Below are 229,130 nucleotides of genomic sequence, written 5' to 3' on the forward strand. Positions count from 1 at the left end.
CAGGCAGTTGGTGGTGCAGGAGGCGTTGGAGATGATGTGGTGCTTGTCGGCCTCGTACTTCTCGTGGTTGACACCCATGACGATGGTGATGTCTTCCTTGGAAGCGGGGGCGGAAATTATGACCTTCTTGGCGCCTGCCTGCAGGTGCTTCTCGGCGTCCGCTGCCTTGGTGAACAGGCCGGTGGACTCGATGACGACGTCGACGCCCAGCTCGCCCCAGCCCAGGTGGGCGGGATCCTTCTGCGAGAGGACCTTGATGCGCTTGTTTCCGACGACGATGTAGGCGCCGTCGACGCTCACGTCTTCTTCCAGGCGGCCCATGATCGAGTCGTACTTGACCAGCATGGCCAGGTCGTTGATCGATCCGAGGTCGTTTACTGCAACAATTTCGATGTCTGCGCGGTTCGCCAGGGCGGCTCGCAGGAAGTTGCGACCGATGCGTCCGAAACCGTTAATGCCAACACGGGTAGTCACGTGTATTTCTCCTTGACAGAGTGGTGTTGCCACTGCCGCGAAGAGAGGGTCCCGGGGTTGGGACACAGAAACGGAGTGGCTTGGAAAAATTGGACACTCCGTTGTGTCGCCAGCGGGATGCTGGCCGGGTTTATGCGTGTCTTGCGGCTGATGCCGCAAGACACGCAAAACACGTTGTTTCTATCGTACGCCACTAGGGCGTTCGATGTGAGGAGGCTTACGCTTCCTGCGGGTTTTGTTACTTGCCCGGGACGATCAGCGCCGCGGCACCCTTGCGGGCCGCCTCGAAACGCGCCGAGACATCGGCCCAGTTCACGATGTTCCAGAACGCCTTCACGTAGTCGGCCTTCACATTCACGTAATCCAGGTAGAACGCGTGCTCCCACATGTCCAGCATCAACAGCGGGGTCGTCGCCACCGGCACGTTGCCCTGCTGGTCGTACAGCTGCTCGATGACCAGCTGGCCACCCAGGCCCTCAAAGCCCAGCAACGCCCAGCCGGACCCCTGCAGGCTCATCGCCGCCGCCGTGAAGTGCGCACGGAACGCGTCGAAGGACCCGAACGCGTCGTCGATCGCCGCGGCCAGCTCCCCCTCGGGCTTGTCCCCGCCCTCCGGGGACAGGTTGTTCCAGAAGATCGAGTGGTTCGTGTGCCCGCCCAGGTGGAACGCCAGGTCCTTGGACAGCTTCGGGATGTTCCCGAACTCGCCCTTCGCCCGCGCCTCGGCCAGCTGCTCCAGGGCGGTGTTCGCCCCGGCCACATAGGCCGCATGGTGCTTGGAGTGGTGCAGCTCCATGATCCGCGCCGAGATGTTCGGCTCCAGGGCCGCGTAATCGTACTGCAGCTCGGGCAAGGTATAAATAGCCAAAATGACTCCTCATTCTCATCGGCACCCATCGAGAAGTGGATGCGTTCTTCTTCGTTACTGCATCTCCGCGCAACAGCGGAAAATCCTTGGGCTCAGTGTTCGAGCATATCCAGTGGAACGCTGGCCTCGGTGCCGGGTATTCCCAGTTCGGAGGCCCTTTTGTCGGCCATGGCCAGCAATCGGCGGATTCGCCCGGCGATCGCGTCCTTGGTCATGGGCGGTTCGGCCATGCGTCCGAGCTCGTCCAGGGATGCCTGCTTGTGTGCAACGCGAAGCGCACCGGCGTACTTGAGGTGCTCGGGGACCTCGTCCCCGAGGATCTCCAGGGCGCGTTCCACCCTGGCCCCTGCGGCGACGGCGGCCTGGGCCGAGCGGCGCAGGTTCGCGTCGTCGAAGTTGGCCAGGCGGTTGGCGGTGGCACGCACTTCCTTGCGCATGCGGCGTTCTTCCCAGACCATCAGCGCGTCGTGCGCACCCATCCGGGTGAGCAGCTGGGCGATGGCCTCGCCGTCGCGGATGACCACGCGGTCAACCCCGCGGACCTCGCGGGCCTTGGCCACCAGCCCCAGGCGCCGTGCGGCGCCGACCAGTGCCAGCGCGGACTCGGGTCCGGGGCAGGTGATTTCCAGTGCCGAGGAACGCCCGGGCTCGGTGAGCGAACCGTGGGAGAGGAAGGCACCGCGCCACACGGCCTCGGCGTCGGCGGTGGAGCCATTGACGATGACCGAGGGCAGCCCGCGCACCGGCCGGCCCCGCCCGTCGAGCAGGCCGGTCTGGCGGGCCAGGGCCTCGCCGTCGCGGACCACGCGGACCACGTAGCGGTTGCCGCGGCGCAGCCCTCCCCCGGAAACCACGATGATTTCGGAGGCGTGGCCGTAGACCTCGGCGATGGCGGCGCGAAGCCGCCGGGCGGTGGAGGCGAGGTCGACCTCGGCCTCGATGACGATGCGTCCGGAGATGATGTGCAGGCCGCCGCAGAATCGCAGCATGGTGGATACTTCTGCCTTGCGCTCGGAGGATCTCCGAATCTCAAGCCGGGACAGCTCGTCCTTGACGGAAGCCGTCAGTGCCATGGATTGTTTCCTAACTGCTGGGCTCGTCTGTGCTGAACGTGGTGAACACGTCGTGGTATGCGGCGGCAAGTCTCAAGGGGTCGTGGACTGCTCGTCCGGCACCAACCCCTACTTTACCGAAAAAGGTGCGGGCACCTAGCCGGGCGGCGGCGTGGGTGAACGCCTCGTGGTCCGAAATCGTCGTCGGGTCGGCCAATACGGCGTCCAGGCGCAGGTCCGGGGCGTACTTGGCGATGACTTCCAGATGCGCGGCCGCGTCCATCCCCCCGGTCTCGGCGGTGTCGGTGGAAAGGTTCATGGTCAGCAGCCGGCGCGCCGCGGTCTGCTGCAGGCCCTCGCGCATTTCCGGCAGCAAGAGGTGCGGCAGCACCGAGGTGTACCAGGAGCCCGGGCCGAGCACTACCCAGTCGGCCAGCTCGATGGCGTCAAGCGCCTCGGTGCAGGCCGCGGCGTCGGCCGGTTCCAGGCGCACGTTGGAGACCAGCGCGCTCTCGCCGGCCTCGGCGAGCTTCGCCTGGCCGGAGAGCCGGCGCTGCACCAGCCCGCTGCCGGCGTCTTCCTGCAGCACGTCCCCGGTGATGGTCAGCGGGGTGGTGCTCATGGGCAGCACCTGGCCGCGGGCGCCCAGCAGGGCCCCGGCCCAGCGCAGTCCCGCCACGGGGTCCTTGAGCAGTTCCCACAGGGCCACGATCAGCAGGTTGCCCACGGCGTGCTGGTCCAGCGCCGCGCTCGATCCGGGTTTCGAGGTGAATCGGTGCTGCATGACATCGCGCCAGGTCCGCCCCCAGTCGGTGTCGTCGCACAGGGCGGCCAGCGCCATGCGCAGGTCCCCGGGGGGCAGCACGTCGAGCTCCTCGCGCAGGCGCCCGGAGGAGCCCCCGTCGTCGGCCACCGTGACGATGGCAGTCAGGTCGGTGGTCAGCCGGCGCAGTGCGGACAGCGAGGCCGACAGGCCGTGGCCGCCGCCGAGCGCGACCACGCGCACGACCTTGTTCTCCCCGTTGGAGCGGGAAGGTGGCTGGATGGGGATCGGGCCGGTGAAAAACGCCATGGCGGACTACTCGCGCCCCAGGTCCCGGTGCGTGACGTTGACGCGCACATTGGGCAGCTGGGCCAGCCGGCGCCCGATTTCCTCGGCCGTGGCCACCGAGCGGTGCTTGCCGCCGGTGCAGCCCACCGCAAGGGTGGCGTAGTGCTTGTTTTCGCGGCGGTAGCCTTCGAAGACCGGCTCCAGGGCACCGATGTAGCGTTCGATGAATTCCGCGGCACCCGTGGCCGACAGCACGTAGTCGGAGACCGCCTTGTCCTTGCCGGTGTGCGGGCGCAACTCGGGGACCCAGTGCGGGTTGGGGATGAAGCGGACATCGGCGACGTAGTTGGCGTCGGTGGGGACCCCGTACTTGAAGCCGAAGCTCATGACGTTCAGCCGCAGCACGATCGGGCCGGACTCGGAGAACAGCTCGGTGATCGAGCGGGCCAAATCATGCACCGACATCTCGGTGGTGTCAACGACGATTTCCGCCGCTTCCTTCAGCTCCCGGAGCACCTCGCGCTCGCGGTTGATGCCGTCGACGATGCGGTCGTCTTCCTGCAGCGGGTGCGGGCGCCGTCCCTGCTCGAAGCGGCGGACCAACAGGTCGTCGGCGGCGTCAAGGAACAGCACGCGGTAGGCGATGCCGGCGCTGGTCAGTGCGTTCAGGTTTTCGCGCAGCTGCGGGAAAAGCGACTTGGAGCGCACGTCCATCACCACGGCGAGCTTCGGGATGGACCCTCCGGCGTGTGCCACGATCTCGGTGAGCATGCCCAGCAGCGTCGGGGGCAGGTTCTCCACCACATACCAGCCGTGGTCTTCCAGCGCGTGGGCAGCGGTGGTGCGCCCGGCGCCCGACATGCCGGTAATCACTAGAAGTTCGGACTCGGGTGGTTTCACTGGGGCAAGCTCGGTGGTCATGTACCTAGCCTAGTCGCCCGCGGGTCCCGAATCGGTCAGTCCAGCACTTCACCCGTGGTCATGTTCACTGCCGGCGCATCCGCGCCGGCTGCGGCCAGCGCGTCGAACACCGTGGCGGCCAGCGCCGGCCCGATGCCCGGGACCTCCAGCAGCTGCTCCACCGTGGCGGCGCGCATCTTCTTCATCGAGCCGAAGTGCTTGCGCAGTGCCTCGCGCTTGGCCGGGCCCAGCCCGGGGATGGTGTCCAGCAGCGAGGTGGTCATCGAGGCCGAGCGCTTCTTGCGGTGGAAGGTGATGGCGAAGCGGTGCGCCTCGTCGCGGACCCGCTGGACCAGGTACAGGGCGTGGGAGGCCCGCGGCAGGATCACCGGGAACTGATCGTCCGGCAGCCACAGCTCCTCCAGCCGCTTGGCCAACCCGACCACGTACACGTCGTCGATGCCCAGATCGGCCAGGGCCCGGGAGGCGGCTGCGACCTGCGGGGGCCCGCCGTCGACGATGACCAGCGAGGGCGGGTAGGCGAAGCGGCGGGCGGGCATGCGCTCGGAGGCGTCGGCGATGTCGATTTCCCCGCTGATCATCGGCACGGTGTCTTCCATGTCCGCCAGGTAGTTCTTGAAGCGGCGGGAGATCACGTCGTACATCGAGGCGGTGTCGTCGCGCGCGGCCTCCCCGGTGATCGAGAACTTGCGGTAGTCGGCCTTCTTGGGCAGCCCGTCCTCGAAGACCACCATGGAGGCGACCACGTTGGTGCCCTGGGTGTGCGAGGCGTCGTAGCATTCGATGCGCAGCAGCGGGGCCGGCAGGCCCAGGGCGTCCTGAAGTTCCTGCAGCGAGGCGGAGCGGGTCGTCAGGTCCCCGGCGCGGCGGGACTTGTGCAGGCGCAGGGACTGTTCGGCGTTTTCCCGCACGGTTTCGGCAAGCGTCGCCTTGTCCCCGCGCTGTGCCACACGCAGCGAGACGGCCGAGCCGCGGCGCTCGTGCAGCCACGCGGCGACGTCGTCGGCGTTCTCCGGCAGCACCGGGACCAGCACCTCGCGCGGGATCCTGTCGTCGCCGGCCGATTCGCCGTAGACCTGGGTGAGCATGTGCTCGATGAATTCCGCCGGGGTGGAGTCCTCGACCTTTTCCACCACCCAGCCGCGCTGGCCGCGGATGCGCCCGTTGCGCACGTGGAAGACCTGCACCGCGGCCTCGAGTTCGTCCTCGTGCACCGCGAAGATGTCGGCCTCGGTGTTTTCGGCCAGCACCACGGCGTTGCGCTCGAAGACCCGGCGCAGCGCGGCGATGTCGTCGCGGTACCTGGCTGCCTGCTCGTATTCGAGCTTGCCGACGGCGTCTTTCATCTTGGCCTCGAGTTCCTTGATGAAGCGGGTGCCCTCCCCGCCCATGAACTGGCACAGGTCCGCGGCGAGCGCCTTGTGGTCCTCGGGGCTGATCCGGCCCACGCAGGGGGCGGCGCACTTGTCGATGTAGCCCAGCAGGCAGGGCCGCCCGGAGGACTGGGCCCGGTTGAACACCCCGGCCGAGCAGCTGCGCACCGGGAAGACGCGCAGCAGCGTGTCGAGGGTTTCGCGGATGGCCTTGGCCGGGTAGAACGGGCCGAAGTACTTGGTGTCCTTGCGCTTGTCCCCGCGCATCACCAGCGCACGCGGGTACTTCTCCCCCATGGTCACGGCCAGGTACGGGTAGGTCTTGTCGTCGCGGAAGACGATGTTGAAGCGCGGGTTGTACTCCTTGATCCAGGTGTACTCGAGCTGCAGCGCCTCCAGCTCGGAGCCGACAACCGTCCACTCGACGGAGACGGCGGTGTGCACCATGGCGTGCGTCTTGGGGGTCAGGGACGCGGGGTTGGCGAAATAGGAGTTCAGCCGTTGGCGCAGCACCTTGGCCTTGCCGACGTAGATGACCCGGCCGACCTCGTCGCGGAAGCGGTAGACCCCGGGACGCGTCGGAATGTCCCCGGTGGCGGGGCGGTAGCTCTGGGGGTCTGCCACTTCTGGTGCTCCGGTTACTGGTCGCTGATGGGGGTCTGGTTGTAGGCGTCCACGCGTTCCTGCCCGGTCAGTTCCGCGATGGCGTCGACGATCGCGTCGGTGGCGGCGCGGCGCTGCGGCAGCGGGTGCTTGCGGCCCAGGTGCTCGAATTGCAGCGGCTTGCCGAAGGCGAGGGTGAAGTGGTGCGGCTTGATGGTGTTCTTGCCGGCCGGCTGCAGGTTCTCGGTACCGATCAGCCCGACCGGGACCACCGGGGCGCCGGTGGACAGCGCGAGCCAGCCCACGCCGGTGCGCCCGCGGTAGAGCTTGCCGTCGCGCGAGCGGGTGCCCTCCGGGTAGATGCCGATGCCGCCGCCGGTCTCCAGGATGTCGACCAGCGATTCCAGGGCCGCCACCGAGGCGGCCTGTTCCCCGCGCTGGACCGGGATCGAGCCCACGGATTCGAAGAAGGTCTTCATGGCCTTGCCCCTGAGGCCCGGGGTGGTGAAGTACTCGGCCTTGGCGAAGAACGCGACGTCGCGCGGGGTCAGCGCCTGGATGATGATCGAGTCCAGGAACGAGAGGTGGTTGGAGGCGATGATGACCGGGCCGGTGCGCGGAACGTTTTCCAGTCCGGTGACGGTGGGGCGGCACAGCCCGGAAAGCAGCCCGCGGATCGAGGAGCGGGTCATGGTGTACAGGCTCATCTAGGCGCCGGCTCCCGTCGGGTTGGCGGCCAGCAGGGATTCGCGCAGCGTTTCCTCGGCGGCGTTGCCCAGCAACAGCCCGGCAAGCTCGGCCAGGTCCGCGGCGTGCGCGCCGGCACCGGCGGCTTCGAGTTCGCCGGCTTCGGCGAAGCCCCAGCCGGCGCCGATGGAGGCCACGTCGTTCTCGTGGGCGGCCTCGATGTCATAGCGGCGGTCCCCCACCATCACGCACTGGGCGGGGTCCAGGTCGTGCTCGGCGATCGCCGCGGCCAGGATGTGGGTCTTGGAGGAGGAAGTGCCGTCGCCCTCGTCGTCGTTGCCGAAAATCCCATCCAGCAGGGGGGTGATGCCCTGGACCTCGAGCAGGGCCCGGGCGATGTGGGTGGGCTTGGCGGTGGCGACCAGCACCGTGGCACCGGAGGCACGCAGCGCGGCCAGCAGTTCGGGGACGCCGGGGTACGGGCGTGATGCCGCCATGCCGGTTTCGGCATATTGCGCACGGTAGGTGGAGATCAGCGAACCGATGATTGAAGGGTCGACACCGTCGATGGTGGCCAGCCCGAGGGTCAGCGGGGGCCCGATGAGGGACATGAGTTTTTCTTCACCCGGATCGGGGATCTGCGCTTGCGTCAACGCAAAGCGGATGCCCGAGGTGATAGCCCCGGCCGGATCCACGAGGGTTCCATCGAGGTCAAGCAGCACGGCGGAGGGAGCAATCATCACTGTCGTATTCTCGCATGAACTGGGCACTTGTGCCGTACGCGCATGCCCGAAACGGCATACACGCACGGCGTTCGCACCTAGCCCAGCAGCGGCGCGAGGAACTTTCCGGTGTAGCTGGCCTCGACCTTGGCGACTTGTTCGGGCGTGCCGACGGCAATGATTTCGCCGCCGCCGGAACCGCCCTCGGGACCCAGGTCGATGACCCAGTCCGCGGACTTGATCACGTCGAGGTTGTGCTCGATGGTGATCACCGTGTTGCCCTTGTCCACCAGTCCCTGCAGGACCAGCAGGAGCTTGCGGATGTCCTCGAAATGCAAGCCGGTGGTGGGCTCGTCGAGCACATAGATGGAGCGGCCGTTGGAGCGCTTCTGCAGTTCCGCGGCGAGCTTCACGCGCTGCGCCTCGCCGCCGGAGAGCGTGGTGGAGGCCTGTCCGAGGCGGACGTAGCCCAATCCCACCTCCACCAGGGTGCGCAGGTGGCGGGCGATCGGGGTGAACGCGGCAAAGAACTCCGCGCCCTCCTCGATGGGCATGTTCAGCACGTCGGCGATGGACTTGCCCTTGTAGTGGACCTCCAGGGTCTCGCGGTTGTAGCGCGCACCATGGCAAACCTCACACGGGACGTAGACGTCCGGAAGGAAGTTCATCTCGATCTTCAGCGTGCCGTCGCCCGAGCAGGATTCGCAGCGTCCGCCCTTGACGTTGAAGGAGAAGCGGCCCGGCAGGTAGCCGCGCACCTTGGCCTCGTTGGTCTCGGCGAAGAGCTTGCGGATGTGGTCGAAGACCCCGGTGTAGGTGGCCGGGTTGGAGCGCGGGGTGCGTCCGATGGGCGACTGGTCGACGTGGATGACCTTGTCCAGGTGCTCGAGGCCCTCGACGCGGGTGTGCCTTCCGGGTACCTGTTTGGCGCCGTTGAGCCGGTTGGCGAGCACCTTGTAGAGCACGTCGTTGACCAGCGTGGACTTTCCGGAGCCCGAGACGCCGGTGATCGCCGTCAGCACGCCGAGCGGGAAGCGGGCGGTGACGTCCACGAGGTTGTTTTCGCGGGCGCCCACGACGGTGATCTCGCGCTTCTTGTCGATCTTGCGGCGCTTGGCCGGAACCTCGATCTTCCGGCGCCCGGAGAGATAGTCGCCGGTGATGGAGCGGGTGTTGGCCTTCAGGTCCTCCAGGGACCCCGAGTGCACAACCTCGCCGCCGTGTTCCCCGGCGCCGGGTCCGATGTCGACGATCCAGTCGGCCTCGCCGATGGTGTCCTCGTCGTGTTCCACCACGATCAGCGTGTTGCCCAGGGACCGCAGCCGGGTCAGGGTTTCGATGAGCCGGCGGTTGTCGCGCTGGTGCAGCCCGATGGAGGGCTCGTCGAGCACGTACAACACACCGACCAGTCCGGAACCGATCTGCGTGGCCAGCCGGATGCGCTGGGCCTCGCCGCCCGAAAGCGTGCCGGCGGCACGTTCCAGGTTCAGGTACTCCAGTCCGACGTCCAGCAGGAAGCGCAGGCGGGCCTGGATTTCCTTCAGGACCTGGTTAGCGATCTGGGCCTCGCGTCCGGTGAGGACGAGGTTTTCGAGGAACTCGGAGCATTCGCGCATCGGCATGGCCGAGACCTCGGCGATGGATTTGTCGTTGATCAGCACCGACAGCGAGGCGGAGTTCAGGCGTGCGCCGTTGCATTCCGGGCACGGGATCTGCCGCATGTACTCCTCGTACCGGTCTCGGGCGTTGTCCGATTCGGTTTCCAGGTGCTTGCGGTGGATGTACTGGACCACGCCCTCGAAGCCGGTGGAGTACTTGCGTTCCCGGCCGAAGCGGTTCTTGTACTGCACCACGACCTTGTGGTCCTTGCCGTGCAGGATGGCCTGGCGGGCGACGGCGGGCAGCTTGTTCCAGGGGGTTTCCAGCGTGAAGTCCAGCTCCGCGCCCAGTCCCCCGAGCAGGCGGTTCCAGTACTCGGTGGTGGCAGTGCCAAGCGACCAGGGCGCGATGGCACCTTGGCCCAGTGGCATTTCCACGTCGGGAATGATCAGGTCCTCGTCGACCTCCAGGCGTGTGCCGATGCCGCTGCAAGCGGGGCAGGCGCCGAAGGGGTTGTTGAAAGAGAACGACCGTGGTTCGATTTCGTCGATGGCCAGCGGGTGCTCGTTGGGGCAGGCAAGGTTCTCCGAGAAGGCGCGCACGCGGCCCTCGTCTTCCGGGTCGAGGTCGACGAAGTCGATCAGGACCCGGCCCTCGGCGAGGTTCAGTGCGGTTTCGATGGAGTCGGTCAGCCGCTGGCTCACGGTGTCGTTGATGGCCAGGCGGTCGACCACGACCTCGATGGTGTGCTTGAACTGCTTGCCGAGCTTGGGTGGGTCCGAAAGCTGGATCGTTTCCCCGTCGACCCGGGCGCGGGAATAGCCCTTTGAGCCGAGCTCCTTGAAGAGGTCCACGAATTCGCCCTTGCGGCCGCGCACGACAGGTGCGAGGACCTGGAAGCGGGTCTTGGGTTCGAGCTCGAGCAGCTGGTCCACGATCTGCTGCGGGGTTTGCTTGGTGACGGCTTCGCCGCAGACCGGGCAGTACGGGCGACCCACGCGTGCCCAGAGCAGTCGCATGTAGTCGTAGATCTCCGTGATGGTACCCACGGTGGACCGGGGGTTCTTCGAGGTCGACTTTTGGTCGATCGACACCGCGGGCGAGAGCCCCTCGATGAAATCGACGTCCGGCTTGTCGACCTGCCCCAGGAACTGGCGGGCATAGGCCGAGAGGGATTCGACGTAGCGTCGCTGTCCTTCGGCAAAGATGGTGTCGAAAGCCAGGGACGACTTTCCGGAGCCGGAAAGGCCGGTGAACACGATCATGGCGTCACGGGGCAAATCCAGGTCGACGTTGCGTAGATTATGTTCGCGCGCACCCTTCACCACCAGGCGGGTCAGGTCGTGCGGACGGAGGGTTTCAGAGGAGCGGGAAGTAGCCACCAGATCATGCTAATCGAAAACTGGTTCGAATGGAGCGAACTTGTGAGCAACAAGACGCAGGTCTATCCAACTTGCGAAGTGAACGCCGCCCGGACGTAGCCGATGGCAGCTTTCTCGGAGATCCCCCAGCGTGTCGCAACGGCCGCAAGCTCGGAGGCGGCGTCTGCAACGGCGACGGCACCTTCATCTTCCGCCGCCTGGACGATGGTGCCGTGGCGGCCACGGGTCACGACTGCTCCGCTGGCTTCCAGTTCCTTGTAGACCTTCGCCGCCGTGTTGACCGCGAGGCCGAGTTGTTCGGCGAGCGCCCGGACCGAGGGCAACTTGGTTCCGGCCTTGAGACGTCCCTTGGAGATGGCGACGAGTATCTGTTGCCTGACTTGCTGGTAGGGAGCGGTTTTGTCGGTGCTGTCGAGAGCGATGAATGCCAGCGGATTGCTGTCCATGTGTGCCGTCCTTTGTTGGTACTGGGGGGCGGTGCTTGCATTTCAGCCTATCGCGCCGGATTCGGCGCTCCACATAGGATGTTGCAATGAGCCAAACCTTCCTTGACCTCACCGATGCGACCATCCGATCCTTGAGCGTTTCCGAAATGTCCAACAACATCTACCTCGTGACTTCCAAGGGCGACGGCTCGCAGTTGCTGATTGATGCGGCCGACGATGTGGCGGCCATCGAGGGCTTGGTTACCTCCGCCGCTTCGGATGCCGACGTTCCCACGCAGCTTGCGGGCATTGCCACAACCCACCAGCACTGGGACCACGTCCGGGCGCTGGCAGAGTATGCCGGCAAGACCGGGGTGAAGACCTATGCGGGTGCCGAGGACGTGGACGGCATTGCAGCCGGCACCAACGTCGCCATTGATGTTGCTCTGAAGCATGGCGACACGGTATCGGTTGGCCAGGTGGTCCTGGAGTGCGTGCACCTGCGTGGGCACACCCCGGGTTCGATTGCCTATGTGTTGCGGGACAGCGGTGGCACCACGGTGATCTTCAGCGGGGATTCCTTGTTCCCCGGTGGAGTGGGAAACACGGGGAACGATCCGCAGCGTTTTGCCTCGTTGCTTGACGACGTGGAGACCCGGCTCTTTGGAGCGTATCCGGATGAGGCCTTGGTGCTCACGGGCCACGGGTCATCAACGACATTGGGCGCGGAGCGGCCGAGCCTGGGCGAGTGGCGCCTCAGGGGCTGGTAATCATAAGTCCGTCCGGGGCCCCGGCGGTGATTCCGGGGTCCCCGGCAGGGGCGGCGCCATGGCTCGATACATCTGTCCGCCGGGGGTGGTGATCAGGATAGTATGCCGCTGCCCCCGAATGAGGTGTTCTTCCCAGCCCTCGGTTTCTTTGATCTGGTTGCAACAGACGCATCGTCCGTCCAGGTTGATCTCGGTGGTTTTCCCGCCCCTGCGCACCTGGTAGACGTGGTCGATGTGCCGGATCGGGGCATCGCAGTAAGGCGTTCGGCAGAATTGGTCGCGTATCTCGATGAGATCCCTGAGCTTGGGCGGCACGCTGCGGGCTTCGGAGTCCATTGCCAAGAGTTCGCCTGTCGTGGGCGCCGTATATACCCGGCGCATCCAGACGTCGACCTCGCTTTCTTCTTCCGAAGCGGTTCGATCCCCGGCAATGAGCCACCGGGCGTGGGCGGCGGAGATGGTTCCGTAGCCAAGGAGGTGTGCGGGCTCGCTATCGCCCGCCAGCAACGTGCGGTCGGTCATGTTCAGGTGCACCATCAGCGAGGGCCTCAGCCCGTTCGCGTGCCCGGTGATTCCCGAGACCAGCGCGTCGGCCATGGTCTGGTCGTCGGTGCGGCGATCCTCGCTGGAGCGGAGCTTGGAAGCCTCGGCCCGCAGCGCCTGCTTCACCGCAACGCCCTGTGCCGCGGTGAGAAGTGCGCTCAGGCGCATCATTCCATCGGGTGTCGGGTTCAGGGTCACACGGCGATTGACCACGGCATCGGCCTGCTTGTTCGCCTCGATTCGGCCGTCGTAGGCGAGGGCTTCCTTGGCGATGCGTGACGCGAGCTGCTTGGTGCCCACGCCTTCGAGAGCACCCCTCTCCCCTGCCATGTTCCGATCGACTTGGCGGCGAACGTCGACATGCATGGCATTGGTCTTGCTCACCATGAGCATGGCGCGCTCTTCGGTGAGCTCACCGCGCTCCAGTGCGTTGAAGGTGTAGGGCATTTGCTCGATCATGGCCCGTGAGTAGTTCACGAAGCAGGGTCCGAGGTGTTGGGCTTCCTTGCGCGCTAGGGCGACTTCCGCACCGGTGCCACGCGCTGGGTTCTGCTTGTAGATTCCGTCTGCCCGGTGCCGGGCAATGATGTCCTGCTCCAGGGCGTATGCTTCCTTGGCCTGGGCCGCGCAGAGGGCAGCCTTCGCGCGCTCCATGGCTGAGATCCGAGCGCCCCGCACTTGCTCCCCCACGGTCTGCGGCAAGTGGGTCACGGCCTCGGCCATGCCGTTGATGAAATCGACGTAGCCGTCGCCGGGTCCTTCCGCTGCGGAGCGCTGCCTGGGAGGCCTGCGCAGGTCCGAGGGGATGTGGCGATGGCCAAGGAGGATTTCCCCGGCCTCCTCCACGGTGAGGGATCTCGGGTTCGAATCATATTCCTGGGAATCTTCGAACATACTTACTATTCTACGCCCGGATCGTTGGCTTGTGAAGAGTTCGGCGAGCGCAACCCTTCTCAAACCACCTAGTCAAAGCATGATAAGAAAATACTTTCGAAAATCTTGTTCGCGGGGGCTAATTGAACTTGATGCCCTGGGATTCGCAGGCCTTCTTGAACGCGTCCTTGTCCGTGATGGTGGAAGCTCCACTGGCATCGGTGTCGACCGCGGTGCGGATCTGTTCGGTGGAAGCCTTGGAGCCGTGCTCGGCCGCCTTCCTCATGTTGGTTGCACCGAGGTTTCCCGTGTCCGCATATCCGCTGCCGAAGTGGATGCAGGCGGTGTTCCCCTGCTGGTCGTTCAAGCGAAAGTCTTCAGCTGACGGCCCGGAGCAGGCGGCGAGCATCATGGTGGCAGCGGCAAGGACCGGCAAAAGTTTCTTCATGTTCCCCAGACTATGAGAAGGCGGTCCCACCTGCGAACTTGGTTCACATGGGGGGGGAAGGCTAGCGCTTGCGGCCCACCATGAAGATGCGGCGGAACGGGAACAATGTCAGGGATCCCCCGCGGGCGTCCGCGAAGGCAGGGTACGCCTGGGCAACCAAACGGGCATAGTCGGCCTCGAACTCGGCCGCATCCTTGTCCGAAAGCCTGGCAAGCACCGGACGCAGGGCTGTCCCTCGCACCCATTCCAGGATGGGATCGGTCCCGCTGAGGATCTGCCCGTAGGTGGTTTCCCAGACATCGGATTCGAATCCGGCCGCCAGCAGGATCTTCAGGTAGTCGGCGGGCTCCCCCACCGCGTCATCATGCCGCAGGACCCCGGCCAGCTGCGGGGCCCAGCGCTCCGAATTGGCCAGCTGCCGCATCAGGGTGTGGGACGGGGAGCCGAAGTTGCCCGGCACCTGTGCCGCAAACCAGGCCCCGGGGGCCAACTCCCCCAGCCACTTGGCGATGAGCTGCCGGTGTTCGGGGATCCATTGCAGCATCGCGTTGGAGACCAACACGTCGGTCTCGGGGGCCGGCATCCAGGCGCTCGCATCCGCCACGGCGAAGGACAGGTTGGCCGCATGCTGTTTGGCCCGCGCCTGCTCGATCATTTCTTCCGAGGAATCCAACCCGGTCACCCGTGCGTCAGGCCAGCGCTCGGCCAGCGAATGGGTCAGGGGTCCCGGACCGCACCCCAGGTCCACCACGAGCTGCGGTGTCGCGGCGGTGATACGGGCCGTCAGATCGTAAAACGGACGGTCGCGATGGTCGGCAAACTGCACGTACTTGTTCGGGTCCCATTTCATAACCACAGCGTAAGCGGAAAGCCCCTCGTAAACCGATAGTCTTGGACACATCATGAAACTTACCGAGTTGCTGCCGAACACTCCCCCGCGTGGGGCCACCGCCGAATCCGTTTACGAAGCGTTCATCAAGTGGGTGGAGGACCGCGGCATCGGGCTGTACCCGGCACAGGACGAGGCCGTCATGGAATTCGTGGCCGGCAACAACGTCATCCTTGCCACCCCCACTGGCTCGGGCAAATCGCTGGTGGCCGTCGCTGCGCACTTCTATGCGCTCGCCCGCGGGGAACGCAGCTACTACACCGCGCCCATCAAGGCGCTCGTTTCGGAAAAGTTCTTTGACCTGTGCAAGATCTTCGGCGCCGAGAACGTCGGCATGGTCACCGGAGACTCCTCGGTGAACCAGGATGCCCCGATCATCTGCTGCACCGCGGAGATCCTTGCCAATATCGCCCTGCGCGAAGGCAAGAACGCGGATCTGGGGCCGGTGGTCATGGACGAGTTCCACTTCTACGCCGACCCGCAGCGCGGTTGGGCCTGGCAGGTGCCGCTGCTCGAGCTCCCGCAGGCACAATTCCTGATCATGAGCGCCACCCTGGGCGATGTCAGCCGCTTCGAGGACGAGCTCACGCTGCGCACCGGACGCGACACCTCCACCGTGGCGCACGCCGAACGGCCCATCCCCCTGCACTACTACTACTCGCAGGACCCGGTGCAGGAAGCCATCGAGGAACTGCTCTCCACCAAGCAGGTGCCGATCTACGTGGTGCACTTCAGCCAGCTCGAGGCCATCGACCGGGCCAGCGGGCTGATGAGCATCAACGTGTGCACCCGCGAGGAAAAGGACCGGATCTCCGAGCTGATCGCCGGATTCAGGTTCGCCCCCGGCTTCGGCAAGACGCTGAACCGGCTGGTGCGCCACGGCATCGGCGTGCACCACGCAGGCATGCTGCCCAAGTACCGCCGCCTGGTGGAGCAGCTGGCCCAGGCCGGGTTGCTGAAGGTCATCTGCGGCACCGACACCCTGGGCGTGGGCATCAACGTGCCCATCCGCACGGTGTTGATCACCGCGCTGTCCAAGTACGACGGGGTGCGCACCCGCATCCTGAACTCCCGCGAATTCCACCAGATCGCCGGACGCGCGGGCCGCGCAGGCTTCGACACCGCCGGGACCGTCGTGGTCCAGGCGCCCGAGCACTCCATCGAGAACAAGAAGGCCACGGAGAAGGCGGTCGCGAAATTCGGCGACGACTCCAAGAAGATCCGCCAGGTCGTCAAGAAGAAGCCGCCGCAGGGATTTGTGACCTGGGGAGAAAAGACCTACGAGCGGATCATCGACTCCACCCCCGAGACGCTGAACTCCTCCTTCGCCGTGACCCACTCGATCCTGCTGAACCTGCTGGCGCGCGAGGGCGACTCCTTTGCCGCCGCCCGCCGGCTGCTCACCGAGAACCACGAGCCTCCGGTGCGCCAGCGTGCCCTGCAGCGCAAGGCGCTGGGCATCCTGCGCGAGCTGCTGGCCACCGGCGTCGTCGAACGCCTGGAGCACCCCGACAGGCACGGGAACATGCTGGCCCTGACGGTGCACCTGCAGGAGAACTTCGCGCTGAACCAGCCGCTGTCCCCCTTCGCGCTGGCGGCCCTCGAACTCTTTGACGCCGAGTCCCCGAACTACGCGCTGGATGTCGTCTCCGTCATCGAGGCCACGCTGGAAAAGCCGCGCCAGGTGCTTTCGGCCCAGGAGAAGAAGGCCCGCGGCGAGGCGATTGCCGCGATGAAGGCCGAGGGCATGGAGTACAACGACCGCATGGCCGCGCTCGAGGAGGTCACCTACCCGCAGCCGCTGGCCGAGATCCTGACCAATGCCTTCGAGCAGTACCGCGCCGGCGCCCCGTGGCTCGGCGACTTCGAGGTGGCTCCCAAGTCGGTGGTCCGCGACATGTACGAACGCGCCATGAGCTTCAGCGAGTACGTGCAGTTCTACTCGCTGGCCCGCTCCGAGGGCGTGCTGCTGCGCTACCTCACCGACGCCTTCAAGGCGCTGCGCCAAACCGTGCCGCAGGACGCGCTGCGCGAGGACCTCGAGGACCTCATCGAATGGCTCGGGGAACTGATCCGCCAGATCGACTCCTCGCTGCTGGACGAATGGGAGGAGCTGGCCAACGGGGTGCTGCACGAGCCCGACGCCGAAATCATCCCTCCTGCCCCCGAGCGGCTGACCTCCAACGAGCGGGCCTTCCGCGTGATGGTCCGCAACGAGATGTTCCGCCGCGTGAAGCTCTTTGCCGACGAGCAGGACGGCGCCCTGGCCGAGCTGGACGGGCACTCGGGCTTCGGCACCGATGCATGGGCCGATGCCATGGACGCGTACTTCGAGGAGCACGAGGACATCGATGACGGCCCCGGCGGCCGCGGCCCCAACCTGTTGCTGATCACCACCTCGAAGGACACCTGGACGGTGCGCCAGGTCTTCGCCGACCCGGCCAACCACCACGACTGGGGCATCGACGCCACCGTCAACCTGGCGGACTCCGACGAGGCCGGCTACCCGGTCATCACGGTGACCAACGTGGGCCGCAAGGACTAGCACGGCACCAACGACAGGCGCCCGCCGGGAAGGATTTCCTTCCCGGCGGGCGCCTGCGTTTTTCCTGGAAGCCCCGGAGTTTCCTAGAACCCCAGGAGCTTGGTCAGCGGCTGGACCTGGTTGTGGGCCAGCAGCACGATCGGCAGCACGAGCCCGGCCAACGCGTAGATGGACACCGGGATGCACAGCAGCCACTCGCGCACCGAGCCCGCCCTGCCCAGCACGGGGATGGCGATCCGGCCGCCGGGCTTCCACACGTCCTTGAGCAGCGGGACGCGGCGGATGAAGCGCGGGGAGCGGATCTTGATCGGCCAGATCAGGTTGCAGCCGCCGACGGTGAGCATGTCCCCGGCGATGTGCACCGCGCAGCCCACTGCCACCGCCAGCACCAACCAGTTCTGTTCGTCGGGTGAGAACACCGCCACGAAGATGCCGGCCGGAACCGAGATCAGCCACGGCAGTTTCGCCATGGTGTCCGGAATGAATTTCAGCGCCTTGAGCGCAAAGGACACCAGCAGCACCGCCAACAGCCCGGCGCCCGGGTAGATGATCCCGAAGCGGGAATTCTCCATGGTCCACAGCCCCAGCACCCAGGCCAGGACGGTGAACGCCGCGATGCCCAGCAGCGAGTGCGTGCCGTTGCGGTGTCCGCCGGAGACCTCGCCGATGCCGGCGCAGATCGCGTTGGACACCGGGGGCAGCGAGTGCGCGATGGTGGCCCGGCGGTGATCCGCATCGGGCAACAGCGCCGCCCCCGCGCAGACCATGGCGCCCGCGACCCCGGCGATCGGGGATTGCTCCAGCAGGCCGAAGCCCAGCGGGATCGCGTCGGGCAGCCAGGAAAGGTGCTCGGAGAGGCTCCCCGTGGGGAGCTTGAAATTCGTGGTCAACGCGATCCAGGCTGCTGCGCCGGTGGCCGCGTGGTGGCCGCCCATCATGTTCTTGGTGCCGTCCTTGCTTTGGTTCTTGCTTCTCGATCGCCCCCAACCTTAAGTGCTGCCACCCACGCGTTGGATTCACGGCACGCATGGCCCGCCGGTAGGCTTGGTCACATGCCCTTGATTCGCCCAGCAGCGCCCGCCGACGCCCCCGCCATCCTTGAACTCATCCACGAATTGGCGCTATTCGAGCACGAGCCCGACGCCGTGAAAAACACCGAAGCGGACCTCGCAGCCCACCTCTTCGGACCCGACCCGCAGGTGTATGCGCATGTGGCGGAGGAAGACGGCAAGGTGCTGGGCTTCGCCCTGTGGTTCCTGACGTATTCCACCTGGGAGGGAACCCACGGGATCCACCTCGAGGATCTCTACGTGCGCGAGTCGGCTCGCGGCGCCGGGCACGGCAAGGCGCTGCTGGCGGAACTGGCACGCATTGCCGTGGATCGCGGTTACCGGCGCGTGGAATGGAGCGTGCTGGACTGGAACGCCCCGGCCATCGGCTTCTACGATTCGCTCGGCGCCGGTTCCATGGACGGCTGGACCGTGCGGCGCCTCGAAGGCGCTGCCCTGGCGGAACTGGGGGCACTGGCATGAGCGCCACCCACACCTTCCGCGGGATGAACACCACCGAGCACTTCTTCCAGCTTCCGCTGGACCACACCCGTCCGGCGGGCGAAAAGATCACGGTCTTCGCCCGCGAGATCTCCTCCACCGCGCACCAGGACCCCGCCTCGCTGCCCTGGCTGCTCTTCCTGCAGGGCGGACCGGGCGGGAAGTCCCCGCGCCCGGCTTCGCTTTCCGGCTGGCTGGCGGAGGCGGCCAAGACCTTCCGCATCCTGCTGCTTGACCAGCGCGGCACCGGGGGCAGCACCCCGGCAAACCGCCAGTCCCTGCCGCTGCGCGGGGATGCGGCGGCGCAGGCCGCCTACCTCACGCACTTCCGCGCCGACTCGATCGTGCGCGACGCCGAAGCCATCCGCGAGGATCTCGGGATCGAGAAGTGGAGCACCTTCGGGCAAAGCTACGGCGGCTTCTGCACGCTCACCTACCTGTCCCTGGCCCCGGCGGCGCTTCAACGCTGCATCGTCACCGGAGGCCTGGCCTCGCTCACCGCGGACGCGGACACCGTGTACCGGGCCACCTACCGGCGCATGGCCGAGCGCAACGCGGAATACTTCGATTGGTACCCGCAGGACCGCAAGATCCTGCGCGAGATCGTGGCGCACCTGGCCCACACCGAGGAGGAGCTTCCGGGCGGGCGGGCGCTGACCGTGCCGCTGGTGCAGATGCTCGGCCAGTTCCTGGGCGGCAACACCCGGGTGCACTCGCTGCACCACGTCTTCGAGGGTGCCTTCATCGACACCCCGGGCGGCAGGCGGCTCTCGGACACCTTCCTCGCCGCGGTCGCCGCGCAGGCCGACCGTACCGCCAACCCGCTCTACGCGCTGCTCCACGAGTCGATCTACGCGCAGGGTGCGGCCACCAACTGGTCCGCGCAGCGCGTGCTGGCCGAATTCCCGGCATTCTCCCCCGAAGCCGAACTCCCGCTGCTGACCGGCGAGATGGTGTTCCGCTGGTACTTCGAGGACGATGAAGTGCTGCGCCCGCTGGAGGAAACCGCCCGGATCCTGGCCGAGCACGAGGACTGGGAAGCGCTCTACGACCCCGCGGCCCTGGCCTCCAACACCGTGCCGGTCGCAGCTGCCGTGTACGTGCACGACGTGTACGTGGACAGGGACCTGTCGCTTCAGACCGCGGCGGCGGTCGGCAACCTGCGGGTGTGGGAAACCGATGAGTTCCACCACGACGGGATCGGCGACGAGGGCGCGATGATCTTCGCGAAGCTGCTGGGGATGACCGAGGCAGACCTCCCGGGCTGATTGGAACCGGGATTCCCTTGGTCCTGGCTTCGAGTCCCGTCCGGGGCACTTGCCTTGGCAGTAGGGGTTGCGCAACGTCCCGTCGGCCACGGACAGCCCGATCGGTCTGGCGGTGCACACCCCTCGATGGTTCTCGGAACGGTGGGATTCAATCGCCCACATCGCAACCTTCCACCGCCTTTCCCGGGCCAGGCAAGATATCCGCCAACGTGCCGATGATTGCGAAGGAGCCCGGCGGCAGGATCGCAAACATGGAAATTCGCCTGCGTTTGATGGGTTGGAGCCACTATCCGGCTCCGCGAAGTATTGTTTCGACCGAAGCCGGTGCAACGAACGAATGGATCGCGTTTAGCGGCCGGCATGGCCTGCTGGGTGCCTTGTCAAAGACGATTGATCAGCTCTCCAACCGATCCAGGAATGCCGCTCGAGTTGTTCACGGGGAGCGTCGGGGATCGAATCGGCACAACTCGTCCGCTGCCCGAGGCGCTGGATGCCCCCGGACTTCACCGGACCCGCGCCGGGCGGCCCTTGCTGCGTGACTCGGCGGCCGCCACGGTGATCCGGGCCTGTGGTTTCAAGTCATGGACGACGCGACTCACCGCATGCCAAGCCGGGGATGCTTCCGGCGGACGTCCGGGAGCCCGGGGGGCTGCCGCGCAATACCACTCTCCCGCCGTGTGCCCTCAGGCCTTGCACGCGATGACGATGTGGCCCTGCAGCGGTGCGGCCACGGAGCCGTCCGAGGCCGTGAACGGCGCCAGCACACGCGCGGCACCGAAACGCAGCGAGGCGTATTGTTCCTCGTCGAGCCGGTCGGCCAGCGGTGTGCTTTCCACCTCAACAACGACGAATTGCTCGGCGGAGGCATTATTGGCCGTTCCGACGTGCGTCCGCGTGCCCGTGACTGCCAGCCCTGCTGATTCGAACAGCTGCCTGAGCCGTTCGAGGTCGCCGCAGGAAAAGTAGGCACCCAGCAGGGACATTGCATCGGCATCCGCATGCCGCGATGCCAGCTCCACGAAGGGGCCATAGACGGGTTGCTCCTCCAGCCGGCCTGGCACCACAACAGCGAGGCTCCCGCCGTCGGCCGTCACCCTGGCCATCTCACGCAGGGCGGCTGTCGGGTCGGGGAAGAACATCAGGGCCATTTGGCACAGCACCTTGTCGAAGGCGCGGTCGGGAAATGGCAAGGCCCCCGCGTCCGCCTGCCCCCACGACAACTCCGGCCGCACACGTCTGGCCACCTCGAGCATCGCGGGGTTGATGTCCACGCCGGTGATTTCCGCCGCCGTTGTGTCCGCGACCTTCCGGGCCACGATGCCGGTACCGCACGCCACATCGAGGACGCGCTCGCCCGGACTGATCCCGGCGTCGACAACCAGCTCTTGCGCCCATTCGGCGAAAACCGCCGGAACAAAATTTGCTTCGTAGGCCTCGGCCGCGGAGACTTCCAGCTGGAACATTTCGGATGCTGACATGATCCTCACCTTCTCTTGACTCCTGCTGGTTCCAGCATGGGTCCGCCGGGGTGTCCGTTCATGGGTGTATGCCCCCCCTTTTTCGTGGGATCGGCCCGGCAGGCACCGGCAGTAGGATAGAGAGATGGCCGCATCTGCGGAGCAACTGCTATTCGATGGGCGCGCCGCCCTCGACGACTGGGACTGGGCGCGGGCGCGGTCCCTCTTCGGGCTGGCCCTGAAGACGGAGACGAGTCCGGAAGCCACGCATGGTTTGGCGCGTGCGGTCGAATGGGCCGGCGACTTTGAAGCCGCGATCGCGCTCTACGAAGAGGCGTTTATCTTGTACCGCAGGCGCGGTGACCTGCGGCCGACGGCCAGCATCGCGGCCCGTGAACTGAGTTTTCTCTACGCTGCCGTGTACGCGAACTCGGCTGCCTCCGACGGCTGGCTGGCAAGGGCGGCCAGCCTCGCCGGGGCCGCCGGGGAGTGCGCCGAAACCGGCTGGGTCCATCTTGCCGAATGCCTCGCCACGGACAATCCGGAACTCATAGGGTTCCATGCCGCCGCCGCCACGGATCTGGGGCGACGACTCGGGGATGCGGACCTTGAATTCTGCGCAATCGGCTACAACGGCCTCTCGCTGGTGCTGTCGGGCAGGATCGCCGAGGGCATGCGGCACATCGATGAGGCTGCAGCCGCGGCCACCAGCGGCGAAGTCCGGGATTACCAAGCCGTTGGCGAGATCTATTGCAAGATGCTGCTCTGCTCGGAGTTGACTCTCGACGTGATACGGGCCCGGCAGTGGATGGACGTGGCTGCCGGTTTTGGCCACCGTGCCAACGCGGCTTGGGTGCCGGCGATCTGCGGCATGCACTACGGCGGGCTCCTCACGGCGGCCGGGCATTGGAGCGAGGCGGCGAACCGCCTGGAGACGTCCATTCAGGATTACAACGGCGGCTTCCGGGCGTCGCGCTCCGGTGCCGTTGTACGGCTGGCCGATTTGCGCCTGCGCCAAGGCCGAATGGCTGAGGCGGAACGGCTATTGCAGGGCCATGAAGCAGATTCACACGCAGTCCGGCCCATGGCGCGGTTGCAACTGGCCAATGGGGAATCCGCATCCGCGGCAGGCGCCCTGTGCCGCCATTTGGCTACCGTCGGCCCGTCGGTTCTCCGCGCCCCGGAACTGGCGTTGCTGGTCGAAGCGCATTTGGCGGCAGGGGAGCCGGGTCTTGCTGCCGGACTGGGCAGGGAACTGGCCGCCTTGGCGACGGCCACGGGACTGCCGCAGTACCGGGCACTGGCCGAGTACTCGCTGGATACTTGTGCTGCTGCCGCCGGTGAACCCGGTGCGCAGACCCATCTGGAAGCGGCACTGGCCGGATTCGACGCAGCACACCTGCCTTGGGAGAAGGCACGCAGCCGCCTTGCGCTCGCCCAGTCAATGGCCGCCGAACCCGAGCCTGCCGCAGCCGTTGCACGTGCCGCGCTGAGGGAATTCGAGCAGCTCGGTGCGGCCCACGACGCCGACGCCGCGGCCCGGCTTCTGCGTCGACTCGGCGACCGCTCGCGGATGGTCCCCCGCCTCGGGGGCAGGCTCACCGCACGGGAGTCGGAGGTCCTGAAACTTGTCGCGGAAGGATGGTCCAACGGCAGGATTGCGGCACACCTTTTCATCAGCAAACGGACCGTGGAACATCACGTGGGGAATATTCTTGCCAAGCTTGGGCACACCACGCGCGCCGAGGCACAGGCGTATGCGGCGCGCCAGGGCATGGACCCGGGAGCGGCAGGAGCAGCGCGCATGAGACACCCAGCGGACCGAAAACCCCCTTCCTCGCCCACTTAAGTGCCAGGGGCTCTTCAAGCTTCGATCGGCGACCGGCCTTTCCCGGTTCTAGATTTCGTGGCGCAGGGCCAGGTTGCTACCGGGTGGGCAGCGGGTCTCGGCGCCGGCCAGTTCACAGACCGCGTCACAACTGCGTGATGCGTATACGGACCGGGGTTTCCGGCGGCATCCGGACCCGTGGTGGTCGGCTTGGTGATGGCAAGCTCCCGCATTGACTTTGGCTTCGACCGGAACCCGCTTCGGAAGCAACGATTCAGCGTGTTGCTGGGGCACGGATCCGGTGGCCCACGTATGTCGCCCGGATTGGCCGGGGCGCCGAACGCTTCGGAGACGGCCACGATCTCATGATCCTCACGAGCAACTACGGCGAGGCGGGCACCACGCGCTGCTTTTCCTGGACCCCCACAACCGACGGCGGACGGTGTCATCGTTGTCGCGGCACGCTGGCCCAGGTGTCTCACTTCGACGAGAACTGCACGATCGTGGTTCGATGGGGCAACGACGGGGGCGGGAACGAGGAAGAGGGTCGGTCCGCCTCGGCCGCCTCGAGGAATGGGAAACCATCTGGCCCGCACTCAAACACCTCCACTGATGCGTTGTCACCCGTGGTCCCCACCTGCCGGGGGCGCGAACGGCCGGCGAGGAGCTCGTCGCTGGCGTCGTCACGGGACCCGGCTCGCGGGCACGGTGTCCGGCTTCCACGAAACGTTTGGCCCGGGGCCACCGAGGGGTCAGCTCGAGCTGCGACGCTTCCGTCGCGGGGAACCGGCTTCGGCGGCCCGGGCGGCCAACACCGCGTGGGCGGTCTCCAGGATCGATTCGGCGGCCGGCCGGAACACGACTCCGAGCTCGCGTTCGGCCTTGGACGCGTCGCAGCGCGGGCAGTTCAACGCCGTCCACACACCCTGGTAGTTCACCGGCAGGCGCACCGGGAGGATCGACTGCACCCGGTCGGCCAGGCGCGCCATCGCCAGCAGCGGCTTGGCCGGCATGCTTCCGCGCGGCGGACGCCGCCCGGCGGCCTGCGCGACGATGCCCTGGATATCGCGCATCGACACCAGCTCACCGGTGGCCAGGTAGCGGCGCGGGCCGCGGGCGGGGACCAGGCAGGCGGCGACGGCCGCGGCCACGTCCCGGACGTCGACCACCGGAACCCTCCCCGGGATCCCCATCGGCATCTGGCCGCCCAGGATCCAGCGCGCAAACAGCGTCGACTCGCCCGACGCCGGATCGCCCGGCCCCCACACCATCCCCGGCTGGATGATCGTCACCGGCGCGCCGGCGGCCTGGTGGGCACGCGCGATATCCTCCGACCGCGCCTTGGACAGGGCATAGGCGGTGGGCGGCCGGCCCACCGGGGAGTCCGCGGTGATCTCCGGCGCACCCGGGAGCAATGCCGCGTAGGAGGAAATGTGGATGATAGGGTCGAGCCCGCGCTGGACCGCCTTGCCCAGCACCAGCTCGGTGCCTCGCACGTTCTGCGCCAACACGTTCGCGGCCCGGCGGGGGTCAAGGGTGTACGAGGCCGCGGCGTGGACGACCGCGTCGCATCCCGCCACGGCGCGCTCGACATCCTCTTCGATGGTGGTGTCGGCCTCGACGGGCTCGACCTCTTCGAAGCAGCCGCGCAACTGCAGGGCGTGGCGGATTCGGGCGAGAGATCGTGCGGCAGCGCGCACTTCATGGCCATCACGGACCAATGCCTCCGCCATGTGCGAGCCGAGGAATCCGCTTGCCCCGGTGACCAAGACCTTCATATCGATCCATCTCCTTCGCTGGTTCCCGGAGCCTCGATGACCATGCATGGTTCGCCGCGGGGTTCGATGTGTGACCTTCACGTTGCCATTTCAAGAGTACTTATGTGCCAGCGGCAGGCATAGGTCATGGACGAATCGCAACCGGCGGCCTGCCCCGGCAGGCGGACCGCCGCTCGTTCACCAAAACGCGAAAACGAGCCGGATTAGGCGCGGGTCCGGGCGACCTCGCGCACACAGAAGAACGCGACGACCAGGATGAAGCCCAGGCACAGGTAGCCGAGGCCGGCGAAGCCCAGCGTGGCCAGCAGCACCCCGGAGCCGGCGGCACCCAGCGCCCCGGCCGCCCCCATGAGGGTGTCGGAGACGCCCTGGACCAGCACGCGGCGCGGACGGTCCACCCGCTCTGCCAGGAACGCCGAGCCGGAGACCGTCGACATCGACCAGCCCAGGCCCAGCAGCACCAGTGCGACAGTGACCGCGGAGCGGGATTCGGCACCGATGCCTGCGACCAGCACGGCCGCCACCAGCACCATCATGCCCGCCAGCATCATCCGCGGCTGGCCGATCCGATCCGCCCACGCCCCGATGAACGGGGAGAGCGCGTACATGCCGGCGATGTGCAGGGAGATGACGAAGCCGATGACGATCAGGATGTCGGCGCTGCCCCCGTGCATTTCGTGCCCCGGGATGGCGGCCAGGTCCTTGAGGTGCACCGGGGTCATCGACATGACCCCGACCATCACCAGGTGGGCGACCACGATGGTGGCAATGCCCAGGGTCGCGCCCGGAGAGGCGCGCACCGCCGACAACCCGGTGGCCATCGAGCCGCGGCGCCTGCCCGTCGAGACGGGGTGCGGGGGCACGCCGTCTTCCTTTTCCCAGGCCCGGGCAAGGTCGATGGGGTCCGGGCGCAGTCCGATGTTCAGCACCAGGATGGCCAGCAGCATGCCGGCCAGGGAGAAGAGGAACGGCCCGCTCATCGGCGGCAGGCCGAATTGCCCGCCCAGCGCCGATCCCGGTCCGATGAGGTTCGGGCCGGCGACGGCGCCGATGGTGATGGCCCAGACCACCAGGCCCAGGTCGCGCCCGCGGGTGGCGTCGGCGGCCAGGTCGGTGGCGGCGAAACGGGCCTGCAGGTTCGCTGCCGAGCCCACGCCCAGCAGTGCGGCCCCGAGAAGCAGCACGGCGAAGGAGTTCGCCACGGGTGCCACCATCATGCCGATGGCACCCAGCGCGGCCAGGAGGTAGCCCAGGGACAGCGCCCTGCGGCGCCCGCGCTTCACGGCCAGGGCTGCCAGCGGCAGCGCACTGAGTGCGCCGGCGACGGAGATCGCGGTGGTTGCCGCCCCGGCGAAGGCGTTGGAGCCGGTCAGTTCCACGGCCATGAGCGATCCGATGGCCAGACCGGCGCCGTTGCCCACGCCGGAAAGCAGCTGGGAGACCGAGAGCGTGGCCACGGTGCGGCGTTGGGCGCGCACCCGTTGGGGCGCGGGGTGGATGGAGGTCGGGGTTGTGTTCACCCGCCCAGCCTAGCAACGCCGCGGCCTTTAACGAGGCTCGGGGCCCGTCGTCCGAAACAACGGAAGACGGACCCCGGGCGGGTGCGGCGTGGGAGGGGCGAGGTTACTCGCTGTCCTTCTTGGCTACCTGTTCGGCCTTGTGCTCGGCGGCGGCGCGGCGGCCGGCCGGGGAGAGCAGCGAGGCGACGGTCGCGATGACGACCGTGCCCAGGATGACCACCAGCGAAACGGTGATGGAGAAGTCCGGGACCCAGGTGATCGGCTGGCCGCCGTTGATGAACGGGAGTTCGTTCACGTGCATGGCGTGGAAGACCAGCTTGATGCCGATGAAGGCCAGGATGATCGACAGTGCGTGCTTGAGGTAGACCAGGCGGTCCATCAGGCCACCGAGCAGGAAGTACAGCTGGCGCAGGCCCATCAGCGCGAACAGGTTCGCGGTGAAGACGATGAACGGGGACTGCGTCAGGCCGAAGATCGCCGGGATCGAGTCGACCGCGAAGAGCAGGTCGGTCATGCCGATGGTGATGAAGACCATGACCATCGGGGTGAACATGCGCTTGCCGTCGATGCTGGTGCGCAGCTTGTTGCCGTCGAACTCCTTGGAGATCGGCAGGTTCTTGGTCAGCTTGTAGACGATGCCGCTGTTGGCGCCGTCGGACTCTTCCTCGCCGTTTTCGGTGGCCTGCTTCCAGGCGGTCCACAGCAGGAACGCACCGAAGATGTAGAAGACCCACGAGTAGTTCTCGATGACTGCGGCGCCGAGGATGATGAAGATGCCGCGCAGGATCAGGGCAATGATGATGCCGAACATCAACACTTCCTGCTGGTACTTCCGCGGCACCGAGAAGCGGGCCATGATGATGATGAAGACGAACAGGTTGTCGATACTCAGCGAGTACTCGGTGACCCAACCGGCAATGAATTGCTGGCCGATCTCCGGTCCCGCCTGCCACCAGACGACGCCGCCAAAGATCAGGGCGAGGGTGACGTAGAAACCGACCCAGAGGCCGGCTTCCTTCATCGAGGGTTCGTGTGGTTTCTTGACGACATACAGCAGGTCAAGAAGAAGAATGATGCACAATGCCGCGAGCGAGATAATCTCAAACTGCAGCGACAAGCCGTGGTTTCCCAATGTGGGGCCTTTCAAAACGGGGTACGTGGAATTACCGCAAGTCTCTCCGCCGCCCGCTCAGATCGGGGCGGCCGCTGTGCCCGGCGAGGCATCGATGCCTCGCGTGTTGACGATCACAGCACAAGTGGGATACTCCCCTACGCTTGGAACAGTCTAACTCATCCATGTTTCAGGCTCGTGAATGACCTTCCTTCACCAGCCCCCATCGAAGGCCAGCAGGTCCCCCGGTTGGCAGCCAAGTTCCCGGCAGATCGCCGAAAGCGTGCTGAAGCGCACGGCCCTTGCCCGGCCGTTCTTGAGCACCGAGAGGTTCGCCACGGTGACATCGACACGCCGGGCCAGCTCGGCCAGGCTCATGCCACGGGCCTCGAGCACCTCATCGAGCCGGATCCTGATGCCGTGCGGTTCGTCGTCCCGGTTGGCGCCACTCATATGACCCGTTCCAGGTCCGAGTGCATCGCCGCGCCGCGGCGGAACACCTCGGCGAAGACGAAGATGCCGGAGCCCACCAGGAGCGGAACAACGTTGAATTCGAAGCGGTTGACCACGAACGGTGCGATGGCGGCGTCATTGAGCACCAGCCATTGGCCCCCGGCGACCAGCAGCGCGCTGGCGGTTCCACCGGCGCCGACGAGCCAGGCGATCAACCGCAGCCGCTTCGCGTTGGCAAAGATGAAGGGACCCTGCTCTCGGCGCAGGGTGCGCACGATCCCCACCAGGATAAGCAGGATTCCAAGGGCCAGGAGCATTGCCAGCAGCTGCCCGCCCAGCAGGCCGAAACGCTGCGGGAAGTCCGGGGCAAACACGCTGACCCGGGCTTCGAAGGGGCCGGAGAATTCGCCGCGCCCGCTGGGGACGGGTTCGGCCCCGTAGGCATATAGCTCGGGTGTTGCGTGCACTTCAACGCTGTTCACCAGCCGCGCACTGACGCTTGGCACCTCGCCCAGGAAATAGGACCCGAAGAGACGCTCGCCCACACCCCACACCCAGCCCGGAAGCATGCCCCCGAACCCCATCGAACCCAGGAGCGTGCGCAGCAACCCAAAGACTGCGACTGCTGCCACCCCGATATACAGCACGATCTCCAGCGCCAGCGCGCCCGGCCTTGCCCCGCGAAATTTCATCACGACCCCTATCGATAAACGGTACTATCGATAAACAATACGGTCATGCCGCGGGCCGGGGCAAGGGGGACGGAGAACCCCTGGTTACGCGTGCCCGGCGTTCTTCATCTGGCGCAGTTCCTTCTTCAGCTCCGAGACCTCGTCGCGCAACCGGGCGGCGACCTCGAAGTGCAGCTCGGCGGCGGCCGCGTGCATCTGCTCGGTCATCTGGCTGATCATGTCCACCAGGTTTTCCGCCGGGGCGGCGGCCAGGCCGTCGGCGCGCACCGTCTCGTGGGCCTTCTTGGTTCCGGCACTGGAGCGCTTGGCGTTCTTGGCCAGGCGCTGGTTGTTCAGCAGCTCCTGGGTGTCGGCGTCCTCGCGGGCCAGGGAATCGGTGATGTCGGCGATCTTCTTGCGCAGCGGCTGCGGGTCCACGCCGTGGTCGCTGTTGTACTTCTGCTGCACCTCGCGGCGGCGGTTGGTCTCGTCGATGGCCTTGGCCATGGCGTCGGTGATCTTGTCCGCATACATGTGGACCTGGCCGTCGACGTTTCGCGCGGCACGGCCGATGGTCTGGATCAGCGAGGTCGCCGAGCGCAGGAAGCCCTGCTTGTCGGCATCCAGGATCGCCACCAGCGAGACCTCGGGCAAATCGAGGCCCTCGCGCAGCAGGTTGATGCCCACCAGCACGTCGAACAGGCCCATGCGCAATTCGCGCAGCAGCTCCACGCGGCGCAGCGTGTCGACGTCCGAGTGCAGGTACTGGACCCGGACCCCGTGCTCGGTGAAGTAGTCGGTGAGGTCCTCGGCCATCCGCTTGGTCAGCGTGGTGACCAGGATGCGCTCGTTGCGCTCCACCCGGGCGCGGATCTCGTCAAGCAGGTCGTCGATCTGGCCCTTGGTGGGCTTGACGATGATCTCAGGGTCGATCAGGCCGGTGGGGCGGATGATCTGCTGCACCACGCCGTCGGCCTTGCCCAGCTCGTACTTGCCCGGGGTCGCCGAGAGGTACACGGTCTGCCCGATGCGCTCGAGGAACTCGTCCCACTTCAGCGGCCGGTTGTCCATCGCGGAGGGCAGCCGGAAGCCGTGTTCCACCAGGGTGCGCTTGCGCGACATGTCCCCCTCGTACATCGCGCCGATCTGCGGGACGGTGACGTGCGATTCGTCGATGACCAGCAGGAAGTCGTCGGGGAAGTAGTCGATGAGGCAGTGCGGTGCGGTGCCGGCGGCACGGTCGTCGATATGCCGGGAGTAGTTCTCGATGCCGTTGCAGAACCCCATCTGCTCCATCATTTCCAGGTCGTAGGTGGTGCGCATGCGCAGCCGCTGGGCCTCCACCAGCTTGTTCTGGGACTCCAGGGTGGACAGGCGCTGCTGCAGCTCGTCCTCGATGTCCTTGACGGCCCGGTTCATCCGGTCGGCGCCCGCCACGTAGTGGCTGGCCGGGAAGACGTACATCTCGTTTTCCTCGCGGATCACCTCGCCGGTGACCGGGTGCAGCGTGTGGATAGATTCGATCTCGTCGCCGAAGAACTCGATGCGCAGCGCCTGCTCCTCGTACATCGGGATGATCTCCACGGTGTCCCCGCGCACCCGGAAGGTCCCGCGGTGGAAGTCCATGTCGTTGCGGGCGTACTGCATGGAGACGAACTTGCGCAGCAGCGTATCGCGGTTCAGCTCCGCGCCCTTTTTCAGGGTGACCATGCCAGCGACGTACTCCTCGGGGGTGCCCAGGCCGTAGATGCAGGAGACGGTGGCGACGACGATGACGTCGCGGCGGGTCAGCAGCGCGTTGGTGGCCGAGTGGCGCAGCCGCTCGACCTCCTCGTTGATGGAGGAGTCCTTCTCGATGAAGGTGTCGGTCTGCGGGACGTAGGCCTCGGGCTGGTAGTAGTCGTAGTAGGAGACGAAGTACTCCACCGCGTTGTTGGGCAGCAGTTCGCGGAACTCGTTGGCCAGCTGGGCGGCCAGCGTCTTGTTTTGCACCATGACCAGCGTGGGGCGCTGGACCTGTTCGATGAGCCAGGCGGTGGTGGCGGACTTGCCGGTGCCGGTGGCGCCGAGCAGCACCACATCCTTTTCGCCGGCGTTGATCCGTTCGGTGAGTTCCTTGATGGCCGTGGGCTGGTCGCCGGCGGGCGTGAACTCGCTGATGACCTCGAAGGGGGCAACGACGCGGTTGATTTGCTGCGCAAGACTCATGGTTCTAGGCTACGCCCTGGCACCGACGCTTTGGCTGCCTGCTCGCCTTAGGCGCAAAGGCCCGCGTCAGCGGCCCGGGCGTGCAGCTCCTCGATGCGCCCGATCGCCGCTTGGCCTGCGTCCGCCGCGAAGCCGAAGTATGCCTGGGCCCCGCCCAGGATGCCGTCGACCAGTTCGCCGGCATCCACGATGTGGCGGACCTTCCCGGCGGTGAACTTGGTGAGGTTTCCGGTGCGCTCCAGCAGGATCTGCGCCTCGAGGCTCGGGTAGGGAACCTCGGCCTTGCCGTCGGCGAGGAAACCTTCCACGGCGTCCAGCAGCGCATTCCAGATCCCGGGCAGGTCGTCGACCAGGTCCACGGGGACCAGCTGCAGCGAGTGGTAGCGCAGCTGGACCGCGCCCCGGGTCCCTGCCACCGCTGCCGCGCGCTCGGGGTCGCGCTGGATGCTCACCAGGTGGGCCGCGGTGCCGTCGGCCGGCTCGTGCCGGAGAAATGACTCGGCGACCAGGGAGGTGTTCACTTGCGGGCCTGCTTCTGCAGGATGTTGCCCAGCGCACCGCGCATCAGCCGGATCACGCCCAGCACCGTGGCCGCGGCGGCGGACAGCAGCCCGGCCAGCGCGAGCCAGGCCGGCAGCAGCACCTGCGCGTCGTAGCCGGAGGAACGGGCGATGTACTGGTCCCGTCCGCCGAACCCGACCCAGAGCACCACGGCGAGGGCCAGGGTCGCGGCGGCCAGCACCCACAGGATGCGGATGCTGCGCATCTCGGTGCGGGCCTTGGCCTCCTCGGCCTCCAGCCGCGCGGCGAACTCGGCCTTCGCCGCGTCGTCCTCAGTGGGCATGGCTGGTGAATGGGGCAATGTGGGTCTCCCAGATCTCGTTGACGCGTTGGTGCAGCTGTTCCAGCGTGCCCGAATTGTTGATCACGGCATCGGCGACGGCGGCGCGTTGCTCGTCGGTGGCCTGCGCGGCGATCCGCGCCAGGGCGTCGGCCTCGGCCATCGACCGGTCTTCGACCATGCGCCGCAGGCGTTCGGCCAGCGGTGCGGCCACCACCAGCACCTTGTCGAAGTCTTGCCCCTGGCCGGTTTCCACCAGCAGCGGGATGTCCTGGACGATGACCGAGCCCGCGGGTGCGGCCTCGCGCAGGCGGGCGGCCTCGGCGCGCACCAGGGGGTGGACGATGGAGTTCAGTTTTTCGCGGGCCGCGGTGTCGGCAAAGACCAGCGCCCCGAGCGCGGGGCGGTCCAGGGAACCGTCGGGTCCGAGGATCCCGGGGCCGAAGGCGGCAACGACCGCTTCGAGCCCCGGGGTTCCGGGTTCCACGACGGCCCGGGCGATGGCGTCGGCGTCGATGAGCACCGCGCCGAGGTCAACCAGGATCCGGGCGACAGCGGATTTGCCGGCGGCGATTCCGCCTGTCAGGCCAACATTGAGCATGAACCTAGCCTACGACAGGCCAACCCGGCGGGGGTTCGCGACGCGGCGTATGGGCGGGCCTTCACCCTGATGTGCCGGCATGCGGCGACCCCAGGCCGGCGACTACCCTGCTTCGAACGCCGCGCCCAGCTCGCACTGCAGGAATTGTCGCACCCATGCCCTGGCCAGGTTGTGGTCCAGGCCCGGTGCACCGAGGCTGAGTTGGGTGGAAATCCCGTCCACATAGGCCGAGGTTTTCACGGCCACCGAGCGCGGATCGGCGTCCGCACGGAAGGTTCCATCTCCGATACCGCGCCGGATGGTTCGCTCGCAAGCAGACCGCCACAGGTTCAACCGGCCGTATTCCTCTGCCGGCAGGTCCGGAAAGCGGGCGGACTCGCTCCAGTAATCCGACCAGAAACGCCAGTGCCGCAGGCTTTCCTCCGACCCGTCGAACAGCGGGTCGACCAGCAGCAGCAGGGCAGGCACCGCATTGGTTTCGGCGTCTGCGGCCTCCACCAACGGCGTGTAGAACGAGTCCATTTCGAGCACTGCCGCTTCGGCAAAGATCTCGTGGATGCCCGCGAAATGATAGGTCACGGTGCCCACCGAGGTTTGTGCCTGCCGGGCAATCTCCCGCAGCCCGGTATTGCGCAAGCCGTCGCGCAGGATCGCCTGCCGGGCCGCTTCGGCGATCAGGGCGCGTCGCTGCGGGGGCGCCATCCGTCGCTGGCTCACGTGGAGGTGCGCGGAATGACCTCCGTCCATTCCTGGTCCGCGACCAGTTCCTCTTCCGCATCGCCTACGGTCGCCCACGCGGTGACGGTGTTGGTCAACAGGAAGTTGGAGGCGTCCGCCCCCAGCACCGAATGGGTTTCCAACCGGGCCGACCAGCCCTCGTTGGCAAGGCCAATCGACCACGCCGAACGAGCCTGGCCGCTGAGTGGGTCGCCGTCTCGGATCGTGTACGTCTCGCGGCTGTATTCGGTGAAGACCAGCCCGTCGGGGTAGCGGCGCGAGCCGCCGTAGCCCGGGTCCACATCCAGCACCCACTGCCCGGATTCAACGTCATGGCTCACGCTGCGCTGGGATCCGGCGACGAAGGCCGGATCGATCTTCCCGCCGTCATTCTCCAGGTAGTCCACGGCAAGCCGTGGCGACTGTTCAGGCTTTCCGAACCCGACGCCCTCGATGAGCCCGGAATCGGTGGCCATGACGGCCGCGTCGGCTCCCAGCACCGGCAGCTCGAGCGTGCTGGCGGCCAGCTCGATTTCGAGCGCCGGGTCCCCGGGCGGCGGCCAGATCCACGGCCAGTAGTTGGAGGAAAGCGCGAGCCGGATCGTGTGCCCGGGAGCGAAGACGTAGCCGATACCGACCATCTCGAATTCGACCTCGACGTACTGACCGACGGGCATTGGCACCGCCTTGTCCCGGCCCTCGCGCTTGTTCAGGTTCAACACCCCGCGGGTCACCAGAGTCGAGGAGCCGTCCGGGGCGACATCGCACAATCGGGCGATGATATTGGCTTCGGCCGCATCGGCGCGCAGCCGCAGGCGCACCCGCGGGTTGCCCAGGATGCCCACCGGATCGGGAGCCGGCGGCAAATCGATGCACACGCTCCGTCCGTCCTCCGCCCGCTGATCCGGCGGGAGGTCCGTGGCGTTGCCGAACGGGAAGAACCTGCCCGCGTCGGCCCCGGTGTGCTGCGGGCTGCGCACGAGCGCCACCCCGTCGTGGACCGGGGTGCTGCAGCTGCCCTCGGACAGGGCATGCCGTTGACTGCGGATCTCCTGCGCCGGCCAGTTGGACAGTCCCAGCCAGTGGCCCTTGCGCCGTTCGTAGTAGGTGGCTGGCGGGTCGCCCTCGGGCAGGTAGGCCAACAGTTTCGGGCCGAGATCGGCACCGTTGTCGATTCCCTTGAGCCAGTGGTCCCACCAGGCGAGCGTTTCGCGCAGGAAGTTGATGCCCGGGCCCGGCGCGTAGCCGCGGTCAGGGTACTGGTGCGACCAAGGCCCGATGATGCCGCGGACCGGGGAGTCCAGGTTCTGGACCAGGCGCAGCACCGCATCGCGGTACGGGTCGTGCCAGCCGCCGACGGCGAGCACGGCCGCCTTGATGGAGGAGTAGTCCTCGCAGACGCTGCCCTGCCGCCAGTATTCGTCGCGTTCCTGGTGTTCCAGCCATCGTCCGGTCATCGGGCGGGTGTTCTCCAGCCGCTGGCGCCACTGCTCGACCCATGATTCACCGACCACCTCGGGCCGCGGCGGCCGGGCGTTGAAGGCAAACATCGTCCCGCCCCACGAGGCCATGTCGATGCCCAGCAGCGCCCCGCCCATGTAGTGCACATCGTTGTCGTACCGGTCATCGGTGGAGCAGACGGTGACAATGGCCTTGAGTGCCTCGGGGGCGTGTCCGGCCAGTTGCAGCGAGTTGAAGCCACCCCAGGAGATGCCGAACATCCCCAGGGATCCGGTGCACCAGGACTGCTCGGCGATCCAGGCGAGAACCTCGAGGCCGTCGGCCTGCTCCTGCTCGGAGTATTCATCGATGAACAGCCCGTCGGAGCTTCCGGTGCCGCGGATGTCCACGCGCACCGAGGCATAGCCGTGCCCCGCGTAATAGGGGTGGCGTTCGTTGTCACGCGGTGCCGTCCAGTCATCCAACCGGTAGGGCAGGTACTCCAGCAGTCCCGGGACCGGATGGCGGTCCGAATCGCGCGGGCGCCAGGTCCTGGCGTGCAGCCGGGTGCCGTCGGCCAGCGTTATCCAGGAGTCCTCGACGAGGATCTGGCGCGGCAGCGGGTCGATGTACTTCATCTGTTCCCGGTTCCTTTCCACTTGCGGATCAGGTGTCCGGGGCTGGGCTCGAACCAGCCTCCGGGGTTGTCGTCGATCCAGGTTTGTTCTTCGGCCGGAGACTGCGGCAGTTCCAGGACCCCGGGTTCGAGAACCGCGTCCAGCAGCGAGGCGGTGTACGGGTGGTTGGGACCGGAGAAGACATCAGCCACATCTCCGATCTCGACCACCCGCCCGTTCTTCATGACCATCACCCGGTCCGCCACGTCGGCTACAACGGCGAGGTCGTGGCTGATGAACAGCGTGCTCAAGCCATGTGATTCCTGCAGTCCGGACAGCAGCTCGAGGATGTCTGCCTGCACCGAAACATCGAGCGCGGTGGTGATCTCGTCGGCGATGATCAGCTCCGGTGCGGCGGCCAGTGCCCGGGCGATGCCCACGCGTTGGCGCTGCCCGCCGGAGAGCTGGGCCGGGAGCCGTTTGCCAAAGCTGGCCGGCAGCCCGACCTCGGTGAGCAGTTCCTCGACCCGGCGTCGCTCCTCGGCGCGTGCGACGGTGCCGAACAGGCGCAGCGGGCGGCGGATCGCCGCAGCGATGGTGCGGCGCGGGTTCAGGGATGTGTCGGCGTTCTGGAAGATCAGCTGCACCATTTGGCGCAGCTCGCGGCTGCGCCGGGCCACCGGTCGCGCCAGGTCCCCGCCGGTCCCGGTCACGGAGTCGCCGTGCACGCGCATGGTCCCGGAGGACGGGGCCGCCAGCCCGGCCAGCGACCAGGCCAGGGTCGATTTCCCGCTTCCCGACTCCCCCACGATCGCCAGCGTCTCCCCGCGCCGGATCTCCAGGTCGACCGAATCCACCGCAGGCGGTCCGGACGCATGGTAGGAAATGCTCACGTTTTCGCAACTGAGCAGGACGTCGCTGCCCCGGTTTCGGGTGTCTGCGGGCGGCTCCGGCTCTTGGCCGGCGCCGGCTGCAGGGGCAACCGATGCGGTACGGGAGCGTGCGCCGAGCGTCGGAACGTCGCTCAGCAGCTGGCGGGTGTACTCGTGCCCCGGGGCGGTGAAGAGTTCGGCCGTGGGCCTGCTTTCCAGGATCCGTCCGGCGCGCATCACGGCGACGTGGTCGGCCATGCCCGAGACCACGCCCAGGTCGTGGCTGACGATCAGCGTGGCGGTCTGCAATTCCCGGCTTAGGTCCTTGATCAGGCGCAGCACCGCCGCCTGGGTCACCACGTCCAGGGCGGTGGTCGGCTCGTCGAGCACCAGCACCGAGGGCCGTGCCGCGATCGCCATGGCGATGCCGACGCGTTGCTGCTGGCCTCCGGAGAGCTCGTGCGGGTAGCGCCGGGCCAGGTCCTTCACGTTCGGCAGCCTCACCTGGTCCAGTGCCCGCAGCACGTCTGCTCGGCTGGCGCGCAGCCCGTGGCTGGTCATCGCCTCGTGGATCTGCGTGCCCACCCGCATGGACGGGGTCAGCGACTGGCCGGCGTTCTGCGCGACCAGGGCCACGGTTCCGCCACGCAGGGCGCGCAACCGGGCAGGGTCGAGCCCAAAGACGTCCTGCCCCGCGACCCGCACCTGCCCGCCGGTGACCTGCGATCCTGCCCGCAGCTGGGCCAGCAGGGTCCGCGCGACGGTTGACTTGCCACTGCCCGATTCACCCACCAGCCCGAAGGTCTGACCCTCGGCAATCGTGAAAGACACCTCCGTGGCCACCGGCACCAGCTCTCGGCCGGCGCGGTAGGAAATGGATAGTTGTTCAACGGTGACCGCGTCCCCGATGGCTGCCACCGGTTCCAAGCCTCCGGCCAGGGGCGTATCGATGCTCATTTCACTCCCGTCATTGCACGGTCGACGCCAAGGCGCTTGCCAAGCCCGTCGGAGGTCAGATGGAGGCCGATGACGAAGCTGGCCAGTGCGGCCACCGGTCCCAGGGTGGCCCACGGGACCACCGTCAATGCCGTCCGGTTTTCCGCGACCATCAGTCCCCAGTCGGGGGCCGGCGGGTTGGCTCCGAAGCCCAGGAAGGACAGCGTGGAAATCAACAGGACCACCCAGCTGGCCCGCATGGCGTACTCGACCAGCACCACGTCGGACACGTTGGGCAGGATCTCCCTCAGAACGATCGGGCCGGCACGTTCGCCGCGTGCCCTGGCCGCCGTGACGTAGTCCAGTGATTTCACGGACCGGGCGGCCCCGCGCACCACGCGGATGACCGCCGGCGTGTAGACCACCACGACGGCCAGCACGATCACCCACATTCCGCTGCCCAGCACCGAGACGACCACCAGCAGGGCCAGGATGGTGGGCACGGAGAGGATGGCGTCGACCACGCGCATTACGACGTCGTCGAACCAACCACCGAGATATGCGACCAGGCAGCCGAGCAGGGCGCCGATGGCCACGGCGATCGTTGTTGCCAGGAACGTCACCTGCAGGGCGTAGCGCCCGCCGTTGAGGGTGCGTGAGAGGATGTCGCGGCCATACATGTCAGTTCCCAGCCAATGTGTCCCGCTGGGACCCTGCAGGGCGGCGGCGGAATCGCTGGCCACCGGGTCGTAGGGTGAGATCCATGGTGCCAGCAGGGCCAGCAGCACGTTGCCGAGGATCAGGACGATCCCGATGATGAATGCGGGTCCGGCCCCGCGCAGGGTCGACTTCATGGCTGGCTCCGTTCGTCGGTGGAAATGGCCGGGGACGCCGTCGTCCCTGCACCGACCCCGGTGCCCCGGCGCGTTCTTTGGCGCAGTCGTTGCCGGGGGTCCAGGGCCATGGCCGCCAGATCGGCGAGCAGGTTGCAGGCCACGTAAATGGCCGCCGAGACGACCGCGACGGCTTCAATGACAGGAAGGTCCCGGTTGAATACCGCCTCCAGCATCAGGTTCCCCATGCCGGGGTAGTTGAAGATGTTCTCCACCACCACCACGCCGCCGAGCATCCAGGCGATGTTGATGGCCACGACGTTCAGCGTCGGCAGCAGCGCGGTGGGCAGCGCGTGGCGCATGACCACCCGCGCGCGCCGCAGCCCCTTGAGCTCGGCCGTGGTGATGAACTCCGAAGTCATCACGTCGATCGTGGAGGTCCGGGTCATCCTGATGATGTAGGCGGCCATGGCCAGGGAAAGCACGATCACCGGGAGCCAGATGCTGGGCAGCAGCTGGGCCAGGCTCGCTTGCGGTCCATCGAGCACAACGGCGGGAAACAACGGGATGCCCACGGCGAAAGCCAACACCAGCAGGGCGGCGACCATGAATTCGGGGATGCTCATGGCCAGCAATGAGATTAGCGAGATGGAATGGTCGGCCAACTTCCCGCGGCGCAGCCCGGCGATGACACCGAGCACGATGGACAGTGTCACCGAAATGATGACCGTGGGGATGGCGATGAGCAGGGTGTTGCGGAAATGCAGCAGCAGGTTCGGCCCCACCGGCTCACCGGAGACCAGCGAGGTGCCAAAGTCCCCCTGCAGCGCACCGAACAGCCACTGGATGTACCGCAGGAAGACCGGGGTGTCCAGGCCCAGTTCGCTGCGCATCTGGGCAACGGCCTCGGGTGTGGCATCCCTGCCCAGGATCTGCTGGACGACGTCTCCCGGCAGTGCTTGGATTGCGAGGAAGACCAGCAGCGAGGCCAGCACAATGGTCAGGACGGCGCTGCCAAGACGGCGCAGGATCAACAACGGCATCAGCTCAGTCCGATCTTCAGGTAGTCGAATTCGAAACCGAATTCCGAGTAGTTCACGACCTTGCGAGAGAGGCCGACCAGCCGGTCTCCGAACATGGGTGTCATGTCGGCACCGTCCTCGATGATCAGGCGCTGGGCATCTTGGTAGATCCCCCGCCGCCGCTCGTCATTCATCTCTCGGCGTGCGTCTACGAGCAGCCGATCGAACGCCTTGTTCGACCAAGCCGATTCGTTGTAGGAGGAACCGGAACGGAAGACCTGGTTCAGCAGCTGGTCGACGGGACGGCCGGTGAACCAGTAGCTGACGGAAAGTGGCTTCTTCATCCAGATCTCCGTGTAGTACGAGTCCGAGGAGGCACTGGTGACAGTGAGCTGGATGCCGGCCTGTTTCACGGCTTCGGCGTAGGCGACGGCCAACGGAGTGAAAACCGAGTCGTAGGACGAGGTGTAGATCGGCATCTGCAGGCCCTCGACCCCGGCCTTTTTCAGCAGGGCTTTGGCCTTTTCCGGGTCGTAGGGCCGGGTGTGGTCCAGCGCGTCGGCATAGCCGGGTGGTACGGGGTTGTCCCAGCCGGGACTGCCGTTGCCCTGCAGCGCGGTCGCGACGATGTCTTCCGGGTTGTAGGCCAGTTTCATGGCCTGCCGGACCCTCGGGTCGGAGAACTCCTTGGAGGTGGCCAGCATCGGGATGGTGTACCACTGGGCGTCCTTGGCCCGTGCCACGGTGGCCACGGGAGAGGATGCCACGACCCTCGCCGTGGCGAAGTCCAGGTTGGTTTGGCTGATCAGGTCGATCTGTCCCGCCAGCAGCGCATTGACCCGGGCGCTGGTGTCCTGGACGGAGTAGAAGTCGATGCCGTCCAGCGCCGGCGGACCGGCGAAGTGCCCGGCGAACGCCTCCACGCTCCCGCGCCCGGCTGGGGTGTAGCTGCTCAGCTTGAACGGCCCGGTGCCGATGCCCGTGCGGCCGATGGCGGCGGCCGAGCCGGCCGGGATGATGTAGCACTGGTAGGCCGTGAGCAGAGACGGGAACTCTGCATTCGGGGAGGTCAGGGTAAAGACGACAGTGTGGCTGTCGCTGGCGGTGACCCCTGAGGGCTCGAGGATCGGGGCCAGCACCCCGGCCTGCGGGGATCCGGTCTTGGGATCCAGGATGTGCCCGAGGGTGTAGATGACGTCGCTGGCGGTCAGCGCACGCCCGTCGTGGAAGAGGACCCCGCGGCGCAGCTTGAACGTCCAGGTCTTCCCGTCGGGGGTCGACGACCATTCGGAGGCGAGATCCGGGATGGTGGTGCCCTGCTCGTCGAGCTTCACCAGCCGGTTATAGATCGCTCCTAGGTATTCGTAGGCGGACAGCGAGCTGGCCGGATCCAGTGTTTCGGCAGCGGAGGCCGCGGGCCGGGCGATGCGCATGCGTCGGCCCGGGGCCGCGGCTCCCCTCGCGGCGGCCAGTGGGATCTCGGCCACGCCGTTGGACACGCCGCAGCCGGACAGGCCCCCGACGAGGGCCCCCGCGCCGAGGATCATGCCGGCCGAGAGGATGGTCCGGCGATCCATTGATGATGAAATCGGCATTTCAGCTCCTTCATTCTTATCGTTCCGTTGAACGATAGGGGGCATTCCATCGGCCACCTAACGTGTTACGGGCGTCACGGCTGCCGGCACACCGGCCGGCGGACGCCGCTGTCCGGAGCTCGGGCAGCCTCGGCCGGTTCCCGCCGAATCCATGCCGACGGCGAATTTCTGGAAGCCGTCGCGGCCGCCCCTGCCCGGGATCATGCGGCCAGGAGCCGGTGCGGCAGCACCCCGTTCCGCACCGGCTTGCACCTCCCGGGCACGGCCTTGACGCCGCGGTCGAGGTCGTGCCCGATCGCCAATGCATACCTTGGCCCGGCAAGGCGAAATGCGACGAACGGACCGTCCGGGGACGCACGGGCAGGGGCGGACGGGTTCATCGATGGCAACGAACCGATCGGTCGTCCGCGGGCGGGAATCCTTGCCCCTTGGCTGCCGATCGGGGACGGATGGAAATGCGAAGGCGCCGACCGGGACAATGAATTTTCCTGGTCGGCGCCTTCACGCCCGACTGCCCGCGCAGCCCCTCCTCCCACTTCTTCGGCTTCCGGGTCAGCATCCACCGACCGGAAGCCGGCCAAAGGGGCCGGCCTGCTCAGCCGGCGGGCACGATGTTCTGGTTGTGGTGGAACAGGTTGCCCGGGTCGTAGGCCGCCTTGGTGCGGGCCAGCCGCTCGTAGTTGCCCAGGTAGGAGGCGCGGATCCTCTCGGTTCCCTCGTCCATCATGAAGTTCACGTACGCCCCGCCGGCGGTGGTGGGGTGCAGCGCGTCGTGGTACGCCTTGGTCCACTCGGTGATGAGTCCGGCGTTGGCCGGGTCGGGGTCGACCCCCACGATCACCCCGGCCCAGCCGCCGGAGCGGTAGGCGAACGCGGTGGCGTCGGCGGGCACGCGCGCGGCGGCCCCGTCGATCGGGTACAGGTGCATGGTGGAGTACCCGGTGGGCAGCAGCTCCCCGTACTTGGCGTGGACGTCAATCGCGGCGTCGGAGATCTCCGTGACGAAGTCCGCGCGCCAGTACCACTGCATCCCGGCCGGGAACAGCGGGTCGAAGACGGACTGCAGCGCGGAAAACGGCATGGGTGCCAGGCCGACCACCAGTGGGTTGCCGAACTCGCGCACCGGTGCAAGGACCTTCTCGGCCGCCTCGTGCGCCCCGGTGTAGCACCAGATGATGCCGCAGGCCTTCCTGCCCCAGAGGTCCTCGGGGAAGGGTGGGGCCGGCGGGATGGTGAGCAGCCCGAGCCAGCCGGAGAGCTCCTCGGGCAGGGCCGGCAGCAATTCGCGGTACCAGCGCATCACCGCCGGGGCGTCGGCCAGGTCGTAGAACACCGGGCCTCCGATGATGGTGCCGTGTTCCCCGATCTCGTGCATGCGGAAGGTGAAGGACGTGACGACGCCGAAGTTGCCCCCGCCCCCGCGCAGAGCCCAGAACAGGTCGGGGTTCCGGTGCTCGTCGGCGGTGACCAGGGTGCCGTCGGCCAGCACCACGTCGGCGGCCAGCAGGTTGTCCACGGTCAGGCCGAAGCGCCGGGTCAGGTAGCCGATGCCGCCGCCCAGGGCCAGCCCGCCGACGCCCGTGGAGGCGATGAAGCCGCTGGGGACGGCCTGGCCGAAGGCCACGGTGGCGTGGTCGACGTCGGCCCACAACGCCCCGCCGTCGACCCGAACGGTGTGTGCGACAGGGTCCACCGTCGTGGAGCGCATGGCGCCCAGGTCGATGACCAGTGCGTCGTCGGCCACGGCCAGCCCGGAGGCCTGGTGCCCGCCGCCGCGCACCGCGAGCCCGAGGGAGTTTTCGCGGGCGAAGTCCACGGCCGCGACGATGTCCGCGGTGTCGGCGACCCGGGCGATGGCGGCCGGACGGCGGTCGACCATGCCGTTGTAGACGGCACGCGCCGCATCGTACGCGGCGTCCTGCGGCAGGGTCAGCGTCCCGCGCAGGGAGGTGCGCAGCGGGGCAAAAAGTTCCTCGGCGGTTTCGGTGGAAAGGGTCTGCGGTTCCATGGTTCGTTCCTGAGAGTAAAAGGGGTTGGTGGTGCGAACCACGCTAGGGCCGGCCCTGTTCGCCAGGCGTTCGCCTCAACTGTCTTCGGGCCCCAGCCGTGCCAGCAGTGCGGCACTGCCCTGCGCGCCGGCCACCTCGCGTGCTTCGTCGAACAGGGTGCCGGACCGGTCCCCCGCATCCAGGAGCGCACGCATCCGCAGCACCTCGGGCAGCCACCAGCTGTCTTGGTGCAGGGCTGCGGTGGCACGGGCCGCATCGAGCGCCGCGCACGCGTCGGCCCGCCGCCCGTCGGCGGCGAGGGTATCGGCCAGCAGCCACAGCCAGTAGGGCATCCGGGCCAGCGCGTCGGTGGCGCGCAGCGCCCCGATCCCGGCGCGGATCCTTGCGGCGCCCGGCTCCCCGCCGGCCAGCCAGCCGGCCAGGATTTCGCCCCATTGCCCGTAGTAGGCGATGTCGTAGCGGCGGCACAGCGCGATCAGCTCCGCCACCTTCTCGGCCACCGCATCCCGGTCCCCGCGGAATTGCCCGAGCACCGCCGCGTAGGCCAGGGCCACGGCACGGGTGTAGATGTGTCCACCGGCCTGCGCCCCGGCGAGCGCCTGAGCACACAGCTGCACGGCGCCGGCATCGTCCCCGGCCAACCAGTGAGCGTGGGCCGCCCAGGCGCGGGCATGGATGTGCAGCCTGGTGCCCAGGATGTAGGAATAGCCCGGCGGCGAGCCTTCGGTGCACTGCGCAAAGTGTTCGATGGCCTCGGCGATCCGTCCCGAGCCCTGCGCCGCTCCGGCCACGGCGAAGTGTGCCTGCCCCAGCAGGGCCGGGTCGTCCCCGGCCAGATCCAGGGCCCGGCGGGCGATCGCGTAGGAATCCTCGATGCGTCCCTGGACGTAGCGTCCGGCAAATAGCCCGACGAGGCTTGCCGAGTGCACCTCGGGCCGCCCCAGCCGTTCGGCAAGCGCCCCGACGCGTTCCAGGTTCCCCAGCAGCGCCGCCGAGGAGTAGCCCAGCAACGCGGTCTGCGGCGGGGACATGGCCCGGCGCACCGACAGCTCGGCCTCGTCGCGTTCCGCCCCGGCGGGCAGCCGGCCAATGATCCCCAGCGCCTGGTCGTAGCTTTTCAGGGCGGCGGAGTTCGCGAACACCCGCACGGCGTCGGCGCCGGCCCGCAGGTGGAAGGACAGGGCCCGTTCCGGATTGGATCCCAGCTCGTAGTGCTCGGCGAGCGTGGCGGCCACGGCATCGAGCTTTCCGGCGTTCAGCAGCTCCAGGGACTTCGCCAGCCTGCGGTGCAGCAGCCAGCGGCCGGCCGGGGTCGTGTTCTCCCGCACGGCGGTGCGCAGCAGGTTGTGGCCGAAATCGTAGCCGGAGCCGGTGGGCAGCAGGATGCCCTCGCGCCAGAGCTCGTCCAGGGCACCGGCCAGCGACATGGTGTCCAGGTCCCCGGCCTCGGCCAGCAGCTCGAGGCTGATGCCCCGCCCGAAGGCGGCGGCAAGCTCGGCCACCGACCGGGCCGCCGGTCCCAGGCGGGACAGCCGCCGGCCCAGCAGCGGGCTGAATCCGTCACCCGGCGCCGTGCGTGCCGCCTCGAGGATGTACAGCGGGAAGCCGGAGGTGGCGGCGGCCAGCAGCCGGGACTCGTCGGTGCCCAGCGGGCGGCCGCGGATCCGGCCTGCCAGCTCGGCACCCGCGGCCTCGCCCAGGGGTGCGACGCCTAGCCTGTGCAGCAGACCCGCGCTGCGTGCACCTTCCAGCAGGGTGGCGATGGCCGGTGACTGGGTTTCTGCCCCTTCCCGCAGGGTGGCCACCAGCAGCAGCTGCCGGGACCCGGGGGATTCGAGCAGGAAGGCGATCCAGGCTGCGGTGTCGGGGTCGCACCATTGCAGGTCATCGAGCAGCAGCAGGGTGGGCCGGCCGGGGGCCGCGACGGCGCCGGCCAGCGATTCGAAGAACCTGTAGCGCTGCCAGGCATCGACCATGGCCCGGCCCGGGCCCGGTTGCGCCTCGGTCCCCGCCCACGGGGTGGGGTCGGGCAGCTCGGGCAGCAGCCGGGCCGCCTCGTGCCGGATGGGTTCCGGAAGCGTGGCAAGCAGCGGGGCGATGTCGCGGCTGCGCAGCCATCCGGCGACGGGGGCCAGCGGGACCAGGCCGGAGGCATCGACGCAGCGCGCGAAGGCCACAGCAGCCCCGCCGGTGCGCGCCAGCTGGCCCAGCGCCTTGGCCAGGTGCGTCTTGCCGACCCCCGGCGGGCCGGACAGCACCAGCAGGGCCCGCCGTCCGGCCCGGGCCTTCTCCCAGCAGCCTTGCAGCACCGCCTGCTCTGTTTCCCGCCCCACCGTCAGGCTGCCGGGCGCCGCTGTCCTGGCTGCGGGGCCCGGTGCCCCGGAGGGCTGCGCGGGAAGGTCCAGCAGTTGGCGGGTCTCGGCCGCCGGTGCCACGCCGAGTTCACGTTCGAGCACGTCGGCACAGCGGTGGTAGGCGTGCAGCGCCGCGGGCCGGTCCCCGAGGGCCAGGTGTGCGCGGATCAGGCCCCGGTAGCCGAGTTCCTCCAGCGGTGAGATGGTGACGCGCCGGCCGGCCACCTCCAGGGCCCGCTGCCCCTTCCCCAGCGCGGTGAGGGCCGCCGCTGCTTCGTCGCACAGGGCGGTGCATTCGCGCAGGAGCCTCTCCCGCGCCTCGGGCACCCAGTCGGAATAGTTCCCCGGCATCAAATCCCCCCGGTACTCCGCCAGCGCCGCCTGGGCGTGGGCCACGAAGCGGGCCGGGTCCCGGCCCGCCGCCTGCAGCGCCGCGGCCCGTTCGGCGGAAAAGAGCTGCACATCCACGCGCAACCCCGCACATTCCAGCGCGCCGATGGCGCCGTCGGACATCCCCAGCGCATCGACGCCGTCCAGCAGCCGGCGCAGGTTGTGCAGTTCGCGGCGCAGGTTGGTCATGGCCTGTGGTTGCGGGGTCTCGGGCCAGAACGTCCCGGCCAGCACCGAGCGCGGCACCCGGATCCCCGGATGCACCACGAGGTAGGCCAGCAGCTCAACGGCGCGCGACCCTCCGCCCGCCAGGTCGGTGCCCCGGCGGGTCAGTCGTTGTTCCCCAAGCAAGTTCAGTTGCAGCACCGCTTTGCGCCCCGTTTCGGCCACTGGCACACGTACAAAATTCTCCCACCGGGCCCGGGCACCGACAATGCCCGGCGGGCATGCACTGGCGCAAAACACTAGACTGGATCGGTAATGGACAACGATTCTGTGGCGACGGCCTATACGACGGTGGACGGGGACTTCGTCCACGAGCTGGAGATCAAGCGTTCGCGCTTCATCACCTACCTGCGCCGGGTCGAATCCGAGGTCGATGCCCGCGCACTGGTGGCGGAGCTGCGCAAGAAGCACTTCGATGCCAGGCACCACTGCAGCGCCTTCATCCTGGGTGCCGACCGGATGGCGATGCGCAGCAACGACGACGGAGAACCCTCGGGCACCGCCGGCATCCCGATGCTCGACGCGCTGGCCAAGCGGGAAACCGACGCCGGGAGAACCGACCTGTCGGACGTTTCCGCGGTGGTGGTCCGCTACTTCGGCGGCATCCTGCTCGGTGCCGGCGGGTTGGTGCGTGCCTACTCCGAATCGGTGTCAAGCGCCCTGGATGCCGCCCCGCTGCTGCGCCGCGAACGCATGCGGATCCTGGGCCTCGATGCCGACCATACCGCCGCCGGACGGCTGGAAAACGACCTGCGCTCCGCCGGGGTGCAGGTGCTGGGCACCGACTACGGGCCGAGCCTGGCCACGTTGCGGGTCGCGCTGAACGACGACGCGGCGATCCTCGCCGCGTTCCACGACCGGCTGGCCACGCTGACCGCCGGGGCCTCGAACGCCGAAAACCTTGGAATCGAATGGGTGGATGTCCGTTGAGCCTTGATTTTTCGTTGTTGAGCCGCTGGCCCGACGTGGAGGACGAGAACCTGCACGCAGTCGATGCCGCCGACCGGCTGCTGCTGGATCTGGCGTCCGAGGCCGGGTGGCCCGCGGAACCGGGTCGGGTGGTGATCCTGGGCGACCACTACGGCGCGCTGGTCCTTGGGGCCCTGGATGCCGGGGTGCGCGGCATCCGCGTGCACCAGGACGCGCTCTCCGGGGCCCGTGCGATCGATGCGAACGCCGCCTCCCTGATGCCGGGGCTTTCCGGTGAATACCGGCAGCTGCCGCCGGGTGCCGAACTGCTTCGGGGCGCCACACTGGTGCTGATGGCCCTCCCCCGTTCGCTGGATGCGCTGGAGGAGATGCTCGGGTTCATCGCGGAGCACGCCGAGCCTTTCGTCACGGTCATGGCCGCCGGGCGGATCAAGCACATGAACCTGTCGATGAACCAGGTGCTGGGCAGCTACTTCGGTTCCGTCACCGCTTCGCTGGGACGGCAGAAATCCAGGGTGCTCACCGCCACCGGGCTGCTCCCGGCCGGCCAGCTGCCCGCCACCCGTTTCCCGCTGCAGCAATCATTCCCCCTGGGCCTGGCCAAACCGCTCGAGCTGCGCGCCTACGCGCAGACCTTCGGCGGGGCCAAGCTGGACCCGGGCACCCGTTTCCTGCTCGAGCACCTGGAGCCGCCCGCCGGCGCACGCCGCGCCGTGGACCTGGGCTGCGGCAACGGCACCATCGGAACGTACCTCGCGGTGAAGCACCCGCGGCTTTCGGTCCACGCCTGCGACCAGTCGGCCTCCGCCGTCGCCTCCACGCAATCCACCGCCGCGGCCAACGGGGTCGGGGACCGCGTCTTGGCCGTCCAGGACGACGCGCTCGGGACCCTGCCCGCGGCCTCCGAACAGCTGGTGGTGCTCAACCCGCCCTTCCACATGGGCAACACCGTGCATGCGGGGATCGCGCTGAAATTGATTGCCGATGCCGGCCGCGTGCTGGCACCGGGCGGGGAACTCTGGTGCGTCTGGAATTCGCACCTGGGCTACCGCAGCCAGCTCGAAAAGCTCGTGGGTTCCACCCGCCAGGTCGCGCGAAACCCGAAGTTCACCGTGACGGTGTCGACGAAGGCGTAGGCCCCGGTTCGCCTCAGAGCCCCTCGAACAGGTCGGCGAGCACGGGTTGGCCGGCGGCACGCGGCGGCCATGCCATGACCGCGGGCTCGCGGGAGACCACCCGTTCCCAGCGACGCACGCTGGCGCCCGGTTCGATCAGCACCTCGCGCTGGCTGCGGTGTTCCAGCAGCCCGGCGACGATCCGCGAGCACACCGCGGAGGTGTCGACCTCGATGTCGATGGCCTCGTCCGGGACCGGGCGCAGGTGGTACTCGCGCCCCGGGTCCCATTCCTCGGCGCCGGCACGCCGCCGGGCGGTGTTCCAGCGCTCGAGGACCGAGGCGCGGATCGCCCCGTGGACCAGGCGGCGCAACCCGGGTCCCGGCACGCACCGGGCCCGGTGGAAGGCCTCGTCGGCGGCACGCCCAATGGCGATGTGGTCGCGGTGCCCGGTGATCCCGTCCGGTCCGAAGGTCGCCACGACCTGCGGCCGCTCGGCTTCGAGGATTGACTGCAACCGAGCCACCAGCTCCTCGAAGTCGGCCTCGGCCACGTGCCCGTCGGCATATCCCAGCCATTCGTGGCGGACCGGGACGGTGCCGTGGGCACGCCACGCATTGGCGCTTTCCACCCTCCGCCATGCGCCAAGGGTCTCGGGGGTCGCAGGCACCCCGCGGGCGATCTGCCCGGCGCCCCCGTCCGTGGCCAGCACCAGGACAAACCTGAACCCGGGGTCGTGCTCATGCAGGGCGATGGAACCGGCGCAACCATAGGCGTCGTCGTCCGGGTGGGCGACGATGACCGCGATGGAATGCGCCTCGTTCATGGCGCACATTTTAGTCTCGGCCGTGGCTTCCGCCTATGCATGCGGCGGCCAAAAGGAATGTGGGTTCCTGCCGTTGTGCACGGGCTTTCGGGCGTGGTATTTTTGCGGTGACCGTGATCCATCGGCAGGAGGTGAGTCCCCCATGAACGCAGTATCCATTCCGGGTGCTCCCCTGCAGTCCACGATCGCGCGACCTCGCTAGTCGCCACCGGGAGCGCCCCACAGGCACATCGCGAAAGGCGACTCCCATGAATTCAACTCCCTTTACCACCAGGCATTACACCTTGCCCGCGCTCGACACCGCCCGGACCGTGCGCACCGCGAACGAACGGGCGCTGGTTCTCGGCGGCGGCGGATCGGCGGGCAATGCCTGGCTGATCGGCGTCATGGCCGGCCTCTTCGAGTCCGGCCTGGATGTGACCGATGCCGACGTGGTCATCGGCACGTCGGCCGGTGCCACGGCCGCGGCCCAGATCTCCGGCGCGAGCCCCACCCGGCTGCTGGCCGACATCCTGTCCGTTCAACCCCCGCAACGGACCGCTCCGCGTGGAGCCGGCAGCGGACGCGCTCCGAAGGGGCCGGCGTCCGAGCACCTGCGCAGGACGAGCGGGATCATTGCCGCCGCTGCGGATCCGGCCGACATGCGCCGCAGGATGGGCGCGGCGGCGCTCGAACTGGAGGCGGCGTCGGAGGACTCCGGGCAGGCGCGCTGGCGCGACACGGTCGCCGCAAGGCTGCCCGGCCGGCACTGGCCGGAGCGGACGGTCCTGATGACGGCGGTCGATGCCCGCACCGGGGAACCGGTCGTGTTCGACAGGCACAGCGGGGTCGACCTGGTGGACGCCGTGGCCGCCAGCTGTGCAGCCGCCACCGCGTACGGCATCGGCGAGGACCGGTTCATCGACGGCGGCTACCGGCGATCCAGCGAGAATGCCGATCTGGCGGCCGGCTGCGGGCGGGTGCTGGTGCTCTCCCCGCTCGGCGGGCGGACCCGGCACCCATTGGAGTGGGGCATGGCCCTGGCCGTGCAGGTCGACGAGCTGCGCGCCGGCGGCAGCAGGGTCGAAACCATCCTGCCGGATGATGATTCCTTCGAGGCCTTCGGCAACAACATGATGGATCTGTCGGCCCGTCCACCCGCCGCCCGGGCCGGCTACGAGCAAGGCAGGGCGCTGGCCGGGCGGCTCGCCGAATTCTGGCGCTGACCGCCCACTCCCGGCGGCTCGCCGGTCCGTGCTCCGCGCGCCATATCCCGGCCCGGGCCCCGAAGCGGTGCAATACTGCTGGCATGGACGAACATCGCGAAGGCTTAAAAACGGCACTTGTCATCATCAACATGCAGCAAGGCGTGATGGATTACTGCGTGCATCCCAAGAAGGTCGTCTCCCGCATCCAGGATTTGGTCTCCCGGGCCAGGGACACCGGAACGCCGATCTACTGGGTGCAGGACGAACGCGAATTCGAACGCCATTCAACCCCGTGGCGCCTGGCCGCCGGACTGGAACCGCAGGACGACGAGCACCGCATCTTCAAGTCCTACCGGGACGCCTTCACCGGCACCGGGCTGCATGCCTCGCTGATTGCCGAGGACGTGGGACGCCTGGTGATCTGCGGCGCCCAGTCCGACTACTGCCTGCGCACCGCGGCCGGCCGTGCGGCCGCCATGGGCTACGACGTCACGGTGGTGCGCGATGCCCACACCACGGGCGCCGAGACCTTCGAGGGCCAGTCGCTGACCGGCGACCAGATCATCGCGCACACCAACGCGTACTTCGCCACTCTTGACTACCCCAACCAGGATTTCTCGCTGATGCGCACAGACGAGGTCGCTTTCCGGCCCGTCACGGTGGACGACTGACCTCTGCTTTCCAGGCGTCGAAACCCGGACTGGCGTTCCCCCCAGTTCCTATTGCCGCGCACCCGCAGCGGGAGTATAAACGTGGGGTATGGGGAGTTGCCGACGAGACGGTCGAGCTGTTTTTGCGGGCTCCCCGAACGGCAGCCCGGGAAGCGGGGCCAGCCATGGCCGGCAGCAGGTTGGAAAACCAGAAACTGCCCGGGAGCGGACATGCCAACTTCCGCCCGTAAGCTTTGGAGCGTACCCGGTTAGGTGGACACGAAGCTGGTCGGTGCGGCCCTTGGCCGCCGGGTGCCTCATCCAGAATGCCCACATCGATGGGGCTACCCTGAAGCGGACAGCCGGGCAGGCATCCCTCTCGTCAAGGACCCCGTATTTCGGCCGAGTTCCAGGGTGGGAACGAGCTCTACAGCGGCGATCTCCCGGATCACGGTCATCTGGCCCGTCGGGCAGACTTGCTGTGGGCGGGGATGCCCAAGGCCGAACGCGCCAATAGGGACTCGTTCTTCTTCACCAACGTCACCCCGGAAATGGACGATTTCAACCAAAGCAGCAAGAACGGGGTGTGCGATCGAATCGAGGACGCGGTGTTCTCCGACGTCGGCATCGAGGACCTGAAGGTCAGCGTATTCGGCGGACTGGTGTTCCAAGTCGATGACCGCCTGTACCGAGGAATTCGGCTGCCACGCAAGTACTGAGAAGATCGTCTCGTTCGTTGAACAAGGGAATCTGAAGAGCCGGGCGTTCCTACTCACCCAGAATTTGAACCAGCTCGAGGCACTTGAACTCGACGAATTCCGGGTTGTCCACGTCCCCGTCGCCGAAGTCGAGGAGCGCACACTCCTGCGGTTCGCGGACGCGTTGCGCACCGCGGACACTTTTGCGGGACCCGAAGCCATTGGGGACCGGCCACCGCTGAAGAATCTCGCCGAAATCCCTTGGTGACTGGAGGATATGGCGCGCTGACTTGTCGGCATGACGAGGCGTGCCCCATATCGACACCCAGCGGGACGGGAGGGACCGAATCGCCCCGGGTCTCATGGAGGGTGTTGATTCCTTGAAAGGATGAGCATCAAGGCACCACCCAGAAAGTATCCCGATGATCTTTGCCAGCGGGCAATTCGCCTCGTGATTGTCACCCAGAAAAACCCTGCTGACCGGCGGGGAGCTTGCAGCAGGATTGGCGCGTAGCTGGGCATCGCGGCGGATACCATCTGTGGCCGAGTTCGCACGGTGGCGATTGACCAGGGTGTACGTCCTGGAACGACTACCGATGATGCGCCCTGCTGGTCGAGTTGGAGTGGGAGGTCACCGAGTTGCGGTGGGTGAATGCGATCCTGAAGTCTGCGTCGGCTTTCTTTGCGGCGGAGTTCGACCGCCCCTCACAACGATGATTGAGTTCATCGACCGGCATTGCAAGAATGCGGCGTCGAGCCGATCTGCAGGCAGCTGCCGATCGCCTCCTCCAGGTACTGCGCAGCCACGGCACGCGCCCAGTCGAAGCGGGCCGTCAGCGACGCTGTGATGACGGAGAAGATCAACCAAGTGCACCAGGAAAACCACGGCGTTGAAGGGGCCAAGAAGGTCTATGCGGCCCTGAACCGTTCCGGCCACAAGGTGGATAGGTGCACGGTGGTGCGGTTCATGCGTCGTGTTGGGCACCACTGCAGCTTGTCGGCCAGGTTCTTAATTTGACCCAAAGTCAATCCATCCTCGTACCAAAACTGACACTACGTCGCAGCTGACTCGTTGCTCGTAAGCTTCCTGTGCCCTTGCGTCGCTCATGTCACGCAGGGCTTGGTCGAAACCGGGAAGAGCAGTTTCTATCCCAGGGCAGGAATCCCCTATTTCCTTTATTTGGGCATCAGTCAGTTTGCTCCGCGCTTCTGCGGGCGCCGGCGATGGCATCGTTCCATCACCACTGGCTGACTGCGTTGGTGAACCAACAGAAGATTCTGGGGATGTGGGCATGGTGTCGGAGGGCAGCGGACCAGTGGGGCTGTTGGGAGGAGTCTGCGTAGGTTGCGTATTGTCCGCCGTTGCAGACTGACCTGTGACGTTCGTTGTGGATCCTGTGGTTGGAGAGGGTTGCTGCTGACCGGGTGAGCATCCAGCCAGGCCGAAGCCCAGCAAGGCAACGATAGCAAGTAGGAACAAGTGTGAATGGGCCCGCTTTTGGTGCCTTCCACTTTTAGGAGTACTTGCTGACTGATTCATTGGACGGCCATTTCTTTGGTGTGACCCGCTTTATTTCTAACGGAAGAATACGCTTCCGCGTGTGAAGCGACAATGGGTGTGGGCCCCTACCGGGCACCCCGGGACGAAGGTAGAGTTCTGGGTACTCGACAGCCAGCAGATGCTGCTCCCGGAGCCACGGCTTCCGGATCGCGGCGCACACCACCTGACGAAGGAGCCACCGATGTTCGACCCAGACAAGAAGCTCACAACCGCCGCAGTTCCGGTTCCCGGACGCTTCGTGGTGGTCTTCGATGCCCCCGGTTCGGCCGGGGCTGCCCGCTTCGGCGCCAGGGCCTTGCAGGACGAGGTGCCCTCCGTGCTGGAGCAGCAAGGCTTCGGCCTGGAAACCTACTTCCCGCGGCTCGGCGTCGCGGTCGTCGACGGGGAATTGGAGCAGATGGGCGAACTGCTCGCCCGCTGCACAGCCGAGGGCATGCCGATGAACATCGTCCCGGAAATGCTCTACCGGATCCTGCCGGCATTCCACGACTACACCACTGGCGGCGTTACCCCGGCTCCTTCCTCAACACCTGCCTTCGTCGACACCGCGGAGCTGACTTGGGGCGTGCAGGCGGTGCTCGCCGCCGAGTCCGGGTACACCGGGGCCGGCATCCGGGTGGCGGTGCTGGACACCGGCTTCGACGCGGAGCACCCCGATTTCGTCGGACGCGACGTCACAACCGCATCCTTCATCGACGGCGAGGACTCGCACGACGGGCACGGGCACGGCACGCACTGCATCGGCACTTCCTGCGGGCCACGCACCCTGGAAGGAGCCCGCGGCTACGGCGTCGCCCCGCAGGCCTCCATCTATGCCGGCAAGGTGCTCAGCAACGAGGGCTCCGGTTCGGACACCGGCATCCTGGCCGGGATCGACTGGGCCCTGCAAAACGACTGCCACATCATTTCCATGTCCCTCGGTGCCGATGTGCGCCAGGTCCACCCGCCCTATGTCGCCGCGGGGCGCCGGGCGCTGGAGCGCGGCACGCTGATCATCGCGGCGGCCGGCAACAACGCGCGGCGCTCGGCCGGGGATCCGGGATTCGTCGGGGCACCTGCCAACAGCCCCTACATCATGGCCGTCGGAGCGCTGGATTCCGCGCTGGACGTCGCCAACTTCTCGGCACGCACCCTGCCGGGACGCGGCGGCCAGGTGGACATCGCAGGCCCCGGAATCAAGGTCTATTCCTCGTGGCCGATGCCCAACCGCTACAACACCATCAGCGGGACCTCGATGGCCACCCCGCACGTCGCCGGGGTCGCCGCACTGCTCAGCCAGGCCACGGGATTCCGCGGCCGCGAGCTCTGGGCGGAGCTGGCCCAGCAGGCCCAACGCCTGGAACGGCCCTCTGTTGATGTCGCGGCAGGCCTTACCCGGGCCCCGGAACCGGCCGAGACCCCGGCGGTTCCCGCCCCGGAGGAGCCCGCGGCGGGGGACGAATCCCCGGAGAGCTATTACGGCCATGGATGACTCCCCGGGCCTGCCCCCGCAGCAGACCGTCACCTTCATCGTCACCGTCCAGGACGCCTACCTGGAACGGATCAAGGAGGTCACGAAGGAACTGGAGACGGCCGGGCTGAAGATCGACCGGGTGCTGGGCACGCTCGGCCAGGTCGTGGGGCACGCCAAGGATTCGGGGCGTAACCAGCTGGCCGGGGTGCGTGGAGTTGAGTCGGTCGTGCCAGAGCGCCGCCTCGGGATCGGCCCGCCCGAAAGCGACGTCCAATAGCCCAGGGGCACACAGGGGCCTCGGCGTTGCCCGTTGCGTGTTCCGGGATTCGACGGGACGCGGGGCCGTCGATGTCACCGGCGCGTCGAGTGGATGGCCCGCAGGTGCCCCTGAACCCGAAGCCTTTGGACTCATGGGCCGATCCTGCGCGAACCGACGACCGCCGTGGTGGGCCGCCTGGGTGGGAATCCCCGTCCTGCCGCCGTTGTCCCTCGGTATCGGACGCATCGATGACGCGGCGGGCGATCTTCGGTGAAATGATCGGGAGACGGAGTCCGCGATGGCCCGGTGCTGCCGGGAAACCGATTCGTCGCCGGAAAGGCGTTGCAGAACCACGCACCGTACGTGCGGGAGTCGGCTTGGTCCGCGGCAATGCCGGGTCAATGCGCGTACCCGGCGGCGCACTCAACCCGTTCGCCGGCGGTTCCTGACCGAACCAACACACCCGGACCCTCGCCGCCGAGCATCATGCCAATCCGGGAACCTCGTGCGGTGCGTTTGACCCGGCACCGGGAGTATTCTGGAAATCACCAGGCAATCGCTCGACTCGCCGAGGTGCATTCGGATGGGCAAAAATTCACACGACGATCGGCCCATCCTCTTCGTGCTCGACCCAAACGGAAATCGTGGTCGGCGGGTGACATTTTCCGGCAGTTCGCTGCAGGTGGGCCGTGAAGCGGGTTCCGGCCTGCTGCTGGACAGTCCTGATGTCAGCCGGAGGCATGCGGTGCTGTGGCAAGAAGGAAACCAAATTTTCGTCGATGACCTGGGTTCCACGGCAGGAACCACGGTGAACGGGACCCGCCTGTACGGACCGCAGGTGCTGTGTGCCGGAGACATCGTCACCTTCGCGTCGACTCGCCTCGAAGTTGGCAAGGCGCCCGGTTCACCACAACGCCAGGAACTGGGTCCGTCCCCGCGCCACGATGCTGCCACCGCTGCGAGAACGCGGTTTGACGTTGGAGATCAGCGCGCGGACTCCATCAACAATATTGGTGGAAACCAGTACAACCTCCAGATTCTTGAGGAACGCCGCAGCCTGCTCCTTGACGTGGCCGCCACAAAAACCCGGGCCCGCTGGATTTTGTTGTCGGGTTTCCTTATCGCACTGGCCGGTGCGTCCTTCTTCGCGGCCGGAATCATTCGGTTCCTCATGGCCGTGGCCGACGCGGCAAGCACCGGCGAAGCACCCGACATCTTCATTGATCCGTTCGGGGTTGAGATCCTCGGACTTCCATCCGGCCTGGCCGGCTGGGCGGTGGCGGGCCTCGGGATGGTCCTGATGCTCGTTGGAGGCGTGCTGCACCTTGTCGCCATCGCGCGGCAAAAGCGCGTGGATCGCGAGCTGCCGCTTCCACCGCATCCGTGAACCCCTAAGGACACAAGATGAGTTTCAATATTGGGAACCAAACAGCCGGCGTGGTCAACAACGTGGCCGGGAACCAGTGGATCTATGGGGACCAGCGGGGAAAAGCTGTGGGCACCGGCGCTGTTCGCGAGGCGGTGCGAAAGTTGCGCGGTGCCGTCGATGACGTCGCCCTCGACGACGCCACGTCCGTTGCCGTGTCCGCGGGCCTGGTCGAGATCGAATCCGAACTCGAGGCCCAGGAACCAGAGCGCTCCCGCGTCAGGGATGCGCTGGAGAAGGTGACGGTGCTGTTGACCTCGGCAGGCGCAATTGCTGCGGCCGGGCAAGCACTGGTCGGACCCATTACGTCGGTGGCCTCTTGGGTCGGAAGCTGGGGCCCCGCCGTGGCCCACCTTCTACGCGTCTAGCGGGAACACACGGCAGCCCGCGCCGGACTGCCTGCGGGCCCCTCCACGGTTGGTGGAACTCAGCGATCCGGCCTGCACTTCGGGCGTATTACTAAGCCGGTTGCCCGGATGTTGTGTAGCAACACAGACGAAGGGCAGGGGTGCCCGGGCAAACTATGGACGCACGCAACGGACCGATAGATGCACGCCTGTCTCGTCGGACCAGATGGCGGTTTCGAAGGCGCCATCGCCCAATGGGACGGCCGCTGTTCCGGACATGAGGTCTCGGGGATCCCGGTTCAGTCGCACGGTTGTTGTCTGCCCAACGGCGTTGGGCCGATGGCCGGCCGCCGCGAGGAGCGCCCCTTCAAGGACGGCGACTTCGTGCAGGAGCGTGCCCGATGGTGAATTCCGGGTGACGATCCGGGCGAACTCCGCGGCCTCGGATTCGAAGTACAACGATCGGGGCGGCGTTGCACTCCAAAATTCGGCCACAAGCCGACTCAGGAGTTCGGGGTCGCCGACGTCGAAGGTTCTGGGCAGCAGGGTCAGCAGCTTGGTGAGGCGCCAACCCTCGTGCAGCTTGCGGGCCAAGGCCATGCCGGCGTCCAGCCCCTGGGACTGCAGCCGCTCCCGCTCAAGCCCCGTCAGACGAGCGGCCAGGTCGCCAAAATCACCTCTGGAATAGGCCCATGCCCGGCGGGAATCCCTGAGCATGGCCAGCTGGGCTTCCTGATACGCGGCCAGGCTCACGACGGCCGCCCATCCGGGGCAGCGAGGCTCACGCGCGCTCGGTCAATTACGCCTGCGAGGCCGTCGGCCCCCACCGTATCGAACCACGACCCCAGCACCTCGAACGTCACACCCCCGAGGTTGCTGCACAGCGGTGCCACGGTGTCCAGCAGTTCCCAGACCTCTGCGGGCGGGATCCCGGAGTGGGCGTCGACATAAAAGTTGTCGATCTCCATCCCACCGGCAATATGTATCTCCCGCACCGCGGTGAGGTCGAGGGCCCTCAGGTACTCGTCGGCGTCCATGACGCCGTTTCGGACATTGACATAAAGGTTGTGCACGTCCAGCAGGATTGAGCCCTCTCCCCAGGCACACAGCCGGTTGAGAACCTCCGGTTCGGAAAGGGTTTCCCCCGGAGTCCGGAAGTAGTAGACGTTGTTTTCCAGCGCCACGGGCAATCCGAGAAGCCCACTCAGGTGCGCCAGGCGGGGCCCTATGAGATCGACGGTCGATTCCTCAAGTGGCACCGGCAGCGTCAACCCGGCGACGACGGAGCCCTCGTCCGTTTCCGCCGCGCTGTAGGCAAGGTGTTCGCTCACCCACGGGCAGTCCAGCCATGCCGCCCAGGACCGAAATTGCTCAACGTACTCCTCGTCCAGCGGCTCGGAACTGCCGATTGACAAGCCAATCCCATGCATCAGTATGGGCATGCGTTCCCGGACGCCCTCAAGCATGCTCCGCACGTCCTTGTCGACGTCGAAGCGCGGCTGGGTTCCCCGCCCCGCGTCGTGCCAGAGGGTGTCCGGGATGATCTCAAGGTAGTCGGCGGGCCAGTCCGCCGAGCGCAGCAACGGATCCAGCACCGGCTGGTAGAGCACGCCAACACCGAGCTTGGGTGGGTTTGTCATGGTCTAGAACCGCTGCTGGAGCCGTTCAAAGATCACGCTGTCAATGGCCAGGCGGTCCAGGCCCGACAGGCATGGCGCACACCCGCGAGGGAAGTTGAAGGTCAATGCCTCCTTGAGCACCTCGACCATCTTGCCGAACTCCATGTCCGGTTCGAGTGCTATGCGTACTTCGCGAATGCCGGGTTCGCGGATCTTCAAAGCCGGGGCATGTTCTGCTTCCATGACCTTTTCCTTACCTGGGTTTGGCAACGACGTTCGGTCGATTCAAGGGACCGATCCGTGGGTGCATTAAACCAAGGCCGGCATTACTCGGCCGTTACCAGAAATGGTCGAACCAGACAAGGCGAACAATCGACTGGCCTCGACTCCGAAGCCGACAGCCCACGGGACCGCGCCAGCTAGTCCGATTCACGATTTGCCATTCGGAATCCGATGACCCCAACGCAGGCTGTAGCTACACCGTCCCGTTGACCACCAACCAGGCCGAACGCGACGTCCCGACCCGTGAATACCCAGCAACGGAGCTTCGGCGGCTGTTGGCGGACTCCCGGGGACCGACCGAGTTCGCCGCCGTCCACTCCTACCTGTCCACCGCCGCCAAATGGGCAAGGACAAGCTTGAGTCACTCACCGGGCTGTCCAGCACCGGTCCCTGCCTGCCACCTACGCAGACCCCCAGCTGAACAGCCGCCACGGAGGATCTTCTGCAAGAAATCTCAGATATTTACATGCTTAAGGCCCACTGGATAATCCACTTCTTTGCAGAAGCCTTCGCCAACGCGCACGGAATGCGTGCTGCGGGGAGGGGTTCATGTTCCACCAAGGTCAGTCCCGGAACATCCCCTTGCACCGATGCACCCCCAACATCTTGCATCCGTGCTGCGATGCGGGTTTTCACCCCAACACCGAGCACTTTTGTACGCGGAGTGGGGTCCCCCGGCTTTCCCGGATACTGGTCGCTCCGCAGTGCTCTACACATTGAATTAGACCAAACGATGGCAAATAATTCGCAGGTTAAGCAAGTGTGAATCTCAAATTCACCCTCGAATTCACCTTCAACCAAATACATACGCAGCATTTGAAGGAACCCTCACCCAACCTGCCTGGGAAAATGCATTAGGCAAGGAACAAACGCCACCCGGAAGGGGTCGGCAGCGTTCAGTGCAAAATCGGCATGTCAGACTCCTATTGCTCCTGTGCCAACGTCCGTTTGGGGAGCATGACTCGCGCCCGCCGAACCCGCGTGGGCCTACTCTGGCCCCACAACGTTCAAGGCATCATCGACAGGCTATCCCCTGGCGGCGGGCCCCGCCCATCCACGTCGAGGAGATCAAAACTGCCGAAGATCGGGGGCACAACAACCAAGGATGCTGACGGCTTCGAGCGCCTTTCTTCAGCTTCCAGGCCTGCCGTCGCTCCCAATGTGCACGGTTCGCGGTCCGTCAGGCAAGCTGCGGCAGCCGCGCGACAGCGGTAGCCACGTGGGTCGCGAAGCGCCCGGCGGCCGCCTTGACCGCGGCGTCTTCCATCCTCAAAGCGAGCCCACCGAGCAGGTTGAGCCGGCTGTGTTCGATCCAGCGGCGGATATCGGGCTGCCCCTGCCAGAGCCGCTCGCTGACCCAGGTGCGGGTGAACATGGTTGCCATGTCGCGGGGCGTGCTGGCGTAGGGGTTCGGCGGGGCCATGCGGTTCTTCTCCGCTGCGTCGTCCCCGTGGGCCTCGATGAAACCCAGGAGCGCGGCGTTGAACGTCGGCGAATTGTGCCGCAGCTGCTGGAGTGTGATGGTGTCGTGGGCGAAAATAGGCACCTGAGGGGAGCTGGCCAGACCGCGCGCGGAGCAGTCGACGACCAGTGTGCCGGGGCCGATGGCCACGTCTCCATCGGTGAGCCGCAGGCGGCCCGCTTCGACGGACTTGACGTGCCCGAGGCGGATCACGTTGTCGATCTGCCGCAGCGCCGACAGCTCGGCGAGGCTCAACATGGTCCCGCGGTACATCGTGGGCTCGATACCGGAATCGATGCGCATCAGCCTGCCAACATCCTCCAGCCGGTGGCACAGGTCTACCAGGGTGCGGGCTTGGGCACCCGCCTGGGCGTCGTCGGCCAGTCCGTTGATGATCGATGCGACCTGGTCCAGGGGCTGCATGCCCGCCCGATCCGTGAACCACATCTCTCGCGGTCTCACCCAGCGGATCCTTTCGGGGTCGATGCCGGCGTCGAGCAGCCACAGACAGGCATCGACCGCTGTCTTGCCGGCACCGATGACGATGAACCCGCGATGCTCCCCCGCCCGCCCGGGCAGCATCCCGATCGGGGCGAACGCCGCGTCCGGATCGACGGCATAGGACGGCACATGGGTGGCGGGCACGGACGCCTCTTGGTATCGGGCATCGACAACGCGGCGGCGCACGCCGATCTGTTCGATCTCTCCGCTCCCCGTGTGGCGGATGCTGGCCGTGCCGCCGTGGTGATCGAGGAACTCACTCCGGGCGAGGAAGTGCGCTCGTCCGGAGGCCTCCAGCCGACTGGCCCGCACGGTCTCGAAGTATGCGCATACCTCGGCACCGGTGGCCTGCTCGTAGAAGCCGGTGTTCCGGCCGGAGGCGATGATCCGGTTTTGGCCCAGCGGCAACGAGTCAACGCCGTAGTACGCCGACGGCGAATGAAGTCGCACAAAGGAATAGGCGTCCCTCCAGTGGCCGCCGACCTTCGCGCGCCGATCAATGAGCAGGACCTCGGCGTCCGATTCGCCGAGCAGCGTGTCAGCGAATGCGAGACCGCTCGCACCCGCCCCGATGATGAGATAATCCGTGGTTTTCACTGTCGATCCCCTATTTGATGCTGCATCAATGATCCCACCGTTTGGGGCGGCTTCAAGGGGGCGGGGGCGTGCTCTTTCCGCCGACCAATTCGTGGTTTCCGCGCGAGAACCGGGGATGGCCAATGCCTTTTGGGAAGCAGTTTCCCTTCAGCTTGTCCGACGGCGGGCGTAGGGTTGGAAACTGACGCGGGGCCGCTCACGACGCCACGCCGCAGCTTTCGGGCCCTGCGGTTCCTGGTTGCGGCTGCGCCCCGGGAGGCAGCCATGCGGGCAGAACATGCAGTGATCATCGGTGCCGGGCCGGCGGGCCTGGCCGCGGCGGCGGCCCTGGGCTCGCGCGGACTTGCTTCCCCGGTGCTGGAACGCGGTGCGGGCCCCGCCGAATCATGGCGCACCAGGCCCGAGAAGCTGCGGTTGAACAGCCGCAGGCGCTCCTCGCAGTTCCGGGGGCTGCGTTATCCGCGCGGCACCGGGACCTTTCCGGGCCGCGACGAGGTCATCGAATATTTCACCCGTTACGCCTCCCTGAAGCGGATCGACATACGCACCGGAACCACGGTCCAGCGGGTCGACGCGCACCCGGGGGGCTGGCTGCTTCAGACCTCCGCCGGTCCCCTCGAGGCACGGCACGTCGTGGTGGCCACCGGGCTCTTCGCCACCCCGGTGATGCCGCCATGGCCGGATCTCGAGTCCTTCCGCGGAACCGCAATGCATTCGGCCGGGTACCGCAACGCCGCGCCCTTCGCCGGGCGCGATGTGGTGGTGGCCGGGGCCGGCACCACGGCGATGGAGATCGCCGCCGAGCTCGTCGCCGGCGGTGCCCGCAGCGTCGCCCTGGCCGTACGCACCCCGCCGAACCTGGTGCCGCGGATCTTTGGCGCATTGCCGGGGGTGAAGTTGATGCTCAGACTGCCGACGGCCCTGGGGGATGCCCAAATGCGGGTGCTGCGCCGCCGGCTCATCGGGAACCTGGAGGCCCACGGGTTGCCCGAGCCGTCCGAGGGACCCTTCGCCCTGCTCAAGCGCACCGGGGCCGGGCCCGCCACCGTGGATCCGGAGCCGCTTGCGGCCATCCGTGACGGGAGCATCCGCGTGGTGGGTGCCGTGGCAGGATTCGGCCGGGACTCCGACCAAGTGCTCCTGGCCGATGGTTCATGGATTCACGCCGACGTCCTCATCGCCGCCACCGGGTTTCGGCCCGGACTCGAATCGATGCTCGGGCACCTCGATGTCTTGGATGAAGCAGGGATCCCGGACCCCGACCGGACCGAGGCAAACGGATTGCATTTCATCGGCTTTGACCGGGTTCCGGGCCAGCTGGTGTTCTGCCCGGCTGCGGCGCGGGTGATAGCCCGGAAAATCACCGCGGACCGACCCCGGAGTTGACTACCCGGCCCGGACCCCGCAACGAGGCGCACTTCGGCGAACGATCCCGGGCGCGGCACCGAACAAGCAAGGCTTCAGCGAACATGCCCACGTTGCCCGCGGCAACGTCGTTTCCGCCATCATGGCACCACCGATACCATGCCGTCCGTCGCGGCACTGCGGTAACGCCGCGGTGACACCCTGATAACTGCACCCGTCCATGCTGGGGTGGGCAAGGGCAATCCTCAAACCGTGCAATGGGCGGGGGGACACGGTGTCGGATTTCAGTATCGTGCACGATGTGGGCCTCGAACTGCGCCGCGGGATCTTCGAGGCGCTCAGCTCCACTCCCGACACCGACTTCGGGCTCGCCGGAAACATTGAACGCATCTCCCTGCAATCCCCCGCCGCCGACCTTGACGACGAAACCCTCGCCACCTTGTACCTGTACCGCTTCGGCATCAGCCCCTTCCTGCGCAACCAGCACCCGTTGCCGGACGCCGAGGACCCGGGGGCGTTCCACCACCCGCCGCTGCCGCTGCAGCTGCATTTCCTGTTCACCCCCGTGTCCAAGGAGGAAACCACCAACCTGCTGCTGTTCGGCCGGGTCCTGCAGCACCTGCACGACTCCGCCACGATGAGCAGCATCAACGGGGAACCGCTGGATGACAGCCATTCCGGGGCCTCCCCGGCACTGCGGGTCAGCCCCGAGCCCCTCGAGCCCGAGGCGCTGTACGGGCTGTGGACCGCGTTCACCACCCCGGTGCGGCTGGGCACCGGCATCCGGGTTGAAACCGTCGCCATCGACAGCGCGCTGCCGGCCGAACACCTGGCCCGCACGCGCACGATGGCGACGGCCCTCGGACTGTCGGGGCGGCAGCCATGATCCGGCTCGCCGAGACGCTCGTTGCCGCCCGGCAGGCCCTGGGCACCGGCCGGGTTGCCGACGCCGTCACCGGCACCGCACTGGAGCACTACTCCATCGAGCTCGGCTACCGCATCGGGCCCGAAAGCGGCAGGTTCCCCGCGCTGCTCGGGCGGCGCCCCAATGGCTGGTTCGTGCTGCAGCTGAGGGCCGCCGACCTTCCCGCGGACCTCGAGACGGCCACCGAGGTGGAGATCACCGCCCGCATCACCGCCCCGGGACGGGAACCGGCCGACGTCGTCCACACCGTGCCAGGCTCGCACTTCGCCATCACCGTCCTCGACCCGGCAGCGCCCTCCGGGATGCGGGTGGCGGCCTTCGCCGGCCCGGTCCTTGATTTCACCGTCCGCCTGAATCCCCCGGCGGCAGCGCTGCGCGGCACCGTCCTGTTCGAGAACGATCCGCGGCACCCGGCGGCCGGCGCCACCGTGCGGGCCGCACCGCTGCCGGGAGCAACCACCGACGCGGCGGGACGCTTCTACATCCCCGCCCTGCCGCTGCTGCGCAGCGTGGAACTTCTTCTCGAACACGGCACCACGCACGCAACCCGCTCGGTGCAGGTGGATTACACCCGCCCGGTCAACATCGCCACCCTGTCCCTGCCCGATACAACTGTGGAGAGCCACCATGCCTGAATACCTGGCGCCAGGCGTCTACGTCGAAGAAGTCCCGTCCACGAACAAGCCGATCCAGGGTGCCAGCACCTCGACGGCCGGCATGGTCGGGCTCACCGACCGCGGTCCGGTCGGGGTTCCCACCCTGGTCACCTCCCTCGCGTCCTACGCCAGGGGGTTCGGCGGAAAACTGGACCCGGCGAACCACCCGCCGGGCTACGCCACCCTGCCCTTCGCCGCCGAGGGCTTCTTCGCCAATGGCGGTTCCCGGCTCTATGTCGTGCGTGTGGTGGGCGGCGCGGCAACATCCTCCTGGTCCGCGCTCTACGCCCCGGAGCCCGGGGGCCCGGGCACCGTGCTGCTGGCACCCAGTGCGACGGGGCGCACCGAAGTGGTGCCCGCCTCGAACACCGGCTTCGCCGCCGACGACATCGTCCTGGTGGGCGGGGCGACGGCCAACGAGCTGGCAGTGGTTGCGTTGCCGGATGCCGGGGCCCGCCACGTGCTGGCCGGGGCGCTGCGCTGGACCTACCCGGTGGCCGCCGCCGTTCAAACCCAGGTCGCCACGGCGCTGGCCGGCACCCTGTCCGCCCAGGCGTTCCCGGGTGCAGCAACCCTGGGAATCACCGATCCGACCGGCATTTCCGAGGGCGAGGATCTGCTGCTGCAGGCCCCCGCGGGCGGCACCGGGGCCGAGTTCATCAGGGTGCTCGGGGTGCAGTCGGTCGGCGAGGGCGCGGAGCAAACCCACACGCTGCTCCTTCAATGGCCACTGGCCGGCGCCTTCGAAGCCGGCAGCACGCTCTCCGCCCTGGCCGCCTCCGCCGACCCGGCCACCACCCTGGTCACGCGCGCAGCCGCCGGAATGGCACCGGGGGTGCTTGAACTCGACGACGCCGCGGCCGCGGCCGCCGGGGCCATCGTGCGGCTGACCGGCGACGGGAGGACGGAAATCGCGCTGGTTGATTCGGTTCCCACCGCCATGTCGCTGGCCGAACCCCTGAAGAGCACCCATGCGTCCGGTTCCGCCCTGGGCGCCCTGTCCCCGGTGCTTGAGGTGCACGCGCGCTGGCCGGGCGAATGGGGCGATTCGTTGCGCCTCACCGTCTCCCCCGCCGCACTGGCCACCACCGAGCTCGCCCAGGAGCTGCGCGTGGACCAGTCGGTGATGCAGGTGGACAACGCCCTGGGCCTGTATCCGGGCTCGGTGCTGGTGCTCGGGGACCTGGCACCGGGGGCCGCCCACGAGGTGCTTGTCGTGCAGTCGGTGGATCGGGATGCCGGAAGCGTCACCCTGCGCGATCCAGCGGCGCAACTGCACCCAGTCGGCACCGCGGTCGCCAGCCGCGAATTCACGCTGCTCGTCGAGCTGGTGGAAAACGACAGGGCCGTCCAGAGCGAGCGGTTCGCCAATCTGTCGCTGGACCCTCTCCATCCGCGCTACGCACCCGGGCAGATCGGCAGCTGGGACGGCGGCACTCCCTCGGAGGCCGGAGGCTCGGAGCTCATCCGCCTCGCCCCGGTCACCGGGGATCCACCGGCCGGCACACTGGTCGCCGACCTTCCCCGGTACCTGTCCGGCGGCAGCGCCGACGCCGCGTCAATCACCGAGGCGGACTTCAAGGGCCGTGCCGCGGTGGATCCCGGGCTGCGCACCGGGATCCAGGCGCTGGAGAACGAGTCGACGCTGAGCATCGTGGCGGTCCCGGGCATCACCTCCCTGGTGGTGCAGCAGGCACTGGTGGCGCATTGCGCGAAGATGCGTTATCGCTTCGCGGTGCTCGATGTGCCCGCGGGCAGCAGCATGAACGGTGCCCTGGCCCATCGGCAGAACTTCGATTCCACCCGCGCGGCGATCTACTACCCGTATCTTTGCGTCTCCAACCCGTTTGGCACCGCGGGGGAAACGTTGGAGCTGGCCCCCTCGGGGCACCTGCTGGGGGTCTATGCCCGCACCGACAACACCCGCGGGGTGCACAAGGCACCTGCCAACGAGGTGCTGCTCAATGTCCTGTCGCTCCGGGTGGCGTTGACCAAGGGCGAGCAGGACATCTTGAACCCGATCAACCTCAATGCCCTGCGCGACTTCCGCAGCGAAAACCGCGGCATCCGCGTCTACGGCGGCCGGGTGGCCACCTCGGATCCGGAGTGGAAGTACATCAATGTGCGCCGGCTGGCGCTGTTCATCGAGCAATCCGTTGACACCGGGCTGCAATGGGCGGTGTTCGAACCCAACGACAAGCCGTTGTGGGATGCGGTGCGCCAATCGGTGACGGGCTTCCTGGACACCGTGTGGCGTTCCGGGGCCCTGCAGGGAACCAAGGCATCCGAGGCGTTCTTCGTGAACATCGGGTACAACGTGACCATGAGCCAGGCCGACATCGACAACGGGATGCTGGTCATCGAGGTGGGCTTCGCCCCGGTCAAACCCGCCGAGTTCGTGATCTTCCGCCTGAGCCAGAAAACCATCGAGGCCACTGCCTAAAGGAGTGAAGCACCATGAGCCCACGCAACGACCCCTTCGCCCAGTTTAATTTCCTGGTCGAAATCAACGGAGTGACCTCCGCCGGGTTCAGCGAGGTCACCGGGATGAATGCCGAGTCCGACATCATCGAATACCGCGAAGGCAGCGATGTCTCCCGGGTGCGCAAGCTGCCGGGCCTGAGCAAGTACGGAGACATCACCCTCAAGCGCGGCCACACGCTGAACCGCGAGTTGTGGGACTGGCGCCAGACCACGCTGGACGGGGCGACCGAACGGCGCAACGGGGCGATCGTGCTGCTCGACGAGGCCCGCCAGCCGCAACTGCGCTGGGAGTTCTTCGAGGGCTGGCTCTCCAAGTACACCCCGTCCCCGATGAACGCCACCACCAACGAGGCTGCCCTGGAAGAAATCGTGCTGGTCTACGAATACATGGCGCAGGTCTAGGAAATAATGGCACCGACACCGTTGGCCCCGGGCCTCTACCGCCAGCCGCTGGCCCCGATCCGGGCGCCGGGGCGGCTGGCACGCGGGGATGTCCCGGCCATGTGCGGCTACGCGGTGCGCGGCCCGGTGAACGCCCCGGCACGGATCTACTCGATGGCCCAGTTCGAGGCGGTCTTCGGCCCGTCGACCGGCTACGGCCACCTGTGGCATGCGCTGAAGGGGTTCTTCGAAACGGGGGGCCGGGCCGCCTACGTGCTGCGGATTGCCACCGGGGCCACCGGCACGGCCGCAACGGCGCTGCCCGCGGCGGGCAACCTGCTCTGGAAGGCGCGGGCCTCCTTCCCGTGGCCCATGATCGACCCGCGCAAGCTGGCCGGCCTGGACGCGGCCGAGGCGGCAGGCTGGCTGCAGGTCTTCGAGCGCCAGCTGGCCCGCGAGGGAGCCCGCAGCGACGACCCCGGAAGCTGGGGCAACGGGCTGTCGCTGCGCATTGCACGCACGGCGCTGGCCCGCACCGAAACCATAATCGATTCAGTGGCCCGCGGCCCGGCGTCCCTGCTGCGCTCGCTGGCCGGCATCGAGGCGTCATCGGTGCTGGAGCTGACCCAGCAGCACGGGCCTTCCCTGCACCGGGTGTTGGCGGTGCCCGCCGGGATCCAGCGCGAACGCTCGGTGGTGCGCTGGGACTCCGAGTCGGTGCTCGACGGATTCGATCCGGCCCGCCCGATCCGGGTGGGTTCGGTTGAATTCGAGGTGCAGGTCTTCCTGGACGCCGTGCCGGTGCAGCGCTTCGCCGCCCTGGCCCCGCACCCGGGGCACTCCCTGGCGCTGGTACCCACCTTGCAGTCCCAGTGCCGGGATCTGGCACTTCTCCCGGTGCCGCGCCTGCCGGTGCCCGGTGGATGGATCGAGGCCGCCGGGGAGCAGGGCGCAGCGCTGCTGGCGCGCGTGGACTGGGCGGATCCGCGCAATTGGCCTCCCGAGGGCACCGTGGCGCTGACCGGGGGCACCGACGGGCTGGAGCAGGTGGGAGCCATGCACTGGTTGGCAGCGCTGCGCCGGGTCGCCGAACTGCCCGACGCGGCGCTTGTCGCCTGCCCCGATGCGGTCCTGGCCGCCACGCTCCCGCCGCCGATCGCCACCCTTGCCGCCGAACCCGTCGACTGCCGCGATCTTTCCGAACGTCCCACCTCCAGGCTGGTCGGACAGGTACTGGGGATCGGACCCGACGGGCGCATCCACCCGGTCGCCGGCGTCGACGTCGACGCCGCGGGCCCCGGGGGCCGGGCCGTCACCGGGACAGACGGCGGCTTCGTGCTCGATCCGGTGTCGGCCGGGGTGCTGGCGCTGCGGCTGCGCCACCGCGAATACGCCCCGCTCGATGTTCCCGCCCAGTCCTCCGCATTCCACGACACCGACCCGGTGCTCTTCACCCTCTCCAGGCTCTCTTCCCCGGCCCCGCTGGGCGAAGAGGCGCTGCTGACGGTGCAGCTTGCCATGTCCGATCCCGCGGTGGTCGGCGGCTACAAGATGGCGCTGCTTGACCCCCCGGGGCCCGAGGACGAGGTCGATGAACTGCTGGGCTGGGCCGCACGGCTCGGTGATTGCCCACGCGGCATCTTCAACGCCCCCTGGCTGCTGCTGCCCGATGCCGCGGGCGGACGCCCCTGCCCGCCGTGCGGGCACGTGGCCGGGGCCTACGCCGCGGCGGAACTTGCGGGAGGCATCCACCATTCGGGGGCCAACCGGCCGCTGCGCTACGTCCAGGGTGCCGCGCTGGCGATCGACGACCAGCGCCAGGGCCTGCTGAACCCCGCCGGGGTCAACGCGGTGCGCATCTTCCCCGGCGCCGGGCTGCGTCTCTACGGCACCCGCACGCTGGCCGGCGAGCCGCAGTGGCAATTCACCACGGTGCGCCGGCTCGTCGACGCCATCGAGAAATCCATCGAACGGATCCTGGCGCCGATCGTGTTTGAGCCGAACCACCAATTCACCCGCAACTACGTGGCAAGCACCGTGGAGACGTTCCTGGGCCGGCTGCACCGCGCCGGGGCGTTGGCGGGGCCCACCCCGGAGGCTTCCTTCCGGGTACGCAGCGATACGGCCAACAACCCGCCGGGCCAGCGCGACGCGGGAGTGCTGCTGGTCGAGGTGGACATCGCCCCGACCGTGCCCTACGAGTTCATCACCTTCCGCATCGGGCATGCCTACGATGCCCTGTCCATCACCGAGGAGTCCTGATGCAACCGCTGCCGGCCTACAACTTCTACATCACGCTCATCGAAACCGACGCCCCGGACTTCATCGCATCCGCCACCTCGCTCGGCGCCCTGGTGCTCGGCGGGTTCAGCGAGGCGCAGGGCCTGGAAAGCGAGATCAGCGTCGAATCGCGACGGGCAGGCGGCATCAACGACAGGGTCTTCCAGTTCCCGGGGACCGCCACCTTCCCGAACCTGGTGCTCAGCCGCGGGATCGGGTTCTCCGAGGACCTGTACCTGTGGCACGAGCAATTCCTGCGCGGGGCCGGCAGCCGACGCGACGGGCTGGTGTTCCTGGCCAACGAGACCCGCATCCCGATCAAGGCCTGGAGGTTCGAGAACGGGATCCCCGTCAAGTGGTCGGGCCCGGCCCTGAACGCCTCCACCTCCGCGGTGGCCATCGAAAAGCTGGAAATCGCCCACGAACGGCTCACCCTGATCCTCAGCCCCGGTGCGGCCCTTGCCGGGGCCGCCGACGCGCTGGGGGTGTGAGATGGCAGTGGACCTGCACATCGGCACCATCCAGGCCCGGGTGACCGGGCCCGCCGCCGACCTGCTGCGCGACGAGGCGTTCATCGCCCGCCTCACCGAGGCGGTGCGCACCGCGCTGGAGGCCGAGCGCCGCATCGAGTCCCAGCGCGCGGCCGATACCGCCCCGCGCGTGAAACGCAGGCTCTGAGCCATGGCACAGTTGAGCCTGCAACCCATGAAACCCAACGGCCGGGAAACCGATGGGGATGCCATCACTGTGCCCTACGCCCCCACCGAGCTGGCCTTCACCAAGGGTGCGAACTACGCCGAGGTGCAGATCCCCGGCCTGGAGCTGCCGCTGCAGCAATTCGTGCGCGGCGAGGCGGAGACCACCAGCCTGGAGATCTTCCTGGATGCCACCGACGGTTCCACCGGATCGGTGACCGCGGCGGTGCGCGAGCTGTACAAGCTGGCCACCATCAAACCGGAAAACCACGCACCGCCACTGGTGCGCCTGGCCTGGGGAACCGACTTCCCCGGGCCCTCACTGGGGGCCAGCGAGGAATCCGAGACCCACTTCCTGGCCGTGGTGCTCTCGGTGGCGCGGCGCTACACGCTCTTTGGCACGGACGGCCAACCGCTGCGCGCGCTGGTGACCCTGTCGCTGCGCCAGTACGCGAACCTCGAGGCGCAGATCACCGCGCTCAGCCTGCAATCGGCCGACCACACCCGCATCCACGTGGTGCAACAGGGCGAGAACCTGCCGCTGATTGCCTTCGACGCCTACGCCGATGCCGCTGCCTGGCGGCTGATCGCCACCCACAACAAGCTCACCGAGGTGCGCGACCTTGTCCCCGGCACCCGGCTGGAACTTCCCCCGCTGCAGGAGTTCCGATGAGCCAGCCGTTCTTCGCCGACCGCCAATTCCACACCCCGGCCTTCAGCCTGGTCCTCAACGGCGCGGACCTCGGCCAGGCGGTGACCCGCGACGTGCTGGAGGTGAGTTTCACCGATGAACTTGAGGTCATCTCTTCCTTCGACTTCTCGCTCTACGACTGGGACGCCGAGGCCCTGCATCCGCGCTACTCCAGCCCATGGGGACCCGACGGCCGCCCGTCGCCGATGGGCACCGGCAGCGGGCAAACGGTCCCGAACTTCGAACCCGGCGCCCGGGTGGACCTGCACTTCGGCTACGTCGAGGAGGGTGCGCTGCCGTTGATGCTGCGCGGCGAGGTGGTCTCGCTCTCCCCCACCTTCCCGGCCAGCGGGGTGCCCACCTGCCGGGTGCGCGCCCTGGAGGCCTTCCAGCGCGGGCTGCAGAAAATCCACGTCGAAGGCAACTACACGGGCACCGACAAGGCGATCATTGCGCGGCTGTGCGCCGACGAGAACATCAAGGTGCGCTTCGCCGCCCTCGAAAATGAGGGCAAGTCCCACGAAAGGGTAGCCATCGACGGGACGCTGTATGACGAAATCGCCACCCGGGCCAAGGAATACGGGCTGCTCATGGTCACCGAGCCCGGTGATCCGCCCGGGCTGTTCCTGGCCGCCCCCACACCCGCGGGCGCCGAACCGGTGGCCGAGCTTCGCTGGGGGGTGAGCCTGAAGGAATTCACCCCGGTGCTCTCCACCGCGGCGGCCGTCGCCGAGGTGGTGGTCCGCCGCGGGGACCCGGAAGTGCCTGCCGCGGACCGGCAACAGGACGTCATACGCCGCTTCAGCGACATCGGGCTGGACCCGGCCGCCATCGGCCCGGCCGGGGTCGCGGACCTGCAATCCGCGGTTCGGGGGATTCGCGAGGTCATCAAGCCCGACGAGGTGCTCAGCGCCGAGGATGCGATCAAGGCCGCCGATGCCCACCTGCGCGAGCTGGCCGGGAGCCTGATCACCGGCAACGGGTCCACCGTGGGGCTGCCCGAGCTGCGCGCCGGGGCGCTGTTGCGGCTTTCCGCGCTGGGGGCGCGCTTCGACGGCACGTACCGAATCACCAAGGCGGTGCACGCCATCGGCGGCTCGGGCTACACCACCACCTTCGCGGTGCGCAAGGAGGTGCTGGGAGCATGAGCGAGGACCTGTCCCCCGCACTGGTGCTGGGCGCCGTGGTGGAAACCCAAGCGGAAACCGACGGGCTGAAGGTGCGCGTGCAGCGCCTCGACCACCCGGCCGGGGTGGAAACCGACTGGATGCGCGTCTCCTCCCCGATGGCCGGGGACGGCCACGGTTTCTGCTTCGTGCCCGAGGTCGGGGACCTGGCCGTGGTGGCGTTCGCCGGGCGGCGCCCGATCGTGCTGGGGTTCATCTACGGCGGCGGCGACGCCACCGCGTCCACCGACCCGCTGCAGCGGATCATCGCCTCAAGGGACGGCAACGCGGTGGTGCTCATCGACGGGGAAAAATCCGGGGTGACGCTGCGCGACAAGCACGGCAACGAGATCCGCATGGACGCGGAGGGGATCAGCATCAAGACCGGCAAGGACCTGCGGCTCGAGGCCGCCGGAACCACCACCATCAAGGGCGCAACCGTGGAGTTGAACCCATGATCATCCAACTGCCCGCCCGTAACCACCTGGCCGCCGCCGAGCTGGCCGGCACCCTGCGCCGCACCCAGGGGGCCGCCGAGCGTGTTCGCGGGGTGCTGGTGCTCAAGGCCGCCTACGACCTCCTGTCCGGGGCCTCGGGCAGCAACATTCCGGTGCCTGCGGCAACCGGTGAAGCAGCGGCCATTGCCTACGCAGACCTCCCCGCCACCGCCGCCGGCACCTTCGAGGCGGCCTATGAGGCGGATATCGCCCCGGAGAAGGCGCGCAGCGACATTGTGGTTGCCGGCTGGGTGCTCCACAGCGCCGACGGCACCGGCGTCGAGGGTGATGTCGAGGTCAACGGGGTCACCTGGATGCAGCGCAGGGTCGCAGACGAAACCGTGGTTCCGGCCCCGGGCGATGCGCGGCGCAACCTGTTCGGCTGGCTTCCGCGCTCCACCGCCCCGCGTGCACTTCAGGACCTGGGCGGGGACGCGGACTCGCCGCTTCCGGCGGCCTACCATGCCCGCTTCAACAACTTCTCCCACCGGGCGGGCGAGAGCGGCCCGCCGGTGTATGCCACGCCCGGTGACCACAACACAATCCCCCTGCCCGCCGGAGCGCTGGTCACGGTTCGCCAGCAAACCCACGGGGATGCAGGCAGCGTGCGCGAATACGCGTTCCTGCTGCCCGATTCACTCCAATACACGGTCCGGCTGCGCGCCTACTGCGGCCACGGGCCGGATGCGGCACGGCATTGGAAGGTCGCCGGGCTCGTGCCGTTGCAATGCGACACGTTGATTGTCCGCCCGCAGCAGCGCCGCATGCTGCTGCTGTGGCGGGCCGAATGGGACCCGGAAACGGAGCCGGCCGCCAATTGGCGCATGCTCCAGGTCCTGGAGGGGAGCCACTGACATGGCACAACCAATCGCCACCACCACGGGGATCTGCTTCGCATTCCCGGATGTGCTCAACACGCCCAGTGGTCCGTCCATGGTGCCCATGCCCTACCCGAATATCGCCCAGCTCTCCGCGGCCGGGGATGTTGCCGGCAACGTCAACGCCGGGGGCAAGCCGGTGGTCCTCAAGGGCAGTTCGATCGATTCCTCGTCCGGCGGGGAGGCCGGCACAGGCAAGGCCGCGTCCAACGGCGCCCAGCTGGGAGCCTGCATCTTCGGCTCGGCGTCCGCCACCGTCAAGGCCAACGGACAGGGCATCGTGCGCCAAGGCGACAGCACCGCGCAGAACTGCCTGTCAAAGACCGATTCAAGCGGAAACGCGGTCGGCCAGGTCATGGTGGGCCTGCCAACCGTGCTGGTGGGTGGTTGAGGATGAACGACATCCTGGGCACCGGCTGGCGCTTCCCGATCCGCGTCAATGCCCGCGGCGGTCTTGACTACTCCGGCGGGGAGGCATCGATCGCCGAGGCGATCTGGATCATCCTCTCCACCCCGCGCCGCAGCCGGATCATGGAGCCCGCCTTCGGCTGCGGAATCCACGAGCAGGTCTTCGCCCCCGGCGGGGCAGCCACCCGCGCGGGGATCGAGGCGGACGTTCGCGCCGCCCTGGTGCGCTGGGAACCGCGCATCGACGTGCTGCGCGTGGTGGCCACGGCGCACCACGACGAGCCGAACGCGCTGCTGGTCGAGGTCGACTACCGGGTGCGGGCGAACAACGCCCAGGGCAACATCGTCTACCCGTTCTACATCAATGAACGATCGGTGTGAGGAGCACGCCATGACACTGCCCCGCCCGATACTCGATTCAAGGACCTTCGCCGACCTGGTCGCCGAGGCCCGCGAGCGCATCCCGCGCTACACCCCGGAATGGACCAACTTCAACGACTCCGACCCCGGCATGACCTTGGTCAAGCTGCATGCCTGGATGACGGAGACGATCCTGCACGAACTGAACCGGGTCCCGGATTTGAACTACGTGAAGTTCCTGGACCTGTTGGGGATCCACGCCGATGCCGCAACCGCCGCCCGCACCGAGCTGGGCTTCGAGCTGGAGAAGCTGGACAAGCCCCAGGACCCGCTGAGCGTTCCGGTGCCGCTGCACACCCAGGTCGCGGTGGAGGACCCCGACCTGGAATCCGAGGTGGTCTTCGAAACCGACCGCACGCTGCCGGGGCTCAACGCGCACATCGGCGCAATGCTGGTTCCCAACCCCGCCTCCGGCCCCGGGCACACCATGGTCACCCGGTACGAGGATTCGCTGCAGTGGCTGCACGGGTTCATGCCCTTCGACCCGGCTGCGACAACGCCGATCTACCTCGGGCTGCTGCTGCGCCCGTTCCTGGCCTCCGGGCTGGCCGCCGACGCCTATGCCCAGGACCGGCTGCCGGCCGGGCCACTGGATATCTACGTCGATGCCATCGAGGTGTCGGACCTGTCCGAACCCGGCGCCCCGCTCCCCGACCCGCCGGCGTTTGCCTGCCCGCCGCCGCTCGCCGGCCGCCAGGCGGTGGCGCATCTTCGCTGGCAGGTGTATACCGGGGGGCGCGGCGGTGCCGGCAGCTTCTCCGACCCGGCCGCCGGCAACTGGCGCGAGTTGGCACTGTCCCTTGACACCACCGTTGACCTCAGCCGCTCCGGGCACCTGGTGCTGGAACTGCCCGCCGGCGCCACCCCCCTTGACCCGGGGCTGTTGCCCGATGACCTGTTCGATGCCATCGGCGCTGTCCCCGTCCCGCGCGACACCGCCGACCTGTTGGAGGTCCTCGGCGAGCCGGGGGTCCTGGAGGGGCTGGCCGGGCAATGGGAGGCCCTGGGGGTCGAAGACCCCGATGACCTCCTCGCCTTCGATGCCTGCAGCGAATCGGTGGCCGAGACCAGGGCCAAGATCCAGTCGTTGCCCGAGGACCAGCTCGACCCCACGGCGCTTCCCTACGCCGCCTGGGTCCAGATTTCTTCGGTCTTCGCCGTCCCCCTGCCCGGGGACGGAACCAACCTGCGCGAACTCTACTGGTTCCGCGCCACCCCTTTCACCCCCTACGCGAGCGGGGAGCCCGGACCGGTGCCGCTGCACTCGCTGGCGCTCAACACCGTCCCGGCAACCCAGGCCGCCACCCGGCTGGAGGACAACCTGGGCCGCACCAACGGCCGCCCCGGCCAGGTCCTGGCCCTGCCCCGCACCCCGGTGCTCGTGGACCCCGCCACCGGGGAGCCCGCCCTCGGGCTGCGCGTCGGGGACCAGGGAGCGGCCTGGGAGTTGCGGCCCGACTTCTTCGGCTCCGGGCCCGAGGACCGGCACGCGGTGCTGGACCCGGTGGCCGGGACCATCGGCTTCGGCGACGGGCTGCACGGGCTGGTGCCGGAGGCCGGCCAGCTGGTCCTGGCCGCAAGCTCCCGGATCGGCGGCGGGGAAATCGGCAATGTTCCCCCCGGGACCATCACGCGGATCAAGGGGCGCATCCGCAACGTCAAGGCCGTCTCCAACAGCCGCGCGGCTTCCGGCGGCTCCCCGGTCGAGTCCCTGGAGCAGGTGATCCACCGGGCCCCGCAGCTGCTGCGCATCGGGGGCATCCCGCACACCGGCCAGGATTTCGCCGACCTTGCACTGCGCACCCCCGGGCACCGTTTCCACAGCGCCCACACGCTGCCGCGCCTGGTCCCCGGGGACACCCCGGGCAGCTTCGTTCAAAAGGACGGGGCGCTGACCGTGGTGGTGCTGCCCGCCAGCGACATGCCCGCCCCGCAGCCCACCGCCGAGGCGCTGCGCGCGCTGTGTGCCTGGCTGGAACCGCGCCGGCTGGTGACCACCGAACTGCACCTGGTCGGCCCGCAGTACACGCGCGTCGAACGTCTTGGAGCCCGCATCGGGGTGCGCACCGGCCATGATCTCTCGGCGGTTGCCGAGGAACTGTATGCCGCGCTGCTGGACTTCCTGCATCCGCTGCGCGGCGGTCCGGAACACACCGGCTGGCCCTTCGGCTACGACATCCTGCTCGGCGACGTGTACGACGTGATGCTGGCGGTGCCGGGGGTGCACCGGGTGCGCAACCTGTCCCTGGTGCTGGCCGGCACCGAGCCGACGGCACCCGATGTGATCCCGCTGGCGCCGGGGCACCTGCCGCTGCTGATGCGCGAGGCGATCGACGTGGTGAGCGGCTATGAGTAGCGTGGCACGGGCGACGTCGACCCCCTACCAGCGCCTGGGCGGACCAGCCGGGTGGGGCCCGGAACCGTGGGCCGAATCGGTGCTCATCGACGGGGACTCGATCCGGCTGGGCACCGCAGGGTACGAGCCGATTCCCGCGAACGAACCGACCGGCAGCTTCGGCGGACGCACCCTGCCGCGCGGTCTCGCCATCGGGCCCGATGGCGAGGTTTTGCTGGCCGACCCGGCGCGGCGCGTGGTGCTCATCCACCGCCACGGGACCGCCGGCTTCACCGAGCTGTGGCCGGCGCGCGAGGTGCCGGTGGCGCACGAACACGACCCGGTTCCCGCCCCGCACCCGCCGCAAGATCCCTACACGCTGCTGGGACCCACCGACGTGGGCTTCGCCCCCAACGGAGACCTGGTGATTCTCGACGCGGCGGCCGGCCGGGTGCTGGTGCTCGCCTACCCAAGCGCGCGTTTGCGGCACCTGCTCGCCGACCCGCACTGGACACCGACCGCCCTGGCCTTCGACGCCGCGAACCGGGCATACATCGCCGATCCTCTTGCCGGGAGCATCGACCGCTTCGATGCGCGCTGGCGCCGCGCTCCCGGTTTCCCGCACCCCTCAACGACGCTGGGCTCCCCGCTCCAGCTGGCCGCCGTCGCCGGCCCGCACCGGGGAGGATGCCGCTGCGCGGGCGGGTGCGGCCCCGACTGCCGGTGCGTTGATGGCGCGAGCACCGGCGCCGGGCACGACCCGCACCCGGTGCTGGCGGTCCTCGATGGCGAGCGGGTGCTGCTGCTCGATGACCGCGGCCGCGTCCTGCCGGGGGCGCAGCTGCCCCGGCTGGACCCGGGCCCGCTGCAGCGCACCGCTGGCGGGCTTTTGACCTGGGAAGATCCGCGCCACCCCGAGCTGGAACCCATCGAGTTCCCGCAGCTGGCGACCACCCGGGACGGCCGCGACCCGGAACGCGGGCTGGCGCTGCTGGCGGTGCCCCGCCGGGTTGCCCTGCCGCGTTCGGGGCTGCTGCGCATCGGACCGCTGGACGGGCAGCGCCCCGGGTTCGCTTGGGACCGGTTGGTGCTGCGCGCCTCGATCCCCGAACGCACCTTGCTGCTGGTGGACACCCTGGCCTCGGACAGCCTCCTGGAACCGGCCCTGCTGGATTCCTCGGCACCGTGGAGCCGCGTCCTGTCCCTGGAGGCCGGGAGCGTTCCGGAGCTGGAAGTCCAATCGATGCCCGGGCGACACCTGTGGATCCGGATCGAATTCCGCGGCGACGGGGAAGCCACCGCGGCCCTGGCCGGCCTGGACATCCACGGTCCGCGGCACGGCTCGGCCAGCCGGCTGCCGGCCAGCTACCAGCAGGATTCCCAAAGCGCGCACTTCCTGGAACGCTTCCTGGGCTACTTCGACACCGTGTTCGCCGAGGTCGAGGCCGAGCACCGCGACGTGGCCCGGCTGCTGGATCCGCGCACCGTGCCCGCCGGGGCGGCGCTTGACTGGCTGGGGAGCTGGTTCGGCCTGGTCTTCGACCCCGCATGGGGCGAGGCGGTGCGCCGCGAGGCCATCGGGGCGGCCATGGACTACGCGGCCGAACGCGGCACGGTGGCAGGGGTGCGCCGGATCTTGCAGTGGCACACCGGGTTGGGCGACGGGCTGCCAGCGGTCATCGAGCACTTCCGCGTCGATGCCGCCAATCCGCCGCACATCGGTCGGCTGCCGCTGGATGCGACGCCCACGGCCCACGCCTGCACCATCGTGTTGCCGCTGGCGGTGGCCGGGAGCGCGGCGAAGCGCGAGGCCCTCGCCGGGCTGCTGGCCGGGCACCTGCCCGCCCACGTACGCGCCTCGGTGCGCTACATCCGCCCCGGGATCGTGGTGGGCCGCCAGTCGTGCGTCGGGGTTGACACGCTGCTGGACGCGCTGCCCGACACCTCACTGGGTTCCGGGGCGCTGGGCGAGGATGCGGCCACCGCCGCCGGGCCGGACCAAACAGAGCATTCGATGACGAGGAGTACACCATGTTGAGCGACCCCACCGGCTCCTGCCTGCCCTGTGGCCTGCACCAGCCCAAACGCAACACCTACTTCGAGGGCAAGTTCCTGCTCGCCGGGGACTTCATCGCCGAGCAGGACTACCACCGCGGGCACCGGCACCTGCACAATTCGCTGCTGCACGGCACCGGGACGGTCTGCGGGCTCAAGCTCATCGAGCACCCCGCCCCCGGCTGCCAACGCGAGTACCTGGTGCTGGAGCCGGGCATGGCCCTTGACTGCTGCGGCCGGGAGATCGTGGTGCCCGAGCGCACCCTGGTGCGGGTGGCCGAGCAACTGGCAAAGGACCCCGACCTGGCGGCAGCACTCGATGGCAGCCGGCAGCTGATGGTCGGGATCGCCGCCTGCGATTCGGGCGTGGAGCCGGTCCCGGCGATCCTGCCCGGCTGTTCGGATCCGGGCAGCCCCACCGAATACGGGCGGATCGCCGAGGGCTACGAGCTGGTGCTGCTGGCCGCCGAGCCGGCCGCACTGGTGCCCGACGGGACCCCGATGGTGCCCAAGCTGTCCTGGGTGCACACCATCGCCCTGGGCGGCCAGCTGCCGCGCGGAATGCACGACAACCAGGCCGAGGGGCTGCTGCAGCTGGCGGTGGACTCCACCGCCGGCGGATCCCACCTGTACCTGCACGGGCGCAACACCCATGACCTGCGGGTGGTGCTGGAGGGCCCGGCGTCCCTGACCGACACCGCCGCGATGCGCGAGGCACGGCTGCTGCTGGCCGCCGGGCTGGGGTTCGACGGCGGGCCCGAGGCCGGGGTGGCGTTCTGGCACACCGCTTCCGCTGCCACCGCTGCCGGGCCCGCGGGGGTGCTGCCGATTGCGGCCCAGACGTTGCGGATGGCCGTGTCCCCCGGCTCCGGGCTGCTGATGGTGCTGGCCGCACCCGATGCCGAGACGGCAGCGCTGCGCTCCTACGCACCGGCCCAGATCCAGGATTGGCTGGCCGGCGGGGGCGCGCCGGAAGACGCCCCGGCTCCGCTGGGCACCCTGGAATTCGACCACGGCTTCGGCGGACCCGGTGATCCCGCCGCCCGCGGCGCGGCGATGCTGCGTTTCTCCCACGACGGGCGCTTCCTGGCCTTGGCTGCCCCCGCAACGGCCGACCAGGCCCACGTGTACCTGATCGAGGTCGCGGCCTTCAACGGCGGGTCGATGACCCAGGCGCAGGCGGTGCCGGCGGGCATCCCGGCGGGCACCGACACGGTCGGGCTGGACTGGTCCCTGGACGATGCGTACCTGTACCTGCTGGCCAACGACCCGGACGGAGAAACCCCGGCGATGGAGCTGCACCGCTACGCGATGACCGGGGACGGGATATCGCTGGAGCGCCAGGGCCGCGGGGTGCATCTGGAGGGCAGCGCGCGGGACCTGGCGGTCGCCCCCACCGAGACCCGCGCCTACCTCCTGCTGCAGGATGCCGGCGGGATCGGCAGGCTGGGCACCGTGGACATCGAACGGGTCAAGTCGGTCTCCGATCCGGACCCCGAGCCGGTGGAACTCTCGGCCGATGCGATCCGCATTGACGGGGATGTGCGCGCCCTGGAGCTGACGGGCAACGGGGCACGGCTGTATGTCGCAGCCGGGGACGCGGACCCCGAGACCCAGCCGGCGCGCGGGCTGCTGGCAGTGATCGAGGTGCAGGAGGACGACTGCGCGATCCACCTGGATCGGCAGCTGGATCACTGCGCCGGCTGCGGGCAGGGAGCCGGCGGCTGCGGCTGCACCCCGGCGGCCGGGGACACCGGCGCCGTGGTCATCCTCGGCCACCTGCCCGGCTACCTGGCCGGGCAGGCCCCGCGCATGCGCAATGCCGGCAACGCGCTTGCGGGGGATGTGGCAATTGACAACCTGACCTACCGCAGCATCGTGCCCTCGTCCGAGACCCTGCGTGAGATCATCCGCTGCATGCTGGACCGCGGTATCGACACCGGCCCCCCGGGTCCGCGCGGCGACCCCGGCAAGGACGGAATTGATGGTGCCGACGGAACCGATGGTGCCGCCGGGACGGACGGGGCAGGAATTGACGACGCCACGCTTCAATACGTTGCGGACCTGGAAGAACCCACGGTGCGGATCATCGAGGACGCCTCCGGGCAGCGCATCCTCGACATCGACCTGCCCGCCCCCCAAGCCGCCGCGCTACCCGAGGTGAACCCGATCATCGCCACCAGCTGGGTGCACGGCGGGGCCTACGAACCGCGCCTGGGAGACTTCTCCAAGGACATGCACGAGCTGGGCGTCGCGCTGGCCTTCGAGCATCCGGTGTCCACCGAGCCGTTCCTGCGAGACCAAAAACTTGGCAGGAACATGCTGGCCTACCTGCAGCGCCTGGTTTCATTCGACGGCGGAACGTTTGGCTGGGCCAACATCTCCCGGGTGGAGCCGGTCCCGCTCGCCCCGGAGATCGAGCTCGACGGAACGCTGCTGCGCAACTGGACGCTCGATCCCAACGCCCGGCAGGCCCCCGGGTTCGCCCTGCTGGCCAACGACGTGGGCTTCGAATCCGGCGAGCTGCTGCGCATCGTGTTCTACGCCGACTTCATCCTCGACACCGAGGGACGCCCGGTCGCAGGCGCCCACCTGGGCGGTCAGCTGCCCAGCGGTGGTGGCCCCGGTGGCACCTTCCGTTCCTGGTTCAGCACCCCGGTGCCCATCGACCAGGCTCCCCCACCGGCACCCAAGCGGAAAGGGAGCACCCGATGAGCCCCATCGAAGAGCCTCTGGCCATCGCCCGCAACGGCGTGTCCACCCCGCTCTACTTTCAGCGGCAGGTCATCGAGGCCGCGGACCTGAACCTGGGCGGTGCATCGCGCGACGCCGAACTCTCCCGGCTGCGGGCCATGCTGCACGGCTGGGGCGTCGTAGCCGGCCTGGTCCCCCGCCGGGTCGGAGCGGACGTGGTGATCTCCCCCGGCTATGGCATCACCCCCGGCGGCGCGGAACTCTACCTGCCCGAACCGCTGGTGGTTCCCGGTGCGTTCGGCACGCTGCTGAAGCACTGCGGCCCGGGCACACAGGGTTGCGAGCTGCCCACCGAGGCACCGGGCGACGAGGCCCGCGACCTGAAGATCACCGGATGGATCACCGTGCGCCGGCTCGATGCCGAAGCCGCACCGCGCTCCGGGACGCCGGACGGCTGCGAGCACCCGGCCAACGACCAGCACCCGACCCGGCGCTGCCACCGGGTGGCCGCCTTCCTGCGCTGCTCCCTGCCCGAGGGGCACGTGCCGAGGCCACCCGATTGCACCGAACTGTCCACCTACCTCTGCGCCGATCCGCCGGTGCCGCTCGAGCTGCCCGCACCCCTGGACGCGGCCGAGGACTTCCTGGTGCTCGGGCGGATGGCGATCGAGGTCGATACACCCGATCTTCTCTCGCTGGAGGGACGCCGGGCGCTGCTGCCGGTTGCGGTGCTGCAGGCCTGGCTGCAATCGTGCATCTGCCCCCTGCTGGAGGAGAAACCCGAGGAACCAGATCGCGTCGACTGGCGGGAACTGCTCGGGCGCATCCGGGCCGCGGGCCTGGATGCCGCCAACAACCCGGAGCGGCCCGACGCGGTGCTGGCAATGTACAAATCGCCCATCGTCATCGGCGGGCGCAGCACCGTGGTGGAGCAACTGATCCTCGCGGGCATCAACGGGCCGCTCGAATTCCTCAAGTCCACCGCCGCGGCTATCGCCGCGGCCACCGACCTGAACCGAACCCAAATCAAGGCGGTGTTCCTGGAGCTGCGCGGGCTCGGGGAATTGATCATCGCCTAGCCAACAGCGTCGGGAAAGGAAGCCACGGATGGCAAGCCACCGGGTGTCGGTCGGCACCCTCGAGACCGAAGTCCAGGTGCAGGGCGCGCCGGGAACCCCGCGCCCGCACCTGGTCCATGCCCTGCCCGGCGCCCTGCTGGCAGCACTTCCCGGCGCCCTGGACCCGGTGCTGGAGGGCCGAGGCGGAATCATCCGCATCCGTCGGCTCGAAGCCCGGCTGCCCGACACCTCGCTTGACGACGCCGGCGCGCTGGCTCTGGCCCTCGCCGGTGCCATCGCCGGCGCCCTGGCCGAGGCACTGCGTGCTCCGGACGGATCGGTGGCCAGCTGGCCCGACCGCGAGCACTACCTGGCCGACTACCTGGCCCTCCGGCTCGGGGCGGGCGGCGGGCAGGAGTGGGCCTTTGCCGACCTGGCACCGCTGGAGCGGCTCACCGGCGCCCAGGCGACCGTCGAACTGGCCGGCACCCACCCGGGGCTGCTGCCGCTGCTGGCCGAGCGCGCCGGCCGCCACCGGCTGGGCGCGGTGCTGGGCGATGCCGACTGCCGGGTGCTGGTGGCCGCCTGGCATGCTGGGCAGGGTGGGGCTCACCAGCGGTGGCCAGCGGGACTCGTCGAGGCCCTGGCGGCCGGCACGCCGGATGCTCCGGCGGGAACCACCGCAGCCCGCCAGGTGCTGGTCCTGCTGGAGCAATTGCTCGGCACGCTGCCGGCCGAACAACGCGTCGTGGGGTGGTCCGCCCGCTTCGACGCGGCGCTTGCCGTGGTGGCCCTGCGCATGGTGCTGCCGACGCTGGAACGGGGTTCCGGGACCGCCGGCACCGACCAGCTGCGTGCCGCCCTCGGTGCGGCGACTCCGGAGCTGGGCCGGATCTACCGCGAGGCACTGGTCCGGGCGTTTGAGGACCCCGCGTTCGGGCGCGTCGTTGACGCCCAGGCCGCCGCCGTCCACCGGCAGCGGGCCACCGCGCCGCGCGGCCCCCGCACCGCTGCAGCCACCGAGCTGTTCTCCCCGAGCGCCGGGGTGGTGTTGCTGGTCCCCGGGCTGCTGGCCCTGGGCATCCACCGGGACCTGGACGCCGAGCAATTGCGCGCCGCGGTCCTCGGCGCCCTGTGGGGCACTCACGAGGCAGCCGCGCGGGAACCCGATGCACTGGCGGACTTCCTCTTCCCCGCCGGCCCGCGTCCCGAACCCGCGCCTCCCCCGCCGGTGCCGGAGAGCCTGGCCGGGGCCGTACACCCGCGCAGCGCCCACCTGCTCGAAGGGTCCGAGGGCATCGGTGCCTGGTCCGGGTTGCTGCTGGGCACCTTCGCCTCGGCGCTGCCGGGGCTGCAGCACGCCTCGGCGCCCTGGCTGCGCCGCCAGTTCCTGCACACCGAAGGCACCCTCGCGGTCACCGACACCGGGCTCGAAGCCGCGCTGCGGGGCCCGGATTTGGCGGTGGTGCTGTCCCTGGCCGGGCTGCACGGCGATGTCGGGCCCATCGGCTGGCTCGGCAACCGGCGGCTGCGGATACTCCTGACGGGACGCCGGCCATGAGCGGCCGGGGCGCGCACCCCGCCGGAGGCTGGACGGGGCGGGCACTGCGGGTGCTGGCCCTGCGGCTGCGCCACGAGGTGGCATTGACCCGGACGCTGCGCGGGGACGGGCAGCGGGAGGGCTTCATGGGGCTGCTGCTCACCGCCGATGAGGCAGAGTCCATCCTGGCCGAGGCCGGCGGCCGGTTGCGGGCCTCGGGCACCGCCGAGTCCGCCGCGGTGCTCGGCGACCTCGAGGCCCGGCTCCGCGCCGAACGCCGGGCCGGCAATCGGGATCCGCTGTGCGTCCTGGCCCGGGACCTGGGGCTTGACGACGCCGAGGTCGATCTGCTGCTGCTGGCGGCGGCCCCCTCCCTCGATGCCCGCTATGGGTTGGTCTACGGATACCTGAACGACGACATGACCCGTCGCCACCTCACGCCCGACCTCGCGGTGCGACTGCTGCCCGGCGACGACGCGGACCTGTCCACCGTCAGGACGCTGCTCGGTTCCCGGGGCACCCTGTGCGCCGGCGGGTGCCTGGCCGTCGCCGAACAAGTCCCCTGGGTGCAGGCGGCGGTGCGGCTGGACGAGGACCTGCTGGAGCGGCTGCTGGGGGTGGCCGGGACCTCAACCGTGCTTGAGGAGCATGGGACGCGCATCGGGCTTGGCGTCCGCACCCCCGGGATCGGACCGGGGCGCTGGCTGGTGGATACCGGGGCCGATGCCGTGGCGGCCGGCGTGCGGGCGGTGGATCTTGCCGCCCGGCGTGGCGGCGGGATCTATCTGCTCGATGCCGCCACGCTGCCGCCGGACCCGGCGGCGGCCGCCGCCCTGCTGTGCTCGGTGCTGCGCGAGGCGCACCTGGCCTCGTTGCTGCCGGTGCTGCGCGGCATGGACGAGGCCCCGGCGCACCTCTTGCGCCGGCTGGCACGGATCCTGCCCGCCCCGCTGCTGGTGCTCAGCGACCGGTCTGCCGTCTGGGAGGATGCAGGCCTTTGTGCCGACGCGCTGCCGGCATGCACCCTGGCGCGCACCGGGGCGCTGGAGTTGCTGCTGGAGGGCCACCCGGCGAACACCCCGGGGTTCCGCGGCCGGTTGGGGCGCCTCGAAAGGCTCGATCCGCTGCTCCTTGGCCGGCTGCTGACGGTGCACCGCGAACCGGAGGCGCTGCATGCGGCGGTGCGCGGGCGCCTCGCCCACGCCCTGGTGCACCTGGCCGAACCTGTCGCCAACGGATACACGCTCGAGGACCTGGTGCTTCCGCCGGCCACCCGCATCGCGCTGGACGAGGTGGTCGGCAGGCAGGGAACCGGTACCGTGGTGCGCACCGACTGGGAGCTGGGCCGCATCTTCGGGCGCGGCCCGGGAACCACGGTCCTGTTCAAGGGCCCCTCGGGCACCGGGAAGACCATGGCCGCCAGCGCCGTGGCCAACGCACTTGCGTTGCCGCTGTTCCGCGTCAACCTCGCCGGGCTGGTCTCCAAGTACATCGGGGAGACCGAGAAGAACCTGGATAAGCTCTTCGAGGCGGCATCCGGCACCGACGTGGTGCTCTTCTTCGACGAGGCCGACGCCATCTTTTCCAAGCGCTCCGAGGTCCGCGACGCCCACGACCGCTACGCAAACCTGGAAACCGCCTACCTGCTCCAGCGCCTTGAGACCTTTGCCGGGGTCGCGATCCTCGCCTCCAACCTGCACCAGAACATTGACGAGGCCTTCCTGCGGCGCCTCGACGCCGTCATCGACTTCCCCGCCCCAGCCGCAACTGCGCGCCGGGCCATCTGGCGGCGGCTGGAGCAAGGCAAGGCAAGCATGGATACGGATGTGGACCTCGACCTGCTGGCCGAACGCTTCGAACTGACCGGAGGGCAGATCCGCAATGCCGCGCTGGCCGCGGCGCACCTGGCCGCCGCCGACGGCGGGTCCATCACCATGGCCGCCCTGATGCGGGCGGTGGGCAGCGAACTGGCCAAGTCCGGCCGCCCGATCCGCCGCAACGACTTCGGCGAGCACTACCGCTTGCTGCGCCCAACCCGGGAGACGACATGAGCATCGAATCAGGCACTCCGAGCCCGGGCCCGCCGGTTCATGCCCCCCGGGTCCCGGCACCCCCTGCCCCCGTGCGGGCTCCGGCCGGAGCCGAACCCGCAACCGACACCGGGGTTCCGGCGAGCGCCTACGGCTGGCTGGCCGAGGGCGGTTTCGCCGCCAGGCTGGGAAGCGGGCTGCGGTTGGGTGCCGACCTGCTGGCCGCCAGGGAGCTGGACCCCGCCCGGATCCCGCAGCCGCTGCCCGGGGTGCGGATCACCGGGCTGCGGGTCCGCGAGCGCCAGGTGCACCTGACCGGTTCACTGCTGGTGCCGCATCTGGATGCGAACGAGGTGCGCATCCGCCTGGATCGGGACGGCACCGCCCACTTTTCCGCCCACGGGCAGACCCGCTTGCAGGTCCCGGCCCTGGGCAACCCGCGGGTGCGCATCGGCCTGGACGAGGCGGGCCGGCTCTCCGGCACCCTGGAATTCAGGGACCTGGATCTCTCGCCCCCACGCACCGAACTGGAAGCCACCGGGTCCGGCACCCTGGCGCTGGCCAACGGGAGGTTCAGCGGGCAGGTGCACGCGGACTTGGTGTACCCGCGGGCCGGAAGCGCGGCCCTCGACGTCGGATTCGACGAGAACGGGGCGTTCACCGGTTCGGGCACCCTGACGCTGGCCCTGCCGTTCCTGGACGCCGTGGGCGCCACGATCACGGCCGATGCGGCAGGCAACCTGGCCGCCGCCGCCACCATCGATGCGACGGGGGCGCACTCCCCGCTGCCCGGCTTGTCGGTGGGCACCGGGCAGGTCGTCCTTGGCTTCGGCAATGGCCGGCCCACCGCCACCCTCAGCGGGTTCTCCGCCAGCTATTCCGGGGTCGGGTCCCTGTCGATCACCACCCTGGAACTCGGCGGCCGCAACCCCGGCTTCAGCGGAGCGGGCGAGCTGGTGCTCACCATCCCGGGCCTCGAGGAGGTCACCGGCCGGGTGGCGGTCACCAATTCGAGGGTGAGCGGAACGCTGCGCATTGACGCCAACAAATTCCCCGAGGGGCTGCCGCTGACCAACGGCTCCCTGACCATCATCCTCTCCGAGTCCGGCCAGCTCGGATTCCGCGGCTCGGTCGGGGTGGCGCTGGAACCTGCGGCACGCGGGCGCCTGGAGGCCAGTTACGAGGAGGGCAGGTTCGCGCTGTCGACCCAGCTGGAACTGACCATCCCGGGCATGGCCCCGGTGCAGGTCACCGTCGCCTACCTTGACGGCGCGATTTCCGGGGCCGTCGACGTGCCGATCGATTCCGAGACGCTTCCGGGGCTCTCCGGGGCGATCCACGTCGAATACGCCCAGGACCGCTGGAGCGGCGAGACGACCCTGGCCTACTCGGCCGACGACGGCAAGCTTTCGGGCACCGTCACCGTGACTGTCACCCAAACCGAGGACAATTCCCTTCAGGTAGGCGGCAGCGGGTCGGTCACCGCGCAGTTGTTGCCGAACCTGGCCGGAACGCTTACCGCCACCATCCTGCCCGAGGGCGGGGTGGATGTCTCGGGCACCATCGAGGTGACCGAACCGGTGGAGCTTTTCGGGGAAAAACGGGTGGAAAAGGAGCTGTTTTCGCATTCGCAGAACATCCCGCTGTGGGCCATCCTGGTGGCGGTGATCCGCATCCGTGCCGGGGTGCGCGCGGGCATCGGGCCCGGGGTGTTCCGCAACATCACCGTCACCGGGTCCTACACCATCGGGGCCACCGAGGCGGATCCGAGCTTCACCGTCTCGGGCGAATTGTTCATCCCGGCCTTCGTAGAGGGCTATCTCGCCTTCGGCGCCGGGCTCGGCCTGGATGTGGTGCTCGGTTCGCTGACCGGCGGCATCGAGGCCATGGGCACCGCCGGGATCTACGGGGCCATCAGCGTTATTCCGGAACTGAGCTACGAGGGTGGTCAGTGGTCGATCGCCGGTGTTGCGACGCTGGCGGCCGGGGCCCGGCTGAAACTGAGCCTGAACGCCTGGGCAGAGGTCGAGGCGCTGTGGGTCACGGTCTGGGACAACACCTGGGAATTGGCCTCCGTCACCATGCCGATCGGCCCCGACCTGGCCCTGCAGGCGAGGATGAACTATGTCTTCGGTCGTCCGGAGCCCCCGGAACTGGAATTTTCCTCCACCGACATCGACTCCGAGTCGCTGATCCAATCGGCCATGCCCGAGGACGGCCCGGAACCTTCCGGTGCCCGCGAGGCCCTGGAAAACAAGGCCGAATGGCAAGGTGCCCTGCGCGAGGCGCGCACCGCGCCGGTCCCGGCCGAGCTGGCCGCCCAAGCAAGCCACACCGAGCCCGCACCGCAACCCGCCCGCCGGCCCCCGGCCCCCGGCGGCCCGCGTCCCGGTGCCGCGCGCGCCGATGCACCGGGACACCTCGGCGAGCCAACCGCGACTCCGGCCGCACCCGGCACCACGGCACCGGGTGCGGCGGCTGCGGCCGCAGCCGCACCGGATGACACGCTGCCCGGCCCCGTGCCGGCCAACGAGTTGCCCGCATCCAACGTGCCGCGCTACCCGTCACCGATTTCATTGCAGAGCCTTGACGAGCCAGCGGCCCCCCTTCCGCGCACCAAGGAGCAGGAACGCCAGGACCTGGATGCGGCATCCCGCACCGTCGACCTGGCCTCGGCCCAGGCGAGCTCCAGCGGCACCCTTGACGACTACTTCCCGCGCATCAAGAACCGCTTCCGCTTGGCCACGCTGGGATACGACGGCGATTTCGAGACCGGATTCAAGGTCCTCGGCTCCATCAACCCGGAGTTCCGCAAGACCCTGGCCGGGGAACCGCTCCAGGGCAGCGGCGTGGACCCCGAGAACGATCCCGCCCACCAGACGGAGGTGAAGTTCTGGTCCGCCACATTGGCCGGCACCGCAGTCGGCATCGAGATGCAGGCATCGCCCCTGGGACCCGACCACCCGCTGGGCTCCGAGCCACGGGGACAAACCGGGCTGATGGACAGGCTGGGCAGCGAATACATCCGCGGGCACCTGCTCAACGAGCACCTCGGCGGGCCGGGGGAACCACGCAACCTGTTCCCCATTACCCGCAGCGCCAACGCGCTGCACAGCAGCCGGATCGAGGAAACCATCAAGCGCTGGGTCAACACCGACAGGTACTGGGTGCGCTACCACGTCAAGATCGCGGGGTCGAACAGGATCGAGACCGATCATGGCCAGGACTACATCAATTCAACGATCCAGGCGCAGGCCTGGGTGCTGGACACGAACCTGGCTCCGTGGCGGAAAATCGAGACCGATATCACCTCGCATTATTCCCTCCAGTCGACGGCCACCAGGGAAGACGAAAATGCAACAAGCGTTGCCGGTGTGGCCGGCCACCGGGCACGCGCCGAGGACCTCGCCATCAATGTGGCGGTCTCCGGGTCCGGCCTGACCGCTTTCCCGAACCACGTCAAGGAAGACCTGGGGAAGATGCTGAAGCCCGGGACCACCTGGGCAGAGGTCCGTGAGAAGCTGGACAGGGCCACGGGTGTCGGCCCCGACACTGCCAGGGTGCTGCAGGAGGCCTACGGGCAGTCACTAAGTCGCAATGACGAGCAGGTGCTGTTGGCGACCGCCACCGACAAGCGGTTGCTGACCATCGCCGTGGACCATTGGGCAGCGATCATGGCACAGCTGGAATAGTCCAAGGCAGCGCGCTCCCCCGAATGGTCAGCGATCCTCGCCGCGCAAAAAGGAATCCAGGCGTTGGGCCAAGGCCGGTGACGGTTCAACCCCGAGTTCGTCCATGACCAGGTCCCGGTATTCCGCATAGCTGCGCTGCGCCACCAGCGGGTTTCCCTCGGACAAGTAGGTTTCAATCAGCGTTTCCTGGGCGGACTCGCGCAGCGGATCGGTCTGGCACACGACGAGTGCCGACTCCAGGGCGTCGGCGAACCTGCCGGCCAACCTGAATTCGCGGCTGAGGCATTCCATGGCATGGAGCATCCGTTGCTGCAGCCGTTGGCGTTCCATCTCTATCCACTCGTCGGAGAACCCGGGCAGGATTTCTGCGGTGTCGATGTTCCTGGGCACCCACGCCAGGTCGATGGCCGTCGGGCTCCCGGCAATCAACCGGGTGGCCCAGTCATCGAGCAATTGGACGTCCACCAGCACGCCATCTCCCAGGGACAACAGGTGCCCATCCGAATCGACCAGGCCGACGCCGTCGCGGCGCAGCCGCCACAATTGCGCCCTCAGGTTGCCCGCTGCCCGTTCCCCGCCCGCGTCCGGCCACAGGGTGCTGGCCACAAAGCGGCGGTCGTGCTCGCCCGGGTTGAAGGCCAGGTATCCCAGGATCCGGGCGTGCCCATCGGTCAGGTGCCGGACATTTCCGCCCATCGTGGCGGAGGGGGGACCCAGAAGGTGAAGCACCGGCTCGTTTCCATTACCGCAACCAGACTCCAGCGAACGCACCAGTCCCGATGTCATGGCGTCCCCCAAGCAGGATTGAAACAATGGACAAGGCCACCATACAATTCCCGGCCACCGCCTTGCCAGTGGCCAAAAGACTACAGACAATGCGAGGCCCCGGTGGTAGGCAAGTGCTCCCGAGCGGCCGTGAAGCGGCAACGCCACGGGGGTGTGGCAAGGGATTTTCCATGGGTTTTCCCGCCGCCGGGCAAACCCGCCGATAACGCCCCGGTGACGGATCGGGGCGCTAACTCAAGACAGGAGCCACGTGCCCGGGCACCGGCCCGGCGTACCGGGGGCTCGGCACACGGGGCGGACCGACCTTCCCAAGGGGGTGGCCAGCGCGATGACAGATGTCTCGCCCGCGAGCTACGCCGGCTACACGGATCTTGCCGGTCCCCCGGATCCACGGCTTGACCGGCTCGCCTTCCGCCGAATCCTGGAGGGCCGGGAGAAGTCGGTGCTCGGTTCGCTGCTGGTGCTGAACCTGGCGGCTGCGGCCGCGTTCATCGCCTTGCTCACGGCACTGGCCCTGCACTCCGACCCGGGCCCGTACGGCTGGGCCCTGTGGGCCTTGGTGGTGCTGCCCGAACTGCTCCGGCTGGCACAAAGCGCCGGGGTCGTCGCCTTTGCCGCCGTCGCGAGCGACCCGGTGCCCATGGAACCGGTGCCCGGGCTGCGCGTGGCGGTGTTGACCACCATCGTCCCGTCCCGGGAACCTGTCGAACTGCTCCTGAAGACGTTGCGCGCCATGCGGGCAGTGGAATACGACGGAGCGGTGGACGTGTGGATCCTGGACGAGGGGGACGACCCGGCGGTCCGCGCAGCTGCGGCATCGCTCGGGGTCAGGCATTTCACCCGGCTCGGGAACCCGGACTACAACACCTCCGGCGGCCGGTTCCGGGCCGGGACGAAGGCGGGAAACCACAACGCGTGGCGCGATGCCCACGGCCGGGACTACGACATCGTCGCCCAGGTGGATCCCGACCATGTCCCCTTCCCCCGGTTCCTGTTGCGCACCCTGGGATATTTCCGCGATCCGGACCTGGCCTTCGTCGTGGCTCCCCAGGTCTATGGCAACACCGGTAGCAGCCTGATCGCCAAGGCCGCCGCCGCCCAGGGATACATTTTCACAGGCATCATCCAGCGCGGGGGCAACGGCTTGGGTGCGCCGCTGCTGATCGGCACCAACCACCTCTACAGGATGAGCGCGTGGGAGCAGATCGGCGGTTACCAGGATTCGATCGTTGAGGACCACCTGACCGGCATGGCGGTGCACGCCGCGACCAACCCGGCCACCGGCGCCGCCTGGACCGGGGTTTACACCCCGGACATCCTGGCCGTCGGCGAGGGGCCCTCGACCTGGACCGACTTCTTCGGCCAGCAGGACCGCTGGGCCTCGGGCATCTGGCAGATCCTGCTCGGTGGCGGACGCGAAGCGCGCCGCCGGCTCGGCGCCCGGCAGGCCGCCGCCTACGTCTTCCTGCAGTCCTTCTATCCAAGCGTGGGTCTGGCCTGGATATTGGGCACCCTGGCGAATATCACCCAACTCGTCTGGGCCCGGACCCGCACGGGCCCAGACGAGCTCGGGGTGCTGCCGTTGGCCCTCTGGTGCCTGGTGGTGTGCAGCTGGCTGCTGATCCTGCACCGGATGAAGCGCTGGTACCTGCATCCGGCCGAGCGCCGAACCTCGATCGCGCTGGCGCTGCTGGCGACGCTGGTCGCGGCCCCCGTGTATGCCGCATCCGCACTGGCCGCCCTGCTGCGCCGCACCCCCGCCTACGTGGTCACCGGCAAGGGACGTCTGCGCAGCCGCGAAAGGGCGCGCACGTTCCTTCCCCACCTGCTGTGGGCAGCGGCCCTGGCGCTGGCGCTGGCGGCCGGCATCGCGGCCGGCACCGCGACCGGCACCGCGGCGGCAGCCTGGGCCTTGGTCGGCATCTCGGTGTGCCTGCTGCCTCCCGTCATGGCCCTGTCCCGTCCCCTTGGCCTCCGGCACGGAAGACATTCAGCACGGCGCTTCCATGCTGTCCGTCGTCGTAACCACCCATCACGTAGATTTCGGGGCCCAGCGCGGCAGCTGCCAGCCCCGCCCGCGGGACCGGCAGCGCAGGAATCCCCGCGGGCCCGTTCAGGCACTGCACTTGGGCACTGACGCCAAGGCCCGTGTCCCCGGCGATGGCACACGGCCCCGCACCGGGGATCCACACCGCGGCGGCGCTGTGCACGGGGCGCACCGACTGCCCCCGGCTGATCCCGTCCACCTGCACCACGTCCACTGTGCCGAACGCCGGGACGCCCGAGGCCCGATCCCGGCCCCCGATGATCCACACCGTGCCGAATCCATCGCTGAGCGCGGCAGGCTTCTCCCGGGCAACGGAAAGCTCGCCGATCTGTTTCCACGCCCCCGCCGCCAGGGCGTAGACCTCCCTGGCGGCGGCGTGGTCAGTGCCGACGCCTCCGGCATAGACGATCCGGCTTCCGTCCCAGGCCGCAGCGCCGGCTTCCCGGCTTGCGGGCAGGGGCTCGTCCCGGAGCCATTCCCCGGTTCCGGCATCCAGCCGCAGCGTCGTGTCCACCGCACCGGCGGCACCCTGCCCGCCCACGAGGTAGAGGTCGGGCCCAGCCGCGACGAGGGCGCCGAAGGCGAGCGGTTCGGGCAATTGGGGGCCCGCGCTCCAGCTTCGGGTGGCCGGGTCGTAGATGTTCACATCATCCAGCAGTTCCCGGCCGTCCCTTGCGGATACCCCGCCGGCCACCCAGATCTTTTCCCCGTGGGCAGCCATCGATGCCCCCTCGAGCGCAAGCGGCGCATCGGGCAGGGGCTGCCACGACGCCGGGCCGGGGCGCTGCAGCAGCACCACGACGACGATGAGCACCACCGCAAGAACCCCGCCGATGGACGGCAGGGCCCAGCGAGGGAGCACAAACCGTCCTGCGTGTTCCTCTCGCCACGAGGGCTTGGGCCGCTTCTTGGGGACTCCCACGATCCCTTCCAGCGCGATTATCAGCCGCCCGGCGTCGTACCGGAACCGGGTGGGACTGATTTCCACCGCCTGTTTGCCGGCCAGCGAGCGAAGCGGGGCGGGCAGCGCCGCCGCCGAGGGCATCGCGGCGCCGCCGACGAGCACAGGGAAGACCTTGACCCCGGCGACCAGCGCACTTTCGACCTCGAGGCGGACGAAGTCCCCCGGATCATCGAGCCTGCGCCTGCCTTGCGCGTCGGCCACCTCCAACCAGTCCGGGTCGATCACCACCAACACCGCCCGACACCCGGAAAGGGTCTCGGTGAGCACACCGGCAAATTCCTCGCCCGGTTCGATGGAATCGACGTCCATGAAAACGTGTTCCTCCCCGAAGTGCGCGGCAAGGGCGTCATAGACTCGGCCGGCGCTGCCCGTGGAGGTCGCCCGCCGATAGCTGATGAAGATGGACTCGGACATCGCGGGTCTCAGTCCTTGGTCGGCTCGGCGCCCTTGCCGGCCGATTCGGTCCAGGCAGCATGTTCCGTGCTCACGGATTCCTCGATGAACCGGGCCAGCCTTTCCCGTCGCCGCTCCGGATTGGCGTAAGCGCCGACCCCGGCCGCAAAGAAGAACCCCTCGTGGCGCATGCGCTCGGCCGTGGAACGGTAATTCAGCCATTTGGCGTGGAACTGGCCAATTTGTTGCAGGCCCTCGAAGAGCACGATGAGCCCACCGACCAGGGCTGTCAGCGCCGCCGGAGCGGCCAACGCGGCAAGCACCGTGACCGATGCACCGCTGGCGAGCGTCAGGGCCTTGAGACCCTGGTAGGCCCAGCGGGATCGGCTTGCGGCGCGGTCGTACCAACGGAATTGGGCGCTGAACATCTGCCACAGCAAGTCCTGCGCGCCGTTTGAATCCTGCGGCTCGGGCAGGTCCGAGGCAAGTTTTTCCCATTCGGGGCGTCGTTTCCGTTTTGCCCGTGCCATGGTCTTCTCCTAGAATTCGCGGTTGGCCCTAGTCTTGATCCTTGGGGCTTGGTTCGCATCCTTCGAGCGGTACGGGGAACGGTCCCCCGTCCTGCTCGGCGAGCGGATCGATGTCCCACAACGGAATGGACAGCGGGCCGCAGCGCTCGGCGAAGTCGTCGGTGGTCTCGCTCAGACCCCGGGATGCGGGCCGGATTGCCAACGCCCTGACCGGTTCCGATCCGATGGCCCAAGCCCGTGCCCGTTCCAGCAGGACCTGGTTGTGGCGGGTAAAAACGGCGGGATCGGCAGGATCCAGGGTTCCGGCCAGCGGCGGCCCGGTGGCAGTGAGCAGGGCGTTGAACCGTGCCACCCATTCCCCGCCGTGCGCCCGGATGCTGCTCAATTCGAAGGCCGGCACGTCAAAGGGCAGCAGGACCTTGAGCTGGACTCCGGCGGCCAGGGCGGCTTCGGCCACGATGATGTCGCTGCCGGAGGCAAGCGCGCCGACAGCAAGCCGCGGCCGGCTTCGCAGCAGCAGGCAGGTGAGGTGCCGGCGCAACGGCGCCTCGGCACGGGAAGGGAGCCGGGGCTGCAATCTGTCGCGCAGGTCGGCCTGGACACCGGCAAACACCAGGATCATCCTCGCACCGCCTCCCCCGTGAGGTCCGTGGCTGCCTCCCGGCCGGGGCGCAGCCAAACGCAAGTGGATGCGGGCGCCCGGGCGCACCGCATTCAGGTGCCTCCACAAGTCCATGATGCGCCCCCGGCCCCGGTGACGTCCATGCGTGGGCAGGGGGGCATCTCCGGCCGCCCCGGATGGCGGGCCGGAAACACGGGAACCCGTGGAGCTCATTTTGCGGGGATTGGTTCCATTCACCGCCCCGGGCACGGCACGCCGAAGTCCGCTGGTTGCCCTGGGCGGCAAGAAACGGCGACCTCGGATCGGGGCCGAGCTGCCCTCATCCCGCGCACGGCAGGAATAACACCTCGACTGCGGCCGGCCCACCAAGTGCCCGAACCGCTACGGGGCCCATGGCCCGTTTCACATCTCCGGCCCGGATTCGCGCAGTGCCGTGTACACCGGACGCAGCACCTCGGCCAGCGGGTGCGAGCGCACGGTCAGGTCCACTTCCGGCAGCTGGTCCACGAGCAATGCCGAACCACGTGTGCCGGGGCGCAGGGGAAGCGCTGCGGGCGATTCAAAAAATGCATCAAGCACGTCCGTGAGGGCAGCGCCGGCGCGCGAATCGTGCCCGCTCCCCGCGTCGGCCTCCCGCAAGCGCCCCAGCAGGTCGTCCCGCTCTCGTCCGCGCCAGGCAAGGATGCGGAACGGATCCTCGTCGAATTGTTCGGCCAGCAGATAGAACACGGCGGCCAGGTGCTTGCAGGGAACTTCCCAGTCCGGGCACGAACAGTCCATGCTCAATTCGTTGGCGCCGCGCGGGAAAAGCGACAGCCCTACGGAGGTAAAGACTTCTTCGATGTCGTCCGGCATTTCACCGGCCAGCAGCGACGCGACATACCAGGCGTTGTTTGCCAGGGATTCCTCCACCGAAGCCCATTCGGACTTGCCGAACGCCGCGAGGCCTATCCGCACGCGATACGGCTTGGACCGGGAGCCCTGCACGCTTGCTGTCACCGTTCCGGCATCAACCTTCAGTGACATCACTTGCCCACGCCGGGCATAGTTCTTTCCACGGGCCAGCCGCGACCCAACACCAATGCCCTCCAGCACCTCGATGAAACGTCCTGACCACCAGCTGGTGCCAATGGCACCACGCGCACTTCTGGCTTTCACACCACCCTGGACCGCCAGCGGGGAGGATTGCGGAAAAAACTGTGAATTGTAGCGGCGCCTAGTCATCGACGGCCTCCTGTGACAGGGCGAACACGTCTCTCAGGCTCGCGGTGGACAGGTCCGTGAGCCACCCTTCCCCGTCGCCGACCACCATGTCCGCCAAGGCCTTCTTTTCTTCGATCATGGCATCAATCCGTTCTTCCAGGGTTCCGCGGCAGATGAACTTGCGCACCTGCACACTGCGCTTCTGACCGATCCTAAAGGCCCGGTCGGTGGCTTGGTTTTCGACCGCAGGGTTCCACCAACGGTCCAGGTGGATGACGTGGTTGGCGGCGGTCAGGTTCAGCCCGGTGCCGCCGGCCTTCAACGAGAGCAGGAAGACCGACGGCCCGTCGGCGGATTGGAAACGGCTCACCATTTCGGTCCGCTTCTGTCTGGATGTGCCGCCGTGAAGATAGGCAACCTCGGTGTCCAATCGTGTCGTGAGGTGCGGCAGGAGCATCTCGGCGAACTCGGTGTACTGGGTAAAGCACAACACCTTGTCTCCCTCCGCAAGGATCTCCTCCAGGATCTCCTCCAGGCGCATCACCTTGCCGCTGCGCTGCCCCACGTCCGAGCGGTCGTGCAAAAGCTGGGCGGGGTGGTTGCAGACCTGCTTGAGCTTGGCCATCGCCGCCAAAACGTTGCCACGACGTGCGATTCCCTCCGATCCCTCGATCTTCTCCATCATCTCGTCCACGACGGACTGATAGAGCGAGGCCTGTTCGCTCGTGAGCGTGTAGTACTGCTTGATTTCGATCTTTTCCGGCAGGTCGTCGATGATGGACGGATCGGTCTTGACGCGCCGCAGCAGGTACGGCCGGGTAATGGCACGGAACCGCCGGGCCGCCTGCTCGTCGCCATACCGCTCAACGGGAATTGCATACCTTGCTCGAAACAGCTCCGCAGGGCCAAGCATCCCCGGATTCAGGAAGTCCATGATCGAGAACATCTCCCCCAGGCGATTTTCCACCGGGGTACCGGTGAGCGCGACCCTGTGCTGGGCCGATAGCCGCTTGACGGCCTTCGCTGCGCGTGAAAGTCTGTTCTTCACCGCCTGGGCCTCATCGAGCACGATTCGGTTCCAGATGCGGGACTCAAAAATCTCGACGTCGCGGGTGAGCGTCGCATAGGTGGTAATCATCAAGTCGGTGTCGGCCAGCGCAGACTCCAGCTCCGCGTCTCGCAGCCTCTCCGATCCATGGTGAACGTGCAACCGCATTCCGGGGGCGAATTTTGCGGCTTCGGCCTCCCAATTGCCAATCAATGACATCGGACAGACCAGCAGCGTAGTTCCGGAACCGGGATGGGCGTGACGTCGGACGGCCTCCAACGCGAGCAGCTGTACGGTTTTTCCCAGCCCCATGTCATCGGCCAGGCAAGCACCCAGTCCCAGATCCGCCAGGAAGTTCAACCAGGCCAGCCCACGTTCCTGGTAGGGTCGCAGCGTCGCGACGAAGTCCTGGGGAAGGGCCACCGGTTGGATGCTTGCATCAGCCGAACCATCCAGCAGGGAGCCCAGCCACCCATCGGCCTTGACCTCGGCGATGTCCAAGGGGAGTTCCGCGTCTTCGGGATGCATGGACGCGAGGCGCAATACCTCCGCGACGGTGCCGGCGCCCCCGCTGTTGCGCTCCAGGAACTCGATGCCCCGGCGCAGCTGCTCGGAGTCCACGGCAATCCATTGCCCACGCAGCCGGACCAGCGGGGCCTTGGCCCGGGAAAGTGCGTCGATTTCTTCATCGCTGAGCGTATTCTCGCCCATGGCGAGGCTCCACTGGAAGTTGCAGAGCTGTTCCATGCCGAAGGTCGGGGCGCGGCCGGTGTCATCACCCATCGGGGTGGAAGCCGAGAGTTTCAGGCCCAATTTCGCACGCTGGTCCCACCATGCAGGCAAGAGCACCCCGAATCCCTCTTCGGCGAGGGCAGGGGCTCCGTGGCGCAGGAAATCAAAGGCCGCCTCGGTGTCAAGTTCCATCGATTGCGGCCGAGATTGGCGCAAGCCGTGTTCGATGCCGGGATAGATGCGGGCGGCCTTCCCCAATTCACCCAGCAGGATCTCCTGCGGACGCCCCAGCCAGCGGGAGAGGGCTCCGTCGTCCCTCCAGACCTGCTCGGCGGGAACCAACAGGCTCGGGTCTGCCGCGGACTGCAAGAGGAACTCCACGCGCCACCGTTGCGTGCCCGGCCGTGCAGGTTCACCCACCTCTGCGTCATTGATTTCACCGAGTCGAAAGGTTGCACGAGCCACTGAGGTGGCTTCGATGGCGTATCCGGCCCAGGGCGCCAAGGCGCGTTCCAGGTCCTCCAACGCAGGTTCCGGCGCGTTGACGTCCGCATTCGGGCTTGACAACGCCTCCAGCCAAGCCTCGACCACAGGGAGTTGCCCCGGTTTGCGGCCACGGCGAGGTGGCAGTATCCGCAAGTCCGTTGGAAGTCGTCGCCGAACCGCCGCATCGGTCAGCACGTCCAGCGCCGCGGCGACCAATTCGCCGGCATCCTCCGAACCCGGCTCTGCCCGAAACGACGGTGGCGTGGCAGCGGTCAAGTCCCCGAACGCCAGGGCATCGGGTCCCCGCAGAACCGCACGCCAACGCGCCTGTGCCACCGGGGCTCCCTTCCCGTCCTTCTCCGTCCACGCAATCTCGGGGATGACCCTGCCGCGCTGCGCAAGCTCGTCCGCGAAGCGCACCAGTTCCTGGAGGAACCGAACCGACGGCGCCATGCGGGGATCGAAGGGCGGGGTGCCTTCCGCGACGGAAAAGCCCTCGGGAAGCAACGCCCTCTCCAGCACCGTGCCGTGAGCCTCGGCATCGGATGCCGGATGGGGCCGGGCTCCGACGGCTTCCGGGCTCACCCACACCACGGGGACCAACCACGACAAGAGCGAGGGGTCGCCTGCGCCACGGCGCCGTGGAACCACACGCACAACTTCGGGAGAGTCAAGCGGCGACTGCCGCAGGGACGGGAGCCAAAGGGTGGTGCTGCCGACCGCACCGGGCTGCAGCCCCAGCATGACATCACCGGTTGCAGCGAAGGGATGGGGGCGCGCCGACCTCACTGCCTGGCTGGGGCTCTTGACGGTCTTCCCGGAGTCTTCCGCCCACAACCCGAGACCACGCTCGATCGACCAGAACGCATGGAGCACCAGCAAAAGCATCACCTTTCATGACGGCAAGCAGCGACCCAGACAGGCCCCGGTATTTCTCACCCACCAGCCTACCGCTGGAACGGGCCGAATTCCGGGGTATCCGGGTCGGGAACGTTCGCCCGCCGTCCATTCCGCCGTCCGCCGGTGATTGCCGTTTTGCGGCGTGGTCCCAGGATTGGCCCGGCACAGGATCAGCCGCCTGTCCACCATCCGGGTGGTGGGTCGTTTGCCCCGGATACGGCGAAAGGGCCCCCTTCCACCATTGGTGGAAGGGGGCCCTTCGGTCAAGCTACCTTGCGTGGATCAATGATCCGTTGGCGCAGGTTGGCTTAGGCGCCGGTGAGCTTCTCGCGCAGTGCTGCGAGGGCCTCGTCGGATGCCAGGGTGCCTGCCTCGGGAGCCGGGGCTTCCGAGGAGTAGGACGAAGAAGCGGACTCGGCCGGAGCCGATTCTGCTGCTGCGTCGTCGAGCACGTGCTGGGCAACCTGCTTCTTGTGTGCTTCCCAGCGGGTCTGGGCGTCAGCGTACTGCTGCTCCCAAGCCGCACGCTGGGTCTCGAAGCCTTCGAGCCACTCGTTGGTCTCCGGATCGAAGCCCTCCGGGTACTTGTAGTTGCCCTCTTCGTCGTACTCTGCGGCCATGCCGTAGAGTGCCGGATCGAATTCGGTGCCTTCCGGATCGACGCCCTCGTTGGCCTGCTTGAGGGACAGCGAGATGCGGCGACGCTCGAGGTCGATGTCGATGACCTTGACGAACAGCTCGTCTCCAACGGAGACAACCTGCTCTGCCAGCTCCACGTGGCGCACGGCCAGCTCGGAGATGTGCACGAGGCCTTCGATTCCGTCTTCGACGCGCACGAATGCACCGAACGGAACAAGCTTGGTGACCTTACCCGGTACAACCTGCCCGAGGGCGTGGGTGCGGGCGAAGGTCTGCCACGGATCTTCCTGGGTGGCCTTGAGCGAGAGCGAAACACGCTCGCGGTCCAGATCCACTTCGAGAACCTCGACGGTGACTTCCTGGCCAACCTCGACAACCTCGGACGGGTGGTCGATGTGCTTCCAGGACAGCTCGGAAACGTGGACGAGGCCGTCTACGCCGCCAAGGTCCACGAATGCACCGAAGTTGACGATGGAGGAAACGACGCCCGGACGAACCTGGCCCTTTTCCAGCTTGTTGAGGAACGTGGAGCGAACCTCGGACTGGGTCTGCTCGAGCCATGCACGGCGGGACAGCACAACGTTGTTGCGGTTCTTGTCCAGCTCGATGATCTTGGCTTCGATTTCCTGGCCGATGTACGGAGCCAGATCGCGCACACGGCGCATTTCGACAAGCGATGCCGGCAGGAAGCCGCGCAGGCCGATGTCGAGGATAAGGCCGCCCTTGACCACCTCGATGACGGTGCCGGTAACGACGCCGTCTTCTTCCTTGATCTTTTCGATGTCGCCCCAGGCACGCTCGTACTGAGCACGCTTCTTGGACAGGATCAAACGACCTTCCTTGTCCTCCTTGGTGAGGACGAGGGCCTCGACGTTGTCGCCGACGGCGACGACGTCGCCCGGGTCAACATCGTGCTTGATGGAAAGTTCGCGGGAAGGGATGACACCTTCGGTCTTGTAACCGATGTCGAGCAGAACTTCGTCGCGGTCAACCTTGACGACGATGCCTTCGACGAGGTCGCCATCGTTGAAGTACTTGATGGTGGCGTCGACGGCAGCGAGGAAGTCTTCAGCAGAGCCAATGTCGTTGATTGCAACGACCGGGGCACTGGTCTTCTCGTTGGAGGTGATGGTCATGTAGTAGGGACTCCGATGTGGATAGTCTGTATGAGTCGGGCAGCCGGAAGCCCCGGCATTTTCCGAATTTAGCTTGGGTGCGGGCACGGCAATAGCCGCAACACGCTCGCCTAGTCTATTCCCCCGCACCCTGCCGGGTCAAAACGGCAAACCGGCAAGTTGTCAAGCCGACGGGGTCCCGGTTCGGGCTCCGAAGGCCTCGGAGAGCGTGAGCAGGGCCAGTTTCCGGGCCGCCAGGGATTCGAGCAGCCCGGGCAGCGCCTCGGCCACGCCGCGGGCGGTTCCCGAGGACGGGCGGTTGAAGTGACCGATCCCCACATCCCCCGCACGCAACTGCCTGGTTTGCGCCGCGACGCCCGCGGCTCGGAACGTCGCGCCGGCGTCGAGGTTGACGGTGAAATTCATCGGGACCAGGCCCAGCTCGCGGCACAGCGCGGCACCAAGTTCGTCCATGTGCGCGGTCCCGGAGCGGAAGAACTTTGCGCGGATCCCGAAGGTGTCGGCCAGGTGGCGCTGGTTGTCCATGATCTCGTCATAGGCGGCCCCGATGCTTGCGGTGCCAGGTATGCCGTATGCCCCCTGCCCCCGGCTGGCCAGCGGCGCGTGCGTGGTGCCGTGGTTGGCGATCTCGAAGAGCGGGTCGGCGGCCAGTTCGCGGACCAGCCCCGGGTTGGCCCGGGCCCACCGCTGGTTGATGAACAGCGTGGCCGGCGCCCGGTGTTTGCGCAGTGCCGCCATCAACGCGGCGTCGTAGCCCTCGCCGCCCGGTCCCCCGCAGGCGTCGAAGGTCAGCGCTGCTCCCCGCGCCGTGGCCGGCAGGCCGAGCTCGATGCCCTTGGCTTCCAGCCCGAACGCGCCGGAGGGCTTCGAGGCATAGGCGGAGAGAACCGCGCCGCGGCCGGGCACCGCGCGGGCCGGTGCGGTTGCCTCGACCGGTGGCGACGGTGCGGGTGCCGGGGCGGACGGAGAGGTGGCGGCGGTCGGCGCGGGACCCGTCGGGGACAGCGGGTCGGCGGCGCAGGAGGCCAACAGGGCGGCACCGGTCCCGAGCAGGGCAGCGAGCAGCGTGCGGCGCCCCGTCGGGGAGCCGGAAAACTGTGTGTGCATGGAACTAGAAATCCGCCTGGCAGTAGGGAATGGTGTCGGTGGAGAAGAGGGCGTCAAGCGTGCCCAGCGCCTCGGGTGTGTGGACCTTCAGCACCCCGGCCGCGGCCAGGTGCGTGGCGCTGAAACCGCCCAGGTACAGCGAAGCGAGGTCGCGGACATCCAGGGTCGCCTCGGGCACCGCCCCCTCCGGTGCACGGCGCACCCCTGCGGCGGAGTCCTGGACCATCAGGTCCCAGATGCCGTCGGCGAACCCCAGGGAGTCGTGCACGCGCAACCGGATGTGCCCGTCGCGCCCGTAGGCGCGCGCGGACAGCGCGGTCTCCAAATCCAGGATGCGCAGCCAGAGGTGGTCGCCCATGGAGGCGACCTTGTAGGCGCGCGCGTTTTCCAGCACGGTGGGCACCACGTCGTCGACCGGTCCGCGGCCGGTGATCTTTTCCACCAGGTCGTGGGCGCCGAGGTAGGCGATGAGTTCGCGGCGGGCGGCGCCGGTGGCGGTGCACATCTGGCCGATCTCCATGGTGGGCGGGGCGGTCTTCCACCCGGCAAAGACGTAGCTCATGAAGCCGTCCGGCTTGCCCTGGGCGTCGAGGTGCAGGGCGGCGCGCAGGTTCTTCACCGGCTTGAGCGAGTCGTAGTCCTCCCACAGCCCGGCGGCCTGGCCCACGTCGAATTGCGTGGCACTGATCGAGCCCAGCGTGTGGGCGTGGGCGGCGGCAAAGATGCCCGGGGCGTAGTTCTTCAGTTCCCTGGGGTCCACGGCAACCACCGTGCCCTCGTTTTCCACGCGCATCGAGGCCCCGCGGTGGGTCTTGAGAGTGAAGCGTGCCCGCTGGGTGGCCCGGCCGAACCCGAAGCGCCCGTAGATGGTCGCCTCCGAGGCGGTCAACGCGGCGAACACGGTCCCGGCCTCGCGGGCGCCCGCAAGGTCCTCGGTGATCAGCCGGCGCAGCAGGCCGCGGCGGCGGTGGGTGGGGCTGACGGTGACCGAGGTGATCTGGTGCACCGGCATCAGGTTCCCTCCCCCGATGTTCAGCGTCCCGGGGAACGAGGCATAGGTGGCCACCGGGGCCTCGGCGTGCAGCGAGGGCTGCACCGCGGACTCGTCGTAGACGGCCGTGAAGGTCGTGTTGTCGTTGATCTCGAGCCCGGCGAGGATCTTGAGCTCCTCGGCCTCCAGCGCGGCCTCGTGGAAGCCGCGGCTGATGGACGTGAGGAATTCCACGGTGGCCGCGGAAGGGACACCGTCGATGAGTTCGGGTTCAAACCGTTCAATGCGAATCGTGGTGTCATCACTCATGGTCGTGGGGTGCTCTCTGAATGGGGATCGGGTGGGTGGCGGGGTGCCGGAATGGGCCTAGAACCCGTTGATGGCGTGGGGCACCCCGGGCAAGTCGAGCAGCGCGGCCAGCGCCGCCACGCTGGTGTGCGAGGACGGTTCCAGCAGTCCGGCGGCGATGAGCCCGGCGGTGTCGCAGGAGCCCAGCAGCAGCGGGGCCAGGGCAACGACGTCGCAGGTGGCGTCCGCCGGGGACGCCTCGGCCAGTGCAGTGACGGTGGCCCGGCCGTCGCGGATTTCAAGGCCGTAGCGCCCGTCGGCCAGGCCCAGCGGGTCGGTGACGGCGAGCGTGAAGGAGCCGGTGCCGCGGTATTCCCTGGCATCGAAGGCCGCGGGCACATCCAGCACCCGCACCCACAGCCCGTGCTCGCGCTCGCTGAAGCCCACGCGGGCCGGGTTTTCCAAGGCCCAGGGCAGCGGGTCGTTCGCGGCGGCAAAGGGGCAGGAAACCGACTCGATGAGGTCGAAGCTGGCCAGGAAGCGGAAGATCTCCCGCCTGGCCACCTCGGTGGCCGCGACCAGGTCGCGGACCTTGAGCGTGATCGGTTTGGGATCCCAGCCGCCGAAGACATAGGTCACGTACCCCTGGATCTCCCCGGACCCGTCCAGGTACACCGCGGCGCGCAGCTTGGGTTCCGGTTCCGGGCCTTCCTCGCCCCAGGCCCCGGTGGCGTGGCGCAGGTAGGCCTCCTGGCGTCCCACCGAGCCGCGGCGCGTGGAATGGAAACGCTCGAAGACCCCATTGGCGATTCCCGCCAGTTTTCCCGGTGCAAGTTGCACCATGGACCCGGTCGCCGGCGCGTGGAAGCGCACGTCCCCGCGCACGTCCAGGTGCAGTGTCTGGGTCTCGGTCACCCGGCCGAAGCCGAAGCGCCCGTAGATGGTCGCCTCGGAGGCGGTCAGCGCGGCCACCGGGTACCCGGCCTGCTTGGCCCGGGACAGGTCCGCGGACATCAGCTCGCGCAGGATGCCGCGGCGCCGGTGCGTGGGCCGCACCGTGACCGAGGTGACAAGGTGTGCCGGGACCACGGCGGCCCCGATGTTCAGCGTCTTGGCGAAGGTGCCGTAGGTGGCCACCGGCACCAGCGGGTCCACCAGGTCCCGGGGGCGCGAATCGTCCCAGACCGCGGTCAGCACCCGCTCGTCGGCCTGGTGGGATTGGAGCATCTGTTCGAGCTGCCCGTCGCTGGCGGGCTTGTAGTGGTAGAAACCCTCCCACACCCCGTTCACCCAGGCGGCATACCCCGGGGACGCGACGTCGGTGTCGGCGCCGCGTTCCACCGCGACGTTTCCGATGCGCAGGTGCCCGCCAAGCATCAGTGTCCGGCGTCCTGCCAGGAGGCGCCGATGCCCACATGCACGTCGAGTGGGACCAACAGGTCCGCGGCCGCGCCCATCTTCTCGCGCACCAACGCCTCGACGGCTTCAAGTTCGCCCGCGGCGACCTCGAGGACCAATTCGTCATGGACCTGCAACAGCATCCGCGACTTCAGGCCGGCGGCGGCCAGGCCTTCCTCGACCCCGAGCATCGCGCGCTTGATGATGTCGGCGGCCGAGCCCTGGATCGGGGCGTTCAGCGCGGCACGTTCGGCGATGTCGCGCAGCTGACGGTTGTCGCTGGCCAGCTCCGGCAGGTAGCGGCGGCGGCCGAAGATGGTCTCGGTATAGCCGTCCTTCCGGGCATCGTCGACCAGCTTGCGCAGGTAGTCGCGGACCGCGCCGAAGCGTGAGAAGTAGTCCTTCATCAGCGTGCGGGCCTCGTCGACGGAGATCCGCAGCTGCTTGGAAAGCCCGAAGGAGCTCAGCCCGTAGGCCAGGCCGTAGCTCATGGCCTTGACCTTGGAGCGCATCTCGTTGGTGACGTCCTCGGGCTCGACATTGAACACGTGCGAGCCGACGAAACGGTGCAGGTCCTCGCCGTCCTTGTAGGCCTGGATCAATCCCTCGTCCTGCGAGAGATGCGCCATGACGCGCATCTCGATCTGCGAGTAGTCGGCGGTCAGCAGCGTCTCGTAGCCCTCGCCGACGACGAAGACCTCGCGGATGCGCCGGCCGGCCTCGGAGCGGACCGGGATGTTCTGCAGGTTCGGGTTCAGCGAGGACAATCGTCCGGTCGCCGCGACGGTCTGCGCGTAGGTGGTGTGGATGCGGCCCTCGGGGGCCACCGCCTTGCGCAGGCCCTCGACGGTCTGGCGTAGCTTGTTCGCGTCCCGGTGCGCCATCAGCGCCTTCAGGAACGGGTGCCCGGTGTTTTCCAGCAGGTCCTGCAGCGACTCGGCGTCGGTGGTGAAGCCGGTTTTGATCTTCTTGGTCCGCGGCAGGTCGAGTTCCTCGAAGAGGACCACCTGCAGCTGCTTGGGGCTGGAGAGGTTGACCTCGTGGCCGATGGCCTCGTAGGCCCGGTCGGTGGCCTGGTTGATGCTGGCGGTGAAACCGTCGTAGAGCTCGTCGAGCTTGGCGGTGTCGATGGCGATGCCGGCCATTTCCATGCGGGCCAGCACCAGCGAGAGCGGCATTTCCAGTTCCTTGAGCAGCGTCTCTCCCCCGCGCTCCACGAGCATCCCGGCCAGGAGCTGGGACAGCTGGCGCACCACGTGGGCGGCACGCACCGCCGGCGTGGCGTGGTCCGGGCCCTCCAGGTCGAAGGCCAGCTGACCGTCGGCCGGGGCCTTGGCTTCCTCCAGCGCGATGCGCAGGTGCTGCTGCGCGATGTCGGGCAACTCGTGGCTGCGGCGATCCGGCTGGATCAGGTACGCGGTGATCATGGTGTCATCGACGACCCCGGCCAGCTCGAGCCCGTGTTCCAGCAACAGCTTGTAGGTGCCCTTGAAGTCGTGGACGGCCTTGGCATAGCTCGTCGAGGAAAGCACCTTGGCCAGCGCCTGTTTGGTGTCCGCGTCGATGTCCTGGAGGGAGACGAAGGCGGTGGCGTCGTTGGAGGCAAAGGCCACACCGACCACGTCGGTGCCGCCGGAGGCAGGAACGGTGGCGGCGTGCAGGCCCAGCAGCTGCGCGCCGTGGGCGCCGAACCAGCCCTGGAGCGCCGCTGCGTCGCCGAGCACCTCGTGGACCGGGATCACCGCTTCGGCGGCGGCGTCCTGCGGCTCGTCGCCAAAGAGGTCGAAGAGGCGCTTGCGCAGGGTGTTGAACTGCAATGCGTCGAAGAGTTCCTCGATGGCCTCGCGGTTCGGGCGCTCCAGTTCCATGGCCTCGATCCCCACCGGCAGCTCAAGGTCGCGCAAGAGGTGGTTCAGGCGGCGGTTGCGGGTCACGTTGTCCACGTTCTCGCGCAGCGAGTCGCCGACCTTGCCCTTGATGGCGTCGATGTTCTCCAGGATGCCGGGCAGCCCGCCGTAGAGGTTGATCCACTTCGCGGCGGTCTTGGGTCCCACCCCGGGCACGCCCGGGAGGTTGTCGGCGGTCTCGCCGACCAGTGCGGCCAGGTCCGAGTACTGCTCGGGGCGCACGAAGTACTTGGCCTCGACGGCGTCACCGTCCATCGGCGGGATGTCGGAGATCCCCTTCTTGGGGTAGAGCACCAGGGTCTTGTCGGTGATCAGCTGGAAGGCGTCGCGGTCCCCGGAGACCACCAGCACGTCCAGGCCCGCGGCCTCGCCCTTGGCGGCGAGGGTGGCGATGATGTCGTCGGCCTCGAAACCATCCATGGTGATGGTGGGGATGTTCATGGCTTCCATGACCTTTTGGATCAGGTCGATCTGCCCGTAGAACTCTTCCGGGGTCTTGTTGCGCCCGGCCTTGTATTCGGTGTATTCCAGTGAGCGGAACGTGGGGGTGTCCAGGTCGAAGGCCACCGCCACGTGGGTGGGCTTCTGCTGCCGGATCATCGTCAGCAGCATCGACACGAAGCCGTGGACCGCGTTGGTGTGCTGCCCGGTGTCGGTTGCAAAGTTTTCCGCCGGCAATGCGTAGAAGGCGCGGAAGGCCATGGAGTGCCCGTCGATGACGAGCAGGCGCTGGGGATCGGTTGCCACAAGTTTGGTTGATTCGCTCACAGGTGCCAGCCTAGTTGGCATGGGCAATAATTTCACTGAAGACAACGCACGGGCCGCCGAGAGATCTGGCACCTTTGCCTCCAACGGCGCATCGGCGGGCAATCCGCATGCCCGGCAACTGGCCGCGCACGGCGTCCCCGAGGCCATGTGGCCGATGCTGGCCAGCCACGGGGTGGGGCCGCTGGTGGAGAAGCTGGGCATCATTTTCTCGGAGATCACGGCCGACCGCGTGGTGGCCACGATGCCGGTGGAGGGCAACCAGCAGGTGGCCGGGATCCTGCATGGAGGGGCGTCGGTGGCTCTGGCCGAGACCCTGGGGTCCTTTGCCGCGGCGGTGCACGGGAAGGGCCTGAAAAAGCCCGTGGGCGTGGACATTTCCGCAACGCACCACCGGGCAGGTGTCACCGGTTTGGTGACCGGGGTGTGCACCCCGATCCATCTGGGCCGGACGCTGACCACCCATGAGATCGTCATCAGCGACGAGGCAGGCCGGCGCCTGTGCACCTCGCGGATCACCAACATGCTGCTCGAGGTCTAGGTGGAGCCGGGACACGGGATCCGGAGGGTCTTGTGCCTGGGCGCGACAGGCAGCGGGAAGTCGACGCTGGCCGGTGAGCTCGGGCGAATCCTGGGACTGCCGGTGCACTACGTCGACGAGGAGATCGGTTGGCTGCCGGGCTGGACCAGCCGCCCGGCCGCCGAGCAGCGGGAGCTGGCGCTGCGGATCGCGGCCGAGCCGGCATGGGTCTTTGATTCGGTCTACCGGCATTACCGGCAAGACATCGCAGAGAGCGCCGAGCTGATCGTGTGCCTGGATTATTCGCGGGTCGTCTCGCTGGGCCGGCTGCTGGTGCGCTCGGTGCGCCGCGCCGCGACGGGGCAAGAAACCTGCAACGGCAACAGGGAGACCTGGGCCAGGCTACTGGGCAAGGAATCCATCATCCGTTGGCATTTCAGCACCTTTGCATCCAAGCGCCGACAGATCCGCGGCTATGAACAAACGCTGGGCCCCGTCAGGGTCAAGCGGTTCACCTCGCCGCGTGAAACACGCAGGTGGCTTGCTTGGCTCGAGGCCGGCCGGCCGGGTTCGAATCCCTAGTAGTCGCGGGTCTGGCCAGGCGCCTTGATGACGTCGTAGCGGGTCTCGCGCACTCCCCCGGGATATTCTCGGCTGAAGGTCGGAGCCAGCTTGGTGTGTCCGCGCATGGCAAAGAGCGGACGGCCACCGCCCAGCAACACCGGCATCGTGTAGAGCTGCAGCTCGTCGAGCAAGCCCTCGTCCACGAACTGGCCGGCCAGCGAGCCGCCCCCGAGGACCCAGACGTCCTTGCCGTTGGCGCTGCGTGCCACGTCCCCGGCCCATTCATTCACGTCCCCGCGGACGAAGGTCAAATCTGCCCCGGGGAACGCAGCCAGTTCCCGGTGCGTGAAGACCCACACCGGCAGCCCCGCGTAGGGCCATTCCTCGAGCGCCTCGTTGAGCAGCCAGGAGTATGTGTCGGCGCCCATGGCGACGGCCCCGATCTGCCCCATGAATTCGGCGTAGCTTTCCGCCTGCCCCTCGAACCCGTCAAAGTCCATGAGCCAGTCGAGTCGATCGTTTTCATCGGCAATGTAGCCGTCGGCCGAGGCCGCCACGAAATACCTGAATTGCATCATGGAGCCCATCCTATCCATGGGCGCGGCCCCATCGCCTGTATTCAGCAGGGGTTTCACGGCCCGAAGGCCGCAGACTGGGGCTTAAACGGCTTTCGCCCGCCCGGATCCAAGGATCCGGGCGGGCGAAAGCGCAGGGTGGTTCGGCCGGCGTGTGGCTTAGGCGCCGAGGATCTTTTCGCTGAGCGAGGGCACGATCAGGATGATCCCGAAGAGGACCACGATGCCGCACATGGCAAAGCAGCCGTAGGCGGCGAGCTTGGCCGGCATGGCCGAGCGCTTGGCGTCCTCACCGACGGCGAGCATGCGCACACCAAAGGAGTAGGCACCGACGATGAACAGTGCGGCGACCCAGGTGGTGACGGCGACGATCAGGAATTCATCCCACTGAATGGTCATTACTTGCTCTCCTGCTTGGCCTTGGCGCGCTCCATCTTGCGACGCTGCTTCTTGGTGGGGATGTTCACTGCGGCACCGGAGACGTCAACGTCGCTGATCGCGTTGTTGTGCCCCACGAGGTCGCGGCGGGACAGGACCCAGATGACCAGCAGGGCACCGAGTCCCAGGATGCTGACGATGACCAGGCCGCCGTTGCCCAGGTGGGCGAGTGCCGCGGCCGCGGCCCCGATGATCGCGGCGGCCGGGAGCGTGAAGAGCCAGCCGAGGGCGATGCGTCCGGCCGTTCCCCAGCGGACTTCTGCGCCCTTGCGGCCCAGCCCGGAACCGATCACGGACCCGGAGGCCACTTGTGTGGTGGACAGCGCGAAGCCCAGGTGCGAGGAGACCAGGATGGCCGCTGCGGTGGAGGTTTCTGCGGCGAAGCCCTGGGCGGGCTTGACGTCGGTCAGGCCCGAGCCCATGGTGCGGATGATCCGCCAGCCGCCCATGTAGGTGCCCAGCGCGATGGCCAGGGCACAGGAGGCGATGACCCAGAAGTGCGGGCCGGTGCCGGCGTCCTGCAAGCCGGAGGCGACCAGGGTCAGCGTGATGACACCCATGGTCTTCTGCGCGTCGTTGGTGCCGTGGGCCAGCGCCACGAGCGAGGATGAGAAGATCTGTCCGTAGCGGAATCCGCCGCGCTTCGGGGAGGCGAGGCCGGACTGGCGCTTGGTGACCGAGTAGGCCAGTTTGGTGCACAGATACGCGGAGGTACCCGCAATCACCGGTGCGACCAGGGCCGGCAGCAGGACCTTTGACATCAGCACGCTGTAGTCGATGGCACCGAACCCGGCGCCCACGATGGCGGCGCCGATCAGTCCGCCGAAGAGGGCATGAGAGGAGCTGGAAGGCAGGCCGAGCAGCCAGGTGAGCATGTTCCAGACGACGGCGCCCATCAGGCCGGCGAAGATCATCGCCGGCATGATTTGCACGCCGGTGTCCCCGCCCTCCTTGATGATGCCTCCGGAAATGGTCTTGGCGACTTCTGTTGAAAGGAATGCACCAACAAGGTTGAGAACCGCGGCTAGCGCGACTGCGGCCTTCGGCTTGATGGCACCGGTCGCGATGGGCGTAGCCATCGCGTTGGCGGTGTCGTGGAAGCCATTGGTGAAATCAAAGAACAAGGCAAGTGCTATGACCAGGACGACGATGAGCGTCAGATCCATGTATAAACCAATCTTGGGATTACGGGCGAGGGCCGATTCGCGCTGGGTGACTCCGTTTTTCCCGCATTGTTTGCCCAATGTTGGGGGTCTGTTCACCTAAGTCGCAAATTCATCATATGGCCTGCCCCGAACTAGTCAATTCCCCGGCCTCACCGCCAAGGCACCCGACCCCGCCCGTGTGTAGGCATGCACGGGCGGGGCGCGGAACCAACGTGAGCGACTTCACGCCTCGAATCGGCCTCACCGCCGGCTCAGGGTTTCGGGCCCGGATCCCGGTCCAGCGGCACCACGAGGCCGGCCAGAAGCTCGATGAGCAGCTTCCCGGAGGCTTCTCGCGGCAGGGCCTCGACAAGGGCCAGCAGCGGCGCCATGTCCTTGGGCAGCGAGCCATCCCCCGGGGTAACGCCCATGGCGGAGAGCACACGCTGCACCCCGTCGTCTTCCGCACCCGCGGCGCCGGCCGGACCCAACGCGGCGAGAACCTGTTGCGGGTCCACGCCCGCGACGCCGCGGACCTCGTCGGCGCAGCTGACCAGCGCCGCGCGCAATGGGGGCAGCACCGATTCGGTGACCGGGGTGATCGTCAGGTGCGTGGTGCGTGGCAGCCAGCTGCCGTCGGGCTGCCGGTAGCCCGGCTGCAACTGCAGGTGCCAGCCGGAGGCGGCCAGCCTGTCGGCCCACAGGTGCGGATCGATGCCCGACCCGAGGCCCGCACCCGGGTCCCGGGCAACGGCCAGCAGCGGGCCGGCCGGGGAACCCACCACTGTAAGTCCCTCGATGTCCGCGATGCAGGCGGCCAGTGCCGCGGTGGAGCGCTTGCAGGATTCGGCGAGCGCAGCATATCCGCTAACGCCCAGGTGCCTGGTGATGGCCCAGGCCGCGGCCAGCGGTGCGGCGGACTTCGAGCCCAGCAACGTGGGATTCACCACCGGGTAGCCCGGCCAATCGGTGGTGGCGAAGTATTGACCGTGCTGGCGCGCGGCGCCCTTGGTCAGCAGCACCGAGATCCCCTTGGGTGCGTATCCATATTTGTGGAGGTCGGCTGCCAGGCTGGTGACCCCCGGAACCGACAGGTCCCAGGGTGGCAGTCCGTCCCAGAACGGCAGGATCCACCCGCCGAAGCAGGCGTCGACGTGGCAGTCGATGCCGCGGGCCAGGGCTGCCGCGGCGACCTGTTCGATCGGGTCAAGGGCCCCGTGCGGGTAGGACGGGGCCGAGAGGACGACCAGTGCGGTGTCCGGGCCCATCCGGGCGATCACCGCTTCGGGGTCGGCCTGGCCGTCTTGGCCCACCGGGACCAGGTCAAGGGCGAGGCCCAGGTATTCGGCGGCCTTGTGGAAGGCTGCGTGGACGCTGGCCGGGGCGAGGATACTGGGATGGTCGGTGCCCCGGTGGTTGGCCCGGGCGGTCTTCACGGCCAGCAGGCAGCTTTCGGTCCCGCCGCTGGTGGCGGTTCCCACCACGGTGCGGTCCCCGCCGAGCAGGTCCCGTGCGAAGGTGATGAGGTCGCGTTCCATGTGGGCCACGGAGGTGAACATGGTGGGGTCAAGCCCGTTGACCGGTTGCACCAGGGCCATGGCCCGTGCGGCGAGCGCGTCGAGGTCAGCCAGTCCCGAGTCATAGACGTAGGACATGACGTGTCCCCCGTGGGTGGGTGCATCCTGGGCCCGCCAGGACCTGAGTTGGTCCAGGATCGCTAGTGCGTCTTGTGGCATCTCCGGTTTTCCCCTTTACGCCGCTGCGGTGCCGCGCGGTTGGTTGAAGTTTGATTCGCGCAGCGGGTAGCGGCGAAACGCCCACAGGCTCAGGGCAATGACCAGGGCGGGGAGCACGCTGAAGGCCAGGATGATGCCGGTGATGGCCGCGGGTTGCTGGGTGGTGGCTTGGCCCGCCACGGACTCGGCGTATCCGCTGGCCGCCAGGACGACGGTGAGGATCACGGCGCCCAGGGCCATCCCGGTGGTTTCCCCCGCCGTCCACACCCCGCCGAAGATCCCGGCATTGCCCTCCCCGTGCTCCACGGCATCGTGGGTGATGACATCGGGCAGCATCGACATGGGCAGCGACTGCATCCCGGCATATCCGGCCCCGGCGAGCGCCACCGGCAGGTACACCCAGGCTCCGGGCCGGAGGAGCATCCCGGCCAGGGCCAGGGCGGCGAGGCCGAACAGGACGCTGGAGAGCAGGAAGCTGCGTTCCTTGCCGATCCGCCGGGCAACCATCCGCCAGATCGGGGCAAACAGCAGTGCCGGGCCAATCAGGGCGATGAAGAGGAATGTCACCGCCTCCTCGTCGTGCAGCACCCAGGTGGCGACGTATTGCGCCCCGGCAAGCATTCCCCCGGTGGCCAGGCCCTGCAGTGCGAAGGCCAGCAACAGCGCGCGGAACGGCTGGCTGCGCCGCAACACCGCCAGGCCCCGCAGGTAGCCTTGGCGGATCGGGGCCGGTTGGCCCGCGGTCCGGGTTCCGCCCCTGGGTGCGACCCTTGCGCTGGCCAGGAGACTGGTTCCTATGACGATTCCGGCCACAACGGACATCAGGAAATAGCCAAGCCATTGGTTTGCCCCGCCCAGGGTGCGCAGCGCCGGTCCCCCGGCACCGAAGAGCAGGATCGCCAGGGACAGGACAAGCACGCGCAGCGACAGCAGGCGGGTGCGTTGGTCGTAGCTGGCGGTCAGTTCGGCCGGCAGCGCCATATACGGGACCTGGAAAAGGCTGAAGGCCGTGGCCGTGGCGGTGAATGCCACCAACACCCACAGCCCCGCGGCAAGTTGGCCCAGGCCCGCAGGCACGGCAAAGGTGAGGATGAAGAACAACGGAAGCAGGGCTCCCCCGGCGACCATGAAGCGGTGCCGTGAACCGGTGGCGGCCAGGTCGCGGTCGCTGCGGATACCGATGACCGGGTCGATGAGCACGTCCCAGATCTTGGCCACGCCCAGCAGCAGTCCCGCACCCAGGGCAGCGATGCCCAGGGTGTCGGTCATGTAGTAGATCAGCACCAGGCCGGGGAGCGTGGAAAACCCGCCGGTGCCCATGGAACCGAGCGCATAGGTGCCAATGACACTGCGTGGAAGCGGGACTTCCCCCGATGTCGCCATGGCTTGGAGTCTACGCACCGAAACCGGCCCGTGACCAGAGCACACCGGGCCTCGGAGAGCCTGTGTGAATCGGGGAAAGGGAGTGCGCGAACCGGCGCGGAGCCGTAAGCTCGTTCAATGGCTAGATTCTTTGATGTTCACCCCGAAAACCCACAGCCGCGCGCGATCGCCCAGGCCGTGGAGCTGATACGCAATGGCGGGCTGATCGCCTACCCCACCGATTCCTGTTACGCCCTGGGCGCGCAGATCGGCAACCGCGAGGCGCTGGACCGGATCCGGTCCATCCGCCAGGTCGACGACAAGCACCACTTCACGCTGGTGTGCAAGGACTTTGCCCAGTTGGGCCAGTACGTGGAGGTCAACAACAAGGTCTTCCGCAACATCAAGGCGGTGACCCCGGGCAGCTACACCTTCATCCTCCCGGCGACCAAGGAAGTCCCGCGTCGGCTGATGCAGGCCAAGAAGAAGACCATTGGCGTGCGCATCCCCGACAATGCGGTGGTCCGTGCCCTGCTTGACGAGCTCGGCGAGCCCATCCTTTCCAGCACGCTGTTGCTTCCGGGTGAAGAGGATCCGATGACCCAGGGCTGGGAAATCAAGGAGGCTCTGGACAACGTGATCGAAGGCGTCATCGATTCCGGCGAATGCGGGACCGAGCCGACCACCGTCATCGACTACTCCAGCGGCGAGGCAGTGATCGCCCGTGTGGGGCTGGGCGATCCCTCGCGCTTCGAAGAGTAGCGAGGGACCGGTCCGGCCTACGGCGTGTGGCCTTCGGTATCGGTGAGGTTGCAGACCAGTTGCCAAAGGTGGCCGTCCGGATCGGCGAAGGTGCCGACGTATTGCAGTTGTCCGCCGACGTGCGGGATGCGGTGGGCGGTGAAGCCCTTGCCCTCCGAGCCGGCCACCGCGGCGAGTATTTCGTCGACCTCGACCTCGGTGGCGATGGCGCAGCTGAGCAAGGCGTCGGTGGCGGGCACGGGAAGCAGCGGCGTGCGCTTGGCCTCGCGCGAATACTTCGTGAAGGCCTCGGTCTCGGCCAGGAAGATCGTCATTCCCGGCAGTTCCAGGCAGACCATGCCCATGGCAAGCGTGGCGTTTTCGATGCCCACCACGTCGCGATAGAAGTCCAGGGAGCGCACGGCATCGGACACGGCCAGGCTCAGGACCACACCTTGGGTTTTCATCGGGATGCTGTTTCCTTCCACGAGTTGCACGTTGCTGTGCTTCCATTGTTCATCGGGAATCGCCCGCGGCCACGTGCCTGATCCCCCACGAAGATTCCCAGGCCTCGCCCGGTGCCAGCCAACGCAATCCCCGTCCGTTGTTGAAGGCGTTCGCCGCCGCCGTCATCGGTTCCAGGGCCACCGCGTGCACCGGACCTTCAGGGCCCTGGAAGGTTTGCGTGGTGTAGGCCTGGATGAATCCGTAGTTCCCGTCCATGTGCAATTCCACGCGGTTTCCATCCGGGGCCTCCAGGTGGTGCAGTGAACCCCCGTCGCCCCCGCGCGTGAGATCCGTCCACGCATTGTCGAGGGCGACATCGCCCAGTTTCTTGCCGTGCCTGTAGTCCAGGTCCGTACCGTCCACCGGCAACGGCCGCCCGACGGGAATCATCGCCCCGTCGACTTCCAGGTGCCGCGCGGCGTCGATGAGCAGTGTCAGCTCGCCCACCGGGGTGTCGCCGACTCGCAGGTACGGGTGGGCACCCACGGCCACCGGGGCCTTGGACGTGCCGAGGTTTTCCAGCCTGTGGGTGACCTGCAACCCGTCAGCCACCAATTCATAGTGCACGGACGTGGCCAGCTCGAAGGGATACCCGGGCGCGGGTGAAATCTCCGCCGCCAATGTCACGCTGCTGCCTGTTCGGCCTGCCTGCCGATAGCTGCTGTGCCGCAGCAGTCCATGGTTGGCGTTGTTGCGCTCCGGTTCGGTGATCACCAGCTGCTCTTCGACGCCATCGTGGCTCCAGGTCCCCCCGGCAACACGGTTGGGCCAGGGCACCAGGACGACGCCGGCCGCGGAGGGCGCGGCCATGTCTTGCGGGTAGTCCTGGACAAGTTCCATCCCGTCGACCACCAGCCTGCGCAACGCGGCACCGACCTGGGTCACCACCGCGTGTTGCCTGTGGCCGTCGATGGTTCCGGAGAGTTCGAATTGCTCACCCATCGGTGAATCCGCATGTGGCACGGTGGCCCTTTCCTCGCGGTTGGTTGCCCTGCATTGTCTGTCCCTAGAATCCTATCGAGCCAACGTGCCCGTGGCAGCAGGAAAATGCAAACAGGGCCGCGAATTTCCCGTGTCGGGGATTCCGCGGCCCCGTCAAGGGCGATCCTGGTGCTTGGCTACTTGACCTGGTCGATGACGGTCTCGGCAACTTCGCGCATGGACAAGCGGCGGTCCATGGACGTCTTCTGGATCCAGCGGAACGCCTCGGGTTCGGTCAGGCCCATCTTGGTGGTCAGCAGGCTCTTGGCTCGCTCGACGAGCTTGCGCGTGGCGAACTGCTCGGTGAGGTCGCCGACCTCCTTCTCCAGCGCGCGGATTTCCTCGTAGCGGGAGATGGCGATCTCGATGGCCGGCACCAGGTCCGCGGGGGTGAACGGCTTGACGACGTACGCCATGGCTCCGGCCTCGCGGGCGCGTTCCACCAGTTCCTTCTGGCTGAAGGCGGTCAGCAGGACCACGGGGGCGATGCGCTCCTTGACGATGGTCTCGGCCGCGGTAATGCCGTCCATGACCGGCATCTTGACGTCCATCAGCACCAGGTCCGGCTTGTGCTCACGCGCCAGCTCGATGGCCTTTTCCCCGTTGTCTGCCTCGGCAACCACGTCGTAGCCCTCGCCGCGCAGGATCTCAACGATGTCGAGACGGATCAGGGTTTCATCCTCGGCAACAATCACGCGGCGGGGTGCGCCGGTGTTGGGCTCGGGATCAATTCGTGTTACTTCGGGCAGATCGTTCATGGGTGCTCCTTCAATCCCGGGGTGACCGGGGCTGTCATCGACTCTCGGTTTTACGGTTAAGCCTATCTGCATGTACAGTGGATAACCGCAAGGACGCGAGGATTTCTGCGCAAAGCAATCATCAGTTACGCTTATTCTCGCTGCTTCAAAATGTGCCCGCCCGAGTGGCGGAATGGTAGACGCGCTGCACTCAAAATGCAGTATCGAAAGGTGTGTGGGTTCGAGTCCCACCTCGGGCACAACCGGCCCCGATCCCTTATTCCATAAGGGATCGGGGCCTTTGTCATTTCCGGAAAAGCGTTCCCCGGATTCAATGCCGACCACCACTTTGACATCCACTTGTGCATTTCTTCTATCCGGCGGGAACCCCACCACATGCTCCGGGCCTCGTTGGCTGAAGGCCCTGGCAGAACTCCTGGATCAGGTGCTCGGAGACGACCAGCGAATTCGGCATTGCGGGATCCGTGGAAATGCCGTTCTTCCCGCGGCGGCGTTCTCCCATGGCGTATCCGTGACGGGATTACGGCGGGCGCTGCTTTCGTTGTATAGGCATGTGGCGCGGCCCCTGCATGGACAGGAAGCGCCGCAAATATCCGACCATGAGCACCCCGGGAGGCGTGCGGTGAAAGAGCCTTTCGATATTTCCGAATCCGGGCTTGGGTCTGAAGACGTAATGGATTCCTATTCCCGGACCGTCATCGGCGTCGCCGAAGAGGTGGGGCCGCATGTTGCAGCCGTTGAAATGACGCGTACCGGCCGCAGTGGACCGGTGCGCCTTGGCGCGGGTTCCGCCGTGGTCTTCACCGAAGACGGGTACATGTTGACCAATGCCCACGTGGTTGCCGGGGCCAGTGCCGGGCGGGCGACCTTTGCCGATGGCACGGGAACCGACCTCGAGATCATAGGAGCGGACGCCCTGTCCGATCTGGCGGTGATCCGCGGCTTTTCCCACATGCAGGCCCCGGCGCGACTCGGCGACGCCGAGGGGCTGCGTGTGGGCCAACTGGTGATCGCCGTGGGCAACCCGCTGGGCCTGGCCGGATCGGTGACCGCCGGGGTGGTCAGCGGGCTGGGGCGTTCCATCCCCACGGCACTTGGCCGGGCCCGGCGGGTGATCGAGGACGTCATCCAAACCGATGCCGCGCTGAACCCGGGCAATTCGGGCGGGGCACTGGCCGATGCCCGTGGCCGGGTCGTAGGCATCAACACGGCAGTGGCAGGCGCGGGCCTGGGTCTGGCCGTCCCGATCAACGCGACCACCCGGCGGATCATCGCCGCGCTGATAGCCGACGGACGTGTCCGGCGTGCCTACCTGGGCCTGGTCAGTTCCCCGATTGCGCTGAACGAGACGCTGGCGTCGCGCATGGGCCAGCGGCAGGGACTGCGCGTTGCCGATGTCATCTCCGGGTCCCCGGCGGAGAAGTCCGGGTTGAAGCCCGGCGACCTGGTGCTGACCGTCGGGCGGCGCCCGGTATCCAGCGCCGAAAGCGTGCAAAAGCAGTTGTTCACCGAAGCCATCGGCGTGCCGCTGCCCGTGACGGTGCTCCGGAACGGTGCGATGGTGGATGTCATCGCCGTGCCGGTTGAGATGACGGACTGAAAACGAAAGGGCCGGACCCCCACCGCGGTCCCCCAAGGGAATCGTGGTGGGGCTCCGGCCCTTGCCGTGCCTGGAACCGGCTAGATGGTGTGGCTGTTTTCGCCCTCGACCTTGTCCGAGTCCCACGGACCGACCTTCTCGCGGGCAGGCATCGGCTTGCCGTCGGTGAGCTGGCCGGCGTCCGCAAGGTCGCCGACCTTGTGGATGCGCAGCGAGTTGGTGGACCCGGCCTGTCCGGGAGGTGACCCGGCGGCGATGCAGACAATGTCGTTGATCTCGGCCAGGCCTTCCTGCAGGAGTGCGCGGTCGACCTGTGCGGTCATCTTGTCGGTGTGGTCGGCGTATTCGACCAGGCGCGGCTGGATGCCCCACATCAGTGTCATGATGTTGTAGGTCTGCGGCAGCGGGGTGAAGGCCAGGACCGGGCGCTTCGGGCGCAGCCGGGACAGGCGTCGGGCGGAGTCGCCGGACTGGGTGAAGGCCACGATGTACTTGGCATCCAACTGGTCGGCGATTTCCACTGCGGCACGGGTGATGGCGCCGCCACGGGTCTTGGGCTTGGAGCCCAGGCGCGGGATGCGGTCCAGTCCGTGCTTTTCCGTGGAGGAGATGATCCGTGCCATGGTCTCGACGGTCTCGATGGGGTATTCGCCCACCGAGGTCTCGCCCGAGAGCATGACCGCGTCGGCACCGTCGAGGACGGCATTGGCGCAGTCCGAGGCCTCGGCGCGGGTCGGCGTCGGGGACTCGATCATCGACTCGAGCACCTGGGTCGCCACGATGACGGGCTTGGCCCAGCGGCGGGCCAGCTCGATGGCGCGCTTCTGCACCAGCGGGACCTCCTCGAGCGGAAGCTCCACGCCGAGGTCGCCACGGGCCACCATGATGGCGTCGAAGGCGTCGATGATTTCTTCCAGCGCGTCAACCGCCTGCGGCTTTTCGATCTTGGCGATGACCGGAAGGCGACGGCCTTCCTCGTCCATGATCTCGTGGACGCGCCCGATGTCGGCGGCGTTGCGCACGAAGGACAGGGCGACCATGTCGACGCCAGCCCGAATGGCCCAGCGCAGGTCGTCCTCGTCCTTTTCGCTCAGGGCGGGAACGTTCACGGCCACGCCGGGAAGGTTGATGCCCTTGTTGTTGGACACCTCCCCGCCCACGACGACCTCGGTGACAACCTTCTCGTCATCCACGGCCGTGGCGCGCAGGGCGACCTTGCCGTCGTTGATCAAGAGGATGTCGCCCACGTTGACATCGGTGGGCAGGCCCTTGAACGTCGTGGAGCAGAACGTGCCATCGCCCAGCACGTCGGCAATCACGATGGTGAACGTGTCCCCGACCTTGAGCATGTGCTTGGCGTCGTCCACGAAGCGGCCCAGGCGGATCTTCGGTCCCTGCAGGTCGGCAAAGATGCCCACCGGGCGGCCGAGCTCCTCGGCCGCCGCACGCACGTTGCCGAGGTTCTCGGCATGCATCGAGTGGTCGCCGTGGCTCATGTTCAGCCGGGCGACGTCGACACCCGCCTTGAGCACTGCCAATGTCTTGTCGTAGGTACCGATCGCCGGGCCCCAGGTGGCCACGATTTTTGCGCGTCTCATACGGTTAGCCTATCTGCCTTTCCATTTCTCAGGTCGGGAAAACACCGCATAAGAGGTGCATCCGTTTCACAACATGCTGATGGCCCGATCCGTCGGAGAGACGGGGGCCGGAAGGCGGGTTTCGCCCATCAGGTATTTGTCCACGGCCGCGGCACAGGATCGTCCCTCGGCTATGGCCCACACGATCAGGGATTGTCCGCGTCCGGCATCGCCTGCCGCGAACACCCCCGGGGTGTTGGTCATGTAGTAACCATCGCGGGCGACGCTGCCCCGGTCATCAAACTCGGTGTTGGCCTGTTCCAGGAAGCCGGCCTGCTCGGGTCCGGTGAACCCCAGGGCCAGGAAGACCAGATCCGCGGGAATAACCCGCTCGGTGCCCGGCTTCGGAAGGCGTTGACCGTCAATAAATTCGGTCTCTGCCACAGTAACACCCATCACGCTCCCGTGCTCACCTGTGAAGTTGACCGTGGCGGCCAAATACGACCGCTCGCCGCCTTCCTCGTGCGCCGACTGGACCTCGAAGATGGTCGGGGCCATGGGCCAGGGCTGGTGCGCCGGACGCTCGGCCGGGGGCTGCGAACCGATGGCCAGGGTGGTCACGGAGGCCGCTCCCTGGCGGGTTGCGGTGCCCAGGCAGTCGGCCCCGGTATCGCCGCCGCCGAGGATCACCACGTGCTTGCCGGCGGCATCGATCCGCAGGTTTCCACGCTCGCCGGCCACCACCTGGTTCGAATCCACCAGGTAGTCCATGGCGAAGTGGACCCCCTCGAGTTCGCGTCCGGGGACCGGCAAATCGCGCGGCACGGTGGCGCCCGTGGCCACGATCACCGCGTCATAAAGCCTGTTCAGCGCTTCGAATTCGATATCGGTGCCCACCGCGACGCCGGTGCGGAACACGGTTCCCTCGGCTTCCATCTGGGCCAGCCGGGTCTCCAGGACGTCCTTGCCCATCTTGAAGTCGGGGATGCCGTAGCGCAGCAGCCCGCCGACCTTCTCATCGCGCTCGTACACCGCCACGGTGTGCCCGGCCCGGGTCAGCTGCTGGGCGGCGGCCAGGCCCGCGGGGCCCGAACCGATCACGGCGATGCGCTTGTCGGTGTGGCGCACGGCCAGCACCGGCTCGAGCCCGCCAGAGGCAATCAGGGTGTCGGCGATTTCGACCTCAACCTGCTTGATTGTTACGGCCGGCTGGCTGATGCCCAGCACGCAGGAGGACTCGCAGGGGGCCGGGCACAGCCGCCCGGTGAACTCCGGGAAGTTGTTGGTCGCATGCAGGCGCTCGGCGGCCTCGGCCATCCGGCCCTCGTGGACCAGCGCGTTCCACTCCGGGATGAGGTTGCCCAGCGGGCAGCCGTTGTGGCAGAAGGGAACCCCGCAGTCCATGCAGCGTCCGGCCTGCTTTTTCAGCACGCCGACTTCTTGCCTGGCAGTTACCTCGCGGTAGTCCATGATGCGCACCGGGACGGGGCGCTTGGGCACGGTGACGCGTTCGCGCACCTCCAGGAATCCACGTGGATTAGCCACGGGTCACCTCCAAAATCCTGTTCCAGACGGTTGCTGAATCGGGGTCGAATCCTTCATGGGCGGCAGTGTTTCGTGCCTGGGACACCGCGGCGTAGTCCCGCGGGAGCACCTTGGTGATGCGGGCCGCGGCCACCGGCCAGTCGGCCAGCAGGCTGGAGGCCAGTGCGGAGCCGGTGTGGGCCACGTGCTTGCTGAGCAGTTCCTTGATGAGCGCGCAGTCCACCTCGTCGGGGCCGGAGAGCAACAGGTCCTCGTTGGCCACGGCCAGCGGGTTCAGCGCCGCGGTGTCCAGGTCCAGCACGTACGCCGTTCCCCCGGACATGCCGGCGGCGAAGTTGCGCCCGGTGGGCCCCAGGACCAGGGCGGTTCCCCCGGTCATGTATTCGCAGCCGTGGTCGCCGATGCCCTCGACCACGGCGGTGGCCCCGGAGTTGCGCACGGCGAAGCGTTCGCCCACCAACCCGGCGATGAACAGCTCGCCGCTGGTGGCGCCGTAGCCGATGACGTTGCCGGCAATGACCTGCTCGGCCGGGTTGAAGGCGGAGCGTGCATCGGCGCGCACGGAGATCCGTCCGCCGGACAGGCCCTTGCCGACGTAGTCGTTGGCGTCCCCGACCAGATCCAGCGCAATGCCGGCGGGCAGGAACGCACCCAGGGACTGGCCGGCGTGCCCGCGCAGGGTGACCTCGATGGTGCCCGGCGCCAGTTCGTCGGTGCCGAAGGTTCGGGTGACGTGGTGGCCGAGCATGGTGCCCACCGAGCGGTCGGTGTTCTTGATTGGGAGGTCAAGGACGACCTTTTCGCGGCGTTCCAGGGCTGGTGCCGCGGCGGCAACCAGCTGGTTGTCGAAGTGCTTGTCCAGTCCGTGGTCCTGGGACCCGGTGCGCGAACGCGCCGCACCGGGCTTGGAGCCGTCGGTGTTGAAGATCTTTTCCAGGTGCAGCCCGGCGGTCTTCCAGTGGCCCACCGCGGCGCGGGTGTCCAGCAGCTCGGCCTGGCCGATGGCCTCCTCCAGGGTCGCGAAACCCAGTTCGGCGAGGATCTCGCGGACCTCCTGGGCGAGGAACTCGAAGAAGTTCACCACGTGGTCCACCTGGCCGGTGAAGCGGGCGCGCAGCTCGGGGTTCTGCGTTGCAACGCCGACCGGGCAGGTGTCCAGGTGGCAGACGCGCATCATGATGCAGCCGGCCACCACCAGCGGTGCGGTGGCAAAGCCGTACTCCTCGGCGCCCAGCAGCGCGGCGATCACCACGTCGCGGCCGGTCTTCAGCTGCCCGTCGACCTGCACGGTGACGCGTTCGCGCAACCCGTTGAGCATCAGCGTCTGCTGGGTCTCGGCCAGGCCGAGTTCCCAGGGCACGCCCGCATGCTTGAGCGAGTTCAGCGGGGAGGCGCCGGTGCCGCCGTCGTGGCCGGAAACCAGCACCACGTCGGCCTTGGCCTTGGTGACGCCGGCCGCGACGGTGCCGATGCCGACCTCGGAGACCAGCTTCACGTGCACGCGGGCGCTCGGGTTGGAGCACTTGGCATCGTGGATCAGCTGGGCCAGGTCCTCGATCGAGTAGATGTCGTGGTGCGGCGGCGGGGAAATCAGCCCCACTCCCGGGGTGGAGTGGCGGGTGCGGGCCACCCACGGGTAGACCTTGTTGGCCATCAGCTGGCCGCCCTCCCCCGGCTTGGCGCCCTGGGCCATCTTGATCTGCAGGTCATCGGCGTGCGTGAGGTACATGCTGGTGACCCCGAAGCGTCCCGAGGCGATCTGCTTGACCGCGGAGCGGCGCTCCGGATCCAGCAGCCGGTCCACGTCCTCGCCGCCCTCGCCGGTGTTGGACTTGCCGCCCAGGCGGTTCATGGCGCGGGCCAGTGTCTCGTGCGCCTCGGCGGAGATGGAGCCGTAGCTCATGGCCCCGGTCGCGAAGCGCTTCACGATTTCGGAGACCGGCTCGACCTGCTCGATGTCGAGGGGCGTGCGTTCGCCGGTCTTGAAGTCCAGCAGCCCGCGCAGCGTCATCAGGCCCTTGGCCTGGTCGTCGACGCCCTGGGTGTACTTCTTGAAGATGTCGTAGCGGCGTTCGCGGGTGGCGTGCTGCAGCCGGAAAACGGTCTCCGGGTTGAACAGGTGCGGCGGGCCCTCGCGGCGCCACTGGTATTCGCCGCCGGTCTCCAGCACGCGGTGCGCGTCGGGGTTCAGGTCCGCCGGGTACGCGACGGCGTGGCGCATCGCGGTTTCGGTGGCGATGATGTCCAGGCCCACTCCCCCGAGTTGCGAGGAGGTGCCGGTGAAGTACTGGTCGACCACGCGCTGGGACAGGCCCAGGGCCTCGAAGGTCTGGGCGCCGCAGTAGGAGGCCACGGTGGAGATGCCCATCTTGGACATGATCTTCAGCAGGCCCTTGCCCAGCGCCTTGATCAGGTTGGTCTGCGCCTTGGCCGGGGTCACGTCGCCGAGCTCGCCCTGGGTGGCCATTTCCTCCACGGATTCCAGGGCCAGGTACGGGTTGATGGCGGAGGCACCATAGCCCACGAGCACGGCCACGTGGTGCACCTCGCGCACGTCCCCGGCCTCGATGACCAGGGAGGTCTTGGTGCGGTTGGCGCTCTTGAGCAGGTGGTGGTGAACGGCCGAGGTGAGCAGCAGCGACGGGATCGGCGCCCACTGGGCGTTGGAGTCGCGGTCCGAGAGCACGATGAACTTCACGCCGCGGTTGATGGCGGCGGAGACCTTCTCGCAGATTTCCTGCAGGCGGGCGCGCAGCTCCGATTCACCGCCCTCGGGGCGGTAGAGCCCGCGGACCTTCAGGGCGACCTTGGCACCGGATTCGTCGCGGATGTTGGCGATCTTGGCCAGGTCGTCGTTGGTGATCACCGGGTAGTCCAGGGACACCTGCCGGGCGTCGACCTTGCCGGTGGCCAGCAGGTTCCCGTCCGGGCCGATGCTGGTGCCCAGGGAGGTGACAAGTTCCTCGCGGATGGAATCCAGCGGCGGGTTGGTGACCTGGGCGAAGGACTGGGTGAAGTAGTCGAAGAGCAGGCGGGAGCGCTCCGAGAGCACCGCTACGGGGGTGTCGGTGCCCATGGCGCCCAGCGGCTCGGCTCCGGCCGAAGCCATGGGGGCCAGCAGGATCCGCAGCTCCTCGGTCGTGTAGCCGAAGGTGCGCTGGCGGATCTGCACGGAAGCGGAGTTGTGCTTGACGTGCTCGAGGTCCGGCAGGTCGGCGAGGCTGATCTTGTTCTCGCTGACCCACTGGGCCCACGGTGCGGAGGCGGCGACCTGCGACTTGATTTCGGCATCGTCGATGATGCGTCCGGCCTCGGTGTCGATGAGGAACATCTTGCCCGGGGCGACGCGGCCCTTGGCGGAGATCTGCTCGGGGGCCAGGTCTATGACGCCGACCTCGGAGGCCAGCACTACCAGCCCGTCGGTGGTGATCCAGTAGCGGGCCGGGCGCAGCCCGTTGCGGTCGAGCACCGCGCCGACCTGCTTGCCGTCGGTGAAGGAGACCGCGGCCGGTCCGTCCCACGGTTCCATGAGCATGGAGTTGTACTCGTAGAAGGCGCGGCGGTCCGCATCCATGGTGGCGTGGTTTTCCCAGGCCTCGGGGATCATCATCATGATGGCCTGGGCCACGGGGCGGCCGGAGAGCACCAGCAGTTCGGCGACCTCGTCGAAGGATGCGGAGTCGGAGGCGCCGGGGCTGCAGATCGGGAAGAGTTCCTCGGGGACCTCGCCCAGCAGCGCTGAGGCAAGCTGGGACTGGCGGGCGCGCATCCAGTTGCGGTTGCCCTTGACGGTGTTGATCTCGCCGTTGTGGGCGATGGTGCGGAAGGGCTGGGCCAGCGGCCAGGAGGGGAAGGTGTTGGTGGAGAAGCGCGAGTGCACGATGCCGAAGCGCGAGGCGAAGCGGGTGTCGGACAGGTCCGGGTAGAACTCGGTGAGCTGCTCGGTGGAGAGCATGCCCTTGTAGACCATGGTCGCGGAGGAGAGCGAGGGGAAGTACACCCCGAACTTGTTTTGGGCGCGCTTGCGGATGCGGAAGACCCGGGCGTCAAGGTCTGCTTCGTGTTCGGTGGCGGCACCCAGGAAGAGCTGGGAGAAGTAGGGCATGCTGCCCAGGGCCGTGGCGCCGATGGACTCGGTGTTCACCGGCACGTCGCGCCAGCCAAGAACCGTCAGGCCTTCCTCGGCGGCGAGTTCCTCCAAGGCGGTGACGGCGGCGTTGCGCTGCGCGGTCTCCTGCGGGAGGAAGGCGGTACCGGCCGCGTAGCGGCCGGGGGCGGGAAGGGTGAAGCCGGTGACCGCGCGGAAGAATGCGTCGGGGATCTGGGTGAGGATGCCGGCTCCGTCGCCGGTTCCGGCGTCGGCGCCCACGGCGCCGCGGTGTTCCAGGCGGCGCAGCGCCTCGAGGGCCTGCTCCACGATCTGGTGGCTGGCCTCTTTTGTCAGCGTGGCAATGACCGCCAGGCCGCACGCGTCTTTTTCGTTTGCCGGATCGTAGAGTCCCTGTGCTGCCGGGATGTCGGCAAACCTGGTGTAGGGCGAGGAAATCTCCTCGCCCTGATGCGGTGAGGCATTGAGTTGGACTCCGGTCATGCTCATGAGTTGTCCCTTTCTCGGTGTGTGGGCGGCGGGTCTGGTTTCTTCGGACAACGGTGGCCGAGTGGGTTTTTGGGTTCGCGAATCGGTGCCCCGCTGGGGGCTTGGTGTGGGGTGTGGGTGTGGCACCGGTGATGCGGGCGCGGCAACCGTGTGTTCCAGCCGGTGGGCGGGCCGCGGGTCGTGCGCTTCCACGTCATTGTGGTTGCCGGCAGCATCGGGTGCGGATGGGGGTGGGTGTTCCGAGCCCGGTCGTGCTGCCACAGTGAAAAAAGAGTAGCACCGGCATGTTTCGGATTTATACGTGCTTTTGTTTCCAACAGTTTTCGCAGTCACTACGAACCCGTTGCTGACGTGGCACTTTTGAGTTTCCTGAAAGTTTCGTCGTGAGACATAAAGGCTTCGTCATTCTTCTTCCAACGGCACCGGGGCCACTGGGCCGTGGCGGCGGGCGGATCCCCCCTGAATGAGCAGCGCGCCCGCGGGTAGACTGGCGTGAGCTGCCGCACACCCCCACCGCGGCACGCCCCGAGAGATTGCCGGCCCATGGCACGCCCCCTGATTGCCACCAAGTTGAATGCGCCCAGGCAACGACGCGGCCTGGTGGCACGTCCGCGGCTGGACTGGCTGCTGGCCCGCGGGGCCGAGGCAAGGCTCACGCTCGTCTCGGCCCCTGCCGGGTTCGGCAAGACAACGCTCCTGTCCCAGTGGTGGGGGCAGGACCACGCAGGGGATCGCCGCGTTGCGTGGCTTTCCCTGGACGCGGCGGACAACGATCCCGCGTCGTTCTGGACCGGAGTGGTGGCAACCCTGCAAGCGGCGGTTCCCGGCGTCGGCCCATCGGCAATGGAACCTGTTGCGGTCTCCCCCACGCCAACCGGACCCGAGCTCGCCATCCTGCTGAACGAGCTCGCCGCGGACCCCTCGAACCTCTGGCTGGTCCTTGACGACTACCACTTCATCTCCAACCGCGATGTTGGTGAGGCCATGGCATTCTTCCTTGACCACCTCCCGCCGCGGGTGCACCTGGTCATCAGCACCCGTTCCGATCCGGATCTGCCGCTGGCTCGTTGGCGGGGACGAGGCGAGCTGGTGGAGATCCGTGCCGAGCACTTGCGGTTTACCGCGCCGGAGACGGCCGAATACCTCAATGCGGTGTCGGGGCTGGAGCTGGCCCCGGAGCAGGTGGCGGTGTTGGGGCAACGCACGGAGGGGTGGATCGCGGCGCTCCAACTCGCCTCGATCTCCTTGGTCGGACACGGGGACGCAGCGGGATTCATTGACCGCTTTGCCGGGAATGACAGGTATGTCGTCGACTACCTTGTCGAGGAGGTGCTGGCGCACCAGCCGGCACCGGTTCGCGACTTCCTGCTGGACACCTGCGTCCTTGATCGACTGACGGGTCCGCTGTGCGATGCCTTGGGCGGGCGCGGCGACGGGGACCGCATGCTCAGGGAGCTGGAGCGAGCCAACCTCTTCCTTGTCCCGCTGGATGAGAAGAGGCAGTGGTACCGCTACCACCAGCTATTCGCCGACGTGCTGCGGGCACGACTTTCAGGTGAGCGGCCCGGAAAGGTTGTCTTGCTGCACCGGCGTGCCAGCCAGTGGTACGGGGCCCGTGACCTGTGGCCGGATGCCGTCGGGTACGCCCTGGCTGCCGAGGACTTCGAGGATGCGGCGCACCTCATGGAGCTGGCCTTGCCCGGGATCCGCCGCAACCGGCAGGATGCGCTGCTGCTCGGCTGGCTGGACCGGCTTCCCGATTCCGTGGTTCGGCGCAGCCCGGTGCTCAGCGTGTTCCATGGGTTCCGGCTTCTGGCAGGAGGTGACCTCGACGGGGTTGAGCCCCGGCTTCTCGATGCTGAACGAGCGCTGGGGAGGTTGTCCCGCGGTCCTGTTCGGCCCGAGCCCGAAACCGAAGAACTGCGCGCGCTGCCTGCGACAATCGCCGTCTACCGCGCCGCTCTGGCACAGGCACGCGGGGATGTGGCGGGCACCTCCAATCATGCCCGGACCGCTCTCGAAGCGGCCGACCCGGAAGACCACCTGTCCCTTGGCGCGGCGTCCGGCTACCTGGGGCTCGCGGCCTGGGCGCAAGGCACGGTGGCCGACGCGCTGGCGTTGTTCGGACGGGCGGTGGAACACCTGCACCTGGCCGGAAACCTGGTCGATGAACTCGGCAGCACGGTGCTCCTCGCCGACATGTGGCTCGCCGCGGGCCGACCCGACACGGCGCGCCGGCTCTGCGCGGATGCCCTGGCCCGGGCCGAGGCGCAAGGCACCCACTTGTCGCGGGCGGTCGCCGAATTGCATGTGGGGCTGGGTGAGATCGACAGCCAGGCGGGAGACCTCGAGGCCGCCGAGGGACACCTGGTTTCCGCCGCGGCGTTGCTGGAACACGCGCCGATGACCGAGAGCAGGTACCGCTGGTTCGTGGCCAAGGCCCTGCTCGCCCGTGCGCAGGGCGAACCGGAGGAGGCAATCGCCCTTCTGGACCAGGGCGCAAGGCTCTACCGTCGGGGGTTCTTCCCCGAGGTCCGCCCCATCCCGGCGCTGAAGGCACGGGTGTGGATCGCCGAAGGCAAGCTGCAACAGGCCGCCGACTGGGCGCAGGAATGCGGGGTTGGCACCACCGACGAGGTCGGATATCTGGCCGAGTTCAACCAGCTCACGCTGGTGCGCCTGTTGATCGCACGGCACCGGGCGGACCCGGGGACAGATGCGGCCCGGCACGCGGCCGCACTGCTGGATCGGTTGCTGCCGGGTGCCGAGGCATCCGGGCGGGGCGCGAGCGTCATGGAGATCCGGCTGCTGCAGGCCCTTGCATACGATGCCCTCGGGCATCGGGCACGGGCCCGGGCCGCGCTGGGCCTGGCGATGTCCGCTGTTTCCGAGCCGGAGGCATACCTCCGGCTTTTCCTGGACGAGGGAGAACCCCTGCTCGGTCTGCTGCGCGAGGCTTCCCGCCAGCCGGGCGCCGGTGCGGTGATCACGCGGTTGCTGCGCCTCGGCATGATTCCCCGCGCGGCGGCTGGACCGACCCCGCCGGACTCCCTCAGCGAACGGGAGCTGCAGGTGCTGGGACTTTTGGGCAGTGCACTGAACGGGCCGCAGATCGCGGCGGAATTGTTCATCTCCTACAACACGCTGCGCACCCACACCAAGCACATCTTCACCAAGCTCGATGTCACCGACCGCCGGGCAGCGGTGATCCGGGCGCGCGAACTCGGCTTGCTGTAACCGGCCGGAACATCCGGTTCCCACCCCGAGGATCACATCATTGGGTGATGCCCCTCGGAGGGTGGATTCCTAGTCTGGAGGCATCACGCGGCACCCGTCGCGGAAACCCGCAACCAGGGAGCCCGACATGTCCATCACCACCACCAAGATCGCCCGCGCCGCCGGATTGTGCGCAGCTGCAGCGGGCCTGCTGTTCCTCGCCGTCCAGGTCAACCACCCGCATCTGGACGCCGTCTTTGCCACCACGCCCGAATACCTGCTGCGCCAGGGTGCAAAGCTTGCGATGTCGGTCCTCGCGCTCATTGGCATCACCGGCATGTACCTGGTGCAGACCCGGAAAATGGGAGTGCTTGGTCTGCTCGGCTACCTCCTCTTCGGTGCCTGCTACCTCATCATGATGAGCGTGGAGGCCATCGGCGCGGTCGTCCTGCCGGTCCTGGCCCACGACGCGCCGGGGTACGTCAATGACGTGTTCGCGGCCGCCACGGGCGGCAGCGCAACCGGTGGCATCGGACTGATGATGGCCCTCACCCTGGCCTCCGCAGGCACCTACATCGCCGGCGGGACCATTTTCGGCATCGCCTTGTTCCGGGCCGGGCTCCTTGCCCGATGGGCTGCCGCGCTGCTGGCCGCGGGCACCGCCGCGACCATCGCCATCCCCCTGCTGCCCATGGTCAACGAAAGGTTGTTCGCGGTTCCCACCGGGGTGGCCCTGCTCGGCCTCGGATTCTCTTTGTGGCGCGTGCAGCGCACCGCGGGCGACGGGGACCTTGGGCTTTCCACCGCCTCGGCACCGGCGAAGCGTGGTGCAAAATGAGTTCCCCATCCGCTTCACGAAGCGGCGCACCGGGACGGTGGGTGCCGTTCGCGCTCATCGCCCTGGTGCTGGTCCCAGCGGTGGCGGGGGCGTTGCGGCTGGCACAGCTCTCCGGCGGGACGGTTGCCATGCCCGCCGATCCCCGCATGGCAGCCTCGCCGTGGCCCGTGTCGGTGCACATCGTTGCCGCGATCGCCTACGCGGTCGTTGGGGCGTTCCAGTTTTCCCCGAGCCTCAGGCGCCGCCGCCCGCGCCGGCACCGCCGGGTGGGCAGGGCCCTGGTGCCGCTGGGCCTGGCGGTGGCGTTCTCGGCGTTGTGGATGACGCTGTTCCATGCCCGGACCCCCGGCTCCGGCCAGTTGCTCTTCGGGCTGCGGCTGCTGTTCGGCGCGGGCATGGCCATGGCCCTCGTCCTGGGTTTCGCGGCGATCCGACGCGGCGACGTACCGTCCCACCGGGCGTGGATGATGCGGGCCTATGCGCTGGCCCTGGGTGCCGGCACCCAGGTATTCACCCAGGGCATCGGCTATTCCCTCTTCGGAAGAAGCGAACTGGCCACCGCGCTGATGATGGGTGCCGGATGGGCGATCAATCTCCTGGCCGCGGAGGTCCTCATCCGCTCCCGCCGCGGCAAACGCTTTGGCGGTGCCCTTGCGAAGGAGGCATTCCAATGAGCCGGCTTCCGGCGCCGCGGGCGCCGGCCGGCTACCGGGTTCACGTCGAAGGTCGGCTGGATCCCGGGTGGTCGGCCTGGTTCGACGGCCTGGCACTGTCACCGGAGGCCGACGGCACCACCAACATCGTGGTCCCGGACCAGGCGGCGCTGCACGGGCTGCTCGCCAAGGTGCGGGACCTGGGTCCCGTCCTGATATCCGTGGAGGCCATCGGTCCCAAACCCCGCGGGGAACCGCCGGAACAAACGACAACGGCCGGTCCTCCCCTTCCGTGAAGAAGGGGAGGACCGGCCGTCGCGCGGCACCGTGGATCCGTTTCCGGACGGTGCTTCGGTGCTACTTGTCCTGGGTTGCAGGCCCGGTCTCGCCGGTATCCGGCTTGCCGTCCGCGGGCTTGCTGTTCCCGGGCTTCGAATCGTCCTTGGTGGGCTCGTCCGTCTCCGTGGTTGCTGCGGCGACTTCGGCCTTGGGCTCGCGGCCCTTGAGGTAGACCCCGGGATCCGGCAGCGGGCGCAGGCGGGTGAGCACGAAGACCAGCCCGATGATGCCCATGATGATCATGACGATGGCCAGCCACATGTGCACGCGCAGCCCGATGCCCACGATGGTGATGGTGTCCGCGGCGTCGATGCGCATGGTTTCCATGATGGTCCGGCCGATGCCGTACCACAGGATGTAGGTCCAGAACAGGGACGCCCGGCGCAGCTTGAACTTCCGGTCGAGGGCCAGCAGCAGGAAGACCCCGGCCACGTTCCACAGGGATTCGTAGAGGAAGGTCGGCTGGAACAGGGTTCCGGCCGGCAGCCCCGGGGGGAAGTTGTAGCTGTTCGGGTCGATTTCCAGGCCCCACGGCAGCGTGGTGGGCTTCCCGAAGAGTTCCTGGTTGAACCAGTTGCCCCAGCGGCCGAAGGCCTGGGCCAGCAGCACGCCCGGGACCGCGGCGTCCAGGAACGCCGAGAGGCGCACCCCGGCACGGCGGCAGGCGATCCAGGCACCCAGGGAGCCCAGCGAGATGGCACCCATGATGCCCAGCCCGCCTGCCCAGATCTGCGGGATCTCCGAAAGGTGCGCCGACTGCCCCTGGAGGCCGAAGTAGTACTCCGGGTCCGTGACCAGCACGTGGTACAGGCGTCCGCCGACGATGCCGAACGGGATCGCCCAGATGCAGATGTCCCAGACCACGTCCTCCGGCCCGCCCTTGGCCCGCCAGCGCCGCGACGCGATCCACATGGCGGCAACGATGCCGATCATGATGCAGATCGCGTAGGCGTGGATGGTCAGCGGGCCGATGGAGAACTTCGAGAACTCGGACGGCGGGCTCGGGATCGAGGCCAGGATGTTGGTTCCGACCGCGGCCAGGGGCATCATGCGTTCACTGCCCGCCCGCTGAGTTCCGCGGTCAGCTTGGCAACCGCGTCCACTCCCCCGTCGCCGAGGGCCGCGACCAATGCGGTGCCCACGATGACGCCGTCGGAGTAGGCGCCGATTTCTTCCACGTGCTTGCGCTGCGAGACGCCCAGGCCCACGCAGGCGTTTTCGGCGCCGGCGGCGTGGGCCGCGGCGACCACGGCGGCCGCGGCGTCGGAGACCTCGGCGCGGGCGCCGGTGACGCCCATGACCGAGACGCAGTAGACGAAGCCGCGGCTGGCGGCCACGGTGGCCTTCATGCGGGCCTCGGTGGAGGACGGTGCGACCAGGAAGACGCGGTCAAGGCCGTACTTGTCGGAGGCTTCCATCCATTCGGCGGCCTCGTCCGGGACCAGGTCCGGGGTGATCAGTCCGGCGCCGCCGGCCTCGGCCAGGCGGCGGGAGAACTCGTCCACGCCCATGCGCAGCACCGGGTTCCAGTAGGTCATGACCATGACCGTTGCCGAGCAGCGGGCGGTGATGCCCTTGATGATGTCGAACACCTGGGCGACCCTGAAGCCCTGGGCCAGCGACTGGACCGTGGCGGCCTGGATGACCGAGCCGTCCATCACGGGGTCCGAGTACGGGATGCCGACCTCGATGATGTCGGCGCCGTTTTCGGCCATGGCCACGGCGGCGTCGATGGTGCCCTGCACGTCGGGGTAGCCGGCGGGCAGGTAGCAGATCAGTGCCGGACGGCCTTCGGCGCGGGCGGCCGCGATGGCTGCACCGCTCTTTGATACGGGGCTCACTTGGCGTCCTTCGCGTTGCTGTCGATGAGGTTGAACCATTCGGCGGCGGTTCCGACGTCCTTGTCGCCGCGCCCCGAAAGGTTGGCAATGATGATGGTCTCTTCCGGCAACGCGCCGGCGGCGATCTTCCGTGCGGCGATCTTCAGCACGCCGGCCAGGGCGTGCGAGGACTCGATGGCCGGGATGATGCCCTCGGTGCGGCACAGCAGCGAGAAGGCGTCCATGGCCTCGGTGTCGGTGATCGGCTCGTAGTGCACGCGTCCGATGTCGGCAAGGTAGGCGTGCTCCGGGCCGACTCCCGGGTAGTCAAGGCCGGCGGAGATCGAGTGGGACTCGATGGTCTGGCCGTCGTCGTCCTGCATCAGGTAGCTCTTGGCCCCGTGCAGCACCCCGGGCTTGCCCAGGGTGATGGTGGCGGCATGGCGCGGGGTGTCGATGCCGTCGCCCCCGGCCTCGAAGCCGTAGAGCTCGACCTCGGCGTCGTCCAGGAAACCGTGGAAGATGCCGATGGCGTTGGAGCCGCCGCCGATGCACGCCGCAACGGCGTCGGGCAGCCGGCCGGCCTGGGCGATGATCTGCTCGCGGGCCTCCTCGCCGATGACCTCGTGGAAGTAGCGCACCATGGCCGGGAACGGGTGTCCGCCGGCGGCGGTGCCCAGCAGGTAGTGGGTGGTTCCCACGTTGGCGACCCAGTCGCGCAGCGCCTCGTTGATGGCGTCCTTGAGCGTCTGGGAGCCGGCGGTCACCGGGATGACGGTGGCGCCGAGCAGCTGCATGCGGGCGACGTTCAGCGACTGCCGGCGCGTGTCCTCCGCACCCATGTAGACCACGCATTCCAGGCCCATGAGGGCCGCGGCGGTGGCCGAGGCGACGCCGTGCTGGCCCGCACCGGTCTCGGCGATGATGCGGGTCTTGCCCATGCGCTTGGCCAGCAGCGCCTGGCCCAGGACGTTGTTGATCTTGTGGCTGCCGGTGTGGTTCAAATCCTCGCGCTTGAGGAAGACGCGCACCCCGCCGGCGGCCTCGGAGAAGCGCTTGGCCTCGGTGAGCAGCGAGGGACGGCCCGAGTAGTTCTTGTTCAGGTCCTTGACCTGCGCGATGAACTCCGGATCGGCCTTGGCCGCCTCGAAGGTCTCGTTGAGCTCGTCCATGGCGGCGATCAGGGATTCGGGCATCCAGCGTCCGCCGTAGTCGCCGAAGTACGGGCCCGCGGCGTGGCGCAGGGAATGGGAAGGCGCGGAGGCGGGCTTGCTTTCGCCCTGGTCCGGGTCACCGTTCATCGGGTTCATCTGGCGCATCCTTTTCTTGCTCAGGAATTCTTCGAGGGGGTTTGGGGGGTGTTGCTTAGCGGGCGCGGGCCGGCTTGGCGGCGGTTCCGGCGTCGATGAAACGCTCGATGGCTGCACGCGGGTCGTTGTCCTTGACCAGGGCCTCGCCCACGAGGATCGCATCGGCACCGTGGGTTGCGTAGTGCTCGACATCGGCGACGTCGCGGACCCCGGATTCGGCCACGATGACGACATCCGAGGGGATGTTTTCGGCCAGGCGGGCGAAGTTGCCGCGGTCCACCTCAAGGGTCTTGAGGTTGCGCACGTTCACGCCGATGATCTTGGACCCGAGCTTCACGGCGCGGGCAATTTCTTCCTCGGTGTGCGTTTCGACCAGGGCGTTCATGCCCAGGGCGTGGGTCAGGTCCAGGAATTCGCGCAGCTGCGCGTCGTCCAGGGCCGCGACGATCAGGAGGATGAGGTCCGCACCGTGGGCGCGGGCCTCATGGATCTGGTAGGCGTCGACGGTGAAGTCCTTGCGCAGCAGCGGGATGTCCACCGCGGCGCGCACCGCGTCGAAGTCGGCCAGCGAGCCGCCGAAGCGGCGTTCCTCGGTCAGCACCGAGATCACCGAGGCGCCGCCGGCGGCGTAGGCCCGGGCGAGGTCCGCGGGGCTGCCGATTTCGGCCAGTTCCCCCTTGGAGGGGGACTTGCGCTTGACCTCGGAGATCACCCGCATCGCGGCGTCGCGTGCCCCGGGGTCGGTGTTCCCGCCCAGGGCGGCGTAGGCGTCGAGTGCCGGGGCCGCCAACGTGGCGTCGGTCTCGATTTGCGACTGGCTCCGGATGGACCGACGGGCGTCCAGATCGATCCGGACGCCCGCGATGATTTCAGTTAGTACGCTCACGGCTAGTGCGAGTCACCCGATTTGGAACCGTTGACGCCGTAGCCGGCCTTCTTCATGATCCAGCCGACGACCAGGCCGAGCAGGACGACGCCGGAGCAGATGTACACCACGAGGTGGTTGTGCGCTGCGAAGGCGATGCCGCCGGCGACGAAGCCGACCATCATGATGCCGACGGCGGCCCAGGCGGCCTTCGAGTTGCCGTGGCCGATTTCATCTGCGTGCATTGGATCGATCTGGGTGTTGGCGTTAGCCATGGTGGGAGACTCCTTCTCACCTCGTGCCAATCGGGATTGACCCCGATAAATTTCTTGTTTCCATTCTGCCATTCTTTAAGGCGATGGCATGCCATGTTGCGCAGCGTGTGCGCGTCAGCCGGTGGGATCATCCCCCCGGGAGAGCGAGTCCCAGCCGGAGATCTCATCGATCTGCCCGGTCTGCCCGGCCGGCGTGGTCCCGGGCGCGGTTGTCGCGGCGTCGCGGGCGTACTTGCGCGACCCGGCCCAGTTCCGGCCGGTGATGCCCAGCAGCAACGCGCTGGCCACGAGGACGGCACCGGCCAGCACCGCAAGCCAGGGCCAGGGGGTCAGGTCGTAGTCGCCGCCGGAGGTGTTCAGCCCGGTGGCTTCACCGACCTTGGTGGCGGCGGCGAACACGGGATCGGAGAGCACCGAGATGCCGGCGCCGGAGATGCCGCCTCCGGCCAGCAGCAGGATCGCGGCGATGATGTAGCGGGCGACCTTCCCGGCGATCATCGCGGCCAGCGAGCCGGCCAGGGCGACCACGGCCAGCGCGGCCACCGCGGTGGCGGCATCGGAGCCCGCGACCTCGATCAGCGGGATCTTCACGGTGCCGACCTCGGGCTGGACGTTGATCCAGGTACGGGTGCTGGTGGCCAGCGCCAGCACCGCGCCGAGCAGCCCCAGCAGCATCACGGATCGCTTGGAGCTGCGGCGGGGTTTCGTGGTGGTGCTCATGAATCGGTGCCGTCCACTTGTGCCGGCGCCATGGTCCCGGCGGCCCAGACGGCGCGCAGGGGTGCGGCCGACTTGTTGATGGTTTCCAGTGCCTCGGCGTCCAGGTCGGAGTCTGCGACGATGCCGCCGCCGGCCTGCACGTAGGCGCGGTTGCCCTTGATCAGCGCGGAACGGATGGCGATGGCCATGTCCATGTCCCCGGTGAAGTCCAGGTAGCCGACCACCCCGCCGTAGATGCCGCGGCGGTATGGCTCGAGCTCGTCGAGCAGCGAGAGGGCGCGGGGCTTCGGGGCCCCGGACAGTGTTCCTGCGGGGAAGGTCGCGGCGAGCACGTCGTAGCCGTCGGTGCCGGGAGTGAGCCTGCCGACCACGTTGGAGACCAGGTGCATGATGTGGCTGAAGCGTTCGACCTCCATGAACTGGGTGACCTCCACCGAGCCCGGAACGCAGACCTTGGACAGGTCGTTGCGCGAGAGGTCCACCAGCATCAGGTGCTCGGCGCGTTCCTTCTCGTCGGCCAGCAGGTTCTTCTCGTGCAGCTGGTCGTCCTCGTAGTTGGCCCCGCGCGGGCGCGAGCCGGCGATCGGGTGGGTGACCACGTGGTCGTCGTTGACCGTGACCAGCGCCTCCGGGGACGAGCCCACGATCGAGTACCCCTTGCCGTGGGCGTCCTGCAGGGAGAAGAGGTACATGTACGGGCTGGGGTTGGTGGCCCGCAGAATCCGGTACACATCCAGCGGGTCCGCGTGCGTTTCCAGCTCAAAGCGGCGGGAGACGACCACCTGGAAGACCTCGCCGTCCACGATGGCTTCCTTGCCGCGCAGCACCGCCCGGCGGTAGGAATCCTCGTCCCAGGAGTGGGTGACGGCATTCATCAGCTCGTCGGCCGGGACGTCGGTGCCCGAGAGCACCGAGACCGGGTTCTCGGCGGCCTCGCCCAGCGCGTCCAGCATGCCCCTCAGGCGGGCCACGGCATGGTCGTAGGCCCCGTCGACGCCCTCGGTGGTGCCGTTGAAGTTGATGGCGTTGGCGATCAGCGTCAGGGTGCCGTCGGTGTTGTCGTGCACGGCCATGTCGCCGACCAGGTTCATGGCCAGCTCGGGCAGGTGCAGGTCGTCGGCCGGCGGGTTGGGCAACTTCTCCCAGTGCCGCACGGCTTCCCAGCCGATGAAGCCGACCATGCCGCTGGTCAGCGGCGGCAGCCCGTCAAGCGGTTCGGTGCGCAGTGCGCGGACGGTGTCGCGCAGGACCTCGACCGGGTTGCCCTCGGTGGGCATGCCCGCCGGCGGGGTGCCCTGCCAATGCGCCTTGCCGTCCAGGGTGGTCAGGGTGGCCGGCGAGTTCACGCCGATGAAGGAGTAGCGGGACCACACTCCCCCGGCGGCGGCGGATTCCATCAGGAAGGTTCCGGGGCGGCCGTCCGCCAGCCGGCGGTAGATGGAGATGGGTGTCAGCGCGTCGGCCAGCACCCTCATGCTTACGGGGATGACGCGGCGTTCCGCGGCGAGCGCGCGGAATTGCTCGCGGGTGGGGGTCAGGGCGCCGAGAGCTTGCATGAGCGAAGAATGGTCCTTGCGTGTACGGAAAATGGAGCGGGGGTGGGTCAGGAAACGCGGCGGCCCACGACGGCGGGCAGGTTGCGCCCGTCGAAGCAGGTGTGCGTCCCGGTGTGGCAGGCGGCGCCGATCTGATCGACGACCACCAGCAGGGCGTCGCCGTCGCAGTCAAGGGCCACGGAGCGGACCAGCTGGGAGTTTCCGGAGGTGTCGCCCTTGCGCCAGTATTCCTTGCGCGAGCGGGACCAGAAGGTCACCCGACCGGTGGTCAGGGTGCGGCGCAGTGCCTCATCGTCCATCCAACCGAGCATCAGCACCTCCCCGGTGCCATGCTGCTGGATGATGGCGGCCACCAATCCGGCGTCGTCCTTCTTCAGGGCGGCGGAAATCTGGGCGGACAATTTCCCGTCAACGGAGGCGGGAGCGGCGAAGGCTGGGTTCTGCGACATCCACACCAGTCTAGTGCCACGTGCACCAAAACATGGGCCAACCCACGTGGGCGCGACCCCCGGTGACGATTTGGCCACAGAAGCCGCGACCCGGGCGCGACACAGGGGCTCCAAGTGCCCCCGAACGTGTTAGTTTCGAAGTGATGCATTTCGTACCAGCCTCGCGTGAAGTATTGGCCGAAGTCCTGCTGGCGGCAGGGCCAACGGCCCCCACCCTGTGCGCAGGATGGGAGACCCGGCACCTGGCCGCGCACCTGGTGCTGCGGGAGCAGTCGCTGCTGGCCGCGGGCCTGGTCCTGAAGCCCCTGGCGCACCGCATGGAGGCCGAACTTTCCCGCCGCGCCGACCGCGCCCTGGACCGCAACGCCTATGCCACGATCGTGAACGAATTCAAGGCCGGCGCCCCGAGGATCTCCCCGCTGTCGGTGCCCCGCATGGACCATGCCGCGAACCTCTCCGAGTTCTTCATCCACACCGAGGACGTCCGCCGTGCGGGCGACCGCTGGGTTCCGCGTGCGCTCGATGCGAAGTACGAGGACCTTTTGTGGCACGACCTGGTGCGCCGGGCCGCGCACTACTACCGCGGTGTCGATGTCGGGATCATCCTGGTGCTGCCCGATGGCCGGCGCCACGTGGCACGCAAGTCCAGCACCTCGGTGGCCATCACCGGGCGCGCGGGCGAGCTGTTGCTGCATGCCTCCGGACGCCGTGAAGAGGCCCTGGTGACGTTCGAGGGCGCCCAGGAAGCCATCGCCCTTCTGTCGGTCTCGCTCTAGCAGGGCCCTGGGCTGCGGTACCTAGATCCCGATAGCTTAACCCAGTCACAACTAGTCTCTATCAGCTCCGCGAATCGCAAATGTGGGTTTTGCAATCAATCATCGCTACATCCAACATTCTCAAATTTGTGAGCGTGGAATTGGCACACGCGAAAATTGTCAAGCTGTGTGGAGTCACTAGGCGCTTAGTATGGCTGATTTTGCTTCGGGACGACGTCATTTCCAACCATCATTTTTGCCAAGGAATTCGCGTCAAGGTCACTGCAAAAAGACCTAATAGCATCCAAGACACCATCCTAAAACCTGCAAACAACAGGCTCAACGGGGGCGTAGCAGTACAACTAGCCCGGATTTTTCATGGAATGCCGGCGGGCTGCTGAACCCGTGATTTTTCCGGAATCGGTGGCCCACCGCGTTTCGGGCACGCCAAGAACGGCCACGTCGCTGGCCGGGGGCGTCGGGTTCCATCTCACCGAAAAGGTGTTGTGCGTTCGTCTCGAAGGGGCTTTTCACGGCATCGTTGGTTATGCCGCGAGGTGCCCTTGCCGCCAGCGCTCACGCAGCCGGACGGTCCCTTCCAGAAGCGTGACCAAAAGTGGTGATTCGGGAGCGGCTTCCGGGATCAGCAGTCTCTTCTGCCGGCCACTGCTAATGACTTTCCCTGCGATCGAAAACAACCGGAAACGCCAGCGTTTCATGTCCCAGGCCCCGGCCTCGTGACCCGCAGGAAGAACGGCCAGTGACATCCATGCCACCAGGTTCATGGCGAGCACCGCAAGGTCCGTCCACAGCTGATTCGATGAAATCCCGAAGAAGGGCAGCTTACCCATCCCGCTGTTCTTCAGCGTCTTGATGCGGTTTTCGCACCTACCCCGGGCACGGTGCCGGGCATCGAGGAACGCTACGTTGTAGCGCGGGGCGTTGGTGAGGAACGCGGTGACCCGGTGTCCGTCGACGTCGAAGATGGAGCCCTGGGCCCCGGGATGCAAGGGTTCCGCACGGAGGTAAAGGCGCATTCCTGTCGGATAATCCTTCAGGCGGATAACCTTCGTCGCGTCGATGACCCAGGCGTTGTGGCGTTCATACCCATCCTGCTCCACGACCCGTTCCCAGAGATCCTTGTTGTTGATCCAGTGAATGAAGCGTTCGTTGGGAACCGGCAGGGTGTAGGAGGTGGAGAACTGCAGTCCCAACTCCTCCAGGTGGTTCAGGAATTCACGGCTGGCCCCGGCACTGTCGGTGCGGATCAAGATCCTGTCGGTGCGCAGTTCTCCGTGCTCGTCGCGCATCGAATCTGGCAGCTGGGCCAGGGCCTTGTCCAGCACCCGGATATGGTCCTTGGCGCTGTTGGCGCCCTTGTTTCCCGCCCGCAGTTCCGCGACCAGGACCTCGCCGGTGCCGTTGTTCCTGCCGTAGTCGCAGCTTGCGACGAACGGGGCATGCCCGAATCCACCCTTGTAGTCGCCGGCGGCCCATTCCTTCTCGGTGTGAGAATTTACCAACGTCGCATCGAGGTCGATGATCAGCGGGTCCAGTTCGGTGGCCAGGATGGCGGGGTTTCGTGGGCCGGCGGCTTCCCAGATCTTGGTGCGCAGGGCCTTGGTGAGGGTGGCGAAGCCCAGGGTGAAGGCCTCGGGTTCCTCGGCGGCTCGGGCCACGAACCGGGACACGGTCGCGTTCGAGGGAGCGGGGCCGAACAGTGCCGGGCTGTCGCGCAGGGTGTCGAGGTCCGAGACGTGTTCGCCGCCGTCGGCGAGCATCACCGCAAGGGAGCCGATGATTCGTCCCGGGCGGTGCGTTGCCGTCTCGGGAACGAACCCGGAGAGCTGGTCTTCGCACATGGCCCCGAAGCCGGTTGCGTCCAGGAAGGAGGTGAGTACGTTCAGGCCGGCGTGGGAGATGATCGACTGGCCGGTCAGGGCTGCGGGAACCGAGGGGAAAACTTGGGTATGGTTAAGCATCGAAAAGGTGAGTCCTGTTCTGGTGGATAAAAAGGTGTGGTACCTCTATTTTCCCAGATCAGGTCACCTTTTCGTCTTTAAAGACACTTAATGACGCCCCGCCTCATGAAAAGGCCGGGCTAGGGTTAAGGATCCAGCGCTGGGATTCACCTGAAGCAGCAGCAGGAATAGAGGTGTCTAGGGCAAACAGGAGTGGATTGAAGTCACTGCCAAATTTCACTGATCTACAAGCAGCTAGCAGATCACTCGAACTTCCATCGGCTACAAACGTGGCTGGAACAAACATTCCTTCAGCCATATATGAAACGCCGATACACAAAAACAGTAAAACTCCGAACGATACTAGAATCAGCGATGGCGTGTATCCATAGCGCACAGTCATACCGAAGACTTTTCTCTGCCACCTGTCCCTGCCGCTTGAGCTTCGGGTTATCCCATGCTCCGCCTCTATTCGGAATTTTTTCGCTTCTGACCGGTACCCGTGCGATTCGAACAGGTCCGCTATTTCCCGCCATGGTTGAGGAGAAAACTTCTTCCTCTTTTTCGAAGACAGGGGATGCGAATCTACCCCGCCCAACCAATCATGGATTATTTTAGGATTATCAAAAAACGTAGGATCCATGGACTCAATTTTCCACCCAATTGCTGTTTCCAATTTTGGCAATCTAAACTCAGAAAGATCTTCGACCTGCCCTCGGAAGCCCGCACCCTTCAGCCCAGTTGCGCGACGAATCCACGACCCCCCACCTTCCTGTCGGCCAGGGCCGTTGTTTTCAGTCATTTTCCCATCGCAACGGACCACACTCCGCCTCAATTCTTTGTCAGAACCTACTCGAGACGAAGCGGCAATCGAAAGCAGTCGTATCTGCGCCCTGTCCAACGAGAGCAAGAGACTCGGACAGCTATCTCGGGAGAGTTGGAGCACATCAAGCTTCGCCGCGGTACATTTCACCCCTACTGGGAGATCCCGAAAGTGCCTCCGCATGACTGCAGCACAAGATATACTCAGGTCCGCCTTCCCTCCGACCGAAGATCTGCGCAAGTTAATTCCGCCCATAGTCGAAAGGCTCCGAAAACTAACATCCCTCTTCACTTCACTTTGGGACAAATCGAGCAATTCGCGTGACGACCGCCTGGAGCACCGCCTAAGCAAGAGCCATCCGATGGATCTAATTCTATCAAGACGACGCTTCTTTGAACTTTCTGAAACAGAACCATAAACTTGTTCAGCTATCATTCCATTCAAAACATTATAATAATATTTGTCATCGGTTTCTGTCAAATTAAGAAAATCTCTTAAAGTTCCGTTATCAAAAACGATAGATCCTGAGGAAAGGCCCATGGCCCTAACTGAGCCCCCGACAACACAGTTCGTCATTATCCAGTCAGTAGCTATGGATGCGCCCTGCAAATTAAGGATCGGAGAATCTTGCTCAAGTCCAATTAGCTGCAGATCTGTCATGTTCAATTGACCCTGGACGTCTATTCGTGGAGCGGAAATCGAACCGAACACAGTCAGCTGCACAAGGAAGAACCCTCCTCCGACCACCGCCCGATCGCATGTAATTGCCTTTTGGTCCGGGCCGGGCCCAGCGTGAAGCAGTGAACCGCCCAGAATTAGCTGACCCGTCACATTCAGGCCACGAGCGACGATACCTCCATGGCTAACAATCCCCCTCAGGTACATTCCCTCATGTATTACGGTTGCGTCTAATGAAAGAGACGTTCCACCGGGATTAATTAGCATTGCTCCAGAGGCTACAAACTGACCGGCTATATCAGCGTTTACACAACTCAATTCACCTCGACATAGTACATTCTTCAGGATCAAGTCAGTTTTTATTTTTATTCCATCCAGCTCCAACCCAGGCAACTCAGATCCAGTCAAATCTACGAAAATCATTTCCGCTGATTCAAATAAAGGCTTTTCCAAAAAAATACAATCTTGGAACGAGAGAGGATAGTCAATAGTCGTATAAGACAAATCGAGAATACCGGAAATAATTGCCGAATTCATTCGAAGTCCAAGCGAGTCACGCGGAAGATCTCGCCGCAAAATTATCTGCCGGAGAACTTCGGCAGGAACGATCCGGCATTCCCCGCACTGGGACGCGTACGGTTCGACCGTAATCCGCCCGCATTTCGGCGTCAAAGTCTCTCCGGATGCCAACGCCTGCTTAAGTTCAGTCAGCCAATACTCCCAGCCCAAACGCGCGCATGTCATGCATGATTCATATCACAAAATTGGACTTCTCGCGCTGAACGCCTTTCGAGTCTCGAATGACAGCCTAAAAGCATGGATTTGATAGAAGGATCAGACTACCGGTCGATCTACGCCGCGGCCCTTCCTAAAGCCAACGTCAACCATCACTATTGCAAGGATGTCAGGCCGTCCCTTCGCCGAGCACCAGTCCAAGTACATTCGATCGCCCGCCGAAACGATTCACGATTGCAACGATGCGTTCAACACTGGTTTCCGGGAACAAGTCCTCCGGTCCATGCGGTGCGAGGTCTGTGTAGGGTGCTTCGTACAAGGCACCGGCATCCATGGGCCCACCGCTGGTCAGGTGCACCACGATCATGTTGATCAACTGCAGCTGGCGCGTGTTGAGCGTTGTCTCGGCAATGAACTCGGCGAACGCCTCCTGCACCGCTTCAGGGTCCAGGCCCACCAGCGAGCGAATGAAACCCGTTAGGTCCCCCTCGGTTGCCCGATCCAGGTCTTCCTTGGAACCGGCACCCGATTCGAGCAGCATCTCTTCAATCGCCCCAAGATCATCCTGTGTGAGCGCACGGCCGCGGCGCAGGCGTTGGATGGAGATATGGTCCAGGTGTCCACGCAGGTGGATCTTCACGCGTTCGCGGAAGTAGGAAACATCGAACGCAGGTTCGTTGACTCCCGCGAGTTCCCCTTCGAGTACCTCCCCGAGGGTGTCTTCGAAGTGGGTATAAACGCTCTTGCGCTTCTTCTTTTCTATCAAGGGAACCAGGTCCCGTAGTTTCACGCGAACGGTCTCGAGCCACCGCGCATCAACCGATTCCCACGCAAGGGCCTCATGGCCCATCTCCACGACGGAAACAATCAACGGCATCTGTGCGGCAATGCGCGGGATGTTTCCCTGGTCTTGCAGGGATTTTGCGATCTTCACCAGCTGAGCACCGAGCTTCAACAAGGAGGAAACTTCCCCGGACAGCGCCGCCAATTCAGCCTGCAGCACCAACAAGTCGAAGTATCGGGATTCCTCCTCGCCTTGTCCCGGGACAACGGAGGCCAGATCGGCAAGTTCCTGTTCAGCCTCTGATGCGTCGACCTCGCTGAGGCTGTCCCATGCCTTGTCCTCGGCGAACCGTTCCACCGCTTCCCGGTGCGGACGCACCAAGAAGTTCTCCCGGGGAAGTTCACGCACTCCCCCACCCAGATGGGAAACCAGTGCGGAGCGGAACTCCTGGTCACAGTCGGCTGTGATGGCTGCGCGGAGCAAACGGATACGCGCAGTGAAGGTGCGGGATGCCAAGGACTTGGGAACCCTTGTCTCGTCCGCGCTTAACCCCGCATTGAAGTATTCGGCGTTCGCGCAGACGTCAAAGATCAAGAAGTCCTGCTTCGGTTGTTCCGGTCCGTAGAGGTCCGGTCGCAACCGGGTTCCGCGGCCGACCATCTGCCAGAACTTCGCCTTAGAGCGCACGGGCTTGAAGAACACCAGGTTCACAACGTCTGGAACGTCGATACCCGTATCAAGCATGTCCACGCTGATGGCAATGTACGGTTCCTTGGCAGAATCCGAGAAGTCATCGATTAGCTGCTGGGCATAATTCACGCTGTGGGTGATCACGCGGGCAAACCTTCCGGCGTGGGCCGGGTAGTTGGCATCGAAGCGGTCGGCAATGAACTGAGCGTGGTCCTGGTTCCGTGCAAAAATGATCGTCTTGCCCAGCCGGTCGCCGCCGGCAACCTTGTGTCCGCGTTCCATGAGCACAGTGAGGACCTTGTCCACCGTGTCGGCATTGAAGAGCAATAGGTTCAGCTCAGGTGCTGCAATCTCCTCCGGGACAAGCCCGTCTTCATCCCATTCCTTCTCATCCCACTCTTCTTGTTCTTCAGGACTGAGGTCGTCGTAGCGAACCCCGGCACGCATGAATCCAATCGGCACATCAATGATCCGCGGCGGAACCAGGAAACCCTCGGCCACTGCCTCAGAAAGTTCGTAGGCGCTGGTGGGGTTGTTGTTCTCGATGCCAAAGAGCGAGTAGGTATTGCGGTCCACCTCGCTGTGTGGTGTTGCCGTCAGCCCGATGACCAGCGCATCGAAGTAGGCGAAGATCTGCCGGTATTTTTGGTAGACGGAGCGGTGGGCTTCGTCCACAATGATCAGGTCGTAATACCCAATACCCCGGCGTTCGGGTCCGGACAGTTCACCCTCGCTCGAGGCGTTGATGAGGTTCATGATGGTCGGGTAGGTTGCCAGATGGATGCGGCTGCCGGCGGCGTCGTCGGTACCGAGCCTCGCAGGTGAAGAACCGGGGATCAAGCTCTTGAAAGCGCGGGACGCCTGGGTGACAAGGGCCGTACGGTCTGCCAGGAAAAGCACATTCTTGACCCAGCGGTTTTCGCTCAGCAGCTGGGTGAGCGCAACGACGGTTCGTGTCTTGCCGGTACCGGTTGCCATGACAAGCAGTGCCCGACGCCGGCGCTCGGTGTCGAAGGTTTCGGCCACGGCTCGGATGGCCTTGTGCTGGTAGGCGCGGTCTGCGATGTCGGCAGGGATGACGGCCCTGGCCAACGGCTTGCGCTGGACTCGCCGGTCCGCCATGAGCTGGAGGTCGTCACGGCTGTGGAATCCGAGAACTTCCCGTTCCGGATAGGTCGTGTCTTCCCAGAGCCAGTGTCGGTACCCATTGGAATAGTAGATAATGGGGCGCTGGCCATAGGCACGTTCCAGCGCATCCGCATAAAGCTTGGCTTGCTGCTTCCCCACATGGGCGTCCCGGGCCGTGCGTTTGGCTTCCAGGACGGCCAGGGGCTTGCCGTCCTTGCCCCACAGCACATAGTCCACGAATCCCTTGCCGTCGAGCGTTCCGAGTTCGGTGGGCATGGTGTGTACGGGGAATTCCCGTAAATTTTGCGCATCGAGGTCCCACCCGGCCTCGGTCAGGTACAAGTCAATGTAGATCCGAGTTCCCGACTCGGTGTAATCATGTTCGTCGGGGATCTTCTCGTTGGCCTTGCGTGCTTCCTCGATCTGATCCTGCAAGGCCTTGATCTTGGCCTCGTAGTCGAACTCGCGTTGGACAGCAGCCTTCAGTTCGGTGTCTTTGGCATTCAAGGAGGCAGAAAGCTTTTCGGCTTGTGTCTTTGTCAGCTGCACGACCCCGCTGGGTAGCCGTGGTGCTAGGAGTTTGGGGTCGAACTTGGTTCCGGTCGCCGGGCGCTGTGAGGTTTGGGCGGAATAGAAGGTAGCGAGCCAGATCGTGATGTGGAAGAGCTCGGCAACCACGTGCACGGAAACTTGGGTACTCACCGGGATATTGCCGTGAACGCCATTGTTGCTGAGCTTGCGCAAGGCGTGCATCTTGTCCCTGACAATCGCGGGGACAACATCCTGGAAATGGGGCTCGGTCAGCCGGTTGTTAAGGTCGTCCTTCAATGGGACCCGCAGGCTCGAGTCTGCCGAGTACAACCAGTCAACAGTTTGTTCCAGCGCTCGTCGCACATACAGCAGGCAACCTCTGGGGTCCTTCAGCGCATAGCCTTCGCCCGTTCGCGCTTCTGTGAACACGCCAGGCCATTGCTCGGCCAGAAAGCTGAAGTTCGAAGGCCGTTGAGGCGTCTTGTCGTTCTGCACCACGCGCGATTATCCCCCTGAGAAGCGCCAACCTATTCCCTACATCCTAGTAAGCACCAAGACAGTATGCGCATTCCTTATCGCAATCTCACACGATGGTGCCCGCACCAGTACTTATCAGCCAGTGCCAAAACCTCAAAAAGTGTTTCCGTTCGGGCACCGCAAGGTTCCATGGCTTCAAATCGTAAACGAAGGCCACAGAAAATCGCCTCCGAATCTAACCTAGTTTCCACAGCTCAAATTGATTCGGGAATCCTTCCTCAGGATTCGAATCAAAGAGGGACAATAGAAATTTCTCGCCTCGGATCACGAAGCTACGCACGACTACGTTTCACTCGAAGAAGTCCTCGTCGATGTCCACCACGTCGTAGCTCTGTTTCACCTGCACACCGACCCGGTACTTAATCATCAGTGAAACCAGACGCTTACCGTCGATCAGTACAACTCGGCTCTGAATTCCGGCTGCATAGTCGCGCGCGTGCTGGGTGAAGGTACTAGTCGTGATGAACACACCCCGGCTGGCACCAAATCCGTGCAGCGCACCAATGAACGCCTGGATGGTCTCGCGGCCGATGCTGTTACCTTCGGCGTAGCGCTTGGCCTGCACATAGATCCGTTCAAGTCCCAGCGCGTCCTGGTCGATGACGCCGTCCACTCCACCGTCGCCGGTGCCGCCGATCCTCCTGCCGCGCTGCTCGGCGCCACCATAGCCCATGGCAAGCAGCAGTTTGACGACGGCTTCCTCGAAGAAGTCGGGATGGCTCTCGAGCAACCGGGCCAGTAGCGCGTCGCCCACGTCGGCGGCGATGTGGTCGATACCGGCCTCGATCTGTTCGATCGGATTACTTGTGTCCTCATTGGCGATGCCCGCCAAGGTCGGCGCCACTGAGGACGAACGCCCATGGACTTGTGCCTTGTGTGCGACATATGCGGGAACGGTGCGCAGAATCGCCGTGGTCAGCCCCTCTGAATGGCTTTCCAGCAATTTGTGCCCTGTCTGCGCGATCTCATAAACGGCCCGCATAGGCTTGACGACGGCACCCGCCGCGACGAGATCGGAAATCGCCCAGCCAATCCGGTTTTCCGCCTTCGAGTCTCCAGCACCAAGGAGGACCCGCCGTTGTTGGCTGCTGATCTCTGCCTTGTCCAGCACCGCATCAATGAGAACTCGGCGCGCCCACGGCTTACCGTCGGACAAGACCCGAATGACGGGCAACATGAAGGCCTGCCATGGAGGAATTCCATCCCCCAGGTTCGGTTCAGTGTTCACAACTCCCCCTTGAACGCACGGTCCTGCAGTGACAGGAAAAGATTGTCGAGTTCGGCCAACTGGGCGCGGTGCATCGCATTCAGGCGCTCTCCAGCGGCTATGCGGTTTGCCAACTCCTGCTGCAGTTCCAGCGGTGGGACTGGGATGGAAACCCCCAGAAGTTTGGCCTTCGAGATGTTCACCATCGACTGCGCGGAGCCCGTCGCTAGCCGCTGAATGCTCTGCCTCTGGCTTTCGTTTTTCAGTACAGCCGCCAAGAACCCCGAATCGACCATCGCTTCGTCCCGTATTCGAAGCCGAAAAATCAGATCTGGAATAAACAGGGGTGTAGGTAGTGCGTCGACACGAGCGACGGCCGCGACCAAGGAAGGTGTGTTCTTCCGCGTGAAGAGAACGTCTCCGATTCCAATCTCATGCTTTGGGTCAGGTGAGGCATGTGTGAATGCTTTGTTCTTCGCCGGTAGCCATTGCCCCGTCGTGACGGCACTAAGTTTCAGAAGCCCACATTCGTCCTCGTTCGCCGGGCGGTCGGAACAGACCGGACTCTTGCCGCTATCGATACCGGACAGCAAGTTCGACAATTTCTCCTGACGCCAACCGCGCTCATTCTGAACGGGGTCGCCAAACATCTCGTGGTAGATGGACTGGCTGAGGGCGTTCAGCCGGGCGATGGCTTCGCGGCGCTTGGCACGGAGGGCATCGGCCTTGTTGAGAATGTCCGCGATTCGTCGCTGCTCGTTCAATTCAGGCAAAGGAATGGCCAGACTCAAGAAAGCGTCTTCGGAAACTCTTTGGCGGTTTGTTGCCCCAAAGCTCAGCTTCCGTTGAACTACCTCGGCAAGTTCTGGCGTCCGGATGAAAGCTCGCCAGTAGTCACGATCAACGCGAGATCCATCGAGATCGAATACTGGAAAGTCCTTGGAAACCACTGCTTCGTCGAGTTCATCAGGAACCATGCCGAAGGCCCCGTTTCGGGCATCAATCCTCGAGTATATAAATTGCCCAGCTCTGACGCGATATCCCGTGAACTTAACGGGAACTTTTCCCTCCGCAATGCGCCTCTGAACCACTCCTCCGCCTCGAATCCTGATTGTCAGGAACCTCTCATGCTCTGGGTGCTCAATCTTTTCCGTTACATCCCGCTGTTCCAGTACGTCCCTCAGTGGAACCAGATTCATGCCAGAATCCCCTTTAGCTCCGCGAGGCCCTTGGCAATTTCCTCGTCCAAATGTTCGATGTCGGCGATGATGTCCTCGGGTACGCGGTGCTCCACCTTTTCGTACTGTAGCTCCTTGTACCGGTTAATTGACAGGTCATACCCATTCTCGGCGATCTCCACTTTCGGGACCACAAAAGAACGTTCGGTGCGTTGCCTAGAGAGCTCTGCCGCAGTGCGCTCTTCGCCAAACTCGCCACGCAAGGCCTTCCAGCGCTCGAGCACGTCGGGCAGGTCGGAGGACTCAAGCGGGGTGCGCTTGTCGTCCAAGCTGAAGCCGTCGGAGGCGACGTCATAGAACCAGACGTTCTCCGTGCCGCCGGAGTTGGTACGCGTGAAGAACAGTACAGCGGTGGACACACCCGCATATGGCTTAAAGACTCCAGCGGGCAACTTGACGACGGCCTCCAGCTGCTGGCCCTCGACCAGTTCGCGGCGCAGGTCCATGTGCGCCTTGGAAGATCCGAAGAGCACGCCGTCTGGCACAATCACCGCGGCTCGGCCACCGGGCTTGAGCAGGCGCAGGAACAGGGCCAAGAACAGCAGCTCCGTCTTCTTGGTCTTGACAGTCTTGAGCAGTTCCTTGGAAACGTTTTCCGAATCCAGGCTGCCGGCAAAAGGAGGGTTGGCCAGGATGACGTCGTATTTCTCCTCGTCCGTGGAGTGCAGGTCGGCGAGCGAGTCGCGGTTTTCGATGACCGGGTTCTCGATGCCGTGCAGCAGCAGGTTCATGGCGCCGATGCGCAGCATGGTGGAGTCGAAGTCGAACCCGTGGAATTGCTCGTTGTTGAAGAATGCCCGCTGGGCCGTGTCGAGAAGCATCTCCGGGTTGTGTTCGCGGAGGTGTTCGCCAGCGGCCATGAGGAATCCGCAGGTGCCGGAGGCCGGGTCGCAAATTGCTTCCCCAGGCTTCGGGTCGCGCATGGCGACCAGCAATTTAATGATGTGGCGTGGTGTGCGGAACTGCCCGTTGGTACCGGCCGTGGCGATCTTGGAGAGCATGTACTCGTAGAGGTCGCCCTTGGTGTCACGGTCGTCCATGGGAATGCCGTCGATCAGGTCCACTGCCTTCTGCAGCAGGTGGTCCTTGGTGATGGTGAAGCGCGCATCCTTCATGTGGTGCGTGTAAGTGGAGTCGCTGCCGTCGGACTGGCGGGTGAGTTCCTCGCGCAGGAAGGGGAAAATGCTCTCGCTGAAGACCGTGAACATTTCGGTCTTGTCGAAGTTCTTGAACTTTGACCACCGCATGTCTTGGTAGGCGCGCCCGAACTTGTCTGCGCCTTCGGGGAACACCGGGTTCTCAACCGACTTGCCAGTCCTTGATGCCTTGCGCTCGGCGGCAATCTGGTTGTCATCAAGCCTCTTGAGGAACAACAAGTAGGTAATCTGCTCGATGATCTCCAACGGGTTGGAGATGCCTCCTGTCCAAAAGGCGTTCCAGACGCTGTCTACTTGTGACTTCAATTCCCCGGTAATCATGGCCTCTATCTTAGTGCTGGGCGGGGACAGTTAGTTCCAACTCAGCGACCCAAGGCCCCTGTCCTCGGGGCTCCCCCGTTTCCAACACCGAGATACTCCGATCGATTCCTGGGTCGGCCTCCGGACGTCTACATCCGAAGCTTTACCGATGACTGGTCCGGTCATTCCGTTGCTGTGATCGCTTCCTAAATTTCCACAAAGGCACCCACGGCAGCACTCCCTCTCACCACCACGTGGATGACGGCAAGCACCTTGCCCGCCGGGTTCGAGCCGATCCCTGCCGGGACAGCTGCGGTAGGAAAGACAGCGGCCGCCGTCCAGGTTGTCCCCTTCCGCATGACTGCCGTCGGTTCGCCGTTCACCGTCAAGCGGATGTCCGCTCCCTCCGGCGCGTTGACCGAACCTTCCAGCAGGATGCGCCGGGCGCCCTCGTTGTATTTCTCGGGATCGAACCAGCCCGTGATCGAGACACCGAGCTCCCTTGGCGAATGCTCCACAGTAGAGTCGGCCCACTGGCTGTCGCTCGGTATCGCCGGGGCAAGCGCCGGCGCGCTGCGCAGCGTGCCTGCAGCTTCGAACGCATACCCCCAGGACAGGATCGCATTGTCCGCATAGGCGGGACCGGCGAACGTGAGCCCCACCGGCATGCCGATGTCGTCCATCGTTCCCATGGCCACGGTGATGGACGGGATGCCGAAGTGGCGCATCGCGTAGTTGCCGTTGGAGAAGAAGATCCCGTTTTCCCACGCCTTGTCGGCCGCTTCCTTGTCGATGTCTGCGGTGGCGGCGCCGACATCGGAGTTGGCGGGGAAGAGCACCCCGTCGAGGTTGTGCTCGGTCAGCCAGTCCTCGAACAGTTCCTTGCGCAGGGCTTCAAGAGCGTTGAGCCCCTGGGAGAATCCGGGCAGGTCGGCCAGCTCGGGCAAGCCGTCGGCCGCCAGCTGCACCACGTCGTGGTAACGGTTCTCGTAGTCCTCGACCTCGTCGTAGCGGTCGGGCAACGACCCCGCAGGTGCGGGGAAGATCTTGGAGTGGTCGACCTCGGCCAGGCGGTTCAGTGCCGGGTCGTTGTTTTCGCGCAGGAACGTGTCCCAGCCGTGGGAAAGGATCTCGTTGAATTCGATATCCATCCATCCCTCGGGCAGCATGCCGAGTGCGCCGAGCTGCTCGCCGCCCGGGGTGTCGCCCTCGTATTTCTCGATGACGGGGAAGCCGACCTCGACGACGCTGGCCCCGAGGTCCTCGAGCCGCTTGCGGGCAGCCTTCCAGAGCGCCAGCACGCTGGGACGCACATGGATCGGGAACTCCGGGTCCTGGCCCAGGTACATCCGCGGCACCCCGAAGCGCTTGCCTTTCAAGGCGTCGGCTTCGGCCAGCGTTGCGTAGCTTTCGGGGCGCACGGACGAGGCGGCAGGGAGCTCGACGGACTTTTGGGCGCGCCAGAAGTCCCCCGTGGTCTTGGGGTCGTCGGCCACGATGACATCGAGCACCCTGAACATGTCGTTCATGGACCGGGTGTGCGGGACCACGACATCGCGGGTCGGGAACAGCGGCCAGTTGCCGCGGATCGAGATGATTCCGCGGGAGGGAGTGTAGGCGCACAACCCGTTGTTGGAGGCGGGGCTGCGGCCCGAGGACACCGTTTCCTCCCCCATGCCAAAGACCCCCATGCTGGCAGCGGTGGCGACCGCCGAGCCGTTGGACGAGCCCGACGCGTAGGCAGCGGCGAGGTAGTTGGTGTTGTAGGGGCTTTCGGCACGTCCGTAGACACCGCGCTGCATGCCGCCGTCGGCCATGGGCGGCATGTTGGTCTTGCCCAGCAGCACTCCCCCGGCCTCGCGGATGCGGGCCACGGTGAACGCGTCGTGCTGGGCCACGAGGTCCTTGAAGGCCGGGGAACCGGAGGCCACGGTGAGCCCGGCAACCATGTAGCTGTCCTTGACGGTAAAGGGAACACCTTCCAGGGCTCCGGCTTCTCCCGACCTGCGGCGGCGGTCGGATGCGGCGGCCTCGGCGAAGACGTTGGGGTTCAGCACGGCCATGGCGTTGAGCCGCACCGTGGACCTGTCGAAGCGCCCGATGCGGGCCAGGTGGGCTGCAACCAGCTCGACAGCTGTCACGGTGCCTGCCTCGAGCGCATGCAACGTGTCGTCGATCGAGGCTTCGTGGATGCTGAACGGCAAAGCCATGGGTGGATTCCCCTCATTGGAATAGCTCCCGGACCGTGAGAACGGTGCACCGGCGGCCCGGTGCGGAGGAGCAAACAAGAATTGACTGGATATTCAGTTAAAGATAGCGTGTGACCCACGGTACATGGAAGGCCCCACGGCGACCAACCCGCGAATTGATGAAGTTCTCCGGCAAACGAAAGGCATGGCACCGGTCATGGCCAACGACACGCAACAACGAATCCTCGAGGCCTGCAGCATCTGCATCGCCCGTGACGGAGTCCGGGGCATGCGCGTGCAAGACGTCTGCAAGCAGGCGGGCATCTCCACCGGACTGGTGTACTACCACTTCACCGATCGCGACGGCCTGCTGGCCGCGACGCTGGAATACGTCAACACGGATTCGGTGGCCAAGCGCGAGGATCCGGCGGCCGGCGGGAGCAATTCCTACGCCGTGCTGCGCGAGTTGCTGCTGGCCGAGATCCAAGATGACGATTCGGTGCGCGCCAAATCAATCGTGTGGAACGAGATCAGGGCCATCGCCGTTTTCGAGCCACCACTGGCCACGCACCTGGCCGCCTCCACCGCGGCATGGCAGTCGCACGTTGCCGAGCTGGTCAAGGGGCACACCGGAGGCCCTATCGAGCAATGCCAGGAGACCGCACTGCTGCTCACCTCGCTGGTCGAGGGACTATCCAGCCGCTGGCTGTCCAACCAACTGGACACCGTCGCGGCACAAGCCGCGCTCGAACGAGGGTTGGAAGCAATCATGCCGGCGAACGGCTGACCCGGGGATTGCCCTTTCGTCCGGGCCTTGCGAGGAATCCGCGTCCCAAGCAGCGGAAATCTTGAATTCAGGACCCCGAATTCCGGACCAGGAAGCGCGTGCCTGTCAGGTTTGGGATGCCAAGCGGTAGTGGTAGCGGGAGACGGTTTCGAAGCCCATGGATTCATAAAGCCCGCGGGCCAGCTCGTTCGATTCGACGACCTGCAGCCACAGCCCCTCGAGGTTCCGTTGCGCGGCCTCGGTTAGCAGGGCTTGGACCACCGCACGGCCATGCCCGCGGGAACGGGATTCCTCCCGGGTGGCCACCGAGTAGATCCCACCAAGGTTCCCGACCAGCGCAAGCCGGGCAACGGCTTCGAGCTGTCCTTCAACGACCAAGGATGCATACACCGATGGTGTGCGGGCCAGGATCCGCCGGCTGATGGCTTGCTGCTCCAGTGAATGCGGACCCTCGACGCTCCAGAAGGTCTCAAGCCACCGATCGCTTGGCACCTCGGACAGCTGGATCCTCGGGTCCTGGGCTGCGGTTTCCGCCAAGTCGTCCTCGCCGAGTGCCAGGTACTGGACCAGAGTAGGCGAATCCAGCAGGTACCCGCGCTCGGCCAACAGGGAATCCAGATCCGTCGGCAAGGAGTCCGGGCTGATCTGGAAAACGGCGGGCAGGCCCTGGCCGGCATAGCGGTCCTCGACCCCGGAGATCGCCGCGGCGACGTCGCGCGGTTCTTCCAGCGGCAGCACCGAGTTCGCGCGCTTGGTCACGCCGCCGGAAAACCGGGCGGTCCAGCCGTCAACGAGTTCTTCCGTCAGTGCCTGCCAGCCCCTGGACATGGTTTCGTCCAGGGACACGGGGTCAGCGAACCGGGAAACCGGCTTCACGGATGGCGTCCTTGACCTGCTTGATCATGTCATCAGGCCCAAAGTGGAAGATTGAGGCGGCAAGCACCGCATCCGCGCCGGCGGCAATGGCCGGCGGGAAGTGCTCCGGTCCCCCGGCACCGCCGGAGGCGATCAGCGGAACGGTGACTTCCGCGCGCACGGCCCGGATCATTTCCAGGTCGAAACCGTCCTTGGTGCCGTCGGCATCGATCGAGTTCAACAGGATTTCTCCCACTCCGCGCTCTGCGGCTTCCTTGGCCCAGGCCACGGCGCAACGGCCGGTGCCGGTGCGTCCGCCGTGGGTGGTCACCTCGAAGCCCGAGGCGACGTCCGGGTTGTCGGTGCGGCGGGCATCAAGGGAGAGCACCAGCACCTGGGAACCAAAGCGCTGGGTGATTTCGTTGATGACCTCGGGGCGGTCGACGGCCGCGGTGTTGATCGAGGCCTTGTCGGCCCCGGCGCGCAGCAATCGGTCCACGTCCTCGACGGCGCGCACGCCACCTCCGACGGTCAACGGGATGAAGATTTCCTCGGCGGTCTTGGCGACCACGTCATAGGTGGTTTCTCGGTTGCCCGAGGAGGCCGTGACGTCGAGGAAGGTGATCTCGTCGGCGCCCGCGGCGTTGTAGCGCTTGGCCAGTTCCACCGGGTCTCCGGCATCGCGCAGCCCCTCGAAGTTCACTCCCTTGACGACTCGGCCGTTGTCCACGTCGAGGCATGGGATCACACGGATCGCAACAGTCATGAAGGATCAACTCCTGGAAAAGTAGTGAAAAGCGGTGTTCTTCGAGGGGTACTGCGCTGGGGTGCCTTGCTAGATGCGGCAGGCGTGGATGTTGGTGACAAGTATGGCGCGGGCGCCGATGTTGTACAGCTCATCCATGATGTTGTTGGTGTGGCTCTTCTTGACCATGGCACGCACGGCGACCCAGTCCGAGTCCTGCAGCGGGGAAACCGTCGGCGACTCCAGGCCCGGGGTCAACCGGGTGGCTTCGTCGACCAGGTCCCGGCGCACGTCGTAGTCGAGCATGACGTAGCGGCGGGCCACCAGCACGCCGGTGAGCCGGCGCTTGAGCACGTCCAGGCCGGCAGGTGTGCGGCCGGTGCGGCCGATGAGCACGGCTTCGGACTTCAGGATGGGATCCCCAAAGACCTCCATGCCTGCAGCCTTGAGCGTGTTGCCGGTTTCCACCACATCGGCGATGGCGTCGGCCACGCCCAGGCGGACCGAGGACTCCACGGCTCCGTCGAGGCGGACGACCGAGGCGTCGATGTTGTTCTCGAGAAGGTAGCTGCGCAGCAGGGCGTCGTAGCTGGTGGCAATGCGCTTGCCGTTGAGCTCGTTCTGGTGCGTGAAGGAACCGGCGGGGCCGGCGAAGCGGAAGGCGGCGTTGCCGATGCCCAGCGGCAGGACCTCGTCGACGTGGTCGTTGACCTCGGCGTCCAGGTACAGGTCGCGTCCGGTGATGCCGACATCGAGGATGCCGCCGCCGACGTACACGGCGATGTCACGGGGGCGGAGGTAGAAGAACTCCACGTCGTTGTCGGGGTCGACCATGACCAGTTCGCGGTTGTCGCGGCGCTGGACGTATCCGGCCTCCAACAACATGGTCGAGGCGATTTCGGACAAGGCTCCCTTGTTGGGAAGTGCTACTCGCAACATGATGCGTTTCTCGTTTCAGGCTCTGGGGGGGGTATTACGGCATGAGGACAACAAATGGGTGTTTGTTGGCCGCCGCGGCACGGGAAAAGAACGTCTCCCGAATGCGGCGGCTAGAGATGCTTGTAAACGTCCTGCAGAGTCAGGCCCTTGGCGATCATCATCACCTGCAGGTGATAGAGCAGCTGGGAGATTTCTTCGGCGGCGGCCTCGTCGGATTCGTATTCGGCAGCCATCCACACTTCGGCGGCTTCCTCCACGACCTTCTTTCCGATGCCATGCACGCCGGAATCCAGTTCGGCGATGGTACGCGAACCTTCGGGGCGGGTCTTGGCCTTCTCGGAGAGTTCGGCGAAGAGGGTGTCAAAAGTTTTCACATGGTCAGGATATCTTGGCCCGTTGGAAGCATTCACAACCGCAGCCCCATTGTGACGAAGGACTCCCCGCGACGGGCCAACATGACGCGGCCACGACCAGGACACGCGCTTGCGCCTCGATCCGGTACCTGACCACGGACTATGCTCACGTTCATGGATGAGAAGTGCGTTTTTTGTGAGATTGCCTCCGGCCGCTCCGAGGGGCATGTGGTGGCATCGAATGCGCATTGCGTGGCCTTCCTTGATGCGGCACCCATCAATGCCGGACACACCCTGGTGGTTCCCCGGAAGCATCTGCGCGATATCCACGGCCTTGATGCGGCAACGTCCGCGGCGATGTTCGATCTCGCCCGCCGCGTTGCCGATTCCCTGCGCGATTCCACACTGCCATGCGAGGGCGTCAACCTGTTGATGTCCAACGGTGAAGTTGCCGAGCAATCGGTGTTCCATGCGCACCTGCATGTCATTCCGCGCGTGGAGAACGATGGGTTCGCATTCGTCGAGCCACCCGCAGCCAGGCCCACCGCGGACGAGCTGGCCGCCACGGCACGGTTGCTGCGCCCCGGCCGTTAGGAATCGCGGTGAGACGTTCCGGCGGCGATCCGGTTCAGTGGCTTGGCTTGGCGCCATGGCGCCTATCCGCGAGCAACATCGCTGCGCCCACGAGCAACCCGGCGACAAATCCAAGCAGTGCCGCCGGGATGCCTATCTCGAGCACCGCGGCCCAGGCCGTGGGCGGATAGACGCTGAGTCCGGCGATCAGCCCAACCACGCCGCCCAGCAGACCGCACCACATGGCGCCCAGGAGGGCGTAGGCCAGTGGTTTTGGCAGGTTCTGCGACGCCTTGAGGAATCCCATGACTCCAGCATGAACCTGTCCAGGGCCACGTGCAACGGACCCGAAGCGCGCGGCCCCTTGCCGTCTGGCCGAGGCTTGCGGGCCCCTCCCTTGGGGGACCTTGCGGGGCTATGCTCGAGTGGGAAAGAGGAGGAAGCCATGCCCGATTTCGGCACGCCATCGCACATCGACTTGTCGGTTTCCGACGCCGAGTCCAGCGCCCGGTGGTATTGCGACGTGCTCGGCCTGCGGCGCGTGCGCCGTGCCGACTTCGAGAACCGCATCATGATCGTGCTGGTGCACCGTGCCACCGGGCTGGTCATCGGGCTCAACCAGCACGCCTCGGTGCCCGTGGCCCGGTTCGACGACCGCAACGTCGGGCTGGACCACATCGGGTTCAGCGTCGCCGAGCGGGCGGACCTGGACGCCTGGGAAGAACAGCTCACCGCGCTTGGTGTCGTGCACTCCCCCGCACAGGACACCTCCAACGGCGCGGCTTTGGTGTTCCGCGACCCGGACAACATCCAGCTCGAGTTCTGGTGGACGCGGCCGCGCCGAATCTCCTGAACGTGCCGGCTGCAGTCCACGACGGCGGCAGTCGACCTTGTCATTTTCCTCCAAGGCGCCTGTGTTGCGAGCGCTCGTCCTGAAGGGAAACCCCGCGCCGGTCCACCAGAAGTGCCTGGAACGCGGATCAGCCTGTGGGCACTTAACGTTCGTAGACATTGCGACGATGACCGAGTGTGATCACCACAACAACGAGGATGTTGTCATCGACCGTGTAAATGATGCGGTAGTCCCCAACGCGAACACGGAGGCCGGGCCGCCCTTGGAGCGCTCTGGCGCCCGGCGGCCGTGGCTCCTCACCCAGAAGTGCGATTGCACCACGAATCCGGTCGCGATCCCGAGCGTCGATTCGCTTCAACACACGAATTGCAGCAGGACGCAGCTCGATTCGGTAGGTCACGTCCAGCCCAGGTCGGCCTTCACCTGGGCCCAGGGGACGTTGGGCCCTTCTTCGGCCATCGCCTCATCGAACGCGGCTACATCTTCAGCATCTTCCAATGCTTCGAGCATCCGCTCGTAGTATGAGGGACTGATAACAACCGCGGCACGCTGACCGCGGCGCTCGATGAACACCGCCTCGGTCTGGGAGCGAGCGATCACGTCTGAAAAGTTGTTACGGGCGTCTGCAACACTGACACTTGTCATAAATCCAGCGTACATCCCACATCTTGAGATGTACATGATGGAGAGCGCAACGTCTCGGCGCATGGACGGGCGTCGCGCTCCCTTCAGCCGCGGCATGCTGCGGGCTATGACGAACCGAGGGCCCGCTTGCGTTTCGGCGTTCTCGGCATGCGTTGGATGAGCCGCACCACCGTCGAGACCCACCACATGCTTGCGCTGCCGCTCCGGCCATGCGGGCTGGCCTTCGGGCTCAACCCTCACGCAACGGTGCCCGTGGCCAAGTTCGACGCAGGCCCGCCGGCGCGAGCCCGGGGGTACCTTGATGCGGGTTATTGGCGGGTTGCCGTCACGAAGTTCCACGCAGGCCATTGCACTTGGCGTTCATGACAAGCAGATTAGCCACATGGCCATTCACTCGCTCACGTAGTACCTGCAGCACTCGCCGCAGGGGAAAATAGCTTACGACGTCCAAGGCTCGGGTCCACTTGTCCTACTTGTCCCGGGCATGGGCGAGCTGCGTTCGACCTACCGCTTCCTGGTCCCGGCGCTGGTTGCTGCCGGCTACACCGTGGCAACAACGGATTTGCGGGGACATGGTGACAGCGATGCCACGTTCCCCGGCTACGGCGACGTCGAGACCGCCGGAGACATCGAGGGACTCCTTCGCGAGCTGGACAGGCCCGCCGTCGTTGTCGGAAACTCGATGGGCGCCGGTGCGGCAGTGATCGTTGCGGCGGAGCACCCCGAGCTTGTTTCCGGGCTTGTCCTGATCGGCCCCTTCGTCCGCCAGCCCTCCACGAGCGCTCTCAAGAACCTGCTCTTCCGGATCCTGATGGCCCGCCCCTGGGCGGCCGCAGCCTGGAAGGCCTATATGCCTGTGCTCCATGCCGGCACCAAGCCCGCGGACTTCGCCGAATACCGCCAGGCCGCGATCGCGAGTATGAAACGACCCGGCCACGAACGCGCCTTCAGTCTCACGACGCGCACCGACCACGTCCGGGCCGGCGAATGCCTAGCCAACGTGGACTCACCCACGCTGGTCGTCATGGGCGCGAAGGACCCGGACTTCAAGAGCCCAGAGGCCGAAGCCGACTGGATCGCGCGCACGCTTCGCGGGTCTGTTGTCATGGTCCCTGATGCCGGCCGCTACCCCCAGTCGCAGCAACCGGGGATCACCGCGGCCGCCATCACCAACTTCCTCGGCACTCTGGCCGACAATGCCTAGCTAGGGCCAGGTTGGACAGGGCCTCGGTCATCGTGCGGGCCGCGCTGATTCTCGATGACCCTAGACCTGGCGGGGTTGGCAGAGAGCCTCGGCGTGCGGGCACCGTCCCTGTCCTCTTGGTCACGCTGATGTCCTGGCTTCAGTGGACAAGGCACTGACAGCCATCGTCAGCGGGCAGAAAGTTGCCCATGCACCCAAGCTTCAGTCATGCATGGAATGCCAGGGGCCGCACCCCGGCGGGTACACTTCGCATGATGAAGGACTTGAAAAAGAATTGATCGAAAGCACGCCCAAAACATCCCCCCTGGATTCGCAGCTGACCGCAACGCACGACACGTTCGTGGCCGAGCGTCCGCCGGGCGCCGACGAAGATGTGCACATGGTCTCGGCAATCGTTGACCACATCATTGAACGGTGCAGCAATCCCGGCGACCTGGTCTTCGACCCGTTCGCGGGGTTCGGCACCACCCTCATACGGGCCATCGCACTGGGGCGGGAAGCACTCGGCATCGAACTGTTGCCCGAGCGCGTGGACTACCTGCGCGACCGGATGCCCGACGCCCACATCATCGAGGGCGACTCACGGGAACTGCTCAGGCTCGTCCGCGGCACCGGATCACCCCTGCCCGACGCAGACATCAACCTCATCGTTGCATCTCCCCCATACATGACGGCGGAAAACCACGAACCCGACCCGCTGACCGCCTACGAGGAAAACGACGGAGACTACGACCGCTACCTGGACGAACTCGGCCTCGTCGCCGCCCAGTGCGCGCGGGTGGTTGTGCCAGGTGGGTTCGTGGTGTGGAACCTGGCCGACATCCACCACATGAACCTCACCACGCACCTGATCCGTGACTGCAAACGTGCGCTCGGACGGCACCTCACCCTCGTGGGAGAAACCGAGATTCTCTGGGATCAATACCCCCACGACCTGATCTCCGACGCGTTGCTCGTGTTCCAGCGACCTCCTGGCGCACCGCGCATGTAGTCGAGCCCGTCATTCTCCCGCTCCGTGCCGGGCCGGCGAGCAACCATGCACCTTGACCGCGGCACCACCCGGCCATACCGTCGGAGATAGCTCGTCACCTCACAAATGGAGTTGGTCGCATGTCTACGCAGGTCTTGGTGCTGGGTGCAGGTTTCGGCGGGCTCGAGGTGGCGGCGGGGCTTTCGGAACGTTTCGGCACCGACATCGAGATCACCCTCATCGACCGCAACGAGCATTTCATGTTCGGCTTCTCCAAGCTCGATGTCATGTTCGGCAGGCTCACCGAGGCCGAGGCCAGCCACCCGTACAGCCAGCTCGACAAGCCCGGGGTGAAGCATGTGCGCGCCACCATCCTGTCCATCGATCCGGTGGCCAAGCGCGTGGAGACGGATTCCGGTTCCTTCGAGGCGGATTACCTGGTGGTTGCCCTGGGCGCGGACCTCGACCCGTCCGCGACACCCGGGCTTTCGGAGTGCGGCCACGAGTTCTACAGCGTCGCGGGCGCCCTGGCCGCGCGGGAGGCGTTGAACGACTTCGACGGCGGCCGGGTGGTCATCGGTGTCACCTCCACGCCGTTCAAGTGCCCGCCGGCACCCAGCGAGACGGCATTGCTGGTGCATGACCTGCTGGTCTCCAAGGGACTGCGCGAGCGCTCGGAAATCGCCCTGGTCATGCCGCTACGCACTCCGGTGCCGCCGGTGCCGGCGGCCTCCGAGGCGCTGCTTGAAGCCTTTGCCGAGCGTGGTATCCAATGGCATCCGAAGAAGGTGATCGAACGGCTGGAACCGGCCAGCAGGGAGCTGGTGATGGACGACGGCAGCACCATGCCCTTTGACCTGTTCCTCGGGGTGCCCTGGCACGTGGTCCCGACGGTGGTTGCAGAATCGGGCATGACCTTCGAGGGCTGGATCCCCGTGGACCCGCTGACCCTTCAAACGTCCTACCCGGATGTCTTTGCCATCGGGGACGTCACCAGCGTCGGCACCCCCAAGGCCGGGATCTTCGCCGAGGGGCAGGGCGCCGTGGTGGTGGACGCGATTGCCGCGCGCATCAACCGCTCGTCCGGCACGCTTGGCTACGACGGCAACGGCGTGTGCTACGTGGCATTCGGACCGCATCGTGCGGCCCGCCTGAACATCACCTTTGCCGCCGGAACCAGGCCCTACGGCAGCTACGATGCGGCAAGCGAAGAAATCGCGAACGAGAAGTCGGACTACGGGACCTCGCGCCTGCGCCGCTGGCTCGGCGGGGAATAAGCCATCCGGGATGCCCCCGATCCCGCGCACGGCGACGCCCGCTCCCCCGGAGGTGGTGATCCCGTCATGCGGGTGCCGGTGGAGCGGGCGGCGGTGCCAAGCCGGCTGCCTCAGCGGCGGGTGAGCACCAGTGCGGTCTGCAGTCCGGCGCTCATGGCCTCGTAGCCCTTGTCCTCTATGGAACCTTCCAGGCCCGCACGGGCGATGGCCTGCTCCTCGGTGTCGCAGGTCAGCACCCCGAAGCCGACCGGGACGCCGGTGCGCACGGACACATCGGTCAGGCCCAGGGTGGCACCCTGGCACACGTAGTCGAAGTGCGGGGTGCCGCCACGGATGACGACCCCCAGGGCGATGACGGTGTCGTAGGAGTGCGCCAGGCGCGAAGCGGCCACCGGGAGCTCGAAGGTGCCCGGCACGCGGATGACCTCAGGGGTCTTGATCCCGGCGTCGGCGGCGGCGCGCAGTGCCCCGTCAACCAGTCCGTCCATGATCTGGGTGTGCCAGCTGGCCGCGACGATGACCGCGCGCATTCCGGACTCTCCCGCTGCCGCTAGTTCGTTGGCTCCGACGAGGGGTGCTCCGTGTCCGCTCATGATTTCACTCCTGGGTTGGTGTTTTCGGTGGATGGCAGTTGCAGCGAGTGGTGCAACAGTTCTTGCTTGGTACGCAGGTACTCAAGGTTTTCGGGGCGCGCCGCGACCCGGGTGGGGACGCGCTCGGTGACGGCGATTCCGGCGTTCTCCAGCCACTGCTCCTTCAACGGGTTGTTGGTGATCAACCGGATCCGGCGGATGCCCATGGCGTTGAGGATCGCCGCTGCCGCGTCGTAGTTCCGGGCGTCGACCGGCAGTCCCAGCTGCTCGTTGGCGGCCACGGTGTTGGCGCCGCCGTCCTGCAGGGCGTAGGCGCGGATCTTGTTGGCCAGTCCGATGCCGCGACCCTCGTGGCCGCGCAGGTAGACCAGCACCCCGCCGTATTCGTTGATGGCTGCCAGGCCCGCCTCGAGCTGTTCGCCGCAATCGCAGCGGTAGGAGCCGAAGACGTCCCCGGTGAGGCATTCGGAGTGCACGCGCACCAGCGGTTCGCGCGGCATGGTGCCGTCGGGGCCGGTGGCGCTGAGCGAGAGGTGCTCGATGCCGCTGCTTCGTTCGCGCCAGGCACGGACCATGAATTCCCCGTGCGGGGTGGGGACCCGCACCTCGGGACCGCCCTGCACCGCCGCGGCGCTGGTGCCCACGGCCGGCTCGGCGTCGGAGGTGGCGCGCCAGGCGGCCAAGTCCTCGATGCTGACCAGCGGGATGTTCCACAAATCCGCGAACTCGCGCAGTGCCGGAAGCCGCATCATGGATCCGTCGTCGTGCACGAGCTCGGCGATGACCCCGACCGGTTCCAGGCCGGCGGCCAGGCACAAATCAACGCTGGCCTCGGTGTGCCCGCGGCGCACCAGCACCCCGCCGTCGACCGCGCGCAGCGGGAAGATGTGGCCGGGGCGGTTGATCAGCTCGGGGCCCGAGGCCGGGTCGGCCAGGATGCGGGAGGTGAGTGCGCGGTCGGCTGCGCTGATGCCGGTGGAGGTGCCGTGGGCGGCGTCGCAGGAAACCGTGTAGGCGGTGCCCTTGGCGTCCTGGTTGTTTTCCACCATGGGAGGCAGGCCCAGGGCGTCGGCGCGTTCGCCGGTCATCGGGGTGCACACCACGCCGGAGGTGTGGCGGATGGTCCAGCCCATCAGCTCGGGGGTGGCGAACTCGGCGGCGAAGATGATGTCGCCCTCGTTCTCGCGGTCGGCGTCGTCGACCACCACGACGGCCTGGCCGGCGGCCATGGCGCTGATGGCCGCGTCGATGGAATCCAGGCGGATGGGATCGGTGCTCATGATGCGCTGCTTTCGGTGGTGTTGAAGGATGCCAGACGCTCTGCGTACTTGGCCATGACGTCTACCTCGAGGTTGACCGCGGAACCGGGCACTCGTTGGCCAAGGGTGGTTTCGCGCAGGGTCGTGGGGATGATCCCGACCTCGAACCACTGCTCCTTCTCGCTGGCGGGCGAGACCTCGGTGACGGTCAGCGAGATGCCGTCGATCGCGATGGAACCCTTCTTGGCCACGTACCGGGCCAATTCGAAGGGGACGGAGAAGCGGAAGCGGTCCCAGGCCCCGAGGGACTCGTGCTCGAGCAGCTGCCCGACGCCGTCGACGTGGCCCTGGACGACGTGGCCGTCCAGCCGCCCGCCGGCCTGCACGCAGCGTTCCAGGTTGATGCCCTCGCCCGCAGCCAGCGCGCCGATGGTGGTGTGGCGCAGGGTCTCGCCCATGACATCCAGGGACAGGGTGTCCCCGGCGATGGAGGTGGCGGTCAGGCAGACGCCGTTGACGGCGATGGACCCGCCCGGTTCCAGGTTCTCGGTGTGGTTCGGCGCACTGATGCGCAGGATGACCGAGTCGGTTTCCGGGGAGGATTCAATGGCCTCGATGCGGCCCATGCCGCTGATGATTCCGGTGAACATGTGTTGGTTCCTTAGAGTGTGCCGGTGCCCGATGGCATGGGTTCAAGGTGGGTAAGGGTGTCGGGGCCCAGGATGCGCACGGCCTCGCCATCGACGGGATCTAGGCGGAAGGCCCGGGCCGCCGAGAGGGTCGCAATGCCCAGCTCCCCGACGGAGCCGCGGCCCGCGCCCAGGAAGATGGGTGCCTGGTAGAGGAAGATCTCATCGACCAGGTCTGCGGCCAGGAATGCGGTGGCGATCGAGGCCCCGCCCTCGAGCAGCACGTGGTCGATGCCGCGGGAAGCAACCAGCGCCAGGACCTGGTGCGGGTCGCGGGTGCGGACCTGTTCCCAGTTCCCGTCGGCCTTCAGGGCCGCGTCGGCGGGGATGTCGCGCAGGCCCATGACGATGCGCCGGGGCTGGTGCTCGAAGGGTTCGCCGTGTTCGTTGCGGGCGTTGAGCCGTGGGTTGTCGGCAAACACGGTTCCGGTGCCCACCACGATGGCTCCGACGCGGGCGCGGACCTCGTGGGCGTGCAGCAGCGAGCGCGGGGAGGTGATCCATTGGCTGGTGCCGTCCGCCGCGGCGATCCGTCCGTCCAGGGTCTGGGCCAGGTGCAAGGTGGTGAAGGGCCGTTGTGCGGCCCGGGCGGCGAACCAGCGGTGGTTCAGCTCGGTTGCTTCGGTCTCCAGCAGCCCCTGGCTGACCTCGACCCCGGCAGCGCGCAGCGTTGCCGCTCCCCCGCCGGAGTCCGTGCCGCCATCGGTGACGGCGAAGATGACGTTGCCGATGCCGGCATCGATGATGGCCCGCGAGCAGGGCCCGGTGCGGCCGGTGTGGTTGCAGGGCTCCAGGGTCACGACCATGGTGGCGGCTCGTGCCGCGGCCGGGTCGATGGGACCCAGGCGGTTCAGTGCGTCGGCCTCGGCGTGCGGGGTGCCTGCGCCCCGGTGGTGGCCGGTGGCCAGGATCGTGCCCTCGGCATCGACGATGACGGCGCCGACCAGCGGATTGGCACCCCGGGTGCCGCGGCGGGCCAGTTCCAGGGAAAGCCGCATGGCTGCGGTTGAGCGTGAGGCTTCCATCAGAGATTCACCTTAACCGTGGGATCGGGCATTTCGGTCTCGATGCTCGGCTTGGAGTCGTTCTTGGCCTTCCACCAGATGAAGAATCCGACCAGCGTGAAGCAGCCGTAGAACAGGTACATGAAGGCGCTGGCGTAGTATCCGGCGCTGAAGAGCAGCGGAACACCGACCACGTCGACGATGACCCAGATCAGCCAGAACTCGACCAGTCCCTTGGCCATGCCATAGGTGGCAAGGAGCGATCCGACAAAGGTCCAGGCATCCGCCCACACCGGTTCGTAGGATCCCAGGGCCCCGAAGATGGGGGTCAGCGCCACGGTGCCGACGACCATGACCACGGCCAGGGATATGCGTTCGGTACCGGTGGCCCAGCGCGGGATGACCGCGCTGCCGCCGGATTCCCGGCTCGACTTCCAGCGCTGCCAGCCATAGAAGGACACGGCGATGAACATGATTTGGCGTCCGGCCTGGCCCAACAGGTTTGCCGTCTGGTCGTGGCCGAAGATGCTGCCGAGGAATACCGTCAGCAGCAGGATGTTGCCGATGATGCCCACCGGCCAGGCCCAGACCTTGCGGCGGATGCCGCCCAGGGCGGAGGCAAGTCCGAAGACGTTGCCCACCACTTCGCGGACAAGCAGCGCGCTGCTGCCCACCGTGATGTAAGAATTGAAAGCTTCAATGAGCCACCGCAGAAAATCCATCGTCCTCCTGTCAAGCCGCGATGGCTCCGGGGGTTCTATACGACGGTTCCACCTTCATGGCCGAGCCGTTGGGCAAGGGCTGTGGGTTCCTCGGAAACGATTGAGATTTTCCTTGGTCCTGCCCTTGCGCACCGACGAGGGCGCAGGTTTTGCGTGTACGTGCTTCTCCCATCCAGACTTTAACTGTCGGTACCGGAATTTCACCAGTTCAACCAGGCCGTGGGATCCCCGAAGGGTTCTTGTGGCTTGGGTCGCGGACTATAACCGCCGGTTCGGACTTACACCGACCCCGGAGCACGTTGTGTAGTTGTAGCTCTTAGTATTACATGGAAACCGGCGTGGCGGCTGCGAGGTTTCGTAATGTGACCACTGCCTCGGCGGGATCCGCCGTCCCGTACACCGAGGATCCGGCCACGAAGACATCGGCCCCGGCCTCTGCGGCACGCAGGATCGTTTCGCGGGTGACCCCGCCGTCGACCTGCAGGGCGATCGGCAGCCCGGTGCCGTCAATGGCCTTGCGCGCCCGGCGGATCTTGGGCAGGACCAGGTCCAGGAACGCCTGGCCGCCGAACCCCGGTTCCACCGTCATCAGCAGCACCATGTCCAGCTCCGGGAGCATGTCCAGGTACGGCTCGATGGGAGTGGCGGGGCGCAGCGCCATGGCGGCGCGCGAACCGGCGGCCCGCAGGTCCCGGGCCAGCTTGACCGGTGCGGCGGAGGCCTCCGCGTGGAAGGTCACCGAGGCCGCACCGGCCTCGGCGTAGCCCGGTCCCCACCGGTCCACGTCGCTGATCATCAGGTGCACATCCAGCGGCAACTCGCTGACCTCGTTCAACCGCGCCACCACCGGCAGGCCGATGGTCAGGTTGGGCACGAAGTGGTTGTCCATGACATCGACGTGCACCGCGTCGGCGGTGTGGATCCGGGTGAGTTCGCGCTCCAGGTTCGTGAAGTCCGCGGAGAGGATCGACGGGTTGATCTGGCAGGTACGCATGTGCTTTTCTGGCTCCTGTCGGGGATGCGGCGGTGCGCCGCACGGGTGTGCGCCGGGTATCTAGGCGGTGCGGGTGAACAGCGCCATGAACATGGCATCGGTGCGGTGGATGTGCGGCCACAGCTGGATGGTGCTGCCCTCGCCCACGGGACGGGCCGCGGAGGCCAATCCCGGCAACGCGGCGGATTCCAGCGCGGCCCCGGTGTCCAGCAGCTTCGCGTTCTTGTTCCGGGACAGCAGGTCATCGACAACGGCCACGGTCTCGGCCGGGTGCGGCGAGCAGGTCACGTAGGCGACCACCCCGCCCACGCGCACGGCGGACAGTGCCGCGTCGAGCAGCTCACCCTGCAGGACGGTGAGTTCGGCAACGTCCTTCGGGGTCTTGCGCCAACGGGATTCGGGGCGCCGGCGCAGCGCGCCCAGGCCCGAGCACGGTGCATCGACCATGACCCTGTCGTATCCGCCGGAGTACTCGGCTTCGCCGTATTCCCGTCCGTCACGGACCGAGATCATCCAGGTGTCGGGGTCGATGGCCACCAGGGCCTTGGAGACCAGTTCGGCACGGTGCTGGGCCGGTTCGTTGGCGGTGAGCTTCGCTCCGTGCCCGGCGGCCAATGCTGCCAGCAGGGCGGCCTTGCCGCCGGGGCCGGCGCACAAGTCCAGCCAGTAGGTGTCTTCCCCGCCCTCGGGCAGCGGAACCTGGGCCAAGGCGCGGGCCACCAACTGGGAGCCTGCGTCCTGCACGCGGGTGCTTCCTTCGCGCACGGAGCCCAGACGGGCAATGTCCCCGCCCTGGTAGTAGGCCGAATCGGCCACCAGGGTTCCGGGTTCCGCGCCGGCGTCCAGTGCCTCGTCCAGCGAGCCGATGCCGGGCAGGGCCACCAGGTTCACCACGGGCGCCAGGTTGTCGGCTATAAGCAGCTCGGTGATCTCGGAGGCGTCGCGGCCATGGGCGACCAGCGCCTGGCGCAGCGCCCGAACGATCCATTCGGGGTGCGAGTGGACCAGCGCGGCGGCCGCGTTTTCGTCCGCGATCCCGGCGACCAGCTCCTCGCTCCAGGTTTCCAGGTCCTTGAGCGAAACCTTGCGCAGCACCGCGTTGATCAGGCCCGAGGCGCCGGCGCCGATGACCATGCGGGCCAGCGACACCGTCTCGTCCAGGGCTGCGTGGTTGGGAACCCGCATGGCCAGCAGCTGGTGGGCTCCCAGGCGCAGCGCGTCAAGCACGGCGGGGTCCAGCTCATCCAGCGGGCGGTCGACGCAGCGGGCCAGGATCGCGTCGTACAGGCCCTGCCCGCGCAGCGCGCCGTAGGTCAGTTCGGTGGCGAATCCGGCGTCGCGGCGGTCCAGGTGGTGCTCGCGGATCCGGGCCGGGAGCACCAGGTTTGCGTAGGCGTCGTTTTCCGCCACGGCGCGCAGCACCTCGAAGGCGGTCAGCCGGGCCTGGTCGGCGCGGCGGTTGCGGGCCGAGGGCGCGGAGGCGCTGAACTTGCGCGGCCCGGTCCCCCCGCGGTTGCGGGTGCGGCCGGAGTCGTCGCGACGTTCCTGGCCACCGCCGCGGTTGGCTTCATTGCGTCGCGGACGGTCGGAACGTCCCTGCCCGAATTCGCTCATGCGAATTTCACCTCATCCACGGTTCCGGACGCGAGAATCCCTCGCGCCCAATCTGCTGCATTCATCATTTTCTTGCCCGGTGGTTGCACCAGGGCCAGTTCCACGCCGTGCGAGCCGGTGCCCACCACGACGCGCGGCTGCTTGCCTGCGGTGATCTGCACCTGGCCCGGTGGCAGGTAGTCAATGTCGGTGGCCGGGGATACCGGGCCGATCTTGAACCGTTGCCCGTCCAGTTCCGTCCAGGCGCCGGGATCGGGGGTGGTGCCGTTGATCCGCCGGCGGATCGCCAGCGCCGGGGCGTTCCAGTCGATCTTGCCGTCAACCAGGGTGAGCTTGTGCGCGTAGCTGGATTCGCCCTGCTGCGGCACGCCCACCACGGCTCCGGCGTCCAGGCCCGAGAGCGTCTGGGACAGCAGCACCGATCCGGAGACCGCGAGGCTGCCCAGCAGGTCGCCGGCGGTGTCGGCAGGGTCGATGGCCTCGGTCAACGTGCCGAAGACCGGTCCGGTGTCCAGGCCCTTTTCCAGCTGGAAGGTCACAGCGCCGGTGATGTCGTCCCCGGCCATGATCGAGTGCTGCACCGGGGCGGCTCCGCGCCAGGCCGGGAGCAGCGAGAAGTGCAGGTTGACCCAGCCCAGGCGGGGAATGCCCAGCGCCTTTTCGGGAACCAGCCCGCCATAGGCCACGATCGCGGCGATGTCGGTCTCCAGTGCGGCGATACGCTGCTGGGTTGTCTCGTCAATGCGGTTGGCGTGGATGATCTCGATGCCCAGTTCGGCGGCGCGGGCGGCGACCGGGGACGGGGTCAGCACGCGCTTGCGCCCCACGGGGGCGTCCTCGCGGGTGAGCACGGCCACGACGTCGAAGCCGTCGTTCACCAGCTGGTCAAGGGAGGCCACGGCCACCTGCGGGGTCCCGGCGAACAGGACCCTCATGACTGGTTCCCGAAGCTTGCACCGGCGCCGAAGCTGGAGCCCAGGGCAGTGCTGCGCTTGGTCACGGTGCTTGCCGCGACCTGGTTGTAGCTGGAATCTCGGAGCTTGCGGAAGGCGTCCTTTTTCAGCTCGCCCTCGAGCCGGTCGATGTACAGGATTCCGTCCAGGTGGTCGGTCTCGTGCTGCAGGCAGCGGGCCAGGAATCCCTCGCCCTCCACGACCACGGGGTTTCCGTCAACGTCGACGCCGGTGGCCCGGGTCCATAGACGGCGGCGCACCGGGTAGCCCAGGCCCGGGATGGACAGGCAGCCCTCGGTCACGTCGTCCTGGTAGTCCTCGCCGAGCTCGAGCACTGGGTTGATCAGGTGCCCGCGTTCTCCGGCAATTTGGTAGGTGAAGACCCGCAGCGAGACGCCGACCTGGGGTGCGGCGAGGCCGGCACCTTCGACGTTTTCCATGGTTTCGTCCATGTCCGCGACGAGCTTGCGCAGCTCCGGCCCGAATTCGGTGACCTCGTCTGCGCGGGTCCTGAGGATCGGGTCGCCAACAATTCGAATGCCTAAGACGGCCATGCGGTCGCATCTCCCTTCGGCCGGCGGGGTTCCGGCAATGTGCTGTGGATGGTTGGGGCGGGCGCGACGAATCCAAAAGGTGCGCGGCGGTCCCCCGCTGAACAGTCTACCGACAGGGCTACGGGGCAAGCGGCGGAGGCGGGCCCACTTCGCGCAAGGCGATCCCGGCATCAGTGACTTTTTGGGTGGCTCCCCAGACCTGTCTCAAGGACCAGAACTTCGACCAATACGCGGGCAGGACCTCCGGATTGGCCATCACCGTCTGCACCTCGGTCTGGCCAATGGCCACTCCCAGGAGCATCGGGTCTTGTGAGTATTTCCACGGTTCCCAGGTGCCGGCGGCGGGATCAACGACCATTTCCTCGGCCTTGGCGCCGGCCGCCAGCTGCATGATGACCTTCGGATCCAGCGGCTTGACCCGCCCGTCCCGGCCGGTGCCTCGGGTCTTGTAGTCGATCAGGCACAGCCGCCCGCCGATGGTGGCGACCAGGTCCAGGGTGCCGGCGTACCCGACGCTGGAGTTCCACACGGTGACCTCCGCGGCCAGTGGCTGCACCTGGTAGGTGTCCCACCATTCGTCGAAGCGGCCGGCGAAGGGCTCCTCGTTGTTCGCGGCCAGCGCCTCGCGGGCCTCGGCTGCCTGGTGCGGCTTGCCCATGGCCCGCAGGGCGATTTGTTCGCAGTACTGGTGCACGCGGTCGCCGCGGGCCGCTGCACCGTCCCGGTAGTCGGCGGCGGCATTGGAGGCCTGGCGTGCCAGGGCCTTGAGCTTGGCCGGATTCCCGACGGCTTCCCCCAGTCGGGGGTCCTGCACCACGGCCGTGGCAGCCATGTGACCTATCCAACCATCCAGGCTCATTTTCTCTTGTCCAATGACGGTCGTGATGGAGGGAACCTCCGGAAGGTCGCCGATTTTTCTGGCATACATGCGCCCAAAATCCGTTTGCTGGGCCAGCGTTGGGGAAGTCATAAGGAAGATTTTTCCACGTTCCGGCGACGTTTTGTCGGTTGCCGGCTTTTCCGGGCCAGTTCGAAACCCCGGGATCACAAGGATCTTCGCTGAAAGTCGGGCCTGGAATGCGCCGATTTGGAACTTTGGGGAAACGTCGTATAGAGTTTTTACTCGTTGGAACGCAGCCAAACGGAACGGAAACTTTCCAGGCGGATTGCGCTTCTTTCATGTGGACATAGCTCAGCTGGTAGAGCGCGACCTTGCCAAGGTCGAGGTCGCGAGTTCGAACCTCGTTGTCCACTCGCATTTGATTCACCGGATCGGCTTGCCGATCAAACCGAGCGGTTTATTCCGATTGGTTATGGTGGGGTGGCCGAGAGGCGAGGCACCGGCCTGCAAAGCCGTTTACGCGGGTTCGAATCCCGTCCCCACCTCGTAGTACGATAATGCAGCAGTATGGGCGATTGGCGCAGCGGTAGCGCGCTTCCCTGACACGGAAGAGGTCACTGGTTCGATCCCAGTATCGCCCACGAAGAACCCGCACCTGGTGCGCTGGTTTTTCACGTGGACATAGCTCAGCTGGTAGAGCGCGACCTTGCCAAGGTCGAGGTCGCGAGTTCGAACCTCGTTGTCCACTCTGAAGAAATGGACCTCAATTCCATGGAAGAGGGGTCCTTATTTCTTTGAGTCTTCCGAAAGGAAGAAACCGCAGTACCCGAATGAAAATGCGGGCGGATCTTGCACTTGTTCTTCAGAACGCGAATCCACGCTATAGTTCAGGTGCAGCACCCCTTATGGGCGATTGGCGCAGCGGTAGCGCGCTTCCCTGACACGGAAGAGGTCACTGGTTCGATCCCAGTATCGCCCACGACGATCTATACTGTTAGTATTGATTGCTCATGTGGACATAGCTCAGCTGGTAGAGCGCAACCTTGCCAAGGTTGAGGTCGCGAGTTCGAACCTCGTTGTCCACTCCAATATGTAGGCCGTCTGGATTCTCACGAACCAGGCGGCCTACGCGTTTAACGTCTCCCCCGCCGGCCGGGCATGCCGGCCTATAGGACAAAATGTGTGTCTGCCCCGGGTGTGTCACCCGGGGCATTGCCATGTCGGACCGTGTTTCAGCAGGGCCTGCCGGCCCATCCCTTCCGGGCCCACAGCCCCTCGGACTCGCTCAGTGCGGTGCCGAGCAACTCCGGCCCAACCGGTTCCTCACGGGGTGCTTGCCTCGGCAATGGCTTGAGGTGCTCGGGACGGATGAGGGTGTGGGGCGCGGCCGGGTTTTCGGTGTGGGTGTAGAGCCACCATTCGACGGCGCGCTTGGCGTGGGCCGGGGGCATGCCCCGGTGGGTGCGCAGCAGGGCGCGCAGGTGCGTGTTGACCCCGCCCTCGATCCGGTTGGTCGTCGAGTCGACGCCGATATCGGCCAGCTCCGGGTGCAGGTAGGTGAACAGGTGCCCGTTCCTGGCCAGGCGCTCCATGAGCCGGTAGGCCTTGCGCAGCCGGTCGTGGGTGTACCACCAGGCCTGGCCCGCCCGGACGCCGGCGGGGCGGAAACCCGCGGGACCCTGCTGGTAGGTGCGCGCCTTGATCAGCTCGCCGTGCTCGGTGTACCACTGGTTCAGCACCAGCACCCAGGCGGCGGCCTCCTGCGTGGTCTTCAGCCGCGTCAGGGCCAGGGAAATACGGCGCAACGCCCGCCCGGCGTCGGTGCGCGGCCGCAGCGTCAGGTAGGTGCGCACGTTGCGCTGGACATGGACCAGGCAGCGCTGGATCCGGGTCTCGGGCCAGGCCCGCGACAGGGCCGAGGCCAGCCCCGAGCCGCCGTCGATGACCACCGCCCGCGGGGCCGGGATCGCTTCCATCAGGGCCAGCCAGGCGGCCGACTTTTCCGTGTCGCACCACTGCCAGCCGATGACGTGCCCGTCGGCGATCGCGATCAGGCAGCACCACCCCCGGCCCAGGTAGATGCCGTCCATCTGGACCTGCCCGTGGATCTCGCCGGTCACCGCCGGGGCGGGTTCGATGTTCCAGCACCACCGGGTGGAGCGGCGGAAGGTCCGCCCGCTGCCGGGCCCGATCTCGGCCTGGGAATCCTTGCCCATCAGCCAGGCCACGAACCGGTCCAGCTCGGCCCTGCGGGCCAGGTCCGCCCGTCTGCGCACGCTGCTGGCCCCGCAGTCAATGCACCTCCAGCGCTGGGTCCCTGCCGTTGTCTTTCCATTGCGTTTCAGACGAGATCCACATACTTCACAGTGCCTCGAATTTCCAGAACCATTCACGTTTAATGGCCCAAGACTATAAGAAACCCCGTTCTGCCGCGCCGTCGTTGGGATGCAGGCCCCTCACGGACACACTTTCTGACCTGTAAGCCGGCATGCCGTGTCTTGTTTCACTCCCGCGACATCTGCAACTCGAGGGTGGCGCAGGCCGGCTTGGTGTCCTCGCCGAAGTCCGTCCGGCTGTAGGACAACTTCCCGAAATGCCCGTCGCCGGCTGCCCAGCAGAAGTTACTCGGCCCGTGCATCCGCCCCCACACGCAATTTTTGACCCAATAGGACGTGGTCAGCGTGAATATCTGTAAAAAATCGCGCAAATGCCCTTGAAACGCCATCGACTCGGCATAAGATAATTCACAGACGGGGGCTTTCCGGGCCCCCACGATTGAGAGGAGGTGCCTTTTGTCTATTTTTGACGAGCTGAAGGGCAAGGCCGAAGGACTGAAGGACAAGGCGGCCGAGTTGATTCAAGAAAACTCGGGCAAGATCGGTGAGGCCATCGATAACGCCGGCGACTTCATCGACGAAAAGACCGGCGGCAAGTTCGCCGAGCACGTCGACAAGGTTCAGGACGGCGCAAAGGGCCTCCTCGACAAGGCCGACGGCGACGATACGCCTACCGTCTAGACCACGTCTGGTTCACTAGGACATTTGCCCTAGGCACGACAAACGGGTGCCGGTACCGCCGTGAGGCGGGACCGGCACCTGTCGTTTGCAAGGAAAGATACGCATTGAGACTCACAGCAACACCCGGTCGTTCGACAAAGGCCTCACCCGCTCAACCGATCATGGCCGGCTTGGTCACCGCGCTGGTCGGCTACACCTCCTCCTTCGCCGTTGTGCTCACGGGACTTAAGGCCGTCGGCGCCACCGATGCCCAAGCGGCGTCGGGGCTCTTCGCCCTGACCATCGCCCTGGCCATCTGTGCCGTGGGGTTGGCCTGGTTCACCAAGCGGCCCATCACCACCGCCTGGTCAACCCCCGGAGCAGCGTTGCTCGCCGGGGCCGCAGCCGTGAACTTCGGGTGGGACCAAGCCGTCGGGGCCTTCCTCATGACCGGTGTGCTGATTGCCGCCACCGGCGCCATCCCCTGGCTGGGCCGGCTGTTGGCAGCGATCCCCGTGTCCCTGGCCCAGGCCATGCTTGCCGGTGTGTTGCTGAAGCTCTGTCTGGCTCCCTTCGTGGCGCTGTCCACCATCCCGCTTTATGTCGCCCCGGTCATCGTGGTCTGGCTCGTGTTCCTGCGGCTGAGCCCCCGCTGGGCAGTTCCCGCGGCCATGGCGGCGGCGCTGGGCATTGCCGGGTTCTCGATGGGCCAGGCCGGTGGCACCGCTGTCATGGGCGAATTGCTGCCCACCCTCCAGTTCACCGCACCGGCATTCAGCCTCGAGGCCTTCATGGCCATCACCCTGCCGCTCTTCGTGGTCACGATGGCCTCGCAGAACGTCCCGGGCGTGGCGGTGCTCGCCAGCTTCAACTACCAGACGCCGTGGCGGGCTTCGATGCTTTCCACCGGCATCGGAAGCGCCGCCGCTGCAGTCTTCGGCGGACATGCCATCAACCTCGCCGCGATCTCCGCGGCCCTGGCCGCCGGGGACGAGGCCGGCGAGGACCGCTCCAGGCGTTGGATCGCCGCGGTGTCCTCCGGCGGCTTCTACATCGTCCTGGGCCTGGCCTCCGCCGCGATCACCGCCCTGGCCACCGCGAGCCCCGAGGGGCTGCTGGAAGCCGCGGCAGGCCTGGCGCTGCTGGGAACCCTGGGCGCCTCCGCATCCTCGGCACTGTCGGATCCCACGAGCCGGATGAGTTCATTAGTGGCATTCCTGATTGCCGGTTCTGGCCTGAGCTTTGCCGGGATCGGCGGGGCCTTCTGGGCACTGCTCGCCGGGCTGGCCTTGCGCCTGCTGATCGAGCGCAAACGCCACTGATCCCCCGGTGCCCGGGCATGAAAAAGGCCGTGACCTGCTCCACTTCCCCCGCCAAACCAAAAGGTTTGCGGGCGTCGGGATGGTCACGGCCTTTTGCGGTGGTTACAGCACCGGATCCCCGGTCTGGCCCTCGCGGGCCAGGGCGGTGAGGCGGGATACCGCGCGGAAGTACTTCTTCTGGTAGCCGCCGGCCATCATTTCCGGGGTGAACAGCTCGGAGAAAGGCTTGCCGGAGGCAACGATCGGCACGTCCTTGTCATAGAGCCGGTCGGCCATCACCACGAAGCGCAGGGCAACCGACTGCTCGGTGATGGTCTCCACGTTGTGCAGCACCAGCACGTCGGTGTCGCCGATCAATGCACGGTAGCGGCTGGGGTGGACCTTGGACATGTGCGCGACCAGGTCGGAGAACTCGTCGATGGCGTAGGTCTTGTCGCCGTAGCGTTCGGTGGCGAACTCCTCGATGGCGGAATCGTCCAGCGGCGTCGGCGCGTCGGGCAGGCCGCGGTGGCGGAAGTCCACCCCGTCCACGCGGTGCACGTCAAACTGCTCGGCGAGCACCTTGATTTCGCGCTGGAAGTCCACGGCGGCAAAGCGTCCCTCACCCAGCGCACCGGGGAGGGTGTTGGAGGTCGCCGCCAGTTTCACGCCGGCATCCGAGAGCTCGCGCATCAGGCGGGACATCAACACGGTGTCCCCCGGGTCATCGAGTTCGAATTCGTCGATGCACACCAACGAGTAGGTGCTCAGCACGTCGACCGCCTGGCGGAAGGAGAGTGCACCGACGAGGTTGGTGTATTCGACGAAGGTCCCGAAGGCCTTGCGGCCCGGGGCCAGGTGCCACAGCGAGGCCAGCAGGTGGGTCTTGCCCACGCCGAACCCGCCGTCCAGGTACATGCCCGACTTCTCGACCTTCTTCTTGCCGAAGAGGTTGGAGAGGAAGCCACCCTTGGACTTGCCGATGGTCGAGGCGAAGCCCCTGAGCTTGGTGACCGCCTCGGCCTGGGTGGGCCAGGCCGGGTCAGGGCGGTAGGTCTCAAAGGAAACCTCGCCGAAGCGGTACGACGGGTGGAAGCCGGCGAGAAGATCGTCAATGGAGACCGTGGGGGTCCGCTGGGAAAGATTCGTAATCGTGGCCATACGGCTGGACGGTCCTTAAGTCTTCGGAAGGCTGTGACGGGCGTTTTTGGCGTATAGACACGCCCCAGCCATTTTATGCCCAGACCTCGGGCATCCCCTAAATGGACGCCGTGGCGCGGGTCGCTTATAGCGCAGTTGCGGACGCTTGAAGCGAAATATGGCGTTGGATGACTCCTCGGCGCTGCCCGGGGCGCGCACGGTGGCTAGGCTGGATGCAGCACCATCCCCCCATTTTTCTTGTTGCGAGGTCTATAACAATGAGCCTGCCCATCGACTCCAATCCTTCATTTGCCGACTATGCCCACCCGGAACGGCTGGTATCCACCGATTGGCTGGCGGCCAACCTGTCCACCGCGGGCCTGGTGGTCCTCGAATCCAACGAGGACATCCTGCTGTACAACACGGGCCATATTCCCGGAGCGGTCAAGGTCGACTGGCACACCGAGCTGAACGACGAAGACACCCGTGATTACGTCGACGGTGCAGGCTTCGCCGCGCTGATGGCGGCCAAGGGCATCAGCCGCGATTCCACCGTGGTCATCTACGGCGACAAGTCCAACTGGTGGGCCTCCTACGCCCTGTGGGTCTTCACCCTGTTCGGCCACGAGGACGTCCGCCTGCTCGATGGCGGCCGAGACAAGTGGATCGCCGAGGGCCGTGAACTGACCCGCGAGAAGCCGGTTGTTGCCACGACCAGCTACCCGGTCATCGAACGCGACGATTCGGTCATCCGTGCCTTCATGCCCGAGGTGCTGGGCCACTTCGGCAAGCCGATGATCGATGTGCGCTCCCCTGAGGAATACAGCGGCGAGCGCACCCACATGCCGGCCTACCCGGAGGAGGGCACGCTGCGCGGCGGGCACATCCCCTCGGCGGCCTCCGTCCCGTGGGCCAAGGCGGCCGCCGAGGACGGGACGTTCAAGTCCCGCAAGGAGCTCGAGGCAATCTACCTGGGCGAGGCGGGGCTGGCCGCCGGCGATGACATCATCACCTACTGCCGCATCGGCGAGCGCTCGAGCCACACCTGGTTTGCGTTGCAGTTCCTGCTCGGCTTCGAGAACGTGCGCAACTACGACGGTTCCTGGACCGAGTGGGGCAACGCCGTGCGCGTTCCCATCGTGAAGGGCTCTGAGCCCGGTGCAGTTCCCGCAGGATTCGGGGCCTAGCCGCATGGGTGAGATGCCCCAGGCCCTGGCCGAGATCGTCGAGGACTTCCAGTCGGTCACCGAGCCGGAACGTCTGGAGATGCTGCTGGACTTTTCCGAGGAACTGCCCGAGCTTCCGGCGCGCCTGGCCGAGCACCCGGACCTGCTGGAGCGGGTCGTGGAGTGCCAGACCCCGTTGTTCCTGAACATCGAGGTCGAGCCGGCCGGGGAGCACAAGGTGTCGTTGTTCTTCTCCGCTCCCCCGGAGGCGCCCACCACCCGCGGGTTCGCCTCGGTACTGCACCAGGGACTCGACGGGTTGCCCGCCGCGGCGGTGCTGGCCGTCCCCGACGACATGCCCAACCTGCTGGGCTTGACCAGGGCCCTGACGCCATTGCGTTTGCGTGGCATGACTGCCATGCTTGCCCGTATCAAGCGACAGGTCAGCGAGCGGGTTGCCGCTGCCGGCTCCTAAGCCGCAAGCAATTTCGATGCTTGGGCGCCGGCACATGCCGGCGCCCATGCCCCGTTAATGGAGGATCCCGAAAGCCCATGTCCAAGAAGAAGAACACCCATTCCACCGGCACTCCCGCGACCACGCTGCTGGACCGCGAGGCGGTCCCCTACACCGTGCACTCCTACACCCATGATCCGGCCGCGGCCAACTACGGGATGGAGGCCGCCGAGGCGATCGGGGTGCCCCCGGCCCGCGTGTTCAAGACGCTGTTGGTGTCCACCGGGGAACCGGGGTCCGCGGCGTTGGCGGTGGGTATCATTCCCGTGAACCGCTCGCTGGATCTCAAGGCCATGGCCACGGCCCTGGGACTAAAGAAGGTGGAGATGGCCGACCCGGCCCTGGCCGAGCGGCGCACCGGGTACGTGGTGGGCGGCATCTCCCCGCTGGGGCAGCGCAACCGCTCGCGCACGATCATCGATACCAGTGCCATGGCGCTGGAAACCGTCTATGTCTCAGGCGGGCACCGCGGGCTGGACCTGGAGCTGGCCCCGGCTGACCTGCAGCGCTTAACCGAGGCCGAGGTCGCGCACATCGCCGGGCACTAGTTGGTATGCCCCGGTGGTCCTCAGGCCAATCCGGAGGCACCGTCCCCGGGGCGCGGGGCCTCCAGCACGCCCTGGACGAAGGCGGTGACCTCCGCTTCCCAGCGCTGCGGGTCCACGTTCCATTCCCGGGTGTGTCCGGCCCGGCTGAATCGCCGTAGCCCCACCATTTGCGGGTTCAGGGCGGCGAGTTGCTCGGAGGGCCCGATCGGCACGAAGTCGTCGTCCTCGCTGTGCAGGATCAGGGTGGGGACCCGCAACTGGTCGTGCCGCTCGACCCAGTTCAGGATCTTCAAATCCAGCGGGGCCGCCAGCCCCGTCATCCAGCGGCCGGCCTTGTTGCCCAGCAGCCACTGGCCGAAGTCGCCCACGGCCTCGGGGATGCGGTTGCGCTTGGCCTGGTGCGAGAGCACGTCGATCCAGTTGATCACCGGCCCGTCGAGCACCAGGGCGCCGATCTTCCGTGCCTGCCGGGACTTGTCGGCCACCTGCAGGGCGATGGCCCCGCCCATGGACCAGCCAAAGAGCAGGATCTCCTTGGCGCCGTTGGCCACGGCGTGGTCGATGGCCGCCTCGATGTCGGGCCATTCCGTGGCCCCGAGCCCGTAGCGTCCGTCAACTGCGGCGGGGGCCACCCCGTCGTTGCGGTAGGAGACCAGCAGCGCGCTGATCCCCAGGCGCGCGAACACCGGCAGCGCGCGCAGACCCTCCTTGCGGTTGGCCCCGCGGCCATGGACGCAGATGGCCCAGGTGTCCGCCTGGGTGTCCCCGGGGACGTACCAGGCCGGGGCCATGCCGCCGAGGATCGGGATCTCGACGTCTTGGTAGGTGGCCCCGAGGTCCGCGGGCGAGTCGTAGACGATCCCGGAGAGCCGTCCACGCACCGCGGCCGAGAGGTCCCCGAAGTAGATTTTTTCCACGGCCCGGGTCACGGTTCCGTCCCCGAGCCGGTATCCCTTGGGTTCGCCCAGCCGCGCGTGGCCGGTGTCGGCGGAGAAGAACAGCGAGTAGCGGCCCGGTGCCGTGGATTCCTTGTCCGCCGACAGGATCACGTCCTGTCCCTCGGCGGTGGGCACCAGGGCAAGGATCTCCAGGCTCTGGTCCGGCTCCGCATCGGGGGTCACGATGCGGCGGGCAAAATAGGCTGCCAGTGCCGAGACGCTGCCGGCAAAGATCGATCCTGCCGCGGCGCCGACGCCCACTCCCAGCAGAGCCCAGCTCAGGCCCTTGCCTGCCGAGGGTGCGTGAGGGGGCTTGGGGGAAAGATTTGCCTTCATGCCTACCATCATCGCAAACAACGGCTGCCACCTTGTGGTTTTGGGCCCATGGAAATTCGGCGGGTTTCTTTCGGGTCCGGGGCGGTGCGGGAATGGGCGCGCCGTCCCCGGTGTTGTGCGTGATGTGAGTGATATCCAGAGCCCCAAAGAATCCAACACCCCCGTCTCGCCCCGCGTCGCCAAGACCGATGAGCAATGGCGCACGGAATTGACCCCGGAGGAGTTCCAAGTCCTGCGCAAGGCGGGCACCGAGCGTCCCTTCACCGGCGAATACTGGGACACCACCACCGAGGGTGTCTATGAATGCCGGGCCTGCGGCCAGGAACTCTTTACCTCCAACGCCAAGTTCGATGCCGGCTGCGGCTGGCCCTCGTTCTTCGCGCCGCTGGCCGAGGACCGCGTCCGCTACATCCGTGATTCCACCCTGGGCATGGTCCGGGTCGAGGTGCGCTGCGCGGCCTGCGATTCGCACTTGGGCCATGTGTTCGAGGGCGAGGGCTTCAACACCCCCACCGACCAGCGCTATTGCATGAACTCGGTCTCGCTGCGCCTGAAGAACACCTAGCAGCAGCGGGCTTGGACCTTGGTGCGGGCCGCATTCCGGCCGCATCGAACCCGAGCATTCCCCGCACGCACGCCTTGGTGCCCGCAGTGCCGCCGCATGCAACAGCACTGCTTATGCTCAGGCCAATTTTCAATCAGTGATGACGACCTCTCGGTACGCTGGAAGCAGGAAACAACAACAGCATCCGCGGCACGTTCGGCCGTACCGAAAGGGGTATCCAAAATGTCACAGGCAACTCTTCCCAAGCCACTGTCCAACCACGAGCTCGTCTCCTCGCCCGCATGGCTGGCACTGAAGACCGCAGCCACCGAATTCCAGGGCCTCCAGGTCCAGGACGGCTCGGTGCCCGAGGACTCCGACAAGCCCCGCGCCGCCGCGCTGCTGGGAACCATCACCGAATCCCTTGAAGTGCTGGCCCCGCAGTTCCCGCACGACGCCGACTACTTCCAGGCGCTTCACCGCGATCTGGCCGCCTGGGAACAGGCCGGGTTCGGCATCCCCGACTTCCTTGACGCGCTGCTGGCCTTCCAGCCGCAGCTGGCCCGCGAGGACGGGCTGCGCCACCTGGTGCTCTTCCCGATGTACACGCAGAACGGCTCCACCAACCGACTGCTCGAGGCCGTGCTGGTGGAGGTCATCTGGCCCGAGTTCATTGCCGCGCTGGAGGCCGGGGACTACTCAAACAAGCTCTTCGTCCCGCTGCGCTTCCTGGCTTTCACCCCGGGCTACGACACCAACTCCGCGGTGCTCTTCCCCGAATCCGTGGCCATCCGCGAAACCCCTTCCTTCACCTGGGGAGCGATCTTCCAGGACCGCGAGGCGGCACGCTTCCGCCGGGTGCTGAAGTCCGCCGCCCGGATCACCAACCTCGAACTGCCCGCCGACGCCGCGGAGATGCTCGGGGACCAGGCCCTGACCGAGGAAACCTTCGTGATGTGGGACCTGATCCACGACCGCACCCACATGCGCGGGGACTTGCCCTTCGACCCGTTCATGATCAAGCAGCGCATGCCGTTCTTCCTCTACTCCCTGGAGGAGCTGCGCTGCGACCTGACGGCCTTCCGCGAATGCGTCAAGATCGCCCAGGACGCGACCGCCGATACGGCCACCCGCCACCATGCCAAGCTGGTCCAGTACGCGGTGATCTTCGACCGGATCTTCCGCTTCGCCATCACCGGGACCCGCACCCGCAACTACGACGGGCTCGGCGGGCAACTGCTCTTCGCCTGGATGCACCAGCACCACGTGCTGCACTGGACCGACACCAAGCTGACCATCGACTGGGACCAGGTCCCCGAGGTCGTCTCGAACCTGGGCCACGCCATCGACGAGCTCTACTGGCGCTCCATCGACCGCCCGAAGATCGCCCACTGGCTTGCGGCCTACGAGCTGGTCTCCGCCACGCTGACCCCGCACCCGGCCTCGGTCTGGGCCAAGGGCCCCGACGCGCTGCCGCTGACATCTCCGCTGCGCGAGATGACCAACCAGGTCATGGACGACGAGTTCCCGCTGTCGATGTTCTACGAAGCCCTGGCCAAGAAACTGCGCCCGGTCATCGAATCGACGGTGGGCATCACCGGCACCTCGAACATCTAACGCACCGACCGCACACCCAACGGAGGCTAGAATCTTTTCCATGGCTGACCTCACGGATCTGACGATACTGATTGCTGGGGCGAGCTCCGCCTCCGGCGTCGCGGCGGCACACGCCCTGTGCCGGGCAGGTGCCACGGTGCTGGCCGCCGGGTCCAGTGCACAGCGGCTGGAACAGCGGCTGCCCTTCGTGCACGGGCGCTACGAGGTCGATTTGGCCAACCACGCTGCGGTGACCGAGCTGCACGCGCTGATCGACACCGAGCGCGGGCCCATCGACGGGCTGCTGCACCTGGTCGGCGGCTGGCGCGGCGGCAAGGGCCTGGCCGGGCAGTCCGACGACGACGCCGAGTTCCTGCACACCCAGGTCATCACCACGCTGCGCAACACCACCCGGGTGTTCCGCGACGACCTGGTGGCCTCGCGCTGCGGACGCGTCGCCATCGTCTCGGCCACCGCCGTGGATTCCCCCACCGGCTCCAACGCCAACTACACCACCGCCAAGGCCGGGGCCGAGGCCTGGATGCGCTCGGTGGCCGCGGAGCTGCGCACCGCCCAGTCCGGCAACAAGGCCGACCCCGTCCCGCAGCGGGCCGCGGCCCTCACCTGGGTCATCAAGGCGTTCACCGACGCAGAGACCCGCGAGGCCCACCCCGAGCGCAACACCGCCGGCTTCACCGACGTCACCGCCCTGGGCCAAGCCGCCGTGGACCTGTTCACTGCGGATGCCTCCGTAATCAACGGCGCGCGGATCCACCTGCCAAGCCTCTGAACAACGGATGCGCGGCAGCCGCCGCGCCCCGCTGCATTTTCCCCCGCAATCCCCCTCGATAGGACTTTTCTCCAGTGACTTCCTCGATCCATGATTCCTCGGTACGCGGCTTCGCCTCGGACAACTACTCCGGCGTCCACCCCGAGGTCCTTGCGGCCCTGGCCGCGGCCAACGGAGGGCACCAGGTCTCCTACGGCGAGGACGAGTACACCGCGGAACTCGGACGCGTCATCGCCTCGCACTTCGGCGACACCGCCACGATCTTCCCGGTGTTCAACGGCACCGGCGCCAACGTCACCGCCCTGCAGTCGCTGCTGCCGCGCTGGGGCGCGGTCATCTGCGCCAACAGCGCCCACATCAACGTGGACGAGAACGGCGCCCCGGAACGCGTGGGCGGCATGAAGCTGCTCTCGGTGCCGACCCCCGACGGCAAGCTCACCCCCGAGCTGATCGACCTGGAGGCCTGGGGCTGGGGAGACGAGCACCGCGCCCAGCCGCTGGCCGTGTCGCTGACCCAGTCCACCGAACTCGGCACCCTGTACACGCTCGAGGAACTGCGCGCCATCACCGAGCACTCCCACTTGCTTGGCATGCGCGTGCACATGGACGGGGCCCGGCTTTCGAACGCCGCCGCCGCGCTCGGCGTGGGCCTGGGCGAGATGACCACGGGCACCGGGATCGACATCCTCTCGCTGGGCGGCACCAAGAACGGCATCATGTTCGGCGAGGGCATCGTGACCCTGACCGACGGCCCGGCCGACTCGATGAAGTACCTGCGCAAGATGAACATGCAGCTGGCCTCCAAGATGCGATTCATCTCCGCCCAGCTGCTGGCCCTCTACGGAACCGATCTGTGGCTGACCTCCGCCGCGCACGCCAACGCCATGGCGGCAAGGCTTTCGACCGCGGTCCAGGCGACCGACGGCGTGGAATTGGTCTACCCCACCGAATCCAACGGCGTGTTCGCTTCGCTGCCCAACGCGGTGGCCGATGCGCTGCGCGAGCGCTTCCGCTTCTACGACTGGGACCGCGCCGCGGGCCAGGTGCGCTGGATGTGCTCCTTTGACACCACCGAGGCGGACGTGGATTCCTTCGTGGCCGCACTCATCGAGGAACTTGCCGCGCGGTAGGTTCCTCCACGGGCCGCCGGGGCGGGCGCGCAACAGGCACCCGCTCCCCGGCGTGCCGCAAGCATCCAAGCCACGGCCACACTTTAGACTCGCCATGTGACATCAAACGGACCAGTCCAAGCAGTGCCGCCGGCCTTCCTCGAAGCCCTGGCAGCCGTTCGCCGCGCCAGCTGCCGGCGCGAAATCCGCCTTCAGGAGATCCCGGCCCCGGCCCGCCTGGCGCCCTATGCCCTGGCGCTGTCCGCGGACGTCCACGAACGGGTGGCGCGCTCCAAGGCGGAAACCGCCGCCCCGGTGCACGCCGAGGAACTGGCCACCGGGCGCTTCGTGCTGCTGCACGACCCGGCGGGCTCCGCCCTCTGGGACGGCACCTTCCGCATCGTGACCTACATCCGGGCCCGCATGGAATCGGAGATGGGCAACGACACCATGCTCGGCTCCGTGGCCTGGACCTGGTTGCTGGACTCGCTGAACGAATCCGGCGCCGACTACCGCCAGGCCGGGGGCACCACCACCCGCGTGCTCTCCGAGAGCTACGGGACCCTGGCGGACCGGCCCGAGACCATCGACATCGAGCTGCGCGCCTCCTGGACCCCCGGCGACCACGACATCTCCACCCACCTGGAGGCCTGGGCCGACATGGTCTGCACGTTCGCCGGATTGCCGCCGCTGCCCAGCGGGGTCACCGCGCTGCCGCACCGCCGGCTCTCCTAGAACAGGGCCCTTCCGGCCGGCCGGAATCCGGGTCCCGGGCAATCGGTACTAGAATCGGTTACATCATGACCCGTACCCACCACGCCACCAAACCAGCCCCGGGCTCCGCAGCCGACGCACCAGCCGCTCCGCCGCAGCCCGAGGGAATCGAAGAAGCACCGCAGCCCGAACCACGGGAACCGGTCCTGCTGGACATGCCGCGCGACGGGGTTCCCGAGGTCATCACCACCGCACCGGGCCTGGCGCGCGCTGCGCGCGCCATCGCCGCGGGCACCGGCCCGGTGGCAGTGGATGCCGAGCGGGCCTCGGGCTTCCGCTACGGCCAGCGCGCCTTCCTGGTCCAGCTGCGCCGCGAGGGATCGGGCAGCTGGCTCATCGACCCGGTTCCCTTCGAGAACCTCGATCCGATCCAGGAAGCCATCGGGGACGAGACCTGGATCCTGCATGCCGCTTCCCAGGACCTGCCGTGCCTGCGCGAACTGGGCCTGGACCCGGCCCGCCTCTTCGACACCGAGCTGGCCGCCCGCATCGCCGGGCTGCCGCGCGTGGGCCTGGGCCCCGCCGTTGAAGCCCTGCTGGGGCTGCGCCTGGCCAAGGAACACTCGGCCGCCGACTGGTCCACCCGCCCGCTGCCCGAGCCGTGGCTGCGCTACGCCGCGCTGGACGTCGAGGTGCTCGACGAGCTGCGCGTCGAACTGATCAAGATCCTTCAGGCCGACGGCAAGCTCGATTTCGCGGAACAGGAGTTCGAGGCCGTGCGCACCGCGCCCCCGGCCCCGCCGCGTGTTGACCCGTGGCGCCGCACCTCGGGCCTGCACCAGATCCGCGACCGCCGGACCCTGGCCGCGGTCCGGGCCCTGTGGGAAACGCGCGAGTCCCTGGCCCGCACCCGCGACACCGCACCGGGCCGGCTGATCCCGGACTCGGCACTGGTCGCCGCGGCCAAGGCCATGCCCAAGAGTGTCCCCGCGCTGCTGAAGACCCCCGGCTTCCATGGCCGTTCGGCTGCCAAGGACGCCCCGAAGTGGCTGCGCGCCCTGCAGGACGCCTCCACCACCTCCGAGCTGCCGCCGAACCAGGTCCCCAACAACGCCCCGCCGCCGCCCAAGGTCTGGGCCGACAAGGATCCGGTGGCCGCTGCCCGGCTGCAGACCGCCCGCGCATGGGTGTCGCGCACGGCCGAGTCGCTGAACATCCCCACGGAGAACCTGCTGACCCCGGACACGCTGCGCCGGTTGTGCTGGAGCCCGCCGGCACAGATCGACCCGGACACCGTGGCCGATGCCCTGCGGGCCCTGGGCGCCCGGGCCTGGCAGATCGACCTGGTGGGCCCGGTGCTGACCGTGGCGCTGCTGGACCCGGACGAGTTGGCCAAGCGCTGATGATTGGCCGGGCAGGTTTTTTCCGTGAATATCCGGGAATCACCTGCCCGGCTTTTTCGTGCCCGGGAGCGTCCGGCTTGCACTCTAAGTTACTCACCAGTAGCGTATGGGGTGGATCACATCCACATCCCGATCACAAGGAGTACCGGTGAGCCCCCAGCCAGTGAACACGCGCCAGGCGCGCAACGTCCGCGACGTCGTCTTCGTCGACGGCGTCCGCACCCCCTTCGGCAAGGCGGGTGAGAAGGGCATATACCACGGCACCCGCGCCGACGACCTCGTGGTCAAATGCATCCGCGAGCTGATGCGCCGCAACCCCTCGCTGCCGCCCGAACGCATCGACGAGGTGGCCATCGCCGCCACCACGCAGACCGGCGACCAGGGCCTGACCATCGGGCGCACCGCCGCACTGCTGGCCGGCCTGCCGCAATCGGTCCCGGGCTTCGCCATCGACCGGATGTGCGCCGGGGCCATGACCGCGGTGACCACCACCGCCGGCTCCATCGCCTTCGGCGCCTACGACGTGGTCATCGCCGGCGGCGTCGAGCACATGGGCAACCACCCCATGGGCGCCGGGGCCGACCCGAACCCGCGCTTCGCCGCCGAACGCCTGGTGGACCCGGCGGCCCTGAACATGGGCAACACCGCCGAGAACCTGCACGACAGGTTCCCGGCCATCACCAAGGAACGCACCGACTCCTACGCCGTGGCCTCCCAGGCCAAGCTTGCGGCGGCCTACGCGGCCGGGGACATCCAGCCGGATTTGGTCCCGGTCGCCGCGCGCCGCCCGTCCGAGGGCTTCACGCTGCGCACCACCGACGAACCCCCGCGCCCGGGCACCACCCTTGAATCGCTGGCCGAGTTGCGCACCCCCTTCCGCGCCCACGGCCGGGTCACCGCCGGCAACGCCGCGGGCCTGAACGACGGGGCCACCGCCGCGGTGCTGGCCAGCGCGCAGGCCGCCGAGGAACTGGGGCTAAGCGTGAAGATGCGCCTGGTCTCCTACGCCTTCGCCGGGGTCGACCCCTCGGTCATGGGCATCGGCCCGGTCCCCGCCACCGAAAAGGCCCTGGCCCAGGCCGGGCTGGGCATCGAGGACATCGGCCTGTTCGAGATCAACGAGGCCTTCGCCGTGCAGGTGCTCTCCTTCCTCGACCACTACGGGATCAACGACACCGACCCCCGGGTGAACCGCTACGGCGGCGCCATCGCGGTGGGCCACCCGCTGGCCTCCTCCGGGGTGCGGCTGATGAACCAACTGGCCCGCCAGTTCGAGCAGGACCCCACGGTCCGCTACGGACTGACCACCATGTGCATCGGGCTGGGCATGGGCGGCACCGTCATCTGGGAAAACCCGCACCACGCAGACTTCGGAAAGGATGCCTAGCCATGAGCCAGAGCACCATTGAACACTTCGCCTCACTCGCCGCGCTGGTCCCGGACGAGCTGACCACCCACGCACTGCTGCAGGACGTGGCGCTGCCCGGCGGGAAGAAGCTCGCGCTGCTGACCCTGGACAACGGGTACGACCACACCAAGCCCACCACGCTGGGCCCCAACTCCATGATCGAGCTGCACGGCGTGCTCACCGAGCAGCGGGCACGTGCAGCCGCCGGGGAGATCGATGCACTGGGCGTGACAGGCAAGCCGTACTTCCTGGTCGCCGGAGCGGACCTCAACGGCGTGAAGAACCTCGCCTCCCTCGAACACGGGGCGGCCATGGCCACCCTGGGCCATGCCTGCTACGACCTGCTGGCGGACCTGGGCGTGCCGACCTTCGCGTTCATCAACGGCGTCGCCCTGGGCGGCGGGCTGGAAATAGCCCTGGCCTGCTCCTACCGCACCGTCTCCACCGGGGCGAACGGCATCGGGCTTCCCGAGGCCTTCATCGGCCTGATCCCGGGCTGGGGCGGGGTGTACCGGCTCCCGCGGCTGACCGGCCCCGAGGCCGCGATGACGGTGATGATCGAGAACCCGTTGAACAACAACCGCTCGATCAACGGCATCACGGCCCACAAGATGGGCATCGCCGACGCCATCTTCGAACCCGCCGACTTCCTGGAGCAATCCCTGCTCTGGGCCGCACGGGTGCTTGGCGGCGCCGAGGTCCCGCGCCCGAACGCCGTGGAACCCAACGGCAACGACGAGGTCACCAAGCGCTGGATGGCCGCCGCGGCCAAGGCCCGCGCCTTCGTGGAGGCCAAGACCTCCAACGCCACACCGGCACCGGCCAAGACCATCGAGGTCTTCGAGGCGGGCGCCTCGATCACCCAGAAGGAATCCGCGGCCCTGGAAATCGCGGCGCTGACCGGGCTGATGCAGACCGACGCCTTCCACAACACCGTCTACGCCTTCCTGGACCTGGCCCAGAAGCGCGCCAAGCGCCCCGCCGGGGCACCGGATCGCAAGCTGGCCCTTCCCGTCACCAAGGTCGGAGTGGTCGGGGCCGGGCTCATGGCCGGGCAGCTCGCGCTGCTCTTCGCCAGGAACCTGAAGGTGCCGGTGGTCATCACCGACATCGACGCCGCCCGGGTCGAGAAGGGCCTGGCCTACATCCATTCCGAGGTCGACAAGCAGCTGGCCAAGGGCCGCATCTCCCCCGACGCCGCAAACCGCACCAAGGCCCTGGTCACCGGTTCGGTGTCCAAACAGGCCTTCGCGGATGCCGATTTCGTCATCGAGGCGGTCTTCGAGGAACTTGCCGTGAAGAAGCAGGTCTTTGCCGAGGTCGAGGCCGTGGTGTCCCCCGAGTGCATCCTGGCCACCAACACCTCCTCGCTGTCGGTGACGGAGATGGGCAGGGACCTGTTGCATCCCGAAAGGCTGGTCGGATTCCACTTCTTCAACCCGGTCGCCCAGATGCCGCTGCTGGAGATCGCGCGGACCGAGTGGACCAACGACACCGCCTTGGCCACGGCCTTCGCCCTGGGCAAGGCGCTGCGCAAGACCAGCGTGCTGGTGGCGGACGAGGCGGCCTTCGTGGTGAACCGGATCCTGCTGCGCCTGATGGGCGAGATCGCCAACGCCTTTGACGACGGCACCGAGGCCTCGGTGGCCGACGGCGCGCTGCGCCCCATGGGCCTGCCCATGAGCCCGTTCACGCTGCTGGCCATGGTCGGGATCCCGGTGGCGCACCACGTCTCCGAGTCGCTGCATGCCGCCTTCGGCGAGCGCTTCCGCGTCTCGGGCAACCAGCAGGTGCTCATCTCCAACGGCATCAAGTCCCTGTGGGCCCCCACCGGCGACGGCGGGATGGAAATCCCGGCCTCCACGCTGGGGCTGTTGGAGTTCGGGAACACCCCGAGCACCTCCGGGGAACTGCTGGTGCGCACCCAGGACGCGCTGGCCCAGGAAATCGGATTGATGCTCGCCCAGGGTGTCGTGGCTGGTCCCGAGGACATCGATTTGTGCATGGTCATGGGTGCCGGTTGGCCCATGCACCTGGGCGGAATCACCCCGTACCTTGACCAGGTCGGCGCCTCCGAGCGGGTCAACGGCAAGAAGTTCCACCAGCACTAGGCAGGTTCCCGCCCAGCGGGGCAGGTGAAGGCGGGGTGCCGGCGTTTTGGCCGGCATCCCGCCTTCGCCGTCTCCCGAAGGTCCGGGCGAAAAATAATCCCGGCTCCCATCCATCGACCTTGGCGCGATTGTGCGCGACACTTTGGTTATGAAACAGCACATCACTCTCATGCCCACCCGCAGAAGCGTCATCGAGGCCTCCCTGGCTGCCGGCGCCGCGGTGACATTGGTTTCGTGCGGGTCCGGCGGGAAGGCCCAGGATCTCCCGCAAGCCACCGGCAAGCCCTTCGACGCGATCGAACTGGCCAAGCTGCCGGTCAAGGGCACCGCCTCTGTCACCGTCAACGGTGCCGGCTACCTGCTCTATCGCCCCGACGAAGCCACGGTCCTGGCCTACACCTCGGTGTGCACCCACCAGGGGTGCAAGGTGGGCACCGGCAGCGGCGAGATCTTCAAGTGCCCCTGCCACGGCTCGGAGTACTCGAAGCTGGACGGTTCGGTCATCCAGGGTCCGGCCCCGAAGTCCCTGGCCCGCTTCGCCACCGAGGTGGATGGACCCGAGGTCAAGATCCTCCTCTAGGGGACGGCAACCCGGCACGGTTGTAAGTGACATCGCAGCCCTGGCTGCGCGTGCGTGGTGCGCCTGCATGGAATGATGGGTCCCATGAGTTTGCCCATCCCTGATTGCACGCGCCGCGCCTTTGTCGGCACCACCGTGGCCGCCAGCGCCACCCTGGCACTGGCCGCCTGCGGCGACGGTTCCTCGGCCGCACCGAACAACGAGCCCTCCGCTCCCCCGTCACCCGAAGGCGAGGGAACCGTCGTGGCCACCGTGGCCGAGCTGCCCGTGGGAACGCGGCTGTCGGTCGCCGCGGTGCGCACCCGGGGCGGGGAAGCCGGCAAGCAGGCAGGGTTCCTGCTCTTCCGCCCCAACGACAAGACGGTGCTGGCCTACACCGCGATCTGCACCCACCAGGGCTGCGCGGTGACCACCAAGGACCCCAACGGCGAGGCCTTCTACTGCCCCTGCCACGGCTCCTACTTCCAGCCCGAGGACGGCAAGGCCGTTGCCGGTCCGGCCCGTGCCGCACTGGAGCGCTTCGCCGCCGAAATCAAGGGCGACGACGTCCTGATCTACGTCTAGCAGTGCTGGAGGCGGCATCCCTTCCCTTGGAAGGCAAGGCGTCATAGGTTGGTGGGTAGGTGCCCGGTGGGCGCCTACCCATTTTCTTGTCCCGAAGGAGCCTTGCCGCCATGTCCAATGAGTCCACCGCAGTGGTTTTCATCGAGTTCCAAAACGACTTCACCTCCCCCGGCGGCGTCCTGCACGACGCTGTCAAGGATTCCATGGAGGCCAACTCGACGCTGGAAAATGCCGCCAAGGCGCTGGCCGCGGCCCGCGAGCACGGTGCCACGGTCATCCACTCGCCCATCGGCTTCGCGCCGGGCTACAACGAGATCTCGGCCCACCCCTACGGGATCCTCAAGGGCGTGGTGGATGCCACCGCCTTCGTCAAGGGGCAGTGGGGCGCGGAAATCGATGCACGTTTCACCCCGCAGCCTGCCGACATCGTGATCGAGGGCAAGCGCGGACTGGATGCCTTCGGCAGCACGAACCTGGATTTCATCCTGCGTTCCAAGGGCATCACCAAGGTGGTGCTGGCCGGATTCCTGACCAATTGCTGCGTGGAATCGACCATGCGCACCGCCTACGAGCGCGGCTTCGAGGTCGTGACGCTCACCGATGCCGTCGCGGCGACCTCCGTGGAGGAAGGCGAGTCCGCGGTCCGGTTCAACTACCCGATGTTCTCCACCCCGGCGACCACCGACGAATTCATCTCCACGCTGGAATCCTCCCAGGACCTGGCCGACACCTCGCGCGGCTACTAGGAAGCGTCAGGAACCGGCGTCAAATCCCCTGGTCATGAACTCGACGGTTCCGTCGTCGAGCCCGGACAGCGACATCCATCCGGCTTCGCTGGCCGTCCCCGGCACCCGGTAGCTGTGCAGGTCCCCGCCCCACAGCGTGCACACCAATTCGTTGCCTTCATCGATCCAGTGCGTGGCGACCAGGACCCCGTCGGCCCATGCCTCGTAACGGTGGGTCGACACCGCGGCACCCAACGGGATGGGCAGTTGCTCGAGCGCACCGACCCGCTGGATGTGCGCATTGGGTTCGGCGCCGAGGTGGCCGTTGGCATCCTGCGCATCCCAGGCGGCCTCGTTCAGCCGCCAGTAGCGCAATCGGTTCCCCGGTTCCTCGATGGCCTTGAACAGCATCAGGATATCTCCGTAGCTCGGCATGGAGCCGGAGGGCAGGCCCTGCGGTTCCCGGCGCATCAGCTTGGCCACGCCCAGGTTCCGGTCCCTGTACCAGCTCAGTTCCCAGCTTCCGTTCCCGGGCTCCAGACGGACCCGCGACTCGGCGCGGTAGGGCTCTCCGTCTCCCTCGACCAGGATGCGGGTGAGCAAGACATTGGATTCCAGCAACCGGTAGAGCACACCGACGCGCGCCTCATCGCGCACCAGCACTTCCCAGCGCTCAAAATCCTGCCGCATTCCACTCCCGTCGCCCATCTGCCCCGGCCTAAAGTTCCCCCACTCTACCCGGGGCCACCGGTCCTGTCCCAGCCGGCACGGCCGGGCCCATGCGGTGCACACGGTGCGCGGTGGCGGCCATGAACGCCTCGTCGTGGGTGGCCAGCAGCACCGCCCCTCCGCGGGCAAGCACCGCCGCGAGCGCCGCGTGCAGCCTTGCCAACCCGTCCGCGTCCAGTGCCTCGGTCGGCTCGTCAAGCAACAACACCCCCGGCTCGCGCACCAGCACCGTGGCCAGGGCGACGAGCCGGCGGGCCGAGGCAGGCAGCTCATAGGGGTGGGCCTGGGCATGCCCGTCCAGCCCCAGCGAGGCCAGCACCGCGGGGATCCGTGCCACCGCCGGGCCGCGCTTGGGCAGGCCGAAGGCCACCTCGCGGGCAACGGTGCGCTCGAAGAGCTGGTCGGACGGGTTTTGCAGCAGCAGGCCCACGGTGCCGGCGGCCAGGGAACTGCCGTGCACCTGCCCGGCGCCGGGGCGCAGCAGGCCGGCGGCGGCCTTGAGCACCGTGGTCTTGCCGCTTCCGTTGGGCCCGGCCAGCCCCACGCATTCACCGGCACGCACCTTCAGGTCAAGGCCCTGAACGACGGGGCCTGCTGATCCCGGGTAGCCGATCCCCACCCCGGAGAAGCCGAGCAGCAACTCCGTCTCCGCCCCCGGTGCCCGGCGCGCCGCGGGTGCCACGGGTGCCACGGGTGCGGCGCTGGCCGGCAGAGCGGTGTCCATCGCGTGGCAGCTGCCCTCGCGCAGGGCCAGCACCGTGTCGGCGCCGGCCGCCAGCCGGTCCTGGGCACGGGCGAGCAGCACCAGCGCGGTGCCGCCGCCGCGCAGCCGGTCCAGCAGTTCGCAGATCCGAGCCGCGGCCGCGGAGTCCAGGCCGGCGAGCGGTTCGTCCAGGACCAGCACCGCCGGCGCGTCCAGCGCGAGCGCTGTCAGCGCCACCAGGCGTTCCTGCCCGCCGGAGAGCTTGGCCGGATCGCGTTGAAGCAACTCGTGCAGTTCCAGTCGGTCCGCGAGCGCGGCGATCCGCCGGCGCATCTGCGCGCGGGGAACCCCGGCGTTCTCCAGGCCCAGGGCCAGTTCCTCCGCCACGGTCGCGCGCACCCCGGAGAGGAAGTGGCGCGCATCCTGGGGCAGCAGCCCGACCTGCCGGGCCCAGCCGACCGGATCGATGCGCACCGCTGCGCCGGGCCGGTGGCGGATCTCCTGGCCGGCCAGGTGCAGCGTCGCATCCAGTGCGTCGCCGTCGTGGCGCGGCAGCATCCCGGCCAGCACGGCCCCGAGCGTGGACTTGCCCGATCCCGAGTCCCCCAGGACCACCGTCAGCGAGCCCGGCGCCAGGGACAGGCTGATCCGGGAAAGCGTGTCGCGGCAGGCCCCGGCATAGCGGAAGCGTGCCAGTTCCAGCCCGAGTACGGCGTTCCGGCCCGCGCTCACGCGGCACCCATCCAGGAAGGTGCCAGCACCGCGACCGGGCCCAGCACGGTGCAGGCCAGGGCGATCCGGCGCACCCGGCGCTGGGCGGCCGAATCCGGCACCTCGCGCAGGCGGGTGTGCGGCCCCGCGGCAGGGAAGCCGCGCGCGGCCAGGTGGGCGGAGCGGTCCGCGACGTCCTGCAGGGCCCCGAGCACCAGCGGCACCGAACGCAGCCTCACGCGGCGGAACCACCCGCGCGGCCCGCCTCCCGGGGTTGCCCCGCGCAGCGATTGCGCCTGGCCGATGGCCCGCTGCCGCTGCTCCAGGGCAGGGAGCAGAAACAGCGTGGCCGCGAGAAGGTAGCCCAGCTGCGGCGGGGCGGGTGAGAGGTCGACCGCGGCAATGAGGTCGTGCCGGTCGATCAGCAACGTGCACAGCAGCCCCGCCGCCACCAAGACCCCGGTGCGCAAGCCCAGCGCCCCGGCGGTCGCCAGCCCCTCGGCGGTGATCCGCAGCGGGCCCGCGGCGGCCAGCAAGTGGCCGCCGGCGGTGTCCGCCATCCCGTGGATCAGCAGCTGGGAGCCCCAGGCCGGCGCGAGGATGGCCGCAGCCAGCCCGGCAAGCCTGCGGGCACGCCGCGCCCAGGCTGCCAGCAGCAGGCACGCCAGCAGCACCGCGACGCTGAGCCACCAGCGGCCTGCCGCCGTGGTGGTGGCGGTGACCGCTGCGGCGAGGGCGAGCACGGTGAAGGGGTGCAGCCGGCAGGTGCGGGGCATGGGAGCTGCTATTTGGAGCCGCGGGAGCCGAGCACGTTGTGGCGTCGCACAAATGCGAAGCCGGCACTGAGCCGCCCGGGCAGCGCGTAGATGAGCAGTGCTGCGAGCAGGAAGACGATGGCCTTGTCCCCGGGGTCGGAGATCAGCGCCTGCTTGGTCACCGCCGAGAGCAGCGAATCGCCCATGGAGCGGAATGCGGCGACCAGCGCGCCGGTGCCGACCCCCGAGGTGCCGCCGAAGACGAAGGCGGCTACGGGTGCGGAGAGCACACCCACCAGCACGCCGGCGGCCAGCCCGGCCACCGGGGCCAGGTAGGGGCGGCGCAGCGCGCCGAAGCGGGCGGCGGTTCCGGCCAGGAAGCCCACCAGTGCGGCTCCCGCGGCAAAGGGCAGCACCGTGGGGTTGAACAGCGACCAGATGAGCGTGCCGAGCACGCCGGTGGCGGCACCGGCCCGGCGCCCGGCCAGGAAGCCGACCAGCACGGTGCCCAGCGAGTCCAGGTACAGCGGGACCATCACGGAGCCGACGAACTGGCCCAGCACGATGTTCAGCGCCAGCGCGACGGGGATCAGGGTGAGGGTGGCCACCGGCAGTTCGGGCAGCACCGCGGCCAGCAGCAGCAGTGCGGCGGCCAGGTAGGCGGCGAAGGTGGCCAGGGCCACTGTCTGGCCCAGCCCGTCGACCAGGCCGGTGGGCTGGGTGAGGACCAGTGCGGTGTAGGTTCCGGCGAGCAGCAGGGCCCCGGCGGCGGCCAGCATCCGGCGGCGCAGCGGGTGCCCGGTGGCGGTCTCGGGCAGGATCAGGTTCGGTGACATGTCAGTGGTGTTCCTCGGGTACGCGGAAGCGGGTGTGGAGTGCGGGCCTATGTCACCTCGACCCGGTCAACGATTCTAGCTCAGGGCGCCGGTGGCAGCCGCCGGGCCAGGGCACCGAGCTTCTCGACGAGCTCGGCGAACCCGGCCCCCGGGTCGTTCCAGGTGACCACGTGGGCGTTGGCCGGCTTGCCCCAGAGCGCGCGGAAGTCCGCCACGGTGGTGCCGATGAGCAACGGGGATTCGGTTTCCACTGCCACGTTCGCTCCCCGGCTCTTGTACTCGAGAGTGCCGGCGGCGATCCCGGCGGCGAAGAAGTCGTGCACGTGGGCGATGTAGCCCTGGTCGTAGTCGCGGTGGAACTCGAAGTAGAAGCGCAACGCGTCGGACAGGTAGCGCACCAGCGGGTTCGAGGCAGTGCTGCGGGTGCCTTCCGGGTCGTCCTCGCTCACGGTCTCCGGTTCGGTGCATCCGGCGGCCGCGGCCAGGTCGGTGAGCAGCTCGGGGCGCATCTCGAATCGCTCGGTGGTATCCAGCGAGCAGACGATCGGCAGCTTGTCCGCCTCCAGCCCGGCCTCCGCGGCGGCCGTGTACGCGGCGTAGACCTCGGCGGCGGCGTGCGGGTCCACGTGCGTGTTCCACTCGGCGGTCGGGGTGGTGTTGCCCTGGTGGTAGAAGGCCCCGCCCATGATCACGACCTTCCCCAGCAGCCAGGGCAGCCGCGGTTCGCGGCGCAGCGCAAGGGCGAAGTTGGTCAGCGGGGCGCTCAGCAGCGCGGTCAGCTCCCCGGGGTTGGCGCGGGCCGCCTCGATCCAGTGGTCGACAGCGTCCCGCTCCCCCGCGCCCGGCTCCGCAGGTGCCGCATCGGGCAGCGTGGCGTACCCGACGCCCTGCGGCCCGTGGGTTTCCGGGGTGGTCAGCAGCGGGACGACCAGCGGTTTGCGTGCCCCGATGAGCACCGGGACCTGCGGGGCTCCGCACAGCGCCAGCAGCGCCCTGTTGTTCGCCGCGACCTGGTCGGCGTCCACGTTGCCGGGCGTCGCGGTGACCGCCAAAATTTCTACGTGTTCGCAGGCGGCCAGGTAGGCCAGGGCCAGGGCGTCGTCGATCCCGGTGTCGTTGTCGAGCAGGATCCGGATGCGCGGTTGGCTCATGGCCTAGAAAAGCGCGATCTTCGGGACGCGCGGGAAGATCGTGTCGAGTTCGGCCAGGTCTTCTTCCGCGGGCTTCCAGGAGACCGCTGCGGCGTTCTGCGCGACCTGTTCGGGCAGCGTGGCCCCGGCTATGACGCTGGCGACCGAGGGTTGGGCGGCGAGCCATGAGAAGGCGATCTCGAGTTCGGTGAAGCCGCGCTCGCGGGCGAAGTCGGAGAAGGTGCGCAGCTGCCCGAAGTCCACGGTGTGCATCAGGTGCTGGCGCGCGTGGGTCAGCCGGGAGCCTTCCGGGGCCCGGCCCGCGGAGTACTTGCCGGTGAGCAGCCCGTTGGCCAGCGGGAAGTAGGGCAGCAGGCCCAGCGAGTATGCCTCGGCGGCCGGGACCACCTCGAGCTCGGCGCGCCGATCCAGCAGGTTGTAGTGGTTTTGCGAGGAGATGAAGCGCGTGCCGCCGGAGATACGGGCGGTGAATTCGGCCTCGGCGATCTGCCAGCCGGAGCGGTTCGAGTGCCCGATGTAGCGCACCTTGCCGGCGTCCACCAGGTTATCGAGGGCGGCCAGCGTTTCTTCGATGGGGGTCAGCGGGTCCGGGCTGTGGAACTGGTACAGGTCGATGTACTCGGTGCCCAGTCGGCGCAGGGAGGCTTCCACGGCGCGGATGATGTAGCGGCGCGAGCCGCGGGCACCGAAGTCGTTGCCGTTGGCCCCGCCCATGTCCATGCCGAACTTGGTGCCGATCACGACCTCGTCGCGGCGCTTGCCCAGCGCCGCCCCGAGCATGGTTTCCGAGAGGCCCGGCTCCCTGCCGTAGGTGTCGGCCACGTCGAAGAATGTGATTCCCGACTCAAGTGCGGCGTTGATGACGGCGTCGGTTCCGGCCTGGTCCTCGGTGGCGGTCCCGGCGCGGCCCAGGTTGTTGCAGCCGAGCCCGACGGCCGAAACCACCAGTCCGGAATTGCCCAAACGGCGATACTCCACAGTGCTCATAAGGATTCATCCCTTCAAATAATTATGCATCCGGTTCCGCCCGCGGGGGCGCCGCCGGCACGGGCCCGCGACGGCAGCCCCCGGAAAATTCAAGTATGACCTGCTTTTCGGCCCGTTGCATGTCGCCCGGCGGTCCTGTCATTGTTCCGCGGAAACGCCCGTGCACGCTATAGGATGGGGATCATGTCTAAAGTCCTCACCTCCCTGCCCGTTGGCGAACGCGTAGGTATCGCGTTCTCCGGTGGCCTCGATACGTCCGTTGCTGTTGCCTGGATGCGTGAAAAGGGTGCCATCCCCTACACGTACACCGGCGACCTTGGCCAGTACGATGAACCGAATATTGATGCAGTCCCGGGCCGCGCCCTGGAATACGGCGCCGAAGCCGCGCGCCTGGTCGACTGCAAGCCGGCCCTGGTCGAAGAGGGCCTGGTGGCTTTGGCCTGCGGCGCCTTCCACATCCGCTCCGGCGGCAAGGCCTACTTCAACACCACCCCGCTGGGCCGCGCCGTGACCGGCACCCTGCTGGTGCGCGCCATGCGCGAAGACGGCGTGGACGTGTGGGGCGACGGCTCGACCTACAAGGGCAACGACATCGAGCGGTTCTACCGCTACGGTCTGCTCTCGAACCCGAAGCTGCGCATCTACAAGCCGTGGCTTGACCCGGCCTTCGTCCACGAACTTGGCGGCCGCTCGGAAATGAGCGAATGGCTCATCGAGCGCAACTTCCCGTACCGCGACTCGGCCGAGAAGGCCTACTCCACCGACGCCAACATCTGGGGCGCCACCCACGAGGCCAAGACCCTCGAACTGCTGAACACCTCCCTGGAATCGGTCGAGCCGATCATGGGCGTGCGCTACTGGGACGAATCGGTCGCCATCAAGGCCGAAGACGTCTCGGTGACCTTCGAGGCCGGCCGTCCGGTCGCCATCAACGGCGTGGAATTCGCCGATGCGGTGGCACTGGTCGACGAGGCCAACAAGATCGGTGGCCGCCACGGACTGGGCATGAGCGACCAGATCGAGAACCGCATCATCGAGGCGAAGAGCCGCGGCATCTACGAGGCCCCGGCCATGGCGCTGCTGCACATCGCCTACGAGCGCCTGCTCAACGCGATCCACAACGAAGACACCGTGGCCAACTACCACGCAGAAGGCCGCCGCCTGGGCCGCCTGATGTACGAAGGCCGCTGGCTGGACCCGCAGGCCCTGATGCTGCGCGAGTCCCTGCAGCGCTGGGTCGGCTCGGCAGTCACCGGCACCGTCACCGTGCGCCTGCGCCGCGGCGACGACTACACGGTGCTTGACACCGTGGGCCCGAACCTCAGCTACCACCCGGACAAGCTGTCCATGGAGCGCGTTGGCGACTCCGCCTTCGGCCCGTTAGACCGCATCGGCCAGCTGACCATGCGCAACCTGGACATCGCCGATTCCCGCTCGCGCCTGGAGCAGTACGCCAACCAGGGCCTGCTGGGCAACAAGACCGTCGAGCTCGTCGGCAAGCTTGAGGCAGGCGGAGCTTCGGCGATCGTCGATGCCGAGGCAGTCGACGCCGATGAGTTGGCTTCCGATCGCGCCTTGGAGCGTGCGGCCTTCGACTCGGGCACCGACTGATATGTAAGAAGGTTTGTCAAGTGACAGAGGTGGGCGGCTCCCGGGACATTGGCTTCCGGGAGCCGCCTTTCCCATGCCCCGGCGGTGGCGTCGGGCCCGGTTCGGCATGTCATGGTCGACGGCATGGTCAGACTGACAAACGCGGGTTGGGTACCGCATGACAAGGAATTCGAGTGGAGCGTGACGTCGTCTAGGATCGGGCGTCGGCTTGGGGGCCTGCCCATAGTCGGTTCTCGTGTTGGCTCCGCATGTTGCCTCGTCCGGGTGCGCGCGCCGGGGCACGTCTTGGGGTCACCGTCCTGCCATGGGGCGGCCTTCCTGCAGGGGTGCGGCCAGGGACCAGCACCAGCCGGCAAGTTCGCGGGCGATGGCGGTCCTGGCCTTCGCCGGCATCTTGTGGCGTTCCTCGAGGGCCGCGGCGCGGGCATGGAGCCGTTGGTTGCCCTGCCGGGCGCGGGCGGCGGTGGCCGGGGACACCAGCTCGAGCTGGCGCAGCTCCAGGATCCCGGGCCTGCGGTACGGGCGCTTGTGCACGGTTGCGGCCTCGATCAGCAGGAGGCGGGCGTAGGCGTTTCCGGCCTTGGTGATGCGCCCCTGGGTGCGGGTCTCGCCCGAGGAATGCTCCGAGGGAACCAGGCCCAGATAGGAGCCGATGGTGGCCCCGTTGAAGCGGGTCCAGTCCCCGATCTCGGTGGCCAGCCCGAAGGCACCCACGGTGCTGATGCCGCGCAGGCACGCCAGGGCATTGATGATCTCGGTGTAGCGGCAGTCCGCGGCGACGCGGGCCACCTCCTTGTCGATCCGCTTCAGCCGCACGGACATGGACTCCTCCTGCGCCAGGGATTCCTGGAAGGCGAACTCGAGCGCCGGGTCCTCGAAGTGCTGCTGGTGCAGCCACCTCAGGTGTTCCCGGGTCCAGCGGGACTTGCCGCCTTGGAAGAGGATGCCGTGGCGCAGCAGGATCGCATTGACCCGCTGCTTGGCATGCGCATTGTCGGCCGAGGCGACATGCCGGGCGCGGGAGAGGTCCCGCAGGGCCTCCTGCCCGGGGTCCGGGATCGTGACCTCGGTGACCTCGCCCAGCGCCAGCATGGTCGCCAAAATTTTGGCGTCGCGCCGATCCGTCTTGATTTTGTCTCCGGGGGCCCGCAGCAGTTTCGAGGGTGCGGCGATCACGCAGTCGATGCCGGCAGCCCGGAAGTGCCGGGCCAGCCCGAAGCCGGTGGGACCGGCCTCGTAGACGACCCGGACCCCGGGGCCGAATCCCCGTACCCATTCCGCGGTGCCCAGCAGGTCGTCCTCGAAACGTGAACGGGTCAATTCGCCGGTGTCGATGTTCAGGGCGCATCCCACGATGCTGCGGGCATGGACATCGAGCCCGATATAGGTACGCTCGGACATAGCCGGGACCTCCAACCTTCAATGTGGCACTACCATTCCACAGCGGTTTGGCTGCAAGGCCAAGACCCGAACGCATGGCAAACCACGAAAGCTTGAAGCGGAGGTTTCGGCCTCACTTACATATTGTCTAGAAGCACCATGCCGGTGGCCCGCTTGGGCTGCCGGGACGGGCGGGGCATTTCACCGGGGAATCGGTGAGGGGCCCCGCCCGTTTTTCGTACCCGGCCTCAGTTCCGTTTCTCGATCGTGTCGAGGTCGCGCACGGCAAACCGGAGGTGTTCCCATTCCTCGGACAGGATCACGTGCAGGCAGGAGCGAGTGCTCTGCTCGCGGTCCGGGTTCCACGGGTTGGAATGCTTCTCTTCGAGATCCTCGTCGGTGAGCGTGGCCAAGAACCCGCGCACCATCGCCACGCGCCCGGCCCTGGCCTCGAGCACCTCGGGAAACGAGGGAACGCCGGGGGTGAAGACGGAGGCGTCATAGCCGTACTCCGCAAAGCCGTCATTGGGCTGGCCCAGGTGGTGGAACGGGGCCTCGATGCCTTCGATGGTGAGGCGCAGCCAGATGTCGGTGGCCATGACCAGGTGGCGCAGCGTCTGGGAAAAGGACCATTCCCCGTCCACCGACTCGTCGACCACCCCCGCCGGCAGCGCCGCGACACGGTCCATGGTGGACGCCCAGGCCCGCTCCACCGTCTCCCAGGCGGCGCGCAGGCCCTCGGGGTCCGCGGCTCGCATCGTGGCCCTGCCCGGGAAGCGGCGCAACAGTTCGGCCCGCACGAAGGGCACCACGTCGACGCCGTTGACCATGAGCACTCCCCCGTCCCGCAGCAACCACGGGTCATCGATGTCGGCCCCCTGCATGTTGCCCCCGCGCATCGTCGCATCCGAGAGGTCGCAGCCGTTGAACCAGGACCCATGCAGGTCTGCGTCGTTGAACCGCGATCCGGCCAGGTTGTCGCTCGAGTCGAAGATTGCCATGCTGGTCCTCCCGGGGGCAGCCCGCCACGGCGATGGCCGCCGGGCGGGATGGTGCGAGGCGGCCACTGAGGTGGCCGCGAGCCCACGGTACCACCGGCGTGGCGGTTCCCGGATGCCGACAGCGGCACCGGCTTGCTAGACTTCTCGACCATGCCCCGTTGCCTACGTTCGGAGAGACCTTGCCCATGAACACCGCACGCAACCGGCTCTGGTCGTGGGCGCACGCCGAGCGCGCGGCCCTGTCCCGGGATCTTGCCGGCCTCGAGGATGCCCAGTGGGCAACCGGCTCGCTGTGTGGGCGCTGGAGCGTGGAAGAGGTCGTGGCGCACCTGACCGCGGCGGCGAGCGTTGGCCCGGTCCGCTGGGTCGCCAGCGTGCTGGGTGCCAGGTTCGATTTCGACCTGCACAACGATCGGCGCCTGGCCGAGCACCGCGGCGCAACACCCGCCGAAACGCTGGCACGCTTTCGCTCGATCCAAACCAGTACCACCTCGACGTTTGGGCCGATCGAGGCATGGGTGGGCGAGGTGGTCATCCACGGCCAAGACATCCGCCATCCACTGGGGATCGACCACGACGTCGACGTTGCTGCCGCCACCGCGGTCGCCCGCTTCCTCGCGAAGGGGGACTTCACCGTGCCGAGCAAGACGAACATTGCCGGTTTGCGGCTTGAGGCAACCGACGGCCCGTTCGCCAGCGGTGACGGCCCACTCGTCACGGGAACAACCCTGGCCCTGTTGATGGCCATGGCCGGACGTGGCGCCTATTGCCGGCAGCTCACCGGGGAAGGTGTCGAAACCCTGCGGGAGCGGTGTTCCTGAATCCCGGGCAGCGCCACGGGCAGGCAACGCACACCGATTGGATGGACAACAGGTCAGCCGCCCATCAGCGACACGGGCAGTCTTGGATCCGGCAGCACCGGGAATCTCGCGGCCCGGCGCATGACGACCCAGACGCGTGTGGAAGAATCGCGGGAACACGAGTGACCGGGAAGGGTTGATCCAGCCGTGAACCTTGAGAACGATCCGGAGCGCGCCTCCCGGCTTTGCCGCGAGGCGCAGGCGCGGTTGATGAGCAGTGTGGCAAACCTGGCGGACCCCGAGGTTCGTGCGCCCAGTCGCCTGCCCGGCTGGAGTGTCGGCCACGTGCTGACCCATTTGGCCCGCAACGCCGATGCGCATGCGCGGCGCCTCACGAGTGCCCTGAACGGTCAGGATGTCCCCAAGTACGCCAGCGGCGAGGGCCAGCGCCGGGACGAGATCGAGGACGGGGCCGGAAGACCTGCCGTTCAAATCGTTGCCGACCTCCACACCAGCATGTCGCACCTGGAAGACGTGTTCGCCCGGTCCTCCGCCGCCGGATGGCCCAACGGTGGTTTCCTCGGCGGAGGGCACTACGGTGTTTCGGGCTGCCCCGCGCACCGGCTGCGCGAAGTGGAAATGCACCACGTGGATCTCGGGCTCGGCTATACGCCGCTGGACTGGCCCCGGGAATATGTGGACTGGGATCTCCCGATGCTCCTCTCGACGGCGCCGGACAGGCTGGGCAACCCCGCTGAAAAACGATTGTTCATGGCCTGGCTGGCTGGCCGTGGACCGCTGGATCCCTCCACGAACCTGGAACCGTGGTAGCTGAAGCCCACCCCTGCTAACCGGAGACTGCGCCGGCACTCCCCCGCAATGGGACGCCCATGCCTCGATGGGGCACCGCTGGCGGGCAGCACGACGCCCGGCAACGATTCCTCGTTGCCGGGCGTTTGTCCGGGGTGCCTAGCCCAGGGTGAAGGGTGCCTTGGCCGGCAGCGGGTATGCCTGCCGGAGCTTCTCGACGTCCTCGAACGGCGCTGTCGCGATGGACAGCTTGGTGAAGTCCAGCTTGGCTTCGCGCAGGCAGGTCTTGATGGCCGTCACGGCCTTCTTCGGCTCCGGCGAGAGGATGCGGATGTTCAGCTTGCGCGGGGCGTAGTCCGAGGACTCCACGGTGCCCAGCCCGCGCCAGGCCAGGTGGCCCACCAGGGCCTCCTTCGCGGTGGCTTCCAGGTACTTGTCGCGGTCGGTGCCCTCGGCGGTCTTCAGCGCGTACTGCACGACGACCCAGCCCTGGTCGGCGTCCGTGATGGTCGCGAAGCCGTCCACCTGGCACTGCTCGCTGAAGGCGTCCAACAGCCCCACGGCAGTGGCGTCGTTGACGTCCTTGGCGGTCTCGGTCGTGGACATGTGCCCGACGGTGCCGTGGTTGACCACGAACTGGCCAAGCTCCTCGCCCTCGTAGGTGGAGAACCATGCCTCGCGGAAGTACAGGGTTCCATCTTCGTCGCGGCGGTAGGTGCGAACTATTGACATATGGTGGTGCTCCTTAGCGGGATGGTGTCTGTGAAAATTCGGTGCGGCCACGGGCCAGCCAGCCGGTGGCGGTGCCGTCGAAGGGGGCGTGCCCCTGCCCGACCGCATGCAGCAGCGTCCGTGCCTCGGCCCCGATGCACTGGACCAGCGCCGGCGGGTAGCCCATGGCCGCGGCGTGCTGCGCAAATTCGTCCTCGTCATCGAGGTAGATCCCGCGCGAACGCGAGTCTACGACGTCAAGGTCCATGTCCACGGAGTTCGCTTCCCAGCCGCCGCGGGCCAGCTCGCGCCAGCCGATCTGCGTGGACAGATCGAGGTAGGTGCGGAAATCCTCGTTGCTGTCGTCGTAGAAGGTGCCCAGCCAGTGCCCCGAGGCCGGAACCAGGCACACCGCGTCGGTCTGCGCCCAATGCCCGTGGCCGGGACGCGAGACCAGGGAGCCGGCGGGCTGGTAGATCCAGTGGCCGTGGCCATCCGCGCCGAGGTAGCGCCCGGGAACGACCCAGTGCGGCGCCCCGTTGTACTTCCAGGCGCGGGCCACCACCAGGTCCCCGGGGGCGGCACCGGCCGGGTCCCGGGGCAGGTTCGCGGGAACCGGTGCTGCGGCGCTCACAGCTGGGGAATCTGTCCGGTGGGCATCTCGGCCCCGGGCAGCGGCCGGGCGAAGGGGACCTTGGTGCCCAGCACCTGGGCCAGGGTGTCGTTGGCGATCCGGTCGGCGGTGAGCCCTACCCGCTCCAGGACCTCTCCGCGGGTGCCGTGGGCGAGGAACTCGGTGGGCAGGCCGACCTCGTTCAGGGCCGTGTCGACGCCGGCGGCCCGCATTTCCTGGCGGATCCGGGAGCCCACGCCGCCGGCGCGCACGCCGTCCTCGACGCAGACGACGATGCGGTGGCGGGCGGCCAGGCCGATGATCGAGCGCGGCACCGGCAGCACCCAGCGCGGGTCGACCACGGTGACGGTGATGCCCTGGGCGTTCAGGCGTGCGGCGACGTCCAGGCAGAGTTCGCTCATGGCGCCGACCGAGACGATGAGCACGTCGCGTTCCTCGCCGGCCCCGAGCTTGGCCAGGATGTCGACCCCGTCGTGCAGGCGCTGGATCGCGACGATCTCCGGTCCCACGCTGCCCTTGGAGAAGCGGATGACCGAGGGTGCGTCCTTGATGGCCACTGCCTCGCGCAATTCCTCGCGCAGGCGCACCGCATCGCGCGGTGCGGCCAGGTGGAGGTTGGGGACGATCTGCATCAGCGCCATGTCCCACATGCCGTGGTGGCTGGGGCCGTCCGGTCCGGTGACCCCGGCGCGGTCCAGGACCACCGTGACCCCTGCCTTGTGCAGGGCCACGTCCATGAGCAGCTGGTCGAAGGCGCGGTTCAGGAATGTCGCGTAGACGCAGACCACCGGGTGCAGGCCGCCGAAGGCCAGGCCGGCGGCGGAGGTCATCGCGTGCTGTTCGGCGATGCCGACATCCAGCACGCGCTCGGGGTGGCGTTCGGACATGGTTTTCAGGCCCACCGGCTGCAGCATGGCGCCGGTGATAGCCACGATGTCCTTGCGCTCATCGGCGATGTTGGCGATCTCCTCGCCGAAGACTGAGGTCCAGGAACGGGCCGAGGCCTTGGAGACCGGTTCGCCGGTCTGCGGGTCGATGACCCCCACGGCGTGGAACTGGTCCGCCTCGTCGGCGCGGGCAGGTGCGTAGCCGCGGCCCTTCTCGGTCAGCGCGTGCACGATGACGGGGCCGGCGAACTTCCGTGCCTGCAGCAGCGCCTCGTCGACGGCACCCTGGTTGTGCCCGTCGATGGGGCCGATGTACTTCATGCCCAGGTCCTCGAAGAGGCCCTGGGGGGCCCACCAGTCCTTGATGCCCTTCTTGGTGGCATGCAGGGACTTGTAGGCGAACTGGCCCACGGCGCCCGAGTCCTTCAGGCGGTTCTTGAGCTTGTCCATGGTGTCTTCGTAGGCGGGGTGCGTGCGGAACTGGTCCAGGCGCTGGCGCAGCCCGGCCAGCTGGTCGGCGAGCCCGCCGATGGTCGGGGCGTAGGAGCGGCCGTTGTCGTTGACCACGATGACCACCCGGCGGTCCTTGTCGGCGGCGATGTTGTTGACAGCTTCCCAGGCCATGCCGCCGGTCAGGGCGCCGTCTCCCACCAGGGCGACCACGTAGCGTTCGGCCTCGCCGGTGAGCTTGCGGGCGCGGGAGATCCCGTCGGCCCAGGACAGCGAGGAGGAGGCGTGCGAGGATTCGACGATGTCGTGCACCGATTCGGCGCGTTCCGGGTATCCGGAAAGCCCTCCTTCCTGGCGCAGCGTGGAGAAGTCCTGGCGGCCGGTCAGCAGCTTGTGCACGTAGGACTGGTGCCCGGTGTCGAAGATGATGGAGTCGGTGGGCGAATCGAAGACCCGGTGGATGCCCAGGGTCAGTTCGACCACGCCGAGGTTCGGGCCCAGGTGTCCGCCGGTTCTTGCCACGTTCTTGATCAGGAACGAGCGGATTTCCTTGGCCAGTTGCTGCATTTGGGCCGCGTCCAGGCCACGAAGGTCCCGCGGTTCCTTGATGGTCTGAAGCAATGGCACGGAGGCAGTCCTTTCGAGATGACAAATACCCGTTCAATCTTACCGCTTGCGGGTTGGGACCCGGGTACCATGGCGGTGCACGCCACATTGTCCCGGCCCGCCGCGACGGGTCGTTGGCCGCCGGCGACGTCCTTGCCTGGGATCGCGGGAGCCGTCGCCTGCTGCTCCAACCAATGCAAAGACCCGCTTCCCGTCGTGGGCGCCTCGAAATCCCACGCATCCAGGGCCCGCTTTGTCGGCAACGCCAACGGGAGGCAAGTCGCGGCTTGCCGCCGCAGTGCTGCACCGGGCCGCCGGCGAGGGTGCGCAGGTCCTCTCGACCGGCCTGCTCCCGGCACGCAACGCCGACGAGCCGGCCGCCCCAATCGGCTTCCGGCGGGCCGGCATCGCAGAGACCCCGGATCCGGGCCCAAGCCTCCGGGCCGCCGCATCGTCGCACCGCGCCCGCGCATGGTGTCCGGCACGCAGGTCCTCCAGTCCGATGCAGCGGGCCCCGGTGCGTTCGGCCGGCAACGCACCCGTCCGACCCCTGCCCGTGACGGTGGCACCAATGGGCACAATGCCGGCTCCGGGGTATCCGTGCGACCACCGTACAGCCGGCCCACCGATGGAATTCCCCACCCGGCCACCTGCTACCCGCGCTGGTCCTTGCCGCGCGGCAGGGCGGTGAGCACGTCGTGGTTCAGCTGGGAGATCATGTCCAGCGGGATGCCCGCCGGGCACACCGCTGTGCATTCGCCAATCTGGCTGCACCCACCGAAGCCCTCGGCATCGTGTTGCTCCACCATGGCCAGGGCACGGGCATCGCGTTCGGGCTGCCCCTGCGGCAGCGCTCCCAGGTGGGTGATCTTCGCCCCCAGAAACAGCGAGGCCGACCCGTTCGGGCACGCGGCCACGCAGGCGCCGCATCCGATGCACGCCGCGGCGTCGAAGGCGCGCTCGGCATCCTTCCGGGGCACCGGCACCGAGTGCGCTTCGGGTGCCGCTCCGGTGGGCGCGCTGATGTATCCCCCGGCGGCAACAATCCGGTCCAAGGCACCGCGATCCACCACGAGGTCCTTGAGCACCGGGAACGGTGTGGCCCGCCACGGCTCGACGTCGATGACCTGCCCGTCGGTGAAGTGGCGCAGGTAGAGCTGGCAGGCGGTGGTCAGTGCCTCGGGCCCGTGGGCCAGGCCGTTGATCACCAACGAGCACATCCCGCAGATCCCTTCCCGGCAGTCGTGGTCGAAGGCCACCGGATCCCCGCCGGCGAGCGCCAGCTCCTCATTGAGCACATCGAGCATTTCCAGGAACGACATGTCCGGGGAGATGCCGGCCACCTCGTAGGTGGCCATGGACCCGGCGGCATCGCGGTCGGGCTGGCGCCAAATGCGCAGCGTGATCTTCACTTGTAGCTCCTTGCCTGGACCTTGATGTGCTCGAAACCGAGGTGTTCGCGGTGCAGGATGGGCGGCGCCCCGTCGCCTGTGAATTCCCAGGCGGCCACGTGGGAGTACTCCTCGTCGATGCGCAGCGCCTCGCCCTCGGGGGTCCGGCTTTCGGTGCGAAAGTGGGCGCCGCAGGATTCGCGCCGGTGCAGCGCGTCGATGCACATCAGCTCGGCCAGTTCGAAGAAGTCCGCCACCCGCCCGGCGCGCTCCAGCGACTGGTTCAGTTCCTCGTTGACACCGGTGACCTTCACATCGGCCCAGAAGGCTTCGCGAAGCTCCCGGATCAGTCCGATCGCCTTGGTCAGGCCCTCCTCGTTGCGTTCCATCCCGCAGTACTCCCACAGGATGGAGCCCAGTTCCCGGTGGAAGGAATCCACTGTGCGCGACCCGTTGACGGCCAGCAGCCTCGCCGTGCGTTCCCGCACGGCGGCCTCCGCCTCGAGGACCGCCGGATGGGTGGCGTCGATCCCGGCGGGCAGCGGATTGGTGGCCAGGTAGTCCCCGATGGTGCCGGGTAGCACGAAGTATCCATCGGCGAGCCCCTGCATCAGCGCACTGGCACCGAGCCGGTTGGCGCCGTGGTCGGAGAAGTTTGCCTCCCCGATGACGAACAGCCCGGGGACCGTGCTTTCCAGGTCGTAGTCCACCCACAGCCCGCCCATCGTGTAGTGGATGGCCGGGTAGATGCGCATCGGGGTGGAGTACGGGTCCTCGTCGGTGATTTTTGCGTACATGTCGAACAGGTTCCCGTATTTCTCCTCGATCGTTTCGCGGCCCAGCCGCTTGATCGCATCGGCGAAGTCCAGGTAGACGCCCAGCCCACCGGGGCCCACCCCGCGCCCGGCATCGCATTGCTGCTTGGCAGCGCGGGAGGCCACGTCGCGGGGCACCAGGTTGCCGAAGGCCGGGTAGGTCCGTTCCAGGTAGTAATCGCGTTCGGCCTCCGGGATCAGGGCGGGATCCCTGGTGTCCCCGGCGACCGCAGGAACCCAGATCCGTCCGTCATTGCGCAGCGACTCGCTCATCAGGGTCAGTTTGGACTGGTGTTCCCCACTGACCGGGATGCAGGTCGGGTGGATCTGCGTGTAGCAGGGGTTCGCGAAGTAGGCGCCCTTGCGGTGCGCCCGCCAGGTGGCGCTCACATTGCAGCCCATGGCATTGGTGGAGAGGTAGTACGCGTTGCCGTAGCCACCCGAGGCCAGCACGACCGCATCGGCCAGATGCGTTTCAAAGGCACCGGTGACCATGTCCCGCACCACGACGCCGCGGGCCCTGCCGTCGATGACGACCAGCTCGAGCATCTCGTGGCGGGTGTTCAGCTCGACGGTTCCGGAAGCGACTTGGCGTTCCAACGCTTGGTAGGCGCCCAGCAGCAACTGCTGCCCGGTCTGCCCGCGGGCGTAGAACGTGCGGGAGACCTGCACGCCGCCGAAGGAGCGGGTGTCCAGCAGTCCGCCGTATTCCCGGGCAAACGGAACCCCCTGGGCGACGGCCTGGTCGATGATCGCGGCACTGACCTGGGCCAGGCGGTACACGTTGGATTCGCGCGAGCGGTAGTCACCGCCCTTGACCGTGTCGTAGAACAGCCGCTGGACACTGTCCCCGTCATTGCGGTAGTCCTTCGCGGCGTTGATCCCGCCCTGGGCGGCGATGCTGTGGGCCCGGCGGGCACTGTCCTGGTAGCAGAAGACCTTCAGCTGGTAGCCGGCCTCCCCGAGTGTTGCCGCGGCCGATCCCCCGGCCAGTCCGGTGCCGATGATGATGACCGTACGTTTGCGGCGATTGGCCGGATTCACCAGTTTGGCTTCGAAGCGGCGCTTGTCCCAGCGTTCGGTGATCGGCCCGCCCGGGTCCTTGGTGTCGACCAGCGGGTCTCCGCCGGCGTAGTACCCGTTCATGGCCCCACCCATCCGGCCAGGATGCAGAGCGGCGGGACGAGGAAGCCGATCAGCAGCACGGCGGTGACCAGCACCGCCGCTTGGTTGTACCGGCGCCGGGTTGTCGTCGAGGTGTTTGCGCCCAGGGAGGCCAGCGCGCTGAAGATCCCGTGGCGCAGGTGCAGGCCCAGCGCGGCCAAGGCAACCGCATAGGACAGCACCACCCACCAGATCGAAAACCCGTTGACCATCCGCGTGTAGGGGCTCTCGGAGGCCCCGCCCGGGGCGATCACGTTCACGGTCAGGTGAAGCAAGTGGTAGATGACGAACAGCGCTATGGTGATCCCACCCCAGCGCATCGTAAACGAGGCGTAGCTTCGTTGGACCCCGCGCCGGTTCGCGGTGCTCAGGTAGCGGTATCCGCCCCGCCCGCCGGTCGCCGCCCGCGCGCGGTGCCAGAGCACGAAGGCCGCCAGGATGTGGGCACCGACGCTCAGCAGCAGGATCACCCGCAGGATCCACAGCGCCCCGGCATACGGGAGCAGGGGTTCGAGGATGGTGCGGAGGTAGGCCGAATACCCATCGAAGGCCGCCTGCCCGGAAAAGACCTTCAGGTTTCCGTACATGTGCGCAACCAGGAACAGCACCATAATGATCCCGCCGACGGCCATCAGCCCATGCAGGGCCGTAGAGGATCCGGTGGCCCGACGCCGGGCCGCGGTCACCGCCATCATGCCCGCATGCCGGTTCCCGGGACCCGGACATCGGCCGAGGCTACACCCCGGGACACGCATCGGCGGAAGGCTACAACGCCGTTGTTCATGGCGGACCTCGCAATTCACCTGGATTGCCAAACGGGACCAATGCCCCCAACGTACGTGTTCAACACCGGATGGGCAAGGCGCCGGTACGGGATTCGTCGACAACGTCGTGGGGATTCCCGGAGAGATGCTCGCTGAATCCGCCAGCACCGGGTCCGTTTTCGGCGTGCCCACGGGGTGTCCCGTGCGGCGTCGACCAGTCGGCTCGCGGCCGCACGGTGTTGGATGTGTCGGTCGATGGCGCGCAGTACTTCCAGGGCGGGATTCCAGCGGTTCCCATGCGCCACACATGCGGCCGCCACCTTCAACGTAGGTGCCCGAAGGCCCGGGACCATAGGATGGATCGGTACGATGGGCCTGCTGCCGGGCCCCGACCACCAGTAAAGGACCTGCCACCGTGTCGGATAAGAAACCCAATGTCCTCTTCGTCTGCAACACCAACGGGGGCAAGTCCCAGCTCGCCGCCGCATTGCTGCGCCAGGCCGCGGGTGAGGGCGTGCAGGTGCACTCGGCCGGCCTGGTCCCGGCACACCACATCAACGAGTTGGCCGCAGACGTGGTCGCCGAGCTGGGCGCGGACATGCGTGCCGAGGTCCCCACCGCGCTGACCGAGGAGGCGCTGCGAGCCGCGGACCGGGTCGTCATCGTGGGCGAGGCCCAGGTGCCCGAGCTCGAGGGCGTCACCATGGAGCGTTGGGTTCCCGCCGAGGCTCCGGCCGAGCTGTCCACCGAGCGCGAGCGCATCGAGTTCCTGCGCGACGACATTGCCGCCCGGGTCTCGAACCTGAACAGGGAACTGGGTTCCGCCGCAGCCGGGTAGGCCAGCGCGGGAGGGCCCACCGGCGACCGGTAACGACGCGGTAATGCATCAGGTGGTTCAATGGACCTTGCAGGGACCCTTTCGGGCCCCCTGAAGCCAGGGAATCGACATGCCGCGTGGAATCCTCCTCCACATGGACCGGAACGCCGCCTACCCGCAGCAACACTTGAGCTGGTCGGGCGAACCGCGTACCCGCAGGCCCGGTATCGGCGCCACATTTCCGACCGCCGGCTCCCTGTTGGCGGCCCTGGCAAGAGCAACCGGGCGTACCGATAACAGGACCATGGCATTTGCCGTTCCATCGCGCAGCTTCCCGCAACGGGGCGGGATTCAGGTTCTCTCGCCCCGCAGGCCCTTGTTCCAGGGCATGTACCTGGGCCAGCTTCTCGCCTCATTGGCGGGCCTCTGGAACGGCGGGCGGTTCAGAAGCGGCTGCGGCCGGTTCCTGCTTCCGGCCGCAGCCCTCAAGGCCCCCGCCGGAGGGCCCCGCGCCTTGTTCGCGCGGGAACCTTCTTGCGCATGATTCCAGGCATCCCATCCCCCGCGATTCGAATGGAAGATGGCGCCACCGGGCCGTCGCGTCCGCCGACGCACCCGGGACACCAAGCACTTGCGCGGACACCCCGGTGAATTCCCTTGGCGCGTGCGGCGCGGCATGGGGAATTTCAGAGAACGAAGACCCTGTCATGACCGACACGACCGCACCAGAGAACCAAGACTCCGCCGCCCGCACCGGATACGATCCGGATTTCCTGGCAACCCATATCGAGGCCCCGGCACTCGATGAAAGCATCCGTGACGATGCGGTGCTGTGGGAGGGGGCCGCAACCGTCCCCTATACGCATTTCTCCCTCACCCTGAGCCGTTCGCGGCGATTCGCCCGCTGGGTCGCGTGGAACATCGACGGCGCCAGCATCAAGCGCCTCAGCCGTGCCAACTCGAACTTCACCGACGACCCCCGGCTTCCCGACGACGCACAAACCGGCAACGAGCTATACGCCAACAACCGCCTGGACCGCGGGCACCTGGCACGCCGCGCCGACCTGCTCTGGGGCGACTTGCCCGGGGCCAAGCAGGCGAACAAGGATTCGTTCTACTACACCAACATCACGCCGCAAATGGACGATTTCAACCAAAGCAGCAAGGAAGGGATCTGGGGCCGCCTCGAGAACGCGGTCTTTGAGGAAGTCGACGTCGATGACCTGCGCGTCAGCGTCTTCGGCGGCCCGGTCTTCCACGAGGATGACCGCATCTACCGCGGCACAGCGCTGCCGCACGAATACTGGAAGCTCGTGGCCTTCTTCGAGGGCGGCGTCCTGAAGTCGCGCGCGTTCCTGCTCACCCAGAACCTGGACCAGCTTCGGGCGCTGATGGACCTCGACGAATTCCGGGTGTACCAAATCACCCTGGTTGAACTCGAGGATCGCACCATGCTCCATTTCCCCGAAGCCCTGCATGCGGCCGACGCGCCCACGACCGCCACGACCCGGGCCGCCGGGGAACGCATGCCGCTGGACTCGGCCGCCGGGATCCAATGGTGACTCCATGCCGAAGCGACAGGATGGATCCCATCGCGACACATTCGGCGATCCGCTGCCACAGCCAGTGCTCCGGCTCGTTGCCGCACCATGAATCGGAGCCGGAAGTCTCCGGAGGTCCTTGGGAGTTGCCGGACCGGGCGCTGGGCTTTCCCGGCGCTTGACCTATGCGCGAAATGCCCGCAGATCGGGCAGAGCACCGCGACAATGCGGGCCATGCTGGCCATGCTGGCCAGCCTCACCACGTACCAGGCCTGGATTCCCCCAGGCCGATGCCGCCCATTCACGGCGATGTGCGATTCGAGGCCGACTGATTGGCCCCGCGGCCGCTGCCCCGCCCCGCGCATGGCGCAGCATTGTTGCATTGGACTCCGGGGCCGCAGGAATCCAGCCCGAAGCCGGTCCCGTGCGCCGGTGTCCCGATTTCCCCGGGACGGGCGAAACGGGCTTCAATGCCCCGACAGGTGCCCTCGATGAATCCGAGCGATTCCCGCCCGTTGCGGCAAGGCTCTCCCTGAAGCAAGGCAACCCGTCCGGTTTCGGCCGCCACGGATTTGGGCATTGCCCATCAATCGTGATGCCCAACACACCAGAGGCGGAGTTGCGGTATACGGTGTAATTGTCGGCTTCGAGACCGCCCAGGACTTGAAATCGACATACGCGGGCGCCACCGACCAAGGAATTTCCAGGCTGGATGCCGGCCGACCCATCCCGTCCCTTCAGCGGTCTGCCCTCGAGGCACCTATCAAGATTGGATGCACCATGAGTGCTGTCACCACCCAGAGATTTCCCCACGCCGATGCCCCGCCCCGGACGGGACTCCCGAAACAGCAACCCGGCATCATCCAGTGCCGGCTGTGGACGCGGGCATGAAGTCCTACGCGAAGGGCGAGACCCTGGTACCCCTGTTGACCGAAACGATCGGCCGCTCATTTGAATCGACGGTTCGGGGCCACAGCGCATCGGAAGCCCTGGTCGAGGTTGCCACCGGGCGACGCTGGACCTGGGCGGAACTTGATCGCGACGTCGACGACCTGGCCAGGGGCCTGCTTGCGGCAGGAATGGCCAAGGGCGACCGCTTGGGCATCTGGGCACCCAATTGCGCCGAATGGACCCTGGTGCAGTTCGCCACGGCGAAGATCGGTGTCATCCTGGTCAATATCAACCCGGCCTACCGATCCCATGAATACGCCTATGCAGCCAACCACAGCGGCTTGCGGATGCTCATCGCAGCATCGCGGTTCAAGGCCGGCGACAACAGGTCCATGATCGAACAGACCGCGGACGAGACCCCGGGACTGGAACGCGTGGTCTACCTCGACACGGCCGACTGGGCCGAACTCATCGAGTCGGGGCGGGAGATCGCCCCGGACGCCGTGGCCCGGCGCATGAAGTCGTTGTTGCCCGATGACCCGATCAATATCCAGTACACCTCGGGCACCACCGGGTTCCCCAAGGGGGCAACGCTCAGCCACCGCAACATCCTGAACAACGGGCACTTCACCACCGAGCTGATCGGCCTGGGTGCCGCCGACCGGCTGTGCATCCCGGTCCCGTTCTACCACTGCTTCGGAATGGTCATGGCCAACATCGGCTGCATGACCCACGGGGCCACCATGGTGATCCCGTCACCCGGGTTCGACGCCGAAATCACCCTGCAAACCATCGCCGCGGAGCAATGCACGGCCGTCTACGGGGTGCCGACCATGTTCATTGCCATGCAGAACCACGCCTCGTTTGGAACCCATGATTTTTCCAGCCTGCGCACCGGAATCATGGCGGGTTCGGTCTGTCCGGTGGAGGTCATGCAGCGCTGCATCAAGGAAATGAACATGTCCGAGGTGTCCATCGCCTACGGGATGACCGAAACCAGCCCGGTCTCCTGCCAAACCCGTGCGGATGACGATCTTGGGCGTCGCACGGCAACCATCGGCCGGGTCCACCCGCACCTGGAAATCAAGATCGTCGACCCGGCCACCGGCGAAACCCTGGAGCGGGGCCACACCGGCGAATTGTGCACCCGCGGCTACTCGGTGATGCTCGGCTACTGGAACGATGCGGAAAAAACCGCCGAAGCGATTGACGCCGAGGGCTGGATGCACACCGGCGACCTCGCCGAGATGCGCGAGGACGGGTATTGCAACGTCGTGGGCCGGATCAAGGACATGGTGATCCGCGGCGGGGAAAACATCTACCCTCGGGAGATCGAGGAATTCCTGTACCGTCATCCGGACATCGAAGATGTCCAGGTCATCGGCGTGCCCGATGAAAAGTACGGCGAGGCGCTGTGTGCCTGCATCAAGATGAAGGAAGGGGCCACGCCGCTGGATCTGCCGGCACTGCAGGATTTCGTACGTGGCCGGCTGGCCCGCTACAAGGTCCCGGAGCATTTGGTCATCGTCGATGAATTCCCGATGACGGTGACCGGGAAGATCCGCAAGATCCAGCTTCGCGAGGAAGCATCGGCCAAGCTCGGCCTTTGAGTCGTTTCCGGGGATGCCGACCTAGAGCAGGCGCGTGAGGGCCGTTCGCAGTTGATCCCACGATCGCTCGATCATTGCGAAGTCCGCCGGCCCCTCGCCGACATAGGTGTCGGTCAGTGATGCCATGCCGCCGCGCATGGCATTCAGCCCGTCCCTGGCCCCGCGGCGCAGCTGCTCGCGGCTCTCCGCCCCGGCGACCCGGTTCCTGATCCAGGCTGCACTGCGGGCGACGGCGTCGGCGGAGCCGGGCGTTCCCGGCTTGGCATACCTGGTGAAATGTTTCTCCAGCCGCTGGGTGATCTCGATGACCTCGTCAATGGATGCCCGTTTCCGGTCCCGTTTCAGGAGGTTGGTCAATCGCGCGATTCCCATGGCCGCCACTCTATTCGCCTGGTCCTGCCGGAAAAATGCTTGCATGTTTAACGCCGCAAGGGCGGGCCGTTCCGGATTGCTCCGGGACGGCCCGCCCTTGCGGTGCGTGGATCGTGCGCTAGCTGGTTAGCTGGCGGAGATCTGGCGCAGGACGTACTGCAGGATGCCACCATTACGGTAGTAGTCCGCCTCGCCCGGGGTGTCGATGCGCAGGTCGGCATCGAAGGAGACGGTCTTGCCGTCTTCGCCCACGGCGGTGACCTTCAGGGTCTTGGGGGTGGTGCCGTTGTTGAGTTCGGTCACTCCCTCGACTGAGAAGGTCTCGGTGCCGGTCAGGCCCAGGGTCTCGGCGTTTTCGCCGGCCGGGAACTGCAGCGGAAGAACGCCCATGCCGATGAGGTTCGAGCGGTGGATGCGCTCGAACGACTCGGTGATGACGGCCTTGACGCCGAGCAACGCGGTGCCCTTGGCTGCCCAGTCGCGCGAGGAGCCCGAACCGTATTCCTTGCCACCGAGAACGACCAGCGGGGTGCCGGCTTCCTTGTAGTTCTGCGCAGCGTCGTAGACGTAGGCCTGCGGAGAGCCTTCCTGGGTGAAGTCGCGGGTGAAGCCACCCTCGACGCCGTCCAGGATCTGGTTGCGGATGCGGATGTTCGCGAACGTGCCGCGGATCATGACCTCGTGGTTGCCACGGCGCGAGCCGTAGGAGTTGAAGTCCTTGCGGTCCACGCCGTTGGCCAGCAGGTACTGGCCGGCCGGGGAATCGGACTTGAACGAGCCGGCCGGGGAGATGTGGTCGGTGGTGACCGAATCGCCCAGCTTCAGCAGCACGCGCGCACCGGAAATGTCCTCGACCGGAGCCGGGGTTGCCTGCATGCCCTCGAAGTACGGGGGCTTGCGGACGTAGGTCGAATCCTCGGCCCACTCGAAGGTGTTGCCCGCCGGGGTGTCCAGGGCCTTCCAGCGGTCGTCGCCGTCAAAGACGCCCTCGTAGCCGCGGGCGAACATGCCCTCGTCGATGGAGGAGTCGATGGTCGCCTGGACCTCGGTCGGGGTCGGCCAGATGTCCTTGAGGAACACCTCGTTGCCGGCATCGTCGGTGCCCAGCGAGTCGTTCTCGAAGTCGAAGTCCATGGTGCCGGCCAGGGCGTAGGCGATGACCAACGGCGGGGACGCCAGGTAGTTCATCTTCACGTCCGGGTTGATGCGGCCTTCGAAGTTGCGGTTGCCCGAGAGCACGGCGGTTGCGGAGAGGTCGTGCGCCTGGATGGCCTCGGAGATCTCGGCGTCCAGCGGACCGGAGTTGCCGATGCAGGTGGCGCAGCCGTAGCCCACGATGAAGAAGCCGAGCTTCTCCAGGTACGGCATGAGGCCGGACTTCTCGTAGTACTCGGTGACGACCTTCGAGCCCGGGGCGACGGAGGTCTTGACCCACGGCTTGGACACCAGGCCCTTTTCCACTGCCTTGCGTGCCAGCAGTGCTGCGGCAAGCATGACCGAGGGGTTGGACGTGTTGGTGCACGAGGTGATCGAGGCGATGGAAACCAGGCCGTGGTCGATCGAGAACGACGTTCCGTCGGCCTTGGTGACCTCGACGGAGGTCGACGGGCGGCCGATGCCCAGCTCGTCGGCTGCGCCTTCGGCGTAGTTGTGGATGTCCTTGCGGAACTGCTCCTTCGCGCTGGAGAGCTCGATGCGGTCCTGGGGACGCTTCGGGCCGGCGATGGAGGGAACCACGGTGGACAGGTCCAGCTCGAGGAACTCGGAGAAGCGGATCTCGCGGCTCGGGTCGTGCCACAGGCCCTGCTCCTTGGCGTAGGCCTCGACGAGGTCCACGTTCTCCTGGGAGCGGCCGGTCAGGCGCAGGTAGTCCAGGGTGACATCGTCGATCGGGAACATGGCCGCGGTGGAACCGAATTCCGGGGACATGTTGCCGATGGTGGCGCGGTTTGCCAGCGGAACCTCGGCAACGCCCTGACCGTAGAACTCGACGAACTTGCCGACGACACCGTGCTTGCGCAGCATCTCGGTGATGGTCAGCACGACGTCGGTGGCGGTGGCGCCGGCGGCGATCGCACCGTTGAGCTTGAAGCCCACGACGCGCGGGATGAGCATGGAGACCGGCTGGCCGAGCATTGCCGCCTCGGCCTCGATGCCGCCCACGCCCCAGCCCAGCACGCCCATGCCGTTGACCATGGTGGTGTGCGAGTCGGTGCCGACGCAGGTGTCGGGGTAGGCACGCAGCACGCCGTTGACCTCACGGGTCATCACGGTGCGGGCCAGGAACTCGATGTTCACCTGGTGCACGATGCCGGTGCCTGGCGGGACGACCTTGAAGTCGTCGAACGCGGTCTGGCCCCAGCGCAGGAACTGGTAACGCTCGCCGTTGCGCTGGTACTCGATCTCCATGTTGCGCTCGAGCGCACCGGCGTTGCCGAATGCGTCGATCTGCACGGAGTGGTCGATGACCATTTCGGCAGGTGCCAACGGGTTCACGCGGGTGGGGTCGCCACCCAGGTCCTTGACGGCCTCGCGCATCGTGGCGAGGTCAACGATGCACGGAACACCGGTGAAGTCCTGCATCAAGACGCGTGCCGGGGTGAACTGGATTTCGGTGTTGGGTTCAGACGCGGGATCCCACTGGCCCAGGGCCTTGACGTGGTCCGCGGTGATGTTCGCACCGTCTTCGGTGCGAAGCAGGTTCTCCAACAGAACCTTGAGGCTGTACGGAAGGCTTTGCGCACCTTCGACGGCGTTCAGCCGGTAAATTTCATATTCGTTGCCCTTGACGTCCAATACGCCCTTGGCACCAAAACTGTCCACATTGCTCACGGGGACTCCTCTCGCCGGATTCTTCATCTTCGTTGCACATCCACAAGGAAATCCAGTTAGGCGATCCTAACTGAGTTCAACTCGTGGTTTCTTGCGACAGAGCTACAGACAGTCTATCCCCCGTCGCCCATCGAACCCCGCCATCCCGACATTTTCGGGTTCAGCGGGGTCACATCCCCGCTCAGCGGCGAACAAACAATCCGACGGTCTCCATGTGGTGGGTGTGCGGATACAGGTCGATGACCTCGACCTCGTCCAGGCGGAAACCGGCAGCGCCCAGGTCGGCCGTGTCGCGGGCGAACGAGGCCGGGTCGCAGGAAACGTAGGAGATCTTCTTGGCGCCCGAACGGACCATCGCGGAGACCGCCGCCTTGCCGGCACCGGTGCGCGGCGGATCAAGCACGATCGAGTCGAGCTTGGCCTTGCGGGTGTTCAATTCGCGCGACAGCGTCTTCTCGACGCGGCCCTGGGAAATGATCGCCTGGGGGAACTCGCGCAGGTTCTTGATCGCGTCCTTGCTGGTGCCCGGGGCGCCCTCGATGGACAACAGCATGCCATCGTCCCCCACGGCCTTGGCCAGCGGGGCGCTGAAGAGCCCCGCGCCGGCGTAGAGGTCGGCAACCCGGGCACCGTAGCCCGGTGCCAGCTGGGCCATGACGCGCTCGACCAGCGTGGCCGGGGCCAGGCGGTGGATCTGCCAGAAGCCCTCGCCGGTGATGCGGTAGTCGTGCCCGGCAACGGACTCGGAAAGCCAGGTGCGCCCGCGCAGGCGCTGCAGCTCGCCCCGGCCGTCGGCGACGGAGCCGCCGACCTGGGTGACGGAGGCGGCGGAGGCCCACTCCGGCAGGCGCTTGGCGGCGCGCCCGGCGGCCCCGGCGACGGTTCCGTCCTCGACGAAGAGCACCAGCACGCCGGCGTCCTCGGCGGAGCCGACGGCAACCTCGACGCGGCTGATGCCCACCAGCGGCAGTTCCCAGAGCTTGAGCTCGTTGATCTTCGGGTGCGCCAGCGGCATGTCCTTGACCGGGACCAGGTCGTTGGAGCGGAAGGGGCTCATGGCCAGGCGGCCCTTGGAATCGACGGCAAACGCCGTGCGGGTGCGCCAGCCCAACGCGTCATCGCTCTCGCCCTCGGGGGCCCGCACGCCGGTGAAGCCGTGTTCGGCTGCGTCGATGCCACCCAGACGAGCCAGCTGCTCCACGAAGATCTGGCCCTTGATCTCGCGCTGGGCATCCAGGGAGATGTGCCCGAATTCGGCGCCGCCCACCGGCAGCGCGCCGCGTGCGGCCGCGTGCAGGGAGTCGGCCTGCGTCCAGAAATGCGGCACCCGGGATTCGGCCGGCTCGTGGACCTCCACGACGTCGCCGCGCCAGAAGCGGGCCTTCTCGCCGTCTTCGCGCACGGCGACGGACACCAGTTCGCCGGGGATCCCGTGGCGCACGAAGATCACCCGGCCCTCGTGGCGGGCGACGGTGTGTCCGCCGTGGGCAGGCGCGCCCAGGCGCACCTTCAGGATGTTTTCGTGCGTGCTCATGGAGTGTCTTTCGGCTTGGAGATCGGAAGTGTTGCGGAAGTGTTGCGGGGTTTGGTCCCGGCCGAGCCCTGCTCGGTGGGACCCAGGAACGTCGAGACGTCCGAGGAGGCCAGGCGCCACGGCACCGAGGCCACCACGACCCCGGGCTCGTAGTGCAGTCGGTTCTTGATGCGCATCGCCGTCTGGTTGTGGACCAGCTGCTCCCACCACCGGCCCACCACGTATTCGGGGATGTACACGACGATCAAGTCGCGCGGGGAATCGCGCTTGATGGAGCGGATGTACTCGATCAACGGCGCGGAGATCTCCCGGTACGGCGAGGCCAACACCGTGATCGGCACCGGGATGCCCAGGGCCTCCCACTGCTTCAGCGTCGCCTCGGTGCGCTCGGAATCGGCGTCCACGACGATGGCATCGAGCTTCGATGGCCTGGCGGCGCGGGCGAAGGCCACGGCCCGCAGCACCGGCTTGCGCAGCGTGGAGACCAGCACCAGGGCGTGCACGCGGGCCGGCAATGCGGTGGCCGAGTCCTCGGAGCCGATGGCCAGTTCCACGTCGACCTGCACGTAGTGCCGGTGCAGCGCGTCCATCATGAAGAAGAGCACCGCGATGCCGAGCACCGCCAGCCAGGCTCCGTGCACCAGCCGGGTGCCAAGCACGATCACCAGCACCGCCGCGGTGAGGCCGAAGCCCACCAGGTTCAGCAGCCTCGAGCGGTGGATGCGGGCGCGCACCCGCTTGTCCGGGGTCTGGGCCAGTTCGCGGCCCCAGTGCCTGATCATGCCCAGCTGGCTCAGCGTGAAGGAGACGAACACCCCCACCACGTAGAGCTGGATCAGCGTCGGCACGTGGGCGTTGAACACCCAGATCAGCACGATCGCGGCAATGGCCAGGGCCAGGATGCCGTTGGAGAAGCCCAGCCGGTCCCCGCGGGTGCGCAGCTGGCGGGGCAGGTAACCGTCGGTGGCCAGGTGCGAGGCCAGGTTCGGGAAGGAATTGAAGGAGGTGTGCGAGGCCATCAGCAGCACCGCCACGGTCAGGGCCAGCACCAGGTACAGACCCACCGACCCGCCGCCGAAGATCGCCTCGGCCAACTGGCCCAGCACCGGGTGCTGGATGTAGTCCCCCGGGATCGGTCCGCCGTCCAGACGCAGCCCGGTGGCCGGGTCCTCGACGACGTGGACCTGCACGGCCCGGGCCAGGTACATGGTCCCCAGGGTCAGCGCGCCGGCAATCAGCCCCAGCAGCAGCAACACGGTCGCCGCATTGCGGGCCTTGGGCGCGGCCAGCGTGTGCACGTTGGAGATCGGGACCTCCACGCCGGTCAGCGCGGCCGAACCGGTGGAGAAGGCGCGTAGCACCAGCAGCACCCCGGCCAGCCCGGTGAGCCCGTGCGGGTAGTCCGGGTCCGGGACGACCTCGAACCCGGCACTCGGTGCGGTGCCCAGGTTCCCGGTCGCGGCCAGGATTCCGCCGGCCGCCAGCATCACCAACACCACCCCGACAAAGAGGTACACCGGTGCCGCGCTCCCGATCCGGGAGCGGCCGCGCCCGCGCAGGTTCAGCACCGCGAGGATCACGACCCCGGCGGTCGCGACCCATGCCTGGGACCCGGCCATGGCGGGGAACGCGGCGATGACGTAGTGCGATGCCGAGGAAATCGACACGGCCACGGTGAGCACGAAGTCCACCAGCAGGGCAGCCGCCACGGTGGTCCCGGCGCGGTGCCCCAGGTTCACCGAGGCGATCTCGTAGTCCCCGCCGCCGGAGGGGTAGGCCTTCACCGACTGCCGGTAGGAGGCAATGATGACCAGCATGACGACCATGACGGCCAGGCCCACCGAGGGCGAGAACGCCATGGCGCCCAGCCCGGCCAGCGCCAGGGTGAGCATCACCTCGTCCGGGGCGTAGGCGATGGAGGAGAACGCGGAGGCGGAGAAAATGGGCAGCGCGAGGCGTTTGCGAAGCGGCGCCTGCTTCAGCCTTTCGGTCCTGAAGGGGCGCCCCACCAGAATCCGCTTCAGCGCGGCAAGGAATGAAAGCACGATCCAAAGCTAGCCGCCTTTGCCCTGCCCTGTCATACACCACACCGAACCAGGGCACGTGAACAATCACGCATCCGGGCCCCGAACCGTGAAACACTGGTAGTGAACCGTGCCGCGGAGGACCGCAGGCACATGGTGGGAACAAAGGGATGGATCATGGCGCACTTCGTCATCATGGGTTGCGGCCGGGTCGGGGTGACCCTGGCCCACACGCTCGACGACGCCGGCCACTCGGTGGCCATCATCGACCAGGACGACCGCGCCTTCCGCAGGTTGCGGCGCAACTTCTCCGGGCTGAAGGTCTCCGGGGTCGGATTCGACCGCGAAACCCTGGAACGGGCAAACATCTCCGAGGCCTATGCCTTTGCCGCGGTCTCCAGCGGCGACAACTCCAACATCCTTGCCACCCGGGTGGCCCGCGAGACCTACCACGTCCCGCACGTGGTGGCCCGGATCTACGATCCCGGACGCGCGGAGATCTACCAACGCCTGGGCATCCCCACGGTCGCAGCGGTCCGCTGGAGCTCGGACCAGGTGCTGCGCCGGATCCTGCCCGAGCACTCGCTCAACGGGGATTTCCGCGAGGCCTCCGGCCGGCTGATCCTCGGCGAGGTCAACGTCCACGAGGGCTGGTACGGCTACGGGCTCGAGGAGCTCGAGGCCGCCGCCCCGATCCGCATCGCCTACCTCTCGCGCTTTGGCGAAGGGGTGCTGCCGGTGCCCGGCATGCGGCTGCAGCAAGGCGACATCGTGCACGCGATGATGCCGGTCAATGCCGGCAAGGACATCGAAAAGGTCCTTTCCGTCGCCCCCAAGCCAACCACGGAGCAGAACGCACAATGAAGGTCATGATTGCCGGAGCAGGCTCCGTGGGAAGTTCCATTGCCAAGGAATTGATCACCAACGGGCACGAGGTGCTGCTCATCGACGAAAAGCCCGAGGTCGTCTCGCGTGCCGGGGTCCAGGGCGCGCGCTGGCTCTTCGGCGACGCCTGCGAGCTCTCGGTGCTCAAGGAGGCCAAGCTCGAGGAGGTCGACGTGGTCGTCTCGGCCACGGGAGACGACAAGGTCAACCTGGTCGTTTCCCTGCTGGCCAAGAGCGAGTTCGGGGTCGGGCGCACCGTGGGCCGGGTCAACAACCCGAAGAACGACTGGATGTTCGACGACGCCTGGGGCGTGGACGTCGCGGTGAGCACCCCGCGCCTGATGACCGCACTGGTCGAGGAGGCGGTGGAGATCGGCGACCTGGTGCGCCTGATGACCCTGCAGTCCGGGGTCGTGTCGATGGTGGAGTTCACCGTGCCGCACGATTCGGCGCTGATCGGGCGCACCCTGGGCTCGGTGCCGTGGCCGGACGACGCCACGGTGGTGGCGATCCTGCGCGACGACGTGCCGCTGGCCCCCAGCCCGGACGATGTCGTCGAGGGCGGGGACGAGCTGTTCTTCGTGACCACCATCGTGGCCGAGGACCAGCTGCGCGCGGTGCTGCGCAACTCGGAGCCCGAACAGCGGTAGCCCGCGGTGCCGCCTGGCCTATGCGGCCGGGTCGGTGACCTGGGTGCCGGGCTGCGGGCGGGAAACCATCCAGGCGACCCAGAGGCCCGCGGCGTACAGCGGGACCCCCATGGCCAGGCGCGCGGCGCCCAGGGCCGGGACGTTGTCGGCGAAGTACAGCGGAACCTGCACGGCCAATCGGGCGGCGAAGACCGCCACCACGATCCAGGTCGCCCAGGCGTAGGCCTTGGCGCGGGACTTGCTGGAACGCCATTTCGTGTTTTCCGAACGAATGAAACCGAAGATCACGCCCATCAGCGGCCAGCGAACCAGAATCGAAATCACCAGCGCGCCTCCGTAGGCCAGGTTCGTGTAGAAGCCCGGGACGTAGTAGTCCTTGGCCTCCCCGGTGACGCGGGAGAAGATCGCGCAGATTGCCACGCCCACCAGACCGGTCAGCGCCTGGGTGAGGGTTCCGCGGCGCACCAGGCGGGCCACCGTGAACACCACGGCCACCGCCACCGAGGCGATCAGCGCAGGGTTCAGCTGCTGCCAGAGGGTGAAGATGACCAGGAAGACCACTCCCGGAAGCAGCGATTCGAGAAGCCCGCGCACCCCGCCAACGGTCTTGAGCACGTCGATCTGCCCGTCGTCGCGGCGTTCGATCCCGGCATTGGCACCGATGCGCCGGGCCACGTCCTCGGCGCTCGGGCCGCTTTCCGCGCCGGGGTCCTCGGGCTTGGGGGTTTCTTCGCTGTGCTCGCTCATGGCGCTGTCTTGTCCTTGGGTGGCGTGGTGCGGTGGATGGGGGCGCTGCCGGGCACCTGTTACTTGGCGGCGGTGCGCTCGGGAAGGATCTCGTAGCGCGGGTTGAAGATCGTGGGGACCAGGTCGATGGGCGCGACCATGCCTTCGTAGCGGATCCTGGACCCTGCCAGGAGCCCCGGCACGCGGCGCTGGCCCACGAAGACCAGCCGCAGGTGCGGCACCGCATTGCGGCGGCCCCCCGGGGGTGCCGGGTGGTCCACGATCGTCACGGTGAAGGCCGGGGCCTGCTGCGGGGGCAGGATCGTGATGGATTCGACATAGCCGCGGTGGGCGATGCGCCCGCGCACCGGAAGTTCGGCCAGCGAGGCCAGTCGCTGGAATCCGGTCTGCGGCAGCACACCCGCCGCGGCCGGAACCGCTGCGGGTGCCGGCTGGCCCCGCTTGGCCTTGGGCGCCTTGTCCTTGGGCACGTCGCTAGCCGATCTGGGTGATTTCCGGGCCGCGTTCGGGGCGCTCGGTGTCAGGGGCCTGCTCCGCGGCATCCGGTGCCTCGTTCGGGCGGGCCAGCGCGCCGGCGGGAACCGTCAGCGGCAAAAGCTCGGTCGGGGGCATCGGGGTGTCTCCGCGCACGACCACGACCTGGGCCAGTGCGTCTTCCATGGCCTTGGCTTCCTCCATGTCGGTCAGCGCGGCTCCGCCGATCACCGCACGCAGGAACCAGCGCGGGCCGTCGATGCCCAGGAAGCGCAGCACCACATGGCCTTGGCGCCCGTCGGGAGCCACCTGCGGAACCCGGGCCAGCAGTTCGTTGCCGAAGCGGCCGGGGACCATTTCGGTTTCCCCGCCCTGGTCGGCGATCCCGGTGGCGATCTGCGTGGAGATCCCGGGCCACAGGTCATCGGTCTTGGGTGCGGCAAAGACCTGCAGCTGCATGCGCGAGCCGCCGATCTCCAGGGCCACCGCGATGACCCGCTGCGTGGATTCCTCGACCTCGAGGCGCAGCTGCAGGCCGGGGACCGGCTTGATCAGCAGGGCGCCGAGGTCCAGGTAGCCGTCGTGGTCCTCGAAGTCGTCCCCGTCAAAGGGTCCCTGGGCGGTGTCCCGCACGGCGGCCGGTGCCGCTGCGGTGTCCCCGGTTCCCTGGGCGGGCGCAGGTTCGGCGGCGGTCGGGAGCTCCCCGGCCGGTTCCTTGGCCTGCGCGGCCGCGGCGTTGAGCTCGGCGATCGTCTGCTCGGGCTGCGCCTGGGCTTCGGCCTTCTTCTTGCGCTTGAAAATCATGGAAGTAGCTCTCTTGCTGTGTCGGCCGAGGGATATCGGCGGCCGTACCTAGTGGCTGGTGGTTGCGGCTTCAAAACCGCCGGTGGAGCCAAAGCCGCCGGCGCCGCGCGCGGTGTCATCAAGTTCCTGCACCTGGATGAATCGGGCCCGTTCGACCCGCTGGATCACCAGTTGGGCGATGCGGTCCCCGCGCTTCAACACGATCGGGGTGGTTGCATCCGTGTTCAACAACGTGACTTTCAACTCACCACGGTACCCGGCATCGACGGTTCCGGGCGCATTGACCACGGTCAACCCGTGCTTGGTCGCCAGTCCGGAGCGAGGATGGATGAGTCCGACGAAGCCCGTCGGCAGCGCCAGGGAAACACCGGTGGGCACCAGGGCCCGTTGCCCCGGCTCCAATGTGACGTCCTCGCGGGCGCACAGATCCGCTCCCGCATCCCCTTCATGCGCATAGCTTGGAACCGGAAGTTCGGGATCAAGCATTTTCAGGGCGATATCGACACTCGATTCGGACATGTGTTTTCCACTCCAGGGGGGTCGGGTTGGGGTGTGCGCGCCGTTGGTGCCAACGCGCGTTTCGCCCTTAACTCTAGTCCCTTGCGGCCGTTCGCGATGGCGTCGGGGCAACTGCCCACCGCCTATGCTTGTGGGTATGGCCGAGAACCCTTCCCCAATGCAATCTTCCCCCGTCCTCTTCCGCGAAAAGCTGTGGCCCGCCTGGTGGATCTGGGTCGTGACGCTGGGCCTGGGCGGCACCGCCGCCGTCGCTTTCATGCCCATTGGCATCTCCTGGGGCGTGGTTGCCGGGATCGTCGCCCTGGGCCTGATCTCCTTCGCGCTGGTCATGAGCACCCCCGTCATCGAGGTCACCGACCACTCCGTGCGCGTGGGACGGGCCACCATCGAGCGCGAGTTCATCGGCGAGGTCACCGGCTACCGCGGTTCGGACGCCTACCACCAGCGAGGCCCGGGCCTGAACGGCATCGCCTTCATGTGCATCCGCGGCTGGATCGACCCGGTGGTGCGCATCGAGATCACCGATGAGCGCGATTCCACCCCTTACTGGCTGGCCTCCACCCGCCGCCCGGAGGAACTCACCGCGGTCCTGGGCGGGCTGATGGTGCAGTACCGCGAGGCGCAGGAGGCCGGGAACGAGCCGGACAGCGCCCACACCCCGGACTCCCCCGCCGGGCCGGAGACGGCCTAGGCACCACCGGTCCCACACGGCAACGAGAAGCGCCCGCCACCTCCGTCCCCCGCAGAAACACGCGGGGTTGCGGAAGCGGCGGGCGCTTTGTCGTTCACCGAAGGACCTGGCCCTCCGCCTAGCCCTCGCAGTCGGTGCAGTACAGCAGCCCGTCCCTTTCCAGGGCGATCTGCGAGCGGTGCCGCACCAGGAAACAGGAGGCACAGGTGAACTCGTCGGCCTGCGCCGGAAGCACCATGACCGCCAGCTCTTCGCCGGAGAGGTCGGCGCCGGGCAGCTCGTAGCTGTCGGCCAGTGCCGCTTCGTCTTCGTCAATGAGGTTCGAGGCATTGGTGTTCGTGTTGCGTTGCGCCTTCAGCTCGGGCAGTGCCTCGGGCTTCTCATCGTCTTCGGCATGCCTTCGAGGTGCATCGTAGTCGGTTGCCATAATTGCTGCTTCACACTCCGCTTGGTTCAAGCTGTCGTTCGTATCGGGGTTGCCCGGCGGGCCATGTTGGTGCCCCGGTCAATCCGCGCGTTTGGATGCGCCTATGATTCAACGCAGAACAGGTCATTTTTGTGCCCGGTTCCCCACGGCCTGTTTATCATTGCATCTTCAGGGCCGAAGTCTGGATTTATTGCCCGGTTTTACCGGTTTTTGCGTTCCCTTGAGGGAATAATCATGAAGCCGCCGCGCGCCACACCAAGGCGCCTCTTAGGTATTTGGCGGTGCAGGTGGCAGAGTTTTACCCATAACACGACGGTTTGTGGAGGATAGTCATGCGTCAACTCCGACTGGTGGGCATCCACGAGAACGGTGAGAGCCTGCACCTGAGCAGCGAGGATGGCAACAGCTTTGTGCTGCCCATCGATGAAGCGCTGCGCAGTGCATTGACTCGAGCTGCCCGGGCCGATCGTTCCCAGGCACCCGTTGCCCCGCTGTCGCCGCGCGACATCCAGACCCGGATCCGCTCCGGGGCCACCGCCGAGGAAGTCGCAGCCGATTCCGGCATGCCGCTGGAACGCATCATGCGCTACGAGGGCCCGGTCCTGGCCGAACGCGAATACATCGCGGCCCAGGCCCGCAACGTCGAGGTCTCGGCCCCGCAAACCCACGACGGCTACCGCAGCATCTTCGGCGAAGAGCCGGCCAACCTCGGCGAAATGGTCGCCTACCGCATCCACTCCCTGGGCATCGACAACGAGACCCTTGCCTGGGATGCCTGGCGCGCCGCCGACGGCTCCTGGGACGTGGTGGCCCGCTTCGAGCTGCCCGAAACCGATGCGAGCATCGCCCTGGATTCCGGTTCCGAGGAATCGATGGCCAAGTGGGCCTTCCATCCCAGCCGCAAGTCGCTGCAGAATGCGAACCGCTGGGCCCAGGTGCTCAGCGAGCTCGAGCCGCTCGACGCCCCGGTCGGCGCCCGCCGCCTGACCGCCGTCGCCGATGCCCCCTTCGATGTCGAGGCCGACGGCGACGAGGTGGATTTCGAGTCCGCAGTGGCCGACTCCGAGCAGCTTCTGGACGTGCTCAGCGCCCGTCGCGGGCAGCGCCTGGGGCTCGACGAGGAGGGCGACGACGCCCTGGCCGCGATGCTCTCGCGTTCCCCGCACCCTGACGATGACCCGCGCCTGGCCGGCCCCGCGCCACTGGACGACGGACTGCCCAAGCTCTACGACGGCATCAGCACCCGCACCACCTCGATCTCCCTGGTGCCCGGCCCCCGGCAGGGCACCGACGAGGACAAGGACCCGGAGAACGGGGCCGAGTCCGGCGACGACGAGGCCGGCGGCAAGAAGAAGGCCAAGCGGTCCTCGGTGCCCAGCTGGGACGAGATCGTCTTCGGGCGCCGCAACAACAACGACTGACTTTCCCGGCCCTGATTCGCCCCGGCGCCGTCCAGCGGACGGGCCGGGCGAGACACGGACCGCGCAGCAAGGGCCCGCACCCACGGCAAGTTTCGATTGCCGGGTGCGGGCCCTTGGCGTTGGCGCCGCTACTTCTTTGCGGGCTTCGCCAGCACCAGCAGCGGAACCTCGCACTCGGCGCGGGTCATCGAGCCGTGCTGCCCGACCATCGCGAACGCCGCGGGGTTGACCCTGCGCCCGTCCAGGAACGCCACGTCTTCGGCGGCCAGGATCAGCAGGTCCCCGATGCGTTCACGCACCGCCTCGGCCACCGGCCCGAACAGCCCGTGCGCAATGGCCTCGTCGCGGGAAAGCACCCAGGCCTTGGCGCCAAATCGTTCGCGCCAGGCCTCGGCCACGGCCTCACGCCGGTCTTCGGAGGTGCGGGCGTCGAAGTGCAGCTGCACCCCGCGCGGTTCCCCGGCGGTCAGTTCCACCCCGTCGAGAAGATCGGGAAACTCGGAGTAGTCGATCCGCCATTTCTCCTCCACGTCGATCATCCCGTGGTCGGCGGTCAGCAGCAGCAGTGTGCCTGCCGGGACGCGGGCGGCCAGTGTCCGCATGAGCGAGTCCAGGTCCTCCAGCGCGTTGCCCCATTGCGCCGAGCCCTTGCCGTGGCGGTGCCCGGCCTTGTCCAGCTCGTTGAAGTAGCAGTAGACCAGGGCGCGCGGGTTGGCCGCCAGGACCTCGCAGGTGGCCCGCACGCGGGCGTGCGTGGATTCGGCCGGCATGAAGACCGGGCCGCGCAGCGCCGCGGCGGTCAGCGCCGAGCCCTTGAACTGGGACAGGGACACCGTGGCGGTGTGCACCCCGGCCGCGGCGGCCTTCTCGAAGACCGTCGGGTGCGGTTGCCAGGAGTGCGGGTCAAGGTCCTTGGGCCAGCCGCCCAGCTGGTTGACCACGCGGCGGCGCGCCGGATCCACAGCGTCGTAGCCGACCACCCCATGTTGCCCCGGCGGCAGGCCGGTGCCCAGGGACGCCAGCGAGGCCGCGGTGGTGGAGGGGAAGGAAGAAAGCAGGGTC

Annotated in this window: 196 protein-coding genes, 7 tRNA genes, 2 pseudogenes, 1 riboswitch and 1 other annotated feature (2 of these 207 only partly in view); of the genes and pseudogenes, 87 read left to right on the plus strand and 118 right to left on the minus strand. The window is 67.2% G+C overall.

The genetic code is table 11. The features are described from left to right. The 10 genes from gap to JOF46_RS15110 all read right to left on the minus strand — a co-directional run. Positions 1-474, minus strand: partial view of a type I glyceraldehyde-3-phosphate dehydrogenase gene (gene gap, locus JOF46_RS15065; protein ID WP_209908370.1) — the start only. The gene continues 540 nt to the left of window position 1, outside the view; the window shows 474 of its 1,014 coding nt (coding positions 1-474); it begins with the start codon at positions 472-474; its stop codon lies off the left edge, out of view. A gap of 238 nt (positions 475-712) precedes the next feature. After that, positions 713-1,342 carry a superoxide dismutase gene (locus JOF46_RS15070; RefSeq protein WP_209908372.1) on the minus strand — a complete coding sequence of 210 codons (630 nt, stop codon included), beginning with the start codon at positions 1,340-1,342 and terminating at the stop codon, positions 713-715. A gap of 92 nt (positions 1,343-1,434) precedes the next feature. Next, positions 1,435-2,415, minus strand: a complete 981-nt coding sequence (whiA, locus tag JOF46_RS15075; protein ID WP_113761088.1) for a DNA-binding protein WhiA — start codon at positions 2,413-2,415, stop codon at positions 1,435-1,437. A gap of 10 nt (positions 2,416-2,425) precedes the next feature. Further along, complete coding sequence (locus tag JOF46_RS15080; RefSeq protein WP_209908374.1) at positions 2,426-3,466, minus strand: gluconeogenesis factor YvcK family protein; 1,041 nt, start codon at positions 3,464-3,466, stop codon at positions 2,426-2,428. A gap of 6 nt (positions 3,467-3,472) precedes the next feature. Next, positions 3,473-4,366 (minus strand): RNase adapter RapZ, encoded by an 894-nt coding sequence (gene rapZ, locus JOF46_RS15085; RefSeq protein ID WP_113761086.1) that lies wholly within the window; start codon positions 4,364-4,366, stop codon positions 3,473-3,475. A 35-nt stretch (positions 4,367-4,401) separates the two neighbouring features. Next, positions 4,402-6,363, minus strand: a complete 1,962-nt coding sequence (gene uvrC / locus JOF46_RS15090) for an excinuclease ABC subunit UvrC (protein ID WP_209908376.1) — start codon at positions 6,361-6,363, stop codon at positions 4,402-4,404. Positions 6,364-6,377: 14 nt separating this feature from the next. Then, positions 6,378-7,049 carry a lysophospholipid acyltransferase family protein gene (locus JOF46_RS15095; RefSeq protein WP_113761084.1) on the minus strand — a complete coding sequence of 224 codons (672 nt, stop codon included), beginning with the start codon at positions 7,047-7,049 and terminating at the stop codon, positions 6,378-6,380. Beyond that, positions 7,050-7,769, minus strand: coding sequence for an HAD hydrolase-like protein (locus tag JOF46_RS15100; RefSeq protein WP_209908378.1), 720 nt, complete (start codon positions 7,767-7,769; stop codon positions 7,050-7,052). Between the two features lie 80 nt (positions 7,770-7,849). Then, positions 7,850-10,732, minus strand: coding sequence for an excinuclease ABC subunit UvrA (uvrA, locus tag JOF46_RS15105; RefSeq protein WP_209908379.1), 2,883 nt, complete (start codon positions 10,730-10,732; stop codon positions 7,850-7,852). A gap of 62 nt (positions 10,733-10,794) precedes the next feature. Continuing rightward, positions 10,795-11,178 (minus strand): GntR family transcriptional regulator, encoded by a 384-nt coding sequence (locus tag JOF46_RS15110; RefSeq protein WP_209908381.1) that lies wholly within the window; start codon positions 11,176-11,178, stop codon positions 10,795-10,797. A gap of 86 nt (positions 11,179-11,264) precedes the next feature. On the opposite strand from JOF46_RS15110, the gene JOF46_RS15115 reads away from it, so the two are divergent. Beyond that, positions 11,265-11,927 (plus strand): MBL fold metallo-hydrolase, encoded by a 663-nt coding sequence (locus JOF46_RS15115; protein WP_209908383.1) that lies wholly within the window; start codon positions 11,265-11,267, stop codon positions 11,925-11,927. Here JOF46_RS15115 and JOF46_RS15120 read toward each other — a convergent pair whose 3' ends face one another. From JOF46_RS15120 to JOF46_RS15130, 3 genes are all read right to left on the minus strand, one after another. After that, complete coding sequence (locus JOF46_RS15120) at positions 11,928-13,364, minus strand: HNH endonuclease (RefSeq protein ID WP_209908385.1); 1,437 nt, start codon at positions 13,362-13,364, stop codon at positions 11,928-11,930. A 118-nt stretch (positions 13,365-13,482) separates the two neighbouring features. After that, entirely contained in the window at positions 13,483-13,791 is a 309-nt protein-coding gene (locus JOF46_RS15125) for a hypothetical protein (protein WP_209908387.1), read from the minus strand. A 61-nt stretch (positions 13,792-13,852) separates the two neighbouring features. Further along, the gene (locus JOF46_RS15130) at positions 13,853-14,641 is read right to left on the minus strand and encodes a trans-aconitate 2-methyltransferase (protein ID WP_209908389.1); all 789 of its coding nucleotides are present in this window, start codon (positions 14,639-14,641) and stop codon (positions 13,853-13,855) included. 52 nt (positions 14,642-14,693) lie between these two features. Between JOF46_RS15130 and JOF46_RS15135 the strand changes: the two genes are divergently transcribed. Beyond that, complete coding sequence (locus tag JOF46_RS15135; protein ID WP_209908391.1) at positions 14,694-17,225, plus strand: DEAD/DEAH box helicase; 2,532 nt, start codon at positions 14,694-14,696, stop codon at positions 17,223-17,225. Between the two features lie 83 nt (positions 17,226-17,308). On the opposite strand, the gene JOF46_RS15140 is transcribed toward JOF46_RS15135, so the two are convergent. Beyond that, complete coding sequence (locus JOF46_RS15140) at positions 17,309-18,163, minus strand: metal-dependent hydrolase (RefSeq protein ID WP_209908393.1); 855 nt, start codon at positions 18,161-18,163, stop codon at positions 17,309-17,311. Positions 18,164-18,277: 114 nt separating this feature from the next. Between JOF46_RS15140 and JOF46_RS15145 the strand changes: the two genes are divergently transcribed. Further along, the gene (locus JOF46_RS15145; RefSeq protein ID WP_209908396.1) at positions 18,278-18,757 is read left to right on the plus strand and encodes a GNAT family N-acetyltransferase; all 480 of its coding nucleotides are present in this window, start codon (positions 18,278-18,280) and stop codon (positions 18,755-18,757) included. Next, positions 18,754-20,043 carry an alpha/beta fold hydrolase gene (locus JOF46_RS15150; protein ID WP_209908398.1) on the plus strand — a complete coding sequence of 430 codons (1,290 nt, stop codon included), beginning with the start codon at positions 18,754-18,756 and terminating at the stop codon, positions 20,041-20,043. The genes JOF46_RS15145 and JOF46_RS15150 overlap by 4 nt, the downstream gene beginning before the upstream one ends. Positions 20,044-20,726: 683 nt before the next feature. Here JOF46_RS15150 and JOF46_RS15155 read toward each other — a convergent pair. Next, positions 20,727-21,521 carry a class I SAM-dependent methyltransferase gene (locus JOF46_RS15155; protein WP_245348146.1) on the minus strand — a complete coding sequence of 265 codons (795 nt, stop codon included), beginning with the start codon at positions 21,519-21,521 and terminating at the stop codon, positions 20,727-20,729. 124 nt (positions 21,522-21,645) lie between these two features. Here JOF46_RS15155 and JOF46_RS15160 point away from each other — a divergent pair, with 124 nt between their 5' ends. Continuing rightward, positions 21,646-23,349 (plus strand): LuxR C-terminal-related transcriptional regulator, encoded by a 1,704-nt coding sequence (locus JOF46_RS15160; protein WP_209908400.1) that lies wholly within the window; start codon positions 21,646-21,648, stop codon positions 23,347-23,349. A gap of 731 nt (positions 23,350-24,080) precedes the next feature. Here the strand turns inward: JOF46_RS15160 and JOF46_RS15165 are convergent. From JOF46_RS15165 to JOF46_RS15245, 17 genes are all read right to left on the minus strand, one after another. Then, a complete protein-coding gene (locus JOF46_RS15165; protein ID WP_209908402.1) occupies positions 24,081-25,106 on the minus strand; it encodes an SDR family NAD(P)-dependent oxidoreductase in 1,026 nt (341 codons plus the stop codon). A gap of 203 nt (positions 25,107-25,309) precedes the next feature. Beyond that, positions 25,310-26,626 (minus strand): MFS transporter, encoded by a 1,317-nt coding sequence (locus tag JOF46_RS15170; RefSeq protein ID WP_209908404.1) that lies wholly within the window; start codon positions 26,624-26,626, stop codon positions 25,310-25,312. A gap of 103 nt (positions 26,627-26,729) precedes the next feature. Next, on the minus strand, positions 26,730-27,743 hold the full coding sequence (locus JOF46_RS15175; protein WP_342592468.1) for a TerC family protein: 1,014 nt from the start codon (positions 27,741-27,743) through the stop codon (positions 26,730-26,732). A gap of 207 nt (positions 27,744-27,950) precedes the next feature. Further along, on the minus strand, positions 27,951-28,190 hold the full coding sequence (locus tag JOF46_RS15180) for a helix-turn-helix domain-containing protein (RefSeq protein WP_209908405.1): 240 nt from the start codon (positions 28,188-28,190) through the stop codon (positions 27,951-27,953). Continuing rightward, positions 28,187-28,882 carry a DUF2975 domain-containing protein gene (locus JOF46_RS15185; RefSeq protein ID WP_245348597.1) on the minus strand — a complete coding sequence of 232 codons (696 nt, stop codon included), beginning with the start codon at positions 28,880-28,882 and terminating at the stop codon, positions 28,187-28,189. The genes JOF46_RS15180 and JOF46_RS15185 overlap by 4 nt, the downstream gene beginning before the upstream one ends. 84 nt (positions 28,883-28,966) lie before the next feature. After that, on the minus strand, positions 28,967-31,069 hold the full coding sequence (uvrB, locus tag JOF46_RS15190) for an excinuclease ABC subunit UvrB (protein WP_209908409.1): 2,103 nt from the start codon (positions 31,067-31,069) through the stop codon (positions 28,967-28,969). Positions 31,070-31,116: 47 nt separating this feature from the next. Next, complete coding sequence (locus JOF46_RS15195) at positions 31,117-31,590, minus strand: hypothetical protein (protein ID WP_209908411.1); 474 nt, start codon at positions 31,588-31,590, stop codon at positions 31,117-31,119. Further along, positions 31,587-31,913 carry a hypothetical protein gene (locus tag JOF46_RS15200; protein WP_209908412.1) on the minus strand — a complete coding sequence of 109 codons (327 nt, stop codon included), beginning with the start codon at positions 31,911-31,913 and terminating at the stop codon, positions 31,587-31,589. Before JOF46_RS15200 ends, JOF46_RS15195 begins: the two co-directional genes overlap by 4 nt. Further along, positions 31,903-32,511: a dephospho-CoA kinase gene (gene coaE, locus JOF46_RS15205; RefSeq protein ID WP_209908415.1), complete on the minus strand. Its 609-nt coding sequence runs from the start codon at positions 32,509-32,511 to the stop codon at positions 31,903-31,905. The genes JOF46_RS15200 and coaE overlap by 11 nt, the downstream gene beginning before the upstream one ends. Before the next feature lie 102 nt (positions 32,512-32,613). Continuing rightward, positions 32,614-33,228 carry a TetR/AcrR family transcriptional regulator gene (locus JOF46_RS15210; protein ID WP_209908417.1) on the minus strand — a complete coding sequence of 205 codons (615 nt, stop codon included), beginning with the start codon at positions 33,226-33,228 and terminating at the stop codon, positions 32,614-32,616. Next, positions 33,225-35,306, minus strand: coding sequence for a CocE/NonD family hydrolase (locus JOF46_RS15215; RefSeq protein ID WP_209908419.1), 2,082 nt, complete (start codon positions 35,304-35,306; stop codon positions 33,225-33,227). Before JOF46_RS15215 ends, JOF46_RS15210 begins: the two co-directional genes overlap by 4 nt. Continuing rightward, complete coding sequence (locus JOF46_RS15220) at positions 35,303-37,114, minus strand: dipeptide ABC transporter ATP-binding protein (protein WP_209908420.1); 1,812 nt, start codon at positions 37,112-37,114, stop codon at positions 35,303-35,305. Before JOF46_RS15220 ends, JOF46_RS15215 begins: the two co-directional genes overlap by 4 nt. Then, positions 37,111-37,947, minus strand: a complete 837-nt coding sequence (locus JOF46_RS15225; RefSeq protein WP_209908422.1) for an ABC transporter permease — start codon at positions 37,945-37,947, stop codon at positions 37,111-37,113. The genes JOF46_RS15220 and JOF46_RS15225 overlap by 4 nt, the downstream gene beginning before the upstream one ends. After that, positions 37,944-38,969: an ABC transporter permease gene (locus JOF46_RS15230; RefSeq protein WP_209908424.1), complete on the minus strand. Its 1,026-nt coding sequence runs from the start codon at positions 38,967-38,969 to the stop codon at positions 37,944-37,946. The genes JOF46_RS15225 and JOF46_RS15230 overlap by 4 nt, the downstream gene beginning before the upstream one ends. Then, entirely contained in the window at positions 38,969-40,543 is a 1,575-nt protein-coding gene (locus JOF46_RS15235; RefSeq protein ID WP_209908425.1) for an ABC transporter substrate-binding protein, read from the minus strand. Before JOF46_RS15235 ends, JOF46_RS15230 begins: the two co-directional genes overlap by 1 nt. A gap of 595 nt (positions 40,544-41,138) precedes the next feature. Further along, complete coding sequence (locus JOF46_RS15240) at positions 41,139-42,551, minus strand: FAD-binding oxidoreductase (RefSeq protein ID WP_209908427.1); 1,413 nt, start codon at positions 42,549-42,551, stop codon at positions 41,139-41,141. Between the two features lie 75 nt (positions 42,552-42,626). After that, complete coding sequence (locus JOF46_RS15245; protein WP_209908429.1) at positions 42,627-45,662, minus strand: ATP-binding protein; 3,036 nt, start codon at positions 45,660-45,662, stop codon at positions 42,627-42,629. A 114-nt stretch (positions 45,663-45,776) separates the two neighbouring features. Here JOF46_RS15245 and JOF46_RS15250 point away from each other — a divergent pair, with 114 nt between their 5' ends. Together JOF46_RS15250 and JOF46_RS15255 are read left to right on the plus strand one after the other, a co-directional pair. Next, positions 45,777-46,451, plus strand: coding sequence for a YigZ family protein (locus JOF46_RS15250; RefSeq protein WP_209908431.1), 675 nt, complete (start codon positions 45,777-45,779; stop codon positions 46,449-46,451). Next, complete coding sequence (locus JOF46_RS15255) at positions 46,448-47,587, plus strand: class I SAM-dependent methyltransferase (protein WP_245348147.1); 1,140 nt, start codon at positions 46,448-46,450, stop codon at positions 47,585-47,587. Before JOF46_RS15250 ends, JOF46_RS15255 begins: the two co-directional genes overlap by 4 nt. A gap of 13 nt (positions 47,588-47,600) precedes the next feature. Here the strand turns inward: JOF46_RS15255 and JOF46_RS15260 are convergent, their stop codons facing one another. Continuing rightward, positions 47,601-48,392 (minus strand): PIG-L deacetylase family protein, encoded by a 792-nt coding sequence (locus tag JOF46_RS15260; protein ID WP_209908435.1) that lies wholly within the window; start codon positions 48,390-48,392, stop codon positions 47,601-47,603. 248 nt (positions 48,393-48,640) lie between these two features. Here JOF46_RS15260 and JOF46_RS15265 point away from each other — a divergent pair, with 248 nt between their 5' ends. The 9 genes from JOF46_RS15265 (at position 48,641) to JOF46_RS15305 (ending at position 55,994) form a co-directional block, all read left to right on the plus strand. Next, positions 48,641-49,597, plus strand: a complete 957-nt coding sequence (locus tag JOF46_RS15265; RefSeq protein WP_209908436.1) for a patatin-like phospholipase family protein — start codon at positions 48,641-48,643, stop codon at positions 49,595-49,597. Between the two features lie 83 nt (positions 49,598-49,680). Next, positions 49,681-50,250, plus strand: coding sequence for an isochorismatase family protein (locus tag JOF46_RS15270; protein ID WP_209908438.1), 570 nt, complete (start codon positions 49,681-49,683; stop codon positions 50,248-50,250). Positions 50,251-50,624: 374 nt separating this feature from the next. Then, positions 50,625-50,948 carry a DNA/RNA non-specific endonuclease gene (locus tag JOF46_RS15275; protein WP_209911961.1) on the plus strand — a complete coding sequence of 108 codons (324 nt, stop codon included), beginning with the start codon at positions 50,625-50,627 and terminating at the stop codon, positions 50,946-50,948. Continuing rightward, positions 50,905-51,195 carry a hypothetical protein gene (locus JOF46_RS15280; protein WP_209908440.1) on the plus strand — a complete coding sequence of 97 codons (291 nt, stop codon included), beginning with the start codon at positions 50,905-50,907 and terminating at the stop codon, positions 51,193-51,195. Before JOF46_RS15275 ends, JOF46_RS15280 begins: the two co-directional genes overlap by 44 nt. 406 nt (positions 51,196-51,601) lie before the next feature. Then, positions 51,602-51,714: a sequence feature (AL1L pseudoknot), on the plus strand. A 60-nt stretch (positions 51,715-51,774) separates the two neighbouring features. After that, on the plus strand, positions 51,775-51,945 hold the full coding sequence (locus JOF46_RS22900) for an IS3 family transposase (protein ID WP_209908441.1): 171 nt from the start codon (positions 51,775-51,777) through the stop codon (positions 51,943-51,945). A 724-nt stretch (positions 51,946-52,669) separates the two neighbouring features. Next, on the plus strand, positions 52,670-53,959 hold the full coding sequence (locus JOF46_RS15290; protein ID WP_209908442.1) for a S8 family serine peptidase: 1,290 nt from the start codon (positions 52,670-52,672) through the stop codon (positions 53,957-53,959). Next, positions 53,952-54,218 carry a hypothetical protein gene (locus JOF46_RS15295; RefSeq protein ID WP_209908443.1) on the plus strand — a complete coding sequence of 89 codons (267 nt, stop codon included), beginning with the start codon at positions 53,952-53,954 and terminating at the stop codon, positions 54,216-54,218. The genes JOF46_RS15290 and JOF46_RS15295 overlap by 8 nt, the downstream gene beginning before the upstream one ends. A 604-nt stretch (positions 54,219-54,822) precedes the next feature. Continuing rightward, entirely contained in the window at positions 54,823-55,587 is a 765-nt protein-coding gene (locus JOF46_RS15300) for an FHA domain-containing protein (protein ID WP_209908444.1), read from the plus strand. A 17-nt stretch (positions 55,588-55,604) separates the two neighbouring features. Next, entirely contained in the window at positions 55,605-55,994 is a 390-nt protein-coding gene (locus JOF46_RS15305) for a hypothetical protein (RefSeq protein WP_209908445.1), read from the plus strand. A gap of 153 nt (positions 55,995-56,147) precedes the next feature. On the opposite strand, the gene JOF46_RS15310 is transcribed toward JOF46_RS15305, so the two are convergent. From JOF46_RS15310 to JOF46_RS15320, 3 genes are read right to left on the minus strand one after another with little or no spacing between them, the layout of a single operon-like run. Further along, positions 56,148-56,726: a hypothetical protein gene (locus JOF46_RS15310; protein WP_209908446.1), complete on the minus strand. Its 579-nt coding sequence runs from the start codon at positions 56,724-56,726 to the stop codon at positions 56,148-56,150. Next, entirely contained in the window at positions 56,723-57,613 is an 891-nt protein-coding gene (locus JOF46_RS15315; RefSeq protein WP_209908447.1) for an MbnB/TglH/ChrH family RiPP precursor modification enzyme, read from the minus strand. Before JOF46_RS15315 ends, JOF46_RS15310 begins: the two co-directional genes overlap by 4 nt. Positions 57,614-57,616: 3 nt before the next feature. After that, complete coding sequence (locus JOF46_RS15320; protein WP_209908448.1) at positions 57,617-57,835, minus strand: hypothetical protein; 219 nt, start codon at positions 57,833-57,835, stop codon at positions 57,617-57,619. A gap of 236 nt (positions 57,836-58,071) precedes the next feature. Here JOF46_RS15320 and JOF46_RS22325 point away from each other — a divergent pair. Beyond that, positions 58,072-58,295 (plus strand): annotated as a pseudogene (locus JOF46_RS22325) (IS66-like element ISFsp10 family transposase); the annotation flags it as partial. Positions 58,296-59,054: 759 nt separating this feature from the next. On the opposite strand, the gene JOF46_RS15325 reads toward JOF46_RS22325, so the two are convergent. Beyond that, the gene (locus tag JOF46_RS15325) at positions 59,055-60,434 is read right to left on the minus strand and encodes an NAD(P)-binding protein (protein WP_209908449.1); all 1,380 of its coding nucleotides are present in this window, start codon (positions 60,432-60,434) and stop codon (positions 59,055-59,057) included. A gap of 264 nt (positions 60,435-60,698) precedes the next feature. Between JOF46_RS15325 and JOF46_RS15330 the strand changes: the two genes are divergently transcribed. The 21 genes from JOF46_RS15330 (at position 60,699) to JOF46_RS15430 (ending at position 88,684) form a co-directional block, all read left to right on the plus strand. Next, positions 60,699-61,820, plus strand: a complete 1,122-nt coding sequence (locus JOF46_RS15330; protein ID WP_209908450.1) for a flavin-containing monooxygenase — start codon at positions 60,699-60,701, stop codon at positions 61,818-61,820. 253 nt (positions 61,821-62,073) lie between these two features. Continuing rightward, complete coding sequence (locus tag JOF46_RS15335) at positions 62,074-62,685, plus strand: Pvc16 family protein (protein WP_209908451.1); 612 nt, start codon at positions 62,074-62,076, stop codon at positions 62,683-62,685. Continuing rightward, the gene (locus JOF46_RS15340) at positions 62,682-63,359 is read left to right on the plus strand and encodes a peptidase associated/transthyretin-like domain-containing protein (RefSeq protein ID WP_209908452.1); all 678 of its coding nucleotides are present in this window, start codon (positions 62,682-62,684) and stop codon (positions 63,357-63,359) included. The genes JOF46_RS15335 and JOF46_RS15340 overlap by 4 nt, the downstream gene beginning before the upstream one ends. Further along, a complete protein-coding gene (locus JOF46_RS15345) occupies positions 63,352-65,823 on the plus strand; it encodes a phage tail sheath subtilisin-like domain-containing protein (RefSeq protein WP_209908453.1) in 2,472 nt (823 codons plus the stop codon). The genes JOF46_RS15340 and JOF46_RS15345 overlap by 8 nt, the downstream gene beginning before the upstream one ends. Positions 65,824-65,837: 14 nt before the next feature. After that, positions 65,838-66,266 (plus strand): phage tail protein, encoded by a 429-nt coding sequence (locus JOF46_RS15350; RefSeq protein ID WP_209908454.1) that lies wholly within the window; start codon positions 65,838-65,840, stop codon positions 66,264-66,266. Between the two features lie 6 nt (positions 66,267-66,272). Then, positions 66,273-68,507, plus strand: coding sequence for a phage tail sheath C-terminal domain-containing protein (locus JOF46_RS15355; protein ID WP_209908455.1), 2,235 nt, complete (start codon positions 66,273-66,275; stop codon positions 68,505-68,507). Next, entirely contained in the window at positions 68,507-69,016 is a 510-nt protein-coding gene (locus tag JOF46_RS15360; RefSeq protein ID WP_209908456.1) for a phage tail protein, read from the plus strand. The genes JOF46_RS15355 and JOF46_RS15360 overlap by 1 nt, the downstream gene beginning before the upstream one ends. 1 nt (position 69,017) lies before the next feature. Next, positions 69,018-69,203, plus strand: a complete 186-nt coding sequence (locus tag JOF46_RS15365) for a hypothetical protein (protein ID WP_209908457.1) — start codon at positions 69,018-69,020, stop codon at positions 69,201-69,203. 27 nt (positions 69,204-69,230) lie between these two features. Beyond that, on the plus strand, positions 69,231-69,893 hold the full coding sequence (locus JOF46_RS15370; RefSeq protein ID WP_209908458.1) for a CIS tube protein: 663 nt from the start codon (positions 69,231-69,233) through the stop codon (positions 69,891-69,893). Further along, on the plus strand, positions 69,890-71,059 hold the full coding sequence (locus JOF46_RS15375; protein WP_209908459.1) for a phage late control D family protein: 1,170 nt from the start codon (positions 69,890-69,892) through the stop codon (positions 71,057-71,059). Before JOF46_RS15370 ends, JOF46_RS15375 begins: the two co-directional genes overlap by 4 nt. Next, the gene (locus JOF46_RS15380; RefSeq protein WP_209908460.1) at positions 71,056-71,535 is read left to right on the plus strand and encodes a phage baseplate assembly protein V; all 480 of its coding nucleotides are present in this window, start codon (positions 71,056-71,058) and stop codon (positions 71,533-71,535) included. Before JOF46_RS15375 ends, JOF46_RS15380 begins: the two co-directional genes overlap by 4 nt. Further along, positions 71,532-72,428 carry a hypothetical protein gene (locus tag JOF46_RS15385; RefSeq protein WP_209908461.1) on the plus strand — a complete coding sequence of 299 codons (897 nt, stop codon included), beginning with the start codon at positions 71,532-71,534 and terminating at the stop codon, positions 72,426-72,428. The genes JOF46_RS15380 and JOF46_RS15385 overlap by 4 nt, the downstream gene beginning before the upstream one ends. Before the next feature lies 1 nt (position 72,429). Then, complete coding sequence (locus JOF46_RS15390; RefSeq protein ID WP_209908462.1) at positions 72,430-72,843, plus strand: PAAR-like domain-containing protein; 414 nt, start codon at positions 72,430-72,432, stop codon at positions 72,841-72,843. 2 nt (positions 72,844-72,845) lie between these two features. Further along, on the plus strand, positions 72,846-73,241 hold the full coding sequence (locus JOF46_RS15395; RefSeq protein ID WP_209908463.1) for a GPW/gp25 family protein: 396 nt from the start codon (positions 72,846-72,848) through the stop codon (positions 73,239-73,241). 10 nt (positions 73,242-73,251) lie between these two features. Then, complete coding sequence (locus JOF46_RS15400) at positions 73,252-75,636, plus strand: putative baseplate assembly protein (RefSeq protein WP_209908464.1); 2,385 nt, start codon at positions 73,252-73,254, stop codon at positions 75,634-75,636. Next, a complete protein-coding gene (locus JOF46_RS15405; protein WP_209908466.1) occupies positions 75,629-77,653 on the plus strand; it encodes a phage tail protein in 2,025 nt (674 codons plus the stop codon). Before JOF46_RS15400 ends, JOF46_RS15405 begins: the two co-directional genes overlap by 8 nt. Next, positions 77,647-80,385 carry a hypothetical protein gene (locus tag JOF46_RS15410; RefSeq protein WP_209908468.1) on the plus strand — a complete coding sequence of 913 codons (2,739 nt, stop codon included), beginning with the start codon at positions 77,647-77,649 and terminating at the stop codon, positions 80,383-80,385. Before JOF46_RS15405 ends, JOF46_RS15410 begins: the two co-directional genes overlap by 7 nt. Next, positions 80,382-81,443 (plus strand): hypothetical protein, encoded by a 1,062-nt coding sequence (locus JOF46_RS15415; protein ID WP_209908470.1) that lies wholly within the window; start codon positions 80,382-80,384, stop codon positions 81,441-81,443. Before JOF46_RS15410 ends, JOF46_RS15415 begins: the two co-directional genes overlap by 4 nt. 28 nt (positions 81,444-81,471) lie before the next feature. Beyond that, entirely contained in the window at positions 81,472-82,983 is a 1,512-nt protein-coding gene (locus tag JOF46_RS15420) for a hypothetical protein (RefSeq protein WP_209908472.1), read from the plus strand. After that, entirely contained in the window at positions 82,980-85,013 is a 2,034-nt protein-coding gene (locus JOF46_RS15425; RefSeq protein ID WP_209908474.1) for an ATP-binding protein, read from the plus strand. Before JOF46_RS15420 ends, JOF46_RS15425 begins: the two co-directional genes overlap by 4 nt. After that, on the plus strand, positions 85,010-88,684 hold the full coding sequence (locus JOF46_RS15430; RefSeq protein ID WP_209908476.1) for a DNA/RNA non-specific endonuclease: 3,675 nt from the start codon (positions 85,010-85,012) through the stop codon (positions 88,682-88,684). The genes JOF46_RS15425 and JOF46_RS15430 overlap by 4 nt, the downstream gene beginning before the upstream one ends. A gap of 27 nt (positions 88,685-88,711) precedes the next feature. Here JOF46_RS15430 and JOF46_RS15435 read toward each other — a convergent pair whose 3' ends face one another. Further along, entirely contained in the window at positions 88,712-89,380 is a 669-nt protein-coding gene (locus JOF46_RS15435; protein WP_209908478.1) for an AfsR/SARP family transcriptional regulator, read from the minus strand. A gap of 418 nt (positions 89,381-89,798) precedes the next feature. On the opposite strand from JOF46_RS15435, the gene JOF46_RS22945 reads away from it, so the two are divergent. Then, positions 89,799-91,607: a glycosyltransferase family protein gene (locus JOF46_RS22945; protein ID WP_483428549.1), complete on the plus strand. Its 1,809-nt coding sequence runs from the start codon at positions 89,799-89,801 to the stop codon at positions 91,605-91,607. Positions 91,608-92,121: 514 nt separating this feature from the next. Here JOF46_RS22945 and JOF46_RS22950 read toward each other — a convergent pair. From JOF46_RS22950 to polA, 10 genes and pseudogenes are all read right to left on the minus strand, one after another. Then, positions 92,122-92,895: pseudogene (locus tag JOF46_RS22950) on the minus strand (toll/interleukin-1 receptor domain-containing protein); the annotation flags it as partial. Between the two features lie 8 nt (positions 92,896-92,903). After that, on the minus strand, positions 92,904-93,404 hold the full coding sequence (locus tag JOF46_RS15445; protein WP_209908480.1) for a DUF4231 domain-containing protein: 501 nt from the start codon (positions 93,402-93,404) through the stop codon (positions 92,904-92,906). 28 nt (positions 93,405-93,432) lie between these two features. Next, a complete protein-coding gene (locus tag JOF46_RS15450; protein WP_209908481.1) occupies positions 93,433-94,026 on the minus strand; it encodes a hypothetical protein in 594 nt (197 codons plus the stop codon). 402 nt (positions 94,027-94,428) lie between these two features. Then, positions 94,429-95,250, minus strand: a complete 822-nt coding sequence (locus JOF46_RS15455) for an SWIM zinc finger family protein (protein ID WP_209908482.1) — start codon at positions 95,248-95,250, stop codon at positions 94,429-94,431. Beyond that, entirely contained in the window at positions 95,243-98,080 is a 2,838-nt protein-coding gene (locus JOF46_RS15460) for a DEAD/DEAH box helicase (RefSeq protein WP_342592470.1), read from the minus strand. Before JOF46_RS15460 ends, JOF46_RS15455 begins: the two co-directional genes overlap by 8 nt. A 623-nt stretch (positions 98,081-98,703) precedes the next feature. Next, positions 98,704-100,170, minus strand: a complete 1,467-nt coding sequence (gene rpsA / locus JOF46_RS15465; RefSeq protein ID WP_113761051.1) for a 30S ribosomal protein S1 — start codon at positions 100,168-100,170, stop codon at positions 98,704-98,706. A gap of 162 nt (positions 100,171-100,332) precedes the next feature. Next, complete coding sequence (locus JOF46_RS15470) at positions 100,333-101,277, minus strand: polysaccharide deacetylase family protein (protein ID WP_209908483.1); 945 nt, start codon at positions 101,275-101,277, stop codon at positions 100,333-100,335. Between the two features lie 4 nt (positions 101,278-101,281). Next, complete coding sequence (locus JOF46_RS15475; RefSeq protein WP_209908484.1) at positions 101,282-102,577, minus strand: GNAT family N-acetyltransferase; 1,296 nt, start codon at positions 102,575-102,577, stop codon at positions 101,282-101,284. A 57-nt stretch (positions 102,578-102,634) separates the two neighbouring features. After that, positions 102,635-103,933 (minus strand): GNAT family N-acetyltransferase, encoded by a 1,299-nt coding sequence (locus JOF46_RS15480; protein WP_209908485.1) that lies wholly within the window; start codon positions 103,931-103,933, stop codon positions 102,635-102,637. Then, positions 103,933-106,563, minus strand: a complete 2,631-nt coding sequence (gene polA, locus JOF46_RS15485) for a DNA polymerase I (RefSeq protein ID WP_245348600.1) — start codon at positions 106,561-106,563, stop codon at positions 103,933-103,935. Before polA ends, JOF46_RS15480 begins: the two co-directional genes overlap by 1 nt. Positions 106,564-106,648: 85 nt before the next feature. Between polA and JOF46_RS15490 the strand changes: the two genes are divergently transcribed. Then, complete coding sequence (locus JOF46_RS15490) at positions 106,649-107,167, plus strand: hotdog fold thioesterase (RefSeq protein ID WP_245348152.1); 519 nt, start codon at positions 106,649-106,651, stop codon at positions 107,165-107,167. Further along, positions 107,168-107,728 (plus strand): P-loop NTPase family protein, encoded by a 561-nt coding sequence (locus JOF46_RS15495; protein ID WP_209908490.1) that lies wholly within the window; start codon positions 107,168-107,170, stop codon positions 107,726-107,728. Here JOF46_RS15495 and JOF46_RS15500 read toward each other — a convergent pair. The 5 genes from JOF46_RS15500 to JOF46_RS15520 all read right to left on the minus strand — a co-directional run bounded on the left by JOF46_RS15500 (position 107,725) and on the right by JOF46_RS15520 (position 112,987). Then, the gene (locus JOF46_RS15500; RefSeq protein WP_209908502.1) at positions 107,725-108,288 is read right to left on the minus strand and encodes a dihydrofolate reductase family protein; all 564 of its coding nucleotides are present in this window, start codon (positions 108,286-108,288) and stop codon (positions 107,725-107,727) included. The two genes, JOF46_RS15495 and JOF46_RS15500, sit on opposite strands and share 4 nt — an antisense overlap. A 156-nt stretch (positions 108,289-108,444) precedes the next feature. Further along, positions 108,445-108,684, minus strand: coding sequence for a hypothetical protein (locus tag JOF46_RS15505; protein ID WP_083410980.1), 240 nt, complete (start codon positions 108,682-108,684; stop codon positions 108,445-108,447). Beyond that, the gene (locus JOF46_RS15510; RefSeq protein WP_209908504.1) at positions 108,684-109,889 is read right to left on the minus strand and encodes an inorganic phosphate transporter; all 1,206 of its coding nucleotides are present in this window, start codon (positions 109,887-109,889) and stop codon (positions 108,684-108,686) included. The genes JOF46_RS15505 and JOF46_RS15510 overlap by 1 nt, the downstream gene beginning before the upstream one ends. A gap of 251 nt (positions 109,890-110,140) precedes the next feature. Then, positions 110,141-111,604 (minus strand): pyridoxal phosphate-dependent decarboxylase family protein, encoded by a 1,464-nt coding sequence (locus JOF46_RS15515; protein ID WP_209908508.1) that lies wholly within the window; start codon positions 111,602-111,604, stop codon positions 110,141-110,143. A 15-nt stretch (positions 111,605-111,619) separates the two neighbouring features. After that, complete coding sequence (locus tag JOF46_RS15520) at positions 111,620-112,987, minus strand: MFS transporter (RefSeq protein ID WP_209908511.1); 1,368 nt, start codon at positions 112,985-112,987, stop codon at positions 111,620-111,622. A gap of 117 nt (positions 112,988-113,104) precedes the next feature. On the opposite strand from JOF46_RS15520, the gene JOF46_RS15525 reads away from it, so the two are divergent. Continuing rightward, a complete protein-coding gene (locus tag JOF46_RS15525; protein WP_113761043.1) occupies positions 113,105-113,728 on the plus strand; it encodes an L-threonylcarbamoyladenylate synthase in 624 nt (207 codons plus the stop codon). A gap of 17 nt (positions 113,729-113,745) precedes the next feature. Here the strand turns inward: JOF46_RS15525 and JOF46_RS15530 are convergent, their stop codons facing one another. The 3 genes from JOF46_RS15530 to JOF46_RS15540 all read right to left on the minus strand — a co-directional run bounded on the left by JOF46_RS15530 (position 113,746) and on the right by JOF46_RS15540 (position 115,953). Next, positions 113,746-114,174: a VOC family protein gene (locus JOF46_RS15530; protein ID WP_209908514.1), complete on the minus strand. Its 429-nt coding sequence runs from the start codon at positions 114,172-114,174 to the stop codon at positions 113,746-113,748. Positions 114,175-114,223: 49 nt separating this feature from the next. After that, positions 114,224-115,156 carry an aldose 1-epimerase family protein gene (locus tag JOF46_RS15535; RefSeq protein ID WP_209908518.1) on the minus strand — a complete coding sequence of 311 codons (933 nt, stop codon included), beginning with the start codon at positions 115,154-115,156 and terminating at the stop codon, positions 114,224-114,226. A 176-nt stretch (positions 115,157-115,332) separates the two neighbouring features. Further along, on the minus strand, positions 115,333-115,953 hold the full coding sequence (locus JOF46_RS15540; protein WP_209908522.1) for an ANTAR domain-containing response regulator: 621 nt from the start codon (positions 115,951-115,953) through the stop codon (positions 115,333-115,335). 158 nt (positions 115,954-116,111) lie between these two features. Here JOF46_RS15540 and JOF46_RS15545 point away from each other — a divergent pair. Further along, positions 116,112-116,192 (plus strand) — tRNA-Leu (locus JOF46_RS15545). A 434-nt stretch (positions 116,193-116,626) separates the two neighbouring features. Next, positions 116,627-117,553: a S1C family serine protease gene (locus JOF46_RS15550; protein WP_209908525.1), complete on the plus strand. Its 927-nt coding sequence runs from the start codon at positions 116,627-116,629 to the stop codon at positions 117,551-117,553. A gap of 80 nt (positions 117,554-117,633) precedes the next feature. Here JOF46_RS15550 and pyk read toward each other — a convergent pair whose 3' ends face one another. The 3 genes from pyk to gltB all read right to left on the minus strand — a co-directional run bounded on the left by pyk (position 117,634) and on the right by gltB (position 125,272). Beyond that, complete coding sequence (pyk, locus tag JOF46_RS15555) at positions 117,634-119,151, minus strand: pyruvate kinase (protein ID WP_209908528.1); 1,518 nt, start codon at positions 119,149-119,151, stop codon at positions 117,634-117,636. 66 nt (positions 119,152-119,217) lie between these two features. Continuing rightward, a complete protein-coding gene (locus JOF46_RS15560) occupies positions 119,218-120,675 on the minus strand; it encodes a glutamate synthase subunit beta (RefSeq protein ID WP_209908531.1) in 1,458 nt (485 codons plus the stop codon). Further along, complete coding sequence (gene gltB / locus JOF46_RS15565; RefSeq protein ID WP_209908534.1) at positions 120,668-125,272, minus strand: glutamate synthase large subunit; 4,605 nt, start codon at positions 125,270-125,272, stop codon at positions 120,668-120,670. Before gltB ends, JOF46_RS15560 begins: the two co-directional genes overlap by 8 nt. A gap of 543 nt (positions 125,273-125,815) precedes the next feature. Here gltB and JOF46_RS15570 point away from each other — a divergent pair. The 4 genes from JOF46_RS15570 (at position 125,816) to JOF46_RS15585 (ending at position 130,275) form a co-directional block, all read left to right on the plus strand. Then, positions 125,816-128,509, plus strand: coding sequence for a winged helix-turn-helix domain-containing protein (locus JOF46_RS15570; protein ID WP_209908537.1), 2,694 nt, complete (start codon positions 125,816-125,818; stop codon positions 128,507-128,509). Between the two features lie 127 nt (positions 128,510-128,636). Continuing rightward, the gene (locus tag JOF46_RS15575) at positions 128,637-129,326 is read left to right on the plus strand and encodes a hypothetical protein (protein ID WP_209908540.1); all 690 of its coding nucleotides are present in this window, start codon (positions 128,637-128,639) and stop codon (positions 129,324-129,326) included. Continuing rightward, positions 129,323-130,000: a DUF2306 domain-containing protein gene (locus JOF46_RS15580; protein ID WP_209908543.1), complete on the plus strand. Its 678-nt coding sequence runs from the start codon at positions 129,323-129,325 to the stop codon at positions 129,998-130,000. The genes JOF46_RS15575 and JOF46_RS15580 overlap by 4 nt, the downstream gene beginning before the upstream one ends. Then, positions 129,997-130,275 (plus strand): hypothetical protein, encoded by a 279-nt coding sequence (locus JOF46_RS15585; RefSeq protein ID WP_209908546.1) that lies wholly within the window; start codon positions 129,997-129,999, stop codon positions 130,273-130,275. The genes JOF46_RS15580 and JOF46_RS15585 overlap by 4 nt, the downstream gene beginning before the upstream one ends. A gap of 61 nt (positions 130,276-130,336) precedes the next feature. Here JOF46_RS15585 and lgt read toward each other — a convergent pair whose 3' ends face one another. The 8 genes from lgt to hisI form a co-directional block, all read right to left on the minus strand. After that, entirely contained in the window at positions 130,337-131,368 is a 1,032-nt protein-coding gene (gene lgt, locus JOF46_RS15590; protein WP_209908548.1) for a prolipoprotein diacylglyceryl transferase, read from the minus strand. Next, positions 131,365-132,159 (minus strand): tryptophan synthase subunit alpha, encoded by a 795-nt coding sequence (trpA, locus tag JOF46_RS15595; RefSeq protein ID WP_425355064.1) that lies wholly within the window; start codon positions 132,157-132,159, stop codon positions 131,365-131,367. Before trpA ends, lgt begins: the two co-directional genes overlap by 4 nt. Beyond that, a complete protein-coding gene (trpB, locus tag JOF46_RS15600) occupies positions 132,156-133,439 on the minus strand; it encodes a tryptophan synthase subunit beta (RefSeq protein ID WP_245348603.1) in 1,284 nt (427 codons plus the stop codon). Before trpB ends, trpA begins: the two co-directional genes overlap by 4 nt. Positions 133,440-133,503: 64 nt before the next feature. Continuing rightward, positions 133,504-134,334 carry an indole-3-glycerol phosphate synthase TrpC gene (trpC, locus tag JOF46_RS15605; RefSeq protein WP_209908557.1) on the minus strand — a complete coding sequence of 277 codons (831 nt, stop codon included), beginning with the start codon at positions 134,332-134,334 and terminating at the stop codon, positions 133,504-133,506. A gap of 2 nt (positions 134,335-134,336) precedes the next feature. Next, positions 134,337-134,588, minus strand: coding sequence for an HGxxPAAW family protein (locus JOF46_RS15610; protein WP_113761033.1), 252 nt, complete (start codon positions 134,586-134,588; stop codon positions 134,337-134,339). A 114-nt stretch (positions 134,589-134,702) separates the two neighbouring features. After that, the gene (locus tag JOF46_RS15615; protein ID WP_209908560.1) at positions 134,703-135,308 is read right to left on the minus strand and encodes a Trp biosynthesis-associated membrane protein; all 606 of its coding nucleotides are present in this window, start codon (positions 135,306-135,308) and stop codon (positions 134,703-134,705) included. Beyond that, the gene (locus JOF46_RS15620) at positions 135,305-136,864 is read right to left on the minus strand and encodes an anthranilate synthase component I (protein ID WP_209908563.1); all 1,560 of its coding nucleotides are present in this window, start codon (positions 136,862-136,864) and stop codon (positions 135,305-135,307) included. Before JOF46_RS15620 ends, JOF46_RS15615 begins: the two co-directional genes overlap by 4 nt. Before the next feature lie 47 nt (positions 136,865-136,911). Further along, positions 136,912-137,313 carry a phosphoribosyl-AMP cyclohydrolase gene (gene hisI / locus JOF46_RS15625; protein ID WP_209908565.1) on the minus strand — a complete coding sequence of 134 codons (402 nt, stop codon included), beginning with the start codon at positions 137,311-137,313 and terminating at the stop codon, positions 136,912-136,914. Positions 137,314-137,456: 143 nt separating this feature from the next. Between hisI and JOF46_RS15630 the strand changes: the two genes are divergently transcribed. Beyond that, a complete protein-coding gene (locus JOF46_RS15630; protein WP_209908568.1) occupies positions 137,457-138,089 on the plus strand; it encodes a TIGR03085 family metal-binding protein in 633 nt (210 codons plus the stop codon). A 524-nt stretch (positions 138,090-138,613) separates the two neighbouring features. Here JOF46_RS15630 and JOF46_RS15635 read toward each other — a convergent pair. The 7 genes from JOF46_RS15635 to JOF46_RS15665 all read right to left on the minus strand — a co-directional run bounded on the left by JOF46_RS15635 (position 138,614) and on the right by JOF46_RS15665 (position 152,047). Beyond that, a complete protein-coding gene (locus JOF46_RS15635) occupies positions 138,614-140,050 on the minus strand; it encodes an IS1380 family transposase (protein ID WP_209908572.1) in 1,437 nt (478 codons plus the stop codon). 103 nt (positions 140,051-140,153) lie between these two features. Further along, on the minus strand, positions 140,154-142,067 hold the full coding sequence (locus JOF46_RS15640) for a hypothetical protein (protein ID WP_209908575.1): 1,914 nt from the start codon (positions 142,065-142,067) through the stop codon (positions 140,154-140,156). 367 nt (positions 142,068-142,434) lie between these two features. Next, entirely contained in the window at positions 142,435-145,896 is a 3,462-nt protein-coding gene (locus tag JOF46_RS15645) for a DEAD/DEAH box helicase family protein (RefSeq protein ID WP_209908578.1), read from the minus strand. A 328-nt stretch (positions 145,897-146,224) separates the two neighbouring features. Continuing rightward, positions 146,225-147,163 carry a restriction endonuclease gene (locus JOF46_RS15650; protein ID WP_342592473.1) on the minus strand — a complete coding sequence of 313 codons (939 nt, stop codon included), beginning with the start codon at positions 147,161-147,163 and terminating at the stop codon, positions 146,225-146,227. Then, positions 147,160-148,119, minus strand: a complete 960-nt coding sequence (locus JOF46_RS15655; protein WP_209908581.1) for a restriction endonuclease subunit S — start codon at positions 148,117-148,119, stop codon at positions 147,160-147,162. The genes JOF46_RS15650 and JOF46_RS15655 overlap by 4 nt, the downstream gene beginning before the upstream one ends. A gap of 218 nt (positions 148,120-148,337) precedes the next feature. Then, positions 148,338-149,858 carry a type I restriction-modification system subunit M gene (locus tag JOF46_RS15660; RefSeq protein ID WP_209908583.1) on the minus strand — a complete coding sequence of 507 codons (1,521 nt, stop codon included), beginning with the start codon at positions 149,856-149,858 and terminating at the stop codon, positions 148,338-148,340. A gap of 185 nt (positions 149,859-150,043) precedes the next feature. Then, on the minus strand, positions 150,044-152,047 hold the full coding sequence (locus JOF46_RS15665) for an amidase (RefSeq protein WP_209908585.1): 2,004 nt from the start codon (positions 152,045-152,047) through the stop codon (positions 150,044-150,046). Positions 152,048-152,231: 184 nt separating this feature from the next. On the opposite strand from JOF46_RS15665, the gene JOF46_RS15670 reads away from it, so the two are divergent. Continuing rightward, complete coding sequence (locus JOF46_RS15670) at positions 152,232-152,813, plus strand: TetR/AcrR family transcriptional regulator (RefSeq protein WP_209908587.1); 582 nt, start codon at positions 152,232-152,234, stop codon at positions 152,811-152,813. A gap of 105 nt (positions 152,814-152,918) precedes the next feature. On the opposite strand, the gene JOF46_RS15675 is transcribed toward JOF46_RS15670, so the two are convergent. From JOF46_RS15675 to JOF46_RS15690, 4 genes are all read right to left on the minus strand, one after another. After that, positions 152,919-153,689 (minus strand): GNAT family N-acetyltransferase, encoded by a 771-nt coding sequence (locus JOF46_RS15675; protein ID WP_209908590.1) that lies wholly within the window; start codon positions 153,687-153,689, stop codon positions 152,919-152,921. Then, positions 153,664-154,434 carry an imidazole glycerol phosphate synthase subunit HisF gene (gene hisF / locus JOF46_RS15680; protein ID WP_113761026.1) on the minus strand — a complete coding sequence of 257 codons (771 nt, stop codon included), beginning with the start codon at positions 154,432-154,434 and terminating at the stop codon, positions 153,664-153,666. Before hisF ends, JOF46_RS15675 begins: the two co-directional genes overlap by 26 nt. A gap of 69 nt (positions 154,435-154,503) precedes the next feature. Continuing rightward, positions 154,504-155,352 carry an ATP phosphoribosyltransferase gene (gene hisG, locus JOF46_RS15685; RefSeq protein WP_113761025.1) on the minus strand — a complete coding sequence of 283 codons (849 nt, stop codon included), beginning with the start codon at positions 155,350-155,352 and terminating at the stop codon, positions 154,504-154,506. Positions 155,353-155,462: 110 nt separating this feature from the next. Further along, entirely contained in the window at positions 155,463-155,726 is a 264-nt protein-coding gene (locus JOF46_RS15690) for a phosphoribosyl-ATP diphosphatase (RefSeq protein WP_071213339.1), read from the minus strand. Between the two features lie 153 nt (positions 155,727-155,879). Between JOF46_RS15690 and JOF46_RS15695 the strand changes: the two genes are divergently transcribed. Beyond that, a complete protein-coding gene (locus tag JOF46_RS15695; RefSeq protein WP_209908591.1) occupies positions 155,880-156,299 on the plus strand; it encodes an HIT family protein in 420 nt (139 codons plus the stop codon). A gap of 34 nt (positions 156,300-156,333) precedes the next feature. Here the strand turns inward: JOF46_RS15695 and JOF46_RS15700 are convergent, their stop codons facing one another. Continuing rightward, positions 156,334-156,585 (minus strand): hypothetical protein, encoded by a 252-nt coding sequence (locus JOF46_RS15700; protein WP_209908594.1) that lies wholly within the window; start codon positions 156,583-156,585, stop codon positions 156,334-156,336. Between the two features lie 138 nt (positions 156,586-156,723). Here JOF46_RS15700 and JOF46_RS15705 point away from each other — a divergent pair, with 138 nt between their 5' ends. Next, the gene (locus JOF46_RS15705) at positions 156,724-157,131 is read left to right on the plus strand and encodes a VOC family protein (protein WP_209908596.1); all 408 of its coding nucleotides are present in this window, start codon (positions 156,724-156,726) and stop codon (positions 157,129-157,131) included. Positions 157,132-157,273: 142 nt separating this feature from the next. Here JOF46_RS15705 and JOF46_RS15710 read toward each other — a convergent pair whose 3' ends face one another. Then, positions 157,274-157,531: a type II toxin-antitoxin system RelE family toxin gene (locus JOF46_RS15710; RefSeq protein WP_209908597.1), complete on the minus strand. Its 258-nt coding sequence runs from the start codon at positions 157,529-157,531 to the stop codon at positions 157,274-157,276. Further along, entirely contained in the window at positions 157,528-157,776 is a 249-nt protein-coding gene (locus JOF46_RS15715; protein ID WP_209908599.1) for a type II toxin-antitoxin system Phd/YefM family antitoxin, read from the minus strand. Before JOF46_RS15715 ends, JOF46_RS15710 begins: the two co-directional genes overlap by 4 nt. A 433-nt stretch (positions 157,777-158,209) precedes the next feature. Here JOF46_RS15715 and JOF46_RS15720 point away from each other — a divergent pair, with 433 nt between their 5' ends. From JOF46_RS15720 to JOF46_RS15730, 3 genes are all read left to right on the plus strand, one after another. Next, positions 158,210-158,980, plus strand: coding sequence for an alpha/beta fold hydrolase (locus JOF46_RS15720; RefSeq protein ID WP_342592556.1), 771 nt, complete (start codon positions 158,210-158,212; stop codon positions 158,978-158,980). Positions 158,981-159,254: 274 nt separating this feature from the next. Further along, positions 159,255-159,971, plus strand: a complete 717-nt coding sequence (locus tag JOF46_RS15725; RefSeq protein WP_245348153.1) for a TRM11 family SAM-dependent methyltransferase — start codon at positions 159,255-159,257, stop codon at positions 159,969-159,971. A gap of 119 nt (positions 159,972-160,090) precedes the next feature. Next, positions 160,091-161,227 carry an NAD(P)/FAD-dependent oxidoreductase gene (locus JOF46_RS15730; protein WP_209908603.1) on the plus strand — a complete coding sequence of 379 codons (1,137 nt, stop codon included), beginning with the start codon at positions 160,091-160,093 and terminating at the stop codon, positions 161,225-161,227. A 110-nt stretch (positions 161,228-161,337) separates the two neighbouring features. Here the strand turns inward: JOF46_RS15730 and ribH are convergent, their stop codons facing one another. The 10 genes from ribH to JOF46_RS15780 form a co-directional block, all read right to left on the minus strand. Next, complete coding sequence (gene ribH, locus JOF46_RS15735; RefSeq protein ID WP_209908605.1) at positions 161,338-161,820, minus strand: 6,7-dimethyl-8-ribityllumazine synthase; 483 nt, start codon at positions 161,818-161,820, stop codon at positions 161,338-161,340. Next, positions 161,817-163,100 (minus strand): 3,4-dihydroxy-2-butanone-4-phosphate synthase, encoded by a 1,284-nt coding sequence (ribB, locus tag JOF46_RS15740; protein WP_209908607.1) that lies wholly within the window; start codon positions 163,098-163,100, stop codon positions 161,817-161,819. Before ribB ends, ribH begins: the two co-directional genes overlap by 4 nt. Continuing rightward, entirely contained in the window at positions 163,097-163,729 is a 633-nt protein-coding gene (locus JOF46_RS15745; RefSeq protein ID WP_209908609.1) for a riboflavin synthase, read from the minus strand. Before JOF46_RS15745 ends, ribB begins: the two co-directional genes overlap by 4 nt. 11 nt (positions 163,730-163,740) lie before the next feature. Further along, positions 163,741-164,793: a bifunctional diaminohydroxyphosphoribosylaminopyrimidine deaminase/5-amino-6-(5-phosphoribosylamino)uracil reductase RibD gene (ribD, locus tag JOF46_RS15750; protein ID WP_209908612.1), complete on the minus strand. Its 1,053-nt coding sequence runs from the start codon at positions 164,791-164,793 to the stop codon at positions 163,741-163,743. Continuing rightward, on the minus strand, positions 164,793-165,494 hold the full coding sequence (gene pnuC, locus JOF46_RS15755; RefSeq protein WP_209908614.1) for a nicotinamide riboside transporter PnuC: 702 nt from the start codon (positions 165,492-165,494) through the stop codon (positions 164,793-164,795). Before pnuC ends, ribD begins: the two co-directional genes overlap by 1 nt. A gap of 156 nt (positions 165,495-165,650) precedes the next feature. Next, positions 165,651-165,795, minus strand: a riboswitch (FMN riboswitch). A gap of 21 nt (positions 165,796-165,816) precedes the next feature. Beyond that, positions 165,817-166,488 (minus strand): ribulose-phosphate 3-epimerase, encoded by a 672-nt coding sequence (gene rpe, locus JOF46_RS15760; protein ID WP_209908617.1) that lies wholly within the window; start codon positions 166,486-166,488, stop codon positions 165,817-165,819. A 60-nt stretch (positions 166,489-166,548) separates the two neighbouring features. Then, positions 166,549-168,102: an RsmB/NOP family class I SAM-dependent RNA methyltransferase gene (locus tag JOF46_RS15765; protein WP_209908620.1), complete on the minus strand. Its 1,554-nt coding sequence runs from the start codon at positions 168,100-168,102 to the stop codon at positions 166,549-166,551. Continuing rightward, the gene (gene fmt / locus JOF46_RS15770; RefSeq protein WP_209908623.1) at positions 168,099-169,037 is read right to left on the minus strand and encodes a methionyl-tRNA formyltransferase; all 939 of its coding nucleotides are present in this window, start codon (positions 169,035-169,037) and stop codon (positions 168,099-168,101) included. Before fmt ends, JOF46_RS15765 begins: the two co-directional genes overlap by 4 nt. Next, positions 169,034-169,609, minus strand: coding sequence for a peptide deformylase (gene def, locus JOF46_RS15775; RefSeq protein WP_209908625.1), 576 nt, complete (start codon positions 169,607-169,609; stop codon positions 169,034-169,036). Before def ends, fmt begins: the two co-directional genes overlap by 4 nt. 118 nt (positions 169,610-169,727) lie before the next feature. Beyond that, positions 169,728-170,579, minus strand: coding sequence for a cytochrome (locus tag JOF46_RS15780; protein ID WP_209908628.1), 852 nt, complete (start codon positions 170,577-170,579; stop codon positions 169,728-169,730). A 211-nt stretch (positions 170,580-170,790) separates the two neighbouring features. Between JOF46_RS15780 and JOF46_RS15785 the strand changes: the two genes are divergently transcribed. The 6 genes from JOF46_RS15785 to JOF46_RS15810 all read left to right on the plus strand — a co-directional run bounded on the left by JOF46_RS15785 (position 170,791) and on the right by JOF46_RS15810 (position 171,538). Next, a tRNA-Gly gene (locus JOF46_RS15785) sits at positions 170,791-170,863 on the plus strand. A gap of 61 nt (positions 170,864-170,924) precedes the next feature. Beyond that, positions 170,925-170,995: transfer RNA gene (locus tag JOF46_RS15790), tRNA-Cys, on the plus strand. Positions 170,996-171,019: 24 nt separating this feature from the next. Then, positions 171,020-171,091 (plus strand) — tRNA-Val (locus JOF46_RS15795). A 34-nt stretch (positions 171,092-171,125) separates the two neighbouring features. Then, positions 171,126-171,198, plus strand: a tRNA-Gly gene (locus tag JOF46_RS15800). A gap of 159 nt (positions 171,199-171,357) precedes the next feature. After that, positions 171,358-171,429, plus strand: a tRNA-Val gene (locus tag JOF46_RS15805). Between the two features lie 33 nt (positions 171,430-171,462). Then, positions 171,463-171,538: transfer RNA gene (locus JOF46_RS15810), tRNA-Gly, on the plus strand. Between the two features lie 144 nt (positions 171,539-171,682). On the opposite strand, the gene JOF46_RS15815 is transcribed toward JOF46_RS15810, so the two are convergent. Further along, positions 171,683-172,897, minus strand: coding sequence for an IS1249 family transposase (locus JOF46_RS15815; RefSeq protein ID WP_209911439.1), 1,215 nt, complete (start codon positions 172,895-172,897; stop codon positions 171,683-171,685). Between the two features lie 345 nt (positions 172,898-173,242). Between JOF46_RS15815 and JOF46_RS15820 the strand changes: the two genes are divergently transcribed. Next, positions 173,243-173,467: an antitoxin gene (locus tag JOF46_RS15820; RefSeq protein WP_209908631.1), complete on the plus strand. Its 225-nt coding sequence runs from the start codon at positions 173,243-173,245 to the stop codon at positions 173,465-173,467. Between the two features lie 104 nt (positions 173,468-173,571). Then, the gene (locus tag JOF46_RS15825; protein WP_209908634.1) at positions 173,572-174,768 is read left to right on the plus strand and encodes a benzoate/H(+) symporter BenE family transporter; all 1,197 of its coding nucleotides are present in this window, start codon (positions 173,572-173,574) and stop codon (positions 174,766-174,768) included. A gap of 102 nt (positions 174,769-174,870) precedes the next feature. On the opposite strand, the gene zapE is transcribed toward JOF46_RS15825, so the two are convergent. After that, positions 174,871-175,908, minus strand: a complete 1,038-nt coding sequence (gene zapE, locus JOF46_RS15830) for a cell division protein ZapE (RefSeq protein ID WP_209908637.1) — start codon at positions 175,906-175,908, stop codon at positions 174,871-174,873. 257 nt (positions 175,909-176,165) lie between these two features. Here zapE and JOF46_RS15835 point away from each other — a divergent pair, with 257 nt between their 5' ends. From JOF46_RS15835 to ybaK, 3 genes are all read left to right on the plus strand, one after another. Beyond that, positions 176,166-177,074 (plus strand): sulfurtransferase, encoded by a 909-nt coding sequence (locus JOF46_RS15835; protein WP_209908640.1) that lies wholly within the window; start codon positions 176,166-176,168, stop codon positions 177,072-177,074. Positions 177,075-177,087: 13 nt separating this feature from the next. Continuing rightward, positions 177,088-177,528 carry a SufE family protein gene (locus JOF46_RS15840; protein ID WP_209911969.1) on the plus strand — a complete coding sequence of 147 codons (441 nt, stop codon included), beginning with the start codon at positions 177,088-177,090 and terminating at the stop codon, positions 177,526-177,528. A gap of 77 nt (positions 177,529-177,605) precedes the next feature. Beyond that, positions 177,606-178,115: a Cys-tRNA(Pro) deacylase gene (ybaK, locus tag JOF46_RS15845; RefSeq protein WP_209908643.1), complete on the plus strand. Its 510-nt coding sequence runs from the start codon at positions 177,606-177,608 to the stop codon at positions 178,113-178,115. A gap of 20 nt (positions 178,116-178,135) precedes the next feature. Here ybaK and JOF46_RS15850 read toward each other — a convergent pair whose 3' ends face one another. Next, positions 178,136-179,389, minus strand: coding sequence for an alpha/beta hydrolase (locus JOF46_RS15850; RefSeq protein WP_245348155.1), 1,254 nt, complete (start codon positions 179,387-179,389; stop codon positions 178,136-178,138). Positions 179,390-179,522: 133 nt separating this feature from the next. Between JOF46_RS15850 and msrB the strand changes: the two genes are divergently transcribed. The 11 genes from msrB to JOF46_RS15905 all read left to right on the plus strand — a co-directional run bounded on the left by msrB (position 179,523) and on the right by JOF46_RS15905 (position 190,954). Next, positions 179,523-179,954 carry a peptide-methionine (R)-S-oxide reductase MsrB gene (gene msrB, locus JOF46_RS15855; RefSeq protein WP_209911972.1) on the plus strand — a complete coding sequence of 144 codons (432 nt, stop codon included), beginning with the start codon at positions 179,523-179,525 and terminating at the stop codon, positions 179,952-179,954. Positions 179,955-180,176: 222 nt separating this feature from the next. Next, entirely contained in the window at positions 180,177-181,550 is a 1,374-nt protein-coding gene (locus JOF46_RS15860; RefSeq protein ID WP_209908646.1) for a DUF6421 family protein, read from the plus strand. Between the two features lie 40 nt (positions 181,551-181,590). After that, entirely contained in the window at positions 181,591-182,319 is a 729-nt protein-coding gene (locus tag JOF46_RS15865) for an SDR family NAD(P)-dependent oxidoreductase (protein WP_209908649.1), read from the plus strand. 74 nt (positions 182,320-182,393) lie between these two features. Next, positions 182,394-183,449 carry a threonine aldolase family protein gene (locus tag JOF46_RS15870; RefSeq protein WP_209908652.1) on the plus strand — a complete coding sequence of 352 codons (1,056 nt, stop codon included), beginning with the start codon at positions 182,394-182,396 and terminating at the stop codon, positions 183,447-183,449. 96 nt (positions 183,450-183,545) lie between these two features. Continuing rightward, positions 183,546-184,163, plus strand: coding sequence for a DUF3000 domain-containing protein (locus JOF46_RS15875; protein WP_342592475.1), 618 nt, complete (start codon positions 183,546-183,548; stop codon positions 184,161-184,163). Positions 184,164-184,228: 65 nt separating this feature from the next. Further along, positions 184,229-185,545 (plus strand): HRDC domain-containing protein, encoded by a 1,317-nt coding sequence (locus JOF46_RS15880; RefSeq protein ID WP_209908655.1) that lies wholly within the window; start codon positions 184,229-184,231, stop codon positions 185,543-185,545. Between the two features lie 148 nt (positions 185,546-185,693). Then, complete coding sequence (locus tag JOF46_RS15885; protein WP_209908657.1) at positions 185,694-186,932, plus strand: thiolase family protein; 1,239 nt, start codon at positions 185,694-185,696, stop codon at positions 186,930-186,932. Positions 186,933-186,934: 2 nt separating this feature from the next. Further along, on the plus strand, positions 186,935-189,064 hold the full coding sequence (locus tag JOF46_RS15890; protein WP_209908660.1) for a 3-hydroxyacyl-CoA dehydrogenase NAD-binding domain-containing protein: 2,130 nt from the start codon (positions 186,935-186,937) through the stop codon (positions 189,062-189,064). Between the two features lie 148 nt (positions 189,065-189,212). Next, entirely contained in the window at positions 189,213-189,644 is a 432-nt protein-coding gene (locus tag JOF46_RS15895) for a QcrA and Rieske domain-containing protein (protein ID WP_209908663.1), read from the plus strand. Between the two features lie 84 nt (positions 189,645-189,728). Further along, on the plus strand, positions 189,729-190,208 hold the full coding sequence (locus JOF46_RS15900; RefSeq protein WP_209908666.1) for a Rieske (2Fe-2S) protein: 480 nt from the start codon (positions 189,729-189,731) through the stop codon (positions 190,206-190,208). 110 nt (positions 190,209-190,318) lie between these two features. Then, complete coding sequence (locus tag JOF46_RS15905; RefSeq protein ID WP_209908669.1) at positions 190,319-190,954, plus strand: cysteine hydrolase family protein; 636 nt, start codon at positions 190,319-190,321, stop codon at positions 190,952-190,954. Positions 190,955-190,960: 6 nt separating this feature from the next. Here JOF46_RS15905 and JOF46_RS15910 read toward each other — a convergent pair whose 3' ends face one another. The 6 genes from JOF46_RS15910 to JOF46_RS15935 all read right to left on the minus strand — a co-directional run bounded on the left by JOF46_RS15910 (position 190,961) and on the right by JOF46_RS15935 (position 196,805). Continuing rightward, a complete protein-coding gene (locus JOF46_RS15910) occupies positions 190,961-191,623 on the minus strand; it encodes a hypothetical protein (protein ID WP_209908672.1) in 663 nt (220 codons plus the stop codon). A gap of 28 nt (positions 191,624-191,651) precedes the next feature. Then, positions 191,652-193,097, minus strand: coding sequence for an ATP-binding cassette domain-containing protein (locus JOF46_RS15915; RefSeq protein WP_209908675.1), 1,446 nt, complete (start codon positions 193,095-193,097; stop codon positions 191,652-191,654). Continuing rightward, complete coding sequence (locus tag JOF46_RS15920) at positions 193,094-193,852, minus strand: energy-coupling factor transporter transmembrane component T family protein (protein WP_209908677.1); 759 nt, start codon at positions 193,850-193,852, stop codon at positions 193,094-193,096. Before JOF46_RS15920 ends, JOF46_RS15915 begins: the two co-directional genes overlap by 4 nt. An 8-nt stretch (positions 193,853-193,860) precedes the next feature. Then, a complete protein-coding gene (locus JOF46_RS15925; RefSeq protein WP_209908680.1) occupies positions 193,861-194,667 on the minus strand; it encodes an ECF transporter S component in 807 nt (268 codons plus the stop codon). An 80-nt stretch (positions 194,668-194,747) separates the two neighbouring features. After that, complete coding sequence (locus tag JOF46_RS15930) at positions 194,748-195,818, minus strand: nucleoside hydrolase (RefSeq protein ID WP_209908683.1); 1,071 nt, start codon at positions 195,816-195,818, stop codon at positions 194,748-194,750. 3 nt (positions 195,819-195,821) lie between these two features. Then, positions 195,822-196,805 carry an aldo/keto reductase gene (locus JOF46_RS15935; RefSeq protein ID WP_209908686.1) on the minus strand — a complete coding sequence of 328 codons (984 nt, stop codon included), beginning with the start codon at positions 196,803-196,805 and terminating at the stop codon, positions 195,822-195,824. A gap of 183 nt (positions 196,806-196,988) precedes the next feature. On the opposite strand from JOF46_RS15935, the gene argG reads away from it, so the two are divergent. Then, positions 196,989-198,416 (plus strand): argininosuccinate synthase, encoded by a 1,428-nt coding sequence (gene argG / locus JOF46_RS15940; protein ID WP_113760986.1) that lies wholly within the window; start codon positions 196,989-196,991, stop codon positions 198,414-198,416. Between the two features lie 291 nt (positions 198,417-198,707). On the opposite strand, the gene JOF46_RS15945 is transcribed toward argG, so the two are convergent. Beyond that, positions 198,708-199,817 (minus strand): IS110 family RNA-guided transposase, encoded by a 1,110-nt coding sequence (locus JOF46_RS15945; protein ID WP_209908689.1) that lies wholly within the window; start codon positions 199,815-199,817, stop codon positions 198,708-198,710. A 227-nt stretch (positions 199,818-200,044) separates the two neighbouring features. Continuing rightward, positions 200,045-200,797: a DinB family protein gene (locus JOF46_RS15950; protein ID WP_209908692.1), complete on the minus strand. Its 753-nt coding sequence runs from the start codon at positions 200,795-200,797 to the stop codon at positions 200,045-200,047. Positions 200,798-200,982: 185 nt separating this feature from the next. Here JOF46_RS15950 and JOF46_RS15955 point away from each other — a divergent pair, with 185 nt between their 5' ends. Both JOF46_RS15955 and JOF46_RS15960 read left to right on the plus strand, forming a co-directional pair. Next, positions 200,983-201,618 carry a maleylpyruvate isomerase family mycothiol-dependent enzyme gene (locus tag JOF46_RS15955; RefSeq protein ID WP_209908695.1) on the plus strand — a complete coding sequence of 212 codons (636 nt, stop codon included), beginning with the start codon at positions 200,983-200,985 and terminating at the stop codon, positions 201,616-201,618. Positions 201,619-201,804: 186 nt separating this feature from the next. Beyond that, on the plus strand, positions 201,805-202,428 hold the full coding sequence (locus JOF46_RS15960) for a maleylpyruvate isomerase family mycothiol-dependent enzyme (protein WP_209908698.1): 624 nt from the start codon (positions 201,805-201,807) through the stop codon (positions 202,426-202,428). Positions 202,429-202,566: 138 nt separating this feature from the next. On the opposite strand, the gene JOF46_RS15965 is transcribed toward JOF46_RS15960, so the two are convergent. The 6 genes from JOF46_RS15965 to JOF46_RS15990 form a co-directional block, all read right to left on the minus strand. Then, positions 202,567-203,139: a hypothetical protein gene (locus JOF46_RS15965; RefSeq protein ID WP_209908700.1), complete on the minus strand. Its 573-nt coding sequence runs from the start codon at positions 203,137-203,139 to the stop codon at positions 202,567-202,569. A gap of 13 nt (positions 203,140-203,152) precedes the next feature. After that, positions 203,153-203,752, minus strand: coding sequence for a DUF402 domain-containing protein (locus JOF46_RS15970; RefSeq protein WP_209908703.1), 600 nt, complete (start codon positions 203,750-203,752; stop codon positions 203,153-203,155). Further along, positions 203,749-205,716, minus strand: a complete 1,968-nt coding sequence (dxs, locus tag JOF46_RS15975; RefSeq protein WP_209908706.1) for a 1-deoxy-D-xylulose-5-phosphate synthase — start codon at positions 205,714-205,716, stop codon at positions 203,749-203,751. The genes JOF46_RS15970 and dxs overlap by 4 nt, the downstream gene beginning before the upstream one ends. Positions 205,717-206,348: 632 nt before the next feature. After that, the gene (locus JOF46_RS15980; protein WP_209908708.1) at positions 206,349-207,107 is read right to left on the minus strand and encodes a succinate dehydrogenase/fumarate reductase iron-sulfur subunit; all 759 of its coding nucleotides are present in this window, start codon (positions 207,105-207,107) and stop codon (positions 206,349-206,351) included. After that, positions 207,104-209,059 carry a fumarate reductase/succinate dehydrogenase flavoprotein subunit gene (locus JOF46_RS15985; protein WP_209908711.1) on the minus strand — a complete coding sequence of 652 codons (1,956 nt, stop codon included), beginning with the start codon at positions 209,057-209,059 and terminating at the stop codon, positions 207,104-207,106. Before JOF46_RS15985 ends, JOF46_RS15980 begins: the two co-directional genes overlap by 4 nt. Further along, the gene (locus tag JOF46_RS15990) at positions 209,044-209,760 is read right to left on the minus strand and encodes a succinate dehydrogenase cytochrome b subunit (protein ID WP_209908713.1); all 717 of its coding nucleotides are present in this window, start codon (positions 209,758-209,760) and stop codon (positions 209,044-209,046) included. Before JOF46_RS15990 ends, JOF46_RS15985 begins: the two co-directional genes overlap by 16 nt. 484 nt (positions 209,761-210,244) lie before the next feature. Between JOF46_RS15990 and JOF46_RS15995 the strand changes: the two genes are divergently transcribed. The 3 genes from JOF46_RS15995 to JOF46_RS16005 all read left to right on the plus strand — a co-directional run bounded on the left by JOF46_RS15995 (position 210,245) and on the right by JOF46_RS16005 (position 214,688). Then, positions 210,245-210,667: an arsenate reductase/protein-tyrosine-phosphatase family protein gene (locus tag JOF46_RS15995; RefSeq protein ID WP_209908716.1), complete on the plus strand. Its 423-nt coding sequence runs from the start codon at positions 210,245-210,247 to the stop codon at positions 210,665-210,667. 686 nt (positions 210,668-211,353) lie between these two features. After that, the gene (locus JOF46_RS16000) at positions 211,354-212,208 is read left to right on the plus strand and encodes a DNA/RNA non-specific endonuclease (protein ID WP_209908719.1); all 855 of its coding nucleotides are present in this window, start codon (positions 211,354-211,356) and stop codon (positions 212,206-212,208) included. An 866-nt stretch (positions 212,209-213,074) separates the two neighbouring features. Further along, on the plus strand, positions 213,075-214,688 hold the full coding sequence (locus JOF46_RS16005; protein ID WP_209908721.1) for an AMP-binding protein: 1,614 nt from the start codon (positions 213,075-213,077) through the stop codon (positions 214,686-214,688). A 21-nt stretch (positions 214,689-214,709) separates the two neighbouring features. Here JOF46_RS16005 and JOF46_RS16010 read toward each other — a convergent pair whose 3' ends face one another. From JOF46_RS16010 to JOF46_RS16025, 4 genes are all read right to left on the minus strand, one after another. After that, a complete protein-coding gene (locus tag JOF46_RS16010; RefSeq protein WP_209908724.1) occupies positions 214,710-215,045 on the minus strand; it encodes a hypothetical protein in 336 nt (111 codons plus the stop codon). A gap of 141 nt (positions 215,046-215,186) precedes the next feature. Next, positions 215,187-217,892: an aconitate hydratase AcnA gene (acnA, locus tag JOF46_RS16015; RefSeq protein ID WP_342592477.1), complete on the minus strand. Its 2,706-nt coding sequence runs from the start codon at positions 217,890-217,892 to the stop codon at positions 215,187-215,189. A 181-nt stretch (positions 217,893-218,073) separates the two neighbouring features. Further along, on the minus strand, positions 218,074-219,426 hold the full coding sequence (locus JOF46_RS16020; protein WP_209908731.1) for a class I SAM-dependent RNA methyltransferase: 1,353 nt from the start codon (positions 219,424-219,426) through the stop codon (positions 218,074-218,076). Continuing rightward, on the minus strand, positions 219,423-221,471 hold the full coding sequence (locus tag JOF46_RS16025) for an APC family permease (RefSeq protein ID WP_342592478.1): 2,049 nt from the start codon (positions 221,469-221,471) through the stop codon (positions 219,423-219,425). Before JOF46_RS16025 ends, JOF46_RS16020 begins: the two co-directional genes overlap by 4 nt. A 156-nt stretch (positions 221,472-221,627) precedes the next feature. Between JOF46_RS16025 and JOF46_RS16030 the strand changes: the two genes are divergently transcribed. Continuing rightward, positions 221,628-222,314 (plus strand): potassium channel family protein, encoded by a 687-nt coding sequence (locus tag JOF46_RS16030; protein WP_209911976.1) that lies wholly within the window; start codon positions 221,628-221,630, stop codon positions 222,312-222,314. Beyond that, a complete protein-coding gene (locus tag JOF46_RS16035) occupies positions 222,311-222,985 on the plus strand; it encodes a potassium channel family protein (RefSeq protein ID WP_209908734.1) in 675 nt (224 codons plus the stop codon). Before JOF46_RS16030 ends, JOF46_RS16035 begins: the two co-directional genes overlap by 4 nt. Before the next feature lie 18 nt (positions 222,986-223,003). On the opposite strand, the gene JOF46_RS16040 is transcribed toward JOF46_RS16035, so the two are convergent. The 4 genes from JOF46_RS16040 to dut are packed head-to-tail and all read right to left on the minus strand — an operon-like array spanning position 223,004 to position 225,529. Further along, positions 223,004-223,732, minus strand: a complete 729-nt coding sequence (locus JOF46_RS16040) for a DUF3159 domain-containing protein (RefSeq protein WP_209908737.1) — start codon at positions 223,730-223,732, stop codon at positions 223,004-223,006. A 59-nt stretch (positions 223,733-223,791) separates the two neighbouring features. Next, positions 223,792-224,202, minus strand: a complete 411-nt coding sequence (locus tag JOF46_RS16045; protein ID WP_209908740.1) for a hypothetical protein — start codon at positions 224,200-224,202, stop codon at positions 223,792-223,794. 4 nt (positions 224,203-224,206) lie between these two features. Continuing rightward, on the minus strand, positions 224,207-225,010 hold the full coding sequence (locus tag JOF46_RS16050; protein WP_209908742.1) for a DUF3710 domain-containing protein: 804 nt from the start codon (positions 225,008-225,010) through the stop codon (positions 224,207-224,209). Positions 225,011-225,058: 48 nt separating this feature from the next. Then, on the minus strand, positions 225,059-225,529 hold the full coding sequence (dut, locus tag JOF46_RS16055; protein ID WP_209908745.1) for a dUTP diphosphatase: 471 nt from the start codon (positions 225,527-225,529) through the stop codon (positions 225,059-225,061). A gap of 157 nt (positions 225,530-225,686) precedes the next feature. Between dut and JOF46_RS16060 the strand changes: the two genes are divergently transcribed. Then, positions 225,687-226,220, plus strand: a complete 534-nt coding sequence (locus JOF46_RS16060) for a DUF3093 domain-containing protein (protein WP_342592480.1) — start codon at positions 225,687-225,689, stop codon at positions 226,218-226,220. A gap of 118 nt (positions 226,221-226,338) precedes the next feature. On the opposite strand, the gene JOF46_RS16065 is transcribed toward JOF46_RS16060, so the two are convergent. Further along, entirely contained in the window at positions 226,339-226,647 is a 309-nt protein-coding gene (locus JOF46_RS16065; RefSeq protein WP_209908751.1) for a DUF4193 domain-containing protein, read from the minus strand. A 332-nt stretch (positions 226,648-226,979) separates the two neighbouring features. Here JOF46_RS16065 and sepH point away from each other — a divergent pair, with 332 nt between their 5' ends. Further along, on the plus strand, positions 226,980-228,068 hold the full coding sequence (gene sepH, locus JOF46_RS16070) for a septation protein SepH (RefSeq protein WP_209908753.1): 1,089 nt from the start codon (positions 226,980-226,982) through the stop codon (positions 228,066-228,068). Positions 228,069-228,196: 128 nt separating this feature from the next. On the opposite strand, the gene JOF46_RS16075 is transcribed toward sepH, so the two are convergent. Then, a protein-coding gene (locus JOF46_RS16075) for an alkaline phosphatase family protein (RefSeq protein ID WP_209908756.1) crosses the window boundary here: on the minus strand, positions 228,197-229,130 show its 3' portion. 248 nt of this gene lie beyond the right edge of the window; only the last 934 of its 1,182 coding nucleotides appear in the window; its start codon lies beyond the right edge, outside the window; the stop codon is at positions 228,197-228,199.

It is taken from the genome of Paeniglutamicibacter psychrophenolicus, from assembly GCF_017876575.1.
GTDB classification, from domain to species: domain Bacteria; phylum Actinomycetota; class Actinomycetes; order Actinomycetales; family Micrococcaceae; genus Paeniglutamicibacter; species Paeniglutamicibacter psychrophenolicus.

Excerpts from the sequence above, each read along its gene's own strand:
- JOF46_RS15120 (WP_209908385.1), bottom strand. The coding sequence starts at position 13,364 with ATGTTCGAAGATTCCCAGGAATATGATTCGAACCCGAGATCCCTCACC.
- hisG (WP_113761025.1), bottom strand. The coding sequence starts at position 155,352 with ATGTTGCGAGTAGCACTTCCCAACAAGGGAGCCTTGTCCGAAATCGCC.
- JOF46_RS15415 (WP_209908470.1), top strand. The coding sequence starts at position 80,382 with ATGAGCCCCATCGAAGAGCCTCTGGCCATCGCCCGCAACGGCGTGTCC.
- JOF46_RS15280 (WP_209908440.1), top strand. The coding sequence starts at position 50,905 with ATGACCGCCTGTACCGAGGAATTCGGCTGCCACGCAAGTACTGAGAAG.
- JOF46_RS15530 (WP_209908514.1), bottom strand. The coding sequence starts at position 114,174 with ATGAAAACCCAAGGTGTGGTCCTGAGCCTGGCCGTGTCCGATGCCGTG.
- JOF46_RS15935 (WP_209908686.1), bottom strand. The coding sequence starts at position 196,805 with ATGAGCACTGTGGAGTATCGCCGTTTGGGCAATTCCGGACTGGTGGTT.
- JOF46_RS15575 (WP_209908540.1), top strand. The coding sequence starts at position 128,637 with ATGTCCATCACCACCACCAAGATCGCCCGCGCCGCCGGATTGTGCGCA.
- JOF46_RS15365 (WP_209908457.1), top strand. The coding sequence starts at position 69,018 with ATGGCAGTGGACCTGCACATCGGCACCATCCAGGCCCGGGTGACCGGG.
- argG (WP_113760986.1), top strand. The coding sequence starts at position 196,989 with ATGTCTAAAGTCCTCACCTCCCTGCCCGTTGGCGAACGCGTAGGTATC.
- JOF46_RS15200 (WP_209908412.1), bottom strand. The coding sequence starts at position 31,913 with ATGCCCACTGAGGACGACGCGGCGAAGGCCGAGTTCGCCGCGCGGCTG.
- JOF46_RS15900 (WP_209908666.1), top strand. The coding sequence starts at position 189,729 with ATGAGTTTGCCCATCCCTGATTGCACGCGCCGCGCCTTTGTCGGCACC.
- JOF46_RS15630 (WP_209908568.1), top strand. The coding sequence starts at position 137,457 with ATGCATTTCGTACCAGCCTCGCGTGAAGTATTGGCCGAAGTCCTGCTG.
- JOF46_RS16000 (WP_209908719.1), top strand. The coding sequence starts at position 211,354 with ATGACCGACACGACCGCACCAGAGAACCAAGACTCCGCCGCCCGCACC.
- gltB (WP_209908534.1), bottom strand. The coding sequence starts at position 125,272 with ATGAGCATGACCGGAGTCCAACTCAATGCCTCACCGCATCAGGGCGAG.
- rapZ (WP_113761086.1), bottom strand. The coding sequence starts at position 4,366 with ATGACCACCGAGCTTGCCCCAGTGAAACCACCCGAGTCCGAACTTCTA.
- JOF46_RS15930 (WP_209908683.1), bottom strand. The coding sequence starts at position 195,818 with ATGAGCCAACCGCGCATCCGGATCCTGCTCGACAACGACACCGGGATC.
- JOF46_RS15520 (WP_209908511.1), bottom strand. The coding sequence starts at position 112,987 with ATGGCGACATCGGGGGAAGTCCCGCTTCCACGCAGTGTCATTGGCACC.
- JOF46_RS15515 (WP_209908508.1), bottom strand. The coding sequence starts at position 111,604 with ATGCCACAAGACGCACTAGCGATCCTGGACCAACTCAGGTCCTGGCGG.
- JOF46_RS15270 (WP_209908438.1), top strand. The coding sequence starts at position 49,681 with ATGGACGAACATCGCGAAGGCTTAAAAACGGCACTTGTCATCATCAAC.
- JOF46_RS15315 (WP_209908447.1), bottom strand. The coding sequence starts at position 57,613 with ATGACAAACCCACCCAAGCTCGGTGTTGGCGTGCTCTACCAGCCGGTG.
- JOF46_RS15215 (WP_209908419.1), bottom strand. The coding sequence starts at position 35,306 with ATGAAGTACATCGACCCGCTGCCGCGCCAGATCCTCGTCGAGGACTCC.
- JOF46_RS15525 (WP_113761043.1), top strand. The coding sequence starts at position 113,105 with ATGGCTAGATTCTTTGATGTTCACCCCGAAAACCCACAGCCGCGCGCG.
- JOF46_RS15635 (WP_209908572.1), bottom strand. The coding sequence starts at position 140,050 with ATGCTTAACCATACCCAAGTTTTCCCCTCGGTTCCCGCAGCCCTGACC.
- JOF46_RS15840 (WP_209911969.1), top strand. The coding sequence starts at position 177,088 with ATGCCCCAGGCCCTGGCCGAGATCGTCGAGGACTTCCAGTCGGTCACC.
- JOF46_RS15295 (WP_209908443.1), top strand. The coding sequence starts at position 53,952 with ATGGATGACTCCCCGGGCCTGCCCCCGCAGCAGACCGTCACCTTCATC.
- JOF46_RS15500 (WP_209908502.1), bottom strand. The coding sequence starts at position 108,288 with ATGATGCAATTCAGGTATTTCGTGGCGGCCTCGGCCGACGGCTACATT.
- JOF46_RS15705 (WP_209908596.1), top strand. The coding sequence starts at position 156,724 with ATGCCCGATTTCGGCACGCCATCGCACATCGACTTGTCGGTTTCCGAC.
- JOF46_RS15615 (WP_209908560.1), bottom strand. The coding sequence starts at position 135,308 with ATGAGCACCACCACGAAACCCCGCCGCAGCTCCAAGCGATCCGTGATG.
- JOF46_RS15490 (WP_245348152.1), top strand. The coding sequence starts at position 106,649 with ATGGGCAATAATTTCACTGAAGACAACGCACGGGCCGCCGAGAGATCT.
- JOF46_RS15655 (WP_209908581.1), bottom strand. The coding sequence starts at position 148,119 with ATGGTTCCTGATGAACTCGACGAAGCAGTGGTTTCCAAGGACTTTCCA.
- JOF46_RS15715 (WP_209908599.1), bottom strand. The coding sequence starts at position 157,776 with ATGACAAGTGTCAGTGTTGCAGACGCCCGTAACAACTTTTCAGACGTG.
- pnuC (WP_209908614.1), bottom strand. The coding sequence starts at position 165,494 with ATGGATTTTCTGCGGTGGCTCATTGAAGCTTTCAATTCTTACATCACG.
- JOF46_RS15865 (WP_209908649.1), top strand. The coding sequence starts at position 181,591 with ATGGCTGACCTCACGGATCTGACGATACTGATTGCTGGGGCGAGCTCC.
- JOF46_RS16030 (WP_209911976.1), top strand. The coding sequence starts at position 221,628 with ATGGCGCACTTCGTCATCATGGGTTGCGGCCGGGTCGGGGTGACCCTG.
- JOF46_RS15570 (WP_209908537.1), top strand. The coding sequence starts at position 125,816 with ATGGCACGCCCCCTGATTGCCACCAAGTTGAATGCGCCCAGGCAACGA.
- JOF46_RS15945 (WP_209908689.1), bottom strand. The coding sequence starts at position 199,817 with ATGTCCGAGCGTACCTATATCGGGCTCGATGTCCATGCCCGCAGCATC.
- JOF46_RS15860 (WP_209908646.1), top strand. The coding sequence starts at position 180,177 with ATGTCACAGGCAACTCTTCCCAAGCCACTGTCCAACCACGAGCTCGTC.
- JOF46_RS15925 (WP_209908680.1), bottom strand. The coding sequence starts at position 194,667 with ATGTCACCGAACCTGATCCTGCCCGAGACCGCCACCGGGCACCCGCTG.
- JOF46_RS15340 (WP_209908452.1), top strand. The coding sequence starts at position 62,682 with ATGATCCGGCTCGCCGAGACGCTCGTTGCCGCCCGGCAGGCCCTGGGC.
- JOF46_RS15665 (WP_209908585.1), bottom strand. The coding sequence starts at position 152,047 with ATGGCTTTGCCGTTCAGCATCCACGAAGCCTCGATCGACGACACGTTG.
- JOF46_RS15115 (WP_209908383.1), top strand. The coding sequence starts at position 11,265 with ATGAGCCAAACCTTCCTTGACCTCACCGATGCGACCATCCGATCCTTG.
- JOF46_RS15780 (WP_209908628.1), bottom strand. The coding sequence starts at position 170,579 with ATGACTTCCCCAACGCTGGCCCAGCAAACGGATTTTGGGCGCATGTAT.
- JOF46_RS15905 (WP_209908669.1), top strand. The coding sequence starts at position 190,319 with ATGTCCAATGAGTCCACCGCAGTGGTTTTCATCGAGTTCCAAAACGAC.
- JOF46_RS15080 (WP_209908374.1), bottom strand. The coding sequence starts at position 3,466 with ATGGCGTTTTTCACCGGCCCGATCCCCATCCAGCCACCTTCCCGCTCC.
- JOF46_RS15850 (WP_245348155.1), bottom strand. The coding sequence starts at position 179,389 with ATGAAGGCAAATCTTTCCCCCAAGCCCCCTCACGCACCCTCGGCAGGC.
- JOF46_RS15160 (WP_209908400.1), top strand. The coding sequence starts at position 21,646 with ATGGCCGCATCTGCGGAGCAACTGCTATTCGATGGGCGCGCCGCCCTC.
- JOF46_RS15475 (WP_209908484.1), bottom strand. The coding sequence starts at position 102,577 with ATGAGTGATGACACCACGATTCGCATTGAACGGTTTGAACCCGAACTC.
- JOF46_RS15920 (WP_209908677.1), bottom strand. The coding sequence starts at position 193,852 with ATGCCCCGCACCTGCCGGCTGCACCCCTTCACCGTGCTCGCCCTCGCC.
- JOF46_RS16020 (WP_209908731.1), bottom strand. The coding sequence starts at position 219,426 with ATGAGCACGCACGAAAACATCCTGAAGGTGCGCCTGGGCGCGCCTGCC.
- JOF46_RS15965 (WP_209908700.1), bottom strand. The coding sequence starts at position 203,139 with ATGTCAATAGTTCGCACCTACCGCCGCGACGAAGATGGAACCCTGTAC.
- JOF46_RS16060 (WP_342592480.1), top strand. The coding sequence starts at position 225,687 with ATGCAATCTTCCCCCGTCCTCTTCCGCGAAAAGCTGTGGCCCGCCTGG.
- JOF46_RS15360 (WP_209908456.1), top strand. The coding sequence starts at position 68,507 with ATGCAACCGCTGCCGGCCTACAACTTCTACATCACGCTCATCGAAACC.
- JOF46_RS15400 (WP_209908464.1), top strand. The coding sequence starts at position 73,252 with ATGACACTGCCCCGCCCGATACTCGATTCAAGGACCTTCGCCGACCTG.
- JOF46_RS15745 (WP_209908609.1), bottom strand. The coding sequence starts at position 163,729 with ATGTTCACCGGAATCATCAGCGGCATGGGCCGCATCGAGGCCATTGAA.
- JOF46_RS15890 (WP_209908660.1), top strand. The coding sequence starts at position 186,935 with ATGAGCCAGAGCACCATTGAACACTTCGCCTCACTCGCCGCGCTGGTC.
- JOF46_RS15265 (WP_209908436.1), top strand. The coding sequence starts at position 48,641 with ATGAATTCAACTCCCTTTACCACCAGGCATTACACCTTGCCCGCGCTC.
- JOF46_RS15135 (WP_209908391.1), top strand. The coding sequence starts at position 14,694 with ATGAAACTTACCGAGTTGCTGCCGAACACTCCCCCGCGTGGGGCCACC.
- JOF46_RS15350 (WP_209908454.1), top strand. The coding sequence starts at position 65,838 with ATGAGCCCACGCAACGACCCCTTCGCCCAGTTTAATTTCCTGGTCGAA.
- JOF46_RS16035 (WP_209908734.1), top strand. The coding sequence starts at position 222,311 with ATGAAGGTCATGATTGCCGGAGCAGGCTCCGTGGGAAGTTCCATTGCC.
- JOF46_RS15450 (WP_209908481.1), bottom strand. The coding sequence starts at position 94,026 with ATGATCCTGGTGTTTGCCGGTGTCCAGGCCGACCTGCGCGACAGATTG.
- hisF (WP_113761026.1), bottom strand. The coding sequence starts at position 154,434 with ATGACTGTTGCGATCCGTGTGATCCCATGCCTCGACGTGGACAACGGC.
- JOF46_RS16065 (WP_209908751.1), bottom strand. The coding sequence starts at position 226,647 with ATGGCAACCGACTACGATGCACCTCGAAGGCATGCCGAAGACGATGAG.
- JOF46_RS15480 (WP_209908485.1), bottom strand. The coding sequence starts at position 103,933 with ATGCTTGGCGGGCACCTGCGCATCGGAAACGTCGCGGTGGAACGCGGC.
- uvrB (WP_209908409.1), bottom strand. The coding sequence starts at position 31,069 with ATGAGTCTTGCGCAGCAAATCAACCGCGTCGTTGCCCCCTTCGAGGTC.
- JOF46_RS22900 (WP_209908441.1), top strand. The coding sequence starts at position 51,775 with ATGACGGAGAAGATCAACCAAGTGCACCAGGAAAACCACGGCGTTGAA.
- ribB (WP_209908607.1), bottom strand. The coding sequence starts at position 163,100 with ATGAGCACCGATCCCATCCGCCTGGATTCCATCGACGCGGCCATCAGC.
- JOF46_RS15535 (WP_209908518.1), bottom strand. The coding sequence starts at position 115,156 with ATGGGTGAGCAATTCGAACTCTCCGGAACCATCGACGGCCACAGGCAA.
- fmt (WP_209908623.1), bottom strand. The coding sequence starts at position 169,037 with ATGAGGGTCCTGTTCGCCGGGACCCCGCAGGTGGCCGTGGCCTCCCTT.
- JOF46_RS15230 (WP_209908424.1), bottom strand. The coding sequence starts at position 38,969 with ATGCCGTTGTTGATCCTGCGCCGTCTTGGCAGCGCCGTCCTGACCATT.
- JOF46_RS15425 (WP_209908474.1), top strand. The coding sequence starts at position 82,980 with ATGAGCGGCCGGGGCGCGCACCCCGCCGGAGGCTGGACGGGGCGGGCA.
- JOF46_RS15620 (WP_209908563.1), bottom strand. The coding sequence starts at position 136,864 with ATGCAAGCTCTCGGCGCCCTGACCCCCACCCGCGAGCAATTCCGCGCG.
- JOF46_RS15700 (WP_209908594.1), bottom strand. The coding sequence starts at position 156,585 with ATGGGATTCCTCAAGGCGTCGCAGAACCTGCCAAAACCACTGGCCTAC.
- JOF46_RS15220 (WP_209908420.1), bottom strand. The coding sequence starts at position 37,114 with ATGAGCATCGATACGCCCCTGGCCGGAGGCTTGGAACCGGTGGCAGCC.
- JOF46_RS15395 (WP_209908463.1), top strand. The coding sequence starts at position 72,846 with ATGAACGACATCCTGGGCACCGGCTGGCGCTTCCCGATCCGCGTCAAT.
- JOF46_RS15880 (WP_209908655.1), top strand. The coding sequence starts at position 184,229 with ATGACCCGTACCCACCACGCCACCAAACCAGCCCCGGGCTCCGCAGCC.
- JOF46_RS15260 (WP_209908435.1), bottom strand. The coding sequence starts at position 48,392 with ATGAACGAGGCGCATTCCATCGCGGTCATCGTCGCCCACCCGGACGAC.
- JOF46_RS15380 (WP_209908460.1), top strand. The coding sequence starts at position 71,056 with ATGAGCGAGGACCTGTCCCCCGCACTGGTGCTGGGCGCCGTGGTGGAA.
- JOF46_RS15240 (WP_209908427.1), bottom strand. The coding sequence starts at position 42,551 with ATGGAACCGCAGACCCTTTCCACCGAAACCGCCGAGGAACTTTTTGCC.
- JOF46_RS15390 (WP_209908462.1), top strand. The coding sequence starts at position 72,430 with ATGGCACAACCAATCGCCACCACCACGGGGATCTGCTTCGCATTCCCG.
- JOF46_RS15895 (WP_209908663.1), top strand. The coding sequence starts at position 189,213 with ATGAAACAGCACATCACTCTCATGCCCACCCGCAGAAGCGTCATCGAG.
- JOF46_RS15510 (WP_209908504.1), bottom strand. The coding sequence starts at position 109,889 with ATGGATCTGACGCTCATCGTCGTCCTGGTCATAGCACTTGCCTTGTTC.
- JOF46_RS15660 (WP_209908583.1), bottom strand. The coding sequence starts at position 149,858 with ATGATTACCGGGGAATTGAAGTCACAAGTAGACAGCGTCTGGAACGCC.
- JOF46_RS15355 (WP_209908455.1), top strand. The coding sequence starts at position 66,273 with ATGGCACCGACACCGTTGGCCCCGGGCCTCTACCGCCAGCCGCTGGCC.
- JOF46_RS15095 (WP_113761084.1), bottom strand. The coding sequence starts at position 7,049 with ATGAGCCTGTACACCATGACCCGCTCCTCGATCCGCGGGCTGCTTTCC.
- rpsA (WP_113761051.1), bottom strand. The coding sequence starts at position 100,170 with ATGACCATCACCTCCAACGAGAAGACCAGTGCCCCGGTCGTTGCAATC.
- JOF46_RS15640 (WP_209908575.1), bottom strand. The coding sequence starts at position 142,067 with ATGAATTCGGCAATTATTTCCGGTATTCTCGATTTGTCTTATACGACT.
- JOF46_RS15330 (WP_209908450.1), top strand. The coding sequence starts at position 60,699 with ATGCGGGCAGAACATGCAGTGATCATCGGTGCCGGGCCGGCGGGCCTG.
- JOF46_RS15345 (WP_209908453.1), top strand. The coding sequence starts at position 63,352 with ATGCCTGAATACCTGGCGCCAGGCGTCTACGTCGAAGAAGTCCCGTCC.
- JOF46_RS15305 (WP_209908445.1), top strand. The coding sequence starts at position 55,605 with ATGAGTTTCAATATTGGGAACCAAACAGCCGGCGTGGTCAACAACGTG.
- JOF46_RS15250 (WP_209908431.1), top strand. The coding sequence starts at position 45,777 with ATGGACAACGATTCTGTGGCGACGGCCTATACGACGGTGGACGGGGAC.
- JOF46_RS16005 (WP_209908721.1), top strand. The coding sequence starts at position 213,075 with ATGAAGTCCTACGCGAAGGGCGAGACCCTGGTACCCCTGTTGACCGAA.
- JOF46_RS15155 (WP_245348146.1), bottom strand. The coding sequence starts at position 21,521 with ATGTCAGCATCCGAAATGTTCCAGCTGGAAGTCTCCGCGGCCGAGGCC.
- polA (WP_245348600.1), bottom strand. The coding sequence starts at position 106,563 with ATGGCCTTCCGCGCCTTCTACGCATTGCCGGCGGAAAACTTTGCAACC.
- JOF46_RS15420 (WP_209908472.1), top strand. The coding sequence starts at position 81,472 with ATGGCAAGCCACCGGGTGTCGGTCGGCACCCTCGAGACCGAAGTCCAG.
- JOF46_RS15430 (WP_209908476.1), top strand. The coding sequence starts at position 85,010 with ATGAGCATCGAATCAGGCACTCCGAGCCCGGGCCCGCCGGTTCATGCC.
- JOF46_RS15695 (WP_209908591.1), top strand. The coding sequence starts at position 155,880 with ATGGATGAGAAGTGCGTTTTTTGTGAGATTGCCTCCGGCCGCTCCGAG.
- JOF46_RS15670 (WP_209908587.1), top strand. The coding sequence starts at position 152,232 with ATGGCACCGGTCATGGCCAACGACACGCAACAACGAATCCTCGAGGCC.
- whiA (WP_113761088.1), bottom strand. The coding sequence starts at position 2,415 with ATGGCACTGACGGCTTCCGTCAAGGACGAGCTGTCCCGGCTTGAGATT.
- coaE (WP_209908415.1), bottom strand. The coding sequence starts at position 32,511 with ATGCTCAATGTTGGCCTGACAGGCGGAATCGCCGCCGGCAAATCCGCT.
- ribH (WP_209908605.1), bottom strand. The coding sequence starts at position 161,820 with ATGAGCGGACACGGAGCACCCCTCGTCGGAGCCAACGAACTAGCGGCA.
- JOF46_RS15185 (WP_245348597.1), bottom strand. The coding sequence starts at position 28,882 with ATGAAATTTCGCGGGGCAAGGCCGGGCGCGCTGGCGCTGGAGATCGTG.
- JOF46_RS15550 (WP_209908525.1), top strand. The coding sequence starts at position 116,627 with ATGGATTCCTATTCCCGGACCGTCATCGGCGTCGCCGAAGAGGTGGGG.
- JOF46_RS15610 (WP_113761033.1), bottom strand. The coding sequence starts at position 134,588 with ATGGCTAACGCCAACACCCAGATCGATCCAATGCACGCAGATGAAATC.
- JOF46_RS15410 (WP_209908468.1), top strand. The coding sequence starts at position 77,647 with ATGTTGAGCGACCCCACCGGCTCCTGCCTGCCCTGTGGCCTGCACCAG.
- rpe (WP_209908617.1), bottom strand. The coding sequence starts at position 166,488 with ATGCGTACCTGCCAGATCAACCCGTCGATCCTCTCCGCGGACTTCACG.
- JOF46_RS15990 (WP_209908713.1), bottom strand. The coding sequence starts at position 209,760 with ATGATGGCGGTGACCGCGGCCCGGCGTCGGGCCACCGGATCCTCTACG.
- pyk (WP_209908528.1), bottom strand. The coding sequence starts at position 119,151 with ATGAGACGCGCAAAAATCGTGGCCACCTGGGGCCCGGCGATCGGTACC.
- JOF46_RS15835 (WP_209908640.1), top strand. The coding sequence starts at position 176,166 with ATGAGCCTGCCCATCGACTCCAATCCTTCATTTGCCGACTATGCCCAC.
- JOF46_RS15225 (WP_209908422.1), bottom strand. The coding sequence starts at position 37,947 with ATGAAGTCGACCCTGCGCGGGGCCGGACCCGCATTCATCATCGGGATC.
- JOF46_RS15910 (WP_209908672.1), bottom strand. The coding sequence starts at position 191,623 with ATGCGGCAGGATTTTGAGCGCTGGGAAGTGCTGGTGCGCGATGAGGCG.
- trpB (WP_245348603.1), bottom strand. The coding sequence starts at position 133,439 with ATGAACGGTGACCCGGACCAGGGCGAAAGCAAGCCCGCCTCCGCGCCT.
- def (WP_209908625.1), bottom strand. The coding sequence starts at position 169,609 with ATGGCCGTCTTAGGCATTCGAATTGTTGGCGACCCGATCCTCAGGACC.
- JOF46_RS15405 (WP_209908466.1), top strand. The coding sequence starts at position 75,629 with ATGAGTAGCGTGGCACGGGCGACGTCGACCCCCTACCAGCGCCTGGGC.
- JOF46_RS15955 (WP_209908695.1), top strand. The coding sequence starts at position 200,983 with ATGAACACCGCACGCAACCGGCTCTGGTCGTGGGCGCACGCCGAGCGC.
- JOF46_RS15180 (WP_209908405.1), bottom strand. The coding sequence starts at position 28,190 with ATGAGTGGCGCCAACCGGGACGACGAACCGCACGGCATCAGGATCCGG.
- JOF46_RS15435 (WP_209908478.1), bottom strand. The coding sequence starts at position 89,380 with ATGGGCGGAAATGTCCGGCACCTGACCGATGGGCACGCCCGGATCCTG.
- JOF46_RS15385 (WP_209908461.1), top strand. The coding sequence starts at position 71,532 with ATGATCATCCAACTGCCCGCCCGTAACCACCTGGCCGCCGCCGAGCTG.
- JOF46_RS16050 (WP_209908742.1), bottom strand. The coding sequence starts at position 225,010 with ATGATTTTCAAGCGCAAGAAGAAGGCCGAAGCCCAGGCGCAGCCCGAG.
- JOF46_RS15585 (WP_209908546.1), top strand. The coding sequence starts at position 129,997 with ATGAGCCGGCTTCCGGCGCCGCGGGCGCCGGCCGGCTACCGGGTTCAC.
- JOF46_RS15165 (WP_209908402.1), bottom strand. The coding sequence starts at position 25,106 with ATGAAGGTCTTGGTCACCGGGGCAAGCGGATTCCTCGGCTCGCACATG.
- JOF46_RS15150 (WP_209908398.1), top strand. The coding sequence starts at position 18,754 with ATGAGCGCCACCCACACCTTCCGCGGGATGAACACCACCGAGCACTTC.
- JOF46_RS15140 (WP_209908393.1), bottom strand. The coding sequence starts at position 18,163 with ATGATGGGCGGCCACCACGCGGCCACCGGCGCAGCAGCCTGGATCGCG.
- ybaK (WP_209908643.1), top strand. The coding sequence starts at position 177,606 with ATGTCCAAGAAGAAGAACACCCATTCCACCGGCACTCCCGCGACCACG.
- JOF46_RS16040 (WP_209908737.1), bottom strand. The coding sequence starts at position 223,732 with ATGAGCGAGCACAGCGAAGAAACCCCCAAGCCCGAGGACCCCGGCGCG.
- JOF46_RS15730 (WP_209908603.1), top strand. The coding sequence starts at position 160,091 with ATGTCTACGCAGGTCTTGGTGCTGGGTGCAGGTTTCGGCGGGCTCGAG.
- JOF46_RS15540 (WP_209908522.1), bottom strand. The coding sequence starts at position 115,953 with ATGAACGATCTGCCCGAAGTAACACGAATTGATCCCGAGCCCAACACC.
- JOF46_RS15950 (WP_209908692.1), bottom strand. The coding sequence starts at position 200,797 with ATGGCAATCTTCGACTCGAGCGACAACCTGGCCGGATCGCGGTTCAAC.
- sepH (WP_209908753.1), top strand. The coding sequence starts at position 226,980 with ATGCGTCAACTCCGACTGGTGGGCATCCACGAGAACGGTGAGAGCCTG.
- JOF46_RS15455 (WP_209908482.1), bottom strand. The coding sequence starts at position 95,250 with ATGACTAGGCGCCGCTACAATTCACAGTTTTTTCCGCAATCCTCCCCG.
- JOF46_RS15145 (WP_209908396.1), top strand. The coding sequence starts at position 18,278 with ATGCCCTTGATTCGCCCAGCAGCGCCCGCCGACGCCCCCGCCATCCTT.
- zapE (WP_209908637.1), bottom strand. The coding sequence starts at position 175,908 with ATGGCCACGATTACGAATCTTTCCCAGCGGACCCCCACGGTCTCCATT.
- JOF46_RS15580 (WP_209908543.1), top strand. The coding sequence starts at position 129,323 with ATGAGTTCCCCATCCGCTTCACGAAGCGGCGCACCGGGACGGTGGGTG.
- JOF46_RS15505 (WP_083410980.1), bottom strand. The coding sequence starts at position 108,684 with ATGACCATTCAGTGGGATGAATTCCTGATCGTCGCCGTCACCACCTGG.
- JOF46_RS15100 (WP_209908378.1), bottom strand. The coding sequence starts at position 7,769 with ATGATTGCTCCCTCCGCCGTGCTGCTTGACCTCGATGGAACCCTCGTG.
- JOF46_RS15110 (WP_209908381.1), bottom strand. The coding sequence starts at position 11,178 with ATGGACAGCAATCCGCTGGCATTCATCGCTCTCGACAGCACCGACAAA.
- JOF46_RS15470 (WP_209908483.1), bottom strand. The coding sequence starts at position 101,277 with ATGCACACACAGTTTTCCGGCTCCCCGACGGGGCGCCGCACGCTGCTC.
- JOF46_RS15320 (WP_209908448.1), bottom strand. The coding sequence starts at position 57,835 with ATGGAAGCAGAACATGCCCCGGCTTTGAAGATCCGCGAACCCGGCATT.
- lgt (WP_209908548.1), bottom strand. The coding sequence starts at position 131,368 with ATGATGCCCCTGGCCGCGGTCGGAACCAACATCCTGGCCTCGATCCCG.
- JOF46_RS15375 (WP_209908459.1), top strand. The coding sequence starts at position 69,890 with ATGAGCCAGCCGTTCTTCGCCGACCGCCAATTCCACACCCCGGCCTTC.
- hisI (WP_209908565.1), bottom strand. The coding sequence starts at position 137,313 with ATGTCGCAGAACCCAGCCTTCGCCGCTCCCGCCTCCGTTGACGGGAAA.
- JOF46_RS15235 (WP_209908425.1), bottom strand. The coding sequence starts at position 40,543 with ATGCCGATTTCATCATCAATGGATCGCCGGACCATCCTCTCGGCCGGC.
- JOF46_RS15765 (WP_209908620.1), bottom strand. The coding sequence starts at position 168,102 with ATGAGCGAATTCGGGCAGGGACGTTCCGACCGTCCGCGACGCAATGAA.
- ribD (WP_209908612.1), bottom strand. The coding sequence starts at position 164,793 with ATGGAAGCCTCACGCTCAACCGCAGCCATGCGGCTTTCCCTGGAACTG.
- JOF46_RS15125 (WP_209908387.1), bottom strand. The coding sequence starts at position 13,791 with ATGAAGAAACTTTTGCCGGTCCTTGCCGCTGCCACCATGATGCTCGCC.
- JOF46_RS15445 (WP_209908480.1), bottom strand. The coding sequence starts at position 93,404 with ATGGCACGGGCAAAACGGAAACGACGCCCCGAATGGGAAAAACTTGCC.
- JOF46_RS15290 (WP_209908442.1), top strand. The coding sequence starts at position 52,670 with ATGTTCGACCCAGACAAGAAGCTCACAACCGCCGCAGTTCCGGTTCCC.
- JOF46_RS15130 (WP_209908389.1), bottom strand. The coding sequence starts at position 14,641 with ATGAAATGGGACCCGAACAAGTACGTGCAGTTTGCCGACCATCGCGAC.
- JOF46_RS15985 (WP_209908711.1), bottom strand. The coding sequence starts at position 209,059 with ATGGGTGGGGCCATGAACGGGTACTACGCCGGCGGAGACCCGCTGGTC.
- JOF46_RS15370 (WP_209908458.1), top strand. The coding sequence starts at position 69,231 with ATGAAACCCAACGGCCGGGAAACCGATGGGGATGCCATCACTGTGCCC.
- JOF46_RS22945 (WP_483428549.1), top strand. The coding sequence starts at position 89,799 with ATGACAGATGTCTCGCCCGCGAGCTACGCCGGCTACACGGATCTTGCC.
- dut (WP_209908745.1), bottom strand. The coding sequence starts at position 225,529 with ATGTCCGAATCGAGTGTCGATATCGCCCTGAAAATGCTTGATCCCGAA.